Here is a 230686-nt window from a genome sequence, read left to right on the forward strand (position 1 = left end):
AAGATGTCCCCACAAAACCTTCTTCCCTGTTGACATAAAGTTTGGTATTTCGGATCACAACTTTTGTAGCATCAACATCATCAAATATCTTAATTTCAGTTTTGCGTTGGCGACCTTCACCATAGTCCTTTTTCAATCGTTGGAAATAGGCAATGGCATACTCAATCAAATGCTCCAAATGATGTTTTACCTCAGCAATTTGCTCTTCAAGCGCATCAATTTTCTGTTGTGCCTTATCAATATCAAATTTAGAAATACGCTTGATACGAATTTCGGTTAGGCGCACAATATCGTCTTCGGTAACCGCTCGTTTTAAATGCTTAATATGTGGTTTCAACCCTTTATCAATAGCCGAAATAACACCTTCCCAAGTTTCTTCTTCTTCAATATCGCGGTAAATTCGGTTTTCAATAAATATGCGTTCCAATGAAGCAAAGTGCCACTGTTCCTCAAACTCTCCGAGTTTGATTTCCAATTCCTGTTTTAGAAGCTGAACGGTATTATCCGTAGAGCGGCGCAACATTTCTGAAACGCCAATAAACAAAGGCTTATTCTCTTCAATAACACAGCCCAATGGTGAAATAGACGATTCACAACTGGTAAAAGCATATAAGGCATCAATGGTTTTATCAGGCGATAATCCTGATGGCAGATGCACTAAAATTTCAACCTCGGCGGCGGTATTGTCCTCTATTTTCTTAATCTTTATTTTTCCCTTATCGTTGGCCTTTAAAATCGAATCGATTAATGAGGACGTGGTAGTTCCAAAAGGCAATTCGGTAATGACCAAAGTGTTTTTGTCCAACTGGGAAATTTTAGCACGAACACGAACCTTTCCACCACGATTGCCATCATTGTAATTTGAGAAGTCGGCAATACCCCCAGTTGGGAAATCCGGTAAAATGGTGAAGCGTTTCCCCTGTAAATGCTTTATAGAAGCATCAATAAGTTCAATAAAATTGTGCGGTAAAATTTTTGTAGACAACCCAACGGCAATACCCTCGCCTCCTTGTGCCAAAAGCAAAGGAAACATTACGGGAAGATTTATGGGCTCTTTCCGACGGCCGTCGTAACTCGCTTGCCATTCCGTAATTTTCGGATTGTAAACTACATCTAATGCAAACTTTGAAAGTCGTGCCTCAATATACCTGGACGCCGCCGCACTATCACCAGTTAAAATATTTCCCCAGTTTCCTTGGGTATCAATCAGAAGGTCCTTTTGCCCAATCTGGACCATGGCATCGGCAATACTTGCATCACCATGTGGATGGTACTGCATGGTATGGCCCACAATATTTGCCACCTTATTATAGCGTCCATCATCCAGATCCTTCATGGAGTGCATGATACGACGCTGCACAGGCTTAAATCCATCCTCAATAGCCGGTACGGCACGCTCCAAAATAACGTACGAGGCATAATCTAAAAACCAATCCTTGTACATACCCGTCACACGGGTAATGGTTTCTTGGGGCTCTTCGTTATGTTCGTTTGTTAATTCGTCACCTTCTTCAATCATCCAGCAATTTTATTTTTTTGGCGTTCCGTTAAGCTTTACTTTGCCTTTTCTTTGTAATCTATGCACTTGTTCGCTTGTGGTATGGATATAAAGGTGTGCATAAGACCGCTTTCCATATTCTTTTTCTTTGGAATATAACATCTTAAATTCAGTTTGATTTGACCATCTAAAGTTAATCATCAGAACCCTTAAAAACAAATGTTTTCAAGGGTAGTTAAGCTTAAAATTATTAATATTCTCTTACTCAACCACATCCAATTCCACCTTCAAATTATCAATAATAAATTCCTGCCTCGAGGGGGTGTTTTTACCCATATAAAAGGCCAGTAATTCATCAATAGACATATTATCATCCAACATCACAGGGTCGAGTCGCATGTCCTCTCCAATAAAATGTTTGAACTCATCCGGGGATATTTCCCCCAACCCTTTAAATCGGGTAATCTCGGGCTTAGGTTTTAGTTTTTCTATGGCGTTTATGCGCTCCTCTTCCGAATAGCAATAAATGGTTTCCTTTTTGTTTCGAACCCTGAATAAGGGGGTTTGCAAAATGTACAAATGGCCTTCTTTGATGACCTCTGGGAAAAATTGCAAAAAGAAGGTAATCAATAACAAACGAATATGCATCCCGTCCACATCAGCATCTGTGGCTATCACAACATTATTATATCTTAAATCTTCGAGCGACTCCTCAATATTTAATGCGGCCTGCAATAAATTGAACTCCTCGTTTTCGTAAACGATTTTTTTACTCAAACCATAGCAGTTCAGAGGCTTTCCTTTTAAACTGAATACTGCCTGTGTGTTCACGTCTCTGGATTTGGTGATACTCCCCGAAGCCGAATCCCCCTCAGTAATAAACAAAGTAGTTTCAAGATTTCTTTCGTTTTTGGTATCCCCAAAATGCACACGACAATCCCTTAATTTCTTATTGTGCAGACTGGCTTTTTTAGCGCGGTCTCTAGCCAATTTTCGAATACCGGAAAGTTCCTTTCGTTCGCGTTCGGCCTGAAGAATTTTGCGTTGGATTTTCTCGGCCGTATCTGGATTTTTATGAAGATAATTATCGAGATTGGTCTTTACAAAATCATTGATATAAGTTCTGACCGTTGGATAATCCCCGCCCATATCGGTAGAGCCCAATTTGGTTTTTGTCTGACTTTCAAAAACAGGTTCCATCACCTTAATGGCGATGGCGCTCACTACCGACTTTCTGACGTCCGAAGCATCATAATTCTTTCCATAAAACTCACGAATGGTCTTTACCAAAGCTTCCCTAAAAGCGTTCAAATGTGTACCGCCCTGAGTGGTATTCTGTCCGTTTACAAAACTGTGGTATTCCTCACTATATTGGGTTTTACTGTGCGTTAGTGCTACTTCGATATCATTGCCCCGTAAATGGATAATGGGATATAACAAATCGGATTCGTTGATATTCTCAGACAACAAATCCTTCAACCCATTTTCACTATAATATTTCTCACCATTGAACACAACTGTCAAACCGGGGTTGAGATACACATAGTTTTTGAGCATCTTCACTACATATTCGCTCCGATACTTGTAATTTTTGAAGATGGTATCATCGGGAACAAAAGACACTTTTGTGCCCTTTCTTCGGCTGGTATCTTCTAATAATTCCTGATTGGTTAATGTACCCTGCTCAAATTCCGCAGAAGCGGACTTACCGTCCCGAGTAGATTCCACCCTGAAATAATTGGACAGCGCATTAACGGCCTTAGTACCCACACCATTTAATCCAACTGATTTTTTAAAGGCTTTGGAATCGTATTTGCCACCAGTATTCATTTTGGATACCACGTCCACCACCTTACCCAATGGAATTCCACGTCCATAATCGCGAACAATCACTTTGTTGCCCTGAATGGAGATTTCAATGGTCTTTCCCGCACCCATGACAAACTCGTCGATGGAGTTATCCAGCACCTCTTTTAAAAGAATATAAATCCCATCGTCGGGAGAAGAGCCATCACCGAGTTTACCTATATACATTCCCGGACGCATTCGGATATGCTCCTTCCAATCTAAGGAACGTATATTGTCTTCGGTATATTTGGTTGGTTCGGCCATAAAAACGGTGTAAAATTGTGAGATAGCACGCTAATATAGCATAACATATCAAATTATAAAACAGGCTTGGAACAAAGTAATTAACAATAAAAGTGGAATATTGTTGAGAACGTCACCCTAAGCCCTGCTTGAGGTTTTTAGGGAAATCAAAAGGATGCCAATGATAACTATCAATGCCCCAAACATTTGGAGCAAGCTAAACTGTTCATTCAGAAAAATTGCTGCCAAAACGATTGTAGAAATTGGCCCAATTCCAGCTATGATGGCAAAATTCGATGAGCTTATCATTTTTATCGAAGCGGAGACCAAATACGAGGGAATTACCGTGGCAAAAATGGCGATTAAAAATCCAAGCCCATAAACTTTCCAAGGATAATGAAACAGACTGAACCCTTGGCTAATTCCATAATGCAGAAACACGCATAAACAAGACACAATCATGGCATAGGATGTAAATTGCATCACACCAAATTTTGGAATTAGCCAGCCACTTCCGACCAAATAAGACGCATAGGTCAACGCACTTAATAGGATAAAAGCACCGCCCAATAAGGTATTATCCCCAGATATTTGGACTTCATCTCCAAATGCGAGGACAATTCCCAAATAGGTTATACCAATAGCGGCCATTTGCACCTTTGAAATTGGCTGTCTCAAAAAGAACCGGTTTAGCAAAAGGACTATCGTGGGGTACACAAACAAGATGATGCGCTCCAAACTAGCCTTAATATGCACCAAACCCAAAAAATCAAAATAACTTGCTAAATAATACCCCAAAAAACCGAAGAAGGCCAACCATAGCCAATCTTTTTTATTTAGCATTGTTCGCTCTGTTCGTCTGGCGGAAATAACGGCCAAAACTATATAAAACGGAAAGGAAAATACCATTCGAAGTAATAAAATTTCAATGGGATCGATCCCGTAGACATAAGCCAATTTTACCATAACGGCCTTTGAGGAAAACAGGATAATGCCTAGAATTCCAATTCCTATACCGTACCAAAATCGATTGGATTGTTGCATATAGCGAAAGTAGAAAGGTAATTCTAGGCGAGTATCTGAAAACAATTGAGATTACGATGCCCAAACTGCCCATTTGGCCAACTTCGTAATGCGAGTGTAAAAATTAATGTGCGAGTACGCTAAACAGGAATAGCATTACGGCAGCATCCTAAACCACGCAAGTTAAACCTTAACCTAAATCCCTTGAAAAGCTGATATAAACTATTGTAATGCTTCTAATCTGCGTAGGGCCTTAAACTGTTTCAAAAAAATGCGCGAATGTCAAAATTGCAAAATATGTTTTTGAAAGTCCCTACTTTTAGCACCCAATACATTTTCCATGTGCATACTTTCCGCACGTACTTTTAGAGCTGCATTCCTAGTTTTGATCAACCTAGACATATACCCCTTTAGGAAGATGCTATTAAACAATTTGCCCAATATACCATAGGGGGTTTCAAAAAACATCTTTTGAACCATTATTGTTTTCTGGCCTTCCTTATAAAATCTATGCTCGTGCAAATAAGATTTAAAAGCACCAAAAACCATCTCTACTATAAATAAATTCGGAGACTCAAAAGCTGTAACCTTGGTTGTGAAATGCTGTACAAAACCTAAATGCTTAGCCTCCCAACTTACCCACTCCCCAAGCTCCACCATGCCGGTAGTTTTTCCCGCAACGGGTATTTCGCCAGTGTGCTTGAGTGATTCCTTGTGAAAGTCTATGCTTCGTGCTAAATTGAAGCAGATCTTAATATCTGCAATGATTTCAGTCCGTATGGTTATATGGGACATCCTATATAGTCTATGAGTAAATAAGACTTCAAATATATACAAAATCTTACCTTACTAAAGAAAAATAAGAAAATTTTTAACTACACGTTAAAAAGAAAGTGCATTACATCCCCATCCTTAACCACATAGTTTTTACCTTCTACACGCATTTTTCCGGCTTCTTTTACTTTGGCTTCGCTACCGTAGCTGACATAGTCGTCATAAGAAATCACTTCGGCACGGATGAACCCTTTTTCAAAATCAGTATGGATCACACCGGCCGCCTGTGGCGCAGTGGCCCCAATATCCACCGTCCATGCCCGCACTTCTTTCACCCCAGCAGTAAAATAGGTTTGTTGATTCAATAACTTGTAAGCACCTCTAATTAATTTAGAAGACCCCGGTTCCTCCAAACCTATATCTTCCAAAAACATTTGGCGCTCATCGTAATCATCTAATTCGTTGATATCTGCTTCTGTGCCCACAGCCAAAACCAAAACCTCAGCATTTTCACCCTTAACGGTTTCTTTCACTTGCTCCACATACGCATTCCCCGAAACCGCTGCACCTTCATCAACATTGCATACGTACATCACTGGTTTGTCTGTAATAAATTGCAATGGCTTGACGTAGTCATTGTAATCGTCTTCACTAAAATCAAGAGCTCTGATGGAGCTCCCCGATTCCAGCCCTTCTTTGATTTTCAGCAAAACAGCTTCTTCTTTTTGAGCTTCTTTATTACCGGTTTTGGCCGCACGTTTTACTTTATCTAGCTTTTTTTCAGCAGTTTCCAGATCCTTCAGTTGGAGTTCCATATCAATAGTTTCCTTATCGCGGATGGGGTCGATACTGCCATCAACATGTACAATATTGTCATTGTCAAAACACCGCAATACATGCAAAATGGCATCCGTTTCTCGAATGTTTGCCAAAAACTGGTTGCCCAATCCTTCGCCTTTGCTCGCTCCTTTTACCAATCCGGCAATGTCCACAATTTCAACAGTAGCAGGAATCACACGCTCTGGATTTACCAAGGACTCCAATTTTTCCAACCTTGGGTCTGGCACGTTTACCACACCTATATTAGGCTCAATCGTACAAAACGGAAAATTGGCACTCTGCGCCTTCGCGTTGGACAAACAATTGAACAATGTTGACTTCCCCACATTTGGCAATCCTACAATACCTGCTTTCATTTTCCTTAGGAATTAGATTAAAGACTCAAGAACCAAGACTTTGATTTTTGCGATTGCAAATGTAATTAATTTCAGAATTAATTTTTGTAACAAAATCCAGCATTAATCGTTATGTTTACATAAAAATGTCTTAATGAAACAAATTTTAGTCCTTCTTAGTTTTTTTGCTTTCGTCAGCCTTGGTTTTTCCCAAAACCTAACGGCTAAACTCGTTGCGAAAAGCAATGGCAAACCCATCCCCTATGCCAATATTAAAACAGGCAAATATAGCGGGGTAATTTCCAACGATGAAGGCTATTTCACCATACATTCCCAAAATGACAATTCCAAAACCATCGAAATCACTTGCATGGGATTTGAAAGCAAAACCCTAAGCATTTCGGAAATCAAGAAATTGAATTTCATCATTGCGTTGAAAGATGCTATGAATCAATTAAACGAAGTTTTAATCACCAACAAAAGGCCTAATGCCGATGCCATCATTGAAAAAGTACGCTCCAAAATTTCGGAAAATTACGATAACGAACTCAATGCCTACAGTATTTTCCATAGGAATACGGACCGTGTTGATTTCAGGAATTTAGGGTTTGAAATAGAAAAGGCATCGCACGTCAAGAAAAAAAACATCAATGATGCCAACGCCTCCTTAGAAAAAATGGCCTCGGAAATTATTGCGAGCGACATGGTGCATTTCAAGGATTTTAAAGGTGAATTTTTCAATTTGAATACGGACAGTAGCAAAATTAAAGTCAGCAAAGCCACAAAATTGCTTGACTCTAAAAACAATTTTTCGATAGACGACGTTCAGAAGAAGACTCAAAATATTGTCCTTAAATACTTAGACACTACCATCACTTATAAATTGAAATCTGGGCTTTTTAAGATTGAAGACACCCTTTCTCTTACCGACGAGCAGTTTAAGGATTTTGAAAAGCAGGTATACAATATGCCCTATTTGAATAACGAATCGCGAAACCTGCTCAGAAAGGCCCAATTTTTTGAAGAATCCTTTTTGTCCAACGTGATCAATCCCAAATTATATGATTACACCTATGATGGGGCTGCCTTAAAAGACGGCAAGCTCTTTTATTTGATCGACTTTGAGCCCCGAAGGGGAAAATCAAAGTATGGGGGCAAACTGTACATCAGCGAAGCCGATTACGCCATCACAAGAATGGATTATGGATATTACAAAAACAGGCACGGACAAAAAGTGAACCTAAAACTGGTACTGGGTGTTAAATTTATAGCCAACGTTGACGAAGGCACCTTGCTATTTGAAAAAAACCAAAACGGCAAATACCATCCCAAGTACTTAAAGCAAACCACCGGGGCGTATTTTTATGTGAATAGAGATTTGAAATTTATTGAAAACAGCAGGGCCAGAAATAAAACGAACATCAACTTTAAAATTGAAGGCCAAAACCTGAACAAAGAAGAGCTTCTTTTTACGGCAAACGAAAAGTTGACGCTTGAAGGGTTTAAACTCATAAAACAGGACGACACGGTACCTTATACGCTATTGTCTTCTTTTGAAGAGACCATTTGGGGGAATGAAGATATTTTAGAGCCCACTTTGGAAATGAAGACTTTTGATGCCAGTGAGGACCAATAGAAATTCAAATCAAATCGGCAAAGAACCCCAAAACCTCATCCATGGCTTTAGAAAGTTCTTGAAAGGAATAAAATACTAAATCTTAGCATTTTACTCATACCCCAGTTGCTCAAAAAGCTTGGATGATGCCTTTAAATATTTATCCTTGTCCGTTTCCTTAAACCATGCTTTGGACACCAGCTCGTTATTGTAAAGCTTGGCATCTTTCCATTTGGAGAGCCCTTCTATATTAACCAAAGTCCAATCCTCATTAATAAAGCAAATCGCCTTGATGTTTTTTTCATAGACCAGTGAAAAGTAGTTGACAAACCAGTCGTCCCAAACTTTCGGGTTGTCCGCCTCAATACCAAAAATGGGGTTGGACTCGGCAATCATCACAGGTTTTTTATGTGCTTTGGCAAAATCCAAAACCGCTTCGCCTTCCTTGTTCAGTCCTGTTTTGGAATAGGCATGGCCAAAAATGGAAATGCCCACCCAGTCCACATAGTCATCTCCGGGATACCAATCGGATAGCGGATAATTTTTATAGGGCGCTGCAGCATAGGAATGCCACACATAAGCAATATTGTCCACGCCTTCGGCACGCAACACATCCACAATATGCCGATAGGCCCTAACATAGTCCTTGGGTTCCAATACATTATGCGGGCCGTCAAATTCGTAGCCAATACGGAGATATACCGGACGGTTTATCGTTTTAACCCAATTGGCGTAGCGTTTGATGACCGGATCGTAAATGCCGAGTATGGTGTTTTCGGTCACGCTCCATTTGCCCACCATCCACATAGCACTGTGCAACGCCGAATTTGGAAATTGGCTCACCAACATTTGATGATTTTGACTGGTACCAGTGCTGTTGGTATGTTTTTTTGTAACGCCAACAAACTCGGTAATAGCCCAATAAGCAGACCAGCCTCCCGGATTGGGCTGTTCAGGAAACTTGCGTTTATATTCTTTAATGCGCTGCTCGGTTTGCCCCATAATCAACAAAGTTTTGCCTGCAGGTGGTACAAACTTTGTTTTTTCATAGTCATACACATAGTTGGAATCCACTTCGGTTCTGATTTTGGACACCATGGCATCCTCAGTTTCATTTTGAGCAAGAACTGAGGATACTAAACAAAATGTGAATATCATGAAACTACATAAATAGCGGAATCGGTTGCGGTATGATATCGGCTTCATAGATTTTGATTTAAAACCTTAAAATACAATTTACAGGACAATTATACGAAGGGTTTTGGGTATGTATGGGAGGTGTATAGGGTAAAGCAGTTCATTAATCATAGTTTTTAGAAAAAAGCAATCCTTCTGAAAGCACACCAAAACAATAACATCCAATTATGTTATTTATAAAAAATATTAATGTATTTTTAAAAAATCATAAACTATAATTTCGTAATTTTAGAGGTGAAAATTTAAAAAAAATGAAAGAGATAATTAAATTATTCGTAATTGCGGTGCTGTTTTTGAGCACTGACTCTATTACTGCCCAAAGTGAAATCAGCGCAGATCAGCCTGAGTTTTATGTGAAAATCCTGAAGGAAATGCCATCACTGGATGCGTTTGGCGAACATAAATATACTGTATTAAAAAGTGAAGCTTCCACTTTTCGTGAAAGTGCAGAAGACAACCAAAAAAACCTTATGGATTACTACAAAAATATTATGAGAGAAATGCCGTCTTTGGACGCCTTTGGAGAGTATAAATATTACACATCCAATGCCGATGCAGTGGCATCGAGTGCATCACCTAGAGGCAAGGCAATAACCGAAGATTTTGACCAGAAAATTGTAGAAGAAATGCCGTCCTTACGTCGTTAATCCACTAGATTTTTTATATCGAAAGAAGCTGGGGCTTAAAACTATTTTAAGTTCCGGCTTTTTAGTTTTTAACACGGGAAAACGTTTTTAAATGCGCCTCTAAAACAAAAGAAGCTCAATTTAATGGGACGGATTATGTTTATCCTATCCCAAAAATCCTGTAACGTCCATCTCTAAAACGGTATGGTCCTCCTGGAAGTTTCTAGCACTTGAGTACTTCCAATCCTCGGCATTTTTTACAAAACCACTCACTACTGGATTATTGTGTATGTAATTTATTTTCTGTTTAATCACCTTTTGGCTCCATAACTCGATAGGCTTATTATGTTGCTGCCAGAATTGGTATTTGCTAGTGGTTGCGTTCTTTTTACCTGCTCTTTCAAACATCCATAACATCCACTCCTTTCTGCTTTCCTGTGGATTGTTTGCAATGGCTTCAATTACTTTTTTAGCCGTGTGTCGCTTAAAATCCCTCAACAAATCCGATGGCTGGCTATTGGCCGACCGAAATATAAAATGCACATGGCTTGGCATAAAACAATAACAATACAATTCCATTCCTTTTTCTGCTCTGCAATAGTTTACGCTATCCGCCAACACATCAAAATAGACTTGTCTTGTAAATACATCAATCCAATTTACAGTGGCAAAGCTTACAAAGTATAGGCCATCCTTGTTTTGGAATTTATAATTTCTGCTCATAGTGCCAATATAGCAAAAACCATTATATGCTACCGTTAGGTTGCAACTACTAGTTTCGTTAAAAGCAAAAACTTTATTTTTCTTTTCTTACTCTTACCGCCACTAGTTAGAAACTAGAAGTAATCAAAATAAAAAACCTCGATACGCTACCGCTAGCTTGCAGCTAGTGGTTTCTTTAAAACAAAAGCCTCTACATTATTGTAAAAGTTTTAATTTTCTTACTCTTTATATTACTCTTATGGCCACTAGTTGAAAACTAGCGGTAGCGAGGCAAATTCCAAGTACTGAAAAAGCGATGTGGAAACTAATTCCCAAAACCTAAATCAAATTCCTTAAAGAAAAGTTAAAACAAGTTTTACAATTGTTGTTCATCGAACAAAATCGTTCATTTTCTAAAAAAACGAACCCAATTTATAAATTTCAATTTTTAGATAATCGAAAAATAAAGCATTTAATCGGTAAAATTTTTCAAAAATATTCATTTCATCGAAAAAAGATTACGTAATTTATGTAGAACATCGAAAAAATAAAACCACACACCGATAATGTAATTTTTTAAACTAATTTTAATAACATAATTAATTCATTAAAACCCTTATCTATAATGAACAAAAAATCGAAAAATCGGCTGTTAATTATTAGCTTTACTATTGACATCATTCTTTTTATTGGCTTTATTTATCAATTATTCTTTACCTAGGCCCAAAGAATCCAAGTGGTCAGTAAAATAAAGCCCCACGCTACCAAAGGCCTAGGTCCTATATTTTGAACCATTTTTTAATCATTGAGTCATTGAGTTTAATGCATAAATTGCAAAACTACCTAACCAATGTCCACCTTCATAACTATCGCCAAAAATACTTGGCAACGAGTAATTAATATGCGTAATTGATATATTTTTTAAATGATTATATTCGGGTAAATCTTCGGCTATTTTGTTTAAACTCCAAGCTCTAGAAAAATTAACCCCATCTAAATGTACTAAGTAACCATCTGTTCTGTCTGACACTAAACCAACTTCAATGGTAAAGTTTTTGTCTTTAAGTTGCGGTAAAAAATCATTCAACCAAAGTTTATAATCTTCTAGCGACAATAACCTTTTCATTAAAGCGGCTTCTTCCAAACATGGTGATAAAAAATCACTTCCACTTGGCTCCCAAATAATCGGACAGTCTTTATCATTTTTATAAAAAAACAATGCACGGGCTCTAATTGCATTTTTTAGTTCATCATCTTTTAAAGTCTCAGCATAATCATAAGCAAAAGATAACCCAAAAGCAGTATTGCTATGGGTTCCTACACGCTGTGGGTAATTTAGTTTTGGTAAAAACTCTATATACTTTCCCACTATTAAATCGGTTAATGGCTGTAAATTACTTTCTAATTGTCTCGCAATTTCATCATCCCAAGTGTACAATTCTTCTGCAAGTTTTAGTAACCACGCCCAACCGTAAGTGCGCTCGTAAGATTTATTATGTTTTCCATAAAAATAAGCAACTTCCGCTTCAATGTTTTGTTTTGAAATGTTATTGAGTAATTTTTGTTTGATGGCATCAGCATTATCAATATTTGGAAACGATTTTAATAAGCTTACTAAACTCCAATGGCCATGAACAGATGAGTGCCAATCAAAACAGCCATAAAATGCCGGATGTAATTCAGTGGGTGATTTTAAATCTTCATCTCCTCCCAAAGTTTGTGATAAGCGGTTTGGATATTCTGTATTTATGCAATGTAAAGGTAAATTGGCTAACTTGTTGGCTTGCTCAAGATTTAGAACTGGCGCCTCTACCAATTCAACATGCTCTATTTCGCTATTAGATATTGTTTTCTCTTCTTTCTGTGTATTGTTACAGTTAAATAGAAATATAACAATTGAAAATATCAATACTACTAAATATTTTTTCATCTGTTAAAATTAGGAAATGAAATTAATAACAAGTGTAATAAAGATTACATTAATAATGAATGTTTAGAAAGATGAATATATACTACCCCAACCACCCTTCACGATCCAAGCTTCTATACTGGATAGCCTCACTAATATGAGAACCATTAACATCTTTAGAACCTTCTAAATCTGCGATCGTTCTGGAAACTTTCAAAATTCTGTCATAGGCCCTAGCGGAAAGGTTTAAACGTTCCATAGCCGTTTTTAATAATTCTTTCGAAGTATTGTCTAACACACAATGTTTTCTAATTTGTTTTACATTCATTTGCGCGTTATAATGCACACTATCGGAATCTGCAAAACGTTGGGACTGTACCTCCCTGGCTTGGGTAACGCGCTTTCTTATCTCTACAGAAGATTCGCCTTTCCTATCATCCGATAGTTTTTCAAAAGGCACTGGCGTCACTTCAATATGAATATCAATTCTGTCCAACAATGGCCCCGAAATTTTACCCAAATAGCGTTGCATCTCAGCAGGACTTGAAGTTACAGGTGCATCGGGATCGTTAAAGTACCCTCCTGGACTCGGATTCATACTGGCCACCAACATAAAGGATGATGGATAAGTTACCGTAAATTTTGCTCTAGAAATAGTGACTTCCCTATCTTCCAAAGGTTGCCGCATCACTTCTAACACTTCACGCTTAAACTCTGGCAATTCATCTAAAAACAGCACACCATTGTGAGACAGTGAAATCTCCCCAGGTTGTGGATAGCTCCCGCCGCCGACAAGCGCCACGTCTGTGGTTGTAATTAATGTGTAGGCGTAAAAAATAACAACATAAAACACTGATTTACTGCGATATAAAAAAATATGTTCTTCCAAAAAAATTATTAAATTTTATCTAACTTGACATTATCTATGTACTTATCCAAATCAATACCAGATTTAAAACTCCTAACTTTGATTATTTTGTCCGCATCAATTCCATAGACCAATTCAACGTAAAACCTATCTAACGAATATAAATTTATCCTTGTTTGTTGAGTTAAATAATTATCGAGAAAAAATCCTTTGTCAACAACTGCAAAAAGTCTTTTGTCATGTGTTAATGTATTGAATTCTTCTAAGGTCATTAATTAATCATTTTAAAAGCAAGTATTCCTATTATAGCAATTAGGACAACTAATACAATCCAAATCTTATTCAAAGTTCTTTTCTGTGTTAAAATCTGATTTGATAAGAGTTTAGTTTCATTCTCAGTTTGTTTTTTTAATTTTACTAATTCTTCATCTTTAGCTTTTAATGCATTAGTTCTATCCATGTAAGTTTTTACTATTCCCTGCAAAAATGCTCCGACTGCTGTAGGTGTAGAAAACCCTCTGTCAGAAACCTTCTCTAAAAGCGTTTTATCGGCATCATGACCAATCCCTGTAATAAATGGAATAGAAAGCTCAATTGCCTTCTTGCATAGCTCCATTTCATTAAATACTTCTAATCCGCTTCCTCCCCCCCTTATGATTATAAGTAAATCAGTATTACTGAAATCATATTTATCTAAAAACTCAATCAGTTCGACCTTACTGGAAAGATTACATCTATGATGTCTAATTCGGTAGTACTCTGAATCGACCAGTTGACTCATATAATCATCCTGAGAAGTTGATTGCACTCCTGTAACGATATCTAATATAGGCTTGTTTCCTTTTCCTATTTCGGTTAATAGGATATCATCAATTAATGGAAAGTCACGTTCAAATCTAGCTTGTATTATATCGTATTCAGCCTTTGATATTAGCTGAACTTTTTTCTCATGTTTTATAATCCTAGTAACTGTAAAGAATATATTTAGCTTGGAATCATTTGAAATACTTTGAGCCTTACCAATGAATCCTTCATATAGATAATATTTACCCTCTTCGACCTGTTCTCTTAAGTCAGAACTAAACAGAGCCGTAATCCTGTGCTTTTTTTCTTTACCAACAATCTCTTCATAATAATACTTGCCATATAACTTACCATTCTTTTGGAAATAGAAGCCTTGTATTGTCAATATTTGCCCGTCTAAAGTGGATGATAAACTATTAGTATATAGTCTTTGCAGAGTTGCTACAGTTAAATTAGATGGCTTCTTTTCTGTCATTATTAGTATAAAGTTTAAATATAGAAACTTTCATTAACTATCTTCTTGATTCCTTTTCTTTAAATATATAAATCCCTTTTTTTCATCACTTTTTTCAACCTGAGAGGGATAATTAGAAGAATTAGGTAAAAATGAGGCATTTTTTAAGGCAAAAAATCATCAAAGACGGCATGTTTTTGAGGACTCAAATGTTAAAAATTTCATATAAAAATGTTAAAAATTTTTCAGATAAACTAAGATAAAAAAATCAATTTATTACATGACTGATATTCAGTTGTTTAACTTTAGATTAGCTAATCTCAAATTTATATTAACTGATTCGAAAACAGCATTTTAACACATGTTTTTTGAGTCTGTATTTTGCTTATCATTGTATTAGATAAATTGAATGCGCAGTCAACTTATTCTTTAAACGATTCAGGTATAAACAACCCTGAACATAAGTTGAATTTTTTAAATATATAAGTATGAAGTATTATCACATTACCCCAACTAGAAACAAATTAAGTATTATGTCCTCAGGTTTAAAATCCAATGATAAACATGAGATATTTGTCTTTACAGACCCAATTCAATCAATATTTATAGCCACAAATCAATTAGGGATAGCTCAATTTACAATGTTTGAAATTTCATCAAAGGGCATTACAGGTACGATAGAGTCGGATAATGTGGCTGATTTTGGTTCTGTGAATCAATTAATTATTAAACAAGGGTTAATTGAAGCTAAATATATTGAACATTTGCATGATATTGATGCCAATATGTTGGACATGATTAATACAACAGAAGAACTGAAACTAAAGAAAATGGGATATAATAAAGCAGAGATTATCGATACTATGCGCTTATATCCAGAAAGAACCAATCGCTATAATATTGTTCACGGTACTAATTACACAGTATTGAGTATTGATGAATTTAATAGGAAATATTCAGCCTAATGTTCATGCCATAAGCTAGGAGGGTAACTTAAATTAGTAAATAACTTTACTACTTACTACACTAAATTTACAGATTTGAGTTGCCTTTCCTGCCTTGTAGTATTCCTATTTATAACAGAAAGACGGGATATAAGCTTTGTTTTTTTCTATTTAAACAATATAGTATTCTTTAAAGAACTGGTATTACACTTAATAATAGAATCATTGAGCTAAAAAATTTTAACTCGATTTGTTTAAAATATATTCAAATATATTAGATGTAATTTTTTCCATTCCTTCAGCAATTTTATCTGAATGATAGGTAACTTTAAATTCTAAATCATCGTATTGTGCAGTTAGATAAATTGTGTCCTTTTCTGCTCGAATATTTAAAGGAACTGAAATTTCGAACTTCACATCATAACCATATTTTTCAAATTCCTTGTTAGTTAGCAGAACATCCGTATTGTCGGTAGAATTGAATAATGTGTTTTCTAATTTTACTGTTTGGCTAATATTATTCTTGTCAACTAATGTTGTGAATTGAACAATTTCATAATCTTTTTTATCTTCCAATTTTGCAACAAATTTGGCTGGCGGAATAATCCTTTCAATTACAGATTTATTTTTAACTCTAATGGTAGAATACTTTACGCTTTTTGAGTCTCTAATTTGAAGACTATAATTCGGATTTTGAGTTATTTTGAAAATAGGGTCAAAAATTTTCTTTCTATCCTCTTCTTCATATTCATCTAATATGAAATTAACTGTTTCTTCATCATAATCCTCATCCAGAACGATATCCTTATATTTATATCCAACACCTAAAGCCCAATTCTTTATTTCTTTATCTTCTATTGCATTTTTCATTACTTTATCAACTGCTAAACCAACTTCAAAACTTCCATACTTTAAATCAACCATTCTAAGGTCTAAATCAGGAAGGATTCTTTTGAATATTTTTTGAAGTTTACTTGTGTCTGATTTGAGTGCTTTAAATGCAACAAAAAAATCTGCCTTTAGAAAATTCTTAAAGGATTTCGATAAGTTTGAGAGTAAGTCTGTTGCTAGTTCGTTTAGTCCAATAGTATCAGAATATTTCAAATTATTCGGTGCAAACTTCACATAAAAAGCCTCTTGTCTTAATTTGGTTAAATAGAATTTTGATTCATAATCTCTTATGAATTCAAAGTAATATGAATTCTCTGAAGGTTGATATTCAAGAAATGAGTCTTCTAATGGAAGATAATTATTATCTATAAGGTTAGCTTGAGTTATATCTAAATTCAAAATATTACCTTCAAAATCTTGTTCAATAAAAAAACCAATATTCTTGTTTTGTAAAATTAAATTACGAAGTGATAAGTTTTTAGTGAGATATTGATAAATAGAGTCTTTTTCGACTTCAAGCATTAAATATTTATCTGAATTACTCAATGTGTCGACTAAATAGAGGAGAAAGTGTTTGTCGTTTCTTTTATAATGAGTTAGGATTGGCTCATCTATAAAAATGATATCTTCAATTTTTTCAAATTGATTAAGGTCGAATATTTTTTTGTTATTCTCCATCTTGGTTGACAAGTACAAATTTAGTTAATAAATTAACTTCCTTTTTTGGGAAGAAAGTATAGTGTTTTTTATTTTTAGTTGAATATTTTATACCATCTTCATCTGTTATTTTACTCACAGCAATTGCAGTAAATTTTTCTCTCGTTTTTTTTGGAAGGTTCTGAAGAGCTTCATTCGCACTTTTTAAGCTGTCATAAGTTGATAAGCCCCAAGCAATACATATGTTATCAAATTTGGGCTTATAAATTAAAGAATGCGGTTTAAAGGAATCAGAATTCATAGGTACTGATAGGATGAATCTATATAAATTTTTGTCTCCACTTTCATTATTCGCTGGACAATCATCTATTTTGTTAATTTTTTCCTGAAATTTTAACTCCATAAAATATGTTTATCAATTTTAAGGGAACCATGTAATTGTCTTTTTATTGCATCCGTTCCTAGTTTGTAAATTTACAGAATATTCCTGCAATTATGGCAATTCAAAAGACCATTTAATATCGGATTTCATCTGATTAACTTTTTCGATAATTGACTTTCGATGTGCAGAACCACACATAAAAATAGCTGCACTGAAATGATTATTCTTGCAATAAGAATGGATATTCTCAATCATTGGTTTTTCATAAGCTTCAATGTCTTCTTTAACCATTTTATCCATTTCATTATTATTTAAAATCTGGCTCTCCAATACTCGCATCTCTTCTTGTAGCCTAATGCATTCAGAACTGTTAAGAAAATAAAATCCTTTCTCGGCTGCCCGATAATTAAAATTGTCAATCAAAATTTGCAATTCTCTATGTTTAGTAACTAATTGGATTTTTTTCTGGAATGCATCTGAGAGTCCAATTGCACATACTGGGACATATTGAAAGGAGCTATTGTGATTATATTTCTGAATTGCTGCAATTTCCAATTTCTTATGATATACTCCATAATTTGAATGCAAAAATTTGTCATATTCCGAATAAGTTTCATCAATTGCTTCCAAAAAAATTACTTCTGGATTTAATTTATCCATAATCTTAAATAACTCATTGGCATTACATTTTCCAATTTCCTTATGGATTGTACTAATGAAAGTAATATGATGCATAATTGTTAAATGCTTATTTGTAAACCGAACTAAAAGACTACATTAAAATTAGGATTCTTTTTTTTATTACCCTCCGATGTTTGCTAGTGATTTTTCAATTAAATACTTCGTGTCTTCAAAATCCTTTTTGTTCTTTATTGTAAGTTCAAAATCACCAGTTCCAAAATGACCAATGTTACTGACATCTCTTCCTTGTCTTGGCATTGGTTCAACATCTTCTAAGCCTAATTTTAGATAAAGCAATAATTTTCTTTTTTGAGCTTCTATGCATACGAAATTCTGACTTGTTTTATATGCAATGTAGTATCTCTTGGGGCTTTCTTCAATTGCATTGTCTAACCCAACTATATATTCACGAATTTGATTGAATAATTCAGTCAATTCTGGATTGAGTTTATTAAAATGCTCTTCAATGGTGTATGTTCCTGTTCTTCTAGTTTCAGCTGCTTTTTTCCCAGCAGCTACCATTACTGGGTTTTTGCCATTGGTATCAATAGCAGTATTTGTGTTGGTAGATTTCCGATAAACTTCTTCAATGCTTAAAATACCATTTTCGTATAATTTGTATTGCCACAACTCAATATTTGACCCCATAGTTTGAACAGCGTGTAAGTCATATTTTTTAAATTCTGGCGCAATGCAAATCACTCTTATGTCTGACCAATCAACTTCAATTTGTTCTTTGATAGACTTGTTTACCGCTATTTGAAAATCTCCTTTGTGGTCTGTAATCCAGTGCAAGTAGTATAAACTCTGATTAATCAATTCTGAAGATGCTACTTTTTTGTATTCAATTATTACGGGGTTATTGTCTTCAGAAATTCCAAGTGTATCAATTCTTCCTGAATGTAAATTTCCAGTAGAAAACTCTGATGCAATTAATCTACAATTGAAAATAGTCTCTAAATTCAACTCAATCAAATTTTGCAAGTCCTTTTCAAGTCGAAATTGAGTTGGCTTAATGCGCTTAACTCTTATTTCCTTAATATCAAATATTGCCATTTATTTTCTCTTTTAATTTTATTCTCTAAATAAATAGAAACTTCAAACTACAACTTCATCCCATACATCTTCCCATCTAGCTCTTTCCAGTTAGGAATATGCTTTGAAACTTCAGACCAATACTCTTTCGAATGATTCTTAATCTTAGTATGCACAAGTTCATGAACTATCAAGTAGTCAATTAGACTAAATGGCAACTTAACGGCATCAATGTTTATCAAAATGTTATTAGATGGTGTACAGCTCCCCCAACGCTTCTCTAATTTTCTAATTTTTAATTCATTGAAAGCTAATCCCGATTCTTTAGACCATTTCTTAACTCTTGGTGTTATCTTCTCGTGAGCTTTATCTCGAAAGAAGCTTTCAAAAGCCTGTTTTAATTGGTCTTGATTGTTTAATGCTGCTGGTAACGATACTTTAAATTTAGACTCCGTAAAATTAATAGCAATACCTTCTAAAGCATTATTAATAAACACCTCAACATAATACTTCCTACCGAGATATGGTATCCTAGCCCCAGTAACAATATCATCATAGCCAATAGCTTCTACTAATTCCAGTTTATCAAGAATCCATCTTGCTTTTTTTAGTATAAGTGCCTGTTCTTTTTCATCTGGAACAGGGCTTCCTTTCAACACAACACCAGTGTCCTTCTGAACGCTAATATAATGCGATTTAAGACCTTCTTTTGCTAAGAAAGTATACTCAATAGTTTTAGTCCCATAAAGTACTTTAGGCATCCTTATTCTTTATTAAAACGTCTACCAATTCTTTAGCTTTTACCTTAGCTTCTCTTCGTTCTAACTTAGTCTTTAAAAAACGCATAAGCTTATTCTCAATATCCTTTTTCACCTGTCCTTTAGCTTGCCAACCAACAATGTTCAACTCGCCTTTTATAAGGTCAAATAAGGTCTTTGTAGCGTCTTTCGCAGTGCCATCAAACAAAACCTTCATAGAGTCATAAACAGCTCTCTCTCGCTCTGTTTTAAAGCCTTTTTGCTCGCCTTCTTTCTGCTGAGCAATAATGTCATCTTGTATCTCTGTATAAGCTTTAAGAAGTTCTAATTGTGTAATACGCTCCTCTGCTTTTAGCTTCAATAATTCATCCAATCGTTGCGCTAATGGTTTGTAGAAATCGGGGTTTTTATCCAGACCAACCTTTATAGTGTGCTTTAGATTGTTTCGCATCTTCAACTCTTTTGTGGCTGGTGAGGCGTTCATTATTTCTTCTTTGAATTTGTCCTTATCAATTATGGAGATGGGTTCGGCAAGTAAATTCTCGACACCTTCTGCCTTCAAATGGTCATCAATCAAGGCTTGTAGCATCTTACTCTCGTCTTTAGTAATCTTTAGCTCCTCATCATCTGGAAATGCGTTTCTAGCTCTTAACTTAATCTCATTATAAAGCTTAAAATCGCCTTGGTACTTCATGGCTTTTGTGTTGGGTAACACAATATTGATGGACTTATTAAACTCCTTTAGTAATACTTTAAAATCATCACGATTATTGATGGGTTCTATATACCTAACTGCTGCATCAATGTATTCTGTACGATTATAATTTCTGTCAATTTTCAAAGGCTTAAAGAAATCTACTAGCTTCGTGTGATTCATCTCTAGCTTAGGCAGCTCTTCATTGATATTCTTTAAAATATCATCTGGTCTTATATCACCAGAGAATATCTCTAAAGCCTGTATCAAATAAGCTGTTATGCCATTATAATCTACTATAAAACCAGCAGCCTTTCCTTTTCTGGAACGGTTTACTCTTGCAATAGCCTGTAACAAGTTATGTTCCTTTAAAGGTTTATCCAGATACAAACAGGAGGCAATAGGAGCATCCCAACCTGTTAAGAGCATATCCGACACAATCATAAAGGCTGTATTGTCATACTTCTTCTTACCAGATTTCTCGGTTTCAGCTTCATTACCAAACGGTAGTTTAAAATTATCTGTGGCATCTTTTATGTCTTCTGGTGGAACTACATAAATGGGTTTCTTATCGTTAGGATTATTCTTGTTCCACTCTAAGGATTCATAATACTCTTTGGCAATGGCATCGGACTTTGGAGACCCAATGCTCATCACTACTTTAGAGTCAAAATCATGATACCCTTGGTCTCTTAGCTCCTGCAATGCTTGTTGGTATCTAAGAGCATGTGGTCTGCCACTACAAACTATCATGGCTTTATGACCATCTGGATATATCTTATCTCTAAAATGGTCTATGATGTGCTTTCCTATATCATTAATCCGCTCTTTTGAAAGTTGATACTTTTTTAGAGCTTCATTTTTAAGCTTGTCTTTTTTCTCTTCGGAATAATGCCCAAACTTCTCTTCAAATTCTTTATCAAGCGCTTCCTTCTTAACATCCAGTTTAGCTATGCCCTCATCATATAACAACTCAACGGTTGCACCATCAGCAACAGCCTCCTTAATGGTATAAACATCAATGTAATCCCCACCGTAAAATTCGCCAAGGGTCGATTTGTCTTCTTTAGATATGGGTGTCCCTGTAAAGGCTACAAACTTTGCATTGGGTAATACGGTACGCATAAAGGATGCTAGAAATCCATAATGAGACCTGTGAGCCTCATCCACTAGAATATATAAATTTTCTTTTTTAGAAAGTTCTTCCAGTTCTATTTCTTGGCGTTCTATCTCAACCCATTTCCCTTTTATAAGTTCCTTGGTAATCTTTATGAGGGTCTTGTCTTTCAGATGCTTCTCAATCATCAAGTTACCTCGCTCTTCCATTTCAGTTTGGTCGGTGGATGCTGTAGCTTCTTTATCAGTTTCCTGAAACTTCTGCAAAGTGGTTGTAATGATACCTCCATAATCGTTCCTTAGCAACTTATCTAAATGCACCACCGATGAAGCTTGATTCACATTCTTAAAACCTACATTTTGTAGAGTGGTGGTTATCTGCCTATCCAAATCCTTTCTATCGGTCATAATCATAACCGTAGGGTTATCAAAACCAAATTCAGAAGCTTGAAGCTTTCTAGTCACATAAGCCATGGTTATAGATTTCCCACTTCCTTGCGTGTGCCAAACTACACCGCCCTCACCAGCTTGTAATCGGGCTATAGTTTTATTGGTAGCCCTTAACTGTTGATACCTTGGGAGCTTTTTGATGGTCATACCTTCATCTAACTCAAACAGCACAAAATGACGAATAATGTCCAATAGACGTTCCTTTTTAAATAGGGCTATAATAAGTTTGTCTTGTTCTTTTTTAGACTGGTTAATTATCTCCGTATCTTCTTTACTGGTTTTAAATACCGAATAAAATGCTTGTGGTGCATTGATAGCTCCATATTTGGCACCCACATCCCAAATACCAGCACAAATCTGATTAAAGTGGAATAATTTCTCGGAGTTCTTTTGGTAATAATCGAGGTCTCCATAAGCTTTATCCCATGCGTTTTGAGCAGTAGGCGATTTACATTCTATCACACCAATAGGTAAACCATTAATATACACCACCAAATCTGGAATGGAGTTCTGGTATTTACCATGATACTTCATCTGATTCACCACCAGAAAGTCATTGCTCTCTGGGTTACTGTAATCTATAAAATGAACTACTTTAAATTCCTCAACACCCTCAACCACTTGTTTTACTGAAAATGTTCCACCTCTTATAAGTTCCCAAATCTTTTGGTTGATTTCCATTAACGAAGCCCCGTTAACAGTAGTTAATGCTGTATAAGCTTTGTTTAGGTTATTATCGTTAATCCATGGGTTTAGCTTTTTTATTGAAGTTAACAACCTGTCTTTTAATAATACCTCTGTGATGTCTGTTCTTTCATCTTGAATACTAGCATCAAAATACTGATATCCTAATTGCTGAAACAACTTGATTGCTGGCAACTCGCAGTGTATGTATTCTGGTGATTGGCTCATATTAGCTTAATTTTTCCAGACACTCTTCTACCCATGGTTGAATAAGCTCGCTGTTTATTTCTTCAAATTTTAATTTAAACACTTCTAAAACCGATTTGTTTTCAGCATAATACACATCATCATTAAATAATGGCACACCGCAAATTCCTGCATATTCCATTTTAGAGTGGTCATTATGAAAGTCTATCGATAATGTTCTATTTTTAAAACACTCAAAGCCTTTCATTGTATTGAATAGCTTATCCTTTTTTCCTTGCAAAGCTTCTTTGTGTTCAGATTCAATAATATTTCCGAAACCAAACTTCATCCATACGGCATCTTTTTCAAAATTAATGACCAAACTAAAAATATAATCACCACCACGAGATTCCGCTTCTGGATAACGAAAAAACTCTAATAAATCTTCATTGTCTGGCAATAGAAAAATGACATTCCTGCTGTCTGAATTATGACTAATTATAAACCCTTCGAAACTACCTCCATTTATATAATTAAGGATATCCCTTTTGTAAACAGAAAAATCCTCTTGGTTACTTATAATAAAGTCAATTTCCTTTTTATAGTTCTTGTAAATCTCCTTAGCTAAGGCAACTTCTTTACTGGTCTTTGTTATGTCTTTTTGTACCATAGATATATATTGGCTAATACTTTCTTTTACTGTTGGTTTTGCTGCATCTATTAATTCCTGATTTTCTTCAAGAATAGTTACAATAGCTGTATAGTTAATATTAGTGTACATCTCACCCAAATCAAAGCCTAAATGACTGTTATTTTCAAGAGGCGTTAATGTTAAATACACTCTTGTATTTAAGTGATTATAATTTTGTTCTATATAATCATAATATTTTGCTAACTGATGTTCTGAAAACTCAGCATAAATTTTATTCTCTATAGTAATAACAAATCCTAATTGCTCATTAACAATTAAAATATCTATATTATGTACACTTTCTCTATAAACTTGCGTAGTTGATACATCTTTAAGCAAAAAACTACCTAAATCAGAACCTCTTAAAGCATCTAATTTATTAAGATGTTGTAATAATGTTTTTAAAATAGTATCGTTTAGACCGTGTGAATCGTTAGGGTCAAACAACCAACCTAAAAAATTGCTATGGCGAATTTCTCTGTATTGTACACCCAATACATTAAAGATGTTAAACGCATTTAACTCTTCTTTAATAGCAGCAAATTCTGGCTTGCAGTTTTCAACAAACCTGTTTAAATCTTGGGTTGTTACACTCATACAGCTACACCTGTTTTAACCCGAACCTTACCAGTTAACAACTGTTGCATTAAGCCTTGTTTTAACTCTTGGTAGTAAGCCTTCTTACCTTCTAATACCTCTAGTTTTTCATCTACTGAACTTAATATCTCTGCTATTTTTTGTTGCTCTTCAATAGGTGGCAAAGGTATTTTAGTCTCTCTTACTTGTTTTAAGCTTAACTGAGGGTAAGCTTGTCCTGTTGTAATCTTTAAATATTCATGGATTATTGTGGACTGACTTAAATATTGAAAAATAAATTGACTCGATAATGATAAATCCTCAATTCTTATTCGAGCAATATGCTGATTGATATTACCTAATTTATATTCATATGGATAAATACAGACTCTACCAACATTCCCTGTAATTGTCATTAAAATATCTCCCCCTATAATCTTAGAACGCTCCATTGCATTATTCGCTTCCTCAGAGATAAACATAGCCCCTTTCAAATTAAAACCAGTAGAACTTACACATTCACTCCGTAAAAATTGAATACCCGACTCTACCCAGTCAAATCCGTAAGTGGTTGGTGTGGAGCCCTTTGTTATAAATGCAGAATGATTGGCTAGATTGGATACCTCCCAACTCTTAGGAATCTTACCCAAAGAAGAATCTTTAAACTCGGTATGCCCAATACCTTTGGTTAACAAGCGTTGCATCAAGCCTTTTTTGAGTTCTTGGGTTTCACTTATTTGTTGGTCTATCACCTCAATTTTAGCATCTACTGTGCTTAATATCTCTGCTATTTTTTGTTGTTCTTGGGGTGGAGGAAGAATAGCTGATAATCGTCTCAATTCAGTTTTGTTAATCTTTGGATGTCCACTACCAGCAATAATTTTATCTATTTGCCTTAAACCGATTGAAGAGCATAAATATGCATGCAAGTATTCTGGAACAACACTTTCATTATTTGCTCGAATTACTATCATGTTTGGTGCTACTGTAGCCTCTTTTTCAATCTCTGGCATCATCCATACTTCTCCAACATTTGCTCCTATATTTGCAAATAATATTTCCCTACCATAAAGATTTGATTTTGACAGGAAATCATAACTTTCTTTATCTACGTATTTTTGTTCTGAATGACCTAAGCCCTTTCTTAAATCAGTTAATCTTACGTAAATAGCATGATTTGGTTCACTAAAAACATTTACATTCTCTCGTAAGGCAGCAAAACTTCCAGCGGCAACATAATCAGTTACTTCATCTGTAAACTCCGATAAATCTGAAACCTTCCAATCACATGGTATATCACCAATGGGTGTTTTCTGAAAACCTTCCATCATATCCCCAACTCCTTTAAAAATCCAGCCAATTTTTCATCAATCTCGGCTTCTTTTTCTTCTAATGCAGCTAACTTTTGGTGTACTAGCTTAATATCCACTTCTGGCTCTGGTTCGCTAGTGTCTATAAATCGAGAAATATTTAGGTTGTAATCGTTCTCTTTTATTTCAGCAACATCAACTACTCGCATGTATTTATCTACATCTGTTGCTCCATCATAAGCCTTTACAATTTTGGCAACATGTTCTTCTAATAATTCATTTTGGTTTTTGCCATCTTTATAATCACTACTAGCATCAATAATAATAACCTTTCCTTTTTGTGCTTCGGTTTTGTTTTTATTGATAATCCAGACAGAAGCAGGTATGCCTGTGTTATAAAACAAAGCACTTGGTAAGCCCACGATACCCTCAACCAAATCAGCTTCTAGCAACGCTTTTCTTATTTTACCTTCTGTACCACTTCTAAACAATGTACCATGTGGCAATACTACACCAGCCTTACCATCTTGCTTTAATACGGCTATCATGTGCTGCAAGAAGGCTAAATCAGCATAGCCTCTTGGTGGTATCCCATACTGAAAACGTCCATAGGGGTCGCTCACTACCTTGTTATAGTTTGGAGATACTTTCTTCTCCTTACCGTTCTTATCTAGTTTAACCTCAATAGAGTTCTCTGCTGGTGTCCACCACCCATCCATAGAAAACGGTGGGTTGGCAATGACTCTATCAAAAAGGGTTAACTCATTATTATCATTTTTATGTTGTGGATTTACAAGTGTATCGCCTTTTCTAATATCGGCATCCATGAAGTTATGAAGGAGCATATTAAGCTTGCCAATAGCCCAAGTGCCTAGATTCTTTTCTTGCCCAAATAAAGAGACGTTTATATTGTTGCCTACTTTACCATTAGGTTGCTGTGCAATATATTTGGCAGATTCAATGAGCATGCCACTTGAGCCACAAGTAGGGTCGTAAACCTTTTGCTTTGGTTGTGGTTTTATTAATTGGACTATCAACTTAACCACACCACTAGGGGTGTAAAACTCGCCTCCTTTTTTACCAGCATCATCGGCAAACATTTTAATAAGATATTCATAGGCATCCCCCAAGAGGTCGTTAGATTCAAGATGGTCATTGCGTAAGGAATGTTGGTTAAAATGTCTTAATAAACGCTGTAAAAGCTCGTCAGAAAGCTTCTCTTTATCTCCGAACTTTGTAGCAGTCATAACACCTTCTAAACTGGTGTTTTCTCGCTCTATGGCTGCAAAGGCTTTATCTAAGGCTATACCAATGTTCTCAGTATGCTTCTTTATGTTTTCCCATCGAGATTCTTCTGGTAAATAGAAGTAGGTTTCATCTTCAGCGTCTTCTCTAGAGACATTATCTCGTCCCATTATGTTTTCAACCTCTTCCTCAAATACATCGTTAGACCGCTTTAGAAATAAGAGTCCAAATATGTAGTTTTTAAAATCTGAGGAATCAATACTCCCTCTTAATATGTTAGCTGAATCCCATAACCAAGATTCAAGTGTGTCTAGTGTTAGTTTGTTGTTTGTCATTTATTATTCTACTCCTTCAAAAAATTGTACTGCAAAATTGCAGAAATCAATAATTACATTTTTATCCAACTCAAATTCTTTTCGACTTCCTAAATAGTTTCTTGATGTAGGTGTTATTTCTTTACCCTCCTCAAGTTCCCTAACCGAAATACATTTGATGTGTTTTTTGCTGACTAAGATAATAAAGGCATTGCTGTATGGATAATCTTTTGGTAAATCTTTGGGAAGATATTCACCGCTCTTTCTAAATTTTACTTCAATGAAGAATACTTCATTAGTTTTTGGGTTTTGAACGACAAAATCAGGCATACGTCTAATTTCATTAGCAACCTCGGTTTTCACACCCTTTAGTAGTTCAATAATCCCAGGGATGGTTTTCTCCATTCCATAATGAAAAACATTATAACCTAAAGACAGAAATAGCTCTTGTATCAAGGTTTCGGCAATCCTGCCTTTTATCATATTATAACGGTAGTTGCGTTGTTGGTCAGTCAATCCATTTTCTTGAGTATCTTCAATTGTTTCAGGTTCTACTTCTGCTACTTCAACATCTGGAGTTGAATCTTTATTTTCTTTTTTGTAACATGTATAACAAAGACCTCCTTGAAATTTAGTAAAGCCTCCGCAGTTTATGCATTCCGCCATATTTATTAGCTAATATTTTAATTAATAAAACGGTACTTATTTTCCTTAAGCAATAACTTCATTCACTCCTAAGAATTATTTCATTTTCGTTCAAATTCAATTGAAACACATTTAATTTGTTCAATCCATCCATTCCGAAAAGAGGCATGCTGTTTTCTGATTCAGTAACGCCTACTTTCACATTTACGATAGAAGTATTACCAATTCTAATCTTCGGAATTAGCCAATTTTGACAAACAATTATACTCCCATTGGCAATTTCCACCTTAGATTCACCTAAATAATTACTTTTTGTAATTATACCTTTTGCCATTAACTCAGAAAGGATTGTTTTATTAATAACAATATTTGAAGCACCTGTGTCTACCAAGAATTCATATTGGTTGTCACCAAAATATAAGTGTAAATATTTCATATTATGCTTTTCTGTTAGATACAAAACATTTCTTTTAACTTCTTTAAATTTTATTGAAGTAAACACCTTAAAAAATAATTTAGAATAATAATCATAGGAGTCGAAATTATTGTTCATTCCGCTACCAATGACATTAAAAACCTTTCCATTTTTTATTATAAGTACTCCGAAAAATTTCACCTTTTGACCACTTAAAATATTATTCCCAGTAATTTCTCCTAAATCATATTGTGAGCTATAAAAAATCTTTTTTTCGCTACCAGTTGAATATATTGAACACTTTATGCCTCCAGAAGCTATATTAGAATCAAAATACCTAAGTAAATTTGTCAAGGTTTCGTCATCATTAAAAACAAATTCTACAATATCATTATCCGAAAAATTTTCCGACTTCATTTGTTCCTTACTAAATAAATTAGTTGGTATAACAGAAATGACTATTGCCCCATTAAGAAATTTTTCATAAGGTTGAAAAAAACCAATAGTTGAAGGTTTGGAAAATTCTTCTTTTTCTTTATAATTCCAACTTGAAGGAATATTAATTTTTAGAAAGAAATCTTCATATGGTAAAGTATTTAGTGTGGAAAACTCTTGAAAATGCCCATCAAGCAATTCCTTTTCTGGTCTAAGCAAATAATTGAAAGAAAGGATATTTCTGCCATTTTCCTTATCTAGAAAAATGCCTTCCTCTCTGAGTTGCAATTCGTAAAGCATCGAAGAACAATTAGAATCAGAATAATTGAACAACGACTTTATATTTTTTGATTGTGTATTTAAAATTTGAGAATATTTATTCAGAAAAGAAGCATCTTTCTTGGCAGCAACATTAAATAGATAATTGGCATTTTGCCATCCTTTATCAAATTTATTTTTAACCTTTAGGTTTGTAATACCGATTTGAGTTGAATTGGTATTGCAATTTGCTGAAAAAAGTTTTGAAGAATACTCTTGTCCATCCATGAACATTTTAAACCGAACCGCCTTATTTAATAATAAATTATGGTCATAATTATTTGGAGTCAATAATTGTTCAAATTTCTCAATAGTATAACCTGTTTGATGGAGTGCCGAATCTAAAAATGACTTAATATCCTGTCTTGCAATTTGGGCATTGCATATATTGACAAATAAGACTAAAATAGAAAAAATGCGCATTCGAACTGATATGGCTTTGTGAGAAATCATTTTCATTAATAATTAGAACCTATTGCACCAAGTGCAAATACAATTAAACAAGTGATTCCAAATATTTTACCAAAACTCTTTTTTACAAATAGACTAATCAATCCCGAAATTATCACAGGAATTAATAAAGAGCCAAGGAATGAGGCAAAAAAATCTAATATATAGTTTGAATCAATTCCATAAATAAAAATATTATAAACTAGGGCACAGCATATCCCCATTATATATCCTGTTCTATTACTCATAATTTCTATTAATTATTATTTAATTTATTTAGTTTTCTTTTTGAAATTTCAAAATTTGCAAAGACTATTGCTGATTCAAGCTGTGTATTTAAAAAATTATATCTCCGAATACAGTCTTCAGTATAAAATCTTACTTGGTTTTCTTGAATTACATAATTGCAATCTCCATCAATCAAGTTGATAATTTTTTTACTAATTGAGATTGTTGTAGAGTCAATTTTAAAATTAGATTTAGTAACATCAATAGATTCCTTAAAAATACTCTTAACTTCCTCTATCTCCTTTTCATTAAAACTCTTTGTGGGTTGTAAAGAATCCAATTGACTTTTCAACTCGGTCACTAAAGATTGATTTTTCTCTGTAAATTTCTTAAATATATTTTCAGCTTTTCGTAGAATATTTTTTGATTCAATCTGGTTCTTGTCTTTTTCTAGCCTATCTAAGCTTAATAAGGTAAGATATCCTGAACTTTGAATACCCTTTTCATATTGGGAATAGTTTTGTTTAATTTCAGTACCTAATTTATAAATGGAGGATTTAACTTTTTCATTAGATTTTTCTATTGGATTTACACATGACACCAAAAGGAATACTATTGAAATATAAAATGTGAACTTCATATACTTGAGTTAAGATTTATTAGACTGTTTTCGATATATCAAAATATCATTTTTAGAAAATTATTTATTATTTGATAGCGTTATTGACCACGCAGAGTAATAAGATGTATGTATGGGTTAAAAATTTGCTCAGCCCAAATTACTCTCATTAGATGACTAAAGTCATCATATAATCATTATATTAAAGAGCCTTAGAGAGAGGTTTTCGGAAATCTGAAATAGTAATAGTCAAAAATAAAGTAATAAGTTTAATCATACAATTTATTAAGTTCTATTTAATATTATTTAGAACCAGTCTTCACAAGTTTATCTTAAATCCATTTTGTCTTTTAAATTCAAATCATGCTTACGGTATATATCACTTAAGCTAATCTTTCTATGCTCATAAGCTCTGTGTTTTTCATAATGGAAGTACTTGTTATAAAAACCAGAATTTAATCTAATATCGATTCTCTGGTCATCATTTTCAAGCGAGTGCCTAATGCTATCCACATAGAAATAATCTGTTCCGACTTTGGCTTTTAAAAATGGGATAGTCATATTTTCTCCAACTCTAGGGATAAATGCTAAATCACTGCATCTGAAATAACCATATTGACCTTCAAAGTAATGCAGGTCGAAATAGATTTCCAGCTTGTTAAATTTCAGAGCATGATTCAATTCATTTCCAAACATTTCTTCATACAAATTATGAATAAGTTTTCTCAACTTGTGAGATGTCAATCCTAGTATTTGTCCCATGGATTTCATGGTCGGTAATGGTTCATCGGATTCCAGAAAATCCTTGGACATCATCAAAGAGACTAAGCTCTTATACTTCACATCATTTCCAAAAAGTTTGTGTATTTGGCTTTTAATAAAAAGAAGGTCTAAGAAAGCTCTTTTAATAGAAAATTGTGCTATCATTATATTGTGAATTTTAAGTGTGTGTCGGAAACAAAGCCTACCCCTAAACCCCATTCTCAAGCCTATTTTGAACCCTAATTCCGCCCTAAAGTATATACTATTACAGAATCCCTTTAATGACACTTCTTGAGAACAACCCAATTTCTAATAAAAATCACCAGACAAATTGACAGTGCAAGTGGGTATATTAGGCAAAAAATGATGGCATTCACTTCATAGTAGGATATACCTAATAGGTTTGATAAGTTGATGACAAAATCGGTCAGATACACAAAGATTTCATTCACTGCATCCATTATAGGTTCTTTTTTAAAGCTTTAATTCTACACCGCATTTCTATGTTAAGAACCAATAAGACAAATATTAATATTGGTATCAGCACTACTAGGAAAATAATGTTCATAAGCTGATAATAACCCCCAGAGTGCATTGACTTGATTATACCGTAATATATTGGGTCGATGTAATTAAAATAAGGCTTAAGGAATGTGGTATGATTTACTTTGCAATGATTGGTGGTTTCTTTATAACAGAACCATGTGCATCTACTCTTTAAAGTTTCATCAGTATTAATGGCTTTTACACCCCTCAACTCAAACCCATTGTCCTTAATAGTCGGTCTGACAGATTCATTTACTATAACTACGATAATAAATGGCAGGAGAAACAAGAACAGGTATAAAATGCCCCTTTTCAAATCATCATTAAATTTTAGTTAATGGATTAACTGAGAGTTTATGCTGAATTAATCATTAATAAATCTAATTCCAGAACCCATATTGTTTCTTGAATCTCTTTGGTAACCATCACTATAATTACACCTGAATATATCCTTTATGTGTCCATTTTCCTCTTGGATGTTATAGGCGAATGCAGGTTTACCTTTATTGGGTTCTTTATAGAACTCATAAACCCTTTCTCCAGTATAGCACATTTTACAAGTTCCTATAACAATATGTACTCTCTCCAAACCATTTTCTTTTAGGTAATCAAACTGCTCTTTCATGGAATGGAGGAAGCGGTATTTATCTAATTCCTCAAAGTATTGGTCTTCATCAATCAGTGGCTCGAATATGGATGCATCGAGGTTTTGGCAGGCTTTTAAGAAGGTTTCCTTTATGTATTTACAGCTGGATTCTGATTTGACCTTAAGTTTTATCAATGCTGATACCATTTTATTTCTAATTTTCTTTTTTAATTTTTAGTAATATTCTTCCTCTAATGTTTTATAGAACAACCTCTTTATTAGGGTTATCGCTTTTTGTGTAAGAACAGAACTGCTAAAATCAACATTTACAAACATTCCTGTATTTGTAACTTTTGTGTAAAACTTTTTTGCAACATATTCCCCCTTTCTAGAAGATTCGTACAAGTCTTCTATTTGTATACCTAAGTCTACCAAATAATTAATCACCATTTCCCGATTTGCATCATATCTCGCTTGCCTATTTCTTAATGTTGATGCTGCCAAATTTAGATTTATTGGTGACACATATTTACCGAAGTCTGTCTTTCTGGTGTTGTCATCACTACTGTAAAACTCCCACTGCTTCATTAGGGAATTATAAGTTTTGTATCCTATCATATTTCCTGAGCCATCGAAGTACTCATACCTATTGTAAAGTGAATTATATTTTTGGACAACAGATTGGGAATAGCCAACTGTTAGAGAAAAAAACAGCAGGAAGAACATCAATAATTTTAAAGCTTTAGTTGCCATAGACTGATAGATTTAATACACTCAGTCCCAAAGTGAAGTGTTTATAAAAAATAAGCGTGGAACTGTAGCCTACTTTATCCAGAGGTATCGCCAAACACCTTGTACACAAATAGGACAGCCCACGCCATAGCGTGAGCGTTGTTCCTATATTCTCTGTGTACATAAAAATTGGCGATTTTCTGAATAAGAGTAATATAGCTAACGCTAACAATATTTTAACTTGTACATAAATAGTGAAAAATACTTACATATACAAGAGATAATATGTGGTTAGTTACTGGAGATAATTAAGCTATTCAAGTCCAATCTAAAGAAGTGAGGTTCGAAAAAATTTTGAAAATTATTTTTTTTGAAGGACTCAATTATGAAATTAATCATTTGAAAAAAGGAGGCACCCCACCGTCTTATATAAAGCTGTCATTTTTTACGGTTTTTTGGGTGTCCCACCTCGAAAAAATGAGCTTTTTAAACCAGAGAGTTTTTTTGAATAAACTTATAAAGAATTGAGAATTTAAGCTGCATTTTGCAAATACTGTGAGTTAAGTTCTTCCTTAAGCTCAACATAGGGCTTCCATCTTCTTGTTATAGTTGAACAACTAATATTTAATATTGACGCTAATTTATCCTTCGTAATTATGCCTTGATTAATGAAGTCCCAGTTTAAAATTAACTCTTTTATTTTGGCTGATGTTTTATCAACTTTAACCTTTCCTTGAATTTCGTTTTGATATTCCTTGAGTTCCTTTGGAGAGAGGTCATAATCTGGATTATTAAGGAAGTGTACCTTTCTATTTTCTTTGGGGATGATTCTATCAAATGGAGTCTCAAGAATTTGGTCAGTGATAGCCTTTACTTTAGAATGTATCTCATCCGTTATCAAACTATAATATGATATAGATTCTCCTATTCTACCCTTAATATGTCTCAGTCTATAATCTAAGAAATCTTCATTCTTTGGAAACGTAACATAAGTCAGAACAGTTTGATGCAAATAATAATATAATAAATGTCTTTTTATAGTTGGATTAAGCCAGTAAAACTGTATTCCGATTTGTTTAATGGTAGAAGTCCATTTATTAAAATTTAATTTGGCATAAGGCATTTTCACTTCAACAACCTTCAAGCCATCTGGAAAATAGATACTTGGATTTCCATCAAAATCCTTATAGTGCTTTTCAATTAAATCTGATATATTATTATATCGTAATCCAAAGCTATTTCTACCAATTGATTCTTTGATGTATTTCTTCTCTAACTCATGCCATTCAGTGTGATTCCAAAAGTATTCAAAATCTTCACTAGTAAAGATGCTACTTAAATAATTCTTATGGCAATATCCACTAAGAAAATTAGTCCTTAGTTCATTTGACAAATTATTATGATATGAAATAATATTCTTAAGCATTCTGCATAATTAAAAAAAATTATGAAAACAATCAAAAGGATTAAATTCTAGTAAATAATGGTTTTTCAGAGATAAAAATTAACCCTATTATTCACGTAGTATATACGGATGACACCCCTTTGGCTAATCAGGGTTTCTTGTACATTAATTCAGAAATAACCACACCTTATGTCAGGAATAAACTAAGCTATTGACCTAACCTTATCTGCGAAAGGTCTACCGCTATTCTAATCGGGAATTTTTCAACTCGCATAGCTCGTGATTTAATAGCACGAATGCATATCTATAAACTTAAATAGACTTCATTAAGTTCTTCTTGCCTAATCCCTAAATATATTCTGGTCATTTGAATTGAACTATGGTTAAAGATTTCGGAAAGGTAAACCAAGCTTCGTTCACTTTCATTATCGTTCTCCCATACTCTCCTCCCAAATGTTTTTCTTAATGAGTGAGAACTCACCTTACCCTTAAAGTACTTTTTCATTAATCTGTTAACCTGTTGCTTTGAAAACACAGATTGCTTTTGCGATTTGAAACAAAAGCCCATATCAAGTTCATCAAAAGACTTTAATGCTTTATTAATATTATCATTTACTATAAGGGTTCTCCTCTTTTTAGTTTTACCTTCAATAATTTCTAATTCACCACTTCTTAATTCCTCAAAAGTTAACCCAAGTAGGTCTTGGACACGTAAACCTAAATTAATCCCACAAATGATTAAAAAACCAAATGACTTTTCCTTTTTAGATTTGAGCAATTTAAAGCCTGTATTCAAAGCTCTGTCAAATTCTATATAATCACTTCCTATCATATTAAAATGTTCATTTATATTGTTTCTATTCTATAAAAGAATATTTATTTACACTACTGGTCTCATACAACCTATAAACATTGAAAATGTTCACTAAATTCATTTTTGAACATTTTTATTCAGCCTCTGTACTTCATTAATAATTGGCTGAATTAGTTCTAGGTAATACCTTTCGTCAATTGGGTGATGTAAACTAATAACCTTCTCATTAAACAAATTTACTGCTATACCTTGTTTCAGGTTAAATAAGAACTTATCAGGTGACAAAAGATTATCCTTGTAATAGACATCTATTTGAACAAATGAATTTGTTGGGTCATCAAAATGTGTATAAATAACTATATCATCTATGTATTTATGAATAATCTCTCTTTTATCCTTAAAATCAATTTTATATTTTATGTTTTCCAAATCATAAATCTTCTTAACAAATGTTTTTGATGAACTTTGGATATTATCCAGATATGTGGTAATAGCTTCTAATTGCTCTTTGAAAGAAGTCAAATTTGAATTAATACTATTCATAGTTGCTTTAAGGTCAGCTTCACTTACAATATCCTTAATTGCTAAGTCAATTGCTTTTTGTTTTTGTCTATTTAAATCACCTATTTTAGATTTCAATTTCTTTAGCTTCTCATTTGCCTTTTCTTGTTCACTATCTATGTCAAGGTTTTCAAAATAATTTTTAATCTTCTTAATTAAAGTTTCTTCCTTAAAGAAGACCCCCCATATTAACGAATCAAAATCTTTCAAACGCAGACTTTTACTGCCACAATTGGTATATGAATATCTCTTAGATGAACACATATAGACATTATAATCAATCCTTTTTTTACCAGATTGACTTATTCTAACAATGTATCCTTTTGGGTCATTTGTCTTTGCCCTGCCATAATAATTACTACCACATTTTGCACAACGCAAAAGCCCCTTTAATAAGTATTTATGTTCAACTTTCTTCCCTGTATTATTTCGATTATTTTTTAAATTGTCATTTACTTTCTGCCAATAAGATGGGGTAACTATTCTGGGAGTATCATATTGAGTTCCGCCAAATGTTCTATAACCCTTATTTGTCGTATTCTTTATTATATCAATCACAGTTTTACCCGACCATTTAACATCGGTTTTATCTTTGGTTTTAATCTTACCTGTGAACTTATTCTTAGTGGATATAGTACCCTTACCTAATTTATTATACCTAGTAGGAATACCCTCCTCGGTTAGCTGACGAGCAATTGTCCGTGAACCGACACCAGATAATGACAAAGCGTAAATCCTTTCGACAATTTTCCTTTCTTCTTCATCTACTATCAATTTACCTTCAGTATCTCTCGAATATCCATAGGGAAGTATTCCATGTGCTTTACCTTCAGATGCATTTTTCCTTAGAACCTTTTTTGTTTGATGTGATTGCAGTTTTGCTTGGTACGTATTCAAGCTATTTAAAACTGAACCCAACAAAGCTTGAGAAGGGTCGTTAAAATCCAAAAGCTTGTTATCAAAATAAACCTCAATATCATACTTAATCATTTGGGCAATAAATCCATGATAGGTATATTCATCTCTTGATAGTCTGTTTTGATTACGCATCCAGACCATTGAAATTACACCGTCTTGAACTTGTGTAACTAGGTCAAGTAGAACTGGTCTATCTTCAATTTGAAGTGTACCTGACACCCCTTCTCCTTCATCAAATATCTTGAATGACAAACCTCTTGATTTAGCAAAGTCCTTACCTTCTCTAATTTGATTTTCAATAGAATGTGAATCATCATCTTCTCGGCTAAGTCTTGTATAAATTGCTAACATTATTGAAGAAATTTAAATAAATATAGCAATAATTAACGACCTATACAATAGTTAGAGCCACGTTCGATATGGTGTGATGCGGACTTCGAAATGGGCGTTGCGACATCAACCCCGTATCTTTTACTCGACCAACAACTGAATGGATTTTTGTGGTTTCCAAAGCTTCATGGAGGGTCATGGGAGGCAAAATACTCGGTAAACGCTTAGCCAACATGGTTTTCCCTGCACCCGGAGGGCCAATTAAAATAATATTGTGGCCGCCAGCGGCCGCAATTTCCATACAACGTTTGATGCCTTCCTGACCTTTTACATCGGCAAAATCAAACTCTGGGTAATTCAGATTTTTTTCAAACTCCTTTCTTGTATCGATAATAGTCTGTTCTAAAGGCTCACCATTGTCAAAATAATCAATTACTTGCTTAATGTTCTCAACACCATAAACTTCTAAATTATTTACTATGGCCGCTTCCTTTGCATTCTGAATAGGCAAAATAAAACCTTTAAACCCCTCTTCCCTGGCCTTTACCGCAATGGGCAATGCTCCTTTTATGGGTTGCAAACTGCCGTCCAAAGACAATTCACCCATAATTAAATATTGCTCTAAATTTTCCGCTTTTATTTGACTGGAAGACGCCAAAATCCCAATGGCCAAGGTTAAATCATAAGCACTTCCCTCCTTACGTAAATCAGCAGGCGACATGTTAATGATTATTTTCTTTCCCGGGATTTTATAACCGTTGTTCTGAAGTGCGGCGGCAATTCGGTAGTTGCTCTCTTTAATGGCATTATCGGGAAGTCCAACCAAATGGTAACCAACACCCTTATCCGTATTTACCTCAACAGTTACGGTTGAAGCCTCAACACCAAAAACAGCACTGGCAAAAACTTTTTTAAGCATAGTAATTCTTTACTCGCTAAATGTAAGAAATGTTATTGGAATTGAAAACAAATTAGAAGCTTCTCCGATTTCTATTTTTGGTCTTTTCTACCTTAACGGTATAAGACGTTACAATAGATTTATCCACCTTAGCATGCACATCGTATTGCCCTTTTTTATCAAATTGATATTTAAGTTCCAACATACCATTTTTATAGTTGGATTTAGTAGGTTTTATCTTTTTGAATTTGAATCCACTGCTAAGCACCAAACTAATTCTTTCTAAATATGATGGGTCCAAAAGCTTAAATCGAAAAATCACCGATTCCCCCACATTTATTGAGGAGACCAAATCGGTTGGCGATTCAGGAATAACTCCATATTTATAGGTGTCGCCATAGATAAGTGGTGCTTTTACAAAATCTATTAAACTAAGTTCATCATCACCTAAAAGCAACCATTTTTTATTGATGGGGAAATGGTTTTTTACAAACAGTTCCGGATCGGCCAAAAAATAACCGTCGTTGTAATCTTTGACAAATTTGCTTTCGTCCAAATCGTAATAGCCACTAGCCTGGGTCGCATCTGCAAAATACCATTTGCCATCTAATTTTAGCACGTTCCAAGAGTGGTTTGGGAAATCTACCGTACCAATATTGTGGGCAGTTGTGCGCGCGTAGCCATCCACAATTTCGCATTCAATTTCGGCTAAAACGGTCAGTCCCTTTAGAATATAGGCATAACCGGTACAAATGGTTTTTTTATAGCGAAGCAATCGCTTATAGACTTTGGCCTGCGTTTTCGCATTCCACTTTTTTAAAGCCTCAGGTTTATTGCGCAGGGCTCTTCCTTTTTTTAAGGTAGCTTCGCTAAAATAATGGTCGCTTTCAATGTTTAGGCACACCCAAGTATGAATCGCTCTAAATTGTTCAACTTGGGTGTCTAAATCCTTAGTCAATTGATGCACCAGCAATGGCATATTTCGTAGAGAGGCCTCACCATAAACCTTTGCTATACTATCCGCCTTTTTAAAATTGATATGGGCAAAATCCGACCTTTGGGCATGGCTTTGAAAGCTCAGCCACAACAACAGAACAAACAGTTTTAACCACATCAAAATAACACCTTATTTCCCTTTAGAGTTGTAAATTTTATTGGTTTGAACTGCGCCCAAAAGATCAATATCATCACCTGTCAATTGTACTTTCAAAAACTTTTGATGCTCCGTGATTTCAATGTTCTGAGGTTCGTAGCCAATATAACTTACCACTAAAATATCACCTTTTTTAAGGGCTTTTGGAAATTGGAATTTACCTTCAAAATCAGCTGTTACTCCAATTTTGGTGCCTTTAAGGACAATACTTGCACCTGCTAATGGCCCAGATTCATCTTGAATGACACCGCTCAACAAATCACGTTGTACCTGTTCGGTTTTTGTATTGCTTTTGTCCTGCGCCTGAATGCTATTCAAGCTAAATAGTGAAAAAATAGCAATCGCTGCTACTTTTAAAAATTTTGGAGTATTTGAAGTTTTCATAGCTCTATTTATTTGAGAAGATTTGAAATGCCCACAAGTGTTACCTTGTTTTAGTTCCAAATAATTCAAGATTTGCTCATCACTCATTCGCCTAAAATCAATAACTTCTTTTTGACATGAGTTACAGAATCCGCCAGTTGAGGTTTGTTTAAACTGACTGAACCGTTCTGTGCACGGATTGTTGATCGAGATACTAAAATGTGTTTTCATCTGTTAAATTTTAAATGTTTTAATGCTGTCAGATGCAATTCGCCACTATTTTTCATGTTCGGTACCAAACTAATCCGATAATGGCTCATTTCATAATATTGACTTTTGTTATCCCGAATCTAAAAATAAGAAATATTAGAAACCATAGCCACTTATTTAACACTTGAAATGAATGAGGGAACTATGGCTTTTGTTGAGTTTAAACAAACGGCTGGGTTAGTTTTATACTTTCTAGTCTATACAATGACAAAAAAGCCCCGATAAAAATTTATCGGGGCTTAATTCTTTTTTTTAAATGGTTTATTAGGATTGGCCCGAAATTACCCGGGCTTGAAATAATTTATCTTCAGTTTCCTTAAGATCCCTCCTAGATTTCTCAAGTTCTTCTTTGTACTCTTCCAATTTACTTTCCGCATCTTTCAAATTACTTAGTCTTTTTTTGGCTTCCTGTAAACCCAAATATGTATCAATAATTGTAGTGTACATACTATGCTGGTAAACCGAATCTGATGTAGGTATAGTCTTGGTGAGTTCTGCCAATTTATCTGCAATTCTACGATGATGATATGGGCTATCATGTCCCGAAATACTCAAAGAATCTATCATATTCTTTATTGCCTTCATATCATTCGCAAAGGCATTTTGAAATTTCATTTCTTTTTCCGCTAGTCTAACCTGCTCCTTAAGCACGGCATTCTCTTTTACCGGAACTTTAAAGTTGAAATAAACGGCAAACAATATAGCCACTACGGTTACCACAAAGAGCAACAAAAATTTTAAAAACGAGGCTCTCCTTTCTTTACTATTTTTAGGTTTCATATTCTAAAATGATATTATCTTAAACTATACATTTGATCAATCCAATAAAAAGCTTCTTCGGCTTTTCACCTCAACATTATCCACAACTTCTTCTTTTACAAAAATACCGGTATCTGATTTTTTACCAATGTAATCCAATTCACTCAATTTCTTGAATAAGGACAACATCAGTTTTGAAAAATCGGAGACAATCATCAACGAGGCATTGATATCGGTATGTTCATACTTTATTTCCAACATTTCAACCAGCACATTTTCAAATGCCCCTTGATTCAAATCGCACCAATTTGTGAGATAATTAAGCAGTTCTTCCTTGCCCGTACCCACATAAACGTCCATACTGCTTTTAATTGCCCTTGCCAGTCCGGACAATTTGTTAAGCATAACAATTGGAGGCTCGAACTTATCTTTTAAACGGAATTCAGAAATGGTCCTGTTGAGATATTCCAAAACACGCTGGGAAATGTAAAGTACCATATGTGCCAAATCATTATCCTGTTTCTTCTGATGAATCTTTTGGATGATATGCATGGCATAGGACTCCATAAGATTGAAAAAAGTAACAATTTCTGAATACGTAAATTTAAGATCGGAGTGGCTTTGGATGGACTTACAAGGAGGAATGAAATTTTCAACAAGAGATACCACACCATCCTTCCTAATCAATTTTCCAATGGTAATATGATACAATCCAATTTCATTATTAGAGGTCACCTCGGATTTATTTAGCACATCCAATTTATATTCGGGCAATACATATGGATGCCTTGGTGGATCTTCATCCGGGTCGGCATTGCCAACTGGCACTCTTACAAATGGATTAACGGCGAGTACTAAATATATTTCGTCATCTTCATTTCCAATATTGTACTGCCGCTTTAAGATATACCCGGCGTCTTCCAAAAGAGGCTTGGTACGTTCGGAAATATCAATTTGAAACCCACCCAAGGTAATGGCCTTACATTTATTTAAAATAATGGTAATGGTACTCTGTCCATCTATAGAAACTACCAGGTCTATCGAGCTACCCTGTTCCGAGAAATCCGGTAGCAAACCATAGTTTATTGGAGATATTTGCTTTTGTTCTGAGTGCTTAATGGCATCTAACACAAACTCCTCAAAATCAATAAAATGATTTTTATTGATTTTCATACCATCAATCCAATTTACCCTAAATTTATCCTTTGACTTCATAAATAAATAGCTTTTTAAAACCAACCAGATTTTTTATAACTTATAGTAAGCTTTACTATGCAATTAGAGCCTTTGTTCCTAAAAAGTTCTAAGCTCCTTATTTTTTTTATCTTTTTTCCCTTTATCTTTTCGCACAAGATCAAAAAGGTAGTCTCCTCTCCATTCACAATAACCGGTGTATCAAGATTCCCACAAAAATAGTCTCTAAAGGTATTGGCTGGCAAACCTTCCTCGGACACCTTCATAATTAGTTCACGAAACTTTGGGTGTGAGATAAATGGAACCGTTTTTTCTACCACAGGCTTATCATCAATTGCACTTGACTTAGGCACTAATGGTGGTGCCGATGGTCTATCGGGAATTTCATCAATTATCTCTCTTCTCCTCTTTTTAGGAAAAACTTCTATTTCCCTGGTAGCGATATGTTCCAAATCACCATTTACAACAAGGGAAACAATCCATTTACCTGGCTTTTGATAAACATATTTTGCTTTTTTCGTAAACGCACCGGCACTTGGCGTTTCCCCAAAATGCCATTCCCAGGTTTTACCATGGTCGCTTTCATCTTCCACCCACAAGGTTTGACCTACCCTGATGTTCTTTGGAATATTGAATATAGGAAACTTTGCTTCGTTTTTTATCTCCTTCTTTTTCTTAATTACAATTTGTTTCGAGAATTCACAAGAATTGTTCACCAACAATTTTATGGTGTACTCGCCAGGGTCGCTATAATTATGGATTGGATCCTGTTCTGTTGAGGATATAGATTCATCCCCGAAATCCCATAACCAACTGTCGGCACCCTCGGTATTATCCTTAAACTTAATTAGACCTCCTGTAACGTATTCATTTGCTTTAATATCAAAATCAACAATTACGCAGGGGCTGTAACTAGCATACCTAAGTGCAAACACAGTAATAGAAACCAGAAAAGTAGCTAAGAAAACATAGATTACCTTCTTGTCGAGGTGGTTAGACGTATTCCCATTAAAATTCATAATTCTAAACTTTTAATACTATTTATATGAAATTTAAGATTTTAATTTACTACTTTTATTTTATATGGGTAGATGTTTAACGATTTTTTTTCAAGATGCATCAGCAAATTGCTACACAAGGATTGCCACTCATTAGTCTCTACATCTACATTACCTTTTGGATATAGCTCGATATCTATACATTGAACAAATCCCTTTTTAAGGTCTACACTATTGGTAAAACCTTTTTTAACATTGACATTCTTTATTTTATCGTTGTAGATTTCATAACATAGTGCCTTGACATCCTCTTTGGTAACCACTCGGTCGCGAGATAATAATGACCTCCTATAGGCGTTGAGCCTTTCGTCCATGGTCAAATCGTCTTTCCCATCAAAAGTAGTGGTCATCAGATAACTGCCTTTTTGCTTAATCCCTATTGCCCTGTACACATCTATATTACTACCCGATTTAATGTTATTAGCCTCTTCTCCGTTAGTTGTCCAATAATCAACAAGCAAACTTTCCTTTTTTCTGAATGGGTCCAGAAGAACATATGTAGTTTCAGTTTGATGCTTGGAAGACGAGGACACCCTTTTTTCCAATAAAGAAATAAGCTGGTTCAAATTATTAAGATTCGTCTGCAAAAAATCATTGTTCATTGCCGAAAATGAGGCGCTCTCGTCCTTTAAAAGCTCTATAAGATAAGTAAGGTATTCACTCGCAGTTCTGTTATCCAACTTCCCTACGTTGTTGTCCCTAATCGAAAACGTACCTTTCCCAGAACGTTTTACACTTTTTGATTTTCTGATATAAGTCTCTCCATTGGTGTTTTCAATGGACTTAATGTCCAAAAAATGATCATCTGTTTTTAGCGGGAGTATATTGATATACTGTCGCATTTGATAGGTAAGCGAATTCAGTTCCCTATTTAATACGGGGAAAGCATTAAGCGAACAGAAAAGATTTGCCAATGTACTATTGGGTATCACACTTGGAAAAACCACTTTTATCCACGTTACTGGTCCGGGGAGATCAATGCCGTGCAAATCCGTAAACTCATCCATTTCCTTGCACGAACTTTTCTTTAGTTTCGAATTGTGCTTTTCAAGGGTAATGTAGTGTTGTTCGTAAAAATTTAAGGTTTGGCTGGTGATATTGAAAATCTTATTGGAATCGTTTTTAAAAATAGATTTTAAATTTATGGTATCTCCATGTTTTGCACCTGAAAACCCTGGTTTACTGGTAATTCTTTGGTCGCCAACAAACCATTCCGAATGTTTTAGATAGTGAAAGAATAACGATTTATTGTCCACATCCGTGAGTTCAAAATAAAAAGAGACCTTATCTAAATCAATCTTATTAAATCCACCTATTAGCCCTAAATAAATAGTTGAATGAGGCAACGCACCTGCTTTTGCATTTCTTTTCATTAACGATACTTTTTCCTTCTTATCATTAATTTGAAAAAAAGAGTTGCCAGTGGCCAAATAACCAATTTTAGCATTAATTAGTTTAAAATCTTGAACCGGCGAGAAAAAAATATTCTTTCGCCTAACACTGGCATTTTTTTGGGTCACCCTCTTTTTGTAATAAAACAAATATTCGGGCTTCACGGTAACTGTAGTATCAATAGTTTCTGCATAAAGAATGGCGTGCGCAGGCTTCACCCCAATAGCCGTTTCGGGCGTCATCAAGCTCACCAACTTTTCAGTAATCCTATTTTGAGAATCGTTGAGCTCTGCCTCAATATTCAAAATCTCCGAAGCACAGGCAGAAACAAGCAAACTAACAACCGGGTCAAAAGACGTTTCAATTTCGTTAGGTGCTACTCCCCAAATAGAAGCGGCTTTTTTAACCATTCTATTTTTTATCTGTTCAAACGATTCTGTTTTCATTTAGGCTTTAGTTAATAGGACAATGGGCCGATATAAAAATATTCAATATACGAAAAGTCCTCATTTGTCTTTTTTATTTTCCCTTTAATCAATAGGTCGATACGCTTTTTTATTCGGTTCACAGACTTTGCCCCTTCAATTTCTTCCTGCTTGATTTTTACATCAACGCTAATTCTTGTAAGCCTAGCTTCGTGCTTTTTTAAAGAACTCTCCAAAGAAGCCTTTATCAAAGTCCTAAGCTTTGTACCGCTTTTAAGATTGTCAAAATCCAGTTCCCAAATTGAACAACCAAAGGACTCATCAAAACGACATTCTCCAAAATAGGAAGTGTTTAATAAATGAATAAAATGCGCAATGGACTCTTTAAGCCCACATTTTGGATGCTCTTGTTTTTTAAAAAGGTAAGACGGTTTCAGTGGCAATTTATAGTTGTCTTTGACCATACATACGAATTAATTTTACAATTGGAAGAATATTTATATATTCATCCTTCCTTTTTAAACTTCCAATTAACGAAAAAAAAGGTTTAGTAACAATAAAATTACGGTATAAAGAAGATAAAATCGTAAATATGCATAATAATGACCTAAGTCCATTTGTTGGATATTTTTGGGAAATATTAAATATTTTATTAAAAAAATTTAGTCTATCTATGAAAATAAGCATAAAAAAGATTCTGTTGTTACTTTGTTTTTTTGCAATTAATGGTACTCTGATTTCGCAAAACTCGGTTGATGGTATTATTGGTGAAAAAGGCAGTAACAATCCAATTTTAAATGCAACGGTTACTATTGACATTAACGGTAATCACTTTGTAAGAACTACTGACCTGAGTGGGAAATTTCAATTCGGCGGAATAGTTCCCGAAGGCAGATGGTTTATTGCCATCAGAAAAGAAGGTTACGAAGATGTAGATTGGAATGAGTTCGAAGTTAAGGATAAACGTACTGATCTAGGCGTCGTTTTTATGGAAATCACCAAAAAAGAAAGAAAGCGCCGCGACAAAGAAAGAAAAAAACTTGAAAAGTTAAAAAAGAAGAAGGATAAACACAAAGCTCCTGAGCCAAAAATTGAGGAGCAACCCGTTGTTGAACCTGAAAAGGAAATCCTCCCTGTTGCTAAGACTACGGCATCTAACTATGTGGCTTTACAGGAAAAATACGGGAAAATTTTGGGTGTTGAGCCGTCAGAGATTACCAATCTGTTACTTTACGAGTTTATTGAAAAATGGATAGGAACCCCTTATTCATTGTCAGGTGAAACGGAATCAGGTATAGACTGCTCCTCATTTACCCAACGTCTATTCAACGAAGTTTATGGTATTTACTTAGAGAGAATAGCACAAAGGCAGTATGAGTCTGATAACACTAATGACTTTGGGGATAAAAACTATTTAGAAGAAGGCGATTTACTATTTTTCGGCTCCTCCAGACAAAATATTACACATGTTGGTGTTTACCTGAATAATGACAAATTTGTTCATTCCACCTCCTATAAAAAAGATACAGGAAATAGTGGTGTTAAAATTAGCAGCTTAAAACATAGGCACTGGAAAAATTTATATATAAGGGCTGGAAGAAGAACGGACAATAACGGCAAATAAATTATACCAAGAGTATGAGCACCAAAGAACTAGAAGAAATATTTGAAGAATTGGTTTCGGTGTATCATGACCTTAAGGCTGAGGTTATTGTTTCAGAATTGCTTAAAAATTCCAGTATGGCCAAGGACGAATTTGTGGTACATACAAAAAGTACATTTAGCCGGCCCCATAGACGGGATATTATTGATATAGGCAATACTGATGACGGTATTTTAAACTTAAACCTCAGCAGAAACGGTTTGTACGACAGGTTGCCCGAAGGCCTTTTCCACTCCCAGGACACCAGCAAAGGAGAAAGAGACTATGCCTCGTTAAGAAAAAAGTACAAATTGGAAGAACAGGAAGCTCGGCACTTTTTTGCCCCTTTTGAGAATGAATTCTTCTTGCAAAAGCTCAACAACACCATTAACGAAGAGGTGCTGATAAACGATTTTTTAAACCTTTCTGACGACTTTTTGATTAAATTTTGGAATATTGGTAAAAATATTCCGTCAAAATACGTCATAAAATTAATAAAATTACTACCTTTCAGTTACAAAATTGCTGGCGATCTAGAATTGACCAAATTATGCTTGGAAAACATTCTAAATAAGAAAGTTACAATTAGGAGAAAAAATGTTTTAAAAAAAACAAGACAAAACAGAAAAGAAAAATCGTTTAGCACCTTAGGTGAGAATTTCACGCTTTCTGAAACTTCAGATAGTATTTATGCATCCTTACTTGAAATAGAGATAGGCTTAATAGAGGAGAATACTATTGACGATTATACGAAGAAGGATGGGATTTTGAATTTTATAAATGTCTTTTGTGACTATTTTATGCCGTTGGAATTTGAAATAAAGACACATTTATTAATTAATAATAAAACAGGGTTCACCTTGAATAATGAACGTGAACCAATTATGGGTTTAACCACTCAAATCTAACGTTTCGAGAGCTTATGAATCTGGTAGCAAATATGATAAATGGAAATGTATTTAAGCTAAGTTTTGGCTTTTTCCTAGTTAGCTCAATACTTTTTGGCGTTGTAAAAAGAATCCGGCAGATTTTTGCAAAGAACAAAAAGCAAGCTATCCTTTACCTCCTTTTTATCTTGGTGACTTTTGCGCTTACAGCTTTGTTAAGTTCGAGCAAAGTCTTAAACGATACACCTCTAAGTAGTTTTATCGGCATGCAAATATTGTTCTTTATGTTGGGTGTCCTCCATTTGTTCGTGATGGATAAATATTTCCCAGATTTAAAGAAAGACAAAACCTCATTTTTTTATGAGTTTTTATTTACCATTATTGTGCTACTTATTGGCCTGATAGCCTACATGAACGTTGTAGACCGTTTCCGCCCCGCCTTTAGCATTTTGTTTTTAGGTTCTAGTATATTTTTCTTTGTTCCTTTTTTATTCAGTAAGCTTTATGAGTTTGCCTTCAAAATACCCGTACCCATATATAGTAAATGGGTTTACCCATTGGGCAAAAAAATAAAAGACCCTACTAAGAATGAGCTGACCAATCCGGCCGTTATAAGTTTGGAATTCCAAAAAACATCGGAAGACAGGGACATTGTCAACTTTAGAATAAAGGCTCCGGAAAACATGGATTTTGGTAAGCTATTTTACTTTTTTATCAACGATTATAATGAAAGACATCCTGAAAGTACCATTGAATTTTTGGACAAAAGTACGATGCAACCACATGAATGGATATTCTTTTTTAAACCAAATTGGTTGGCGCAAATCAAGCATATTGACTATGCAAAGACCATTAGTAATAATAATATTAAAGAAAATGATGTTATAGTTTGTAAACGGGTGCCTTAAACAGTTTTCATTCTTATTTATATCATCGTTGCGCAGTATAAATTAAGGCAATTTGACCTTTAAAGAACAAATTGTTCTTTTATAAAATTAGTGCCGAAACGGAATTGTAAACAGTTGTAATTCCTGTTTCTTAGGTAATTATACCTATTCGAAAAATCATATTTATTAACTAAATTCTTATTTATTATGTCATTCAAAGCAATCTTTAAAGTAGGCGGTGAAGAGTACAATGTATTGAACTGCAGCTACGAATTGTTCCAGGAAACCGATGTTACCGGCAGACCGTCATCAGTAACTCGAGGAGGAAAAATTAGTATAACCGTTGAATCTACTTCCGACACGTCTTTATCGGATTGGATGTTTAACAATTTTGAACGGAAAGACGGTTCAATTGTTTTCCTAAAAAGAGACACTGAAGCTACTGCAAAAGAACTAAAATTTACCGAAGCTTACATGATCCACTATCAGGAAAATTTTGATGCATCTGGAGCCAACCCAATGTCCGAAAGCTTTGTAATATCCTCCAAGACCATTGGAATTGGGAATGGCGAGCATGTTAATGAATGGGTATAGTCATATTTAAGAATAGAAAAATATAAAGGAGCGGTTTTTCTCTCTGGCGTTCCTTTTATTTCTCTTTCCAGCAGTTAACTAACATTAATACACGATGTAGCCATGTCCTTTTTAGCAAAACTTACCATTGAAGACAACGAATATAATGTGCTGTCTTTTTCTTTTAGTGTTTCCCAGGCTGTCCACCACGGCGCTGCAAGGCCCTCCGGTCGCCCTGTGATTAGCCATTTGAGCATCACTTTAGAGTCCGTAGGCAATTCAGGGTTTTATGAGTGGAGCATTCTGGATTATGAACAGAAGGATGGCGAAATTGTTTTTTATAAAAGAGATGCCATGGCCAGCTCCCGAACACTTAAGTTTACAGGTGCTTTCTGCATTAATTATAACGAAACCTTCGAGAGTAGCAACACAAGCCCAATGGTAACCAGCCTTGTTCTGGCTGTTGAAACACTTGAACTGGATTCAACCGTGTACGTTAATCCGGCCATAGAAAGTGCATAACCAACTAATATAAATCTGTTTAGCAATGGCTATTTTATCTAAAACCGATATACTCATAAACGGAAGCAGGCTCAATTATTATACAAACTGTAGTCTGTTTCAGGAAATTGGTGAACATCATATGATGGAAGTCCATTGCATGCTTGAGACTATTCAAAATTTTTGTAATTCCAATAGTCAGGAAATAGATGATTTATTAGGTGCCGTAATAACCATTGAAACCAAATCCTATGCAGATATTGATTTTCATGGAGAGCTCAAATTCAAAGGGATAATTACAGGTTTAAGCTACAGAAAAGGACTGAATTCCAGTGAAGGCGACTTTGTTATTATTAAAGCAACAAGCCCAACAATACTGGCAGATGACGGGCCTCACAATACTTCATATACAGATATGAGCTTTGTCGATATCATGGAAGAGAACTTCAATGGATATGACAAGTCAAAACTAGAAATCAACACCAGTAACTCTAAATTATCCGAACCGTTATCCTATACCGTTCAATACAACGAAAGCTGTTTCAATTTTGCAAAGCGAATGGCAGCCAGAAATGGGGAATGGATTTATTACAATGGCGAAGAACTGGTTTTTGGTATTGACAAAGATAGTGATGAACTCAATTTGGTACTTGGCAGGGATTTAATGGACTTCAACACCTCCCTTACGCCAATGCCTCAAAATTTTAATTATTACACTAACGACTACCTCACGAACAACATCCATCTATCGGATTCATCATCAGCTTCCACTAGTTCAGAAGGAAGCTTTGGGGTGGTAAACGATAAGGCCAAAGAGATTTTTACAAAACCTACCCAAGTATGGATAAACATATCCGACGATTCCGAATCTAAAAACCGCATAGATAGCTTAATGAAGCTACAACAGGAATCCCTGCAGTCTAATCAAATAAAGGTTTCAGGCACTTCGGATAATCCAGGTGTTATGTTGGCTTCAACCATTAAGATATCAAATGAAGTTTATCGGGTGATAAGGGTTACCCACGCCTATTCGGGAACCGGGGATTATGAAAATTACTTTGAGGCAATTTCGGTCAACATTGATACTTACCCAAAAACCAATGTAAATGCATTTCCAATAGCCTATAGCCAGACGGCCAAAGTTATAGAAAACCACGATCCAGAAGGTATGGGGCGTATAAAAGTCCAATTGCCTTGGCAACAACCGGATGGCTTAACTACCCCATGGATCAGGTACCTCGCCCCTAGTGCCTCCCCGGGACAAGGTTTCTTTTTTATACCAGAAATCGATGACGAGGTAATGGTAGATTTTGAGGGCGGCAATGCCGAATGCCCTTATGCTATGGGTGGCTTATTTAATTCCGATGCCACGCCCCCTGAAGGCAGTTCCAATAGCAATAATTATATGAAAATTTTGCAAGGCAAAAGCGGTGCACTGTTTAAGATTAATGATGAAGATGGTAGCATTACCATTCAGGATAAAGCGGGGAGTTCTATTGTGATGGATGGTAGTGGAGATATTGTTATCACCGCAGCTGAATCGCTAATGGTTACAGCCGGAAAAGAGGTTAGTACGTCTTCTTCCGAAGATACTTTGATTACCTCAGGCAAGAAAATTGAGATGACTTCATCTGACAAGGCTTCTGTAGTATCTGGCAAAGATGTGCTAATTGAAGGAGCCGTTGGTGTAACCATTAAAGATAGTGTCAAAATTGACATAAATGCTCCTAATGTAGCTTCAAAAGCAGATATTGGGCTGAAGTTGGAAGGCACTACTGTTGATGTTAATGGTAAAGCCACGACCAATGTTAAAGGAGGACTGCTTAATCTAAATTGTTAAACATTTGTGATGAGCAATGAGCATAATCCCATAGCGTTATTAGTTTCTAAAATCCAGCAAACATGGAATAGTGAAATCAGCCCTCACCAGGATATCAATCTTGTCAGGTGGATCATTAAACCTGAACAATCTAAACTATATGAAGGTTTTTTAAAGTTGGAATCCACTCCTCATGGCAATATTCCAGATATGTTATTGGTCTTATTGACTCCTTTTTCATCTATTGAACATCATAGTAAACAAATTATTTCAGAATGGGCGAAAGCATACCGTGAATACCAAGCCACTACAAATCAGTCCGACGAAAAAAAAAACACATCCAATTGGGATGTAGATGCTTTCGAACAGCAATTGACCGATAATAGCGACTCTAACAATCAGTTATTGGTCAAGATGATTACCTCCTTTCAAAATTCCCTACCAGAAAACAGACCATTCACATTAGCACTTTTCCCCTATACCGTTGAAGACACCAAAGCCTACTCTAAATGGTTGCACTCCATTTTAAAGCAGGGAATCCCTCCAAATAATAGGTTAATGATTTTTGATCATGCTAACGAACGTTATTTCGACTATTTATGTGATAAATATGAAATAAGTTCAAGGTCGTTGGCAGTGCCATTAGACCTAGAGGGAGCCGTAAGTAAACTAGCAAATTCCGGAGACCCAAATGACCCCGAAATACAGTTTAGACAATGCATACTAAAAATGTCAAAATGTGTGAAAAACAAGAATATGACTGAGCTTCAAAAATGGGGAGAAAAAGGGCTGTTAATAACTCAGAAAACAGGTATCAAAAGCATGTATTCCACTGCTCATATTATATATGCTGCAATGTTGTTCAATTTCAAAGAATTTGAATTAGTGGATACCTTGCTCATGAAAGGCTTAGCATTGGCCAAACAAGGCCTAAAAGCAGGGGACGATGTTTGTAAATCCTTAATTATTCAATACTACGGCTTTCAGGCCAGCTCGAAACAATTACAGAAAAAATATGAAGAGGCAACAAACCTCTTCTGTAAGCAAGCAGATACGGCAAACGAAATAGGCTACCCCCAACAATCCTTAAATGCCTGGTGGATGGCCTACAGCTCCATTAAAAAACTGGACAAGGAACGCTATAAATTGATTGTTGAAAAGGCATACAAGAATGGGATTAAGCTTGACAAGGATACTCTGAAATCTACTAGCATGGGATTTATAGCGGCGGACTATTACAATATTTTGGATGGAACAAAAGAATCCGATACCTGTCTGGAAATAAATCAATTTATGTTCGATCTAGAAGGCGAAAATTGGAAGGCTGATGTGGAGACACAACGTAAGGCCTTGGAGAAAAAGAAATTTTCAATATCTGGTTGGTTTTAAATTATGATGTTGGCAAACAAACATTTTACACCTGTTATTGGAATTGATATTCATATTGTCACTATTCCGCCAGGTGTTCCTACACCTATCCCACATCCATTTATTGGGATGGTAATGGATCCTGCCGACTATATCCCATTTGTAGGTTCTACCATAAATATTAATGGAACACCTAGAGGCAACAGCGGTACCTCTGGAATGCTTGGTACCGTAAAACATATACCAATGGGTGGGCCTTTTGTGATGATGCCAAATATTGGCCACGACTCCATGAATTTTTTCGGCAGTACAAAAGTCAGGGCCGAAGGTTCCTATATGTCCCCAGCTGGATATATGACCATGACCTGTAATGATGTTGGCATGCCCTTGTCCTTGGCACCTGGTAAAAAGATGAAACCGGTGCCAAGTTTATATTTGCCATCATCATCTACTATACCTGTCCCAGGTGGCATGCCCGTTATGGTAGGTGGCCCTTATGCGCCAGATTTAATGGGTATGGTTATGGGGCTGGTCATGTCCTATGGCTTTGGAGCTATAATGAAAGGTGTTGGCAAAGGTTTGGCAAAAGGGCTTAAGGCTTTAAACCATGGTGTGCTCAAAAAATTCAAATGTACAAAAGGTCTTAGCGAAAAATTCTGCAAGATGGGATTTGAGCCAGTGGATTTAATTACGGGCAGGATGGTTTACAATGGAGAAGACTTTACCCTCCCGGGAATTATCCCGATTACATGGAAACGAAGTTGGTATTCCGATTCGGAATATGAAGGATTGATGGGATACGGTTGTCATAATAATTATGATGTCGCACTTCATATTGAAGAAAAGGAAGATGCTATCATTATGATGTTACCCGATGGCAGGGCAGCTGCTTTTCCTCTTATAATTACGAAAAATGAAACGTTTTACCATCGCTCTGAAAAACTGACCCTAACCTTTATTGACCGCAACACCTATACCGTAAAAGACCACAATTCAAATCTTACCTATACTTTTAGAAAGGTTTCTGAGACTCTGTATAAACCACAATATTTAAGTAATTCTGATGGGGTCTCAATTGAGTTTAGGCACAATATGTCCTATCAATTGGAACAAATAATTGATACCGCGGGTAGAAAGATAAATTTGCTCTTAGATGATAACGACCGTGTGGTGGAAATTAATGTCACCCACAACACGAAAAAGAGAACCTTGGTAAAGTATTCGTATAATGCCTTAGGAGACTTGATAGGTATAGCAGATGCTCTAGGCCAGACCACCAAAATGGAATACGACAACCATTTAATGGTCAAAAAAACCGATAGAAATGGCCAAGCCTTCTATTGGGAATACGACGGCAAAACCACTGGAGCAAGATGTGTTAAAACATGGGGAGATGGCGGGATACTCTCTGGAAGCATTCAATATGGCAAACAGCATAATATTGTAACCAATTCATTGGGGCAAGAAACGCATTATTACTTTGACGAAAACAACCTTTGCACCCAAGAAACCAATCCCCTTGGAGGAACCATATTCCATGAATTTACTGAATTCATGGAGCCCTATAGGGATATTGATGAAGAGGGCAACATTACAGGGTATAGTTATGACGACAGGGGTAATCTAGCCGAAATACATCAGCCCGATGGCAGTATTACGAGTTTTGTTTATGATGAAGCCGATAGATTGATCCTCACCAAATATCCGGAAGGTGACTCTACCTCCCGCATTTACAAAGACAATAAATTACATGCTACCATGTCAGCCAGTGGTGCGGTAACGTCCTTTGAATATAATAAGCTCGGTTTAATTGAAAGTCTCAGAAACGATGCAGGTCATGAAACCTATTTGGAGTACGATAGAGATTTCAACCTAAGCAAAATGACTTTGCCGAATGGTGCCATATCCAATTGGCAATACGATGAATGGGGGCGATGCACACGCATTATCAATTCAGATAATCATAAACAAAGTTTCTTCTATGATGCATTGGATCGGATTCATAAAATTCAACAAGCAGACAAGAATACTATAAACCTGAATTATAACGCTTATGATGAAGTCATCAGTACGGTTGACTCCAAAAAGCGTCATATCAATTTTGAATATACACCATTGGGCAGTCTAAAAATGCGCGAGGAAAATGGGAGAAAGGTGTTTTTTGAGTACAATACCGAAGAGCACCTCATGGCCATTACCAACGAACACAAGGAATCCTACCTTTTTGGCAGAGACGCCAATGGGGCCATAGTGCATGAAACAGGGTTTGACGGATTGCACAGAAAATATTTTAGAGATCTGGCCGGTAAGGTATTAAGGGTAAATCGGCCCAACGAGCGGTTTACGGAATATGAATATGATAGTAACGGCAATATTACAAGGGCTGAACATTATGACGGTACATGGGAAACCTACAGTTACAACCGGAATGGTCAATTGATTGAGGCTATCAATCAAGATACCCACGTTGAACTTGTGCGGGATGATGCAGGGCGTGTTATTAAGGAGATTCAAGATGGATATAAAGTAGAAAGTACATACAACTCCCTAAATAACCGAACCCAAATAAGCAGTTCACTAGGTGCAAAAATTGACCTGACCCATAACCAATTGGGACTAGTTGATGGCGTTTCTGCCACTGCGGAAACGAATGGTAAAACAAATAATTGGTCTGCAAAATTCGCCTATAATAGTTTAGGGCAGGAAATTGAACGTGCGTTGCCTGGTGGGATTACCAATAGCTTTTCCTATGATTTTGCTGGCCGACCCATTTCACAAAAAATACAAAGAAGAAATAAAGACATCAGGCACCGCACCTACGCTTGGAATGTTAATGACCAATTGCATAAAATGGTCAATCAACTAACAAATAGTGTGGTTAGCTACGGTTATGACGATTTTGGGAATTTGGCCTCCGCCCGCTACGAAGACCAACAAATGGACTATAAATTGCCTGACGAGGTGGGCAACCTTTATCGCAACAAAGGGCAAAATGACCGCACCTATGGCAAGGGAGGGCAGTTACAAAAAGCCAATGGCAATACCTATAAATATGACGCTGAAGGCAATTTAATAACAAAAATAAGTCCGAAAGGCAATTGGGAATACCAATGGTATGGCAATGGTATGTTGAAGCAGGTTTCCAAACCAGACCACCAGACTATTAGTTTTGAGTATGATGCCCTAGGCAGGCGCACTGCAAAAATAGCCAAGTCCTCTCGGGGGGCAACAAGTGATAGTATTACCCGATTTATTTGGGATGGTAACGTACCCTTACATGAGTGGCAGTATCAATTACAGGAGCGACCGAAACTGGTAGTAAACGAAGACGGCTTTGTAGAAAAGGACAAACCGGAGCCCATTGCCGACCTTATTACCTGGGTATTTGACGAAGGCACCTTTAAACCAGCCGCCAAAATAACGAAAAACGGCACCTACTCCATTATTACGGATTACCTTGGCACACCAGTTGCTATGTACAATACCGAAGGCGAAAAGACTTGGGAAGCCGAGTATGATATTTACGGCAAAATACGTAAACTTGCAAAAGGCGCTTTGGGGGATTGTCCGTTTAGGTATCAAGGGCAGTATGAGGATGTTGAAACAGGGTTGTATTATAATCGGTTTCGGTATTATTCTGCCGATTATGGGATTTATATTTCTAAAGACCCTATTGGATTACATGGAAATAATCCGAATTTATACTCCTATACAAAAGATACAAACTCTAGAGTTGATTTATTAGGACTAAGTGACTGTACAATAAGCTCAGATTTCGATAATGGGGCGTCCTTTATTGTTACTGGAGAAGTTTATGAGAAATTTATAAAAAACTCATCTATAGTTGGTCGACCCGATGGGCAATTCGTCGCTCCTACTAACCAAATTAATAACTTATTAAAAAAAGCCAATGGTGACATATCAATCGTAGAAAAAGGCCTTGGAATACCAGATGGTAATTGGCAAAATAAAGGAGGGTTGTATAAAATAGATATTGACAATCCTAAAAACCATAATATGAGATTACCTGATTCTAATAACTCAGGAGCAAATGAATTATTTGTGCCTGGAGGAAAAACGTCTGGTGGAATATCTGAAGCTGTAATAGACCCCGTGCCTACTGATCAGCTTGTAATAACCAAAGTTTTATGAATAACTTTAAAAAAAAATTAGTAGAAAAAGCTGTCAAAGAAAACGAATTGGTCAATTTGTTAATTGGCACTAATTCGTATGAGATTAGAACTGAATATGTTTACATGCCTACAGACACGGATAGCGTAGGTTTTCTGTTAGCAGATTATATCAGCAAAAACCCCAAATTTGATTACTCCTTAATCATCAGGGCTATGTTGGAAATAAGTAAGAACCCTGAATGGTCATGGTTAGTAATTTTTTATGTATCGGCATTTGAGACTAATAACTTAACATTTTTACCATATGAAGAATTATATAAAAATGTACAAAATTGCAAAAAACATCTAAGGAACAATGACGGATGGATATGTTTTAATTTCAAACCAAAATACAGCAATTTGTGGGATATTATAAAAAATGAAAACAATAATAGGCTGAAGCCAAAATACAATGTTCCTGAATTGATATAATACCCCCTGCTACCGCTAGTTTGCAACTAGTGGCGGTCATGAGTAAGCAACAATAGAGCAATGCATAAAGACCATCTCTTTTAATTATGTACTGTTTAAAAGCAGAGAATCATAATTAAGGCATAGGCTACAAGAGACTTGAGAGTAGACTAAAATATTTATTCCCGTATTTATAGTACCTCTTGTTATTTGAGTATTCCCTCGTTTATATTATATCAAAAAGCACAAATTTTTAAGACAATTCACAATATATTCCATATCTTGATAAGATATTTCAAACCTATGAAAGTCTATCTATTTCTTTTATTTTTCATAATCTTCGGCCCCATAAACTTGCTTGCCCAAGATGAATCGAATTTAATTGAGACTACAGCTACTATTACAAATATTGAAACCAGTATTAGTGGCAGACGCTCCTCAGCAATGGCAACAGTTACGTATTCTACCCAAAACGGAGAGCAACTGACAAGCAAAGTGCGTATTTTACATTTACCGCTTCTTGGCACGTTTAAAAATGTGGGCGACACCCTAAAAGTAAAATATGAGGCCAATAACCCGTATCTTCTAAAAAGTAGCGCAGATTCCTTTTTGGCCAATTATGGATTATATCTCTTAATTGCTTTGGCCCTACTTTTGGGCATTAAAAGGTTTTGGAAGAAAAGAAGCATATAATAGAATAGACTAACTCATCAGATTAGAAACACCTTGTAAAACTGGCCTAGAATCCGCCCAACTTCTTGCGGAATAGCCGCTGGGATATTTAACCACCTTACGCCCTCTAAATCGAATTGGCCGTTCTGCATATTGCTTGGCTTTTGATGCCACAGCCGGAACGCCCAAAAAATTAGACAAATCTTGTAAAAACTGCTCTCCCCTTTGCCCACGACCTACTTGGCATCCGTGCAATTCTATAACACCGTAAGGGCTAAACATATTTCTCAATGGTGCCAAGGCGCTCCTTACATCCGGCAAAAGCAATGCGGAACTGGACAAACTAGACCTACTAATTACATCACTTACAGAATCCAATTGGGCCTGGGATGCATTTTGTCTTGCCATGCCACAGGCTTGCCAATCATTATTAAACTCCTGATTTATCATACCATAATACACATGGCAACCAGTACCATAAGAAACGGCAATAGACCCACTATTACCATGGGCTTGCAACCTGAGAATATATAGATTTTGATTTGAAATGCCGGCACGGCTTAGTTCCGACACGATTCTGTAAACACCACCACTTGTATTTTGCAAAGTAATCGGCACTTGCCCAAGTTCAGACAAGCGATCCCTTGCTATGGATAGAATGGCTTCATCCGACATATCGACAATATCACGAATCTGATACTGTTGCCTAAACCGAGAGTTCAAACAGCTCCAAGTTTGTTCATCCAAAATTCCGGTGCCAACAATATTGTTGAATTCCTGAAAAGCCTTAACCCGATTACGGGTGTTATTCCCAAATATGCCATCAACATCAAGTATGGCTCCGTCAGAAGTAGCATTCAGCATGGCCTGAATCAATGCCACAGACGGCAATGTATCTCCATTTCTTAAATTAATCATTGCACCTAATAATAACAACCCATAAAGACCTGCGGAACTTAACTATGCGAAAAGCCTACGAACAGTTAAAACTACTGCTGCTCATAATCCGCATCCCATTCCGTACCGTCATCTCCTTTTTGTCCATCCATTTTGATCATAAAGTTTTTGGCAGGAAAGTAAGGCTTCATGTGAATATCAAGGAACACGCGATCTTTTTGTTTTGGATCCTGTTCAAATCTTTTAATGGCAAAATCTTCAATTAGTTTATCTGGCCCGGTAATACTGTCCAGAAATTTGACAATCTGACCCATCAATTCTTTTCTGGTTTTAGCATTAAAGTTCTCAAACGCACGCCGGTTTAAGAAATCCATAAGCACCTTGGTCACATAATCAAATACCCTTACTACGGAATAGGTTTGCAGTCCTAAATTGTCTCCGTTAAAAAGTGTTTTTGCCGAAAATGCCATGACCTTTCCGTATTCGTTCACCATAGGCACCAAGCCCATTTTTTCCAAATGCGCAATTTCACTTTTCTTAAGGTCAAATTTTACGCCATCAATCTCATTAATACCACCAAACTTTTTACCAGCAGTAACCTGAGACATCAAAGTTTGGTATATTTTCCCGGCCAAGGCACTGGAAGGTGGTACAAATACATCATCTTCTTCCCCTACTTCATCAATTTTACTTCTTCCCACAAGCCAATTACAGGCCATAATCACATTGGATTTGTACTTATCGCCACTAGTTAAATTGGCCGCCTCAAACATTTCCATAACGTCATCTGGCTCGTCCAAATGTTCGAAATCAGTAACTAACATAGCCTTATTTTCGTGTGCTATTTTAGCCCATTTTTCTACAACCTTATTGGAACCTAAGTATCCAGGAAGCACTAGCAAACCATAATTTTCCCTTAAATCCAATCTGTCATAAGTGGCTTTAAGTTCTTCAGAAACGGCATCGATAAATCGCGTATTGTCCAAATCCTTTAACTGCTCCAGTTCGGCATTCATAATAGAAATATTCTTCAACTTATCCGACTCACTATTTTTGTAAAACAGTGCCATGGATCGGTACGACCGCTCTAAATCACTGGTTTCATCTAAAGCCTTTTTCAGGTTTTTCTTCAATAACTCGGCGGCTTCTTCAGATTTTTTCTCCGAGGCATCGACCATTTCTGGAATATTATCCGAACTGGATAAAACGGAAGACCATATTTCCAATACTTTCTTTAAAGTATCTCTTTCCCCCTTTTTTGCTTGTTCTGTTAAGAAAATCCGCTTTCTGGCCTTGCGATCGGGGTTCATATTTTGTACACCCTCCAAACAGGATTCCAATAAATCAAAACCTCCGAATTTAGCTAGTTTTTCGCTATTCTCTTTAAGATACTGAGCAGGGTTTTCAACTGGCGAAAATTGCTCTTGTTTTTGCGGTGATGCTGACATACTTATTTGTTTTCTTCTAGTTCGGTTAATAAAGCTCTAATTGCTTCCAATAAAGATTCTTTGGCCTCGGGACTCTCTAAGGCCGTTTTTAAAATTTTATTGGTTTTTAGCTGTTTTACTATTTTTAGATATTGATCTTTTTCGGTATTCAGTCCTTGCAGAAAAGCGCTTTGTTGAGTAATACCTTTACCTCCGTAATCACCCAAGTTACTGAAGCTTAGATTCTCCTTTCGCCCTACCCCTTCGGCATCTTCAAACTCCACTTCTACTTCGGGCTTGTAATGCTCAAAAACTTCTTCAATAGTTTTTAACCCAGTGACTACCTCCGGCTTTATGGGCTGGTCCTGAGTTAGCTTTTCCACAAATAACGTTCTATTTTGAGGTATTTCCTGTATCGCTTCGTTAGCATCGGTTTTTACTTCTGTACCTCCTAATCCGTAAGTATCCATAATTTTTGTTTTTTAATTCTTTGAACATGAATCTTTCAAATCGAAAACATCCAGTTTAATTAATAAATATAAGCAAATTTTATTTACAAGCAATTATTCGTACTGCCACTGTAATTCTTTTTGGGCATCAATATCCAAATTGACTTTTGCTCCTTTTGTGAGCTCTCCCGATATAATCATGCGCGATAATGGCGACCTCAAGTCATTTCGAATTACCCCACGAAGTGGTCTTGCCCCGTATTTTGGGGTAAATCCTTTTTCCGCAAGATAAACCATTGCCTCTTCTGATATATTCAAAGTGATATCCTGTTTTTGCAATGCTTTATACAAACCTTTAAGTTGTATTTTGAATATTTTTACGATGTTTTCCTTTGTAATCGGAGCAAATGGAATGATTTCGGTTAGTCTTCCCAAAAATTCTGGTCGGAAATAATTACCCATTATCTCCAATAAATCATTCGACTTTGGAATGATACCTTTATCGAAAGACTCCACAATATGGGCACTTCCAATATTTGAGGTAAACAGAATAACAGCATTTGAAAAATCGCCTTCTTTGCCCAAACGATCATGCAATTTTCCTTCATCCAAAATTTGAAGAAAAATATCGAACACCGAAGGATGCGCTTTCTCTATTTCATCAAATAATACGATTGAATAAGGCTTTTGGCGAATTTTATTTACTAAAACGCCACCTTCTTCGTAACCGACATATCCCGGGGGTGCACCATATAATAAAGCCGCAGAATGTTCTTCTTTAAACTCAGACATATCAAAACGAAGAATTGCGTTTTCGTCCTGAAATAAAAACTCTGCCAAGGATTTTGCCAACTCCGTTTTACCAGTCCCTGTTGGCCCAGAAAAGAAAAAGGACCCAATTGGGAGTCCCGGTTTGCTCAAACCAGATCTTGACTCTAAAACGGCAGCCGTAATTACACCAATGGCATGGTCTTGGCCTATCACGCGCTGTTGTAGCACAGATTCCATATTCAGCAGGCGTTCCTTTTCGTCAGCTTGCAGTTTACCTGTTGGAATTCCTGTTTTATTCGCTATGGTTGAAGCTACATCATTTTTATTGATGCCCGTTTTTTCTTTTGAAGCAATTTCCAATAATTGGGACAAAATAGTATCCAAAGCCTTAAAACCTTCTTCGGGGCTTGTTACTTTTTCAAAGTGATTGTCATCCCCCAATTCGTCAAATAACAAATAACTCAACCTGTTCTTCATTAGGGAATATTCCCAAACCTGTTCTTTTAAAAGTTCCTCTTCCGAAAACTCTTTGTCTTCTTTCAAAAGTGCTAAGTTTTCTTTTATAGTATTAATTTCGTTCTCGGAAGTTTCGGCCATGTATTTGGCTGCGGACATGGTTCTATCTATCAAATCAATTGCAGAATCAGGCAAACTGCGCTCCTTATTATAACGCTTTGCCAAACGAATAGCTTCCTGAATGGTATCGGAATCAATAGTCAAATTGTGATGGTCGGTATAATACGAAACTGTATCCTTTATCATACGGTAAGCCTCGTCCTCGTTGGGCTCCATTAACCTTACGATTTCAAACTGCCTCGAAAGTCCCTTATCGGATTCTATGTGTTTTCTGAATGTGTCATTGGTAGCAGTGCCTATCACAGTAAGTTCTCCTTTTGATAATTCCGACTTCAGTAAATTGGCCAATCCTTGATTTCCCTGGTTCTTGTCTGTAAGGTTATTTATTTCATCAATTAATAAAATGGCCTTGGGGAATTGTTGAATTTCCGCAATTACTTTTTTGAGACGGTCTTCAATTTCGCCCTTGTAGCCAGCACCAGAAACCAAATTAATAAAATCCAACTCGTAAATCCGTGCACTTTTTAAATGCTCGGGTACGTTTCCATTGACCGATGCATAAGCCAATCCATTAAACAAAACGGTTTTACCAACTCCAGGGTCTCCAAGAACAAGTACATTAGGTTTTGACCGTCTTCCCAAAATCTCTCCAATCATTTTTATTTCAGACTCACGACCGGAAATGGTAGTCAGAATATTATTTGTTGCCCCTGATGTTTTATCGATGCAATACTGCGATAGGGTTGTTGTTCCTACAGCCTTTGGCTTTGAAACTGTAGGCACCTTTGCCGTTCCATTTTCCGAAACCCCCAAATTATCAATTAATTCCTGTGGTGTTAGCGGGAACGATTTAAGTTTTTCAAAACTAAAACCAACTCCAGGTGTAGACAGGGCGATAAGCACACAAAATTCATTAATTTCCTCTATACCTAATTTCAATTTGATATTGTCTGCTTCATAAAAAACAGCTTCAATAGAATCATCAGCTTCGGGAGCTTCAGGTATCCGAGTGGTTTTTGGGAAAGATTCCAACCTAACTTCTGCCCATTCTTCGACATAATAGCCATCTTGACCAATACTTTCTAAATATTGCAAAAGCCCTATATTCTTGTGCATCAATGCCTTTAGAAGATGAGCGGCGGAATAATTTTGATTAGAGTACTCTTTGGCAATGGATTGTGCTATATGAATAGCCTCTTTAAGTGTTTCAGAAAAATTGTAGTTAGCCATTTAAAAGGTATTTATAAATTAATCGTTTACACAATCAAGCATGAAAATTAACTTCTGTAAACACGTTTGTAGGTAAGCATAACTAAATGTATAAAAAAAATATTAAAATTCAATTAGGGCAATACAAAAAAAACACATTTGAGCTCTTGCAAACTAATTCGAAACAGGCCTTAAAAACATTAAACAAAAATAATTCAATTGAAAATGTAGTTAATCCGAAAAATATTATACAAAAAATCCCCGATGAAAGTCATCGGGGATTTTTTATAAGTTTATAATTTTCTATTCTAAAGTAATTTAGGATTGATAACCAACATCAACCAAGCCCAGTTTTGAGTACTTTTTACACCAGGCATATCTGCAATAGCACTTGGCTCAAAGAAGTGGGAATACCCTCCTACTATCTTAAATTCCTTGAATTTTTTGGCCAATACCAAATCTATTTCAGAACCTAAATCATTTCCAGCCAACCCGTCAACATCGGATTGTTCAGTGAAGTAGTGCCCCGCTAAAGTAACACCAACTCCGGCTACCTTAGTTTTGTATGTTAACTGAAAATCATTTAAACCTCCAGCATTAGCATGATTTCCAACGTAAAATCTATCTATCAAACCATTAAAGGCGTGATTGGTACCATACAATGGAAAGAATGCCGCCGATTCGCTATTTCTACCAGAGATACGTTCCACAGTCAACCCAAGGGAATTGGCATCATTAAACTTATAGGCCGCGCCTAAGCTTGCCAAGTAAGCACCTTTAACGTCAGTCCCTCCAACTCTTTCGCCTTCCTGCAAGAAAAGGTTTGAAGTCAATGAGAAATCACCAGCTTTATAATCCATATGAACACCAGCAGTAATTAGAGATGCTTTTCTGTCCGTAGTTGGAGGTGTTGCAGGGTTGTTGTCTCCACCATTTTGGAAGGTATTTACCATTCCCAAGAATGAAATATTAAATTTTTCTCCTTTATTGTTTGCTCTTACAAAAACCATATCCCTGTAAGAAAACAAATTGGCGGTATTATAAATTTCATCCACAGCGGTATTTAATGCTCCACCTACCAATAAGGTAAAAGTATTTTTCTTAAGCTGATACACGGCTGCATCGTGGGTTCTTGCCTGTTGCGCCCAACCAAGACCACCTAAAATTCTTTGGTCGTCATAGGACAAAGGTTGACGTCCCACTTTTAAGCTTGAATTTTCGCCTAATTTCAAATCTGCCCACGCTTCTTGTACTCTAAAGTTTCCATTACCATTGGTTGCAATTTGAGGTCTATCTCCAAAAGCAAACACTTCTTGAAAGCCTAAATAAACGGTGTAAGTTTCTGCTTTGTATTTTGCATTTAAAGCGGCTCGGACAGAAGTCCTCAGAAAGCCTTCGTCAGAATCCATAGCTGTTTGAGCCGGGAAGCTTCCTCCGGTAAAGTTACCACCGTTTCCAAAGTATTCCGAACGTGGCCTAAACTCGCCACTCAACGAAAATTGTGCTTGCGCAAATTGTAGGCTCGCTAGCAACAGTCCTAAAATTAAATATTGTTTTCTCATTTTTTCCTTGTTTTTAAGTTTGAATTATTTTGGGTTTTAATTAATTACTTTTGATATTGCCACTCTATTTCGTTGGCAAATTTAGGGCTGTCCACTCCCTTAGATTATGATATTTCTCATGTTTCATAACCTTTTTAAGATAAATATGTCTTTTTTGATTTTTCTTTCCCTAGTGTTCTAGGAAGTCTATTAAATGTTTTCTGTATTTATAATAGTCGTCATGTTCCAAAACGGATTTTCTTGTTCGAGGCCTTTCAAAATCAATTTCTAAAACATCACCAATTTTTGCTCTAGGGCCACTGGTCATCATTACTACCCGATCAGCCAAAAATATCGCCTCGTCCACATCATGGGTAATCATCACCGCAGTAATTTTTTCTTTATTCCAAATCTCAATTAGGATATCTTGCAACTCTCCTCTCGTTAAGGAATCCAACATCCCAAAAGGCTCATCCAGCAATAAAACTTTTGGTTTTATGGCAAAAGCCCTTGCAATCCCCACACGCTGTTGCATCCCTTGTGACAAATCAGAAGCTTTTTTGTTAAAAGCATCTTCCAATCCTACTTTTTGCAAGTAGTATTTTGCAATGTCGTTTCGTTGTGCTTTGGTAGCATGGGGAAATACCTGATTTACCCCCAACAATACATTCTGCAAAGCCGTCATCCAAGGCATCAAACTCGGTGCTTGGAATATCACCCCTCTATCCGGTCCTGGGCCTTTAATATGTTTTCCTAATACGGAAATATTTCCTCCCGAAATTGGGTTTAAACCGGCAATCATAGACAACATGGTAGTTTTTCCACATCCTGAATGCCCAATAATAGTTACAAATTCTTCTTTTCTAATTTGAAGATTTAAGTGCTCCAATACCACATAATCTCCTTTTGGCGTTGGGTACACCTTTTTCAAATCCTTTAAATCGAGCATCACTTCGTTTGAAGGAAATATGCCGTTGTGTGCCGTCTTTGATGTTTCCGTTATAATCGTGCTCATGGTACTTATTTAAATTGGTTTACAAAATCCTTTGGCGCCAAATCTGGAAGCACAAATTCTTCCGAAGCTTGTGCTTTACGCTCTGCCCCAATGTCCATCAAATACTCAATAATGGCATTTCTGGTGGACTTGTAATTTTCGTTATCGTTCATTTCGGTTTTGTCACGCGGACGCTCAATATCAATTTTAAATTCAGGCCCCAAAGTGGCATTCGGCCCAGGTCGTAAAGGAATAATCCTGTCCGCCATATAAATCCCTTCATCCACATCATTCGTAATCAATAGTGCGGTACGTTTATGCTTGCTCCAGATGTTTAAAATTTCATCCTGTAGCGTCCCGCGAGTCAAGGCATCCAGAGCACCTAAAGGCTCGTCCATAATAATCATTTCAGGATTCATGGATAGTGCCCTTGCCACCGACACCCGTTGCCGCATTCCTCCAGAAAGTTCCTTCGGTCTTTTATTGATGGCCGGCGTTAAACCCACCATATCCACATATTCGGCAACAATCGCGTTAAGTTCTTTTTTGCTTTTCTTTGGGAAAGCTTCCTTCACCGCCATGTACACATTCTGTCCGACAGTCAACCAGGGTAACAGCGAATAGTTCTGAAAAATCACGCCACGTTCGTGGCTCGTACCTACGACTGGTTCCCCTTTAAACAACACCTCGCCTTTAGTAGGCTCCAATAATCCGTTTATCAAGTTTACCAGCGTCGTTTTCCCACTCCCAGTAAAACCTACAATCGCCACAAACTCGCCCTCCTCTATCTCCAAATTAATGTTAGATAGCACCTCGGTGGCGTTCTCGTCCTTTCCGTAGGTTTTGTAAATATTTTTTAATTCTAAGTATGCCATTTTTCCTAATGTTTATTTGTTTATCTGTTTAACTGTTTACACTTACTCGCTCAGCTACTCTAAACGAATCAACGCATAAACAAATCCACATCATTATATCGCATCTGTTTTTTCAAAAGACACCCAGTTTTGTATGGCTAACATCAAACGGTCCAATAGGAAACCGATGATACCAATAACAAACATGGCAACTATAATTTTTGCATTCGAGTCGTTTGCACCATTTTGGAATTCCTCCCAAACAAACAATCCTAAACCAGGACTCTGCGCCAACAATTCAATAGCAATCAATACCATCCAGGCTACAGACAATGTAATTTTTAGACCCGTAAAGATGAGAGGCAAAGACGATGGCAATACCACTTTAAACACCTTTTGGAAATTCCCCAGTTTTAAAACCTTGGCAACGTTGATGTAATCATTATCTACAGACGACACCCCCATGGACGTATTTACCAATGTGGCCCACATAGAACATAGACCAACACTAATAAATGAAATGGTAAACGAGCTATCTTCACTTGAATCAATCAACAACGTTTTTACGATCATAAACACTAGCAAGTACCAAACTACTGGTGATACCGGCTTAAAAATTTGGATAAACCAGTTGAATGCGCTCTTTAAAGTCGGGCTCAACCCGATAAAAATCCCTAAAGGTACAGCAATCAAAAAGGCCAAAAAGAATCCTGCAAATACTGTTTTCAAACTTCTAAAAATTTGGTCAACGAATGAAGGCCTACCTGTATATACAATTGGGTCTTTTCCTTCGGCAATACGCTTCTCGTTAAGAGCCGCCGTTTTTTCAGCGAAGGCCACCTTGTCCGCACTGATAATCTGGTGGTCGTGCAAAAGCGATTCAAAAGATTTCCAAACCTGAGCCGGTGAAGGCAAGGTATTAGGCTGACAACTGATGTCTCCCGAAGCGATGCATGCACGCATTGCTTCGGCAGCCTCAGGCCCCTGATCATTCAGGGCTTTCTCTATTTTAAATTCTGCTTCTGTGTTGTACAAGGACTTTGCGCCCATGTGCCACAGCCCAATAAATAAGAGCACGGAAGCAATCGGTACGACTATTTTTCGTAGAAAGCTTTTAAAATCTTCCTTTTCCAGCTTCCCGGTGAATAGGTCTTTAAACGTTCCTAAAAAACCTAAGCCCATAAATTTGGTGACTTTTCCTAATGTTATACTTTGCTTCATGAGTTCTTCTTAATTTAGTGTTCTTGTGTATTTTATAAAAGCCTTTTGTCATTCCGAACGTAGTGAGGAATCTCATGAGACTTCTCACCGTTCGTGCCTCACTCTGTCGAAATGACAAAGGACATATTTATTTACTGTACAGCGGCATCCTTATTCCCGATGGCAAAACTGTTGATGTAACCTATTGGGTCTTTAGCATCATAAGTAGTGCCGTCAATAAAGTCTGCTGTTTCAGGCTTGTAACCATCCGTTTCTGGAATATCGCTAGCAGGAATTTTGCCTTCCTCTACCAAAATCTTGGCAGCTTTAGTCCAAATGTCAGGACGGTAAATATCTTTAATAGTTGATGCATACCAATCTGCTGGTTTAGACTCAGGAATTTGTCCCCATCTTCTCATTTGGGTCAAGAACCAGATACCATCAGAGTAAAATGGATACGTAGCGTTGTACTTGTAGAATACGTTAAAGTCTGGCATCTCACGCTTGTCTCCTTTTTCAAATTCGAAAGTACCGGTCATAGAGTTGGCCAATACGGCTTCGTCAGCACCAACATATTGAGACATCGATAGGATTTTTACAGCTTCAGCTCTGTTTCCTGGCTCATCCAACCACTTACCAGCTCTAATCAAAGCTTTAGTGACAGCAACCGCAGTATTTGGGTTTTCTTCAACAAATTTCTTTGTCATTACGAATACTTTTTCTGGATTGTTTTTCCAGATATCATAATTGGTAGTTACTGGGACACCGATACCTTTAAATACCGCTTGCTGGTTCCAAGGCTCACCCACACAGTAACCATAGATGGTTCCAGCCTCTAAAGTAGCTGGCATTTGTGGTGGAGGTGTTACAGATAACAATACCTCAGCATCAATTTGTCCTTGAACGTTCTCAGCAGTGTACATTCCCGGGTGGATACCAGCGGCAGCCAACCAATATCTTATTTCGTAGTTATGTGTAGACACGGGGAATACCATACCCATTTTAAAGGCTTTACCAGAGTTTTTATAATCAGTGATTACAGGCTTTAAAGCGTCAGCTTTAATAGGGTGAATGGGTTTTCCATCAGCACCTTTTGGCACATTTGGTTTCATTTTAGACCAAACATCGTTAGAAACGGTAATACCATTACCATTCAAATCCATGGAGAATGGCGTTACCAAATCCGCTTGACGACCAAATCCTGCACCAGCAGCAATCGGCTGACCGGCCAACATATGAGAACCATCTAACTGACCGTCAATCACACGGTCCAAAACGTTTTTCCAGTTGGACTGTGCTTCCACAGAAACAAATAATCCTTCATCTTCGAAGAATCCTTTTTCCTTTGCAATGGCCAAAGGTGCCATATCCGTTAATTTGATAAAACCAAAAGTTAATTGTGGCTTTTCAATTTCTAATGTTGCAGTTTCTTCGGCAGGTGTATTTTCAGCCAAAGTGGTTTTCTTTTCTTTTCCACCGCAGGCAAATAATAATATCGCTACAGGTAAAATCCAAGTTGTTCTTTTAAGTAGAGCTTTCATTTTAATATTTTTAAATTTAACTAAGTATTATTACTTATTTTAGGCAAATATATAAGTAGTTTTATTTGCTGCTCCTGATAAACTCCATAAGAACACCTCTTTTTGCACATGAATAAACCTGCACTAAAACAGGTTTTTAAGTTATATTTCTGTTTTACAGGCTTTAAGAATTGAAATAGACGCAGACAGCCTTACGTAAAACACTACGTATAAACATCGTTTTGTTAATAAGTAATTACGTATGTTTTACTTAAAATACGAAAGTTTGAACAAGAAGTTGTGGGTTTGTGGGGTTGGGAATACGTAGTTTACGTCATTTACATAACATTAGTGATTATTAATGTCTTTAATATTAAATAGGAGTTGTTTTTAATGTAGCAGTGAAATTTTCAGTTTACAGTTATGCTTATCGATTAAGATGTAGCTGCGTTTTAATGAACTATATTGCTCGATAAGCAAAATTCAATTTTTCCTACGACAAAACCAATACGTATTTACACGTACTTTTTAACAAAAACAGCATTGTGAGGAATAATGCCCGAGTAGAGCGGTAATCTTGGGCAACAAATAGACAATTCTGTGACTTATGAATGAGATTGCTTCGTTTTACTGGCAGTGTCAGGTATTTTTAGGATGTGAGTTTCCCCTCTAGCAAGAGGGGATTAAGGGGTGTGCAAAAATGATATTTGCTACTGTGCCTCAAAAACACCTCCCTTACTCCCTCCTTATTAGGAGGGACACTCTTGCTTTATAATATCATTAAATTGACTACTGACTTCGAAGAAAGACCAAACAGCGGATTGAGCAATGCTGCCAGCAAGCACACCCGCGTTAGGGATTGCAACGGCATCCTTTTTAAAACTTTGGAAAGTGAAATTTATGAAGTGCTTTAATGTTTGAGATTGCCACGTCGCCCACTCCTCGCAATGACGTTATTTTAAAAAGATATAGTGGAAAGCCCGACCCCTTGTGGGGAACCTGCCTGCGATACCGCAGGTAGGCAGGCGCCCAAATAACTAAACTACTTTTTCTCAAAAGTTTTGAGCCACTCTTCTTGTGAAAGCGCGATATACTTTTTATCGGTGCCATAGGGGTCTTCACCACCATCAAAATACTTTTGGATGACCTGCATAGGGATGGTATCGGCAAGTTTTTCCGGTACATCGTACCTATGGTTACCATGGAAGTCGTGACATTGTATACAAGTAAACCACTCCTCCTTGGCAATTAAGGCTTCGTGAGAGATGTCCAACGGGTCATTTTCTACTACCAACTCTTGGTGGCAGTTCATACAATAATTAATGCTAGCTACAGAAACGCGCTCCTCCTCATGCTCGGTGTGGCAGGTGATACAGGTTGTGGCATCAATATTTTGAATGGCTTCCTTAAATCTTGGTTCGGAAAACCGATAGGTTGGGTGCCTATCATTGGGGCGGTCGTGACATTCCAGACAGTTTTTTACGGTAACGTCTTGTGTACCGAAATCCACCCCTTTTTCCCTAACCCCAACCGCATGCGAAATATTGGATTGCACTTGTTGAATTAAATTCCCCTTGGCATCTGCATGGCATGCAAAACAGGACAATCCTTCATGCCCAGTATTCATCGGGCCAATGGAAACATATTCCTCAGTGGCATCCAAGGTTAATGCATAAAATATAGATATGCCCAATACAAGGCCTATTACTCCCCCTATCACTTGACGCTTTCTTAAAGGACTTACTTTAAACATGAATTTCGTTTTAATTAAATCTCAATAACCACTTTTTCACTCACGGGGTAGGTAACACACGTTAGAATATTCCCGGCTTCTACTTCGCTTTCCGGAAGGATATGTCCGTCCATCATTTTCACTTCACCCTCAACGCATTTGCCTTTGCAGGTGGAGCACATTCCAGCCCTACAGGAATAGGGAATCACAATATTACTAGACATGGCTTGGCTTAAAATGGTTTTGTCCCCGCGAACCTTTACTTCATAACTTTCGCCTTGATACTTAATCGTAACACCACTTAAAAGGTCTTTACCAGAGACTTTGACCACTGGCATTTTGAATACTTCTACCTTTATTTTATCCCTTGTGATTCCATTTTCATCTAAAATCTCTTTTACCTTTTCCATGTAACCGAAAGGCCCGCAAATCATATAAACATGATCGTCGTAGGACAACTTATGCTTTATCATGATGCGATCAACAACAAGTTTTGAAGCCAGTCCTGGGTGATAATTTGCCTTATAGGTTTTATTTCCTGAAACGATATGCTCTACTTTAAAGTTATCAGGATACTCCCTTTCTAAGGCTTTTATGTCTTCATGAAAAATGATAGATGCTTCATGCTGGTTGGCATAAACCAGAAGCACTTTTGAATTTGGCTCTTCGGTAAGCACTGATTTTACGATGGAAAACATGGGCGTAACACCGCTCCCCCCTGCAAAAAGTACATATTGTTTGGATTCTTTTTCATCAGGAACCACGTAAAAGGAACCTGCCGGATCGTCCACTTCAAGTTTGTCACCCGCCTTCAAATGGTCGTGCACATAATTAGATACCAATCCGCCTTCCACGCGCTTTATGGTAATCTTTAAATCTTTATCGGTGTAAGGGTTACTACTGAAGGAATATGCTCTTTTGTGAACTTTTCCGTCTATTGGCACATGAATGGTCAAAAACTGACCGGGTATATATTTTAACTTCTTAAAAAAATTGCCGTTTTTGAAGCATACGGTAATGGCATCTTCTGTTTCTTTAATGATTTCTTTTACCAATAACTTCATATAGTTTCTATTTATAATAAAACACCATGGTAATATGGAAAATCATCAATATGGTCACCACCATGGAAGCCGCCACATGGGTAATCATCCAGCCTTTAAAAAAAGTTTCATTACCACTCTTGATAACATCTAAATTGAGATACCCCAGCAACGTATTGGCTAAAAATATATAGGACAGCATCAAAAGGTACCCGTAGCCCATTGTAGCGCTATGCATATAGAATACAATAGGGCTTAGGGCACCGAGCCATTTATGAATATTTTGCATGACCACAGCTTTGAGCCTCCATTTTTTTATGGTTCGAGTAAGGGTTAATACCCATTGAAATGTGATGAATAGTGCCAAAACTAATCCCGTCCAGCGCTTGAACATTTCGCCGCGTTGCATTTCAAAAAGCCAGCCCCATTCCAGATTTAAAAAGAACTGCAGAAAAAAACCTGTGAGCAGAACCAAACCGATTAAGGTAGATTTATTGATGCTGATAACCATATCAATTATTCCTTTGGAAATACTGCAATTTGCCCATTACCGCAGAACGGGTGGCAATGAGCAAGATTGCAACACAACACTAAATTAAACTTAATTTGAAGCTACTAAATGCTTCATAGTTTCGTATGAAGACAGCTTCTTGACACTGTCCAAAAACACCTCTGCTGTTGGTAAATAATTACCTTCTGCAGGCCATTTATCCCCTATTTCGGGTTTTTCGCTGGTCTCAAAAGCTTCTATTTCATCCAGATATTCCATATAGATATCCACTGTTCCTTTGGCATAAGAATTCAACACCGCCACTGTTTCTTTATAGGACAGAGAGTCCTTAGGGTATTGCCAAGTGGTTGCACCCATGACATCACCCAATTCCCAATCGGATTTAGTCGTTTGTGGGTGTTTATTATGACAGGTGACGCAGGCTCCTGCACTCGCCAAATCGGCAAACATGGCAGTATGTAATTTTTGGTCTTCATCATAAAAGAACTGTGGTTTTTGATCTTCTTTTATTTGCTTGAACAGTTCGGCTTGTTTGCCTTCGAATTTATTCGCCGCATTTACAGGAAAGTCGGATCCCAAATACAAACCAAGCGGCACCGCCCCCTTTTTAATGCTAGTAGCAATGCCTCTTAAAAATAAAGCAGGCAATGGCCCGGCCTCCACATCATCCTTGCGCCAATCTTCGTCAAATTTCATCCCTTGTGCTTTTCCTTTGCCAACAATGGCTTTGGTGTAAAGCGTTCTGGTTACGTCATTTTCCTTCGCTACCATTTCCAAAACTTCTTCAACGGAAAAAACATTTGCCGTAGCGGCGCTTTCGGATTTTTCCTCTGGTACGCCTCCGCATGAATTTAGAAATGCGAAACAAAATACAGTCAGGTAAATTTTAAATAGTATTTTCATAGTAGTAGTTTTATGGATTAATACGCAGCTTCAATCATCACGTCAGACATCGATGTATACACTTCTGCCCACGCATTTTTTACATCAATGGTAAACTCTTCACCTAAACCGGCTTCCAAAGTACCAAGTAAAGCAGCACCAACAGTATTGTAATGGGAGGCCTCCACTTTATATTCCACATGACGTTTGCCCAGATCTTGAAGTATTGGAATAAGAGCTTCCAGATTGCTCAATCCTGCAACAGCAGCTGCAAGCATAGACATCAATTTATTACCTTGGACTTTCATTGCTTCACCACTACTTGGAAACAAGGGTTTCAATTGTGGATCCAGCTCAAACAATTTTGCATAAAATATCTCAGCTGCTTGAGGGGCTATTGGCTTTACTTTCTCGAATGATTCTTGCACAAGTGTAACAGTTTTTGCTTCCATGATTCTTACATTTTTGATTTGTTTACTTAAAAAATAAGTATTAATACTTACTATTGACAAATGTAGAATCTAAAATGCTAACGGATTATGAAATTGCGCAGTAGAAAACCGTCTTTTGCAACATCTTAAAAACTGACAAAACGCAGGAAACGCTATAATACTAAGTAAACAAAAGGGTTTTAAACTGTTAGCTATCCAAGAAGTAGTTGTGGTCGCTGATCTCCTTCTTCAGTAGATCAATATCGTTAATTCCTATTTTCTTCCCCTTGGCGGTGATTAATTCTTCCTTTTTAAGAGCAGAAAACACACGAATCACCTGCTCTTCGGTAGTACCCGCGTAGTCGGCATATTCCTTTCGGCTTAATGGCAAGTTTATAAAACCTCGAAGGTTGCCAAATTTTCTGTGGATATATAACAAGGAGTCGATGACGCGCTCGCGTACGGTCATTTGCGAAATGGATTTTACCTTGTTTTCACTACGGTTGAGTTCGTTGGCATAGAAGAGCATCATGTCATAGGTAAACTGTGGATTGGCCAAGAGGACTTCCTGTAGATGCTCTTTTGAAAAGTAGTGCAACTCCGCATCTTTCAAGGCAATGGCACCGATCGAATAATATTCCTGGGTACCGAAACCGCGATGTCCGACAATCTCACAAGGCTTGGCAAAACGAACTATTTGCTCTCGTCCGTTGATACCGGTTCGGATGACTTTTACAACCCCGGATTTTATAAAAAAGAGTCCGTTAACCGGAGCACCCTCCATAATAAACTGTTGCCCCTTTTTACATTTTAAGATGGTATTGCTCTGTGGCAAATTAGAGTTGAAAAGAACTTCATAATGCTTGTTCATAACACAGTCTGAACTATCGCACACATCACATGTGCTGTCTAGGACAGTACTGTTTTCAAATCTATGTTTTGGAGCGGAAAGTGACATTCAACATATATAACCAACCCAAAAGTACGTAATAATACTTAGTTTTAGAAACGAAGTTAGATTTTTGGGATGTTTGCAAAAAAGAGTAACTGAATTTAATCAATTAGCAATTTTGATATTGGATAAATACGGAAAACGCAAGAATTTTATTTCTTATATCGCAGTTTGCCCAATTCAATATTAATAGCAGTCTTCGCAAGAATGGTGAATACAAATGCACCCAATGCCCAAATCCCTAATGTTACACCAATCTCTATTCCAGTTGGCGTATATTCAGCTATTTTGCCGTAGGGACCGGGGATAAACCCGGGCACAATCAAGCCAAAACCTTTTTCAATCCAAATGGCTATAAAAAGTATAAAACATGAAAAGAAAAGTATCTTAAAATTATTTCTGAATTTATGGAAGGTCAGCAACACCGTAGCCAAAACATTCAAAGGAATTGCAGTCCATATCCATGGTAATAATGCATCTTTACCATTCAGACCAAAGAACAAATAATATGCGCTTTCACTATGATGTGTGGGTGCATAAAACTCCTTAAAAAGCTCGGAAATCAGCATAATTAAATTGATCTGTGCAGCTACGGTAACCACCATAGCAATCTTTTTGATGGTTTTATCTTCGATTTTAAAAGCAGTAAAGGCACGTATAACCGCTAGAACCAAAATAATCAATGCAGGTCCCGCGGCAAAAGCCGATGCTAGAAACCTAGGCCCTAACAAAGCGTTATTCCAAAATGGTCTGGCTTGCAAACCTTGATATAGAAATGCCGTTACCAAATGTATGGCCACCGCCCAAAAAACGGACAAAATGGCCCCTGGAACGTAAACACTTGATTTCGATTTTTTGCCCTGATAATGCCTGAAAAGAATATAAAATGGTATGGTCAGATTTAAGAACAAATAGCCATTTAGCACCAAAACATCCCAAGTGAGCATTGAATTTGGAAAATTGAACACGCCAATTCCAGGAATCATATGCCATAATACCGACGGACCTCCCATATCAGCAATGACGAAAGCCAAGCACATTATCAATGCGGCTACGGCCAACCCTTCTCCTATCAGTACGGCTTGTTTAAAATCTATATCCTTTAATACATAGGTTGGCATCACTAGCATCACGGCGGCGGCGGCCACACCCACCAAAAATGTGAAGTTGGAAATGTAAAGCCCCCAGCTTACGCGATCCGTCATCCCCGTGGCACTAAGGCCTTGGTCCAACTGAACCGAATAACAATACATCCCAACCAGCATCATAAAGGTTAAAAATGCCATCCAGATATGGTATTTTTTTGAACCATGTGTAGTGGTATTCAAACTATCCTTTACTAAACTTTTAAAAACTTTTAATCGTCTCATCTGTATGTCAATTAAAACACTTCAATTTTATTCTATTTGGGCGTTACCCCATTCGGTCGCTGAGGCTCTCGAAGCGGGGTCGGGCTTTCCGTTACAAGTCCTCGCTCGTACCTCGCTGTGGGCTTTCCTCTTCAATCCCTAAGCGGGTCTGTCCGCTATCTACCTTTTCTATACCGGCACCAATCCTATCAACTCACTACTGCTTAATCGTTAGTTTCGATTCAACAGTTAAACACTTCAACAAATACACATTTTCATTCTAGTCCATAAAATACCAAAACTTAGGTTCCGTACCCAAATCCTCTTTCAATCTAAACACCTTCTTATTTTCCAACACCCATCTAATGGTACTATTAGGATCTAACAAATTCCCAAAAATACGCGCACCTGTAGGGCAAGCTTCAACACAGGCAGGATTTTGTCCTTTTCTAGAACGTTGCACACAAAAGGTACATTTTTCCATCACGCCTTTCTTGCGCATTCTATTCCCTAAATAATGCTGATTCTTATTAATTTCATTTTCAGGAACTTCAGGCTTGCTCCAGTTAAAACGTCGGCCATCATAAGGGCAAGCAGCCATACAATAACGGCACCCAACGCACCAATCATAATCAACCACTACTAAACCATCATCCTCTCTCCAAGTAGCCTGTACAGGGCACACCTCTACACATGGCGGATTATCACAATGAAAACACTGAGTTCCCATATAAAAATGACCTTCTGCAGGCACTTCGTGGTAATAATTATCATCGGCGTCATTAAAATTAAAGCCCTTGCCATCCTTCATTTCATGAATACGGATGTATTGCATCTGCGAATTTCGATCCTGGTTATTTTCTTCAATACAAGCATTCACACAATCCATATACCCTTGGCACTTTGAAATGTTAAAGGCATAGCCAAACAACACATCATCCTGAGCATTCTCATGGGTCATACTGATATTTTTACCCGTTCGCAGTTCATAAGAGCGCATCAATCTATTTACCGTAGCCTCCTTTTCTTCATCTGTCATCAGTTTATAGTTGCCCTTAAACTGCTCTTCCCAATCTATTTGTGCTTTTTCTTTGGTCTCATCACCGCTTATTACACTGCACGACGTACTTACAGCGCCAGCACCAATCAATAAACTTGCTGTTAATTTTTTAAACGCGGTACGTCTATCCATTTGAACATCAAACACCTGCGCAAACCCATCTTTCTTTACCTCATCACCTATAGATGCATTTACCGCTGCTTCTAAAAAAGCATCATCAGTCATCTTTGGTTCATGACTACCACATCCGCCTTCGGTTTTACCGCAACTACAGGATGTATCAGGTTTTTTTCCGTTCAACCCTAAATCTAAAGAATACCATTTTTTATTCTCACTCATACCTTAATGTTTAATGACCAGACTCTGCTGTAGGCGCTTCAACCTGTTCTGTATTGTAGCGTGATGGCCACCTCGATTTAAAACTTGGATCGTGCGGATTATGACAATTCACACATGTATACGATGCTCTAGGTGGTGCCCAACCTGCTACTTTTTTACCATGCGCACCACCTTTCCAATCTTCAAATTGCGAAGAATGACACTGTGCACATAGCTTATAACTTTTATTAAAATCTACCTTATTTCCTGTTAATGTATTTAAGGCATTCATATCCTCGCCATTGTGACAGGTTGCACAATTCATTGTGCTTTCATCTGCATGCGCCAAGGTAATTTCCCAATGTGCTTTCTTGATATCCTTACTTTGTAATTTGTCCAATCCAACATTATGGCATTCAATACAAGCGAATGATTTTATTTGACCCTTCCGTTCAGGAATTAAGAAGGTATGTTCGCCTTCGGTAATTTCAACAGTTTTAATACCATCAATCAATGCTTCAGAAGATAAAGTCCCATGATAACTTTTACTTTCGGCTTTAATTTTATCATTCAAATTATGATATTCACCTTCGCTATGCTTACAAGAAAAAAGCACAACCAAAAACACACATGCTAAACTATATTTGTAGAGCTTTCTATTCATTGCTATCTATTTTAGTTCTTGAAAAAGGTGTTATTTCTGAAACAACTTTATCCGTTGGCACATGGCATTGTCTACAATTAACACGCTCTGGGTGTGTTACTCTTATCTCTTTGGGAGCCGCAGGTCCTGCATGACACGATAAACAATTCTCCCGCATTTGAATTTGGTGTGGTATCATGGGCGGTGTGCCAATTAAAGCATTATTTACACCCACTTTTGGAGCATTTACCTGCGCCATATTAGTCGCTTTAAATAGCGTATTACTATTTTGTGCTACATGACATTGCCTACAATTAATCATTTCTGGATGTGGCGTCACAGACGCATATGCCTTATATTTATTGACAAATCCACCGTTTTGATGGCATTTTAAACATGTATTATCGCCTAAATTCATTTCTTCAACAGGGTGCGGAATACTTGGTGGTGCACCATGGTAGGCTCTGTTTTTATAATAATCTTTCAGTAATCGTTGATGGTTTTCATCAACAGGCATGTTAGCATATTCTGTAGCATATTCAGAACGCTCAAAAACTCCAGCTTCTGACGGCAAATAATAATCAGAACTACGCTCTTCTACTGGAATATAGGCTTCTTCCAAACCTTGCTGATAACTAAAATTCCAAATGGCAATAAAAGCTATAAAGAGCAGTACAAAAAGTGAAATAATTCCGAGTCGCTTTTTCATATATTATGCTTTTTCAACTTTAACCGCACACTTCTTAAAATCTGGTTCTTTGGAAATAGGACAAAAAGCATCCAATGTCACATCATTAATCATCATGTTTTCATCAAAAAACGGCACAAACACCTGTCCGCGTGTCGGTAATCCACGCTTATTAATGGACGCTGGCAATACACAACTACCACGTCTAGAACTCACTTTTATACGTTCTCCATCTCGTATACCCAGTGCTTTGGCATCCTCTGGATGAAATTCTACATAAGCCTCTGGCATGGCTTTATGCAACACAGGTATTCTTCTAGTCATAGAGCCTGTATGCCAATGCTCAATAACACGGCCAGTATTTAACCAAAACGGGTATTCATTATCTGGTGATTCTGCTGCAGGCTCATAAGGGCGCTGCCAAATCACAGCTTTCCCATCTGGTTTTCCATAGAAATCAAAATCTGAACCTTCTTTACAAGCGGGGTCGTATTTCGAATTAAAACGCCATTGGGTAGATTTACCGTTTACATAAGGCCAGATTACACCAGATTCTTTCTTTAAAACCTCTAACGGTGCCATACCGTGTTTTGCGCCTTCGTGAAATTGACGGTACTCGTTATAAATTTCTTCAACGTGATTTTCCTTGCTGTAAGGAAACAAATCGCCGTAGCCCATACGTTTAGCCACCTCAATAGTCATCCATGCATCTGGAGTGGTTTCTCCAGGGCCTTCTACCATTTTATTCCAGTGCTGTGTCCGTCGTTCTGAGTTTCCGTATAAACCACTTTTTTCAATATGCCATGATGCAGGTAATATCACATCGGCTACATCTGATGTCGGAGTTGGAAACACATCTGAAACCACCACAAAACAAGACTCTTTTTCCATTGCTGGACGGTAACGACTTGTTTTTGGTAAAGACACCAATGGATTTGTAACTTGAGTCCATATAAATTTAATATCACCACGATCAACAGCCCTAAACATTTCTGTAGTATGGTATGTTGGTTTCGATGGAATGCGCTCGTAAGGCACTTTCCAAATTTTAGCAGCCAAACGTCGGTGCTTTTCATTCATCACTACACCTTTTGGTAATTTGTGTGTAAATGTTCCCACTTCTCTTGCTGTTCCACATGCCGAAGGTTGCCCTGTCAATGAAAATGGGCCGTTACCTGGTTGTGAAATTTTACCCGTCAATAAATGAATATTGTAAACCAAATTATTCATCCAGGTACCGCGTGTATGCTGATTCATACCCATACACCAATACGATACCACTTTTTTATTAGGGTCGCCATAAATAGAAGCCAAATACTTAATATCCTTAGCTGATACTTTAGAATATTTGGCAACTTTCTCAGGAGTGTAATCGTTTAAAAATGCTTTATAAGTCTCAAAATCTATTTTTGTTGGTTTATCCTTAAAATTATACTTGTCTTCAGTACCATAACCCATTTTGGTTAAGCCTTTACTGAAATTACAGTGCTTTTCAACAAAAGATGTATTAACCCAACCGTTATTTATAATTTCATAACAAATAGCATTAGCAACCGCTAAATCGGTTTGGGGTTCAAAAAGAATAGATTTATCTGATGCAGTACTTGAGCGAGTTGTACGGGTAGCAAAATCAATAATTTTAGCACCACGCCTTGTCTTTTGCTCTAACATTCTGGAGAATAATACGGGGTGCATTTCTGCCATATTATTGCCCCATGTTATAAAATAGTCAGCATGATCTATATCTTCATAACACCCCATAGGCTCATCTGCACCAAACGTGGTTAAAAACCCTGCTACGGCGCTTGCCATACACAAACGGGCATTACAATCTAAATTATTAGTGCCAATAGCCCCTTTCATTAATTTTGATGCCACATAGCCTTCGGGAATTGTAGACTGTCCGGAGGTGTACATTGCCACCGCATCTTTACCATGAGCTTCAATGGTAGATTTCATTTTACTGGCTACAAGATCTAAAGCTTCATTTAATGGTGTTTTTACATAACGACCATTCTTTTTAACCAATGCATGTGTCAATCTATCTTTGGATTGAATACACATAGTTTGATGATAGCCTTTTACACAAAGTAAGCCTTTATTAACTGAACATTTAGGATCCCCTTTTACGGCTACCGCTTTTCCATTTTGTGTACCTACAAGAATACCACAACCTACACCACAAAAACGGCAAGGGCCTTTTTTCCAATCTAAATTGGCACCATCTGGAATACCCGCCTCTTGCTCTTCGGCAAATAAAATACCTGGAAACATAGCTGCTGCAGCCGTCATCGCAGAGAGTTGCGCCATCTTTTTAATAAAATTTCTTCTAGTGGATAATGAATTGTACATACCTATGTTAATTTTGTGGAGTGTTAAAACCAGAAACCAATGCTAAAAGTTTTAGGCTTTCTATTTGTTCTATCTTTTCTTTGAGAGCTGCATCAGAAGCGTCGTCTGATGTTTCGGTTACCACAACCACAACGTCTTGATTTGTAGCGGGTACTATTTCACATTCATTAAAAAGAGATAAGGCATCAATCAGTGTTTGCTTCTCCCCTGTTTTTGGATGTGCCAAATAACTTTTTATCGGCATTTAGTTGTTGGTTTTTTATTTCGGACATAAAAGTCCTGTATTTTGGCAGGAAATAATATGACAAGTATCATATTATGATGAAATTTCAATTCGTTATATTTGTTGGGATATAACGAAAACCTAAATGATTACAATTTCTGAGGCCATTACAATTGTAAAAAATAATGGTCACCCCTTACAACAGGCTACCTTAAAAAAAGTTGAAAAAGCTGGAGGATATCAATTGTTTGAAGATATTTTGTCCCCTATCAATATGCCTCCATTCAGGCAGTCGGCTATGGATGGGTATGCGGTACATTTACATGATGACCTTGATTACGAGCTAGTTGGGGAGGTAAAAGCGGGTGACGGCCATACGATAGAACTGAATAAAGGTGAAGCCGTTAGGATTTTTACAGGAGCCGCAGTACCTGATACAGCCAATGCTGTGATGATGCAGGAAAAAGTGGAGACAAACGGACAAAACATCACTATCGCCAATCAAATTCCGTTGGAGCATAATATTCGTCCTTTGGGCGAACAGGTCAATTCCGGGGGTATTGCTTTAAAAAAAGGCACCAAATTGACCCCTGCGGCCATCGGGTATTTACTGTCTTTGGGTATCACCGAAGTTCCAGTTTTTAAAAAACCGAACATCGCTATCGTTACGACAGGAAATGAATTGATTGCTCCTGGACAGCCACTTTCTCCAGGAAAGATTTACGAAAGTAATTCTAAAATGTTGTTGGCTGCACTATACAATTTGAAGTTTTATGATGTGACCTTGTATAACGTTGAAGATGATTATGGTAAAACGGTTAAAACCCTAAAAAAGGCTATTGATGATAATGATTTGGTGATGATAACAGGTGGTATTTCGGTCGGCGATTACGATTTTGTTGGCACCGCATTAAAAGAATTAAAAGTAGACGAGCTTTTTTATAAAGTTAAGCAAAAACCCGGCAAACCTCTCTTTTTCGGGAAAAAGGATGACACCCAAGTTTTTGCTTTGCCCGGTAACCCCGCAGCGGCACTGTCTTGTTTTTATGTGTATGTGTATATCGCCTTGCAACATTTGATGAGTCGCGAGGATTTGGAATTGCCGAGGATTAAAGCTAAAGCTATAAACAGTTTTGAAAAGAAGGGAGATAGACCTCAATTTTTAAAAGGCATTTATAACAACGGTAATGTTGAAATTTTAGATGGGCAAAATTCTTCGATGTTGCAGACTTTTGCGCTGTCAAATGCTTTGATATTTGTGCCTGCTGAAGTTCCAAAAATAAATAACAATGATACAGTTGAAGTCATTCAATTACCAATTTAAATAAGAGATGAGCTATAAAATTAAAAGCCGAATTTGGATTGAATCAGACCAAAACGTTTTGTTGGGCGAAGGGCGAGTACACCTGTTAAAAGCCATACAGGAAACGGGATCACTTTCAAAAGCGGCCAAATCGTTAAACATATCTTATAAAAAAGCATGGCAATTGCTGGACTCTGTAAACAAGGCGGCCAAAAAACCAGTCACCATAAATAGTGTAGGCGGTAAAGGCGGTGGTGGTGCTGAATTGACCAATTATGGAAAATCATTAATAACAGCTTTTGATGAAATCAACAAAAATTGCTGGGCGTTTTTAGATAAGGAATTAGCTAATTATGAGTGCCTAAAGTTGTGAGTAAATGAAGTGCCTAAAGTTTCGAGTACTTGGAGTACTTAAAGTTAAAAGAAAGAGTAGTTTATAAAAAAATTGGAAATAAATATGACCAATAAAGAATTTGCACAGAATTTGGAAAAGCGTACGGTAAAATTTGCCATAGCAATAATAAAATTATCCGCAAGTCTACAAAACACTTCAGAAGCTTTAGTGTTACGAAATCAACTAACAAAATCAGGCACAAGCATTGGAGCAAATTATCGAGAAGCTAATCGTTCCAGAAGTCCAAAAGATTTCAAAAACAAAATAAAAATAAGCCTTGGCGAAGCAAGTGAAACAGATTATTGGTTAGAAATTATTGAAGAATTAAACTGGAAAAAGGATGGCATCAAGGAATTAAGGAAGGAAGCAAAGGAATTTATCGCGATTTTCACTTCAATCGCAAACAAGCTCTAACTTTAAATACTTTAGGCACTCTAAGTACTTATAACTTTAAAATGTTACAAAACGAAAATATATACCTCTTTCTATTCATACTGCCCATAGTGTCGTTCCTGTATTCCAGCGTGGGGCATGGTGGTGCGAGTGGGTATTTGGCATTGATGGCCTTGTTTTCATTTGCCCATGAAACGATGAAGCCTACCGCCCTGTTGCTCAACATTTTCGTGGCGGGTATTTCGTTTTATTATTACTACAAGGAAGGTTTTTTCAATAAAAAATTGTTTTTATCATTTGCCTTAGCCTCAATTCCGATGGCTTATCTCGGCGGCACCTTAGAGGTGGATGCTTCTATCTATAAAAAGATATTAGCAATCCTTTTGGTATTCGCTATACTAAAAATGCTGAATGTTTTTGGGAAAGAAAACGGAAACGTTAAAGTAATTAAACTATGGCAAGGACTGTTAGTCGGCGGTATTATTGGTTTCTTTTCAGGTTTAATTGGTATTGGCGGTGGCATAATTTTAACGCCCGTCATATTGCTGTTGCATTGGGGCAAAATGAAAGAGGCGGCAGCGGTTTCGGCGTTGTTTATATGGGTAAATTCCGTTGCTGGCTTAGCGGGTCAATTTGCAAGTGGCGTAACGCTTGAAATGGCATCGTTTTTATTGGTTGTTATTGCAGTAATTGGGGGTGTTCTTGGCGGTTATTATGGTAGTAAAAAAATTAACAATCTGCATTTGCGCTATATGCTGGCCTTTGTTTTGGTGATAGCTTGTGCAAAATTATTTTTCACTTAAATGACAGACAAAATCAACATAACAGGCATTATTTTGGCCGGAGGAAAGAGCTCCAGGATGGGTTCGGATAAAGGTCTATTAAAATTGAACGAAAAGCCATTTGTGCAATATAGCATCGATGCCTTAAAGCCATTGGTTTCTGAAATTTTAATTGTTTCCGACAATACGGATTATGATGTATTTGGGTTGAAACGCATAGAGGACGAAATTAAAGATGCTGGCCCGGTTTCCGGAATTTATTCGGGCTTAGAAGCCTCAAAAACTGATTATAATTTAGTACTGAGTTGCGACATTCCAATGATATCAGCCGAAGTTTTAAAGTTACTAGTCAATGCCATTGAAAGCACTACAGAAATTATCCAAGCGGAAAGTGATGGTAAATCTATGCCACTAATTGCTATTTACCGAAGTGCAGTAAAAAACAAATTTTACGACCTATTGCAAAACGATGAACGCCGACTTCGATTAGCGGTAAAAAGCTGTAATTACAAAAATGTAGTTATAGATAAAAATGATGCGAAAACAACAATGAATATAAATACAAAAGAGGATTTTAAATTAATTGAAGATGCAAATCACGATTAAATATTTCGGTCAAATAGCCGAAGTCACCCAAAAGGAAGCAGAGCAATTGGAAGTTTCCAAAGGCAAAATTTCTGAGCTTTTAAATATTTTGAATTCCAAATACGACGGTCTGAAACATAAAGATTTTCAAATTGCACAAAATCAAGAATTAGTAACAAAGGAAACAGTTTTGACCGGGCAAGAAATCGCATTATTACCTCCTTTTTCGGGAGGATAGTTATTTCGACCTAAAGGGAGAAATCGTATTCTAGAGAGATGTCTCCTATCGTCGACATGTCAAAACAAAATTAATTATAAAAGGTTAGGAAGAGATTTCTGTCTTTGCAGTAATATGAGATACAACAGACATATTATCCTTTCGGAAATTGGTCAAAAAGGCCAAGATAAAATTTCCAACGCCAAAGTTTTAGTCATTGGGGCCGGGGGTTTGGGTTGCCCGGTATTGCAATATCTTGCTGCTGCGGGAGTTGGTAAAATTGGCATCATTGATTTTGATGTGGTTGAGCTTTCCAATCTGCAGCGCCAGGTTTTGTTTGGCACTTCGTCTTTAGGAAAAAATAAAGCTTTGGCTGCCAAAGAACGCATGGAAGACCTTAATAATGGCATCAACATACATGCATATCCTGAAGCCCTCACCTATCAAAATGCCATTGAATTATTTCAACAATATGATATCATTGTGGACGGCTCGGATAATTTCGAAACCCGTTATTTGGTAAACGATGCCTGTATCCTAGCTGGTAAACCATTGGTGTTCGGTGCCATTTATAAATTTGAAGGACAGGTATCGGTGTTCAATTTTAACGATGGGCCGAGTTACCGCTGTCTGTTTCCCAATCCACCAAAAAAGGATGCCGTGCCCAATTGCTCGGAAATTGGAGTTTTAGGGGTACTTCCAGGAATTATTGGAAGCATGCAAGCCAATGAGGTTTTGAAACTTATTTTAGGTTTAGGTGATGTGCTTTCAGGTGAATTGCTTTGCTACAATGCATTAAAATCTGAAATATCCACATTAAAAATCAATAAAAATGAAGCTGTTATTCAAACCGTTTCAAAGGAAAAAGACAGTTTTCGGGATAATAAAATTTTAATTGAATGTGCTTCCGATGTTCAAATCATTTCAATTTCCGAAATTACTTTTAATGAATCCATTCAATTCATTGATGTGAGGGAACCCCATGAACAGCCAAAAGTTGAGGGCCTTTCCATAGACAGCATCCCACTGAATCAACTCAAAAACAATTTAGACAAAATAGATAGAACCAAAAAGAAAGTCATCTTCTGTCAATCCGGAAAGAGAAGCAAAAGCGCAGCCCAAATATTGTCGGAATTAGATTTTAAAAACTGTTTCAGCTTGATAGTAGGGGCAAATACTCTGAATAATTACTTAAAAGAACAGCAAACCACAATTTCAAATGAAGGATAAAAAACCAAAAAACGTATTCAAGGAAGGACCTATTTCATCAGATTTTATAGGAAATTCTATTTACAAACATCAGACTAAAACTAGTATTGGCGCTCATAATATTTTCCTTGGCCAAGTACGAGCCGATGAGATTGATGGCAAAACGGTTACTGCAATAGAATACACGGCCTATGAGGACATGGCTAACCAAAAGTTTCATGAGATTCGTGAAAGGGCCTTTGAAAAATTTGATTTAACCTGTATGCATATTTATCACAGTTTAGGAACTGTAAAAGCAGGTGAAATTTGTCTTTTTGTGTTCGTTTCTTCACCGAGAAGAAAGGTGGTTTTTGAAGCATTGGAATATATAGTTGAAGCCTTAAAATCAGATGTTCCTGTTTTTGGGAAAGAGATGTTTGAGGATGAAAGTCATCAATGGAAAGTAAATAGCTAAGAAATGGTTGATATTACATTTAAAAATACAACATTAAGAACCGCAGTAGCGCAAGCCATCGTTTCAGTAAGCAAACCTGAAACGATTGAAGCAATTAAAAACGATACAGTGCCAAAAGGCAACGTGTTTGCTATGAGCAAAGCGGCAGGGTTATTGGGCGTTAAACGCACACCAGATATTTTACCAGATTGTCACCCCTTGCCTATTGAGTTTACAGGTGTTGAATATGAAATTGAAGGGCTTGAAATCAAAGTTCTTTTCACCGTAAAAACCATTTACAAAACGGGGGTTGAAGTTGAGGCGATGCATGGCGCAAGCGTCGTGGCGTTGAATATGTACGACATGCTAAAGCCTATTGATAAAGGCATTGAAATTCACGCTATCAAACTTCTAAAAAAGAAAGGTGGGAAATCCGATTTTAAAGATACTTTTAGAAAGGATTTGACCGCTACTGTAGTGGTGTGTTCTGATACGATTTCTGCTGGCCACAAGGAAGATAAAGCTGGCAAAGCCATCATTGAGAAATTAAAGGCGTGCGACGTTTCTATTTCAGAATACGTCATAATTCCCGATGAAAAAGAGATTATTCAAGAAAAAGCCAGAAGTTATCATGAACAGGGTATTGATATGGTAATATATACTGGTGGCACAGGGCTTTCAGGTAGGGACGTTACACCTGAAGCTTTAATACCAATATTAGACCGAAGAATTCCCGGTATTGAAGAAGCTATTAGAAGCTACGGGCAAGGGCGTATGCCTTTTGCCATGCTATCCAGAAGTGTTGCAGGTACTATTGGAAATACTTTAGTTTTAGCATTGCCAGGTTCTACCAATGGTGCCAAAGAATCCATGGATGCGATATTTCCAGCCGTGCTACATAGTTTTAGAATTTTGAAAGGCGCTAGACATGATTAAAAACCTCTCGCAAAGACTCTAAGTCGCGAAGATTCAAAACGCGAGACAGATTATGAAGAAAGATGCAAACATATTAAGAGATGCGCACGGTAGAGACCATGCGTACTTGCGTATTTCGCTGACGGAGCGATGCAATTTGAGATGTACTTATTGTATGCCTGCCGATGGCGTTCAATTATCGCCCAAGAGCCATTTGATGACTTACGAGGAAATCCATGATATTGCCAAAACTTTTGTGAAACACGGAGTTACCAAAATCAGATTAACAGGTGGCGAACCTTTGGTCAGAAAGGATATTCCAGTTATTCTTGAAAAACTAGCAACACTTCCAGTAGAATTATCCATCACTTCGAATGCAGTGATTATCGACAAGTTCATTGATGTTCTCAAAGCAAACGGCGTCAACAAAATCAATGTGAGTTTGGACTCCTTAGATGCTTCAAAATTTAAACATATCACGAGGCGACACGGGTTTCAAAAGGTTTATGAGAACATTCATTTACTGGTCAAAGAAGGGTTTACGGTTAAAGTAAACGCTGTTTTAATGAAGGGATTTAATGAAGATGAAATTGTTGACTTTATTAACTTCACTAAGGGTTTATCTGTTTCCATAAGGTTTATAGAATTTATGCCTTTTGATGGCAATAAATGGGACATTAGCAAAATGGTGTCTTATGCAGAAGTGATGAATTATGTAAATGAAGCTTTCAAAGAAGATGATATCATACGCTTAGAAGATGAGCCTAACGACACCTCAAAAAACTACAAAATTAAAGGTTATCAAGGTAGTTTTGCTATCATAAGTTCTGTTACCAACCCGTTTTGCGATTCCTGTAACAGATTGCGTTTAACCGCCAATGGACAACTAAAAAACTGCTTATTTTCTTCTTCAGAATCTGATTTATTGACATCGCTTCGAAAGGGCAAATCCATAGAACCCATTATCCATAAAGCGGTTCAAGCTAAATTCAAAATACGTGGCGGCATGGATACTCTAGAAAAACTTGAGCAACCCGATTTACACGGTAAAAACCGTAGTATGATTACGATTGGGGGGTAAAAACTCTAAAGAATAATTGATTAAATTTGTTTCATGACCCTCGATGTTTACAAATATTTTAAAAACAGCCCACAGTACAACAGACTTGTTGGGAACGATTATATGTTTGTAGAATACAAGTGTCCTATTGATGTAGAAAAGTTTAAGTTATGGACTGACACTCCGCTTCTCACCTATGTTATCAGTGGAAAAAAGGATTGGACATCAATTAATAAGACTTACAGCCTAAAATCTGGCGAAGCGTTGTTTATCAGAAAGGGCATTTATAATACCAAACAATATTTTGAAGAAGACTACTGTACCATTCTCTTTTTTATTACTGAAGATTTTATCAGACGTTTTATAAAGAATAATGAGGCATTATTACAAAAACGAACCTCAGATTATGATGACCGTCTTATTTATCCTATTGATGTTACCAACTCGCTAAATTCTCTTTTTCTTTCCGTGTTTAATTATTTTAATATGGGAGGAGACATACCAAAAGAACTCGTTGAGATTAAATTTAACGAACTACTATTCAATATAGCCCTTAACCCATCAAACAAAGATTTATTAGGTTTTTTTAATTCGCTCAAACAAATTGAAAAGACTAATATAAACGAAGTGATGATGAAAAACTTTCATTACGACTTACAACTTGAAGAATTTGCGCGTTTGTCTGGAAGAAGCCTATCGACATTCAAAAGAGATTTTAAAACCCATTTTAATGAAACTCCCGGAAAATGGTTAAACAACAAGAGGTTAGAATATGCAAAAACCTTACTTGAAAATTCTGAATTGAACATAAGTGAGATCTGTTATGAAAGTGGTTTTAAAAACACATCGCACTTTAATAGTAATTTTAAGCAAAAATTCAATTATCCACCAAACCAGTTCCGCAAACAAGCTTTAAATCAATAAGTTACTTTTTTTGTCGTGAACTTTTTAGAAAACTTTTTGAACTTTTAGGAAAATCACAAAGCCCCGTTTGAGAATACTTTTGGCATATCATTTAAAATCTATATGTCATGAAAAAAGTATTAATGTTTTCTTATTCAATCATAGCTTACCTCATTGGTTTTGCTTCCCTACTACTATGGATTATTTCTGTTAGTGATTTAGTCCCAGAAATATCAATAGACCAATCTCCAACCTTACCATTTCATCTAGCATTACTTAAAAATTTCGGATTGGTTTTACTTTTTGGAGTACAACACAGCATTATGGCAAGGCAATCTTTTAAAAAGGCTTTTGCTAAGTTTTTTCCAAAACCTATAGAACGTAGCACATTCGTACTCATATCAGGATTACTATTAGTCTTTCTAGTGTGGCAATGGGAACCTATTGGTGGTTCCATTTGGAAAATCCATTCGGGAAGCATCCTTTATTATATGATTTATGTTTTATTCTTTGCAGGTTGGTCAATTTTATTTATCAGCACATTCTTAATTAATCATTTTGATTTATTCGGATTAAGGCAAACCTACCTTGAACTTCAAGACAAACCATACTCCCCTTTAAACTTCAAGGTGTTTTCATTTTACAAACATGTACGCCACCCGTTATATTTTGGAGGTATTCTAGGACTTTGGGCAACGCCTAATATGACAGCTACGCATCTGCTATTTGCCATTGGTTTAACAGCATATTTTATTATAGGGACACTTTTTGAGGAGCGTGATTTAAAAAAAGAATTTGGAAAAGCTTACGTCGATTATCAATCAAAAACACGCATGCTAATCCCCTTTCCTAAAAGAATAAAACCATGAAACCTCGATTAAAGCAAAAAAACTTCAAACCCTATTCAATTATTGGGTTTGGATGGTACGTAGACAAAAAAAATTCTGGGAGTGAAACCATGGAATCCAAAACACATTTAAATAATCATAAAATTTAATATCATGAAACATTCAATTTTAATACTGTTAAGCATTGTATTTATAAACGTACTTAACGCCCAAGAAAGCCTAATGGCGTATTTGAATTCCCCTGAAATCAAATCAACTGAAGAATTCAGAAACCTAAGCGTACCTGAAATTCCATATGAAAATGAATATCAAAACGTTATCGCTTCCATAAATCCAGGAAAAATCATAAGAGCTTTGCAAAAGGATATTGTTGCATACAAGCTAAAAGAAAAATCGGTTTTTGATGATTCTGAAGCAGCAACTTATAGTGTCTCATTCAAACGAAAGCAGTCCAAAGCATCTGTCACCTATGATAACAATGCGGAAATTTTAAGCAGCAAGGAAGTGTATTACAATGTAAATCTACCTTTAGAATTAAGAATAAAAATTTTAAGAAAATACCCAAATTATAATATCGAAAGTAGCAAAGCAAAATATGTATACGATAAGGATGACGGCTTAAATATCCTTTATAAGATTTGGATAAAAGACAAAAAACGTAAAGTCCCATTGGTTTTCAATGCAAATTTTGAAATTATTTGAAGAACTTTAATGCGAATTCTGTTGCATTTTTAGAAGTCATATAAGAATATATCTAATCCTACCGAAGATTACTTATTTTTGGAGCTATGAACGATAACTTCGAAAATGAGTTCTTCGGTATAGGTATTCAAAACGGAAAAACCCCTGAAAACCTTGGTGTTTTATGGCGTACTGCCCAAAACTTAGGCGCCTGTTTTATTTTCACAATTGGAAATCGTTATGCAAAACAAGCTTGTGACACGCATAATGCTGTTAAAGCAATGCCCTATTTTCATTATGAAACGTTTGAGGAATTTTATAAAAACCTTCCTAAAGGTGCTAGACTAGTAGGTGTTGAACTTACTGATGAAGCTGAAGATTTGGAAACCTTCCACCACCCAAGACGCTGTGTGTATTTATTGGGTGCCGAAGATCACGGCCTTCCTAAAAAGGCTATTGAAAAGAGTCATTTTTTAGTAAAGTTTAAATCCCAACTCAGTTTAAATGTTTCAGTTGCGGGGAGTATCGTAATGTACGACAGGGGGATTGAAAAACCACGCTCTTAGTATAAAATTAAAAAAGGCGGTACAACACTGTACCACCTTTTTAATCACAAAAAACTAAATCAGGATGAACTAGCTTCTATGAACCATAGATAGTTCTACCTGATTGCTATCAACCAAATTGTTTTTATTTCTGTTTCTGTACACCCATGCTATTTGTGCCAATTGCATCACTATTTTAACGGAGTCCTTCATTGATAATTTAGAACCATCAGCATGAATCCAACGCTTTAAAGGTTGCTCACAGATATATTTCTTTGCTTTTTCATTGCCAAAATGCGCAGACATTCTTTTAAATATTTCAACATCAAAGATCCATTGTGTTACGAATTCCTCCGCAAAAGCCAGCTGGATAACATCCTTTCTAAAGATTTTAGCTCCACATTGCGTGTCCTTAAAATTCATCCCCAATATTTTCTGGATAATGAAATTTATAGTCATACTGATTATTTTTCTAGCGGATTCTTTGGTAATGTTTGCCCCCATCCTCTGGATTCTTGACCCACTAACAATTTTAAAGTCTGAGTTTTCAATAGTGGTAACTAAATCATCAAAATCTTTTAGATCTGTAGATAAATCGGCATCTAAAAAACCTAAGTAATCTAAATCTTCTTTTTCAGCCATATGCAACATCCCAAGTCTTACCGCTTCGGCCTTTCCTCCATTTTTTTCGCAATTATATACTGAAATATAATTTTCACGCCCCTTACTCAAATTATTTAAAACTTCTAACGTGTTATCTTTACTACCATCGTTAACAAAACATAAATGATAACCAGAATTTCTATTAATGAATTCAAGAAATTCATCGCTCAACAATCTCTCTTCTTCATTATAACAGGGTATTACAACACCAACACATCGCTGGTGTATCATCACATCCACATTAGATGCCTTTGCAGTTGTTTTTGGCACCCCAATTAACCGTTTAACCCGAGCGCAAATTTCATTTAAACTCAAAGGTTTTTTCATGTAATCATTAATACCTAACTCGAATCCTGTTGTTATTATCTTATCTTGAGTATTTCCAGAAAGTATCATAATTGGTATTTGAGAATCCATGGTCGTTCTGATGTATCGTACGATATCCAGACCCGGAATTTCAGGCATGTTTATATCCACTATTACTAGGTCCGGCTGAAAGGCATCCAGAATGTCAATGGCTTCTAATGAGCTTGTAGTAACTTCTACCTCGTAACCTAATTCCAGTAGTCTCTTTTGTAATGGCAACAATACTAGTTGTTGATCATCGATAGCTAAAATTTTCATAATTAATTGTTTTTGTGATTATTTACAGGACAAAAGTATTGTGATTGATGTAAGAAAAGCTCTATTTTAGCCTAAGATGATATTTTATGTAGACGAATGGCGTTTTACTGTAGACGAGTTAAACTGGAGTCATTTAATGCTTTATATATCTTTACATTGTCTAAAATTGACTAATGTTGAAACCTACAAATTCAAATAAGCACTTAATTGCCGCTTTACTAATTGGCATTGCATTTCATGGTACTACCATGTTCTTTACCCTAGAAAGTACTTATGATGCTTTAATCCATTTATTTTTTGCGGAACACTATGCTTCTAGTTGGTTTGAGCCTTGGAATTATAAATGGTACACTGGTTTTACTGTAATGAGTTATCCGCCTTTGGTACATCAATCCATAGGTGCTTTATCTTTTATAGGCGGTTTAAAATTTGGGCTTTTTACTGTTGCGCTTATCAGTATTGTTCTATTTATAACTGGCGCTTATAGGTTTTCCTTATTAATGACTGCCAACAGAACTGTAGCTGGTTATGCTTCAGTTCTAGCCGCACTGTCTTCTTCGTTTGTAGAGACATTGCATGTATTTGGGCAATTACCCAGCATTATTGGCATTTCAGTGTTAATGCATGCCTTACCAGAAATTTACCTTTACCAAGCATGTAAAGTGCTCTATCAGATTTATATACCATTACCATTTTTGTTTCAGTACGCTCTTCCAGATCAAATGTTGGCAACTGAGCGTCTGGATATATCTTTTTTACTTCAACATGAATATGATTTTCTATCGATGCTACCAAATCCATTGGGTCTTGGTAATGACTTACTAAATTTGGATGTGTTTTTATCAAAGCAGCAAACAAGTGTTCAGCATATACCATAAGCAAATCATCTACTGATATGTCAGTATTTTCACTTAGATGAGAAATTAGCTGAAGCATTTCACTAAACTCATAAGTACCAACGGAAGTATAAATGCCTTCAGACTCTAACTCGGATTGATTTATAATTTTATCAACCATTTCCAACCCAAACTTCTCTTCAACCAAATCTAAAAACTCTGTAAATATGATGCCCTTCATTTAAATTTGTTTTAATTCGTTAATACTCCAATATGCCAATAACTTCTCTATTTTAGAAATATACTCATCATACTTCAAAGGTTTTAAAACATAACCCGCAATTCCAATTTTATAACACTCTATCAAATCATTTTGGTTATTAGAAGTAGTTAAAATAATAGTAGGGATGTATTTTAAGACATCATCGTTTTTCAAAATAGTCAAAAACTCAATACCATTAAGTTTTGGCATATTCAAATCTAACAAAATAATGTCCGGTAATTCGACTTTCTTGTTTAAAATTTGTAGGGCTTCTTCCCCGTTATTGGCTTCAATAATATTATGTGGCAGGTTTAACTTTGAAATTGTTCTGTTCAATTTCATAACCTCAATCATATCATCTTCTATAAGCAATACATTTAAAGTATTCATGATATCTCTCGTATTTAACCCGTGAAGTTAATTAAATTAGGAATCTGAAGCCATATCAACGTCGTTGATATGGTTTAAAGTGTAGACGAATGAACTTTAAGTGTAGACGAATGGCTTTTATGAAGATATAGATTTCTTCAAAGTTTTCTTCTCAAAGCTACTTTTCGGGGCCTCGCAAAGCGAACATTGGTAATCTTCAGGCAAATCTTCAAAAGCTGTGTTTGGTTCAATATTTTGTGTTATATCGCCGTATTTCGCATTGTAAACCGTCATGCATTCCGAACATTGATGCACTTCCTCTTCATAAGTTTCCTGAACAATGGCTTTTGCTCCCTCTTCAGGGATATTTCCTAATTGCTCAAAATATAATTGGCTCAACTCCATTAACAAACCTGGCAACTCTACTTTATCCACATCCTGTACATGCATTATATATTCCCGAGTATTGGGATCGAAATTTTTGGCGTACAATAAATTGTAAGTATCCCTAATCACAAAGTTTCCTACTGACTCTGGAGTTTTATTCTTTTCAATAACAACAGACGTGAAATTATAGGTATCACTATCATAATTGGTGATACCAAAAGTTAAGCCATAGGTACTTATATCGTTCTGATCAAAATTGGTCACTAAATACTTTTTTAAGCTCAAAGCTTCGGTGTCACTGACAGGAACATGCCAGTTCATTTCTAACATGGAGTGACGTACATTGATACCGAATTTACCCAGAAGTTTTTCCCATTGTAATTTGGATTTTTCGGGAATTCCTTTCACGATAAACGACTTCCAAGGCGTAATGGATATTTTACCAATCTTATTTTCCGAACACAAATCGCACATTGCCTTTAAAAATGGAATGTCATAACGATTGCTCCTCCAATACAGTCCTAACCAATATCGATCAGTCCCTACCCTATTCATACCTTCATAATACGGGAAAGGGTAAAAGGGGACTTTTAATGGTTTATCCACGGTTCTGTTATTGGTGTCGGCCAAATCGCTTACCAATTCAAAAACGGTTTCGATGGTTTCTGGCTCCTCAATGAGAATGTCTTCAATGGCCTTTTCAATCTTGTCCATATCCCAACTGTAAATCAAAGCCGGGTACATTTGCGTAGTAGCCCAACCCGGAAGTCTTACGTACAAATACCAATAGTCCTCATGCTCTGAAGCGATAAAATTAATATTTCCTGTAAACAAAGGTACCAAGCGTTGTTTGGGATCGGTAACGTTAATACGAAGTTTTGGCCTGTATTTAAACTGCTCCAAAACATAAAGGTATCTATCACTGGTAAGCCATGGCGTACTGGGGAAAATCTCCGCAGAAACATAGGATGAAGCGATGTTTTCGACACTATCCCGTTTTGGTTTTACAAACTTTATTTTTGGGAACTGATGGAATTTTTCTTCATTGATAGCTTCAGGAAAAATGATATCCTGCCTCGAACCAAAAGAAATGGCATCAAGCCCCAGGCCTTCCGCAGCCTCGCAAATATATTTCAATTCTCCTGGTGATACGACACCACCGCCTATCATCAATCTGTATGGTTCCATTATGCTAATACTTTTGAATTTTGAAGTATCTCGCGAACTTCTGTTTTACAACTGCCACATCCCAAGCCTGCCCCGGTAGTGTTGCAAAGCTTGGTAAAATCGGTACAGCCACCTGCGATGGCCTCTTCAATATTTCCTGCACCCACTTGACTGCAGGAACAAACGAGTTTGCCTAATACAGGGGCATCATTGAAAGAGCCCCTGAGCAATTTATCCCGCTTGTCGGCCATTTCGATTTTACTTTCAATCATACCCTTAAATTCGGCAAATTCATTTTTATCGCCCATTAAAACTGCACCCAAAAGCAAATCGTCCTTGACGATGCACTTCTTATAATATCGCTTTTTGATATCTGTGAATATAATTTCTTCATAACTATTATCATTCTCCGGTACGTTGATATCTCCGATACTGCACAGACTCAAATCGTTAAATTTCAATATATTCATCAATACAGAACCGTTATATGAGCTACTAATATCTCCTGCAATAAAATTCGCCAAAATATTGGCCTGCTCTTCGGCCGCGGAAGTAATACCAAATAATTGATTATTAAATTCAGCTATTTCGCCAATGGCAAAAATGTCCGGATGGGAGGACTGCAAATGCTGATTTACTTTTACACCTCGGCTACATGCAATACCGTTGGACCTGGCAATCTCTACATTAGGAATCGTACCAATAGCATAAACGATGGCATTGGCCGTTATGGATTTTCCACTTTTTAAATTGATATTCAATTCTCCCGTATCCTCATCATCAAAAACGGTACTTACCTCATTATCGAAATAAATCTGAATACCCCGCTCCTGTACGTCCAAAGCCAGCAATTTGCTGGACACCTTATCCAATTGACGCTCCATCAAACGCGATGCACGTTGGATAATAGTGATTCTTGCATTTTTATGTTTCATGGCGGCAGCCAGTTCCAAACCAAGCAATCCACCGCCAACAATCACCACATGCTGTTCCTCAGGCGGTAACCCAGTAGCATCCAAATAGGCTTTGAATTTATCAGCATCGGATTTATTACGCATGGTGAAACGACCTGGTAAATCAATTTGTACATCTCTCGGAATAAAGGCACGACTCCCCGTTGCCAGAATTAATTTATCAAAACTATGGGTAACCCCCTTACTATCAGTAACCGTCTTATTTTCTCTATCGATGTTAACAATATAGGTTTCTGGATACAAATTGACATCAAGTTTATTGAGTTCTTTCTCCTTGATTTTCAGCAGTTGTTCCCAGGTCAATTCCTCCGTTACATATTCAGGCAACAACACTCTGTTATAAAATAAATGCGACTCTTTAGAAAATACGTGCATCTCGTCCAACTCATTCTGCTCTCGATAGTTTTGAACAAATCTAAAAGCCGCCGCTCCTGCCCCGGCAATAATGATTTTCTCTTTAGGTTTAGAGTATTTCGACACCGAAACTCGAGTAAATTTAAAGTCCGGTTCCTTGGAAGTAGGGTCCACATGGGTGTTGGTCAAGTTATTGGCCCTGTTCAGATTACTTTGTAACAGTTTGCCCCAATGCATTGGTAAAAACACTACGCCTTTTTTTATACTTTCAGTAACGCTAGCGCGTACTCTAACAGTACCATTTTCACCTTTAATTTCAGTAATATCCCCATCCTTAATCTTGTATAGGAAAGCATCAACGGGGTTGATTTCCAAAACAGGCTTTGGATAATGCGTCTTTAATCGCGATACTTTACCCGTTTTGGTCATGGTATGCCATTGGTCCCGAACCCTACCAGTAGTTAAAATAAGTGGGTAATCCGGATTGGGTTGGACTGAGGTATTTTCAATGGTACTCGGTAGATTAAACTGAGCCTTCCGCGAAGGCGTGTAAAACTTTTTATCTTGAAACAGCCTAGGAGTGCCCTGGTGTCTGTGTTCCGGCACAGGCCATTGAAAGGTGCCTTCAGTCTTCAATCTATCATAATTCAGGAAAGATACATCAATGTTGGTGCCTTTGGTCATAGAAGCGTACTCGTCATAAACCTCGCTCGAGCTATTAAAATTAAAGCCTCTAAAACCCATTCGTCGTGCAAAATCGCAGAAGATTTCAACATCGGGACGTGCCTCTCCGGGAGGATCTATTTCTTTGGGCAAATAGGAAATGCGCCTTTCAGAATTAGTCATTGTGCCTTCCTTCTCAAGCCAAGCTGCAGCCGGCAGTACCAAATCCGCATGGGCAACGGTGTCCGATTTATGTGAAATATCCTGAACCACCACAAATTTGGCATTTTTCATGGCTTTTTCAACACGATTCAAATTTGGAAGACTCACCAAAGGATTAGTACAGGCTATCCAAACAGCTTTTAATTTTCCGCTTTCAAGGGCATCAAACATCTCAGTGGCAGTCAATCCAGGTTTGGGGTTGATTTTATCTACACCCCAAAACTGGGCCACCTCACGACGGTGCTCTTCGTTCATTAAATCCTTGTGCACTGCCAGCAAGTTTGCCATGCCTCCTACTTCGCGACCTCCCATCGCATTAGGCTGTCCGGTTAAGGAAAAAGGACCAGCCCCAGGTTTACCAACTTGCCCAGTAATTAGAGACAAATTTAGAAGCGATACATTCTTATCAGTACCAACCACACTTTGGTTAAGGCCCATGGCCCACATACTGATAAATCCTTTGGAAAGGCCAATCAGATCGGCCGCCTTTTGAATGTCCTTTTCTGGAACACCACAAATTTTGGAAGCCTGTTTTAGAGACGTTTTAAAAATTAAATTCTTATAATCCTGAAAACCTTCGGTATAATTATTAATGAACTTCTCATCTATTAGCCCACGTTTGTACAAACAACGCCCAATGGCATTGTACAGCACCACATCCGTTCCTGGAAGTAACTGCAAGTGCAAATCTGCAAAGTTGGCAGTATCCGTTTTTCTCGGGTCCACCACGATTATTTTTACATCCGGGTTTTCTTCTTTATGTTTTTCAAGTCGTCTGAACAAAATAGGGTGACACCAAGCAGGATTAGCTCCTGTAATGAGAAAGGTATCGGCCAATTCAATATCCTCATAGGAAACGGGTACGCTATCCTCTCCAAATGTTTTTTTATAACCGACCACGGCTGAACTCATGCACAGTCGTGAGTTTGTGTCAATATTGTTGGTGCCAATAAAACCTTTGGTCAATTTATTGGCGATGTAGTATTCCTCTGTTAAACTTTGTCCAGACACATAAAAACCAACACTATCAGGACCATGCTTTTTGATAATAGATTTAAAAACGCTGGCAGCTCGGTCTAGAGCATCATCCCAACTCACACGCTCACGGGGATGGGATCGGCTCCATCGCATTTCGGGATACAAAATCCTATCGGAAGTATCGTTGGCCACATAATGCAAATTCATGCCCTTGGAACACAGCATGCCCTTGTTTACAGGGTGATCTTTATCGCCTTCAACAAAAACCTTATCATTGCTGTCCTTTTTAACAATAATGCCACAGCCAACACCGCAGTAGGAACAGGTTGTTTTCACTTCACTTTTTATCATTTCAGCTTAACATTTAATACTAAATAATACAATATGATGTCATAAAACAAATGCCACATTAATTATTCTGAATACCTTAAAAAAGGGCTTTCATATTTAATATTTCATAAAAATCAATGTCACAAATAGTCAATTTTATTAAACACTTTTATTCGATCTGTATATCTATTCCTTTGGTAAGCTTTGTAAGTATTAACTTTTCACCTTAACAGGAATTAGATTCTCGCTATCTAAATTAGCTACTTCTTCATCTTCAGTTGAAAAACGGATAGCCAAGGATACTATAGCGGTCATCACCACTATTGCTCCAATTATAAAATACCCAGACGAAACAGCTCCGGAAGATGCGACGGATTGGGCCGTCTTTATGGCCTCCTCTCCTAAACCTTGATTAGCCGCAATGGCCGCCTTTTCCGCAACGGCGGATTGCGACTTTAACAACATTGCTGCTAAAAAGGCACCTACATTACCCCCAGCACCAACGATTCCAGAAACAGAACCTATGGCCTTTTTGTTAATGAAAGGCACTACCGAAAATGTTGCCCCTTCTGCCATTTGAACAGATAAACTGAATAGGATTAAAAACAGAATCCCAACAACAATACTTGTAGCGCTAGAAAAAGTCATCAGCATTGCTCCCTGAACCGCCAAAATCCCAGATAGAAATAAAACTCGGCCTCTTAAACCTTTCAGCTTTCCAAACTTATCCCCGAAGAAACCGCCAAGTGTTCGAGCAAAAATATTCATCAATGCAAAGGACAATACGATATTTCCAGCAGTTACCCTTTCCAATTGAAAGGTGTTTTGAAGGTAATCATCCATGGTGCCATACACAGTCAATTCTATACCGAAACAAGAAGCGTATACTAAAAACAGAATCCAAGTTCTGTAATCTTTAATCACTGTAAGGAATCCAACTTTGTCCTTTTTAGTAGTTATCGTTTCGCCCGAAGCCTTTAAATCCTTAAAGTTTCCTTGTGGCGTATCTTGGGTAAAGAAATAATAGACAAGCCCCATTATAAAACAGACCGTACCGGCAATCACCATGGAATATCTCCAAGCTTCAGCTTCAGCTACGCCAAAACCTACTACGGCGGCCGCTATTAACGGCATACCCAAGCGGTTAGCTCCACCACCTAGATTTCCCCATCCTGCTGAAGTAGCATTTGCTGTCCCAACAATATTAGGGGCAAACATCAATGAGGTGTGAACCTGCGTAATCACAAACGAGGCTCCGATAAAACCAATAAACAATCTACAGATTAGAAACTGTAATGGGGTTTGCACCAAACCGCAAAGAATAACAGGAATAGCTCCTAAAATCAATAGCCAAGTATAACAAAGTCTTGGGCCATATTTATCACATAATTTGCCAATCAATAAACGAGCGAAAACGGTTCCCGAAACCGCTAAAATGATAGAGTTCCATTTTTGATCAGGTGTTAAACCTAAATCCTTAACTACATCTGGCATAAACGGAACAATACCAAACCATGCAAAGAAACACATGAAAAATGATATTGCCGTTATCCAAAAGGTCCGTATTGGAAGGCTTTTTAGGTTGTACAATTTTAATGTCGTTGATTTAGTGTGTGTTGTGGTATTCATAATTAAGTACTTTTATACGTACAAATCTACGTATTAATACTTAATTTAGATATTGAAAACTTACGTATTGCTTGATTTATGCGAAGTTGATAATTTGGGGGTGTAGAATTTGTGGATTTGGTAAGATCCCGGAAGATAACGACCTTAAAATTGAAGAACTAATTATTCTCTTTGCAATGCTGAAAGAATGAAAACCCCTGAATAGCCAGGAGCAAGCGTTGTACAGACTTTAAATTCATCACCATCTGCACTCAATTCCCGGGTCTGTACTTTTAGTTTTAATCCAGGCAGCTTATAATTTTCTGAAAGATTTGTTTCAACGAAAATATTATCTATTGATATCATACTATTTGGAGACTCATCAAATTGAAGCAAAAAAGATCCTGGGCAGTCAATGCTTTCTCCTAAAACCTCCGCATCATACCATAGGATATCATTATCCTTAGAGCATGAAACAAATATCAAAATAATGGAAAGATATCTTAAATAGATTTTCATCATACCTGTTTTACCTTAAAGATGCAACAATAGCATGAGGGTTGCGTACAAATTTTAAAGCCTAAACCAACCCAAATTCCCTGGCCTTATCAGTCAATTCCTTTAGATTGGACACCTCCAATTTTTTCATCAAATTAAAACGGTGTACTTCGGCTGTACGCTTGCTGATTTGAAGTTCATCAGCAATATCCTTGTTGTTTTTAAGCTCCAATACCAAGCCTAAAATTTGCTTTTCGCGTTTGGTAAGGTTAAATGGATCTCCTTTTGGAGCAGTCTTGCGTTCTACGGCAGAACTTGTATTACCATCAACAAAATTGTTCATAATTATGGCGGAAACATCGCCTGTAAAATACTTACCCCCGTAGGCTACTTTATTCAGAGCCTTTAAAAACTCTTCTTTGCTTGCCCCTTTTAATAAATAGCCGTCCGCACCTGCTTGAATGGCCTGCACGACATATTCCTCGGAATCGTGCATGGACAGCACCAAAGTTTTTACATCAGAACCTGATTTGTTTATTTCACCAACCACTTCAATACCGTTCATTTCGGGCATCCGGATATCCACTATCAATATGTGCGGCTTACTTCTTTGGATTACTTCAAGAGCTTCCTTTCCGTTTGAGGCCTCAGCAATTACCTCAATACCTGTCTGGTCTTCCAAAAGCGCCCGTATACCGTCCCTTACCAAAACATGGTCATCGGCAAGTACAACATTAATTTTGTCCATTAACTAGCAATTATAAATACAAAAGTAAGAAAATAAGTAATACTACGTATTTTTTTGGAACTTACATTCGGATACGCTTCATAAATAATGGCCTAATAAAGGACTTGCAATACCCAACATATATTGTCAAAATGTTTCGATTTATCCAACCCTTAAAATAGCAAAAGGTCATTTTATAAAGGTAAATTTTTGTTAACCGGTCAACTTTTGAATAATCCTTTTTGTGGGCAAAATAGCATCGGTATGCTCAATACTTGGGCCAGCAACCCAAACGGTTTTGTATGTGGCTTTGGTGGCGGCATTTTTGGTAGCGTTCATCCCAATAGAAAATCGAATCATTTTTACCCACTTTTTCAGTTTTCGGTTTTTATTAAGGAGATTTTCCAACCACGTTGCTTTCGTACCAATTTTTTGAACGTAGGGTGTGTTAATTACTGTGCAAGGTGTCCCCGAAATACGCTCGGTCATCACAATATCATCAGCACCGTATTCCACGCAGGCTTGTTTGTACTCCTCCGTCACATTGGCCTCCACCGAGGCAATAAAAGGGCTTCCAACAGAAACTCCAGCCGCACCATAGCTCAACATCCTATCAATATCTTCTTTTTGACCGACTCCTCCGGCAGAAATAATGGGTATATTACAATGAGACACCAATTCTGAAATCAAGTCCTTTGGGGACAAGTTACCACGGTGCCCTCCTGCTTGGTCGTTAACAGCTATGATGGCATCTGCACCCAACCCTTCCACTTTTTTTGCAAATTTTAAGTCCACGACATCACAAAACACCTTAATGCCTACTTTATGGGCTTCCTTAATAGTTTCCTCCGGGCTTCCCAAAGAGGTAATGATAAAATCACATCCTTCTTCACAAATGACTTCCAATTGCGCCCTATACTTAACGTTTGACTTATTGACAATCAGGTTGAAGCCGAATGAACCTCCTTCAACCTTGGCCTCTTTAAGTTCTTTTAATGCCTCGCGCAATTCCTCCAAAGTCCGATAATTCAAAGCAGGAATACAGCCAGCAATTCCTCCCTTCATGGCTTCTTTTACCATGGCTACATTAGACACCAAAAACATCGGTGCTTGAATTATGGGATGCTTGATATTGAGAAGTTTGGTTAATTCCGTTGCCATAAAAAACTTTTTTTCAAAGATAACAAAATATTATGCATGCATAGTATTTGAAAATCAATCAGTTATGAAACACAACAATAAAAACAGTGTTAAATAACTGATAATATGACTTTTATCATTTTTTTATTATGCACGCATAATTAATTTTGAATATCAAATTTTAGAACTCCTTTATCATGAAAACTTACATCTTTTGCCTTTTTGGGTTTTGCTTTGCCACATTTGTAAATTCGCAAACTGTAGAGCTACCAGAAACTGTTATCTCCATCAATTCTCACTATTTGAATTCGTTGGATTCCGAAAATTCGTGTCATTACGTTAAAAAATTGGAGCAGGCGTTATTAAAATATGACCATTCCAAAATATCATCCCTTTATGACTCAAAAAGCGATATCTACAGGGTAACCTTTAAAATTCCTAACGGGCAAATCATCGCTTCTTTCAATAAGGATGGAAAAATTGTTAAGACTTTTGAGAAATATAACAACGTCCGATTACCACAAACCGTTTTGCAGGCAATTGCTGAAAAATATCCCAGTTATTCTATTGTAGAAGATGTATATATCGTGAAATATCATAAAGACGAGGATAACTTAAAACAAGAGTATCGTATTAAAGTCAAAAACGAAGATGAAATTTTTACGGTAAAATCCAATAATCTTGGCGTCTTTATTTAAAATGTGTTACTCCAAAAATTGGTAATACCCACTTTTTAAATATGCCCCTTCCGGAAACCCAATAGGATGATCTATATCGTGTTGGGTTTTCAATTTTACTTTGTAGGGCCTAGATTTTGAAGACAAAACTTGGGCATTGATATCATAAAACGTCTGAGCAATTATCCGCGATGAGCATGACGCCAATACCAACAATCCTTTTTTAGCAGTGAGTTGTTCGCCTAAATCCGCCAATTGAGCATATTTTTTTTTAGCGAGTTCAATTTCTGAAGCCTGCTTTGCAAAACTTGGTGGGTCGATAACCACCACATCAAAAGTGGTTTTGTTTTTTATGAGATGTTTTAACTCCTCAAAGGCATCACCAGCAATGGTTTTATGAACCCCTTGATAAGTATTTAGTTTTCCATTTTGAACTGCAATTTCAAGCGCTTGTTTACTAATATCCAAACTGGTTACCTCCGTTGCACTGTTGGCCAAGGCATGTACCGAAAACCCACCAGCATATGAAAACACATCCAATACCCTTTTCCCTCTACTCCACTCGCCCACTTGTTTTCTATTGGCACGATGGTCCAAAAAATAGCCTGTTTTATGCCCCTTGATCACATTGGCCGAAAAATTTACGCCATGTTCCACAAACTCAACCACTTCATTTTCTAAGGTACCATAAACTACTTCCCCATTTTTAAATTGGTGTGCTTTGGATTGTTCCAATCCCCGACTCAAACGCATGACGACAGTTTTGGCTTTTGAAATTTGTTGCAAACTTGGGAGGATATCTTCCAAATAGGGCAACCAAATTTCAGAATATAGTTTCACCACTAAAACATGAGCATAAACATCAGCAATCAATCCAGGAAAACCATCGTTTTCACCAAAAACCAATCGGAAACTGTTGGTATTTGTCTCCAATAATGGGATTCGTTTTGCGAAAGCTTCGTCTATTTTCCTTTGAAAAAAGATGGTATTAATTTCAACTTTTTCAAATCCGGAATGCAACATTTTGATTCGGATGGGTGAATTCTCATCATATAGACCCAAACCCATTACGCGATTCTTGCTTTTGCTGAAAATAATAGCCAAATCCCCAGTTTTGGCGTCAGCATTGATTTTGGTGATGCTATTTGAAAACACCCATGGATGCCCATTAAGGACGAACTGTTCGCCTTTGGTATTCAGTTTTACTGCGATTCTTTTGGATTGAAAATTAGATTTTATTTTAGTCTTGAATGACATAACATGTTTGCATGCCCTAAAAATATCGGTTTTAAATCAATTAAAAAATTATCGTACTTAACCCAAAAAAATACCTTCATAAATTATGGTTATGAAGGTACGTTTATCAATGAAATTCGGCTTTTAGTGCTTGATTATTTTTTTGACAACTTGATTTCCATTTATCTGTATTTTTAAGAAGTACAAACCATCTGATAAATTTGAAATATTGATACTATCCCCAACAATATCCAACTTTTGATTTACCATTAACCCTTTTGAGTCAAACAACTCAAAGGTAAAAGGAAAATTATGATTGGTTATCTTGATAATATCTTTTGTTGGGTTTGGAAATATGGATAGTTCATTATAATCTTTAGAATCAGTATGTAATGGATTGTTAATGAAAACTCTACTGCTTCCATTGCTATAGTTGAATGCTAGCAATTCATTCCAAATAAAATCTATTGTACTTTGAAAATTACTTTGAACCAGGGCATTAACGGTATTTGGAATTGTATAAGTTACTGGTGCTTTTTCTTCATAAATGGCCATATAAGTTATCAAACTAGCTAAAAAGTAAAGTGTTGGCTCTCCGTGTGGCGCATTATCTTCATATAGCTCTAAAATGGGGATCTGGCTTAAAGGCGTATCTGTTAATAACTTACTTAGCACTGGTCCAACAGGGATCATTCTAACATTTTCACTTGGGCGTGCAGCTTGAACAAAGTCTTGATAATCAATCCACCAATTATGAAAATCACCTGTTGTGTAATTATTGTAATTCTCAAACTCAGCTTCAGAAGGCGGAAAACCTTCTCCTGAAATGAAAGTAGCCATATCTGGCCAGTTTTCGTAAATGTAAGTTACCGCGCTTTCTTCTTGATTGTCAATCCAATCTACAATATCTAATGTTGCTGATAGCGGAGATGTTGTTGGATTTCCATGGTAATTTACATTTGAAGGCTGATATTGTATAAAATTAGCAGCTGTGAGTAAGATGGTATTAAAATTTGCTTCTGAAAACTCTTGGGTATCAGATTCCCATGCAGATGGTACTTCACTAAATCCCCATTGCGCAATAGGTGGAAGGTTAGAATGTTGTGGTAAAAATCCATATTGTCCTGAAACTGAAATAGTGTGTCCTGCTTCTTGGGCTAATAAATGCACCCAGTGGGGTACGGTTGTTTCATCGGATGATGTGGCATGAACAATAAGGCTATGTCCAAAAACATACATGGTTTTATTGTCTTGAGCTAATGTGCTGCTGGTACCAATAAGGCATAATACTAAGGCTAACTGTAATAAGTTTTTCATAAGTAGGTATTTTAATAAATTTTATAATTTATAATATAACAGTTTAATTGGATAAAATCCTACCTAATAAATTCACTAAATAAAAAAACGCAACCAAAATGGTTGCGTTTTTCTCTATATCAACCTGCCGCCCTACCAACTGAGCTAAGTCTCCAAATCAAAAAATTACTTGTGGAGACTGTGGGAATCGAACCCACGACGCACAGAGTGCTTTTGATGAGATACTGAAACAAGTTCAGTATGACATAAATTACTTTACTTCCTCAAAATCAACATCCTCAACGTCATTGCCTTCGGACTGTCCTTGCTCTCCAGCTCCAGTATCTGGACCTGGTTGTGCGCCTCCCGCCTGTTGCGCTTCGGCCTGTGCTTTGTACATTTCTTCGGAGGCTACTTTCCAAGCTTCATTGATCTTCTCCAAAGCTGGCTCAATCTGTGCCAAATCTTTAGTTTCATAAGCTTTCTTCAACTCTTCCAAAGCTTCCTCGATTGGCTTTTTCTTATCATCAGATAATTTATCACCAAACTCTTCCAATTGCTTTTCCGTTTGGAAAATCATAGAATCCGCCTCGTTCAGCTTTTGAGCTTGTTCAGCAGCAGCTTTATCAGCCTCAGCATTCGCCTCAGCATCAGCTTTCATTTTCTCGATTTCCTCCTCGGTCAATCCGGAAGATGCCTCAATTCTAATATCCTGTTTCTTACCAGTCGCTTTATCTTCAGCAGATACTTTGATGATACCATTGGCATCAATATCAAAAGTTACCTCAATTTGTGGCGTACCTCGTCGTGCTGGTGGAATACCATCCAAGTGGAAACGTCCGATGGTTTTGTTATCCGCTGCCATCGCTCTTTCACCTTGAAGCACATGGATTTCCACAGATGGTTGATTATCCGCCGCAGTAGAGAATACTTGTGACTTCTTTGTCGGGATAGTCGTATTCGCATCAATCAATTTAGTGAATACATTACCCATAGTTTCAATACCTAAAGATAGAGGCGTAACGTCAAGTAGCAATACATCTTTAACATCCCCAGTCAATACACCACCTTGGATAGCTGCACCCAATGACACTACCTCATCTGGGTTTACTCCTTTGCTTGGGGCTTTTCCAAAGAATTTTTCAACAGCAGTTTGTACCGCTGGAATCCTTGTAGAACCACCAACCAAAATAATCTCGTCAATATCGCTTTTGCTCAATCCGGCCGCCTTCAACGCCGAAGCACATGGCTCGATAGTACGCTTTACTAAATCGTCGATCAATTGCTCAAATTTAGAACGTGTCAACGTACGTACTAAGTGCTTTGGTCCACTAGCCGTAGCCGTAATATAAGGTAAGTTGATTTCTGTTTGAGAAGAAGAAGACAATTCAATCTTCGCCTTTTCAGCCGCTTCTTTCAAGCGCTGCAAAGACATGGGATCCTCTCTCAAATCCATACTTTCCTCAGCCTTAAACTCGTCAGCCAACCAGTTGATGATTTTTTCGTCAACATCATCACCACCTAGGTGCGTATCACCGTCTGTTGACAATACTTCAAAAACGCCATCACCTAGTTCCAAAATAGAAACGTCATGTGTACCACCACCAAAGTCAAAAACCACAATCTTTTGGTCCGTACCTTTTTTGTCCAATCCGTAAGCCAATGCCGCAGCAGTAGGCTCGTTAATAATACGCTCTACTTTCAAGCCTGAAATCTCACCAGCCTCTTTTGTAGCCTGACGCTGACTGTCGTTAAAATAAGCAGGCACAGTAATTACCGCTCTGCTCACATCAGTACCCAAGTAATCCTCAGCAGTTTTCTTCATTTTTTGAAGAATCATTGCTGACAATTCCTGTGGTGTGTACAAACGACCTTCGATATCCACTCTTGGCGTATCGTTGTCACCTTTCACCACTTTATATGGCACACGCTCGGCCTCTTTTTTAGATTCAGAATATTTATTCCCCATAAAACGCTTAATCGAATACACCGTTTTAGTAGGGTTGGTTACGGCTTGACGTTTTGCAGGGTCGCCCACCTTGATTTCGCCGCCTTCAACAAAGGCAATCACAGATGGCGTCGTTCTTTTTCCTTCTGCATTAGGAATCACCACCGGCTCGTTACCCTCCATCACGGAAACGCAAGAGTTGGTCGTCCCTAAATCAATTCCAATAATTTTACTCATAATATGTTTTTTATTGTTGAATGTTCGTTTTCAAATTCGATTTACACAAGTCAATCTTTATGCCAATGCACAAAGCATGACACAGTGGCAGGTTTTAGTCGCAGCAGGCAGTGACAGTAGGCAGTACTTTAAAAACCGTAGCATTCTGTACAACATGATTATTCCCCCTTTGGGGGTTAGGGGGATTATTTGGGCGCAACCACAAGGGTCGGGCTTTCACTAGTCGCTCCTTCTAAGGTCGGGAGCTCCAACATGCCGTTCAATCCCTTGCGCACTAGCCCTAACCTCAGTTCCTCCATTAAACAACATTTCTAAACGTCAACCTATCCACAAAAACCCGTTGATTAACAATACCTTACCAAGTTTTATCGTTTAAAGTCACATAATGTTGAGAAATTCATGTTCAAAATTACCATTCATCGAAAAAATAATACTTTCAACCTGCATTTAATTATATTTGAACGATTTAAGACATAAAAAACCTACATTTTTTATCAAAATCACGAAAATTGCTATGAAAAGAATTTTACTGTCCGCACTATTATGCCTGCCTATTTTTATCCTAGCGCAATCCTACAACGATTATTTGGGTGCAGGCCATAGTAACGGCATTACAGTAACATCCAGTAGCCAACAAACCAAAACTGATTGGAACGAACAGGCCAGTGGGATAAACACAATTAACGGTTCAGGTTTGGATGGGCGTTTATTGGAAACCTCCCGGTTTTTAGCGCAGGCCTCCTTTGGTGCAAATTTGGAATACATTAAACAAGTAGCCGAAAACCCTTTCGAAGATTGGATCGACCAACAGTTCGCTACCAATTCCCCAGCCATGGAACAACTCACACATTCCATTTTTGAACAGGCCCGTTCAAGATTCATCGCAAACGGTGGTAATGCAGAGAATTATGAGCGCCCTGATTGGCAACATTTTATGTTTGCTTGGTGGCAGGCCAATATTAATAATGAAGATTTGTTAAGGCAAAAAGTGGCTTTGGCCTTGAGTGAAATTTTGGTGATTTCGCGAGACTCAAATCTTGCCAGTTATGGCCTGGGCTTGGCCGATTACTACGATGTGTTAAAAGATAACGCCTTTGGCAACTTTCGAGATTTATTAAAGGGCATAGCGCTTCATCCAATGATGGGCATTTATTTAAGCCATTATAACAATCCAAAAAGTGTCCCAAACCTGAACATCCATCCCGACGAAAATTTTGCTCGTGAAATTATGCAATTGTTTAGCATCGGACTTTATGAGCTAAATCCGGATGGCACCTACGTTTTAGACGGCGACGGGGATAGAATCCCGACCTATAACAATGATGATATCAAAGAATTTGCAAAAATATTTACGGGACTCGGCCCAGCTGATATACGGCCCAACGAATGGGTATCAGCACCCGATTTTGGTGTGGGCCATTGGGTGGCCATAAAAACTAAGCCTATGGTGATGTACGACGAGTGGCACCAGCCGGGCGAAAAACGATTATTAAATGGCTTGGTAGTGCCTAGCGGACAATCAGGACTGCAGGATATTGATTCGGCCATTGACAATTTGTTCAAACATCCAAATACTGGCCCGTTTATAGTTACCAGATTGATTCAACAATTGGTAAAGTCCAACCCATCTCCTGCCTATGTAGCAAGGGTAAGTGCCGCATTTAACAATACGAAAGGCGTTCGTGGTGACATGAAAGCGGTCATTAAAGCCATTCTATTGGATGACGAAGCCAGAAGTTGTAGCTGGATTGAAAACCCATCAAGCGGCAAGTTAATTGAGCCGATGGTTCGATACTTTAATGTGGTGCGTCAAATCGATTTGAATAACAATGACAGCATTTACTGGAACATCGCTTGGGATTTTTATAAAAATACTGGCCAGGCACCATTGTCCGCGCCTCATGTATTCAACTTCTTTTTACCCGAATATGTCCCAAATCAAGAATTTACCGATGCTAAAATGGTCGGCCCCGAATTTGAAATCCATAATTCCGCTACCAGCATCAACTATCTAAATCAAGTAGATTCTTGGACCAACAACCGATGGTACGACGTACTCCGAACTTGGGATCTAGGCATGGAAGGTACTCCTTTAGATTTTGAGAAATTAAAATACTACGCAAAAGACAGTGAAGTCTTGGTAAATCAATTAGATAAATTGTTCACCCATGGCCTGCTTTCAGACGAAACCAAACAAACCATCGTGGAAGCCGTAGACCCAATTCTTAGAGGTTGGGGTGATGTTGAATACACGGATTTAAGAGTAAAAATGGCACTCTACCTAATCATGGTTAGCCCAGACTATGCCATATTGAAATAGACACATCATGACAAAACATAATAAAAATAACATTTCACGACGAAAATTCATTGGGGATTCCTGTGCAGCACTGGGATACACAACACTATTTTCATCGTTGATTAATCTGAAAGCGATGGCAGCATCGGCCATGGACAATTCGGCCGTCATCACGGCTAATGGGAATTACAAAGCTTTGGTGTGCCTGATGCTGGGAGGCGGTAATGATTCCTTCAATATGCTCATTCCGAAAGGAAATAATGAATATAACGAATACGCTACCACACGCTCTAACTTAGCTATTGGGCAAAATGAAGTGTTGCAAATCAATCCAAATACCAGTGATGGTAGAACGTTTGGACTACATCCCTCAATGCCCGATATGAGGCAAATTTTTGAAAGTGGCAACTTGGCGTTTTTGGCGAACGTTGGTACTTTAATAGAACCATCTACCAAATCTGATATAAAAAATAATGTAGTCAAAACACCTTTGGGACTTTTTTCACATGCCGACCAAATTCAGCAGTGGCAAACCGGAAGACCCAATGAGCGAACCAATATCGGCTGGGGAGGTAAAATTGCCGATTTGGTACAATCTATGAACTCCAGCGATAAGATTTCAATGAACATTTCGCTTAGAGGCAGTAACATTTTTCAACGTGGGGACCAAATTATCCCCTATGCCATTGGCAACGAAGGGAGTGTTGGTATTAGAGGGTACGGTGAAGATGACCTATTCAACAGCCTTAGAACCGATGCACTCAACTCAATGCTCGAGAGGGATTATCAGGATGTTTTCAAGAATACTTATAAAAATACCATCAAAGCCTCAAACGAATCTAATTTAGAATTTCAGTCGGCCGTAGATAGTATTCCCGAATTTGTTACACCGCTTCCTGAGGAAAACGATTTGGCCGCACAACTGCGAATGGTGGCGAAAACCATTGGCTCAAGAAATACCCTTGGGTTTTCGAGACAAATATTTTTTGTGCAACTGGGTGGTTGGGACCATCACGATGAACTTTTGATAAATCATGCTGATAACTTAACCCTAGTGAATGATGCGCTTAACTATTTCAATAGCTTGATGTTTGAGCTGAACACCAACGATTGCGTCACCACTTTTAGCGTTTCGGACTTTGCAAGAACATTGACGTCCAACGGAAATGGAACGGACCATGCCTGGGGAGGCAATGCTTTTATGATGGGTGGGGCCGTAAATGGAAAGGAAATATATGGGGACTACCCTACATTGGCCTTGGATAGCGAGCAAGATTTACGCGATGGCGTAATGATTCCCACTACTGCGGCCGACTTATATATGGCCGAATTGGCACTATGGTTTGGCGTAGCACCCTCTGAACTCAGTACAATATTGCCGAACCTTTCAAAATTTTATGATACCAACAGCGGTACGCCACCTTTAGGTTTTATGAATATGAGCATGCTATGATAAAACAATTTCACATACTGACAGTTTTAATTTTTATTACCGGTAGCCTGGCTATTCATGGGCAATGCTTCCAAGACAGGCATAGTACCAACTGGTATGATGGCTGGGTATCCTGTGAGCCATCCCCTAATCCAATTTCATCCTATGGTAGCACCCATTGGATTTTATATGATTTGGGATATGATTATGTATTAAATGAAACCAAAATATGGAACGCTAACGAAGTAAAACATTTGGATTATGGCATAAATGAATACACTATTGATTATTCATTAGACGGTTTTACGTGGGACAATCTTGGTAGTTTCACTATGGACCGAGCTTCAGGCTCATCAACTTATGAAGGCGCAGAAGGACCTGATTTTGAAGGTACAAAAGCAAGGTATGTGCTGATAACCCCGAATACAAACTATGGGGGAGACTGTATGGCAATGAGCGAAATTAAAATTGCCATTACCGACCCATTTATCGTGGTTGAAGAAGAAGATGGCTACAACGCCTCAATTTACCCCAATCCGTTTCAAAGTGACATCAATCTGAGAATCGTGGCTTTGGAGCAAAACACTCCGGTGTCCTATCATTTATACGACATCATGGGTAGATCCATCACCAGCAATAACATAGATTTAGCTGAAAATCAACAGAATTACCGTTTGCCTATCAATGCGGGAGTGCTTTCCTTAGGCATTTATATTTTAAAAATTAATCAAAACGGAAAGGAAAAAACATTTAAGTTGATTAAACGGAAATAGTTGTTTTTTAAAAGGCATAATAGCCAATGGTTTTCCTAATTAGAGCTTACGTTCTATCGCAGGTTGAACATCTCCTGGTATCGATCATATAAATAATCTTCCATTGCCCGCCGTCATTAAACAACTGAAAAGAATTCACACCACAATGACTGAATTCACCATTAAACCAAAACTCATAAGGTGTCCAAACATTGGCCATATTTCCATCAATCTGAATGCTATAATCCAATAGACACTCCTCCCATTTTTGGTCAACTGGCCTGTTGGCTATCGCATTGATGAATTTGGCCGGGTCATCAGTCACCAAAACATCCTCCCCTTTTTTATTCCTAAAAGCGGTCTGCATCAAAACCTTATCAGCCATTACTGATTTCATTAAGATTGTGTCCCCTTTATGAAAACCTTCAAAAAATGTTTCAATTGTTGCCTTAGCACTAGTGTTTTCGAATGATTGCGACTGAACGGTTGAAACAACTAAAAGCACTAAATAAAAAACAAACCTGACCATAGAAAATAACTTTTCACTAAAGTAGCACATAACCAAGCCGTGATTACAGGCTTAAAGAAAAGTTTAACAGTATCTGCTTTATTTAGTATTTTTACGTGCTAACTAAAACTGAAGCAACATGTCCACAGCCAAGAAAGAGTACAAACGCGTTACCGTAAAATCCTTAGTTGACATGAAGGCCGCGGGCGAAAAGATATCTATGTTAACGGCGTACGATTATACCATGGCAAAAATAGTGGACGGTGCCGGGGTTGACGTTATTTTGGTTGGAGATTCTGCAAGTAATGTGATGGCCGGGCATGAAACTACCTTACCGATTACTTTGGACCAAATGATTTATCATGCTTCTTCGGTGGTAAGAGCTATTTATCGTGCTTTGATTGTTGTTGACTTGCCCTTTGGGAGTTATCAAAGTGACCCAAAAGAGGCGTTGCGTTCTGCCATTAGGATTATGAAGGAAAGTGGTGCGCATTCAGTTAAATTAGAAGGTGGTAAAGAAATAAAGGAATCTATCAAACGTATTTTAAATGCTGGTATACCCGTAATGGGACATTTAGGTTTGACCCCACAATCCATTTATAAATTTGGCACTTATACTGTCCGTGCAAAAGAAGAACAAGAAGCCGAGCAACTTATTGAAGATGCCAAAATGCTAGAACGTTTGGGCTGTTTTGCAATTGTCCTCGAAAAGATTCCCGCAAAACTGGCTAAGCAGGTTGCAGAAAGCGTTAGCATTCCCATTATCGGAATCGGAGCGGGACCTGACGTGGACGGCCAAGTTCTGGTACTCCACGACATGATCGGGATGACCCACGAATTCAATCCTAGGTTTTTAAGGCGCTACTTAAGTTTATATGAGGATATGACCAATGCTATTTCGAAGTATGTGGATGATGTTAAATCCCAGGATTTCCCTAATGAAAGTGAGTCGTATTAGTAGCTTTTAGCTTTTAGCTTTTAGCTTTTAGCTTTTAGCAAAAAATATTTGAAAATTTGTGTCCTGTAAAATAGTTTCAAATAAAGATAATCTTCAAGTTTTATACGAAGACAACCATCTCATAATCGTAAACAAAAGGGCTGGTGACATTGTACAAGGAGATAAAACAGGTGATACACCTTTGAGTGATGTAGTGAAAGCGTACATAAAAGGCAAGTACAATAAACCTGGAAATGTGTTTCTGGGCACCGTTCACCGTTTGGACAGGCCTACAACAGGTCTTGTAATATTTGCTAAAACCAGTAAAGCACTGCCAAGACTCAATAAACTATTTCTTTCGAAAGACATTCAAAAAACTTATTGGGCGGTTGTAAAAAAAGAAACCCCAAAACATAAAGACACCCTTATTCATTGGCTAAAAAAGAACCCTAAAAACAATAAATCCACAGCTCACCTAAAGGAAATAAGAGACAGTAAAAAGGCCATTCTTCATTATAAAACCATCAAAAAACTAGACAATTATTATCTTCTTGAAATCCAATTGGAAACAGGGAGACACCATCAAATCCGTTCACAACTGTCCAAAATTGGTTGTCCTATTAAAGGTGATTTGAAATATGGTTTTGACAGAAGCAATAAAGATGCTAGTATTCATCTTCATGCCAGGCATATTGAATTTATCCATCCGGTGAGAAAAGAGCCGATTTCCGTTGAGGCACCATTGCCAAGTGATCCTCTTTGGAACGCCTGTTTGTCTTAAATTGAATATCTTTATAAAAACCATTTTAATTGGATACCATTCAAAATATTATTGACGGGCAACGTCAATACTTCAGGTCCCAAAAAACTAAGGACATTCAATACAGGTTGTCGCTTTTGAAAGCACTAAAAATAGAACTTTTAAATAGTGAAAAGCAGATTTACGAAGCACTTTACGCCGACTTTAAAAAATCTGAATTTGAAACCCACCTGAGCGAACTTGGACTAGTGATTTCTGAATTGGATTTGGCCATTAAAAACCTTAAAAAATGGGCAAGACCAAAGCGTGTCTCCTCTTCGTTGTTAACCTTTCCTTCAAGAGACTACATTTACAAAGACCCTTATGGCACAGTTTTAATCATCGCCCCCTGGAACTACCCTTTTTTGTTGGCCATAGAACCCTTTATAATGGCCATTGCAGCTGGAAACACCGTTGTATTAAAACCCAGCGAACTTACAACTAACACCTCCAAATTAATTTCTGAAATTATCGGCAAAGTGTTCCCTCCCGAAATAGCCTTATCTGTTGAAGGTGGTGTGGAAATGTCTACAGAATTGCTAGCACAAAAATGGGATTACATCTTCTTTACAGGAAGCCCTAGGGTGGGCAAAATCGTGGCAAAAGTAGCTGCCCAACATTTAACCCCCACCACATTAGAACTGGGAGGAAAAACGCCTTGTATCATTGATGGTACGGTCGACTTAAAATTAGTTGCTAGACGTATAGTATGGGGCAAACTTTTAAACGGCGGGCAGACTTGTATTGCACCGGATTTTGTTATTGTAAAATCGAATGCGAAAGACGATTTAATTGAAGTTCTAAAAAAAGAGATTATAAGGCGATACGGCAATAATCCTCAAAAATCTAAGGATTTCCCGCGAATTATCAATTCAAGAAACTTAAATCGACTGAAAGAGTTGATAGCACAAGAGACCGTGATATTTGGAGGAGAGATTGATGCAACGGACAGCTATATCGGCCCCACTCTAATCGACAATCCTGGCCTAAAAAGTCCAATTATGATTGAAGAAATTTTTGGGCCGGTACTACCAATTTTAACTTATGAAGCCAAAAAGGACATCGAAGAAATTATATGGAGTTTAGAGAAGCCTTTGGCATTCTATATATTTTCTAAAAACAAGAATTTTGTTGCTGAAACTATTGAGAAATTCAATTTTGGAGGTGGAGCAATTAATGACACCATGGTACATTTTGGCAACCCAAACTTGCCCTTTGGAGGTATTGGCAACAGTGGCATGGGCAAGTACCACGGGAAGCATGGTTTCGACACCTTTTCGCATGAAAAATCCATATTGAAACGGGGTACTTGGCTGGATATGCCTTTCCGTTACCCGCCATACTCCGGCAAATTGAATTTTCTTAAAAAGGTCTTTAAATATTTGGGCTAAATTAGGATTTTAATGAATAAATTAATTTTAACTCAACTCCTTCGTTAGGTTGGGATTTTAAATCCAAAGTAGCGCCAATCAACTCTGCGCGACTTTTCATGTTGATAAGCCCAGAGCCTTTTTCAACTTTATTCTCATCAAACCCTTTGCCGTCATCTTTGGCGGTAATCAGAATGTTGTCCCCTTGATATTTTATGCTGATATTTATGTTTTCTGCCTCTGAGTATTTTACGGAATTGGACAAAAACTCCTGTAAAATTCTAAAAATCACAATTTCATGTTTGCGGTCTTTAAAATCTACTCTTTCGCCTTGAATATTAAGTTCTGCCGATTTGAATTTCATCCGTTTTAATCGGTCCAATTCGTTGGTGATCGATTTTTCAAAACCGATATTTAAAATCACATCGTTATTCAACGTTCGGGACAATGCCCTCACCTCTTTTAGCCCATTACTGAGTGCTTCGGTGGTATCCTTGAATTTTCCCTTAACCTCATCAGAAACCTGCATTTTTAAAATACTTAATTGCATATTTGCAAAGGACAACAGTTGCCCCACATTATCATGCAGTTCCCAACCAATATTCTTAAGGGTTTGCTCCTGGGCTTCAGTCTGCGCCTGAATGATTTCTTCTTCAAAAGCCTGTTGCTGTTTCACTTTATCTAGAAGCAACTTGTTTTTCCGTCTTTGGAATACCACAAAAAACACGATAACTAATGCCGTTATCACTATCAGTACCAAAATCATGTACACCAGCAAATAACGCTCTGCGGGCGTACTTGTTAATTTTTCTCCGGTCTGCACCATATCAAGGCAAAGGTAAAAGTTAAATACAAAAACAAATTGGCAAATAAGTAAATATATCTTCTTAGTACAAGATATTCATTATCCCTAAATGGACTGTTTACTTCATAAGCACCATAAATATCAAAGAAAACCAGTGGCGTCAAAATTAGCCACCAAATGAATATGGATGATGTGATGTAGAAGTTAACGGATTTATAAAAGCTCAAAATCTTATCTGTATTTAAAATCTCAATAAAATAAAAACAGGTACAGAGCAAAACGATTATTGCTCCTAAAACACTGATAATAGCAAAATAACCAGTAAAGAATGATTCCCATTTGAGGATTATCTGAAATAAAGAGAGCGTTAGAAAACCATAAGCACTGAACTTCAAAACAGTTTTGAACCTTTTACTTTTTATGACTTTACGATAGTAGTAGGCAAAAAATAAAACTGCCCCAATTTTCCAAAATAAAGTATACCACCAGTAATTTTTCTCGAATACTGTTCCCCTTAAAAAACTTAAACCCCTATTTTGATCTATCAATATTGAATATGCTCCTATAAAATCACATACTGCCACATAAACCAGGAAAATAATAAAATACCTGGTTGCAGAATGCTTATACCTATTATAGCACAATAAGCCCATTCCAGCAGCCAGGGATTCTACAATATGCGTTAAGAGACTATAATTATCAAGAAAAATCTCTTTCAAAAATATTAAGACTTTAGGGGTTATAAGGAGGAGGAGAACCACCGCCTTCGTTAAGTGGAGGTATTGGCAAGTCGTTATTGTTTTGTAAACTAAGATTGATGAAACTCGCCTCCAAAGTCGACTTTTCACCAGTAGGAACTATAAACATAGTAGTTAAATCTTTTTTACTTTCCCCTGCGCTGCTTCCATAAACTCCAAGGTAAACACGCAGACCAGTTAAAGTATTTCCGCTTTTACTGGCCTCACTTTTTGCATAACCTATATATTTCTCAACATCGTCAATCGGCCACCAAGTTGAACGGTTGTCTTCTTTCCCGACGCTTCTTTCTGTAATAGAATCCAGAACACTCTTCCTTGATTTCGTCCAGTTATCATTTAACACTTTAGCCTCGGCGACCGAAATCACACCTTTTGGTTTAACTATCTCCATCTCCGTTATCATTTCGGCTTCACGAGGACAAAAATAGTACGTCAAAACAGCACCGATAATAAATCCAACAATAAGTAATCCTAATTTTTTCATCTTTAATTAAGTTATTGGTTAATAATAGCTTCCCTAAAAATAGCAAAAAGATTTAACTATGTACGATTTCCTGTAAGTTATCAGGTAGGAAAGCCTAATATTTCCCCCATTCCCACAGTGAATAACCAGCATCCGTAAATGGCATGTTCAATGGAAACCATAATTGTGGATTTGGTTTCTACATAAGTCCAAGCAAACAATAAACCGCCCAAAAAGGTAATTAACAGTACAAAGTTATTGCCATAAAAAAGGTGGGCCAATGAAAAAAGTACTGCATTAACCAATATGAGTAACCGTTTGTCCCTAAAGAATCGAGCATAGCGCTTGAAGAAAAATGTACGGAAAATGATTTCCTGCGGATATACCGATAGCAGTGAATACACAAAAAGAATAAAGACCCATAGTTTTGGTTTATTGAGTACCACATTGAATAATGATTCTTTGTCAGTTACATTGACAAAAATAGTAGTCAAGGCAACAATTACTGAAAACTTGAGTAAGGTATCCCGCCAAAACAATATCCATTTAAGGTTTTTTGCTAGTCTGAATTTTTCTTTTTCCACCACCAAAAGCACATAAACCACATACAGAAAGCCGACAAGGCCTGTTACTGTTTTGACGATAGGTGAAGTACCTACCACAAAGCTTATGGGCAATACCACAAAGAGAACGAAAAACTCTAAACACTTATAATAAAATGTTTTGATCATAACAGAATCACATGATTTTGCTTTACTTCACTAATGACAAACATACTATGTGTGCTACCGATATGGTTAATGGTGGTCAATTTTTTCACCATAAATTGCCGAAAGGCATTCATGTTTTCAACAATTACTTTAAGGAGATAGTCATAATCCCCACTGATATGGTAACATTCCAAAACCTCATCAAGGCGATTAACTTCTCTTTCAAAGCTCACCACATATTCTTGGCTATGTTGCAATAGCTTTACATGACAGAAAACTACAAAATTTCTTCCAATTTTCTGCTTATTGATCAAAGTTGTGTATCCATCAATAAAACCTTCTTTTTCTAGTTTCTTAATCCGCTCATAAACCGCAGTCAAAGAAAGTCCTAGCTTGTTGGAGAGCTCTTTGTTGGTTTGTTTACTATCCATTTGAAGATGCTCCAATAATCTTTTGTCGGTCTGGTCGAAAGTCATATTTGAAAAATTTTCATTTAAATCAGCATCAATTTATAAATTTTAGATAATTATTCCAATTATAGCATTAAAAATAGTTTTATTTTCTTAAAATAAACATAATCATTGATTTTATTTCTACATATGGTTAATTTAGTGAAATTAAATCCCTATGACTATGAGTTTTAAACCAGCAAATAATATCCAAGACTTGCAATATTTCGGTGAATTTGGAGGGGTAAACCCATCCATCTCCGATTCCTCCACCTATACCTTTTTATCGGCAAAGACGATGTTTGATACCTTTGAAGGCAATGCTGATGGGTGCTACCTTTACTCTCGACACTCCTCCCCTTCCAACCTATATTTAGGAGAGGCTTTGGCTGCCATGGAGCATACCGAAACGGCTAACGTTACGGCTTCAGGTATGGGCGCTATAACTTCAACGATTTTGCAGTTGTGCAATGCGGGCGAACATATTGTATCCAGCCGGACCATTTATGGGGGCACCTATGCGTTTTTTAAGAACTTCACCCCTAAATTTAAAATTGACACCACTTTTGTTGATATTACAAATTTGGATGCCGTTGAGGCTTCAATCACTAAAAATACTAAAGTAATTTACTGTGAATCGGTTAGCAATCCCCTTTTGGAGGTTGCGGATATAAAAGGTCTGGCCGATATAGCTAAAAAACATGGTTTGAAGTTGGTAGTGGATAATACTTTTTCCCCGCTTTCAATATCCCCAGCAATTCTTGGAGCAGATGTTGTGATTCATAGCTTGACCAAATTTATCAATGGTTCGAGCGATACTGTGGGTGGTGTGGTTTGTGGCACTCAAGATTTCATTAATCATTTGAGAAATGTAAATGACGGTGCCAGCATGTTACTCGGCTCCACAATGGACAGCCTTAGGGCATCTTCAATATTGAAAAACCTTAGAACACTTCATATACGGATGCAACAGCACGGCAAAAATGGATTGTATTTGGCGCAAAAATTTGAAAACGACGGTTTAAAAACAGTCTATCCGGGTTTGTCATCCCACCCTTCTCACAATTTATTTAAATCGATGATGAATGCCGAATACGGTTTTGGCGGTATGTTGACCATTGATGTAGGGTCGCTGGATAAAGCCAACGAGTTGATGGAACTGATGCAACACCGAAACTTAGGCTATTTGGCAGTTAGTTTAGGCTTTTACAAAACCCTATTTTCTGCCCCAGGAACTTCAACCTCTTCTGAAATCCCTGAGGAAGAACAAAAGGAAATGGGCCTAAGCGATGGATTGATTCGTTTTTCAATAGGCTTAGACGCCGATATTGAACGCACTTTCCAAATGATGCGGGACTGTATGAAAGAATTAGATATCCTGCCCACAACACAAAAACTAAAGGTGAGTTAAATACCTTTAGTACGTTCCCAAATGGATTTCAAAACTTCCCCCATCCCATCAAATTTTGGTGCAAATGGGCGCATGTTGAGACGATTTCCGTTTTCGTATAGCACAAAACTGAACACTGAGGTATTGGGGTCCTCTTCATCTAGAAGGGGATAGCGCAAATCATTGTAGCGGTATTCGTTTTCATTCAATTTATAAATACTATAATACCAATTACTAAACCATGCCAGCCCTTTGATATCATCATAATCCGCAGGATTCAAATCTCTTTGTTTGGGTACCTTTCTAAAATTCAAAAAACGGTTTTTACTATCAAACAACGAATAATCCGCAACGTAGTAGTCGGTTTCGGTCTCGGCAATAGCGTACCACAATAAATTGGTGAAAATTGCTGGTTGATTAGTGAAACGCACAGCTTCGATTTCGGCATCCTTCAACGATTTTCTAAAAACCGAATCCACATATAATTTATTTCCTAAAGTAAAAATCAGGTATGCCGAACTGATGCCGACTCCCCATTTTAACCACAAACGCCGTTTAACTGATGTCCTTTTGAAAAACATCAAAACAATCATACAGATTAAAAACGGTAAGGTATAAGCAGGATCGGCCACGGCAATATTATTCAATGCCACACGGTAATTACTAAAGGGTGCAAACAATTGTGTCCCATAGGGCGTAAATGCATCTAAAATGGGGTGGGTAAACAAGGACCAGAAAAACAAACTAATCCAGTCGTTTCTTGTGGTCATATCCAATCGTTTCCCCCAATTGTATAGTTTATGCAACAACCAGCCTAAAACAATGGCCGCCAAAACGGAAAACACAATAGAGTGCATAAACCCACGATGGAACAGCATGGCATCAATTTCATTGCCGTAAATCCAACTCCCAACGTAAACGTCTAAATCTGGGATGGTACCACCTATAGCTCCAAACAGCAATGCCTTATTACCAATCTTTTTACCGAGAACGGCTTCTCCGCAAGCGGCACCTAAAACTATTTGAGTGAGTGAATCCATTTAAGTTGGCAAAGTTAACCAACTATTTTGTATTGCGGTATTATAAATTTATGGGATGCGCCTAAGCCAAACGGCAACGCGCGCGCTGTTGATATTCCCCGACTCCGTAATGGAACGAAAACCCAAAGTAGTACCTGAAGGAATAGCCACAGGAGTTGCTAAAATCTCAGTATAAGACATGTTATCATTTGCGCCTGATGCAGTGAACCTAAAAAATTCGGTATAGGCGCCATTTCCTGAAATATCCACTACAGCAACGATTAAAGTATTTGAAGCATTTGAAGTATTGTCTGCATGAAAACTCACGGCATAGGCTTCCCAGCTTTCTGGCAAAGGAATCCCTATAAAACCAGCATCTCCATTTCCATAAGACCATTGCATGTTGTTATTGCTTATGTTACCCGCTTCTTCTGCCCAGATCACTACTTTCTCGTAAGCAATTTTATTTTTGCCTATCTGCTCCCAGTTTGTACCATCGCTTTGCACCCAAATTGTCGTTTGGCTCTGCAAAGTAGTGGTAGCGGTACCATTTAAATCATTGTAACTTGAAATGGCGGGTGAATTGGTTGTTGGATTTTTTATTACATATATTCTGCCGTCACAGGTATTCGCAACAGGCAAGGTAATGTTATGATTTCCTCCCAAAACAACTGTGTGATGTGTGTCATCCAAGGTAAGAGCCCCAGAAGTAGTTGAGACATCTGCAGAAAAAGAGCCATTTACGTCCAAGGTTGATACCGGAGCTGTTGTACCAATACCAACTTGGGCAAATACATTAAGCGACAATAATAAAAGGAATTGTGAGAGAATCCTTTTCATTTTTTTGTTATAGCAATATTTACAAATTCCTAACAATATTAACGAAAAATTACTGAAATAGTATTGAAAATCAGTAGTTTTTACAGTTTTATGTTTAAAATATCCTAAAAAGAAAGGATACATTATTATATATTTTTATCTGAGTGTTCTTTCTTTATGCAGGAAACCTTAATTCATTAGCATTATTAAATTTTTACTAACAAAGCCTGAAATTGCTAAAGCGAAAAACACAGCTATAAATTTGGGGTTTTATTCCCAATAATTGAGTCCTTTGCCTCTAAAACAACAATAATAATAAGGACCACATACAGAAAAAAGCATGCGACCATTGCTATTAATATGGAAATTGCACAAAACAGAATTTTCGAGATTTTTAGGTTTCTTGTTACTTAAGACCCCATTCTAGGCAAATGTCACATCATTTTGAAAGCAGTCAATAAAGTCGTAACATTACGTACCTAATAATTGACTATGAAAGACGACAAGAATATCTCTAAATTTAAAGCCAACGACCAAAATATTATTGAAAATACCGAATTAAACATTTGGGAAGCACTAATCCCATTATTTGCCCTGGTGGGAATGTTAGCCTACAATGTTTATGTTTATGGAGATGATGCTTTGAGTGGCTCTAATCAATTTATTCTGTTACTTGGCGCGGCTGTTGCTGCGATTGTAGGCTTTTATAACAAGGTTTCTTACAGCATAATGCTGGACGAAGTTTCTGAAAGTATTAAATCTGCAACCGGAGCGATTCTTATTCTTTTAATGGTGGGAGCATTGGCCGGAACTTGGTTAATAAGCGGTATTATCCCATCCATGATGTATTATGGGTTACAGATTTTAAACCCCAATATATTCTTGGCAGCATGTGTTATTATTTGTTCAATTACCTCTATAGCCACAGGTAGCTCTTGGACTACCGCAGCTACAGTCGGGATTGCATTGATTGGAATCGGGGAAGCTCTGGGCATATCACTTGGTATGACAGCCGGTGCTGTACTTTCGGGTGCCTATTTTGGAGATAAAATGTCACCGCTTAGTGACACCACTAACTTGACTCCAATAATGGCCGGCGGCGAACTGTTCTCGCATATCAAGTACATGACTTTAACAACCGTACCTACAGTAATCGTTACCCTTATTATTTTCATTATTATTGGTTTTACGGTAGATACTAGCGGGGTTCCTGACACCTCCTCCATTCTAACAACCATTGATACCACATTCAATATTAGCGGGTGGTTGTTTCTTGTTCCCCTTGTTCTTGTTGTTTTAATTGTAAAAAAAACACCTCCTCTTGTTGCACTTCTTATTGGAACTCTGCTTGGAGGCTTAGTAGCCATTATTGCCCAGCCTGAAATTGTTAAGGACATAACCGGAGCAGACTCATTAAATTTTCAATCTGCATATAAGGGCATAATGAATGCGATGACAGTTGATATTGCCATAGACACATCAAACGAAAGCTTAAGCGACCTTTTTACATCCGGTGGCATGCACGGTATGCTGGGGACTGTTTGGTTAATAATCTGCGCAGTAGTTTTTGGAGGTGTGATGGACGCCATTGGCGCACTTTCAAAAATCAGCAAAGAATTACTAAACCTGGCCACATCGACTTTTGGCCTATTTGCAAGCACTGTGGTGAGCTGTTTGGCAATAAATGTAACAGCGTCCGATCAATATCTCGCTTTGGTTGTTCCTGGTAAAATGTTTAAAAAAGCCTTCGAGGATAGAGGACTTGCTCCTGAAAATTTGAGTAGAACCCTTGAGGATTCCGGAACAGTAACCTCACCATTGATACCCTGGAACACCTGCGGAGCCTACCACAGTAGCGTTCTTGGCGTTAGTGTTTTTGACTATTTCTTCTATGCCATTTTTAATTGGCTGAGTCCTTTCATGACCCTTCTTTTTGCCGCCTTCAGGATAAAGATAAAAGAACTTTCAAATTCCAAATAAGCATATTTCAGGCCATATCCAAAACTGTTGAAAAGTCCATAATTTCAATGCTGTTTTTTTATGTAATTCTTAAAAAAACAACCTCTTTTTTCATCTGATATGCATTCGCTATTATCATATAAGATTTAATAATTGTATTCTATTTTCAAGGGTATTTTGAAATACTAGATTTGCTTCAAATTGAAATTATTAATCTTATTAAAACATAGAATATTATGGCATTTGTAGGGAAAAAATTTCCAAGTTTAAATGTTGACGCGATGAACGAAATGGGCGACACTTTTAAGTTAAACGTTTTGGAAGAAGCAGTCAAGAACAAGAAAAAAGTGGTATTGTTTTGGTACCCAAAGGATTTCACCTTTGTATGTCCTACAGAACTTCATGCATTTCAAGCCGCTCTTGGGGAATTTGAAAAACGAAACACCATTATTATTGGAGCATCCTGTGACACCCCTGAAGTACATTTTGCATGGTTAAACACAGAAAAGGATAACGGAGGTATTGAAGGTGTAACCTATCCCCTTTTAGCTGATTCCAATAGAAACTTAGCTTCCACTCTTGGCATTTTAGATATCACCAGCGAAACTTATAATGAAGACACTGGAGTGATTCTTGTGGATGGTGATAATGTGACTTATAGAGCAACCTACATTATAGATGAAGATGGAATTGTACAACACGAGAGCATCAACAACATGCCTTTGGGCAGAAACGTACAAGAGTATCTGCGTTTAGTGGATGCGTTAACGCACGTTCAAGAGAAAGGTGAGGTTTGTCCAGCAAATTGGGAAGAAGGCAAAGACGCAATGAATGCTAACAGAACAGGCGTTGCTGAGTATTTGGCAGCACACGTTTAATACAAATTCCAAAAATCTAAGTTCCAAATCCCAAAATTACTCATTTGGAATTTGGGACTTAGCACCGATAACTATCGGTATTGAAAATTAAAAAGTTATGGTAAAAGAACTAGAGCAAGATAATTTACAAGAAGTAGTTACTGACAATGAAACCGTTGTGGTGCAGTATTCTGCCAGTTGGTGCGGTAACTGCCGTATCATGAAACCAAAGGTAAAAAAGTTAGCTTCTGAATTAGAAGACGTTACTTTTGTAATCGCCGACGCGGAGAAGTTCCCAGAATCAAGAAAATTAGCCACAGTGGATAACCTGCCAACATTTGCCACATTTAAAAAAGGGGCATTTGTAAATCAGGTACAAACCAACAAGTTTGATGTTTTAAAAGACTTAGTAAATGAAGTTACCAGTAATTAAGCATTTAACCAATTTTATCGAGGATAACGACGAAGATTTCATAGTGGAAACGATAGAAACTTTGGAAGCCCTAACCGAAGTGCCTTCTTTAAAAGACGAGGAATTGGATGTTATTGGAGAATTAATTTCCAATATGTACGGCGCTATTGAAGTGTACAAAATCACGAAAGAAGGTACGCCGAAAAAAGAAGCTTTAAATAGCTTTATGGGACGTGTTATGGGGTCTATTGACACATAACTGAAGTAGAAGAAGATATATAAAAACCACCTTTGATTAAGGTGGTTTTTTTGTTTGCAAGAGCGTGACCCTATAAAAATTTTTGTAGCCTCGCTTAAGGATATTTAAACAAAACACATACCTAAAATCACTCGAAAAGCACAACGATCTCGTTAGCCCCCTTTTCCTTGGCATAATCCAAGGCTGTTTTCTCTTCCTTGTCTTTTAGAGTTTTATCGGCATTATGCTTTAGTAATAATTTCACCATTTTTGTTTGCCCATAAAGGGTAGCAAAAATTAAAGGCGTATAGCCTAAATTGTTCTGAGCGTTGATGTTGGCCCCTTTCTTTAAAAGTTGTTCAGCAAAATCAACATTCCCTTTAAAGGCCACGCCTATCAAAGCCGTATTGCCAGAGGCATCAGTGGCATCCACTTCGGCATTATGTTTTAGCAGTAACTTAACCACATCCTTCTGGTCAAAATATGTGGCAAATATTAAAGGCGTAAACCCCCTGGAATCCTTTATGTTTGCCAAACTTGGGTTCTGTTTGAGTTTGGCATCTACAGTTTCCGCATTCCCAGACTTTATTATATTAAAAAACAGATCGTTTTCATTCATACATCTTACATAAAAATATTGGGACAGGCACTAAAAAACACCTATCCCAATTGTTATTCATTGTATTTACTTTAAATCAAATCTGTCAGCATCCATCACTTTGGCCCAGGCCGCAACAAAATCGTTTACAAATTTTTCCTCGCCGTCATTAGCTCCGTACACCTCAGCAATGGCCCTTAATTCAGTATTCGAACCAAAAATTAAATCGGCACGCGTTCCTGTAAATTTCACAATACCAGTTCTTCTATCCTTACCTTCGAAAATGGTGTCATCAGAAGACGTTGCGCTCCAAGTGTATGCGAAATCAAGAATATTTGAAAAGAAATCATTGGTTAAATGTCCAATATTATCCGTGAATACGCCATGGCTAGAGCCATCATAATTAGTACCCATTACCCTCATACCACCGACTAAAGCCGTCATTTCTGGAATGGACAGGTTCATTAAATTAGCGCGATCCACCAATAGATCCTCGGCCTTCACATCCAAGCCACTTTTAATATAATTTCTAAAACCATCGGCCAAAGGCTCCAAGTAACTAAACGATTCTAAATCTGTTTGAGCTTGAGATGCATCCCCTCTACCTTGAGAAAATGGTACTTCTAAACTATAACCAGCATTTCTTGCAGCTTCTTCTACTCCTGCATTTCCAGCAAGCACAATCAAATCAGCCATCGATACTTCACCGCTAAAATCTTTTTGAATACCTTCTAAAACATTCAGTACCTTTTCCAATTCAGAAGGATTATTGGCTTCCCAACTACGTTGCGGCTCTAAACGGATACGTGCTCCATTGGCTCCTCCTCGCTTATCAGAATCTCTATACGTGGAAGCTGAAGCCCAAGCCGTGGTTACCATTTGGGAAATGGTTAAGCCCGAGGCCAATACCATTTTCTTCAATTGCGCTATATCAGAATCACTTAATGTATAACTTACCTTTGGAATTGGGTCTTGCCAAATCAATTCTTCCTGTGGCACTTCAGGCCCCAAATAACGGTCAATTGGTCCCATATCACGATGGGTCAGTTTATACCAAGCTCTCGCAAAAGCCTCTTCAAACGCTTTGTGGTCTTTATGGAAACGCTTTGAAATTTCTAAATATTTAGGATCGGTCTTCAAGGCTATATCTGCAGTGGACATCATTAAGGCTTGCGAGCCATTCCCACTTGCCGTAGGTGCCTTTCTAGCATCCGAATTTTTAGGAGTCCATTGATGTGCCCCTGCCGGACTTTTAGTAAGTTCCCAATCGTAGTTCAGCAATACATCAAAATAATCGTGATCCCATTGTGTCGGGTTTGGTGTCCAAGGTCCTTCCAATCCGCTGGTTATCGCATCATCCAAAACACCAGAATTGTAGGTGTTTTTCCAACCCGTGCTCATTTCTTCGATGGACGCCCCATGCGGTTCCGGCCCCACGTATTTATCCGCATCTGCGGCACCATGAGCCTTTCCAAAAGTATGACCACCAGCAACCAAAGCAACTGTTTCCTCGTCGTTCATCGCCATTCTTCCAAACGTAATTCTAATGTCGTGCGCTGACTTCATAGGATCCGGAACGCCATTAGGCCCTTCCGGGTTCACATAAATCAATCCCATGTGTACGGCACCCAAGTGCCCTTCCAAATCGCCATCACTGGTATCGTATCTGTCATCATTATCCAACCAACCAGTCTCACTTCCCCAATACACATCCTGCTCAGGCTCCCAAACGTCCTCGCGTCCTCCGGCAAAACCAAAGGTTTTAAAGCCCATGGATTCCAACGCACAGTTTCCTGCTAAAATCATCAAATCTGCCCATGAAAGCGCCTTACCATATTTCTTTTTTACTGGCCATAACAACAATCTAGCTTTGTCCAAATTTCCATTATCAGGCCAACTGTTCAACGGTGCAAAACGCTGTGTTCCAGATGCTCCACCACCACGACCGTCGCCAACTCTATAAGTTCCGGCACTATGCCATGCCATACGGATCATAAAAGGCCCGTAATGCCCATAATCTGCAGGCCACCAATCTTGAGAATCGGTCATCAAATCAATCACCTCTTGTTTCAAGGTTGGAAAGTCTATATTATTAAATGCTTTGGCATAATCAAAATCGGTATCGTAAGGATTGGAACCTTTCCCGTGTTGACGCAAAATATTTAATTTAAGTTCGTTGGGCCACCAGTCACGGTTTCGAGTTCCACCACCGGCCGGCTGTTTTTGCGCCCCGCTCATAAAAGGGCACTTACTAATGTCATTGCTGTCTGTTGCGTGCATTTTATTGTAAAGTTTTTAGTTAATTTTTAAATTTTTCAAGTACTTAAAATTAGTAATTGTTTTGATAAGTTGAACCTGAAAACATTTTAATAAACTATAACAAAATTGAAAAAATTTATTATCTAAATTGAAGTCATAGTTTTTATTGATAATCTGAAAAACCCCGAACTAATTATTTCTTAAAGATTTGACCATTTCATGCTTTAACATTTTAAATATTCTTATTTTAGTTGCCCTAATCAAAATTTAAAAAAATGGCTAATATTACCTTGGGCGGAACGCCCGTAGAAACTAGCGGATCGCTACCTAAAGTGGGTACTCAAATTAAAGATTTTTTATTAGTGGCGACGGATATGTCCACCAAGTCCCTAGCGGATTTCAAGGGTAAAAAATTGGTGCTGAATATCTTTCCAAGTGTTAACACCAGTGTTTGCGCCACATCTGTAAGACAGTTCAACACGGAAGCTAGTGAACTGGACAATACCGTAGTGTTGTGTATTTCGAGGGATTTACCTTTTGCGCAGAAACAATTTTGCGCTGCAGAAGGACTTGATAACGTAGTAATGCTTTCGGATTTTAAGACTGGGCAATTCGGCAAGGACTATGGCGTTATGTTTACTAACGGTGCATTTGATGCATTGTTATCTCGAAGTGTTGTGGTTGCGGACGCTTCTGGTAAAGTGCTTTACTCAGAGCAAGTACCTGAAACTGGTGAAGAACCTAATTACAAAGCTGCTCTGGAGGCCCTTTTAGATGAATAACAAGGAGACCTTTTTGCAAAACCGGATTAAAAGTGTGGGCTACGCCTTTAAAGGTGCCTTATTGCTTTTAAGAACGGAAGCCAGCATAAAAATCCAGTTCGTGATTGCCCTTTTGGTAACCCTAGCTGGATTTCTTTTTGAAATTTCTTCTACGGAGTGGGTCATTCAAATTTTAACCATTGCTCTAGTAATGAGCATTGAAGGTTTAAATACGGCCATTGAAGAAATGGCAAACTTCATCCATCCCGAACACCATAAGAAAATTGGTTTAATTAAGGACATCTCGGCCGGAGCTGTTTTTTTTTCAGCTGTTTTTGGTGTGATTATCGGCTGTATCATATATCTCCCCAAGATTTTTTAAAATACTAATGCACCTAGGATAAACGTTAGTAATTTGTATTTTTGCTGAAACTAGCGCTCATAATGGCGAAGAGAACCAAAACTAAAAAACCTACTAAAAAGACATTCAAAAAACCCAGTTTTAAGCTGTCCAACCAGCAGAAATTGGTGTTTGGCAGTTTTTTGGTGATTGTGGGTCTCTTGTTATTTATTTCTTTCGTTTCTTTCATATTTACCGGTGAGGCCGACCAAAGTGCCATAGACATCTTTCCTTCCAGGGATGCCAAAACCAAAAACTGGGCAAGCCAGTTTGGCGCTTGGTTAAGCCATTTTTTTATTGAGAGGGGCTTTGGTATCGCCTCGTTTATTTTTGCTGGTTTGATATTCCTTTCGGGAGTTTACGTGCTCATGAATATCCGCAAAGCGAAACTGCGACAGCACTGGTTTTGGGGGGCTCTGATTGTGATCTGGTGCTCTATCCTTTTTGGTTTTTTTGGGAATGAAATTGATATTCTTGGAGGCACCATCGGGTTTGAAATAAATACTTTTTTACAAGATTTCATTGGGAAAGTCGGTACTGTTCTTCTTTTGGTTTTTGGCTTGATTACCTATCTGGCCATGCGTTTTAAGGTGACTTTTGAAAGCATTACCAATCTCTTCAAATCGGCTAAAAAAAATATCAAAACTGAGTTTTCAAAACCCAAGGATGACGTCTCTGAAGATACAATAATAGCTTTTGACAACAATCTATCCGAAGAAGCGGCATCCATCAAATCGGCATATGAAATCCCATTGGATAAAAACGATACCGATATAAAGGTAGTTTCAAAGCCTAAAGATGAAGTAAAGACAGAAGTCGTTAAACCTTCTAAAAAAGAGGTGATTGAAGAACCTGAACTTGAGATAAAAGTGGAAGCCGTTAAAGATGAAATTTCAGAAACGAATAATATTGCCAACAAATTGGTGGAGGATTTTGGCCAATTTGACCCAACCTTAGAATTGGCAAAATACCAGTTTCCCACACTTGACCTTTTAAAGAAATACGACACTGAGGGTATTACCATCAATCAAGAAGAACTTGAAGAAAACAAAAATAAAATTGTTGAGACCCTTAATAACTATAAAATTGGGATTGCCAGCATAAAAGCGACAATTGGGCCTACTGTAACGCTATATGAAATTGTTCCTGAGGCCGGGATTCGGATTTCAAAAATTAAAAACCTAGAAGACGATATTGCCCTATCCCTTGCCGCGCTCGGTATTCGTATTATTGCGCCTATTCCAGGAAAAGGCACCATAGGTATTGAAGTGCCCAACAAAAATGCAACGATTGTTTCGATGCGTTCGGTAATTGCCTCCAAAAAATTTCAAGGTTCCAAAATGCAGTTACCGATTGCCTTAGGAAAAACCATCAGTAATGAAACCTTTGTGGTAGATTTGGCAAAAATGCCCCACCTCCTAATGGCAGGAGCTACAGGTCAAGGAAAATCCGTTGGTTTAAATGCTGTTTTGACTTCGTTGCTTTACAAAAAGCATCCCGCAGAAGTAAAGTTTATTTTGGTGGACCCGAAAAAGGTGGAACTCACCCTTTTCAATAAAATTGAGCGTCATTATTTGGCCAAGCTACCAGATAGCGAAGAGGCTATTATTACAGACAACACCAAGGTGATCCATACGTTGAATTCGCTTTGTATTGAAATGGACAACCGCTACGAATTGCTCAAAAATGCCATGTGCCGTAACATTGCTGAGTACAATAAAAAGTTTAAGGAACGCAAGTTAAACCCGAATGAAGGCCATCAATTTTTGCCATACATCGTCCTAGTGGTAGATGAGTTTGCCGATTTGATTATGACTGCCGGAAAGGAAGTGGAAGCTCCCATTGCACGTTTAGCCCAATTGGCTCGGGCTATCGGCATCCATTTGATTATAGCTACACAACGCCCATCGGTAAACGTAATTACAGGTATTATTAAGGCTAACTTCCCTGCACGTATTGCATTTAGGGTAACCTCAAAAATCGATTCGCGTACCATTTTGGATAGTTCGGGAGCCGATCAACTTATCGGACGAGGCGATATGCTTTTTACCCAAGGAAATGACGTTATAAGAGTACAATGTGCCTTTGTGGACACTCCCGAAGTGGAACAAATTACAGACTTTATTGGCTCCCAAAAGGCATACCCCGATGCATATATGCTCCCTGAATATATTGGCGAAGAAAGTGGCACAGGTATTGATATAGACATATCCGAAAGGGACAGCCTTTTTAAAGATGCCGCAGTAGTTATTGTTACTGCACAGCAAGGCTCTGCTTCGTTATTGCAACGAAAGTTGAAACTGGGCTACAATAGAGCAGGAAGATTGATTGACCAGTTGGAAGCGGCAGGTATAGTTGGCCCTTTTGAAGGTAGCAAGGCCAGGCAAGTTTTAGTCCCAGATTTGACAACCTTGGACCAAATGTTAGAAAACGAAATTTAATTCAAAAAAAATGAAACCGATTATCACGATTCTATTCGTAACTTTTTCAATCCTTTCGGGAATTGCCCAAAATAAGGGAAAAGACTTACTAAACGAAGTATCCCAAAAAGTGAAAAGTTACGATAACATAGAAATTGATTTTAAATACATTTTAGAAAATACTGCTGAAAATGTAAAACAAGAAACCCGGGGCGATGTGATTCTTCAAGGGGATAATTACAAATTGAACATTTTAGGCATCACCCGCATGTTCGATGGCAAAACACTATATACCATCAGCCCAGAGGACGAAGAGGTAACCATTTCATCACAGGTGGAAGACCAAGCCGATGCTATCACTCCTAGCAAAATGCTGTCGTTTTATGAGGATGGATACACCTATGGGATGGATATCGTCCAGAATATAAAAGGTCGAAAAATTCAATATGTGAAGCTGACTCCCATCGATTCCAATTCTGAAATAAAATATATCCTTTTAGGCGTTGATGCTACCACAAAACATATTTACAATTTGATTCAAGTAGGCAAAAACGGTACAAAAACCACGTTAACCGTTAATTCTTTCAAAACGAACGAACCTTTATCGAAAACCTTATTTACCTTTGATGCCTCAAAATATCAGGATTATTATATCAATAAACTGGATTAGGTAAATTGCCGAATTGAAGATTCTAGACCGCTACATACTAACCACATACCTAAAGACGTTTCTTAGCGTCTTTGTCATTTTGGTCTTGATTTTTGTCCTACAGACCATTTGGCTTTACATCAAAGAATTGGCCGGAAAGGATTTGGACATCGGCGTGATTGTCAAGTTTATTGTTTATTTCCTCCCGAAGCTGATGCCTTTGGTGCTTCCACTTACTATTCTGCTCACCTCCATAATGGTTTTTGGGAATTTTGCCGAAAACTACGAGTTTGCCGCCATGAAATCCACCGGGATTTCATTACAACGCGCTATGTCTGGCCTCAGTGTCTTTATTGTACTCTTAGCCATTACTACCTTTTTCTTTTCAAACAATGTGATTCCATGGGCCGAATACAATTCCTATAACCTAAGGAAAAACATCGCCAAGCTAAAACCTGCGATGGCGATTGCTGAGGGACAGTTTAACGAAATTGGCACCTACAATATTAAGGTTGAAGAAAAGTCTGGAGACAGAGGGCAATTTCTTAAAGATGTTGTCATTCATATAAAAGACAAAAGCGGCCTGAGGAATACCACGACTATTGTATCCAAAACAGGTGAATTGGTGGGTAGTGAAGATTCGGATGTTTTAAAATTGATTTTAAAGGATGGCAATTATTACAATGATTTGTATCCAAGAAAAATCAAAGAGCGCAAAAAAAAACCTTTCGTAAAGAGCACTTTTGACCAGTATATTATTAATATCGATTTATCGCAATTCAACAATGTGGATATTGAGGATAAGTCCTATACCAACAAATACAACATGCTTAATTTAAGTGATTTGGATTATACTATTGATTCACTCACGGTTGAGCACGACAAAAACATTGAGCAGTTTAGCAAAGTACTTTACAATCGCGCCAGTATTACGAAGTATGTTCAAATAACAGAAGATAGAGAAAGCCTAAAAAAGGCAGCAGGTTTACCTGACGATGTAAGTTTTGATCATATCTCTGAAACCAAGAAAAAAAAGATTGTTGATGTAGATTCTATCTACACAGGGAATGTTTTGGAGCTGTTTAGTAATAAGAAAAACATTGGCTATCTTACAAACGCCATTAGTGTGGTCAATAGTGCCACACAAGTAATTCGTAATAAGAAGTCAACCCTAAAACCAAAAAGAGTTTGGTACAACAAACATATTATTGCTTTTCATGAAAAATTGGCATTGGGATTTGCTTGTGTCATCCTTTTCTTTGTAGGTGCACCATTGGGTGCATTGATCAGAAAGGGAGGTATTGGCCTGCCCATGGTGATCGCTATTCTGTTGTTTTTAACCTACCATTTTATTGGAATTTTCGCTTTGAACAGTGCAAAGTCGGGGGATTTCAACCCTGTTTTGGCCAGTTGGTTTTCTACTTTAATTATGTTACCGTTGAGCGTATTTTTAACGAGAAGGGCAACAGCCGATCGAAGTTTATTCGATTTCGACAGCATTACTGTTCCGTTGAAAAGGGCTTTCAATATTAAAGAAAAGAATAAAGAAAGTTTTAAGTTTTTGCAATCATTTACAAATGAAAAACTGGCTGAAGCGATTAATAATTTTGAATCTTTGGGCTACAGCGAAGATACCCGCTACGAAGCTATTAAACTTTTGAATAGTCGCGAAATACCCACCAGTGATTTCAATGAGAAAGGAATCGAAATAAGCAATGATTTTGAGACTTCTCAGGACATTTCAAAAGATTATGTAGACCATTCAAAATTCGCGATAACTCTCTATACAATTGGGGCTATCTTATTGGTTCTGTTTTTCGTGTTCAAAAACAACAAATTGCCCTCTGTTGCTTCGGCATCTATTCAACTTAGCATGGTGTCTTTTGTTTTGTATGCCATATACTACCTTAAATCCATTTTAAACCTCAATACATTTTACACTCACATCAAAAAGCCTAGAAGGAAACCCAACCTCCTAGTTCTCATTTTAGGGTTTCCGCTCTATTTCATAACCTTTGTGTTTTTTAAGTTCAAACACAAGGAAGACTTAAAACGAAATTGTCTGGAGAGTTTAAAATAAGACATATCTTTGCAAAATGATAGCAGAACCTATGACAACGAACCATACTCCTGTATTTAAATTAAACACTATTCATGATGCCATTGAGGATATCAGAAATGGAAAGGTCATCATAGTTGTAGACGATCAAAATCGGGAGAATGAGGGCGATTTTGTGGCAGCGGCTGACAAGGTAACCCCGCAGATGATCAATTTTATGGCCACACACGGACGAGGTTTAATCTGTGCGCCTTTGACCGAAACCCGTTGCAAGGAATTGGAGCTTAACATGATGGTAAACAACAATACCGACCCCATGGAAACGGCCTTCACAGTTTCTGTAGATTTAAGGGGTAATGGTGTTACCACAGGTATTTCTGCCAGCGATAGAGCAAAAACCATAAAGGCTCTCATCGATCAAGGAACAAAGTCATTTGAACTTGCCCGACCAGGACATATTTTTCCATTAGTAGCCAAAGAGGGTGGTGTTTTACGTAGAACGGGACATACTGAAGCCGCAATTGATTTTGCGCGTTTGGCTGGGTTGCAACCTGCCGGTGTTATCGTCGAAATTATGAACGAAGATGGTAGCATGGCGCGGCTCCCTCAATTGATTGAAGTAGCCAAAAAGTTCGATTTAAAGATAGTCTCAATTGAGGATTTGGTGGCTTACCGTATGCAACACGATTCTTTAATCGAGAAAAAAGAAGATTTTGAAATCGAGACCCGATTTGGAAGATATAGATTAAGGGCCTATGAACAAACCACTAACAACCAAATACATATAGCCCTAACAAAAGGTCAGTGGCATGATAATGAACCCCTACTCACACGGATTAATTCCACGTTGGTGAACAATGACATTCTTGGCACGTTGACCAATAATATCGATCAGCAGTTGGATGCCATGTTCAAAAAGGTTAATGATGAAGATAAGGGGGCTATCATCTTTATCAACCAAGAAGTAAAGGCCACAAACATTCTTAGTAGATTAACCTATCTAAAGGAAAATCAAGAAAACAACAAAATTTCTAAGGCTCCAAAAATCAACATGGACACTAGGGATTTTGGAATAGGAGCACAAATTCTTCACGATTTAAACATCCATAAGCTTCGCCTGATTTCCAACAGCGAAAGAACCAAACGTGTGGGCATGATCGGTTATGGACTGGAGATTACTGAGTATGTAAAATACTAAAAGGGAAGCGCTAATAAACAGCATCTCCCCTTTTCTAGGTTAATAGCATTTTAGGAATTTTCAGAAAGAATTTTTATAGTATTTATGACGACTGTCGATTTAAAACAATGACTTAAGATTTCTGCTTCCTCTCTTTTACATCGAACCTATTTCGAAACGTGAGCATCGAAACCTTAAAAAAGAGGAGGATTGTAATTTTTGATGTTATAGCACATTTTTTAAAAGATTAATATTTTTCTAAAAAATGATATAACCACAGACCTTGTAGTGTCTTACAATATTGAAAATTAATAGAAATACACCACACTGCAAATCATATGCGAATAGTAATTCATTTGAAACTATTCCTTTTTTGACTTACAATTGTGCTATCATCAGGTATGGAAAAGGATGAGAAACTAAAAAGAATATCTATGACGTAATTACAACAAGTCCATACTTTCAACTTATTTGAAATCACAAATTTTTTCAGAACGAACTCAAAAAAATGAGCTTTTATTGAACCAATACTTTTTTGATTTCCGTTTTAGAGCCAGACCGAATACTGAGCAAGTATAGTCCTGAGGCTACATCCGAAACATCCAAAGCGGATATGACATTTCGCTGACGTTTTATCAACTTGCCATAAGTATCGAAAAGCTCGATGCTATCAATATTGCTATTCCCTTGGATATTAATTTTAGTTTCGGAAGGGTTAGGATAAACTTTGAACAAGTTTGTATCATTTTCATCAATACTTAGACCGTTATTTTGGTACACCCTCACATAGTCAATCACCATGGCACTTTGTGTAAACGACGGATCAATAGCACCGGATATACCGCCCATAGCTACGTTCAGAATCAAATACTGATCTAAATCAAATGGCCATGTACTGGCGTCTTTTACCGCAGGATTATAGGTGTAAAAGCCCACGCCATCCACTAAAAATGTGATTTGATTAGGGGACCAATTAACCGAATAAACATGAAAATTAGTAGTGACATCGCTTAATACTTGCTTATCCGTATTTACAGTATTGCCATTACTGGAAGGGGTATGTATGGCGACCGAAGTTTCGTTGGTAGCGTCGTGCAAACCATGCTCCATAATATCTATTTCACCACAATCAGGCCATGGCGTAGTTCCAAAACCTTGGATTTGCCAATACGCTCCTGTTTCGGTAATATTTTTACCTAAGGTCCAAATGGCAGGCCATGTACCATCTGTGCCCGCTGGCAATTGAGCCCTTACGTCCACCCTTCCGTAAGTAAATGCAAACTTGGAGTTCAATCTAGCGGAAGTATAATCCAAAGTAACACCTTGATTGGTGAAAGTTTCTTTCCTGGCAACAATGTGCAAGTTCCCATTTACCATAAAGGAATTGTTTATTCTGTCCGTGTAGTGTTGTTCTTCAAAATTGAACCACTGTCCGCCGTTGGGACCAATGGTTTGATGATGCCACTTAGAGCCATCAATAACTTCAGGGCTTGAACCACTATCAAATTCATCCGACCAAACCAAATCACTATAGATTACGTCCAAGGCATTCGGGTCTGTAACTACATTACCATCATTGATATCATCAATTTGAAACGCCCCAGGGGTGGTACTACCATCATCTATCCGTATTGTTATTCTGCTGTATTGACCAGTGCCGGCTACGGTAGAAAAATCAAATGTCAAATTTGTCCATGTTTTTTCTGAGGATAAAGTTTGACTCACCTCAATACTAGGGTTCGTTCCATTTTCAAGCTTTACTATAATTGTATGAGTAAGCGGATCATCGGCATAAAATCTTAGTGTGATTTCATCTTCCACATCCAAATCTATTGGCCTACTTAAGTCAATGTAGTTCCCCTGTTCTAAGGGTGAAGTGTTTCTAAAAAAGTTGCCAACATCGTTATTGGAGCCATCCGGATCCGGGATAATTGAAAAGGAACTACCGCCCCAACTATTAAATGCATGAGAACTATCAGAAAAGTTTATTGGGGTTTGTTGGGCAAAACTTAACTGCAAACAAATGAAAAGGACTAAATAAGGGAAATAGTATTTTTTCTTCATGGCGGCGTTTTTTACAAATTTAGATATCATCCAATTCGTAAAAAACAATTCCACCACTACAAAAACAATACAATCCGAGGAATATTTACCTACAGAGATGCTTTTATGGCCTCAACCATTTTTTTCGCCCTTTCTAACACTTCCTCCTCTGTCCATGACAGTTTTATCAAGCACGAGATATTACGGCCGATATAATGGTCGGATTGCTCGAAGGATTTGGTTTGAAGATATTTAAGTCCACCCTTGACTTCTTTTGAAATCGGGTGTAAAGATTTTAAGTCTTTAAGATGCTCCCACTTCCTGATGTAATGCCAATTGTTATTATAGTAATTCCAACAGGCGTCCACACCGTTTTCCTTGAAGGCCTGCGATACTTTTGTGGCTGTTTCTAAATCTGGCAATGAAAAATTTAAAAAGGCACAACTTTCCACTCCTCCCTCAGGAACTGTCCTAAAAGTTACTTCTGGAATCTCAGCTAAGGCCTCCCTAATAATTTCAAAATTTCGCTTTTGAATGGTCAAAAATTCAGGAAGACGCCTAGCTTGAGCCAATCCCACAGCAGCGTGCAATTCTGAAATTCTAAAATTATAGCCCAAAAACGGATGCGATTCTGCTCCTCGGTCATTACCAATGTGGTCATGACCATGGTCGCTATAATGGTCAGCGTTTAAGTAAAACTGTTCGTTATCAGTGATTACGGCGCCTCCCTCTCCACAGGTAATGGTTTTTACAAAATCGAAGGAGAAACAGCCTAAATCGCCAATACTTCCCAAGGGTTTTCCTTTGTAGGTGCCTCCAATCGCCTGACAAGCATCTTCCACTACCAGTAAATTATATTTGTTAGCTATCGCTAGAAGTGCATCCATATTGGCCATACTACCACACATCTGTACTACCATAATGGCTTTGGTTTTCGGGGTAATGGCTTTTTCTACAGATTTCGGACATAGGCCTAAAGTGTCATCCACATCCACCAAAATGGGAATAGCACCAAGCATCATTATGGCCTCAAAACTGGCCACAAATGTAAAAGTGGGCATAATTACCTCATCCCCTGCTCCAACACCAGCTGATGCTAAAGCTACTGAAACGGCCGCAGTACCACTGGATACCAATTGCACATATTTGGATTGAAAGGTGCTCTGTAATTCCTTCTCAAGTTCTTTAGCTTTCCAATGGCCTTTGCGCATGCCGTCAAATCCATAGCGCATGATGACACCGTTGTCCAACACATCGTTGACTTCCTTTCTCTCTAAATTTCCAAATAATTCAAATCCTGGCATATGTTTCTTATTTAATAAGCCCCTCCTAGCCTCCCCAAAGGGGAGGAATCGACTTCTTTCATTTCCCCTCCTTCGGAGGGGTCAGGGGAGGCTTTTTACAGTTCTATGACGGCCTCCTCAATTGGTTTTCTTACTTTTTTGAATGCGGAAAACATGTCATCTTCCGCGCGGTATCCAACAGGCAGTAGCAATACAGATTTTAGGCCTATATCGTTTAGTTTTAAAATGTCGTCAAACTTTTGGGGAATGAAACCTTCCATGGGACAGGCGTCTATCTCCTCGATGGCGCAGACAGTCATTAGATTGCCCAAGGCGATGTAAGCTTGATTGGTGGACCACTTTTGCCGCTCTTTAACGGACATCTTTTCCATCATTTGTATAAGGCCTTCGCGGTAAGGTTTCAAAATGGTTTCGGCAGTATTTCGTATGCCCTTGATGTTGTCATAATATTTAACGACGTCCTCATCAAGAATGTTATTTTGGATACAAATTATCAGTAGGTGCGAGGCATCCAAAACCTGCTTTTGGTTAAAGGCATGCTCCACCAGCGGTTCCCTGACCGCCTTGTTTTCTACTACCACCATTTTAATGGTTTGCAATCCGTAAGAGGTTGCGGTTAGATTAAACGCCTGCTTTAATACCTCTAACTTTTCTTTAGAAAGTTTTTTTTGAGCATCAAATTTTTTAGTGGCGTACCTCCATTTTAACTGCTTCACCGTGTCCATTATTGCTGTTTCCATATGTGCAAAAATAAGGTTTGAAAACGTGATTTTTTCAAAAAAGACCATAAAATATGGCAATCGTAAAATGGCACAAATTTATATAAAAAGATAAGGTTTTATTTGAAAGAATTAAAAAAGGGTTCTATATTTGCACCCGCCTACGCAATGCCTAAGGCATCACTTCGGCGGGCAAACCCGCTGAAAGGCAAACGCAAAAGACACTGGAGAAATGGCAGAGTGGTCGAATGCGGCAGTCTTGAAAACTGTTGAGGGTCACACCTCCGGGGGTTCGAATCCCTCTTTCTCCGCAAAAACCCATAACGAAAGTTGTGGGTTTCTTTTTTCTACAAAAAACCCAACCATTATTGGCCGGGTTTTAACAACTGATAGTTGGTTTGATTGATGAAGTTTAGTTTTACAATCCAGTACAGCTGTAATTAGTTGATATCTTGTCCGTTTTCCAATTTTTCAATATTGGCTTGCACCCTGCCCTTGCTTGCATCATTTGGTGCATTACCTAAAGCTTTTCTTAGGTAACTCAAAGCCTTTTTATAGTCGCCCATGGCGGAATAGGCTCTTGCCAATCCGTAATTAACGGGCCACATATTTTTGTTTTTTGACGCGTTCATTTTGAAGATTTCCAAGGCCTTATCGTTTTCGCCATTAGCAATTAGAGTCCTTCCATATTGGTGTACCTGAAAAATTGTAGCAAGTTCTAAGGATTCTTTTGCCAGTTTTTCGGATTCTTCTTTCTTGCCCATTTTATCCAAGATCTTCGACTTAATCTGCAAATTGTTAAAGGTTTTCTGGCTGAAAAACTTTCCTTCAATGGCATCACTTATCCATCCTAAGGCTTCATTTAAATCGCCATCATTATTTAATGCATAGTTCGCTGCCTGTTCCCAACTTTGCCTCGTAAAACCGCCTTGGCCCTGCAATTGCTGCCTGAAACTCTCCAACACTACTTCCGAAACATTTACTCCAATTTTAAAAGGGATTTGTTTCTTTTCCCAGTTTAATGAAGCCGTTGTTGAAGTTGCCGAAACTTCTTTAAAACTAAAGGTAAGTAATTCGGTATGTGGAATTTCATTGGTAGTGACATCCACTTTTAAAACATCTTCGGAAGGCTCGTAAAAATAGCTACCCCATGCCGTAGAATTATTTGAAAAAATTAAAGTGGCAGTATCGTCTTCTTTAACCACAATATGAAATCCGTAAGTTCCTGCGGCCAAAGGCTCTCCTTCGATAGTCACGTCATCTGAAAAACTAATTGTCGTATTTTCATTAGCACCTGCCCGCCATGGAGATACCTCTGCTGTACCAAAACCAAGATTTTTCATGCCATAAGGCACCAGTTTCCCCCATATTTCACGGTCGTTCACACTGGGTCTTGAATATTTAATGGTGATTTCAGTAATCCCAACGGTTTGGGATACGCTGGCGGCTTGGCTACCCCGCGGGGCATTAAGCTGTGCAAAAGTCTGTAGGCAAACAAATAAAAATAGGAGAAAGGTTTGGAGGGAATAATAGTTTCTCATGATAAAAGTATTGGTTGTTAGTGTCAACAAGGTATTGACTTATAGGGCGCATGGATGTTAGCGTTTTGTTAATTATGAGTACCAAAGTGTTAATTAACGCTTCCTTAAGAAGACCTTAACATTTTAACATTTCAAACTTTCAAGAGTAAAATAGAAACCCTAAACCACCATAAAATCCAAAAACTACCTTTGAATGCTAGGTGCAATATTTTATATTTGCGGTCTTATTTAAGGCTAACGATTTATGAAGATTTCATACAACTGGTTGAAGCAATTTATCAATATAAATTGGACTCCTGAGCAGACCAGTGAATTACTTACCGATTTAGGTTTGGAAGTTGAGGGTATTGAATCCTACCAATCTATTAAAGGCGGATTGGAAGGCGTAGTAATTGGTAAGGTTTTAACCTGCGAAAAGCACCCCAATGCCGATAAACTTAAAGTGACTACTGTTGATATTGGAGGTGAAAATCCACTACAAATTGTTTGTGGTGCTCCAAATGTGGGAGAAGGACAAAAAGTGCCCGTGGCAACTATTGGCACGACACTATATTCTGAAGAAGGTGAATCGTGGACCATTAAAAAAGGTAAGATCCGTGGGGAGGAAAGCCACGGGATGATCTGTGCGGAAGACGAACTCGGTTTGGGCACATCGCACGACGGCATTATGGTTTTAGATGAGAAAATCAAAATCGGCACACCAGCCTCAACTATTTTCCAGGTTGAAAACGACCATGTATTTGAAATCGGCTTAACGCCAAACCGCGCCGATGCCATGAGTCATTATGGTACGGCCCGTGATTTGAAAGCTGGACTCTTCCAAAAAGAAATTAAAGTAGAACTGATTACACCATCGGTAAGTGCTTTTAATGTTGAAAATAGAACATTAAAAATTGATGTTGAAGTTATTGATAAGGAATTAGCGCCAAGATATTGCGGGGTTACCATATCGGACATTAAAGTTGAAGAATCTCCTGAGTGGTTAAAACATAGATTGAAAGCCATCGGACTTAGCCCAATCAATAATGTGGTGGACGCTACTAATTATGTACTGCATGAATTGGGACAGCCCTTGCACGCCTTTGATGCCGTAAAAATTTCGGGCAACAAAGTTGAAGTAAAAACCCTTGAAAAAGGCACTAAGTTTATCACTTTGGATGGTGTTGAACGGGAATTGCACGAAGATGATTTAATGATCTGCGATGCCGAAAAACCAATGTGTATTGCTGGTGTTTTTGGAGGGATTGACTCTGGAGTGACCGAAAGCACCACAAAAATATTTTTGGAAAGTGCCTACTTTAACCCAGTGAGCATTAGAAAAAGTGCAAAACGCCATGGACTCAATACCGATGCTTCATTCCGTTTTGAACGTGGTATTGATCCGAACATTACGGAATACGCGCTAAAGCGTGCTGCGCTCTTGATTCAGGATTTGGCCGGAGGCGATATAACGAGTGATATTATCGATATTTACCCAAAGAAAATTGAAGATTTTCAAGTGCGCTTGAGTTTTGAAAATGCCAAAAAAATTATCGGCGAGGAAATTCCGAAGGAAACCATCAAAGGTATTTTGACCGCTTTGGACATAAAAGTAAACAATGTTACCGAAACCGGCTTGGGCCTTACGGTACCAGCTTACAGAAACGATGTACAGCGCGAAGCAGATATCATCGAGGAAATCCTACGAGTGTACGGCTACAACAACATTAGCATTTCCGAAAAATTGAATGCCTCCATTTCGAGCATGTCCAAGTTTGAAGATTACAAAATTCAAAACACAATTGGGAACCAATTGGCAGCGCAAGGGTTTTTCGAAATTCTTTCAAATTCATTAACCACTCCAAATTATATTGGACTTGGAAATAATTTAAAGGAGGAGCATAGTATAGAAATGCTTAATCCTTTAAGTAATGATTTGTCGGTAATGCGACAGTCTTTATTGTTTTCAGGATTGGAGGCAGTGTCCTATAACATCAACCGAAAGCGACAAGACCTTAAGTTGTTTGAATTCGGGAAAACCTATCACAATTTTTCAGATGAAAACACCGAGGTAAAGCACTTGACGTTGTTTGCAACGGGTAATCAAAATTCAGAAAACTGGGCAAAAACAAACAGCGCTAAAAGTGATTATTTCTTTCTTAAAGGCATCGTTATTTCTGCCCTTGAACGCTTAGGAATTTCTAGATACAATGAAGCTCCCATTAAAAATGACCTTTTTAGCGAAGGTGTTTCCCTAAATCTAGGGAAAGCCAAAATTGTGGAATTCGGTTTGATTAACAAATCCGTCTTAAAACATTTTGATATCTCACAGGAGGTAGTTTGTGCCGACTTTAATTGGGATGCGATTTTGGATATCGTAAAACACAACAAAATCACTTTTAGGCCTATACCAAAATACCCAGAAGTACGTCGGGATTTTGCGCTCTTGCTGGATGAAAATATCACTTTTGAATCCATCTATAAAATTGCCAAACAGACCGAAAAGCAATTGTTGAAAAATGTGAATCTATTTGATGTCTATCAAGGTAAGAACCTACCAAAAGGAAAGAAGAGTTATGCGGTAAGCTTTACACTTCAAGACGAAAAGAAGACCCTTAACGACAAGCAGATAGATAAAATTATGGGTAAACTTCAAAACAATTTTGAAAAGCAACTTGGGGCCGAGTTGCGTTAATTTCAAATTACCAATAATATGGGTTCATTTCGGTTCTTTAGTGTAGTACTAGCCATCGTGTTTTCTGGGATGGTACTGAATGCACAATCCTCTAAGTCAAAGGACTCCATAGGAGAAACCAAGCCAAAAGAAACGACATTCAGCCTATTAAAACATGATACAAAACAAACCGCTAAAAGTGTTGCCCATGCTTTTACTAGACCAGTGTATTGGAAAGGTAACGACTTTGGTAAATTAGGAATATTACTCGCTGGTACGGCCTCCTTATCCCTTGCTGACGAAGAAGGAAGGCGTTTTTTTAAAAGGCAACAAGAAGATTTTCCCGGGGTAGTTCGAGATTTTGGTTGGTACTTTGGTAGCCCACAAAATTATTTTATGGCTAATGCCGGCTTGTATGGTTTCGGTTTGTTTACCAAAAATGAACAGATTAGAAAAACGAGCGTACTTATTATTTCCTCTTCCGTGACCAGTGGTTTTTTGCAAAGTTTCCTAAAGACTGCCGTTGGCAGGGAAAGACCCGGAGACGCCGAAGACCCTTTCGGATTTAAACTCTTCTCCAGCCAAGGGCGATTCCATTCTTTTCCATCCGGACATACGGTTTTATCAATGACGATGGCACACGCCCTTGCGAAACAGTTTGAAAACATTTGGGTAAAAGTAGGCATCTATGGTGTTATTGGGGCCATTCCTCCCATTTCGAGACTGATTGACGGTGCGCATTGGCTTACTGATGTTGGGTTCTCGGTAGCACTGAGTATCATCGTTGTAGATAGTATCGATAAGTTTTTGTTCAGTTCGGAAGCTTACGAATATAAAAAACCACCAAAAAAAATAGCTTGGAATCTTCGCTTTGGACCTAATACAATTGGGGTCATCGGCACTTTTTAATTTTGTAAATCTCAGGAAATTTTCGTAAATTTAGAAGGCAACTAAACTTTTGAAGCCATGACAAATTACGTTAAAGTTTTTTCGGGGAATTTTATTGAAGTACAACGCATTTTCAAATCGCTTGAAGATGTAGGTATTTGTGCTATTATAAAAGATGAATCTGAATCTGGCAGATTGGCAGGTTTTGGAGCAAGTATCCAGGGCTTTCAGGAAATTCATGTGCACAAGGAAGAAATTGATAGGGCAACCCCAATTGTGGAAGCCCTCGTTTCGGAATTGGAAGCCTAATCTATGCCGTTACTGCATACATTTTGTTCCTCAGTTCCTTAATTTTTGAATCCTGCATATACTCATCAAAAGTGGTGTAACGGTCAATGATGCCATTAGGCGTCAATTCAATCACACGATTGGCAACCGTTTGGGCAAACTCGTGGTCATGTGTTGTAAACAAGACAGTTCCTTTAAAGTTTTTTAAAGAGTTATTGAAGGCGGTAATGCTTTCCAAATCCAAATGGTTAGTTGGCTCATCAAGCATTAAAACATTCGCCCTTATCATCATCATACGGCTTAGCATACATCTCACTTTTTCACCACCCGAAAGCACGTTACATTTTTTCAACGCTTCCTCTCCACTAAAAATCATTTTACCTAAAAATCCTCTAATGTAAACTTCTTCACGCTCCTCTTCAGTGGTTGCCCATTGGCGTAACCAATCCACCAAATTTAAATCGCTATTGAAAAACTCGCTATTGTCCAATGGCAAATAGGATTGTGTTGTCGTAACACCCCAGGCGTATTTCCCTGCATCGGCTTTTTCCTTGCCATTGATGATTTGATAGAATGCCGTGGTTGCCCTTGAATCTCTTGAAAAGACAACAACCTTATCGCCTTTTGCTAAGTTCAAATCTATTTTATTGAATAATACCTCGCCATCCAAAGAAGCGGACAGCCCATCAATATTTAAAATCTGGTCGCCCGCCTCGCGCTCGCGCTCAAAAATAATAGCGGGATATCGGCGACTTGTTGGACGAATATCAGCAATATTCAGCTTATCGATCATTTTCTTTCTACTAGTCGCCTGCTTACTTTTAGCCACGTTAGCCGAAAAACGTCGAATAAATTCTTCCAACTCCTTTTTCTTCTCTTCGGCCTTTTTGTTTTGTTGGGCCCTTTGCTTTGCCGCTAACTGAGACGATTCGTACCAAAATGTATAATTTCCAGAGTAATGGTTAATTTTTCCAAAATCGATATCGGAAATATGCGTACAAACTGCATCTAAAAAGTGCCTATCGTGCGAAACTACTATCACGCAGTTATCATAATTGGCCAAAAAGTTTTCCAACCAAGAAATAGTTTCATAATCCAAATCATTGGTAGGCTCATCCATAATCAGTACATCCGGACTTCCAAATAACGCTTGGGCTAAAAGCACACGTACCTTTTGCTTTCCATCCAAATCTGCCATCAACGAGTAGTGCAAGTCTTCTTTGATACCCAGATTGGACAACATTGCAGCCGCATCACTATCCGCATTCCATCCGTTCATTTCCTCAAATTGTACTTGCAATTCACCAATCCTATCCGCATTTTCGTCCGAATAATCCGCGTAAAGCGCATCGATTTCTGTTTTAATTTTGAATAAGGGCTTATTACCCATTAAAACCGTTTCCAAAACATTATGTTCATCATATAAATTATGATTTTGCTCCAAAACGGACATACGCTTCCCCGACTCCAAGGACACATGGCCGGAAGTAGGCTCCTGCTTGCCCGAAAGGATCCTTAAAAATGTAGATTTCCCAGAGCCGTTGGCACCAATAATACCATAGCAGTTGCCGTTATTGAACGTGGTATTTACCTCATCAAACAGCACGCGTTTACCAAACTGAACAGAAAGATTTGAAACTGATAACATAGTCCTCTTTTAAAATTGTGGCAAAAATAAAAAAATCCACTCGATGGATAAAGAGGATGCCATTTAATTTTCGCCACCTTAGGAAAGCCGTAACAATATTTAACAACGCATTAACAGGGAGTTTTAAACGCAAAAATTATTTTTGTATCAATAGATGACTAAATCTATTTTTTGAGGAGGGATTTATGAGACTTTATATCTACATCGTATGCGTTGTTTTCACCTTTATTAGTTGCGGTAAGGAAACTTCCGAAAAGCACGTTTTTCTTGGCGGTGAAATAATTAATAAAAATACGGACTATGTCATTCTTTATGACGCCAAAGAAGTGATCGACACTATCAGGTTAGATGGTAGAAATCGTTTTTCATATAAGTTTGAAAAAGACTTTAAACCAGGATTCTACACATTTCGCCACGGAGCCGAGGTGCAAATGGTACTTTTGGAACCTGGCGATAGTATAATGTTCAGGCTGAACACTTATGACTTTGACGAATCGCTGGTTTACACGGGCAAAGGCGCAAAAAAGAACAATTATTTGATCAACGATTTTTTAGAGCGTGAAATTGAAGAAAAGGAAGTTTTCAAATATTGTCAATTAGACGCAAAGGTTTTTGAAAGGCTTTTGGACTCCATTAAGGCAGAAAAAAACATCAAACTTATAGCTTTCGAGGATAAATATACACCCTCGGAAATGTTCAGCAAAATTGCTCAGGCCAACATAGATTATGCCTATTACTCCAGTAAGGAGATTTACCCTTTTGTGCATTACGGGTATGATAAAAAGAGCATTATGGAAAGCCTACCAGAGGATTTTTATGCCTATCGAAAGGTCATCAATTATAACGATGAATTCTTTAAGCACAATTTCAACTATATCACTTTCCTAAGATCAAGTTTTAACAATATTGGCTTGGGCTTACACTTGGAACATTCCAAAAAGGACAAGTTCAAATGGATGGATCTGTGTTACAATTTATGTAGGCTCGAGGCTATCGATAGTCTGGTTATAAATCCCGACATTAAAAATGAATTGTTGTACCATTACGGCATCAGCTTCTTAGCGAAAAATAAAAATTTAGAACACAACGATATCGTTCTGAAATCTCTTTTAGCTAAAGGCACAGACAAGAAAAAAAATGACAAAATTCTATCGTACAATGCTTCGGTGAATCGATTAAAAACCGGTGAAAAATTTCCGGAGGTTAAAGTGCTTAATCTGGACAACAACTCGGTAAGCATCAATAATGTTTTTAATAAACCTTCTGTGGTTTATTTCTGGTCGCATATGTACAAGGACTTCTTTGATAATAGCCACAAACGGGCCAAAGAATTGCGCAAAAAATATCCCGAGGTGGATTTCATTTCGGTAAATATTGATTGCTACAGTACAGACCGATGGCATTCTACTTTAAAAAAGAAAAACTGTTCCCCACAAAACGAATATATGTTTGAAAACTCGGAACAATCCATTGAACAATTGGCGATTTATCCCCTGACGAAAGTAATATTGGTGGATAAAGAAAGTACCATTGTTAATGGACACTCAAATATGTTCGAGAGCAGTTTTGAAGAAGAACTTTTAGCCATGCTTAACCGATAGCTGTTTACCTCATATTAATTGAAGTGATTTTTTATAGTTTAATCTTAACACCTTTAAATTATGGAAGAGCAACCAACAAAAGTAAGCCTAGTGGGCACCGAAGGAAACTATTTCCTCATCAAGTTTCCTAACTTAAAAATTCCTGTTTCAGTCAATAAAAACCTCTATGAGAAAATGCGGAATAGCCCCTTGTATGAATTTATGGATGTGCCAGAGGTTACTGCAAGGGTAAATTCTGCATAATTTTGTGATAAACTTTTATTTTTACGGAGGCTGTTCTTAGAAACAGCCTTTTACTTTAAAATAAATCAATTCAATTATCTTTGCCCAACATCTTTTTTTATGCGAATCGATATTATTACCGTATTACCAGAACTTCTGAAAAGCCCTTTTGAAGCTTCCATCTTAAAACGGGCCATCGAGGCCGATTTAGTTGAAATCCATTTTCATAATTTACGGGATTATGCTACAGATAATTACAAATCTATTGATGATACACAATTCGGTGGAGGCGCTGGCATGGTGATGATGGTGGAACCGATTGACAAGTGTATTTCAGATTTAAAAACGCAAAGAAATTATGACGAAGTTATCTACATGACACCGGATGGGGAAACCTTAAATCAGGGCATAGCCAATCAAATTTCCTTAAAAGAAAACATTATTATCCTTTGTGGGCATTATAAAGGTGTGGACCAACGCGTGAGGGATCATTTGATTACCAGAGAAATATCCATCGGGGATTTTGTGCTTTCAGGAGGAGAATTAGCGGCAGCCGTACTTTGTGATGCAGTCATCAGATTAATTCCCGGGGTGTTGGGCAATGAAACCTCTGCACTAACCGATTCCTTTCAAGATAACTTATTGGCACCCCCGATTTACACCAAACCTCGGGAGTACAATGGCTGGAAAGTGCCCGAACTACTCTTTAGTGGTAATTTGCCTAAAATTGAAAAATGGCGGGAGGAGGAGGCTTATAAACGGACTCAGGAACGCCGGCCGGATTTGTTGGGAGAATAACCCCTCCGCCTATCGGCACCTCCCCTTAAAAAGGGGAGGAACTTTTTAATCCGATTATTTTTTAAAACCCAAACACTCTTTACTTCAATAATTTCTGTAAGATCAATGAATACGTTTACCCCTTAAGCCAAGCTTTACGTAAAGCAATTTGAGCTTCCGTGGCGTCAGACTTTTCAATAATGGCTTCCCCTTGAGTATAAGGTTGAGTGGTGGTTGTTTTTATCACCACTTCTTCGCCGTTTCTGTCCAATTTCACTTCAACGTCCTTTCCGGGTTTCCACATAAACACTTGCTGTAATACTTGGTTTGCATTCATCAAAGTCAGCGCGGTACCATTAATTTCTTTAATTACATCATTGGCTTGAGCACCTTGCGCCGACCAAAAGCTGTTTTTCAATACCATATCCGTAAAGAAAATAGTGCCCTTTTGCCCATCACCACTAACAATTGGCGCACCGTTCATCAAAATGTAATTTGTTTCTATTTGTGCTTCCCCAATTTCCAATCCAACTTTTTCAAAAAAGGCGTTGTAGTCAATTGGCAAATCTCCAACAACATGGGTGTTGAAAAATTCACCAATGGACGGATAAGTCATTTCAGTAATTTCTGCTATCAACTTATCATCTTCAAAGGGTTTGTTCTTTCCATATTTGTTGGACAGTTCTTTCATTAAGGATAAAATCCCTCGGTTACCGTTGCTTTCCTCACGCATTAAAATGTCAATGCACATTCCAATCAGTGCACCTTTTTGGTAAACATTTAAATATTCGTCTTTATACGGTGCCTTTAAAACATTTTCACTCATAATAGTGAAGCTCATGGCATCGTTCATTCTCTTAGATCCTTGAATCTTTTGCATAATATCTGCGTAAAACTCTTTCTCATCTACTAAGCTTCGGTCCACCTGAAATAGTGTCGCAAAATACTCCGTCACGCCCTCATACATCCATAAATGTTTAGAGAACGTCGGGTTGTTGTAATCAAAATAATGCACATCCTCGGAGTGTACACTTAAAGGTGTCAAAATATGGAAAAACTCATGCGACACTACGTCTATCATACTGTCTGCCAAAGCCTCGGGCTCCATAGATTCTGGAAAAACCACTACCGTAGACGTGTGATGCTCTAAGGCACCAAAACCTTTTGCGGAATCTTCTTTCCCTTCGGACAAATACAAATAAATGTCATATCGCGTCGTTGCATTGATATCACCCAAATAGGCCTTTTGGGCTTTCATCATCTTGAAAACCGTTTCTTTCAACGACTTTGCTGAGTGTAGTTTATTGGGCGAATACACGCTCAGTACAATTTTTATATCGCCAACTTGGAATTCTTCCACATCCAGATTACCATACATCATCGGATTATCTGTAATATCAAAATACCTCGGTGCGAAGTAACTCGTAGTCGTCATAGTACCGTCATCAGAAGTACTTGAAGCCACATTTTGCAACGCCGAAGTTCTTACAAAATCCGTTGGAGCGGTCACGTCCAATTTATATTGATTGTTTTTTAACGAATCAAAATATCCAATAAAACCGTGTAAATTCAATACGTAATTGTTTTCCTCAATATTAGTACCTCCGGGGGAAAACGGTTGCTCTTGACCGATGCCTCCTATTTCTTCAATATCAAAGGTATCATTTACGTAATACATGATTTTATCCAATTCCTTGGCATTTTCAACCGTCCAGCTATTAGTGTCAACTTTTGAAACCCTTAACTCATTTCCAGAATAATCCAATGCCTTAAAACCATCTACATATTTCCCAAAATCACTAACGGAATAGGTCCCAGGAATCACACGGGGCAATCTGTACGTAACGGTTTCAACTGTAAAACGCCCGGGGTTAATCGTCACTGGTGCTTTATCCTCGGTTACTTTTGATAAATCGATATGAGTTGCGATGGGCGTATTAAGGGCCAAGTCATTCGCCTTATTTTTTCCAGCTCCACAACCAAAAAGCACCACGCTAAGACATAGTGACGCTACAATTATTCTGATATTCATGTGTAATTATTTTTTAGTTTTTAAAGTGACGCTAAAAATACGGCGTTGTTACGCCATGTTTTCATAAGGTTTTGTTAAAACATACTAACTGCTTTAAGTATATTCGCCTATGCAAAAACCACTAGTGAGCATATTGACCCCTTTTAAGAATACGGAGGCTTTTATTACCGAATGTCTTCAATCTATTGTCAATCAAAATTATCAAAATTGGGAACTGCTTATTGTGGATGACCATTCTAAAGATAAAAGTTTTGAAATCGTAGATGCATTTGCGCAGAACGATTCTCGGATAAAACTATTGAAAAACAAAGGTGAGGGCATCATCGATGCACTTAAAATGGCTTATGGACAAAGTTCGGGAGAACTGATTACAAGAATGGATAGTGACGACATCATGACTCTAAACAAACTGTCGGTTTTAGTCGATAACTTATACAAATACGGAAAAGGCCACGTTGCCGTCGGATTGGTGGAATATTTTAGTGCACATGGTGTTGGCCCAGGCTATAAAAGCTATGAAAATTGGCTGAACGACTTGACAAGAACAGGTAATAATTACAGCGAAATTTACAAAGAGTGCGTGATTCCTTCTCCCTGCTGGATGGTATTGCGAGAAGATTTTGAGGCCTGTGGCGGGTTTGAACCCAATATTTATCCTGAGGATTACGATTTGACGTTTCGGTTTTACAAGCATGGGCTTAAATGTATCCCATGCGACCAAACCCTCCATAAATGGCGGGATTACAGCACGAGAACTTCGCGGACTCATATACACTATGCTCAAAACCATTTTACCACCTTAAAGGTGCATCATTTTCTGGATATTGATTATGACGCTTCCAGAGAACTGGTGATTTGGGGGGCTGGTACTAAGGGCAAATTGATGGCGAATATCTTTATTGAACGCAACATTCCTTTTGAATGGATTTGCGACAATCCAAATAAAATTGGAAAAGCCATTTACGGCAAAACTCTTTTGAATTTTGATGCACTTGTTAACATCAAAAATCCACAAAGCCTGATTACCGTTGCCAATAAAGATGCCCAAAAAGAAATTAGGACATATCTATCGAAATTGAATTTAAAACCTTTTGAAGATTATATTTTCTTCTGTTAGCTTATCGAGAATATAAAAATTACGTAGATTTGACAAATCAAAAAATAAATGCAGTTTAAATACCCCGAACTTCTTTACGCTTTATTTTTACTGCTTATCCCCATTATTGTCCATTTATTTCAGCTTCGGAAATTCAAGAAAGTGCCGTTTACCAATGTGGCCTTTTTAAAAAACGTGAACATACAGACCCGGAAAAGTTCGCAACTTAAAAAATGGTTGACACTAATTACCAGATTGTTGTTATTTGCACTTATCATTCTTGCGTTTGCACAACCCTATTTTTCAAAAAACGACACCTTAAACAAAGTTCAAGAAACGGTTATTTACTTGGATAATTCCTTTAGCATGCAGGCTAAAGGAGCTAATGGCCCTCTGCTCAAGAGAGCGATACAGGACATCATTTCCAATATTCCTGAGAGCCAAAATATCTCGATAGTTACCAATTCAAAAACCTATAAAAACACCTCTGTCAATGCTGTCAAAAATGAATTGTTGGGATTGGAATATGAATCCAAACAACCTTCCTTTAATGCAATTTTGTTGAAGTCCAAAAATCTCTTCAGTAAAGATGCTTCTTCTATAAAAAACCTCATTTTTATTTCTGATTTTCAAGATAGAAGTGACGATTTTCAAAAAGAAAGAGATTCCTCGATTAATTTTTATGCTGTAAAATTAAACCCTGTCAATACACAAAACGTCTCGTTGGACAGTGCCTACATTTCAGAAGTGACGCCGACCAAATTAGAACTCACAACCATCATTAAAAATACCGGTAACGCCATAGACAATCTGCCAGTTTCCCTTTTAAATGACGGCAATATAATTGCGAAAACCTCAACCTCTGTGGATTCTAAAGCAACGGTTACTTTTTCCCTTCCCGCCAATGAGGCCATAAATGGGGAAATCACCATCAACGATACACATTTGCAATTTGATAATCGATTGTATTTCAACATTAATGCCACTGACAAAATAAACGTGTTGGCGATTGGCGAAACTGATGCCGACTTTTTAAAGCGAATTTTCACCGAGGACGAATTTGCTTTTACCAGCACCTCGATTCGGAGCCTAAATTACAATAGTATTTCAGCTCAAAACCTGATTATTTTAAACGAATTAAAGAGCATTCCCATGACTTTAGTTTCCGTATTAAAAACATTTACGGATAACGGCGGAACCTTACAAATTATTCCGTCTAATGATGTTTCAATCGAGACCTACAATCTGTTGCTTAACAATTATGGCTTGGGGCTTTTGAAAAGCGTCTCTTCCGAAAAAAGGGTCACTACAATACATTATGGCCATCCGCTCTATAGTAAAGGTGTTTTTGAAAAACAGGTGAAAAATTTTCAATATCCGAAGGTTAATGGGTTTTACACTGCTTTGAATAATCGAGGTGCTTCGATATTATCTTTTGAAGATGGGAAGCCATTTTTAATATCGAATGGTAATATTTTTTTGTTGACCGCTTCTATTGAAACCGAAAATTCAAACTTCAAAAATTCACCATTAATCGTACCGACCTTTTACAACATCGCCAAGCAAAGCTTTAAAACACCAAACCTTTACTATTCCATAGGTGAGCAAAATGAGTATGAAGTAAAAGCAACACTAAAAAATGATGGGGTCCTATCACTCAAAAACAAGGAATTAAACTTTATACCGAGACAGCAGAATTTTAACAATAAAGTAGTAATTACCACAGAAGAACTGCCATCCAAAGCGGGCACTTACAGCATTGTAAATAATGGTGATACCTTCGAAAATGTTAGCTATAATTACAGAAGAACGGAAAGCAATTTAAGTTATACCGATTTGGGTTCCATTGAAGGTTTAAATGTGGATTCATCCATCACTGCGGTTTTTGATACATTAAAAAGTGAGACTAAAATTAATGCCTTGTGGAAATGGTTTGTTACTTTTGCACTGATCCTGCTGATCGTAGAAATGCTCATCTTAAAATATTTTAAATGAACATACTGATAAAATCCGCCACGATACTAGATTCCAAAAGCGATTTTCATAACACTACCCAAGATATTTTAGTTGAAAACGGATTGATTTCCAAAATTGGCCAGAATTTAAAAAACCCAAAGAACTACAGAGAAATCACGTTTGAAAACCTCCATGTTTCGCAAGGCTGGTTTGACAGTAGCGTGTCCTTTGGGGAGCCTGGATTTGAAGAGCGGGAAACGATTGAAAACGGTTTGAGAACTGCTTCGCTTTCGGGCTTTACGGCCGTGGCTTTAAACCCAAATACGCATCCGGTAATTGATACAAGTTCTGACGTAGCATTCGTAAAATCAAAAGCTGAAAAAAAGGCAGTTGCCTTATTGCCCATCGGTGCTTTAACCCAAAATAGCGCCGGCGAGGATTTGGCGGAACTTTTCGATATGAAAAATGCCGGGGCAGTAGCGTTTTACGATTATAAAAAACCGATTTCGAACCCCAATCTTTTAAAAATCGCCTTACAATATGCCAGTAATTTTGGAGGATTGGTTTGTTCCTTTCCTCAGGAAAACCAAATTGCAGGCTTAGGGGTGATGAATGAGAATATTACCAGCACGTCCTTGGGTCTAAAGGGGAATCCGGCTTTAGCGGAAGAACTGCAAGTAGCGCGGGATTTATTCCTTTTGGAATACACAGGAGGCAAGTTGCATATCCCAACGATTTCTACAGCGAAAAGCGTTGCTTTAATCAGGGAGGCGAAGCAGAAAAAGCTAGATGTGAGTTGCAGTGTGGCGATTCACAACCTTTATTTTTCAGATGAAAACTTGACAGGGTTTGACACGAATTTCAAGGTGAAACCTCCCCTACGCACCCAAACCGATATTAATGCTCTAATCGAGGGCGTAAAGGATGGGACAATTGATATGGTTACCAGTGACCATAATCCATTGGATATTGAGTTAAAAAAAATCGAATTTGACCATGCCGACTATGGCACCATTGGCCTGGAAAGTGCTTTTGGGGCTTTACAAAACATTTTCACCTTGAAAAAAACCATTTCAATTTTGACCAGTGGCAAAGGACGTTTTGGAGTTTCTGCATCACCAATCAACGAAGGCAATCCTCTCAATGTTGCGCTTTTCAACCCTAACGGCACTTATGAATTTGGAAACGAGCATATTGTTTCAAAATCTAAAAACGCCATCTTTAAAGGTGAAACCCTCAAGGGTAAAGTATATGGCATTGTGGCTAACAAAAAAGCTGTATTAAAATAAAATGACGCAACAAGAAATTCAAGAAGGTAAAACTTTTGCAATTGTGGCCTACATTACCTTTATAGGCCTAATTGTAGCAATCATAAAAAACCTAAATCAAAAAAATCCATTCACTGCATTTCACGTGCGCCAAATGATTGGATTAGTATTGCTTTTGATTTTTTCAAACTTGACCGAAAAATATGTAAACAGTTGGCTAGGCACTATGTTGTGGTTCGGCACTTTTATCCTTTGGGTTTACGGGATTATCACTGCTGTTCGTGGTGAGGCAAAGCTTATTCCTTTCTTTGGAAAACTGTTTCAGGAATGGTTTCAAAATATTGGAAAATAAATGTTGTACACTTCTCTTTCTTTAGATTATGTCTTGAGGCCATCCACCCTCGATAAAAATCCCCCACTACTGATTATGCTCCATGGCTACGGTAGTGACGAAAATGATTTGTTCTCATTTGCAAGTGAACTTCCCGAAGAACTTTTGATTATTTCCGCAAGGGCACCATATCGCATGCAACCCTTTGGAAATGCATGGTACGCCATCAATTTTGATGCGGACAAAGGAAAATGGAACGACAATGTTCAAGCCAAGCAATCTGTAGATTTAATTGCAAAATTCATTGACGAAGTTGTATCTAAATACGATATCGGAAAAGACAATATCACCCTTTTGGGATTTAGCCAAGGCACAATTCTAAGTTATGCCGTGGCGTTGACTTATCCTGAAAAAGTCAAAAATATTATTGCGCTTAGCGGTTACATCAATCAAGATATTTTGCCCGAAGATATCGGCGAAAAAGAGTATTCCCATTTAGATTTTTATTGCTCGCATGGCAGTGTGGACCAGGTAATTCCTGTAGATTGGGCTAGACAAACACAACCTTTTTTAAATTCGGTGAACATTAAAAATGTGTACTCCGAATTTCCAGTGGGTCATGGGGTGGCTCCTCAAAACTTTTATGAATTTAATACGTGGCTCGAGCAACGTTTATAGGTGAGTTTTATCCGGACAAAGTATCCGTTTGACTGAAACCCTTATACTCCATCTTTATTTCATCGAAAATCTTTGTAGCTCAAGGAAATACATTTGTTTTTGTTTAATTTTTTTATATTTTTGTTAGACATTATTTTAATGTAAATTTGCTATGAAATCTACAAAACCACTTTACAAGGCTGTGGATCCCTATGGGATTATCATTGCTTTTGTGATGATTTTTATTTGGTTTTTTTCGCTCTTCACCCTTTTAATTTGGGACATCAGTTATGCAAATCCATTGGTTTATTTAACTATTCTTTTACAGACACATTTGTACACTGGATTGTTTATTACGGCTCATGACGCCATGCACGGCTCTGTATCCAAAAACAGAAAATGGAATACCCTAATTGGCTGGATAACCTCCATGCTATTCGCCTTCAATTTTTACGATAGATTACTGGTAAAGCATCATGAACATCATCGATTCGTAGCTTCTGACAAAGATCCTGACTTCCATGAATCGGGTAAGTTTTGGCCTTGGTATTGGAGTTTTATTAAAAAGTACACTACGTTGAAACAATTGATTTTGATGACCATTACCCTGCAATTATTGCGATTGGTTTTCCCGTTGGATAATCTGTTATTATTTTGGATTTTCCCTGGCATATTGTCTACTTTCCAGCTCTTTTATTTTGGTACCTATGTACCTCACAAAGATGGGCATGACCATGACAACAAGCACCATTCTTCTTCTTTGGAGAAAAATCATATTTGGGCTTTTTTGAGTTGCTATTTTTTTGGATACCACTACGAGCATCATGATGCTCCCGGGGTACCTTGGTGGCGTTTGTGGAAAGTAAAACAATAAGCTTTCAGGACTTGCGTCAAGTTATAAATGTAAGCTCATCCGGATATTCAAAAAAAAATCCGGCAACAACCGGATTTCTAATCTATATATAATTTAAGTTTCTAGCTATTCACCACCAATCTAAACCCTTCGCCGTGAATATTCAAAATTTCCACCTTGTCATCAGGCTTTAAGTATTTGCGGAGTTTGGCAATGTAAACATCCATACTTCTAGAGGTAAAATAATTATCATCGCGCCAAATCTTGGTCAACGCTAATTCACGAGGCATTAAGTCATTTTCATGTAACGCCAACAAGCGCAACAATTCATTCTCTTTAGGAGAAAGTTTTGTTGGCTCTCCCCCATCAAAACGTAAAAACCGTAATTTGGAATTCAAATGGAAACGGCCAATTTCAAACTCAAACTGCTTGCTATCGGATATAGTTTCAGTAGCCTTTCGTTGCATAATGGCCTTAATTTTCATGAGCAACACTTCGCTATCAAACGGCTTGTTTAAATAATCGTCTGCCCCTACTTTATAGCCTTTTAATACATCTTCCTTCATCGCTTTTGCAGTCAAAAAAACAATAGGCACATCCGTATTTTTTTCACGGATTTCCTTGGCAAGGGTAAATCCGTCCTTATATGGCATCATCACGTCCAAAATACATAAATCGTAATCGTCCTTCTTGAATTTTTCAAAGCCTTCCATACCGTTTTTGGCATGCACCACATCATAGTCGTTCATCATTAAATAATCTCGAAGCACGGTTCCGAAATTCGGATCGTCCTCAACCAATAAAATTTTCTTGTTTTGCTCTTCCATATGTTTATGATATTAAGGGAAGCTTTATCGTAAAAGTACTTCCTTTTCCTTTTTCACTTTCTACGGACACGTATCCCTGATGGTCGTCCACTATGCGCTTCACATAGGCCAACCCCAGTCCATGTCCTTTTACATTATGTATGTTTCCTGTATGCTCCCTATAAAACTTTTCGAAAACACGTTTAGCCGCAGCTTTGCTCATGCCACTGCCTTGATCCTGAATTCTCAACAATATATTTGTTCCCACATTTTCAGTAAACACGTCTATTTGCGGCGCTTCAGGCGAATATTTTATGGCGTTATCCAACATATTTACTATCACATTTGTAAAATGGGTTTCATTTGCCAAAACAGTCGAATAATCCGCATCCAAATGTGTTTTTATATACCCCTGTCTGTCCTCAACAATCAGTTCTACATGAGTGATAGCATCTTCAACCAAATCGTGTAAATCAACCCTGTCCTTACTGATATTCAGCTCGTTTTTTTCCAGTTTAGATATTCTCAACACATTTTCAACCTGCGCGTGCATCCTTTTGTTTTCTTCTTTGATCATATTCAGATAACGCACTACCTTTTTCTGATCCTCAATAATTTTCGGGTTCTTAATCGCATCCAATGCCAAATTTATGGTAGCAATTGGTGTTTTGAACTCGTGGGTCATATTGTTGATAAAATCCGTTTTAATTTGTGATATTTTACGCTGTTTCACCAATTGGAACAAAGCACTTGAATAGGCCAAAACGATAATCAAAGTGAATACTACCGATAACATAATCATTCCAATAATGGACGACAAAATAAATTTATGGTCATCGGGAAAATTCACCAAAAGTTTATAGTTACTCTGATTATTTTCGTCATAAAAAACGGGGACACTAAAAGTTGATTTTTCATCTTTTTCGAAACCTTCGCTGTAAACTTTAGTGGCCAAATCCCTGCTATAAACCGCAAATTCAAAGTCGATATCAATACCATTTTCCTTTAATTTTTTGGACAACAATTCTGATATATCCTCCTTGGAAACTCTTTTGTGTACAGGGATAGTCTTTGCAAACGCCCGAAGGTTATTATAGAAATAATTCTTTTCGGCATCCCTTAAACGACCGCTGTTAATAATATTCAAAATCGGGTTGGGCTTAAGATCCCTATCATTTAAATTGGCGTTATCGTACACCTCAATTTTTGAAGTCCCTATAATATTCCTAATATCAATACTATCTAAACCGATGTCAAAGAGCGATGAAGATAATTTGTAATTATCCTCCAGCACATTACTTTTATAGATTAACGTTTCCTTTGTACTGTTATTTTGCTGATAAATAAACAGTTGTGAAACTGCCGCGGAGTCCTTTTTCTTTTCACTGTCCAAACTTTGAAAACGCTGAAAATAGGTATCCAACTCCTTTTTTTCAATGGCATTAGATGCATAGCTCAACGCACTTTTTACATTGAACTTAAAGCGGTCCTTTTCATTTTCAACAGCACCATTGATAAAAAACACCTGAACAAAAATGATTCCTACAAGCGACGCACTCATCAATATTATCAGCAGGACAAAAACTTTTTTGCTCATCACCCAAAATTAACATTTTAACATTTAGTCAACTTATCATTTAACCTTACATTAACAAAAATGCCATAACAGATTTTTTATTGCGTTTTTTTAAGTATTTGACGGTGAATTTCTTGGACTTGATGTTTGGTTTTCCCTAAATCTTCGTTTGAAATTACAAAATCTGATAGGGCTATTTTTTTGTCGTCCGGCCATTGATTTTTCATAATAGATTCGATTTTTTCTTTTGAAGAATTGTCCCGGTTTAGCAACCTCTCAATTCTTAGGGATATTGGAGCCGTAACGGTAATAACAAAATCCATCTGTTTGTCCCCTTCACTTTCAAATAAAATAGCTACCTCTTTTATTACATAAGGAGCATTCTGTTTTGCTACCCATTTCTCAAAATGTCTTTTGACTTTTGGATGAACGATAGCATTCATTTTTTGCAAGATTGCCTTATCATTGAATATAATCTCCGCCAAAAATGGTCGGTTTAATTTGCCATCCACATAGGCATTCTCTCCAAAAAGGGCTATAAGTTTACGCTTGATCACTTTTGATCGGTGCATCAGTTTTTTGGCCTCTTCATCTGCTATATAAACAGGAATGCCTAGCGCTTCAAATGCCTTAGCCACTGTTGTTTTCCCACTACCTATACCTCCTGTTAGCCCTACTATTGTCATTTTACGATAATGAATTCTATGCGTTGTTGGCTCAATTTGATACGTTTTACGTTTTCTGGAAATCTCACCAATTCTGTGATTAAAAACGATTGGTTTTGACCTGCCTTATTATAGTCGCAAACCACTCTAAAATCTTTTGGTTTGACACTGTTGAAATACTCTAAACTGGTATAATAGGACACATTAACTTCCTTTGGAAAACATTTGATAGAAATACTATCGGGCACGTTTATCACCCTGATAGGGATTTTTACCGTGCCTTCAGTAAACTTCTCAACATCAGCAACCAATTCCACTTCATCCAAAGAAAACTTCAAATCCTTTCTGTTTTTTGGAAGTTTAAGTCTTGCCTTTTTTGAAATATCCGTCTTAACATTGTCCAGTTGAACCAATTCGGTTTCCAAACCTTGCAAACTTTCAACCATATCATGTGGCCCAACTACAACAATCGAATCTGGATCTGCTTCAACTTCGTTTAACATATCAAAGCCTGGGGCGAATTGTATTTCAGCTTTTGCCAATACGGGTACTTTTTTCACCATATTCGTATCGAATCGAAACACTAAAGTATCTGGATCTATACTTAGCAATTTCACCTGATTTTGAAACTGCTTCTTTTCATTTAAATATGAAACCGACCTTGCAAACACATATGACGACCCTGTTTTGTATACTTCATTTGAAAAATCGACAGCAATTTGTGGTTTGGTAAGACAATACTGCAACCATTTAAATCCATGGGTTTTCAAACGGATATCCAGCTTATTATTGGAATCATTCAAAATGACTTTGTCCCGTGGCACATTTAATCTTTTTACTTCAAAAGCCACAGTATTAGTATATTCTTTGGAAAGTTTGGTAAAAATCAAAATAACAAAGGACGAAGATAGAAAGAGAAGAAACACGTTCAACCTTTTGTTTTTCACTGAAGCTAAAAGCTCTTTTTTTAATTTTCTAATCACTTTGACTTAAAGAATAATTTAGGAAAACGCTCTTCCGGCATTTTGTTGAGCCAATGGATTGCAATAGTCGATTTTAAAAATCCATAGCCGTAGCCAAAAAATTGAACCAGTATGGCCAGCAAGCCAACAATAGCCACGGCGATACTTTTTGTTGAAACCAAAGCTACAATAAAAGCCACTAAAAAGTAAACCATATACAGCCAAAATAAAATGCCGAAATTGAAAAACAACAATAGAATTGCCAATATTAGCCCAGACCAAAATAGTGTGGGGAACCAATATGTCAACTTTTTAGTAGAAGGGTGCCACTTGTTTAAAATTGGGCGTACCAAACCAAATTTATGCACCTGTTCATAAAACTTTTTCCAAGAGATACGCCTTTTGTGAAACACGACTGCACTAGGTATTAATTTAGTTTGAAACCCTAAACCCCATAGCCTAATGGACAAATCTGGGTCTTCACCAGGGTGAATGCGACCAAATCCTCCGGAGGCTAAAAAAGCCTCTTTGGACAGACCCATATTGAAACTTCTTGGTTGGAATTTATCTACCGCATTTTTATTCCCTCGGATACCCCCGGTAGTGATAAAAGAAGTCATCGTAAAATTGATAGCCTTTTGTAGAATTGTGAAAGACTCGTGTGCTCCATCCGGCCCTCCAAAACAGTCAACAAATTCCCTTTTAAGGCTTTTGTCAACTTCACTTAAATAATTCTTTGGAAGGATAACATCACTATCCAAAATGATAAAATAGTTGCCCGGGGCCTTTTGCATCCCATAATTTCTGGAGTCTCCCGGACCAGTATTTCCCTTGTAGAAATAGGAAATATTTAAATCGCCTTTGAATTGATTTACAGTAGTCTCCGAGGTCTTTTTAGAACCATCTTCAACAATTACAATTTCATAATCTAAATCGGTTTCCATCGCCTTGAAACTTTGCAAAAGTTCCTCGATTTCCTCGGGACGATTATAAACTGGGATTATGAATGAAAATTGTAATGGCATAAAACAAAATTAACCATTCCGCATAAAAAAACCCGATAGCTTTTAAAACCTATCGGGTTAATGTATTTTAAACTTTTTTCTGCTTGTTGATCTCGTCCTGTAGCTGGCGCCTTACTTTTTGTTCGCGCTCCAAGGCTGTTTTTCTGTGCTCCTCAAACTCTTCCTCAATTTCCGCCAGATTCTGCTTGGCTTGTTTGGTCACGGCGTTGCTGTTTTTAAATTTATAGATAAAGAAAAGCAACAATGCCAGCAAGCCGGCAATTATGGCCCACATCAAAGAATTATACCCTGTTTTGCTCATTTGAAGCCCTAATAGCGCCATACTGTCTTTTTCAAGATTAGTTTTATCCAAAGTAACTTGAGTGTTGCCTAGGTTCGTTTTTAATTCTGATATTTCGTTAGCTTGGTTCTTTACAACAGCTTGCGTATCGCTCAATTCCTTACGGATTCCTTTTAGGGAGTCATTAACATGGGACCTTAAAATAGATAACCAACTACGCTTTACAGCTTCGTAGGCTTGTCCGTTTGTACCTTTGAAATTTCCAGACTTTTTGAATATAAATTCAAACTGACTATCTATGGTGCCACTGTTTAATGATAGCTTGTCTTCCTCTTGGCTGGCTTGCGAAAATGTAAGGCTACAAAAAAATATAGAAAATACTAGGAGGGTATATTTTATGGTATTCATTTGGTTGTTTTTAAATAGGTTAACTAGATTTTGCGAAAATAAAAAATAAAGTTCAATAGACTGCATTAATTTATGAACAGCCTCACAAAAGTGAAGCTGTTCAGGAAAATATACGGTGATTTTGGTGCTTTAGATGTTCTTAATAATAAGTATATCTTCTAACTTTTGCGATGTATTTTGCTAACCGCACAACCTGATGGCTGTAGCCATATTCATTGTCATACCAAACATAAAGAATGGCATTCCTTCCATCCTTTCTTACAATGGTCGCTTTGCTGTCGTAGATAGACGGAGCAGAACAGCCAACGATATCACTAGAAACCAGTTCATCGCTAAGTTCAAATTTGATTTGTTCCACCAAATCCCCCTCCAAAGCGTACTTTTTGATAATGGCATTCATGCCATCCGTTGAGGTTTTTCTGTCTAGTTCTAGATTTAAGATAGCTAGCGAGCCATTTGGTACCGGAACCCGAATTGCATTTGATGTCAATTTACCTTCTAAGCTAGGTAATGCTTTAGCTACGGCCGTACCAGCTCCTGTTTCGGTAATTACCATGTTAAGCCCAGCGGCGCGACCACGACGGTATTTTTTGTGAAAATTATCTACCAAATTTTGGTCATTAGTATAGGCATGGATAGTTTCTAAATGGCCACTTTTTACACCAAGCGAATCCTCTACAGCCTTTAAAATTGGGGTAATAGCATTGGTGGTGCATGAAGCAGCTGAAAATATTTTAATATGGTTTGGGCTATATTCAAAATGGTTGACCCCGTGCACAATATTAGGTACGCCCTTTCCGGGAGCGGTCAACAATACTTTGTCTACACCTTTAGATTTTAAATGTCTGGAAAGCGCTTTTTTGTCTCTAAACGCTCCAGTATTATCTATAACTAACGCATCTTTTATTTTGAATTGAGTGTAATCAATATCCTCTGGGGCATTGGCGTTAATAAGATGTACCGTTGTACCATTGATAATAAGGCAGTTCTTTTGGGGATCACTTACTACGGTTCCGGGAAATTCGCCATGAATGGAGTCGTTGCGCAACAGTGCCGCTCTTTTTTCAAGGATTTCTGGATTGATTTCGCCCCGGGTAACAATAGCCCTCAGACGCAATTGGCTTCCTTTTCCGGTTCTCGCCATCAATTCACGAGCCACCAAACGCCCAATTCTACCAAAGCCATAAAGAATAACATCCTTCGGTTGAATATCCTTTGATTTTTTGGCATCCTTAATCTTGTAGGCTACAAAGCCACGGGCATTGTGGTATTTGTTTTCTTCTAAATGAAATTCGTATGTCAATTTGCCAATATCCAATTTGGCTGGGGGAATGTCAAGCTCCAAAATAGCTTTTGCAATTTCAACGGAGTCAAAGATTGAAATAGGCTTTTGAACAAACTCACCAGCGTAGTTATGTAGCGATAAAATTTGACTCACATTTTTATCGATAAGTTGGTTTTTGAAGAGTACTAGCTCCACCGATTTGTCATACCAAAGATCGCTCACGATTTTGATAAATTCAACAGTAGCCCGACGTCTATCAGCCTGAAAAGCGAGCTCTTTTTCGTAGGTTGCATTTGAAGTCATGTTATTCAGTTTGTGGTTTAAATTTGAAACAAAAATACCATATTTCAAACGTTTTCGTAAGGTATTTCAAAAAAATTATCCTTGTTGTAAGATGACAAGGAGTCTTATGAAATTATGATTCTCCCGACTTGTGCTGAGCATGTTGAAGTAATGCAGGTATGCCAAAAAAATAACCCTCCATCTGGAGGGCCATTTCAATCAAAAATTTATTGTTGTTTATCTAAAATTATAACGTTCTTTTTCGCCATTTTTATTGATGAGTTCAATGCGCATAGGCTCGTTTGAGGACCTATTCTTTAATACATTTTGTACGTCATCTACATTATTAATTTCAACATCATTTATAGCGGTAATTATTGAGCCTTGACCCACCCCGTTCTTCTGCCAGTATTCCGCATATTGGCCATTTAGCTCTACGATTTTCACACCATTATTTGCCTTTAACTTCTTCAAATCCGCAGGTTTCGCATTTTTAATCTGACCCACTAAGGGCATGTTATAGGTTTCATTTTTGACCAAACGCACAGGAATGGTTTTTACCTCTCCATCGCGTGAAAATGTCACATTAACAATATCATTAGGTCGCTTGGTGTTCAAGTGTCCTTTTAAATCTGAAAATCTTGAAATTTTTACGTTATCAATGGATTTAATAATATCGCCTTCCTTCAATCCAGCTTCTTCGGCACCAGAATCTTCAACTATGCCTGCAATATAAAAACCTTGGGTGTCTGATATTTCTAAGGCTTCGGCAGCTTTACTGTTTAAGGTGCTACCAGTTATCCCCAGTACCCCATTTTGAACGTTGCCATATTCCATAATATCCTCTACCACTTTTCTGGCAATATTACTGGGTACCGCAAAGGAATATCCTATATAGGAACCTGTTTGTGAAGAAATGGCTGTATTAATACCGATAAGCTCACCGTTGCTATTAACTAAAGCACCTCCAGAATTCCCTGGATTTACGGCGGCATCAGTTTGAATAAAGGACTGGGAGTGGGTTCCTGTTAAATCCCTTGATTTGGCACTGATGATTCCAGCGGTAACGGTGGAGGTCAAATTAAATGGATTGCCAACGGCCAATACCCATTCGCCAATTTTGGCTTGGTCGGAATCCCCGAAAGTAACGACCGGTAAGTCCTCATCTGTTTCAATTTTTAACAGGGCGATATCCGTTTTAGGATCTGCACCAATAATTTCGGCCTGATACGTCTTATTGTTATTTAGGGTTACGGATAGTTCTTGCGATTTATCAACCACATGGTTATTTGTAATAATGTAACCGTCTGGAGTAATAATGACCCCAGAGCCCGTACCCATTTGGGCGCGACGCGGACTTCTGCCAAAAAACAGGTCTTCAAACGTCATTTGTCCCGAACTGATAGTCACGTTCTTAACATGTACCACGGCATTCACTGTATTTTCAGCCGCTTTGGTAAAGTCAGGGGTTTCGTAGGGTTTAAACAGTGTGTTTGTATTGCTGGTAGGTAAAAATGTAGGGTTTTCATCCGTTGTATTTACCACAACAGTTTGTTTTTCTTCCAATAATAATTTGTAGGCCCCCAACGTCAATATACCGCCAAGAGCTGAAACCAATACTAGTGTTAAAATCTTCTTCATAATTTTCAGTTTAAGATATATGCTCAACGAATAAAATTAAATATTTATTGAATGCTCAATTCAACTTTAACGACGATTTAACAAAGCCCGAAACCGTTTAATATTCTTATATTTGTGCCCTGAGTTATGCAACAAAAATTTTACAAATATCAAGGAACTGGTAACGATTTTGTGATGATTGATAATCGTCAACAACAATTCGACAAAAATAATACCAAACTGGTGGCACAGCTTTGTGACAGACGTTTTGGCATAGGTGCTGATGGATTGATTCTTTTGGAAAATCATGATACATATGATTTTAAAATGGTGTATTATAACTCCGATGGCAGGGAAAGTTCTATGTGTGGCAATGGAGGGAGGTGTTTGGTGGCCTTTGCTCAACAATTGGGGGTGATCGAAAACCACGCTGTTTTTGAAGCAGTTGACGGATTGCATCATGCCTCTATTGCCGATGGAATTGTTCGTTTGCAGATGCAGGATGTGGGTAATATCAACAATAAAGAAGGATATGTATTTTTAGATACCGGTTCACCGCACCACGTTCAGTTTGAAGAAGCCATTGATAGCTTTGATGTCAAAACGATTGGAGCTAACATAAGATATGGAGCGCCTTATTTTCAGGAGGGCACCAACGTGAATTTTGTAAAGAAACTATCTGAAGATGCTTTTAGGCTAAGGACCTACGAGCGCGGTGTTGAAAATGAAACTTTGTCATGCGGCACGGGTGCTACGGCCGTAGCCATAGCGATGCACTATATAGGTGAAACAGAAAAAAACTTGGTGAAGCTTAAGGTCGAAGGTGGAGAACTTGAAGTGTCCTTTGACTTAGATAATGGAACTTATTCCAATGTATGGCTTATCGGCCCAGCAAAATTGGTGTTTGAAGGCAGTTATGGAAACGCTTAATGGCAAACATATCAGCCTGAGAGCGCTTGAGCCCGAGGATTTGGAGTTTGTCTTCGAACTAGAAAACGATGAAAATATTTGGGCATTGAGCAATACCCAAACACCCTTTTCCAGATATGTCATCAAACAATATTTAGAAAATGCGCTTAAAGATATCTATGAAGTAAAACAATTGCGATTGGTTATTTGTGATAAAAAAGGCAATTCGTTGGGACTTATAGACCTCTTCGATTTCGACTTTAAAAACAAAAGAGCAGGAGTCGGTATTATCGTCAAAAATCCCGATAACCGTGATAAGGGTCATGGTGGCGAAGCTTTAAAACTGCTTGTCGATTATAGTTTTTCGCATTTAGGATTACATCAATTGTATTGCAATATTTCAGAAGACAATAAAAGAAGTATTCAGTTGTTCACCAATAATGGTTTTATTGAAATTGGTCTTAAAAAGGATTGGAACTTCAATCAAGGCGAATTTCAAAATGAATACCTATTTCAACTCATTAGAGCATAATGTACATTAAAAAAATACTTTGGGCTATTGCCCTAATAGGATTAGTCGTGGCAGGCTATTTTGCTTATTACATATATGGTGCGATGTTGGCCCCTAACACCAATTTCAATAATGAAGAGGCTTATATCTATATAAAATCTACCGATGCTTATAAAGATGTTAGGGCTCAATTGGAGCCTTTGTTGAAGGACATCGACAAGTTTGATGTGTTGGCAAAGCAAAAGCAGTACACAAACAACGTGAAATCTGGAAAGTATGTCATTAAAAATGGAATGAGCAACAATGATATTATCAATTCCATACGGAGCAAAAATATCCCTGTAAAGGTTTTGTTCAATAATCAAGGCTCGCTAGAGGACTTAGCAGGAAGGATTGCTGAGCAGATTGAGGCAGATAGTCTGTCATTATTGACAGCTATGAGAGATGAAGGTTTTTTAAAGGAAAATAAGTTCAACAGTGCCACTGCTTTGGGGATGTATCTTCCAAATAGTTATCAGTTTTATTGGGATACCAATGCGGAAGGCTTTAGGGATAAAATGCTTTTGGAATATCAAAAATTTTGGAATGCCTCCAGAATTGCGAAGGCTGAAAGTATCGGACTGAATAAAAATCAAGTGATGACCCTAGCCTCTATAGTTTATGAAGAGACTAAGCAACCAACCGAACAACCACGGGTGGCGGGTGTTTACATTAATAGATTGCGTATTGGTATGCCGTTACAGGCGGACCCAACGTTAAAGTTTGCGGCCTACCAATTGCCGCAGTATAAAAACACCGTCATCAAACGGGTGCTAAACGTCCACAAGGAAATTGATTCGCCCTACAACACCTATAAAAGTAGAGGATTGCCCCCAGGGCTAATTACGATGCCTGATATTTCTGCGATTGAGGCGGTTTTAAACCATGAAAAGAGCAGTTATCTCTATTTCGTGGCTGATGCTAAACGATTGGGCTATCATAAGTTTGCAAAAACCTTAGCCCAACACAATGCTAATGCTCGTGAATATCATAGATATCTTTCGTCGCAAGGCATCAGAAAATAGTGCGATATTTTCGTTTCAATATCATCATTTGCCTGCTATACAGTTGTTGTGCTTTTTCCCAATCCGCACTCAATAGATTTTTAACACCTAGTGATACATTAAACATCCAACGTAGAAATGCTGTAGTAATTTCTGAAGCTTCATTGGTTACGCTGTCTTTGGTTGGGTTGAATCAAATCTGGTACGCGGATTTTGAACGCTCAAAATTCCATACAGTAAATGATAATAATGACTGGTTGCAAATGGATAAGTTGGGGCATGTCTTTACTGCATATCAAATGGGAAAGCAAGGTGTTAATGTTTTAAATTGGAGTGGGGTTAGTAAAAAGGACCAGCTCCTTTATGGAGCCACTTTAGGGTTTGGATTTTTAACGGCTGTGGAGGTGCTGGATGGCTTTTCCAGCGAATGGGGTTTTTCCTGGGGTGATATTGGTGCAAATGCATTGGGTACCGGACTCTATATTTCGCAAGAATTATTGTGGAACGAGCAAAGAATTGACCTAAAATTCAGTTTTCACCAAACAAGCTATGCTGAACAACGGCCCGAAACTTTAGGAAAATCGTTTTTCGAGCAGGTTTTGAAAGATTATAACGGACAAACCTATTGGCTAAGTTTCAATCTACGTTCTTTTTTTAAAAAGAGTAAAATCCCGGAATGGCTAAATCTGGCTGTCGGCTACAGTGGCAACGGCATGCTGTATGGCTCAAAAGTTCCTGACAATCAAGTGTTAACAACTAATTCGAGATACCGGCAGTTCTTTTTAAGTTTTGACCTAAATTTGCAAAAGATAAGGACAGAATCGGCATTTTTACGCACGATTTTTAACATTTTCAATTTGATAAAAGTACCGTTTCCAGCCTTAGAAATTAATAAAAATGGGGGTGCATTTCATCTATTCTACATTTAAAACAAGTACTTAATCGATTAATTTTGAAATGATTAAAAAAAATCATAATTTTGCACGCTCAAATTTTCAAGCATTTTTACATTGTAATTTTGCTGAAGAAATTTACAAATTATGGTAAAAATTATTGCAAGTTGCTTATCATTAACACTTACAATATTGATACTATTGTACATGTCGCTTTCTACAACGGAAGCGGTTGATTTAAGTAAGTACTCAACTGATGGCTTGGTGTTGAATTACACCGTTAGTCAGGATGCAGGCACTAAGGTTAGTGCCAAGGCATCAGAGGATGGATACGAAGCTTTTACACCTTATTTGGGTAAATCTTTCGTAGGTTTCAAAGAGGCTTTGGCCTTTAAAGAATCTGGAGGTAACTATTTTACGGTGAACACTTACGGGTATTTGGGGAAATACCAGTTTGGGAAAGAGACCTTAGGTCTTATTGGCGTAAAAAACATCCAGCAGTTTTTAAAGAACCCAAAACTTCAGGAAAAGGCATTTATTGCTAATGCCCAACGCAACAAATGGATTTTGCGCAGGGATATCAACAACTTTGTCGGTAAACGCATTAATGGTGTTGTAGTAACAGAGTCGGGTATCTTGGCGGCGGCCCACTTAGCTGGTCCAGGTAGCGTTAAAAAGTATTTAAGAAGTTATGGATTGGATAACTTTGCTGATGGCTATGGTACAACCGTAGCGTATTACATGAAACGATTTTCGGGTTATGATACGTCTTTCTTGAAAGCTAACAAAAAAGCAAAAGTAAATTCAATCTAAAAGCGATTAGCTTTTATGGATGATAAAGATAGTAGGCCTCTTGTGGAGGTCTACTTTTTTTTTGGCCCATTGACTGGCCGGTAACGTTTTAATAAATTCTGTGGGCAAAGTGAGGTCGCAGGCCACGCAAATTTTAGTTTCCGCAGAAACAGTTTTGATAATGTCTTCTCGTAAATTGTTATTTCTGTAGGGTGTTTCAATAAATATCTGGGATTGGTTTTTTTCAAAGGACAGGCGCTCCAATCTCTTCAACTCCTTTTTTCTTTCGTTTTTATCAATTGGTAAATAGCCATTAAACGCGAAGCTTTGTCCGTTTAGGCCAGAACTCATCATCGCCATCAGAATTGATGAAGGCCCCACCAAAGGCACTACTCGAATATCCTTTTCATGGGCCAATTTCACGATCTCCGCTCCTGGGTCGGCAACAGCAGGACAGCCCGCTTCAGATAATAGTCCGACGTCAATGCCGCGATTACAGGGCTCTAAAAATTCTGGTAGCTCTATGGGTTGCGTGAATTTATTCAATAAAAACAATTCCAATAGGGATTGTTGTTTCTTCGGGCTTATTTTTTTGATAAATCGCCTTGCAGATTTTTCGTTTTCAACGATATAAAACCTAGTGTCTTCAATAACCTTTTTCACCGAAATAGGCAAAACCTCAAGCGGCGCATTGTCTCCGAGAGTTGTTGGAATAAGATATAAATTGCCTTTTTGCACGGATTTGAATTCAGTGATAAATACTTTCTACGTAAAGGTAATAAATAAGAGCCTAATTATTTGGAGGTGATTTTATAGGCTATTGTTTCGCAGGCTTTATCCAGCATCCGATAAACGTTTTCAAAACCTTGGTCTCCTCCATAATAAGGGTCAGGGACATTGAGGTTTTCACCTGGAGCAATTTCGTTTAAAATCAAATGTACTTTGGCAATATCGTCATCCTTTCTGGCCATTTTGATAATATTCCTAAAATTGGAATCGTCCATGGCATAAATCAAATCGAAGTTGTCAAAATCCCGTTTCTGAAACTGTCTTCCTCTGAGACCGTTAATGTCAATACCGTATTTTTTGCCAACGGCTACTGAGCGTCTGTCCGGGGAGCTACCGATATGATATGCCGCCGTCCCGGCAGAATCTACTTCAAAACCCTGTGCTGGAAGTTTCGACCTTAAAATACCTTCGGCCAATGGTGAGCGGCAAATATTGCCCAAACATACCATTAGGATTCGAGTCATTTTAATAAGATTTTAAACGGATAGTTTTTTTGTGATGTCCTCAACGTATTTCCTGAATTGCTTATCGGTGGAGGATAGATTGTCCACCGTCTTGCAGGCATGAAGTACTGTGGCGTGGTCGCGTTTTCCGATTTGGGAGCCGATACTGGCCAAAGACGCTTTGGTCATTTTTTTGGCGAAAAACATGGCCAATTGACGGGCTTGAACTATATGGCGCTTTCGCGTTTTGGATTGAAGCGTTTCCACATCCATTTGAAAATAGTCGGACACTATTTTTTGTATATAATCGATAGAGACTTCGCGCTTAGTGTTTTTGACAAATTTTTCAACGATTTGTTTGGCGAGGTCAATTGTGATTTCCTTTTTATTGAATGACGATTGAGCAATCAATGAAATTATTGCACCCTCCAATTCGCGAACATTCGTCTTGATATTTTTGGCCACATAATCCACAATATCATCAGGCATTTCAACACCGTCACGATAAAGTTTGTTTTTCAAAATAGAAACGCGTGTTTCAAAATCAGGATGCTGCAATTCGGCGGAAAGCCCCCATTTAAAGCGGGACAGTAAGCGTTGCTCAATATCCTGCATATCCACTGGCGCTTTATCACTCGTCAAAATAACCTGTTTTCCATTTTGGTGCAAATGATTGAAAATATGGAAAAATACATCCTGTGTTCCAGATTTTCCGGAAAGGAACTGCACATCGTCAATTATCAAAACATCAATAATTTGATAGAAATGGATAAAATCGTTGCGGTTGTTCTTTTTTACAGAATCAATATATTGTTGTGTAAACTTTTCAGCAGAAATATACAGTACCGTTTTTTCAGGGTACTTATCTTTGATATCAACCCCAATAGCATGTGCTAAATGGGTTTTACCTAAACCAACACCACCGAAAACCAACAAAGGATTAAACGAGGTGCCTCCCGGTTTTGCGGCCACGGCTAATCCCGCACTTCGCGCCAAACGGTTGGAATCGCCTTCCAAAAAGTTTTCAAAACTATAATTGGGATTCAATTGCGATTCGATTTTAACGTTTCGAATCCCGGGAATGACGAACGGGTTTTTTAATTCCGGGCTTTTGTTGTCCAAAGGGATATCAACATCTTGCGCTTTTACGGGAGTCCTGTTAGAACTTGGGATTTTTTCCGTAAACGGTTGTTTGTTGCCATAGGTGTTCTCCATTTTAATGATGTACACCAATTTGGCATTTTCACCCAATTCCTTGGTTAACGAAACTTTTAAAATCTTAACGTAATGTTCTTCAAGCCATTCGTAGAAAAATTTACTCGGCACTTGAATACTCAAGGCGTTTTCTTGAAGCTTTACGGCTACAATAGGCTCAAACCAAGTTTTATACGCCTGAGGTTGAATATTATCTTTTATAAAATTAAGACAGTTATTCCATACCGATTGCGCAGTTATACTCATTGGTTTAAATTCTTGGTTTTAGTTGATTTAATTCAAAGAGAAGCGCCCCTTCAAATCCCCCTTTTGTTGTGTGGCAAATATGTGAACAAAATTCTAAAAAAAAAAACGAAATACTATTGAATTTTCAGAAATTTTTCCCCATGTTTAATCACTAGCCGAAACTACAAAAAAATATTGACAAAAGCCCATGAAATTCGATGAAATACAAATAAGAGTGAGATATGGTGAAACAGACCAAATGGGAGTTGTGTATCACGGTAATTACGCATTATATCTGGAAATGGGTAGAATTGAATGGTTGCGAAAATTTGGAATTTCATACAAAAAAATGGAAGAGAACGGCATCATGCTTCCTGTAATTTCTTTGAATATAAATTATAAAAAATCAGCGGGTTATGATGACCTAATTAAGGTAAAAACTCAACTCAAAAAAACACCTACGGCTAAGATTGAATTTGAGTATGAAATCACAAATGAAAATGGCGAAATTTTGACCACTGCCGAAACCACTTTGGTTTTTATTGATATGAAAACGAATCGACCGGTGAGGGCGCCCCAATATATATTAGATTTGGTTTCGTAGGAATTTATAGTTTTTTGATTTCAATACCGAAAGTACGTTCAAACATTTCATGAATTTTTAGGGCATCCCTTTTTCTGACTGAAATAGCGATATTGCAACTTAATTCCAATTGTTGATGTATTATTTGAAGCTGTTGTTCTTTTATAATGCGCATTACCTTGTTCATATCTTTGTATTCAAAAGATAATTGATACTGATTATTTATGGTTTTCTCAATAATAGTACAGGATCCCAAAGCTAGTTGCGCAGTGGTCTTATAGGCTTGAATCAGTCCGCCAACTCCGAGTTTTACGCCTCCGAAATATCGAACAACGATTATTAAAACATTAGTAAGACCAAAAGATTGTATTTGTCCGTAAATAGGCATTCCTGCCGAATTACTGGGCTCTCCATCATCGTTTGCACGAAAAATAATTTGCTCTGTTCCGGTTTGATAGGCATAGCACCAATGTCTCGCGGAATGGTGTTCTTTTTTGACCTTATCCAAATTAAGTTTAACCTCAGTTTCATTCAAAACGGGAAAGACATACCCAAAAAATTTGCTGTTCTTTTCCTTAAAAAGAATGGGTTTCGGGCTAGCGTCAATGGTTTTGTATGTATCCTTGGCTTTCAATGTTTAAAACAAATGGCTTTTCACTGAAAACAAATCTACAACGTCATCCACACCAGGGCGGATATGCCAAGTATGGATACCCATTATTTTGGCCGTTTCAATGTTGTCGGCATTATCATCTATAAAAAGACATTCATTAGGCTTTAGTTCGTTTTCTTTCAGCACAAACTCAAAAATATCCTTGTTGGGTTTTCTTAAGTGAATTTCGTGGGATAGATAAAATTGATGAAAGTAGTTTTTAAATTCTTTATAAAAAGGAACATGCGCTTTCACCCAATCGATATGGAGTTCGTTAGTATTGCTCAATAATATGAGTTGATACCTTGCTTTGTCTTTCAATTGTTTTAAAAAATCCAAACGGTACTTTGGGAAATCCTTTAAAATCAAATTCCATAAATCGACCAGTTCAGTCCTGCTTAGATAGGGAAACTTTTCAACATAAAAATCAATAAATTCTTCAGAAGTAACTTTGCCAATTTCATATTGCTTATTGATTTCAATGATATCTTCGGGCAAAGAAGAAATTCCAAGTTTTTCCAATGTCACTTTAAATGCCGTTTCAATATCCAAATCGATAAACACGTTCCCAAAATCAAAGATGATGGTTTTAATCATTTCGGTAAATTTTTAAAATATCATTTTTTATGGTTTCCTCTGAGAATGGTTTCCTTTTAAAATCAGGGGCTTTTACCCCATTTTCAAAAACTGCGCTTCCTTTGAAAACCCGAGCTTCGTCCCAAAGATTTTCGTCAATAAAAGCCTGAAGTGTTTTTGCACCACCTTCAATGATAACCGAATTGATTTGTTTTTTAAAAAGTACTTTGCAGATTTGTTCAGCTAAAGGTTTTGAGAAATCAGCCTTTTGCTCATCAATTATTATGGTTTCCGCTTTATCGCTAAAAACATTTAGCCTTTTTGGCAATTTGTTTTTTCTATCAATAACAATTCTGATAGGATTTTGCCCCGACCAATCGCGAACCGTCAAACTTGGATTGTCCTCCAAAACAGTATTGGTGCCAACCAAAATGGCCTGTTCCTTAGCTCGCCATTTGTGCACCAATTGTCTCGAAGCTTTATTTGTAATCCATACTGGAGACTTCGTTTGCCTCGATTCGGGAGCAATAAAACCATCCTGTGTTTCTGCCCACTTCAAAATAATATAAGGTCGTTTTTTATTATGAAATGTAAAAAAACGTTTGTGATGTTCCCGGCAGTCGTTTTCCAAAATCGGAACGGTCACGTCAATACCCGCTTCTATCATTTTTTTAATCCCCTTTCCTGCCACCTGTTCGTTGTCATCCATACAGCCAATCACTACTTTTGGAATTTTATGTTTAATAATAAGGTCGGAGCAAGGAGGTGTTTTTCCGTAATGCGAACAAGGCTCCAGCGTTACGTAAAGTGTAGCTTCTTTTAAAAGGGATTTGTCTTTTACCTTATAAATAGCATTAACCTCAGCATGATTACTCCCATAGACACTGGTAAAGCCTTCACTGATAATCTCACCATTTGAAACAATCACACACCCTACCATCGGGTTTGGTCTTGTATTGCCAAATCCGTTTTTACCGATGTCAATACATCGTTTAATATAAGTTTCGTGTATGCTCAACACTAAAGTTTGATTTTTACGTCCTCGGTTTCGTCCACTTCATAACGGTAAGACAAACCCAAGGCTTTATAAACAATTTCCCCTTTGTATTGCACTTTTACAGTTTTGCTGAACAAACTCCCAATCAGTCCGCCAATACTTTTCCCACTGGTTAAACTATCTATGGGAACTTTTGCGGTTAATGGAATCGAAAATTCCTTTTGGGCTGGAACTTTAAAGCTTTCCGTGGACACGTAGCCCATTTCGTTATCATTCACTAAAATCTTGATTTCATCGGTTTTCAACTCGCCTCCAATGTCGTTCGGGTTTACAAATTTGGCGTCCGCGGAAAGCACAATGTGTTTTGAATTGGACTCAACCACTTCGATATTTTCAACGTTGACAAAAATGGGTTTTTCCTTTAATTTACAACCAAAAAGAAAGGCCACCATTGTTAATAATATAATGAACTGTCTCATGCCAATTTTTTAAGATTTAATGTATCTTCACTTTTCAGAAAAAGCGTTTTTAGGTGCGTAAAGATACTATTGTTATCCGAGAAATACAGCCACAGGACAATGCCCAGATTGAACGGGTGATTCGGGCCTGTTTCCATGAATTCAAAATACCTTTGGAAGGGACAGCCTATGCTGATGATGAAACTCCTCGAATGTTTGAATCTTATCAGAAGGATAATGAGGTTTACTATGTTCTGGATAGTGATGGCGAAGTAATGGGCGGTGCAGGAATTAAACCTTTGGCGGATAGCGATGGCACTATTTTCGAATTGCAAAAAATGTATTTTTCGCCAAAAGTTAGGGGATTGGGTTATGGGAAATTATTGTTTCAAAAATGCTTGGATACGGCCAAAACTTTGGGTTACAAAACCTGCTATTTGGAATCGGCATCGCAGTTAAAAGCCGCCATAGCGATGTATGAAAGTTTTGGCTTTCAGCATTTGAAGGAAGCGTTGGGGAACACAGGGCATTATTCTTGCGGTGTCTGGATGACAAAGGAATTATGAGGTTAAAGGAAGTACAAGCAAAGTTCCATGTTGAGCTGTCGGGGCTGTATGAAAAAGAAGAAATTGATAGCTTTTTTTATCTACTAATTGAAAAAAATTATGGAGTGGATAGAATTCGCCTTGCTTTGGAACCAGATATTGGAATTACAGATATGGCGAGCATATTAGAAAGTCTTCAGCTTTTAAAACAGGAAAAACCGATACAATATATTATAGGTGAGACCGAATTTTATGGTTTGAAATTTAAGGTGAACCCAAGTGTTTTGATTCCAAGACCGGAAACCGAGGAATTAGTAGCATGGGTTCTAAAGGAAACGGATCCCGACAAGGACATAAATATTTTAGACGTCGGCACAGGCAGTGGCTGCATTGCCATAAGTTTGGCTAAAAAATTACAGAATGCCAATGTTTACGCATTGGATGTCAGTAAAAATGCGTTGGAAGTCGCTACGGAAAATGCAAGGTTGAATAAGGTAAATGTTAAGTTTATTCAAGCCGATATTTTAAAGGATTGTCATGCTGAACTTGTTTCAGCATCCCAAAAATTTGACATCATCGTATCCAATCCTCCTTATGTTAGGGAGCTTGAAAAAAACATGATGAAACCCAATGTGTTAGACAATGAGCCACACTTAGCTTTGTTTGTAGAAGATAATGACCCGTTGCAGTTTTACAAAGCAATTGGTGAATTTGCGAAAACCACTTTAAAGAAAAACGGACAACTATTTTTTGAGATTAACGAATATTTGGGACAGGAAACCGTGGCACTTTTGGAGCAACACAATTATAAGAATATTGAACTGAGAAAAGATATCTTTGGAAAGAATAGAATGGTAAAAGCCGAACATTAAACATGCAAGACGTACATAACAAAATTCAAACCCTCCGTAACGAACTCCGAGACCACAACTACAATTACTATGTGTTGGACAATCCCACCATTTCGGATTTTGAATTCGATATAAAACTAAAAGAACTTCAGAAACTTGAAGAAAGTCACCCTGAATTTTACGACCCTAACTCCCCAACCCAACGCGTTGGTGGTGAAGTCACCAAGAATTTTGAAACGGTTGTGCACGAACACAGAATGTATTCCCTTGACAACTCATATTCAAAGGAAGATTTGCTGGATTGGGAAAAGCGCATCAAAAAATTGGTGGACGGTGAGGTACAATATACCTGCGAACTGAAATATGACGGGGCTTCGATGAGCCTTACCTATGAAAACGGACAATTAGTCCGAGCGGTAACTCGAGGGGATGGCTTTCAAGGGGATAACGTTACTGCCAATGTAAAGACAATCAAATCCGTACCCTTACAATTAAAAGGGGATTATCCTTCCAAATTTGAAATTCGCGGAGAAATAGTGTTGCCTTTTGACGGCTTTAACAAAATGAACGAGGAGCGCATAGCCAACGGCGAAGAACCGTACCGCAATCCAAGAAATACAGCTTCCGGAAGTTTAAAATTGCAGGATAGCACCGAGGTGGCGAAACGGCCTTTGGAATGTTTGTTATATAGTTTAAAAGGAGCTGATTTGGGAATTTCCACCCAGTTTGAGAGTTTGGAAAAAGCACGATCCTGGGGATTTAAAGTGCCCGATGTGACGGTTTTGGCCAATTCCGTAGATGAAGTTTTAGAGTTCGTCAATTATTGGGACAAAAAACGGCACGAATTACCTTATGAAACCGATGGTGCGGTCATTAAAGTGAACAGTTTGCAGCAGCAGGAGGAATTGGGCTTTACTGCGAAAGCTCCAAGATGGGCTATGGCCTATAAATTCAAAGCCGAACAGGTATCGACTCTTTTAAATGAGATAACCTATCAAGTTGGACGAACTGGAGCGATTACCCCGGTTGCAAATTTAGAACCAGTGGAGCTGGCAGGAACTACTGTAAAACGCGCCTCCATTCACAATGCCGACCAAATTGAAAAATTGGATATCCGGGAGCGGGATACCGTTTTTGTGGAAAAGGGCGGAGAAATTATCCCCAAAATAATAGGTGTGGACTTTGATAAGCGTCCGCTAGATTCAACGCCGACTAAATACATAGAATATTGTCCGGAATGTGGCACCCCGCTGATACGCACAGAAGGCGATGCCAAACACTATTGCCCAAATTATAATGGATGTAACCTCCAGATTATTGGAAGGATTCAGCATTATATTTCTAGAAAAGCCATGGATATTGAAGGTTTAGGTGGAGAAACGGTTGCACTTTTGGTTAATGAAGGTTTAATTTCCAATTATTCCGACTTATATGAATTGACAAAGGAGCAAGTCATTCCTTTGGAGCGCATGGCGGAAAAAAGTGCAGAGAACCTCATTAATGGCATTGAACAGTCCAAAAACATCACTTTTGAGCGAGTATTGTATGCTATAGGGGTTAGGTATGTAGGCGAAACAGTAGCCAAAAAATTAGCCAAACACTACAAGTCCATCAACAATTTGATGAATGCTACCCAAGAAGAGCTGGAGCAGGTGGACGAAATAGGTGTAAAGATTGCGGAAAGCGTGACGCAATTCTTTTCTTCCGAAGAAAATATTGAAATCATCAATAGATTGAGACGTTTTGGCGTTCAATTGGAAGTATCTTCCGAAGCATTGGAAGGGCAAACCGATATTTTAAACGGACAATCCATTGTCGTTTCCGGAGTATTTGAAAAAGTATCAAGAAACGAACTTAAAAAACTAATTGAGGACAATGGCGGTAAAGTAAGTAGCTCAATATCCTCAAAAACAAGTTTTATTGTTGCTGGCGAAAACATGGGACCTAGCAAAAAAACAAAGGCAGAATCCTTGGGAATAGCATTACTTTCAGAGGTTGAATTCTTACAAAAAATAGATTATTTGTAAATTTTAACGATAAAATGCATTTTTTTATCGATTAATTACATTTTTTATTTATATTTGTCCAAGAACTTAAAATTGCTCTCATGTGTAGCCCCAAGCTATTAGCATTTTTAGTAGGTAGTGTATATACCCTTTTTGTAATATTCCAATTCAAAGGGGATGAATATATAGCGGAATCCTGCAGTGCGTTTATATTGCCACTTCTTGCGATGGGCTACTTCTGTATGGTTCAGAAAAGGTCATTATTTTTTATTCTGTTTTTGGTGCTCTATTCTATTTCGGATTTGATGGTTATATTTTCAAAAAGCTTACCTGGTGATGTGGATTATTTTCTTGGAAATTCACTGTATATTTTGGCATACCTATCCCTACTTATTGAAATAAGCAAAAGCCTATGCTTTAAATATGTTTTGAAGAATTATAAATTTTCGATTGCGGTTTTGCTAGCTTTAAACGCCTATATTGCCTATGCACTTTTGAAAGTCGTGAATCCTTATTTAATATTTGGTTCGGAATATTTTATTGAAATAACCTATAATGTTTCAATGTTATTGATTCTATCTGTGGCATTGTTAAATTATTTCCAAAAAGATAGCAGAAAGGCATTTTATATTTTGATTGGCGCGCTTTGTATCGTGTTTTCCGAAGTATTGAACGTGGCCTATCTCTATGTGTCCCATCAAAACCTTCTTAACTTCTTAACTGTTACTATTGCCCTCGTTGGATTCTATTTTCTCTATGAACAGACTAAGCTCAACTACAAGAATACGAAAGCCGGGTCTTTGTACGAGCAAAAGTTATAACTTTAAATACGGAATGTCTTTTCTGTAGAGATAAGTTATTATAGCTGCTAATATAAACGTAACCACCGCAGTAACAAAAAGTACGCCACCATCATCTTTAACTTCAATACCCAATTGGGTAAGATGCATAAAAATCGCACCACCTATAACGCCTAAGGTCAAAATTGAACCTACCCAAACTGTTCTAGGGATTAATAATAGGATACCCGCAATCAATTCAACAATACCGATGCCAATTCGGCCATGGGGCTCAAGCCCTACTTTTTCAAAAATGTAAACACTATCCTCATGAGCAAGGAATTTAAAACGTAGAGTCTGTATTAAAATGACGGCAACAATAATGCGCAGGGCGAGTGGAATGTATTTTTTCATCTTGTTTTAGTTTGATGCGGCTTTAGACGAGGTAAAACCCTAAACTTTTCAAAATGAATATTAAAAATGTTAAACGATAATAGTAGCTCCTTCCGAAGTTTTCTTTTTTTCCGAATCAAAATAGAAGTCTATTTGGCCCAAATACAGTCCATAACAGCCTACCTGATTCACCAGGGTGTCCCTACCGGCAGCATTATTAACAATAGTTGGTTTCGGCAAGAAAGTGTGTGTATGGCCACCAATAATTAAATCAATATCTTTTGTGACTTCGGCCAAATTTAAGTCGCATATTTTTTTTGGATTACGTGCATACTTATACCCCAAATGGGATAGGCAGATAATGAGATCGCATTGCTCATTTTGCTTAAGTATCCGAGTCATTTCTTGGGTAATTTCAATCGGGTCTAGGTATTTGGTTTCTTTATAAAGCTTTTTCAACACCAGGCCTTCAAGTTCGACCCCCAATCCAAAAACGCCAATTTTTATACCGGCTTTGCTAAAGATTTTATAGGGCTTGACATGGGTGTCCATAATAGTATTTGAAAAATCATAATTCGCTGAAACAAATTCAAATTGTGCATGAGGGAGTTGGGCGTACAACCCCTCAATCCCGTTATCAAAATCATGGTTACCGATGGTGGCCAAATCATATTTCAATTTGCTCATCAACTTGAATTCTAATTCACCGCCGTAATAGTTAAAATAAGGGGTGCCTTGAAAAATATCACCTGCATCCAATAATAACGTGTTCGGACTATTTTTTCTGATGGATTCAATCAGCGAAGCGCGTCTCGCCACACCACCTTTGTTGGCATTTCGCCCATCATTTGGTCCAAAAGGATCAATATGGCTGTGCACATCGTTGGTGTGCAAAATTGTAATTTTAGTAGCGTAAGGAGCAGTTGAAAACGATTGCAAACCCAACCCTCCAAAAGACGCCAATGCACTTCCGGCCAACGAAGCTTTCTGAATAAAATCCCTTCTTTTCATAAGTTATTTGATAATAAATCTATCATCGATTTTGGGTCGAATTGTGTCAATTTTTTTAAAATAATCCATCATGGCATTTCTGATTTTATAGTCCAAATCATAAAAGCCTTCATTTTGTTTAAAAAATTTCATGTTGTCCCCACCGTGAAACAGATAATCGCTTGTTGCTACATAGTAAGTTCTGTTAGGGTCGATTTCACCCCCATTGATTTTAGCACTTAACAAATTGCCATCACGGTCTGCCACTAGTTCAAGCCCTCCGATAGGATGAGGTTTCTCGGTTTTTAGGAGGAATTTTATGGCCCTGTCAAAGGCCACTTTTTTTAAGCCCACGACCACTACTTCATTTTCAAATGGCATCACATTATAAGCCGTTCTTGGGGTAATATTCCCTTCTGGAATAGTACTTCGAATGCCTCCATTGTTCAAAATTACTGCATCAATGTCGTGGCCAGTTCTTTGTTTAAAAACAGGATTAGTTTGGATTTTTACAATATCCGCCATCAGGTTACCTATGGAAGTGTTTCTTTTGCCGTCATATTTAGAAAGTGTACCCGTGGCATAGGCCAAAACCGTACTCAGATCCTTTTCGATGTGATTACGGTACGGCGCTATAAAAGCCTCAATGCTTTCATTGGAATGTAATGTTGAATCAACACTAATCCGCTGCCCCTCAATCGTTTTTAAATCCAATTTTCGCTGTTTACAATTGAACATCAAAAGGGAGACCATCAAAAGTGCGAGGTGCTTAAAATTCATGGATTTCGGTGCGTAAAATTTCATAATGTTTTGCCTGTACTTTTGCTACCTTTGCTGAAAGTATAAAATTAAATGATTTTTAAGGCTTTCAAGGAAAAATCAAATAAAAAGTATTTGAATAAATTGTTATCCGAGCGTAAAGTATTGGTTGATAGCAAGAAAATTAAAAGCCTCGGAATTATACTTAATTATGATGAAATAGACAATTTCAACGCATTTAACGTACTGGCCTCGCGGTTGAAAATCCATGCGAATAGAATAAAGGTGATAGCCTACACAAAAGACACGAAAAAAGAAGGCCATGCTTGGGATGCTTGTTACAATGCCAAGGATTTTGGGTGGAAAGGGGAAATCAAAAATATCGAATTGAAAGCATTTTTGGATGAGCCTTTTGATGTTTTACTAAGTTTTTATGCCGAAGATCTTTTGGAATTAAAATTATTAACAGCATTGTCGAAATCTCAATTAAAAATCGGAATTTTGCAAACCGATTCGCGTTTGAACGATATCATCATCAAAACAAAAATTAAGGAGAAAAAGGTATTTGAGGACGAGGTTTTTAAATACTTGACCGTACTAAACAAAATTTAAAAAATGAAGAGTAAGTTTCTGGGGACTGGAGTGGCATTGGTTACGCCTTTTAAGGCGGATTTGAGTGTGGATTTTGACGCATTGAAAAACATCGTCAATTTTAATATTGAAAACGGCACGGAGTATTTGGTGATTTCTGGTACTACGGCCGAAAGTGTTACCATTACCAAACAGGAAAAGAAAGCGATTACTGAAGCTATTATTGAAGCGAATAATGGACGTGTTCCTTTGGTTTTGGGCATTGGAGGTAATAACACGGTACAAATTATAGAAGAAATTAAATCAACGGATTTGAGCCAAATAGATGCATTACTTTCGGTATCGCCATACTATACGAAACCTACCCAAGAAGGTATTTATCAACATTTTAAGGCAATTTCAGAAGCCAGCCCAATTGACATTATACTTTACAATGTACCAGGTCGCACTTCAAAAAATATTGAACCAGAAACGGTAATTCGTTTGGCCAAGGATTTTGATAACATTATTGGTATCAAGGAAGCCGGAAATAAAGTGTCGCAATATTTACAACTGATAAAAAATAAGCCAGAGGACTTTTTGGTGATTTCTGGTGATGACGACATTGCCCTAGGAATTGTTTTGGCAGGTGGTGCTGGTGTCATCTCTGTAATTGGTCAAGCTTTTCCAAAGGAGTTTTCGGAAATGATTCGTTTAGGTCTGAAGGGGGATGCAAAATCTGCATATCAATTTCATTTTAGATTAATGGATGTTATCGATTATATTTTTGAAGAAAATAATCCGGCCGGTATTAAAGCAGTTTTTGCGGCCTTAGGACTTTGTAGGGATACGGTTAGATTGCCATTGGTTCCGGCTTCTGATGGATTGAAACAAAAAATCAAACAGTTTTTTAGCGATTTCTAATGGTGTTAAAGTTAACTTAAACCTTACCACTATTGGAATCCTTCGATTAAATTCGCCTTCAAATAATATTTTTAAGTTACATTTTAAAAATGTAATTTTGCATCTTGTTTAAAATCTATGAGAAACCTTTTAAGCATAATAGTTGTTGCCTGTGTATTAAGCTCTTGTAGCCAATTTCAAAAAGCCATGAAATCGGAGGACATTGCGTTCAAGTTTAAAACAGGTGACTCACTATATAAATTGGGCAAATTTGAGAAAGCAAATCGTTTGTTTGCGCAAGTTGTACCCAAATATAAAGGAAAACCTCAGGCAGAAAAGTTGATGTACCTGTACTCGAAATCCTTTTTTGAAATGAAGGACTATTATGTTTCCGGTTATCAGTTTGAGCGTTTTGTATCCAGCTACCCTAGAAGTGAAAAGAAAGAGGAGGCCTCGTTTTTAAGTGCTAAAAGCTATTACATGCTGTCGCCGATTTATTCGAAGGATCAAACAGAAACCAAGGAAGCAATTGAAAAGCTTCAGGAGTTTTTGAATGTATTCCCAGAATCTCAGTATGCCTCGGAGGCAAATACTTTAATAAAGGAATTGGATTATAAACTAGAGAAAAAGGCTTTTGAGATAGCAAAACAGTACAACCATATATCTGACTTTCAAGCATCTATAAAATCGTTTGATAATTTTATATATGGATTTCCAGGGTCATCACTTCGAGAGAGTGCGCTTTTCTATCGCTTTGATTCAGCCTATAAACTGGCCATCAACAGTGTTGAATATAAAAAGAAGGCGCGTTTGGAACAGGCCAAGGAATATTATACAACATTTAAGCAGGCCTACAGCAACTCTGAATTTGTTGAGACCGCAGATGTCATGGCCACAGAATTAGATAAAGAATTAGAAACTTATAGCGCAAAAAGTTAATATAATGATGGATTTAAAAAAAACCACTGCTCCCGTAAACACGGTTACTTATGATAGAAACCAAGTAGATGAGCCTACTGAGAACATCTACGAGTCTATTTCAATCATTGCAAAAAGAGCCGAGCAGATTAATACTGAAATTAAAAAGGAATTAATCGATAAGTTGGAGGAATTTGCTACTTACAATGACAGCCTTGAAGAAGTTTTTGAAAACAAGGAACAGATTGAAGTATCAAAATTCTATGAAAAATTGCCTAAGCCTCATGCCCTTGCGGTTCAAGAGTGGCTTACGGACAAGATTTATTTCAGACATACTGAGGAAGATTCTCAAGTATAATTTCCAAAAACATTTATGGGTATTTTAAGCGGCAAACATATACTTTTGGGCGTAACCGCCGGTATTGCCGCTTATAAAACTGCCGAGTTGGTGAGGGGTTTTATTAAGGCCGGGGCCGACGTTAAAGTGGTTATGACCCCTGCGTCGAAGGACTTCGTCACTCCACTTACTTTATCTACACTTTCAAAACATCCTGTGTATTCGTCTTTTACAATTGAAGAAGATGATAATGCCGTTTGGAACAACCATGTGGATTTGGGTCTTTGGGCCGATATTTTTGTAATTGCTCCAGCTACTGCAAATACTCTGGCGAAAATGGCCAATGGCGTTTGCGACAATTTATTATTGGCCACATATTTGTCAGCAAAATGTCCAGTATATTTTGCTCCGGCGATGGATTTGGATATGTATAAGCACGAATCCACAAAAGCGTCTTTTGAAAAACTGAAGTCCTTTGGAAATATTATGATTCCTGCAACTAGTGGCGAATTGGCCAGCGGATTAGTTGGTGAGGGCAGAATGGCTGAGCCGGAGGATATTGTGAGTTTCATCGAAGCCGATATTTTAGATAAACTGCCATTAAAAGGAAAAAAAGTATTAATTACTGCTGGGCCCACTTATGAAGCCATCGACCCTGTTAGGTTTATTGGCAATCATTCCAGCGGGAAAATGGGTTTTGAAATTGCTAAGGCATCTGCTAATTTGGGTGCTGAGGTGTTTTTGATAACTGGCCCAACGTGTCAGAAAACATCTCATAGTTTGATAAATGTACTTCCCGTAACCAGCGCTTCCGAAATGTATGATGAAGCCCATAAGCATTTCGATGATATGGATATCGCAATTCTTTCTGCTGCGGTCGCTGATTTCAAACCAAAGGAGGTATCATCTCAAAAAATAAAAAAGAAAACAGACACCTTAAGCTTGGAATTAGAGCGTACCAAAGATATTTTGGCTTCGCTTGGCAAAATAAAAAAAGGGCAGTTTTTAGTGGGATTTGCGCTGGAAACCAATAACGAATTGGAAAACGCAAAACAGAAACTAAAGCGCAAGAATTTAGATTTAATTGTTTTAAATTCGTTGAACGATAAAGGTGCTGGATTTAAAGGCGACACAAACAAAGTGACCTTTATTGATACTAAAAATGTCATAACCGAGTTTCAATTAAAGTCCAAAGCCGAAGTGGCAAAGGATTTGTTAAACGAAATCATAAAGCAGACGCATGCGTAATTTTCTTGTTATTCTTCTCTTGAGTATTGGCAGTTTAGGGTTCGCCCAAGAACTCAATTGTACCGTTGTGGTCAATGCACAGCAGACTGGAAATGAAAACCTTCAGATTTTCAAAAATTTAGAAAAACAACTGACCGAGTTTGTAAATAACACCAAGTGGACCGACCGCCTGTTTGGCTCTCAGGAGCTGATCAACTGCAGTATGAATATAATTATTCAGGAATATAATAGTGAGCTGTTCAACGCCAGTATCCAAGTGCAGTCTTCTCGACCAATATTCGGTTCTTCCTATAGCACCCCGTTGTACAATTTCAATGATAACGATTTTAGCTTTAGATATGTGGAATTCCAAAATCTGATCTACAACCCGAATCAGTTTAGCTCTAATTTGATTTCAGTGCTGACCTTTCATATTTATATGATCTTAGCTTTAGATGCAGATTCCTATGAGAAAAATGGTGGACAGCAGTATTACAAACAGGCGCAGACCATAGTAAATTATACGCAAGGTGAAAACTTTAAAGGTTGGAAACTGGAAGACGGTTTGCAAAGTAGATTTATGCTAATCGATAATGTCCTTTCCACGACTTTTAAGGAATTTAGGGACGTTATGTACAGCTACCATAGGATGGGCTTGGATATGATGAGCGAGGATTTGAAAAAGGGAAAAGAAGAAGTTGCGAAGAGTTTATCAGAGTTTAAAGCATTGAACAGTAGAAGGCCGAATTCCTTTTTACTGAGAACCTTTTTCGATGCAAAAGCAGAGGAAGTGGAGCAAATTTTTACAGGTGGTCCCCAGGTGAATATTGCCGAATTAAAAGACCTTTTGCAAAAAATTGCCCCTATGCATTCCAGCAAATGGAGGAATATTACATTCTAGTTTAATTTTTAAATTACTGCTTACGGTATACTGAGACTGCCAACTCCTATGTTAACTGCCCTCACCATAAAAAACTACGCTTTAATTGACGAACTTCAGGTCAATTTCAATGACGGCTTCACTATAATTACTGGTGAAACCGGAGCTGGTAAATCCATATTATTAGGTGGTTTATCTTTGATTTTGGGAAAACGAGCAGATTTATCAAGCTTAAAACAACCGGATGAAAAGTGCGTCATCGAGGCTGTTTTTGATGTGAAGCATTATGCTTTGGAGGCTTTCTTCAAAGATGAGGATTTAGATTATGAGCCACAAACTATTATCCGAAGGGAAATTTTACCATCGGGGAAATCTAGGGCTTTTGTCAATGATTCTCCAGTAAATTTGAATAGTTTGCAATCCTTGGGAAACCAACTTGTGGATATCCATTCCCAACACCAAACGTTGCAACTCACCCAAAATGATTTTCAATTTCAGGTAATCGATGCTTTGGCAGGTAATGATGAAAATTTAGTTGAATACTCAGAGTATTTGGTACAATACAAAAAGTTCAAAACAGAATTGGATGAGCTGTTTGCTTTAAAAGCCGAAGCCATAAAGGAACACGACTACAACACCTTTTTGCTCAATGAGTTGGAAGAGGCAAAACTGGTGGATGGCGAAATGGAATCTTTGGAATCGGAGTACGAAACGCTTAATAATATTGAGGATATTAAAGAGCGACTTTCTGAAGCCTATCAATTGTTGGGTGAAGAACAAATGGGGATAATGGCAATGCTTTCCAATTTAAAAAATGCCATTCAAAAGTTATCGGCTGTATCGTCCAAATATGAAGATTTATTTGATAGGGTAAACAGTTGCTTTATCGAAATGGATGATGTATTTGGAGAAGTGGATGCATTGCAGGAAAACTTGGAGGCTGATCCGATGCGCTTGGAGGTAGTAAACTTAAAATTGCAGGGGATTCACAACCTCATGCAAAAACATCAGACCGATTCCATTACTGAACTGATTGAAATCAGAAATGAGCTAAGTAAACAAGTTGCCGTTACCCAAAATTTAGATGAAACCATTGCCCAAAAGGAGGCGGATATTGCAACCATGGCGTCTAAATTGGATACTGTCTCTAAAGAAATTCATAAGAAAAGGATGAATGCAATTCCAGATTTAAGAGGTCAGTTACAAGCCATTCTATCCGATTTGGGGATGCCAAACGCTCAGTTTAAAATTGAACTTGTTTTAGGCGACCATTATTTCAATAACGGAAAAGACAGCCTGTCATTTTTGTTTTCAGCAAATAAAGGAGGCAATTTTAACGATTTGAAAAAGGCTGCTTCTGGTGGGGAATTGTCCAGGATTATGCTTGCCATTAAATTGATTTTATCAAATTACATCCAATTGCCAACTATCATGTTCGATGAAATTGACAGCGGGGTTTCTGGCGAAATCTCAAATAAAATGGGGGATATCATGTTGCAGATGAGCAAAAACATGCAGGTGTTTTCCATTACCCATTTACCCCAAATTGCGGCCAAAGGCCATTCGCACTTCAAGGTGTTTAAGGAAGATGTGGATAATTTGACACAAACTAATTTGGTGAAACTGAACCATGACGACCGCATTGTGGAAATCGCTCAAATGTTGGGTGGCAAAGAATTGTCTTCCTCCGCTATAGCCCATGCCAAAGAATTGCTTAATTAAAAAGGCTTAAAGGCGAAAAGTTTAGTATTTTTGACCTTATATACGTATTTTGACAACACTAAAAAACTAACTGAAATATGTCTTACAATTTATTAAAAGGAAAAAAGGGGATTATTTTTGGAGCTTTAGATTCCAATTCGATAGCATGGAAAACGGCTGAACGCGTTCATGAAGAAGGTGGGCAATTTGTATTGACCAATGCGCCAGTTGCAATGCGAATGGGCGAAATCAAAGCTTTGGCTGAAAAAACCGGCGCTGAAGTTATTCCGGCCGACGCCACTTCTTTGGACGATTTGAAAAATTTGGTCGAGAAATCCATGGAGATTTTAGGGGGAAAGTTGGATTTTGTGTTGCATTCTATTGGGATGTCCATCAACGTTAGAAAAGGAAATCATTATACGAACCAAAATTATGATTGGACTCAAAAAGGCACAGACGTTTCGGCGATGTCCTTTCATAAAGTGATGCAAACTTTGTATCAGACAGATGCTATGAATGAGTGGGGAAGTATTGTAGCCTTAACTTACATGGCAGCCCAGCGTGTATTTCCTGATTATAACGATATGGCAGACAACAAGGCTTATTTAGAAAGTATTGCCCGCAGTTTTGGTTATTTCTTTGGAAGGGATAAAAAAGTGAGGGTCAATACTATTTCCCAATCACCGACGCCTACAACGGCAGGAAGTGGTGTTAAGGGATTTGATGGTTTTATTTCCTATGCCGAGAAAATGTCGCCTTTAGGAAATGCCACGGCCATGGACTGTGCCAATTATACAGTTACTTTGTTTAGTGATTTGACCAAAAGAGTAACGTTACAGAATCTTTACAACGATGGAGGATTCAGTAATATGGGAGTGAGCGATGCTGTGATGAGTACTTTTACGGGGGAAGAATAAAGGGAGTTTACAAAGAACACTACTTTCAGATAACAAAAAAGGCGCAAATCTCTTTTGAAGTTTGCGCCTTTATTATACACTTAAGTTTTTTTAGTTTCCTTTCTTATAATCCGCTAAAAACTTAGCCAACCCTATGTCCGTTAAAGGATGTTTCAACAAGCCTTCAATGGAACTTAAAGGCCCGGTCATCACATCGGCACCAATCTTGGCACAATCTACAACGTGCATGGTATGACGAATTGAAGCAGCCAAAATCTGAGTTTCAAATCCATAGTTATCATAAATATGGCGGATTTCAGAAATCAAGTTTAAGCCATCTGTTGATATATCGTCCAGTCTACCCAAAAAAGGAGACACATATGTTGCTCCCGCCTTTGCTGCTAGGATGGCCTGACCCGGAGAGAATACCAAGGTAACATTTGTTTTAATGCCTTTATCAGAAAAGTATTTACAAGCCTTTACACCATCCTTTATCATCGGTAATTTAACAACAATCTGGTCGTGCAGTTCTGCCAAAGCCTCCCCTTCTCTTATCATTCCTTCAACATCCGTAGAAATCACCTCGGCACTTACATCACCATCCACAATATTGCAAATGTCAACGTAGTGTTTCAAAATATTATCGTGACCGGTAATGCCCTCTTTCGCCATTAATGATGGATTTGTCGTTACACCATCCAAAACCCCCATATCTTGAGCGTCTTTTATCTGGTCTAGGTTTGCTGTGTCAATAAAAAATTTCATTTGCTTGTTTTTATGCGTGTTATAGTTTAGGGCGAATTTACAATTTTATGGGTTTACTCCATTGGGTATTAGGAAAATCTATCGAAAAGTTTCTAAAAGTTTTCGAAAATCGGCTTCGATTAAAGTTTATAATGATTCATTAATAATTTCTCATATACTTTATCGGGCAATACTCTTTTTAACACAATAGAGAATTTTTGCATAAACGCTCCAACTTTATAATGAATTTTGGGCCTTTTGGTATTTATTACGCCATATACAGCTTCAGCCATCATATTGGGATTACTTCCAGAATCTACATGTTCATTCATCAACTCCAAAGATTTCCCATAAGTTTTCCAATAGGGTGAATCCTCTTTTAATGGGGCATGATATCTTCCTGAAGCGATATTAGTAGCAAAATCCCCAGGAGCCACGTTGGTCATTTCAATATTAAAAGGTTTTAGCTCCATTCTAAAGGCTTCCGTCAGCACCTCCAGAGCTCCTTTGCTGGCACTGTAAATACCGCGGTAAGGCAAGCCCATATAGCCTGCAATTGAAGTGATATTTATGATTAATCCCGACTTTTGCTTTCGCATTTGTGGCAATACGGCTTTAATCACATTGATTGGGCCAAAAAAGTTAGTCTCAAAATTGGACTTAATTTCTTCCTCCGGAATTTCTTCAATAGGCCCTGTAATCCCAGCACCTGCATTGTTTACCAATACATCCAATCGCCCCTCAGCTCTAATAACCTGGGAAACAGCTTCATCAATAGAAACTGAATCCTTTACATCCAATTCAAGTAATTGAAATTGACTCTCCGGATAGTTTTTCGGATTTCTACTGGTACCAAAAACCAAATGTCCTTTTTGGTGCAAAAACTCCCCAATGGATTTTCCTATTCCAGAGGACCCTCCTGTTATCAAAACAACTTTAGACATAATTGCAGAAATTTGAAATTTCGAGCACCAAATTACAAAATTGAAACGACAAGAATACCTGAATTTAGCGCACAAAAAAAGGCAAGCTACCTACATCACACCGCTACGACCATATACCCTTGCTGCGTTCCCGCCCTGGGGGATTCTACAGGAGCTGGTTGTGTAGGACTTGCCGGGTGCAAAGATACAACCTTTTAAAATTTTCACAATGATTTTTCAAACCGATTTTAAATAAATATATTCGGCAAAAATTAGGCTTCAACCATGAAAACTTTCAAATATCTCGCTTTCATTTTATTAATCAGTTTGTCAGTGTCCTGTGGACCAAATTCTGGGCAACAAAAGAACCACTTCAATATCAAGACGAATGCGGTAAAAGGTAATATTCCTATAGACGAAACCCTTCAACTTTCCATCGAGAACAAAAAAGGTCATACCATAGATTCTATCGTATATACGCTAAATGGAACTCCCATTGAAAGCACATTCGATTTGAAAAACAATAAATTGGGGAAGCACACCATGGAAGCTACAGTTTATTTTAACAGTGAAGAAAAGCAAACCGTAAGCTCTTCAATTACAATTTTGAATGACCAATCCCCAAAATTGTTTAAGTACGAAATCATAAATGAGTACCCCCACGATATTACATCTTACACCCAAGGTTTGGAGTTTTATGATGGCAAATTATATGAAAGCACAGGTCAATACAAGGAATCCAAGTTGAGGCAGGTGGATTATAAAGCAGGAGAGGTCATTCAAAATATTAATTTGGCCAATGCTTATTTTGGAGAAGGCATTACCATTATGGATGACAAAATATACCAGTTGACCTGGAGAGCTGGAATGGGATTTGTGTACGACGTGAACTCCTTGGAAAAACTGAGCAGTTTTAAATACGGAAAAAGCAAGGAAGGTTGGGGACTAACGCACCACAGCGGGAAAATTTATAAAAGTGACGGCACCGAAAATATTTGGTTGTTAAATCCTGAAACTTTGGTGGAAGAGGACAAGATTCAAGTGTACACCAACAAAGGAAAAATTATTGGCATCAACGAAATGGAATGGATTGACGGTAAAATTTATGCCAACCGCTACCAGAAAGATGGTGTAGCCATCATCAACCCCAAGAATGGCGGGGTTATCGGAGTCATTGACTTTACCCCATTAAAGAAAAAAGTGACCCAGCATAAAGGTTTGGATGTACTTAATGGCATAGCCTACAATCCTGAAACCCAAACCATTTTTGTGACCGGCAAACGCTGGGATAAGATGTTTGAGGTCAAGATTATTGAAGAATAGGAATTTATCACCAATCAAATCTAAACTCTTTAGGCTTTAAATCTTCTACTAAAATCTCATCAGTTCTAAAAACAGGTTTATCATACTTGTATACCACAATACTATAATGTCCCTTTGGCACTTGAAATAGTACCATACCAGTGCTGTCAGTTTCTTTTTGAGATAATTCATAAAATCTCCACATTCCAAAGAAAGGTTTTCTAATCTCTCTAATTACAACTTCAAATCCTTCCCTTGGTTTAATAGAAGATTTATAAAATGTATAGATTTTCACCTCAGTTAATGGTTCTTCTCCGTAGGAGGCAAAAATCAAAAATGCAAACAGAACTAATATTTTGAATTTCGACAATTTCAATTGAGCTATTTTATACTAAAATACGGCTTTATAACTTATCTTTGTATTACTACTTTTTAAAGCCCTTTTTATGGACAATCTGGATGCCGCAAGACTGCAAATGGCATTTACTTTGATGTTTCACATTGTGTTTGCATGCATTGGGATGGTGATGCCCTTTTTTATGGTCGTAGCCCACAAAAAATGGCTAAACACGCGAAACCCCATTTATTTAAAACTAACAAAATCGTGGCAAAAAGGTGTCGCGATTTTTTTTGTTACCGGGGCAGTTTCGGGTACTGCTTTGTCTTTCGAATTGGGGCTACTTTGGCCAGAATTTATGAAACATGCCGGTCCCATTATCGGTATGCCGTTTTCCTTGGAAGGTGCAGCCTTTTTTGTGGAGGCCATTGCATTGGGCTTTTACCTTTACGGTTGGAATAAAATTCCTGAAAAATTCCATTGGTTTACGGGTGTGATTGTTGGCATTTCGGGAGTGGCTTCGGGTATTCTCGTTGTTTCAGCCAATGGTTGGATGAATGCACCATCAGGCTTTGATTATATCAATGGCCAATTCTTAAATATTGATCCTATAAAAGCATTGTTGAATCCAGCCTGGTTTACCCAAGCTTTGCATATGACCTTGGCGGCCTTTGTGGCCACGGGGTTTGCCGTTGCCGGCGTTCACGCCTTTCAAATCCTAAAAAATAAACAGACGGAACTTCATAAAAAAGCGTTTAAAATCGCAATAACTTTTGCCGCTATTGCAGCAATACTTCAACCTTTAAGCGGCGACCTTTCCGCTAAGGATATTGCGAAAAGACAGCCCGTAAAATTAGCGGCCATGGAAGCCCATTATGAAACTACCAAAGGTGCCCCCCTTTACATTGGCGGCATCGTGGATAACGAAACGCAAGAAGTAAACTATAAAATCAAAATCCCAAAAGCCCTGTCCTTTCTGGCCTTTGGTGATTTTGATGCTGAAGTGAAAGGCTTGAATGATTTTCCTGAAGATATTCGCCCAAACGTAGCCATGGTGCATTATGCTTTTCAAATTATGGTAGGTATCGGGACCTTACTCTTAGTGGTGGGAATTTTATTTTTCATCAGTTTGAAAAGGAAACGCTGGTGTCAAAACAGAAAGTTTTGGTGGTTATTTGCACTAATGGCTCCGATGGGCTTTATTGCTTTAGAAGCCGGCTGGGTGGTTACTGAAGTAGGCAGACAGCCATGGATTATCCATAATATTATGAAAACAAAAGATGCAGTAACCCCAATGCCTGGCATGGTGTTTAGTTTCTACATGTATGTGGTATTATATTCTATTTTGACCATTGCCGTAACCTGGCTGATGGCACGACAGATAAAAGTATTGAATAACCCAAAACCTGCTTGACCATGCTGTACGTAGTGCTTTTTTTTCTTATGGTGTCCTTACTCCTGTACGTACTTCTAGCGGGAGCGGATTTTGGTGCAGGCATCATCGAACTAGTATCCTCGAAGAAAAGTAAATCAATCACCAAGAAAACCGTTTATCGTGTTATCGGTCCCGTTTGGGAGGCCAATCATATTTGGATTATAATTATTGTGGTGATTTTGTGGGTTGGATTCCCTGAGTTTTATAATGTTTTGGTCATTTATTTACACATTCCGCTCACTCTTGTATTATTGGGTATTACCTTGAGAGGTGTCTCTTTTGTATTCCGCCATTACGATGCTTTTAAAGATAGAACCCATGTGCTTTATGATTGGATGTTTAGGGTTTCAAGTTTAGTTACTCCTTTTTTCCTAGGAATGACATTTGGTGCGAGCGTTTCAGGTAAAATTAATATCACAAACGACTATTCCAATTTAAGCTTTTTTGAAACTTTTGTAGTGTCATGGCTCAATGGGTTTTCAGTTTTTGTTGGTCTCTTCTTTGCCTCTTTATGCGCTTTTTTGGCGGCCGTACTATTGATAGGTGAAGCTGAAGATGCCGAACGTAAACTTTATGTTCGAAAAGCACAAATAGCCAATGTTGTGGTTATAATTATGGGGTTTTTAGTTTTAAGCATTGGTTTCGTTAACGATATAACTTTCGTAACGGATTTTGTAAACAACCCATTTGCCGTTGGCTTGGTGGCACTTTCTGCAATTTTGATACTGCCTTTAACACGTAGCATTAAAAACGCCAAGAAAGTCAAAAGTCGAACTTTAGCGGGAATGCAAGTTGTTTTGATCCTATTAGCTGCTTTAGGCTCCCACTACCCCAACCTTTTGATGACTTCGGGTTCGGAAATTAGTATTTTGGACGCCACAACTACTGATAGCGTCATTAATGTACTGGGCATTTCTTTAATCATCGGCGGAGCCATCATATTGCCGGGACTCTTTCACTTATTTAAATCCTTTAAATTGATTAAGGTGCTGGATAAAGATAATTCGGAAGAAAGCTAATCTAAAATCTTGATGATATCCTTAAAATCTTTTAAGGTGAACGTTGGCAGGTAAGCTCTATCCAGTCCAAAATCCTGCTTATGGATATTATCGCCATTATCTAATATACAAACTGATGTCCAACCCAATCTGTTTGGAGAAAGAAAATCTTTTGAAACATTGTCGCCAATATAAAAATACTGCCCTGTTCCGAATGTCTTTTCAAAATGCAGAAAGTTATTTTCATTGGGTTTTTCACTACCGAATTCTTCGGAAATAACTATTTCATCAAAATATTCGTCAAGTCCCAAGGCTTTAATTTTACTTCGTTGTTGCTTGGAGCGCCCGTCTGTCAAAAGCCCAATTTTTATACCTTTATTTTTAAGGAATTCTAAAACCAATTTTCTTTCGTCCGACAATTTAATATTGGGGTTATGGTTTCTGTAAAGGTGAAGCAACTCCTCTTTTGTTGCTTTTGTAACGTAACTGTTCAGTATTTCTACAAAAACGTTGGATTTGCTATGGTACAAACGCATCATTTCTTCAAAAATTGAAATGGAATCGCTATCGGAATCTTTGCTGATGAATTGGGCAATTTCTAAAAAAGCAGACTTTAGATAATCCAACTCGTTATAGAGTGTATCATCCAAATCAAAAATAACAATAGGTTTAGGCTTTGTGTCCATGCACTAAAACTTCTGCGTCGTAGCGAAGCATTAATAGGTCTTCTTCCCAATTCTGGAATTTTTCGACGGACTTGTCACATAAGTATTCCTCAATAATCCATTTGGGGAAATTCCCTCCTGCCAAATAAGTCAGTGGATAACCTCCTCCAAAACGCGCATTGATTTCTATCCCTCGGATATCATCGTTTTCTTTGTTCTTGAAGAATTGAAACGTAATACATCCCCTCGCCCCTTCAAGTTTGGTCAATTTAGAATTGATATAATCGTAAACCGCGTCTTTTTTGGTGATGCCTTTGCTTACCTCGCCACCGCGTACCTCAATTCGCTTTCTTGGCACGGCACATTTCAAATCCCCGTTTTTGTCATAGTACAAATCGCAGGTGTATTCCTCGTAAATATCGTGGTCTAAGTATTCGAAAAACAAAAATCTATCTTCCGAAAAGTGCTTTTCACTAAAATCACTTTCCTTTTTAATAATGAAATTATCTATGCTTCGGCTACCGTTGAAAGGTTTTATATAGACAGGAAGTTTGTAATTATCCTTAGTGTAAATCCTTCCCACGGGAATATCAAGCTTATCAAAAAACTTTTCGGTGTTCACCTTATTATCAGAAACCTGAATTAACGCTTCATCTGAAACCATCAGTGTAATGCCCTTGTCATCAAACAGAGACTTACTTTTCGCCATTACCGATAACTCAGTATCCAAAGTAGGTATTACAAGTTTCACTTCATTTTGAACACATATATCCAACAGCATCGGAATATAATCAGGATCAGTAATCCTGCATATATCAAAAGCTTTATCCACAATTTGTGCAGCAGCCGACAGATCTGTTCTTAGGTCCGCAACAAAAACTTTGGCTCCCGGAAAAATATAAGACAACTCGCTTTGAAAGGCTTTAACCAGCGACACTCTTCTCCCTGCTGAAGTGATTAATATATTATTCATTTGATTTGGTTTCGATCTACTTTTGATAAAAACATTACAATAGATCACAGCAATTCGTGCGTCAAATATACATATTTTGCTAGCACAAAAGGTCTTTATTTCTTTATTCTACAGATTTACCTTACTGAATTACAAAAACTTCAATTTGAGCCTTTAATTTTTGAAGATTTGCTCAAATTGAATCTTTTACGGTACATATTTTTTTATTACGGCTATCAAAAAAAGAAATTTTTAGACCAAAAAAGTGCCTGTGCCCACAAAAGACCACAGACACTTTTGAATTCTCCCTAAGAACTAATTAATAACTGTTGTAAAACTAGGGGCAAACTTCATATGAGTCAATACCCAATTCTAGGTATTTTTTGGCGTTTTTTTGGAAATAGGCACTACAGACCTCTCAAAAACATCTAAAAATACTTACAAACAACCAAAACCAGGATGAAAAAATTCATAAGAAGGAAAAATTGCAAATGCAAGGGTACTAAAAATTGTTATTGTCATTTTTTTTTGACATCTTGGGGAATGAAGTGATTGAAACTTTCTTTTTCTGATTAAAAAAGGGTTGTAAAATCACTGGATTAATAGCTATTGACTCTCGAAGAATGAATGAAAATGCGCGTAAGGTGACCCGCGTTTGGGAAACGGAGAACAAGATTTTAAACCCTAGTAAAAAAGAAGTTCTTCTCGATGTTGTTGAACAAGTGGCCTCTCTATTTTCAGCCGGTCCTTTTTACTACTATATCATCAATTTTGAAGACGTTTCCATGGACTACGTCCATGAGGGCATTAAAGATGTTCTTGGCATTCAACCAGAGGCGTTTAATGTGGATAAGCTTTTCGAAATTATGCACCCCGATGATTTGGAGGTCATGCATCAAAAAGAAGGGATTGCCACACATTTTTTGCTCAATCAAATTTCTGTCGAAAATATTCCCGATTATAAAGTGGTGTACCTTATGCGCCTAAGGCATACCAGTGGCATTTATAAAACCATCCTTCACCAAACTAAAGCACTTGTGATGTCCCATGATGGCAAAATTCAGAAGGTATTGGGTATTCATACAGATATGACCCATTTAAACATGCCTTTTGACAACAAGGTGTCTTTTTTAAGCCAAAAACTACCTTCGGTACATTACAAATACACCAAAAGCAACTATGTATTGCGTCAACATTATGAAACGGAGTACACCAAGCGCGAAACGGAGATATTAGAACTTTTGAGTCAAGGTAAAACGGCACAGGATATTAGCGGGGAACTATCTATTTCACTATTAACGGTGAATACCCATAAACGGAATATCCTAAGAAAATCAGGAGCCATCAATACCAGTCAGCTTGTTGCGAAAGCCATTCGAGAGGGCATTATCTAAATGATTTATGAGAAAGGCACATATTAAGAAGGTATTTGATGTTTGGGGTGCGGTTATGCAGAATATTGAACCAGCAGACTCGAAACTGGTATTGGAAATTGTTGACAACATTGCGTCGATGTTTGCTGCAGGAAACTTTTATTATTATGTACTAAATTTCGCTACTTATAAAATTGATTATGTTAGTGAGGGTACCCAGACCGTACTTGGTATTCCTCCAAGTCAATTTACACTGGAAAAAATCTTTACTCTTTTTCATCCAGAGGATTTAGCCGACTTACATAGGAAAGAACGGGCTTCGGTCAATTTTAAGATGAGAAAAATTGATGCAAAAGACATTACTAAATATAAATCAGTATATCTATTTAGGTTTATGGCGGCTGATGGGACCTATAAAACCATTCTTCACCAGTCTAAAGCGATAAATGTTTCTAAAGATGGTAAGGTGCAACAGGTCATTGGCGTACATACTGATGTAACCCATCTAGATTTGCCCATTGACCATAAAGTTTCATTTATAGGGGATAGATTACCGAATTACCATTATAACGAAGCCAAGGATAGTTTTGACTTAATAGAAGAAAACAAAATACCTTTTACCAATAGAGAACTAGGAATATTGAAAGCAATCGTAAAAGGAAATTCTACAAACAGCATAGCCTCTCAGCTTAATATATCTACGAACACGATTTATACGCACAAGAAAAATATCTTGAAAAAATCAGGGTGCAAAAACACTTCAGAAGTTATTGCTAAATGCCTTAGGGAAGGGATTATTTAAACACTTCATTAGCTATTCTACTAAGCGTTGCTTCAAACTGAAGGGGCTGCTCTAAACTTGGGTAATGTCCGCAATCCTTAAACTCAATCAATTCACAGTGCCCTGCCGAGGCATCTACTACGTGGTTTAAATAATCACGGTTAATTGTTGGGTCCTGTAAACCGGCAATGATATATTTTGGTATTGTCAAGTTGGTAAATATCTCATATTCATTTAAAAGTCTTTCGTTGGCAACATCAACCCCCAGTGCCGTCCTTACTTTTGGGTGAGCCTTTTTAAAATTCTCCACTACAATCGGGGCATTTAACTTATCAAATACCGCTATATTGGCCGCTTCCTTAATCTCATTATCTGGCGGGTTTTCCGTGAAAAAGGTTTGCAAGGCGGGCTCTGGCAAAAAGGCTTCTTCAAAATTTAAAGGTTTTTTTAATGGAGGGGTTCCAAAAATCACCAAGCCTTTTAGCTTATCTTTAATGCGTGGCGCCAATTCAATAGCAATATGACCTCCCAAAGAATTGCCAACCAATACAATGTCTTCATCAATATTTTGAATGAGGTCGTATAGCTGGTCTAAGTAAGACCCCATAAAGAAATTCTCTTCTCTATTATAACCATTTAAACTACTTCCATGTCCCGGTAAATCCACAGCCAACATGGAGCGCATTATCTTTTTTGAATTTAAAATATGCTGAAAAACGTTAGAAGAAGACGAGTTGCCATGAATAAAAATAATTATGCCATCCCTCTCCCCGTGGATAAAAGTATGCTTCATTGAAATATTTTTTTAGAAATATACCGAATATTCCAGTTAAACCATTGATTTTATTTTAATGAAGCATACTCAATTTATAGATATTCTTAAAACATCCTGAAAGTTAGAATCTTACAGATACTTTCCCTCTTAAAAAGAAAGGCGCACCGGGTGTAAAATGGATTTCCTCCACCGAATCTGCCTCTCCCATCAACCTACTTTCGGTGGCAAACTGGGTTTCGTTCCAATCCACATCAAACAAGTTCTCTACAATTAATCCGAACGTCCAATTCTTGCATGAATAGTTAATATTAAAATCCGTGACAAAATAGCCCTCAGCAACAATAGAATTATCTTCATTTGCAGGACGGTCTTTAATATAGCGGTAATTGATGCTTCCAGAGAATTTGCCCAACTCCTTAAAACTAAAGCCACCTGCTGAGGTTAAATCAGGTGCTAAGGGAATATAATCCTGTCCACTCGGCTCTTCCGTACTTCTGGCATGTGCATAATTCACATCTGCATTAAAATAAAGCCAATCCGCAATTTGATATCTTAAGCCAAAATCGATACCCATTCGTCTTGTTTTTCCGCTGGGCTCAACAATACCGGCATCCCCTACGTACACAAATTCCTGTTGCAAAAACAGAGCCCATAAGGCGGCATTTACTACTAACCTATCCGTTGGCTTAAGTATAGTTCCTAAATCCGCACCAAAAGAGGCAGGTAAAATTTCCTCTCCACTCTGGGCAACCACCACTCTACTGTCATTAGAATGGTACCCAAAACCGGTTTTCAAAAATAATTGTGTCTTTGGCGAAGCCGCATAAATAACGTTGAGCTTGGGGCTAACTATGGCCTTATCTTCACTTTTACTGTCATAAGCGGTCGACAACAGATCTTCGTAATCAAAATTGAAGTAATCCAAACGAATGCCCGGATTTAATGTCCATTTATTGCATTTGTAATTCAAATCCGCAAATGCAAAACCATTGGCTTCGTCCACGTTGCCATAAGCTAATCGTTCCAAAAGGTCTTTTCTGTTTGCGGTGCGGGATAATTGGTTTTCATTAACATCATCATAACGAAATCCAACACCGACCCGATATTTCAATTGCTTGTCGTGATCCGCCAAATGAAAGGATTTTTCATAAACACTTTTCGCCCCAATAATGGTTCTGTCTTCATACTGACGAATCTGATCTCCATTTACAGGATCCTCCAAAAGAAAGGTAAAATTTGAAAACAATTCAAAATCATATTGTGAAACGTACGCCGATGATGTTAAGCTAGAATGCTCATCAAAATGCTTGATGTGATTCATCCAAATATTGGTTCTGCTAGTATTACCACCCTCAGTATCATCAATGGCTCCAAATCGTCCTATCAAACCTTGATCCACGGCGCGTTGCGGAATCTGCCCCGAAGCATCCCACTTACTTTGAAAGTGTGACAATGACAGGTTGAATTCCTGATCCTTAAAGTTGTTGTAATTATAACGCCCCATGATATTTAAACGGTTGAAATTCTGTGGCGAATCGAAGACTCCGTCCGTTAAGTTCAGCTCACTGGCAACATAGGCATTACTATTTTCGCCGTCCCAAATCTTGAGCATGCTCATAGCACGAACCGTGTTAAATTGTCCGGCTTCAACGGAAATTAGGTTTTTATCGATTTTCTTTTTAGTGACGATATCTACATAGCCTGCGGTATTGAAATTTCCTTTGTCAGCATAATAAGAACCCTTTCCAAAATCTAAATTTTCAATGGTTTCGGGAATGATAAAGTGCATATCGGCATAACCTTGCCCATGCGCGTGGGATACCATGTTTACCGGCATACCGTCCACATCAATCGCGATATCGGTACCATGATCAATATCAAATCCCCTTAGGAAAATCTGCTCGGCTTTACCGCCACCGGCATGCTGACCAATAAACAATCCCGGAATTTTACGAAGGATTTCCTGCGAGGTTTTTACGGGAGTTGTTTTTAAATCCACGTTCACAAAACTACTCAGCACATTTACTTTGGAAACAATGAGTACTTGGTCTAAAGATGCCGCAGATATTTCAAGAATTATGTTTGCGGTACTATCCAAATGCGACTCGTCTATGATGAGTTCGTAATTTTCAAATCCCAGTTGATAGAAATAAACAACATCTCCCACCGAAATGTCGTCGAGTTCAAAATAACCGGAAACATTGGTATAGGTGTAAGCTCCCGTATTTTTATTGTAAACCCCTACACCTTGAAGGGGCTTTTCGTTTTCTGCTGAAATTACCGTGCCGTTAAGCTCGTGGGCATAAGTACATAATCCCACGGCAAGCAACAGCACTGTTAGGATATTTTTTAACATAGCATTGGTTATTAATTTCTTTTGAAAGGGCTAAAATCAGCCTCCCAAAAGAGTTGGTTTATAAAATTTTTTTGAGTTGATAACATCGAGATTGTTGCGTAATTTTCATTTTTACACAACACTTTTCTTATCAAGTAAATTGAGGGGGTTGGAATTTTCCGTCTGGATATCCATTTCGGATATGCTGAAGTTTAAATAAAAAATGATGCTGAATGTGTTGGGCCGAAAAAAATGATTGCCCTTTATACATCAACTTTGTCCGTATATGCTTGTCTATTTTTTGGAACACTATTTTAGGCTCATCCCTATCATCATCCGTATCAGAGGCTTTCAATATTTTTTGAAGCGTTTCCAAAAAAGTATGCTGATGGGTTTCGTCATTCTTTAATTTATGATTGGTGTGGTCCGCATGATTTGCACGCTCAGCACTTGTATGCGAGATAACGTTTTCGGGCATTTCCAACTGATGCGCTAAAATATGCAACACTTTGCTCACTTCAGTATGAGACGGCCCAAATACATAGCACATGCTCATCGCAATGGCAACAATCTTTATGGCGAACGGCTTTAAGCCATTTTGGGCGGTGCTATTCATTTAACAGGTCCATGATGGTTTTTTCAATATTTTGCGAATAGGCTTCGATAGTGGGGTAATTAAAAACGTCGGTTACCGGCACATCCAATTCCAGCATGGCCTTTAGCCTGGAGGTGATAGAAATGGCATTGAGGGAATTGCCCCCAATTCTAAAGAAATTTTCGTTGATGCCGATGCTTTCCATCCCAAGTACTTCTTTCCAAGCTTCCCAAACCAATTCCTCTATTTCATTTTGTGGCTCCGTTTTAGTATCCACCTTCGCAACCTTATCTTTGGCTTCAAGTTTTGGCAGTTTTTTCCTGTTTACTTTTCCGCTGGACAAAAACTCGAAATGCTCTAAATGTTTATAAAATTGAGGGACCATATATTGAGGCAATCGTATGCCAAGTGCTTCTACTATTTTTGCATCCTCAAGAGCATCACCAAGGTAATAGGCCACCAAGTTTTCATTTGCATCAACCATAACCACAGCTTGGGCAATCGCCTCTATCTTTTCCAGATTCTTTTCTATTTCACCCAGCTCAATACGTAGGCCCCGCAATTTAATCTGGTTATCTACCCTGCCGCGATATTCTATTACTCCATCCGCCCTGTAGCGCGCCAAATCTCCTGTTTTATACATTTTTGCACCGGGGACTTCAGAAAAAATATCGTCGATAAACCTTTCCTCCGTAAGCTCTTTTCTATTCAAATAGCCATTAGCTACTTGTATACCGGCAATATGCAATTCTCCCATAGTGCCAATTGGCAAAGGGTTTAGGTTTTTATCTAAAATATGGAGTTGGGTATTGGAAACAGGAGTGCCTATTGGAATGCCCGCATGAAGGGTTTCCCGCCTGCAATGCCAATACGAAACCTCAACCGAGGCCTCCGTTGGCCCGTAAAGGTTATAGATTTCAACATTTAATTTTTCATACGTATGTTCTACGACCGAAACCGACAGCGCTTCCCCGCTACAAAATACTGTTTTTAAGCTTGTACAATCTTCGGAACCTTCAGCTTGAACAAACACATTTAACATGGATGGCACAAAGTGAATAACCGTAATGTTGTTTTGCTTTATGGTATTTTGAAGATGTTCAGGATTTGTGTGCCCATCAGGGATTTCAACCACTAACTTGGCACCAGTTTGCAACGGCCAAAATAGCTCAGGCAAAGACACGTCAAAAGTAATTGGTGTTTTTTGAATCAAAGTATCGCGATGATTAATAGGCTGATAACCCTGCATCCAATTCAAGCGGTTACAGATGCCCTTATGGTGGCACATGACGCCTTTGGGCTCACCTGTACTTCCGGAGGTATAAATAACGTAAGCCAAATCGTTTGGATGACTGTCAACGTCAACTGAAGATGTGCTTAGCGAAGATATTTCATCGTTAATTTCTGCCACATCATAACCCTCAACATCATTTAAAATCGCACTATCTATATGGTCGTGGTTATAAAATAAAATTTTGGCCTTGGCATCTTTAAGAATGAATTTTAATCGCTCGGAAGGTGTGGAAATATCAATTGGCAAGTACGCACCGCCTGTCTTTAAAATCCCGTATATACATACCATCATTTCAAGAGACCTCTCAAGGCTGATAGCGACGATATCACCTCTTTTGATGCCTTTTTGAATTAAAAATTGAGCTACTTGATTGGACTTTTCATCCAAGGATTTATAGGACAGGGGTTCCTCCTTAAAAACCAGTGCCACGTTATCCGGAGTTTTTTGAACTTGGTTTTCGAATTTTGAAAGTAACGTATCTCCCTCAGGATAATCTACAGTTGTATTATTCCAAGATTTTATTTTTGAGATCTCTGTATCCGTAATCAAACTGACGGTATCGATATTTTGACCAGAATCCTCAACAATGGCGTCCAACATTTTAAGAAAATGCTGAGGCACCAATTCTTGCCCATTACTATCAAACTGATTGGTATTCAAATCAAAATACAACTGCAATTGGTCTGTATTATCAAAATCATGAACGTGCAAACGCATATGGTGTCTGGGATCATGATGTCCGGTGTGTACCCAATTGGTTTTTACCCCAGCACCGTTAAAGCTTGGATTTTTATTATTGATATAATTGAAAAACACATTAAAACTGCGACTTAAATCTGCTGTGGATACACTGCCTTGGGCATGTTTAATAAAGTTGTTGCTTTCCAATTGTACCTTTTTAAACAGGGACATAAAGGTTTCGTTCTCCTCTACTTCTACAAGCAAAGGGAAGGTTTCGATAAAGAGGCCGACGGTATTTTTCAGGGCTTTGGTCCCTCTGTTGTTTATGGGGGATCCTATAGTTAACCTGTTCTGCCCCGAAACACGGTATATATAAGCGTAAAGTACCGTCAGGAAAATATTATACAATGTTAAATCCAACGTCCATCCTCTTATGCCTTTTTGGTTTGCCAAGGCATTGATTTTACGGGTACGGGCCTCACCGAGGCTGACAGAAACCCGTTTTGATGCCGTATCCAAATGGGAAGTTTTGGTATAATACAAAGACGGTATTTCTGGGAAATCCTTTAATTTTTCAACCCAAAAACTAGCATGTTTTTGGCGATGTTCTCCTGCCTCGCCTTCATTGCTATTGAGCACATATTCCTGAAAAGAGGGCAGTGCTTCAGCATCTTTGAGTCCGTTTTGCAATGCTTTGGCGTAACACTCCGACATTTTAGTAAAAACAAGCGAAGTGCTCCATCCATCAGAAATTAAATGATGCTGATTGAGGTACCAAATATAGCGGGCATCGGATATTTTAATGAGCACGGTATCGAAGGCACATTTCTCTAAATCGAACATTTTCACAGACCGTTCTTTTATCCATATTTCATATACTGCCTTGGGGTCTGTTTCTTTTGAAAAATCCTCTAAATCCATTTCATAATCTACCTCCATCAAAAATTCCTGAACGGGCGTATCATCTTTATATTTGAATACAGACCGAAGCGCATCACAAGTCTCCACTACTTTTTGAAAGGCCTCCTTAAAGTGGGGCAAAGAAATTTCATCTTGAATCTCATAGGTCATCACCATGTTGTAAAGCGGTAGCCCGGGATTAAGTTCCTGACCTATCCACAATAGCTTTTGGCTTGGCGTTAATGGTGAATAATTCCTATGCATTTAGTTTCAAATTTTTAAACTTTTTTGCTTGAAATAAAACTGCTGATATCTTCAACAGTCATAAAATTTTCGATTATCATTTCTTCCGGATCTACTTTGATTTCAAATGTTTCCTCTACATAGGCAATCAACCTTACCATGGCCATGGAATCTAAAATACCACTGCCCAGCAAGTCGTCACTGGCATCCAATCCGTCTTCAATATCTTCACCAGCTAATTCCTGCTCTATGTAGTTTATTATGGTTTGCTCCATATTATATTTTTGAAATAATGTTTTCTATTTCCCTTCTATTTATCTTTCCCGAACTGGTTCTTGGAAAGGATTTTAATAGCAACACCTCACCAGGAACGGCATATAACGGCAGGTGTTTTTTACAGTGAGATTTCAGATCTGCGCCTGTTATATTTGATGTTTCATCCACCAAAACTGTGGCAACAAGCTCTTTTTCACCGCTGCCATCTATCAAAATAACTGCCACTTCAATAACGGCATCATGCTTTGCTAATGTATTTTCTATTTCGTCAATCTCAATACGAAAGCCTCTAAATTTAATCTGTCTGTCCTTTCTTCCTAAAAACAGGATTTCGCCTTTCCTATTCACCTTCACCAAATCTCCTGTTCTATAATACCTATGTTCAAATCCTGGGGCAATTTCTTCTTTATAAAATGAGGCCTCTGTGAGTGCTAAATTGTTCCAATATCCTTTCATAACCGTGGCCGACCTTATTACAAGAAGCCCCTCCTCTCCTTTGTCAACCTCGTTATCCGCTTCATCTAAAATTTTATATTCCGTATTTTTCCAAGTGAAACCTATCGGAATTGGCTCATCACCTTCGGGAGGTTCGGACAAATTATAGTAGGTGCATTGGTTGGTTTCCGTAGGCCCATAAATATTGCTAAACTGCGCTTGAGGCCAGTGTTGCATTAAAGTGCGAAGTTGTTTCGTTGCAAAAACCTCCCCAGCAAACAATACCCAGCGCAAACTTGTGAAATCCTTGTTTTCGATACCTCCTTTGTGCAACAATTCAATCAAAAGCAACGGCACGGAATACCAAATGGTCACTTTTTCCTTTACCGTCATATCTGCCAAACTCATTGGAAACTTTAAATGGGCATCGGAAATAATCACGGTCGTAGCTCCCGCCAATGGTGCGGCGCAATATCCTAAAATGGACACATCAAAATGCAATGGCGCAGAGTTTGCTACAATATCATCCGATTTAAAATCGTATAAGTCCACCACCAATTTTGAAAACGCCAGCCCGCTATCATGGGTATGCATAATACCCTTTGGTGCACCGGTACTTCCGGAAGTATATAGAATGTAGGCCAGATCCTCAGCTAAAATGTTGACTGGCACGTATTTTTCCAAAGACTGCTTGAAAAGGGTTTCCCAACTTATGGTTTTTATTGCATCTATTTCAGATACGCCTATGATGGATTCCAAACCAATATCTGCATCCAAAAGCTTTTTGATTTTCTTGGCCTGCTTTGGAGTGGTCACCAAATGTTTTATCCCACAGTCGTTTACCAAAAACTTTATGCGTTCATTGGGTACAAATGGGTCAATTGGCACATAGGCCGCCCCAGATTTTAAAATACCGTAAATAGCGATTGAAGTTTCCAAACAGCGGTGCAAAAATATGCCAACGCGGTCGCCCTTCTTAACACCTAGGTAAGCTAAATGTTGGGCAAGTTGGCTGGTTTTAATATCTAAATCCCTGTAAGTTATGGATTCATTTAGATATCTAAACGCCACCTTTGAAGGGAATTCTTTTGCAGAATTCTCTACGATTTGGACCAAATTATAAATCAATTTTTCTTCTTTTATTAGGCCCTAAAACCTAATAGTTTAGCAATATTCTCAATATCTATCAGGTCTTAAAGCTATAATTTCCTTTAGAAAAGATACACATTTCGTTTTATTTTGTTTCAATTAACCTCAATAATTACTACTGAGCAAAAACAATCGTTGGGAAACTTTTTAAATCGATTAAGTTTGATTTTTTTAGCATTTACCCCTACATTACTTACAATTGTCCTACAATTTCACACTTTAACGAGTAAACTATACATCATATATCGAATATTGATAGTTTTCATCTTTTTATTAATATTATTGAAAAAAAATCACTAAAACTGATTTTACCCTATTAATTTCTTTCCTGAGAATCAAAATAAAGGTAGAATCTACAAAAAAGAAAAATATGAAAACCCTGCTAACCAAGACTCTTGTTGCCTTATTTTTACTATTATCCGCTACTGCTTTTGCGCATTTGCCTAATCAAAGTTACCTCTATTTAAGGATTTATGAAGATAAGGGTATTGAAGGCCGATATGAAATAAATGTTAGGGAGCTAAACGATATTTTCAATTTAAACCTGCCCAAAAATGCAACACCAGAGGATGTTGCGCCCTACGCCGCTCAAATTCAGGCGTACATTCTTAAAAATGCGGGGTTTAGTTCTGATTTTGGGAAGCATGATATCAATTTTACTGAAATAGGAGACATTTGGATCAGCACCGGTAATTTTATGCAATTTTATTTTAACCTGAGCAATATGAAGACCCTTCCGGAGGATTTGAATATCTACTATAATATTGCCTTTGAGGAGGACGATGAGCACAAAGGGTTTGTTGTGGTGGAATACAATTGGAAAGCGGGCGTGATAAACGAAGAAGCCAACATCGTTATGGATTTTGGTCCGGAAGATACCGAAGGTGTCCTCGACTTGAGCGATTCGCACACCATGACAGGGTTTATTGCCATGATAAAACAAGGTGTTTGGCACATTTGGATTGGCATTGACCACATCCTCTTTTTACTGGCCCTAATTTTACCCGCCGTAGTTCGGAGAAAAGACAACACAATTTTCGGGTGGGAACCCGTAATGACCTTTAAATCGGCATTTATTTACATCATAAAAGTCGTATCGTTTTTTACTATTGCCCATACTATCACGCTTACTTTGGCCTCGTTGCAATTGGTCAACCTGCCGTCCCGATTAGTAGAATCTATCATCGCATTTTCCATTGCATTGGCTGCCTACCATAATATCAAACCAATATTTAAGATGAAGGACTGGGTTATTGCCTTTATTTTTGGCCTGTTCCACGGGTTTGGGTTTGCAACGGTTTTAGGCGATTTAGGATTATCCAATGAATTTTTAACGCTCTCACTTTTAGGGTTTAATATTGGTGTTGAAATAGGACAGCTGATTATTATCGCCATTATTTTTCCCATATTGTATTTTATCAGAAAGCTTAAACTGTATCCAAAATTTATCTTTTATACCTCCATAATATTGATAGTGGTGTCATTACTTTGGTGCTATGAACGCGTGTTTGACGACAATCTGATGTTTGACGATTACATAAGAATATACGGTTTTAAATTTGCGCAGTGGCTTGGTTTAAAATAATTACATAACTTAACGGAAAAATTTCTTTTAGAGAATTTCAAAAAAAGTTGTGAAAAAGGACATTAAACCAATGTCTTTACTGGACAAATGGAAAAGTAAAGACAAAAAGCCGTCGGCTTCTAATACCATTGAAAAGGCGCCACCAGATGCCAAAATCCCGCTCTCCCATGGGCAGAAAAGACTGTGGTTCCTACAGCAGATGTATCCTGAAAATGTGTTCTATAATCTATCGGAATACTTCACTTTTGAGGGGAATTTGAATGTAGATGCCCTTAAGCACAGTTTAAAAACTTTTTTTGAAAAGCACCAGGTTTTTAGGTCCTATTATGAGATTGATGAGAATGGAAAACCCATGCTTAAAATTGACGATGCCATCAATTTCAATATTCTTGAGGAAGATTTCAGCAGTCATCCGGAAACTGAAAAGGAATTAAAGACTAAACAATTTATGGATCGGCAGGCGCAACATAGTTTCAGTCTGTTCGCCACACCATTATTTAAGGCTTCATTATTAAAGCTAACTGAAACCAAACACATCCTTCTTTTAACCTTTCATCATATTATTTCGGATCAGTGGTCGATGAATATTTTAAGGGAAGAACTGGCGCAATACTATAACAGATTTAATAAAGGTGAAACGGTACAAATTGAGGCCAATACCATTGATTTTAGCGACTACGCCCTTTGGCAAAATAAGTTTCAAACCTTTGATAAACAGCTTTCTTATTGGAAGAAAAAATTATCCGACAACATTCCGGTTTTAGATTTACCAACCGATTTTAAACGCCCCATAACGCCATCATACCATGGCACCGCACTTACCCTGAATTTTGATGAAAATTTTTCAGGTCGGATTTTAGAACTGGCAAAAAATATGGGCACAACGCCCTTTGTACTTTTTTTATCGGCCTACTATCTCCTGTTGCATAATTTTTCGAAACAGGACGATATTATTGTGGGCACCCCAGTGGCCAACAGAGACCAAAAGCAGTTGGAATCTATTTTTGGGCTGTTTATTGATACGATGGTCTTAAGAACTTCGATTAAAAAAGAGCGCACCGTTTCCCAATTTATTGAAGAAGTAAAAACCGTTTTTTCAGAAGGGCTGGCCAACAAAGATGTACCTTTTGATATGCTGGTCAAGGAAATGCAGATAGAACGTTCCCTTTCCGTCAATCCGTTGTTTCAAACCATGTTTGTGTACATTCCAAAATCTGAATTGCCTTCCTTTGGAAACGATGTAACCCTCACCGAAAATAAAGATTATATTACCGAAGTTTCAAAATTTGATCTCACCCTTTTTATCCATGAGGACCATGGTAAAATAGCATCAACTTTTGAATACGCCACCGATCTTTTTGAAGCAAGCACCATACAAAGATTTCAGGATTTTTTACAGCATACTTTACATTTTATTGTTGAAAACCTTAACGGACGCATTGAAGATATTCCAGCTTTGTCGCAAACGGATGAAAAAGTTTTGCACTTAAATAACTCCCAAAAAGTACATCCTTTTGAAAGTTACAATGCCATCCATCATATTATTGAAGATATTGCTAAAAAGCACCCAAAAAATACAGCAGTTTCTTTTGAAAATCAATCTATTTCATACGATGAATTAAACCATAAATCCACAGTTCTTGCCACAGAACTCCTCAAAACAAACTCCGATGAAAATACCATTGTAGGGCTATGCACCGAACGCTCTTTGGACATGATTATCGGGATGCTTGCCATTTTAAAAGCGGGGCGTGCCTATCTGCCCATTGACCCCGATTATCCCTCCCAGCGCATCGCTTTCATGTTGAAGGACTCAAAAGTGAAACAAGTTATTACGCAAACGCCTCTGTTAAGTTTATTTGAACAATTTGAGGGTACATCCCTATTCATTGACAAAATTGATCTGTACAAAGCGGTTGAAATCCAAACGTTTCCAAAAATGAATGGTGACGCCCTGGCGTATGTAATTTACACTTCAGGAAGTACTGGACAGCCCAAAGGGGTGCCCATTTCCCATAAAAACATTATCAATTCCACTGGCGGCAGGCTAAATTTTTACGACTACAATCCTGAGGCATTTTTGTTGATGTCGTCCATTTCTTTTGACAGCTCCAAAGCTGGTATTTTTTGGACGCTCTGTACTGGAGGCCACTTGGTTCTCACAAAAAAACGCATGGAACAGGACATTGACAAAATTGTGAAAACTATTGAACGGCATAATGTTTCGCATACCTTGATGCTCCCCTCCTTGTACAATGTAATTTTGGAAAATGCTGATACATCAAAATTAAAAACCCTTAACTCAGTGGTCGTGGCGGGTGAGGCCTGTTCCATTTCGCTTTGCGAAAACCATTTTAAAACTTTGCCCGAGGCCAACCTCTATAACGAGTATGGCCCCACGGAAGCATCGGTTTGGTGCATTGCACACAAAATTACATCCGAGGATTTAAAGAAGGAGCAAGTACCGATAGGTGAGCCAGTAGCAAATGCCCAAATACATATTTTGGACGGCGATCTAAAAAAAGTACCCTTTGGCGTTGCCGGCGAGATTTACATTGGAGGTGCCGGGCTTAGCCAAGGTTATATCAATCGGGTAGATTTAACAAACAAAGTTTTCATCCAAAATCCATTCATTCCAGAAGAAAAGCTTTATAAAACTGGAGATTTAGGGAAGTACCGAAATGACGGCACTATTGATTTTCTTGGTCGCGCTGACCAGCAAATCAAAATAAGGGGCTTTAGGGTTGAACTGGACGACATTGAAAACACCATCAACAACAGCGGTTTGGTAAAACAAGCGGAGGTTATAGTAAAACAAGAAACTGGCAAGCCAAAACGCCTAGTAGCCTTTATCGTGCCGGAAGCGGGCTATGATGAAAATTTGTTAAAGCAGTATCTTAAAAATGCCTTACCGGATTATATGATTCCCCATAGTTTTGCCGAAATTGATGAAATTCCCTTGCTACCCAACGGGAAAGTTGACAAAACTAAATTGGGTGCGCTAAACATCGTCGCCAGGGAAAATCCCGAAAACAGTACCGAGGCGCCCAAAAACAATTTGGAACAACAATTATTGGATATTTGGAAATCCATCGTTGGCATTGAAACGTTAGGCACAAATGACAATTTTTTCGAAGTTGGCGGGGACTCGATTTTGAGCATTCAAATCATTGCCATGGCTCGTAAAATGGGGATTGCTATTGCCCCCAACCAATTATTTGAACATCAAACCATTTCTGAACTGGCCATGTTCGTATCACGGGAAGATGACAAGAATCTCAACAAGGAAGATATGGTTATGGGAGACATACCCCTTAGCCCAATTCAACATTGGTTTTTTGACACCCATAAATTGGCTCCTGAGTATTGGAACCAAGGGTTTAAATTCCAGAATTTACCGCAAAATGTAGATGAGGAACGATTACAAGTAATAACCCAAAAGATTATCAAAACTCATGATGCCCTGCGCTTAAGTTTTTACCAAAAGCGCGAACAATGGCAGGCTAAAGTTTTGGCTCCCGAAGCAGTGAAAGCTTTTGAAATAATTGATGTTTCAAGGCCTTCAAACGTAAATATTGATATCGAAATTGAAAAAGGCCTAAAACTAATTCAGGAAAATATTCAGCTTTCGGAAGGTGGGCTGTTTAAATGCATTTTCGTCAAGCACATTGAAAGTTCAAACAATAGTATCATTCTGCTCGCCCATCATTTGGTCATTGATTTCGTGTCGTGGCAAATCATCATAAATGCGTATTCCGAAGCATTTGAAAATGACAATTTGAAATGGTTTGAAAACAAAACCGCTTCCATAAAAACGTGGTCAAATCATTTAAAGGAACAGGCTAATTCTGGTAGTTTTTTAAACGAATTGCCGTATTGGAAAGCCCAAACCAAAACATCAAATATATTCCCTAATTTATCGGAAAACAAACTACCAGTGCACCAAAAGGATGTTAGCAGTATCGACTTCAACATTGAAGAAGGGCTAACACAAAACCTTATGGAACTGGCTAACAAAGCTTTTAATACAAAAACGGATGAGTTACTGCTGACGGCACTGGTTGATACTTTGGCACGTTACTGCAAAACCGACAGCCTCACCTTGGCATTGGAACGTCATGGCCGGGAAGCAACTGACGCCTCCATGGATTTATCAAACACCGTAGGTTGGTTTACATCGTTTTTCCCAAAGCGTTTGGATCTGGATGTGAATGACGACATTGGTTCCAAAATTATGACAATTAAGGAGCAGATGCGAAGAATTCCAAACGGCGGGATGGGTTATGGCATTTTGAAGTTTTTGACTTCCCATTTAAAATCATCCGACTATCCCGAGATTGTTTTCAATTTTTTGGGCAAGCAGAATACTGGAGAAACAGACATAAAATTCATTTCAAAAAACACCATTCATCCGCTTAGCGAAAGATACTATGTTTTGGAAATCAACGCACTAGTTAAAGGTGGGGTTTTAGAAATGGAATGGAATTATGCCGATCAGATCATTGAAAAAGAAACTATCACCAGTTTGATTGCTAATTTTGACAAAAACTTGAAGCAAATTATTGCCTATTGTTTGGATAGCAAAACCAGGTATACACCATCAGACTTCCCGGAAATTGAAGCGACACAGGAAGAACTGGACCATTTGATGAATAACCAAAACGCAAAGCTTCACAACCAAAAGATAAAAACTATATATCCTTTGAACGTGATGCAGCAAGGCATCCTGTTCCACACCTTAACCTCGGAATACGACCAAGGTTTCCTTAATGTACAATGTACGATTGACGGAAAACTAGATACTGAAATTTTCAAAAAAGCTTGGGGGTTAACAGCAAATCGGCATTCCATTTTAAGATCATCGGTACATTGGGACAATCTGAGAAACCCTCTGCTAATTGTTAATGCGTCGACGGAAATCAAATTGGACTCTATCGATTATCTTAATATAGACGAAACTATACATAACGATAAACTCGCTGAACTCAAAAACGACAATAGATCTAAGGGCATAAATTTCAATGAACACCCATTATCCAAAGTACAACTGATTAAAACTAAAACCGATTCGCATATCCTTTTATGGTGTTGCCATCATTTACTATTAGATGGTTGGTCAACCAGCATCATTCTTAAGGACCTTTTCTCAATTTACGACTCAGTTATAAGAAATACTCCGCCGGACCTCCCTGCAATTCCTGGTCATGCTTCCTACTTAAATTGGCAAAAACGCATCCCAATCGCCGATGCCAAGAAGTTTTGGATGCGCACTTTTGAGGGATTCAATTCCCCTTTTCTGTTTAACCCGAACCAATATAGCATTCAAAACCTAGAGGAACAGAGTATTACTTTGTCCAAAGAAGTCTCAAAAACTGCCCACGATTTAGCCAAAGCTTATAAAATTACATTAAACACACTATTTCAGGGGATATGGTCGCTCATCATTTCTAAATTTTCCGGACAGGACGATATTACTTTTGGGAATACGGTTTCAGGACGTTCGGGAGATTTTCCAAATATAAATTTGATGGCTGGAATGTTTACCAACGTGCTACCATTTAGAGCTGTTATGGAGAATAAAAGCGAGACAAGACAATGGTTCCAATCTCTCCAAAAAAATCAATTTGAATCTAGAACGTTCGAATATTTTTCCTTGCCGGAAATTTCAGAATGGACCGAGACCGACCAAACCAGTTTATTTGACAGCCTATTCCTTTTTGAGAATTATCCTTGGGAAGACCTCAATATTGGTAACCTTAGCATCCATAGTTCACAGAGTGGAATTACCAGTACCTATCCTGTCACCATGGCCATTACTACAGGGAAAAAAATCGGGATTTATTTGATGACAACACCACAATTTGTTTCGGTAGATAACTGCGAATGGATGCTTCGTCAATTCGAAAAAATCATTTCCGTTTTAGGTGAAGACGATCCAATTGACTTGGGAAGTCTATTGAACAAAATAGAATCCGCACCAGATGAGAATGAAAGTGTTGTTTTGGAAACACCCCAAGAAACCCACTCTATTGTATCCCCCAAGAATAAAACCGAATTGGCGCTGCTGAAGATATGGGAAGCTTTATTGGCCCAAGAAAATATTGGGACCGCGCATAACTTTTTCCAAATTGGAGGTACATCTCTGATGGCCATAAAAATGTTCACTTTAATAGAAAAACGATTAGGCTTGCGGATACCCCCAATCACCTTGTTAAAGCATCCTACAATCGCCTCCTTAAGTGATCATATATTAAGAAAGGATGAGAGTCAAGAGTGGAAATATGTAGTGCCCATAAAATCCGGAGGCGACAAATCCCCATTGTTTTGCATTCATGGTGGAGGTGGTTTTGTTTTTTTCTTCAACCCCATTGCTCATGGCCTTGAAAAAGACAGGCCCGTTTATGCTATTCAGCCCTCAGGCTCAAACAATTTGCACCAAAGCATCGAAGAAATGGCTCGGGATTATGCCATGGAAATAAAAGACATTCAACCAAAAGGTCCTTACCACTTATTGGTATATTGTTTTAGTCCAGCAGTAGGTATTGAAATCGCCCGAGAGTTTGAGCAGTCCGGCGATACGGTTCATCTAATAGTGATAGACAGTATAATCAAACAAGAGGATTTTACGGACCCAACACGGATAAAAATGCGTGTTTCTGGGTTTTTAAGCCGTTTGGCCAGCAATCCGTTAAATGCGCTCAAATTAATGATTTCAAATAATTACGAGCGCTTTTTGGAATCTTCCGTAATTAAACTATTTGGTTCTCAGACCAAAAAAGATTTAGAAAAGATAAAGCAGAATTTAATTCGTATTTACAAACAGTATAATTGGAGCAACTCTCACAAAGGAAAAACCACGCTTATACTTACCGAAAAACCGGACAAGAATTTGAATCCTACTTATATCAATGCCTGGAAAAGTATCACCACAAATGACGTTGACGTTCTTTATACGGAAGGCCAGCACCATCAATTGTTTGAAGCCCCTTATGCAGGCAAATTAGCGACACAAATTGAAAAGGCCATTAATGATTCTAACGCGTAAGAGTGCTTTAAAAACGTTAAAAATTCAACAACCAAAGTATGGCCCACATTGCACTTATAATAACAGGTTTAACAGGAAGACTGTTTTCAAGCTTTGAAATGGCCACGCGGTTAGAAAAAGAGGGACACAAAATTACATACCTGTGCCCCATGGATGTTAAGGAAAAAGTAGAAAGTATTGGTTTTGATTATGTCCAACTCCCTGAAATCAACTATAATTTTGAGGCTAGAAATCAAAAGAACAAGCCCCAATCCAACTGGATAAAACGTTTAGGAAATCATTTTAGGCAATACTCCACCCATTACACAAAGGGCAAAGAAATTCTTGGGTTGGATGTTTACAATACTATCCTTAATAACCTCAATCCACACCACATAATTATTGATGTAGAATTGCATGATATCATTTTTGCATCTTTAAATTTGGATGCTCAAATTACATTATTTACGGCCTGGTTCAACAATGAAATGAGAGCAGATTTGAAGCTCCCCCCAATCCGAACCTGTACTATCCCAGGAAAAGGGATTAAAGGTAGCTGGCTCGGCATCTTACTATCTTGGACTTTTGTAAAATTAAAAGTTAGAGGAAGGATTATTGTAAACAAATTGAAGTTTAGAGACTACAGGCGATCGGTACTTAAAACTCACGCCTTGAAACAAGGAATGCCTTCTAAAAATATCATTTTAAGCAACTTGCCAGATCTTTTCGCCTATACAAATATCCCAACGATTTCTATGACGTTAGCCGAAATGGATTTCCCACACGACCCACCAAATCATTTCAAATATATTGGCCCGATGGTCTATGAACAAAGGGAAATGAAGTTTGATAAGAATGTGGCAAAAATGATTGAAAATGTTGTCAAAATAAAATCAGAATCAGAAAAAAAACTGATTTACTTTTCAGCGAGTAGCTTTATTAATCCAGAAATGGACTATATCAACAGAGTTATTAAAGCAGTAAAGGACAGAAGAGATTGGTTAATGATAGTAAGCCTGGGAGGAAAATTGAATCCCAGTGAATTTGAATCCGTGGTTACTGACAACGTATATATTCTCAGCTGGGTACCTCAACTGCAAGTTTTAAATCAAGCTGATTGTTGCATCACCCATTGTGGAGTAAATAGTTTGAATGAGTGCATTTATTTTGGAGTACCAATGTTGGCCTACTCAGGGAAATACTTTGAACAAAGCGGCAATGCGGCAAGAATTCATTTTCATAAGTTGGGTATTATGGGCGATAAGGATAAGGATAGCCCCAAGATAATTGAAAAGAATTTGGAAAGGGTTTTGGACGATCTTACTTTTAAAAATAATGCCGATCGATTTAAGGAAATTTGTAAAGTTTATGAACAAAAAAGACTATCCTCAATCCTTAACCTAAAATCCTAAAATCTTGCATTCAAATGATTTTACCCATGCCAAACAACTTCAAAATTTCTGACGGAAACTGTCATGTTTGGATGGTGAATTTTAATGAAATGAAATCGAATATTTCTTTTTTTTCGAATCATTTATCGGATGATGAAAAACTGAGAGCCTCAAAATTCCACTTTAAAAAGGATGAGGAACGCTTTATTGTATTCAGAGGCGTTTTGCGTTTCATTTCGGGAAAATATTTAAACTTAAAGCCCGAAGCAGTTACTTTTAAATATGGCGAATTTGGAAAACCGGAATTTGCACTGAAGGCGGACCTTAAATTTAATATCTCACATTCCAAAGATATGGCCGTGATGGGTTTTGTAAATAATTTTGATATTGGCATTGATATTGAATTTATGAAGTCGGATTTCCATGTGATGGATATTGCCGATAATTACTTTTCAAAACATGAAATCCAAATGCTTCGCGAATTTCCTGAAAATTTACAAACCGAAGGATTTTATAGATGTTGGACCAGAAAAGAGGCCTTTATTAAAGCTAAATCTAAGGGGCTGTCATTTCCTTTGGATGCTTTTTCGATCTCTATCGATTCCGCCAATGAAGCCGAATTATATGAAACCTTATGGGACGCCAATGAAAAAGACTTATGGCACATCTCCCCTTTTGAAACCGCGAAGAACTATAAGGCCGCTTTGGCGATAAAGGGCAACATTGAAAACATTGATTATTTTGACTTTAAACTGTAATAAAAAGAGTTGTCTAAAAAAGCTTATGCTTTGTCAATCTGAATTTATTTCAGATTCTACTTTGACTGAAAGGTCGATGTATAAGATTCTGAATCAAGTTCAGAATGACAGGTCTTCACTCATTTTCAGACAACTCCCCCTATTTTAATGTAAGTTTCTTTATTTTAAAACAATTTCTTATAATAATCGTCAGCCATCCTTTGGGTTGTAAACTCTGGAATAACATCATCCATGGCTGTAAACACAATGTCCTGCCACTTCTCTGGATTATCATAGTAGGTAGGAATCACTTTTTGCTCTAAAATTTCATACAGATTATTCGTGTCCATTTTATCTTGATCCCAAATTGGTAAATTGTGATCTAAAGTCGGTAATACAAAACAATTATCGCCGTCCTTTACAAATTCAGGAATCCATCCATCGTTTGTCGATACATTTACCGAGCCGTTCATGGCTGCGGTCATCCCACTGGTTCCAGAGGCTTCACGCGTGATCCTTGGCGTATTCAACCAAACGTCAGACCCGCATTTAAGCTTTCTCGACAATTCTATTTCATACCCTACCAAAACAGCTAAGTTGCGCTCCATTTTAGAATGGTACACCAAATGATTAAATACGCTAATCGCATCATAATCAAATGGGTAAGGCTTGCCTGCCCAAATAATTTGTACAGGGTATTTTTCGTTGTGAATCAATCTTTTAAATCGCTCGAAATCATGTAATAACAAATCTGCTCTTTTATAGGCTGCAAAGCGCCTGGCCCAAACAAAAGTCAATACATTAGGGTTGAATGTCTTTCCTGTTTGATGATATACCTCTTGGCATAGTTCACTCTTCAGTTCAAACTTTCGGAATTTATAGCCACCTGCATCCCTATGCTCCCAAGCATTTTTTATGCTTTCATCCTGCCAAAATTTTTGATTTTGCGCATTGGTAATGGGAATGATTTCACTGGTTCCGTAATAATCCTTCCACATATCATTGGCAACAACTGCATGAAGTTTCGAAACCGCGTTGGCCTTTTTTGCCATTCTTAGAGCTGAAACCGTATAGTTTATCATGCCACCATTTACCATTTCTCGCTGTAGTTCTTCATCGGAAAGGGTACGTCCAAAAAAGCCACATCGATTTAAGTGACGTGCCTCCCGCTCTTCATTTCCCGCTTTTTCCGGTGTATGGGTGGTAAACACCATTTGATCTTTAGTTACGCCCCTATCTCTCAAATAATAAAAGGCTGGCAACGCATGCCCTTCATTTAAATGATAAGTCTCAGATCCACCTAAAGCTTCAACTACTTTAGCACCACCGATACCCAAAACAATACTTTGGGATACTCGTGTTACTGGGTTTCTATCGTATAAATGATTTGTAATCGTTCTTGACAAATGATCGTTGCCGTCCACATCCGTTGTTAAAAAATACATAGGGACTGTGCCGAAAATTTCAGGTTTTAAAACATAAGCCCTTACTTTTACATGCGGATTGTCGTGTAACTTCACTTCAACCTCAATTCCTGTATCTTCTAAAAATTCAAAATGTTTCTCGTTAAATTCGGTACGTAAACTATGGTCATCATTTCTGGCTTGGTCGTAATACCCATACTTCCAAAGCATCCCAATTCCAATCATATTCTGCTTCAATTCATAACCAGAGCGCATATGAGAACCAGCCAAAAAGCCTAACCCACCGGAATAGATATTGAAAGCCTGATCGATTCCAAATTCCATACTGAAATAAGCCACGCGTTTTTTATAGTCATCTGCTGGCTCGTAAGGATGATACCATTTACTATATATATGTTCTGTCATTGTTAATTGTTCCATTTAATTCCTCTTTAAAGTTGATTAATGTAATATAAGATACTAGAAGTGAATTATCTAGATGAAAAAGACGAAATTATATTGAACTTTTAAACGGTTTATCAACAGTACGATCCTTTCTGTAATAGGCCGTTATTGAAACAATTATAACCACTGCCACCAAAACATATATAAAAGTAGGGATTGGCAAAGGATCACCAGCCGCATAACTATGCAATCCCGAAAGGTAATAGTTTACCCCAAAAGATGTCATAATAATAGAACCGAAAGCAAACACACTAGCCGTATTCAAAATATAACTACTTTTTAGACCGGGAATGAGCCGAAGATGTAACACAATAGCATAGACGATTATACTTATCAAAGCCCAAGTTTCTTTGGGGTCCCAAGCCCAATAGCGCCCCCAGGATTCATTGGCCCAAATGCCTCCTAAAAAGGTTCCAATCGCCAATACAAAAAGACCTATGGTCATTGAAATTTCGTTGATATAAGTCAGTTCCTTTATCCTGATTTCTATTTCCTGTTTTGATTTTTCGGTTTTGAAAATCATCAGCAAAAGCGCCATAAAACCTAAAACAGCTGAAAGTGCCAAAGGGGCATAACTGCTTACAATGGTGGCCACATGAATTTTTAACCAAAAGGATTTTAATACAGGCATTAAATTGGTAATTTCAGGGCTGAGCCAATCCAAATAACTAACGAATAGCAAAGCTCCTGAAAACAAAGTGGATAAAGGCAGTGCAAAGTCTGATTTTCTAAATGTTAGAAAGCCACAAAGCAATAATACCCAAGAGACAAATACGAGCATTTCATAACCATTGCTCCATGGCGCATGTCCTGAGACGTACCACCTTAAAATAATATTTCCACCAAATATTATGAAACCCACCAATGTGATAAGTATGATAGAGTTCCAGAAAAATTCTATGATGCTATTTTTAGTGAAAATTTTAGCTATGGCCAATATCAAAAGTATTGCCCCTAAGGTTAAAAATACTTGAAACAGCCAAAAATTCAAGTTAAGTTGATTGTACCATAACTCTGCCTCAATCCGCTTTCTACTTGGAATAATGTCCTTACCCAAAACATCCTGAAACGTTTTAATATAACTCAATTTTTCACTAGCCTCAACCCAGTTACGCTCATTTATATCCTTAAAAAACGTAGGGATGATTTGCTTTGCAAATTTGCCATCTTCAATAGGGAAATCCTCAAAATGATGGGTTTGGCTGTGCCATTTGTTATTCTCATCATTGCCATTTGGAAATACCTTTAAATAATTCCCAGCGAAGACGTTATAAAGAATATTAAAACGCTCATCAACCTTTAAAACTTCCTTGTCAAATTCACTGCGCTCAGCTGGCTTCTTTTGATTGGCCTTTTCAACAGCTTCGTCTAAAATGTATTGACCATTATTGCCCAATAAATCGGTAAACGACACTAAACCATCTTCACTGATTTTAAGCCCCTCAAAAAGTTCGCCTCCCTTCTTTTTATCCATTTTTATCAGCGGTACATATTGCCAGATATTGGAGGCTGACTGCATTGCTAAAAAGGCTTGATTGGCACTCAATTTGACTACTTCCCCATTTTCTGTAAATTTGAAATAGGGTTTTCTGGAAAGCTTCCTCAAAAACTCCGAAGCCAAGGTGTTCATTGGCTTAACCCGCCCGTCTAAATCCTGAACCATAAGCCTTCCAAATAAATCGGCGTGTTGTGCATCCACTTCCAATTGTTTAACAAGCTCAAGGTTGATTTCTGGTGTTTTGCTTTGAGAAAAAGCTACATTGAAAATGGAAAATAGCACAATAATCAGCGTAGCATTTTTTTGTTTCAAATGCTTCAAATTTTTATTGACCAAAGTGAATCGGGAAGATTTTCCAAAGAGGGTGAAAAACATACCAATCATCATCAAAAAATAACCAATGTAAGTGATATTGGTACCCAAGGCATCATGGTTAACGGCTAAAACCGTACCCTTTTCATCGGTATCATAACTGGCCTGAAAAAAGCGAAATCCCTTGTAATCCAATACATTATTCATAAAAATACGGTGATCGATTTCTGTACCATTATCTATAACTTTTACCTCACTGGCATAAGATGATGGACTTGTGGACCCCGGATAACGCTCCAATTGAAAATCATTTAAATGAATAGAAAATGGAGTTGTGATAGGTTCTGCTCCATAGGAAAGTGACACTTTTATATCATCAAAATCAACAGGATGTTGGGTGGGCAAAAAGCCTTCTCGATATAGCAGTGTACTTTGTTTGTTATCCTCCCCTACTAGAACATTTACGATCAAGGCATCATCCTTCTGCTCGTCATTATCCTTAGGCGTTTCAGACCCACTTACCAAAGTAATTTTTCCTTTTGGATGATAGGACATTGGCACAAAAGAAGCATCGCCATCGCGATACAAAGTTCTTAAATTCATCGGTTGTACACTGTCCCTTTTTAATGTGGAAGCCGTTTCCGTGGCCATCAGAAAAGTGCTTAAATCTCTTGGTGACAGGATACTGAATTCGCCATTTTCTTCAATAATATTGATGACATCCTTATTATCAACATGGAATCCTATTTTATGTTGATGCTCCCCAATGGACTCAATCTCGCCTTTTTCTAAAAATACAGTCTCTCTGCCATTTCCGGCCGAAACTACCATTTGGAGCAATGGTTTTCCATCCTCGGCATCATCCTGAATTTCTGGAATGGCATCTGCTACAAATTCCTCGTAAGAAATGGTGATTGGTATCCAATTGAAATCGCTTTTAATATTAAAATCATTATCACTTACAGGTGAAAAATCGATCCGCTTTTTAATCGTTTTTACCGCTTCACCTTTGGAAATATGAACATGCAAATAATTATTATCGGAAATAATAACGTTTGAAGCACTCCCCTCTCGGATGCGCATTATCCCGCCGTAGGACACATATCGAGTAATTCCTGCACCCATTAAAATGATGATGAAAGCCAAGTGAAATAACAACAATGCCCACTTTTCCAATCGCCAGAGTTTGTACTTGTAAATACTCATAATGAAGCAGACCCCCAATCCCAACATCACCAATTCGAACCACCAGCTATCATAAATGAGTTTCCAAGCCGTAGCCGTCCCATAGTCGTTTTCAACAAAAGTGGCTATGGCCATTGAGACTGCAAAAACAAATAGAAAAACTACTGCCAAAATCGGAGAAGCTAAAAGACGATAGAATTTATTCACTTTAGATGATATGAAGTATGAAACAAAAGATACCTTACTAAAAGTTCAATAAGGTATCTTTATGTTGAATGTATTATAATACTATTTTGCTACTGAAGACAGGGTGTTTATAGGCATTTTGTCTTCTCTTGCTTTCGCTTCCTCAAGCCATTTTGGCAATAGGTTATTTTTGAATTCCTCTTTCTCTTTGTTAAGTTTTTCCATGTCCAAACCAATATATTCCTGAGCCTTATCCTTTGTCGAAATATCAGGCATTTCAATGGGTTGGTTGTGCCCTAAATCCGCTAACAAACGTGCTAATTTAACGCGTGCTTCCTGAGCGATAACCAGTCCGCTTCCCAGTATCCTGCCAACCTCAACAGGCGAATGGAAAGAAGCGCCATGGGCCGCCGCCGCATAATCCCAACGCCATTGACCATGGCGGATATCTGTTAAAATCGGTTTCATTTGTTCTTCCGAGGCCCCCAACTCCCAGCACTTTTTAGCTTCTAAATGTGCCTTCACCAAAAGGCCCTCCAGCTTCAATCTGTTCTCAGTTGCTTTGCGCTGTCTTTCATAAACATTGGCAATCAACTTATTGGATTCTTGTCTATGGCACACTTGACATGCATTGGAGGTGTTGTTTAAAGGCGATTGGATATGGTGGTCCGTGAATTTTTGTCCGCCCTCACTTTTGTAAGGCATGTGGCAGTCTGCACAGGACACCCCTCTATCCGCATGTACTCCTGTTGTGAACGTTTCGTACCCTGGATGCTGGGCCTTCAGCATAGGTGCTTTACTCAATTTATGTGTCCAATCCGCAAATTCCATATCGTCATAGTATTTTTCCATGTCCTCAACGGTCGTACCGTTTTTCCATGGGAACACTAAATATGGCGTACCTTCTTTTCCTGGTAATTTTTTATTGAAATAGTATTCCACGTGACACTGGGCACATACTAAGGAACGCATTTCGTTATGCGTGGCCTGATTGATGTCTTTTCCCATTGACTCAAATGCCTCGACTAAAGCAGGTCTGGAAATTTGAAGTTTCATAGTTTTTGGATTATGACAGTCGGCACAACCAATGGGATTGACTACCTCCTCACCTTTATCAGCCCATTTTCCGCTGTAGAACTCGGTAATACCTTTTTCATTCATTAATCGTGGTACATCGGGACTCTTACAAGTCCAGCATGTGGCAGGCATTGGCCCGTCACCCTTTCCTTTTGGCCCACCAGTCCTCAAAGTATTATGGATATCTTCAACGGCATAGGCATGCCCCCTACCTTGGTTATAATCTTTGGAGAAGCCGTATCCCGCAAACAAGATGACCAAATTTGGGTCTTCCTCCAAAACGTCCCTCATATGAGACCCACCTTGGAATGATGCAAAAGAGGTATCCGAAGTTTGTAAAAAAGACTGGTATTCCTGCGGAAAATTTTCACCCCAAACTGCATTTCTTGGTTCGTTTTCTGCAATGCTGACCTTTGGCGTGTACTTATATTTGGCTTCCGACTTTCTATTTACAATACTTGAAGCCAGCAGTCCCAGTAGAAAGACCACGATAAGGGTAACGATAAATAATACTTTGTTTTTCATTCGGTTTGCGTTTTTAGTCTTCTTGTTCTATCTGTTCTTGCATCCATTTAGGAATAACGAGTTCTTGTTGATCGGTGGGCAGTGGCGCCACATTATATTTAATAGTACTCAAGCCATGTACAGTGCCATGGGGCACGTTGACATGGCAACTCCAACACTGACGACCGGTTCTATTCTCCCTATGGTCGTCAATATAACTATCATATTTGGTCTGGGTAACTTGTTGCACATGGCAACGGATACAATTGTTTTGCACCACTTCCTGCGATGCTTCCTTCATTTCGATGACATCAGGCTCCATGCGAGCCGTAAATACTGAAGCATGGTACAAGCCGTCCTTAGCCTTAAAATAATACTTGTTGAAAACATTGTTATGAGGCACATGGCAGTCATTACAATTGGCATATTCCCGATGCGAACTATGCATCCAGCTATTGTACATTGGGGTCATGACATGACAATTGACACAGGCCTGAGGATTGTCTGACATATAGGAAATCACTCTGGATTCCTTCGCCATAAATAGACCTAAACCAATAACAACAGCCATAAAGAATATGGCTGTTTTACGCCACCGGGTAGTCGTTGGCGGCAGTATTTTTTCTTTTACTTTCAATTTAGTTTGGCTAGTGTTTAGATTTAACCAATTAGTTTGTTATTCCAAACTTTTGTCAAAAATAAAAGTCGATATATTCAGAAAATATGATAAATATCAGGTAAAAAAGATTTTTTTATCCTAATTTGATTTTTTATTAAAAAATGTTGACATGTTTAAATATAATTTTGTTTCCACTTCCAAATGGCAATTTTTGCCATTCAATCCACCTTTATTTTGGGGTGTGCTTCAGCTAAAAATTTTTCAATTTGTTAAAAGGCGGTCAAAGCAATACAAAATATCAAAAATCACGAAATTACATTCTTGAAAATCTGGACAAAAAGTTAACATTATAACACTTGGCCGATCTTACATATATGTTAACCCAATCATTCTGCAGATAGCTCAAAATACATACGGGACATTCCTTTGTAACCTTTCTTAACAAAACTAGAATTGAAAGTGCTTGCCACTATTTATTGACCTCCAATTTAAGCATTAAGGATATTGCCTATTCCTGTGGTTTTGACAGTATCAGTCATTTTAATCGGACGTTTAAGCGGTTAAAGGACAAAAGTCCATCTCGATTTAGGAAAATCAAACCTCAAGAATCAAGTTCGCCTACCTATTGCTCTTTATAACTAATCCTTTCACGTATGCCACCGCTAGCGCGATGGATTATCACATCCGAGTCATAGCGTTTTGCCAAGGTTTTGGCTTTTCGAATTGCCGTACTTTGCTTTCTGTGTTTTGAAGTAATTCGCTTGTTACCTTCCCTTCTAACGGCCCACCCTTCTTCATAAGGCACTACATGTTGGTGCCATGTGCGTTTGCGGGTACCACCATAACCTAAAGCCTTAATTACAGCTTCAACTAGTTCTTGGATGATGTTCAATATTTTATTTTGTTTCGACATTGAAGATGTTTTATAGAATTACTTCCCGATGCAGAAGTTAGCAAAAATATTCCCCAATAAATCATCATTGGTAATCTCACCTGTAATCTCCCCAAAATGATACAAGGCCTGACGGATATCGATAGCCAATAAATCCCCAGATAAACCAGTTTCCAATCCATGTTGCACCTTTTGGATTTCTTCAACAGCTTTCAAAAGAGCATCGTAATGGCGGGAATTTGTTACTATGGTATCATTATTCCGCAGAGCACCTGTATTTACAAAATTGGTCAAAGTAATCTTTAAATCTTCTACTCCCTTCTTGGTCTTGGCCGCAATAAGTTTGATATCGTCAATACTGACTTTAAGTACGTTCAGTTCTTTTTCGGAAATAGCATCGATTTTGTTGGCTATGACAACCAAAGGCTTTTGAGGATGTTTATTCTTTATTTTTTCAATTTCGACCGCAATACTTTCTACAGAAGATTTTTGGGCGAAAATAGATTCGGCATCAAAAAGATAAATCACTACCTGCGCTTGCTCAATCTTTTCAAAGGTCTTTTTTATTCCAATGCTTTCCACAACGTCTTTAGTGTTCCGAATACCTGCCGTATCAATAAACCGGAAACCTATGCCTCCGATAGTGATTTCATCTTCAATCGTATCGCGTGTGGTTCCTGCAATATCTGAAACGATGGCCCTTTCTTCATTCAATAAAGCATTCAACAATGTAGATTTACCCACATTTGGCTCCCCTACTATGGCCACGGGAATACCGTTTTTAATCACATTACCAACCGCGAAAGAATCTATTAATCGCTTTAAAACAAATATGATGCGCTCAATTAAATCCTTAAATTGGGTTCTATTTGCAAACTCCACATCTTCCTCAGCAAAATCCAGTTCCAATTCAATTAAAGAAGCAAAATTCAAAAGTTCTTCACGAAGTTTTGCTATCTCAGAAGAAAAACCACCTCGCATTTGTTGCATGGCGATTTGATGCGAAGCTTCATTATCACTTGCAATTAAATCTGCCACAGCTTCTGCTTGACTTAAATCCAACTTTCCATTTAAAAATGCTCGCAAGGTAAACTCTCCAGCATTAGCCATACGGCAGCCACTCCTTAAAAATAACTGAATGATTTCCTGTTGTATATAGTTTGACCCATGGCAGGATATTTCGACCACATCTTCACCTGTGTAAGAGTTTGGATTTTTAAACACAGATACTAAGACTTCATCCAGCGTTTTGCCTTCATCTATAATATGACCTAAATGAATAGTATGCGTTTTTTGCTTGCCCAACAATTTACCCGAAACCGATTTAAATTGTTTTTCAGCCAATTTTATAGCATCCTTTCCTGATAAACGGATTACTGCAATGGCTCCAGCACCAGATGGAGTGGCCAATGCGACTATAGTGTCGTTTATTATCATACGGCAAAAATAAGAATTTAGAACGCTAGGAAAACATGTGCTTCAAAACAATACTTTTCAGTCAGACCTATTCACTTGCTTATTATCCTATTCATAGAGATTGGTATATTAAGACTAAAAAGTCTAGTAAATCAATTCGCTATATCAATACTATTTTTAGACGTTCAAAATCTTAAACAATTTTGATTCGCTGTTCATTTGGAAAAATGCAATTCCATTTTTTTGTTTGCAGGGCCCCACAAAAAGCTGACATACAATGAATTAATTTGTTTTTTTAAATAACTATTTTATATTTGACTGCTATTAATTCAATGACTCTCTCAATTCCTGTGACTTACATGTTTTTTATGTGTCTGAATAAGAGACATCTAAATAGTTTTAAGTATAGTTTAACAGTTTAAAACTACGGGGGTAACGTTTTAACTTATGACAATTATTGATTCTGACTTCGCTGGCCAAATTTTAAAATTTGTGCAAAATAGATGGTCCAACATCTTCTTTTTAAAACAAGTGGCAATTATTGAAATTAACGAAGGTATCCTTTTGAATATGGAGAACCTTGATATTATTCGAAAAGAACTCGTTTCTTATTATGGAAATGCTAAGCC

The 230686-nt window shown here is 37.6% G+C and carries 207 protein-coding genes, 1 tRNA gene, 1 other RNA gene and 3 pseudogenes (2 of these 212 only partly in view); 88 read left to right on the forward strand and 124 right to left on the reverse strand.

Annotated elements, in window-relative coordinates:
• The 6 genes from ACFSR8_RS08515 to ychF form a co-directional block, all read right to left on the reverse strand.
• Positions 1–1519: the 5' portion of a DNA gyrase/topoisomerase IV subunit A gene (locus ACFSR8_RS08515; RefSeq protein WP_380291015.1), read on the reverse strand. Its footprint begins 1145 nt before the window's first position; only the first 1519 of its 2664 coding nucleotides appear in the window; it begins with the start codon at positions 1517–1519; the stop codon falls past the left edge of the window.
• Positions 1520–1528: 9 nt separating this feature from the next.
• Positions 1529–1660: a hypothetical protein gene (locus tag ACFSR8_RS08520; RefSeq protein WP_380291017.1), complete on the reverse strand. Its 132-nt coding sequence runs from the start codon at positions 1658–1660 to the stop codon at positions 1529–1531.
• A gap of 99 nt (positions 1661–1759) precedes the next feature.
• Positions 1760–3610: a DNA topoisomerase IV subunit B gene (locus ACFSR8_RS08525; protein ID WP_380291019.1), complete on the reverse strand. Its 1851-nt coding sequence runs from the start codon at positions 3608–3610 to the stop codon at positions 1760–1762.
• Positions 3611–3727: 117 nt separating this feature from the next.
• Positions 3728–4633 carry a DMT family transporter gene (locus tag ACFSR8_RS08530; RefSeq protein ID WP_380291021.1) on the reverse strand — a complete coding sequence of 302 codons (906 nt, stop codon included), beginning with the start codon at positions 4631–4633 and terminating at the stop codon, positions 3728–3730.
• A gap of 261 nt (positions 4634–4894) precedes the next feature.
• Positions 4895–5407 carry an SRPBCC family protein gene (locus tag ACFSR8_RS08535; protein ID WP_380291023.1) on the reverse strand — a complete coding sequence of 171 codons (513 nt, stop codon included), beginning with the start codon at positions 5405–5407 and terminating at the stop codon, positions 4895–4897.
• Positions 5408–5487: 80 nt separating this feature from the next.
• A complete protein-coding gene (gene ychF / locus ACFSR8_RS08540) occupies positions 5488–6582 on the reverse strand; it encodes a redox-regulated ATPase YchF (RefSeq protein WP_380291025.1) in 1095 nt (364 codons plus the stop codon).
• Positions 6583–6715: 133 nt separating this feature from the next.
• Between ychF and ACFSR8_RS08545 the strand changes: the two genes are divergently transcribed.
• The gene (locus ACFSR8_RS08545) at positions 6716–8197 is read left to right on the forward strand and encodes a carboxypeptidase-like regulatory domain-containing protein (protein ID WP_380291027.1); all 1482 of its coding nucleotides are present in this window, start codon (positions 6716–6718) and stop codon (positions 8195–8197) included.
• Positions 8198–8287: 90 nt separating this feature from the next.
• Here ACFSR8_RS08545 and ACFSR8_RS08550 read toward each other — a convergent pair whose 3' ends face one another.
• On the reverse strand, positions 8288–9382 hold the full coding sequence (locus ACFSR8_RS08550) for a glycoside hydrolase family 26 protein (RefSeq protein WP_380291029.1): 1095 nt from the start codon (positions 9380–9382) through the stop codon (positions 8288–8290).
• A 242-nt stretch (positions 9383–9624) separates the two neighbouring features.
• Here ACFSR8_RS08550 and ACFSR8_RS08555 point away from each other — a divergent pair, with 242 nt between their 5' ends.
• Positions 9625–10020, forward strand: coding sequence for a hypothetical protein (locus tag ACFSR8_RS08555; RefSeq protein ID WP_380291031.1), 396 nt, complete (start codon positions 9625–9627; stop codon positions 10018–10020).
• Positions 10021–10164: 144 nt separating this feature from the next.
• On the opposite strand, the gene ACFSR8_RS08560 is transcribed toward ACFSR8_RS08555, so the two are convergent.
• From ACFSR8_RS08560 to ACFSR8_RS08580, 5 genes and pseudogenes are all read right to left on the reverse strand, one after another.
• Positions 10165–10722: an REP-associated tyrosine transposase gene (locus ACFSR8_RS08560; protein ID WP_380291033.1), complete on the reverse strand. Its 558-nt coding sequence runs from the start codon at positions 10720–10722 to the stop codon at positions 10165–10167.
• A 781-nt stretch (positions 10723–11503) separates the two neighbouring features.
• On the reverse strand, positions 11504–12631 hold the full coding sequence (locus tag ACFSR8_RS08565) for a DUF2891 domain-containing protein (protein WP_380291035.1): 1128 nt from the start codon (positions 12629–12631) through the stop codon (positions 11504–11506).
• Positions 12632–12713: 82 nt separating this feature from the next.
• Positions 12714–13424 (reverse strand): annotated as a pseudogene (locus ACFSR8_RS08570) (YifB family Mg chelatase-like AAA ATPase); the annotation flags it as partial.
• An 83-nt stretch (positions 13425–13507) separates the two neighbouring features.
• On the reverse strand, positions 13508–13750 hold the full coding sequence (locus ACFSR8_RS08575; RefSeq protein ID WP_380291037.1) for a hypothetical protein: 243 nt from the start codon (positions 13748–13750) through the stop codon (positions 13508–13510).
• On the reverse strand, positions 13750–14757 hold the full coding sequence (locus ACFSR8_RS08580) for an exodeoxyribonuclease VII large subunit (protein WP_380291039.1): 1008 nt from the start codon (positions 14755–14757) through the stop codon (positions 13750–13752). Before ACFSR8_RS08580 ends, ACFSR8_RS08575 begins: the two co-directional genes overlap by 1 nt.
• A 467-nt stretch (positions 14758–15224) precedes the next feature.
• Between ACFSR8_RS08580 and ACFSR8_RS08585 the strand changes: the two genes are divergently transcribed.
• A complete protein-coding gene (locus ACFSR8_RS08585) occupies positions 15225–15701 on the forward strand; it encodes a hypothetical protein (protein WP_380291041.1) in 477 nt (158 codons plus the stop codon).
• Between the two features lie 219 nt (positions 15702–15920).
• Here the strand turns inward: ACFSR8_RS08585 and ACFSR8_RS08590 are convergent, their stop codons facing one another.
• The 27 genes and pseudogenes from ACFSR8_RS08590 to ACFSR8_RS08720 all read right to left on the reverse strand — a co-directional run bounded on the left by ACFSR8_RS08590 (position 15921) and on the right by ACFSR8_RS08720 (position 45090).
• Entirely contained in the window at positions 15921–17249 is a 1329-nt protein-coding gene (locus ACFSR8_RS08590; protein WP_380291043.1) for a hypothetical protein, read from the reverse strand.
• The gene (locus ACFSR8_RS08595) at positions 17239–17631 is read right to left on the reverse strand and encodes a hypothetical protein (RefSeq protein WP_380291045.1); all 393 of its coding nucleotides are present in this window, start codon (positions 17629–17631) and stop codon (positions 17239–17241) included. Before ACFSR8_RS08595 ends, ACFSR8_RS08590 begins: the two co-directional genes overlap by 11 nt.
• 90 nt (positions 17632–17721) lie before the next feature.
• Complete coding sequence (locus ACFSR8_RS08600; RefSeq protein WP_380291047.1) at positions 17722–18345, reverse strand: hypothetical protein; 624 nt, start codon at positions 18343–18345, stop codon at positions 17722–17724.
• A gap of 66 nt (positions 18346–18411) precedes the next feature.
• Positions 18412–19347 carry a DUF5655 domain-containing protein gene (locus ACFSR8_RS08605; protein WP_380291049.1) on the reverse strand — a complete coding sequence of 312 codons (936 nt, stop codon included), beginning with the start codon at positions 19345–19347 and terminating at the stop codon, positions 18412–18414.
• 47 nt (positions 19348–19394) lie between these two features.
• On the reverse strand, positions 19395–20087 hold the full coding sequence (locus tag ACFSR8_RS08610; protein WP_380291051.1) for a M48 family metallopeptidase: 693 nt from the start codon (positions 20085–20087) through the stop codon (positions 19395–19397).
• Entirely contained in the window at positions 20080–23256 is a 3177-nt protein-coding gene (locus tag ACFSR8_RS08615; protein ID WP_380291053.1) for a type I restriction endonuclease subunit R, read from the reverse strand. Before ACFSR8_RS08615 ends, ACFSR8_RS08610 begins: the two co-directional genes overlap by 8 nt.
• 1 nt (position 23257) lies before the next feature.
• Entirely contained in the window at positions 23258–24502 is a 1245-nt protein-coding gene (locus ACFSR8_RS08620; RefSeq protein WP_380291055.1) for a PDDEXK-like family protein, read from the reverse strand.
• Complete coding sequence (locus tag ACFSR8_RS08625) at positions 24499–25812, reverse strand: restriction endonuclease subunit S (protein WP_380291057.1); 1314 nt, start codon at positions 25810–25812, stop codon at positions 24499–24501. The genes ACFSR8_RS08620 and ACFSR8_RS08625 overlap by 4 nt, the downstream gene beginning before the upstream one ends.
• Entirely contained in the window at positions 25809–27371 is a 1563-nt protein-coding gene (locus ACFSR8_RS08630) for a type I restriction-modification system subunit M (protein WP_380291059.1), read from the reverse strand. Before ACFSR8_RS08630 ends, ACFSR8_RS08625 begins: the two co-directional genes overlap by 4 nt.
• A gap of 3 nt (positions 27372–27374) precedes the next feature.
• A complete protein-coding gene (locus tag ACFSR8_RS08635; RefSeq protein ID WP_380291061.1) occupies positions 27375–28016 on the reverse strand; it encodes a hypothetical protein in 642 nt (213 codons plus the stop codon).
• Positions 28017–28074: 58 nt separating this feature from the next.
• Positions 28075–29616: a retropepsin-like aspartic protease gene (locus tag ACFSR8_RS08640; protein ID WP_380291063.1), complete on the reverse strand. Its 1542-nt coding sequence runs from the start codon at positions 29614–29616 to the stop codon at positions 28075–28077.
• A gap of 5 nt (positions 29617–29621) precedes the next feature.
• Complete coding sequence (locus ACFSR8_RS08645) at positions 29622–29861, reverse strand: hypothetical protein (protein WP_380291065.1); 240 nt, start codon at positions 29859–29861, stop codon at positions 29622–29624.
• A gap of 8 nt (positions 29862–29869) precedes the next feature.
• Complete coding sequence (locus ACFSR8_RS08650; RefSeq protein WP_380291067.1) at positions 29870–30481, reverse strand: hypothetical protein; 612 nt, start codon at positions 30479–30481, stop codon at positions 29870–29872.
• 306 nt (positions 30482–30787) lie between these two features.
• On the reverse strand, positions 30788–31303 hold the full coding sequence (locus ACFSR8_RS08655) for a hypothetical protein (protein ID WP_380291069.1): 516 nt from the start codon (positions 31301–31303) through the stop codon (positions 30788–30790).
• An 829-nt stretch (positions 31304–32132) separates the two neighbouring features.
• A complete protein-coding gene (locus ACFSR8_RS08660; RefSeq protein ID WP_380291071.1) occupies positions 32133–32561 on the reverse strand; it encodes a hypothetical protein in 429 nt (142 codons plus the stop codon).
• Positions 32562–32588: 27 nt separating this feature from the next.
• Complete coding sequence (locus ACFSR8_RS08665; protein ID WP_380291073.1) at positions 32589–33107, reverse strand: hypothetical protein; 519 nt, start codon at positions 33105–33107, stop codon at positions 32589–32591.
• A 511-nt stretch (positions 33108–33618) separates the two neighbouring features.
• A complete protein-coding gene (locus ACFSR8_RS08670; protein ID WP_380291075.1) occupies positions 33619–34512 on the reverse strand; it encodes a hypothetical protein in 894 nt (297 codons plus the stop codon).
• A gap of 283 nt (positions 34513–34795) precedes the next feature.
• Positions 34796–35323: a tyrosine-type recombinase/integrase gene (locus ACFSR8_RS08675; protein WP_380291077.1), complete on the reverse strand. Its 528-nt coding sequence runs from the start codon at positions 35321–35323 to the stop codon at positions 34796–34798.
• A gap of 99 nt (positions 35324–35422) precedes the next feature.
• Positions 35423–37135 (reverse strand): recombinase family protein, encoded by a 1713-nt coding sequence (locus tag ACFSR8_RS08680; protein ID WP_380291079.1) that lies wholly within the window; start codon positions 37133–37135, stop codon positions 35423–35425.
• A 52-nt stretch (positions 37136–37187) separates the two neighbouring features.
• Positions 37188–38033 (reverse strand): annotated as a pseudogene (locus ACFSR8_RS08685) (YifB family Mg chelatase-like AAA ATPase); the annotation flags it as partial.
• 52 nt (positions 38034–38085) lie between these two features.
• Complete coding sequence (locus tag ACFSR8_RS08690; RefSeq protein WP_380291081.1) at positions 38086–39129, reverse strand: transglutaminase domain-containing protein; 1044 nt, start codon at positions 39127–39129, stop codon at positions 38086–38088.
• A gap of 9 nt (positions 39130–39138) precedes the next feature.
• Positions 39139–39759, reverse strand: a complete 621-nt coding sequence (locus ACFSR8_RS08695) for a carboxypeptidase-like regulatory domain-containing protein (RefSeq protein WP_380291083.1) — start codon at positions 39757–39759, stop codon at positions 39139–39141.
• Positions 39760–40062: 303 nt separating this feature from the next.
• A complete protein-coding gene (gene tssO, locus ACFSR8_RS08700) occupies positions 40063–40578 on the reverse strand; it encodes a type VI secretion system TssO (RefSeq protein WP_380291085.1) in 516 nt (171 codons plus the stop codon).
• A 36-nt stretch (positions 40579–40614) separates the two neighbouring features.
• Positions 40615–41772 (reverse strand): hypothetical protein, encoded by a 1158-nt coding sequence (locus ACFSR8_RS08705; RefSeq protein ID WP_380291087.1) that lies wholly within the window; start codon positions 41770–41772, stop codon positions 40615–40617.
• Positions 41773–41786: 14 nt separating this feature from the next.
• Entirely contained in the window at positions 41787–42770 is a 984-nt protein-coding gene (locus ACFSR8_RS08710; protein ID WP_380291089.1) for a PKD domain-containing protein, read from the reverse strand.
• A 41-nt stretch (positions 42771–42811) separates the two neighbouring features.
• Positions 42812–44647 (reverse strand): type VI secretion system baseplate subunit TssF, encoded by a 1836-nt coding sequence (locus tag ACFSR8_RS08715; RefSeq protein ID WP_380291091.1) that lies wholly within the window; start codon positions 44645–44647, stop codon positions 42812–42814.
• Positions 44648–44658: 11 nt separating this feature from the next.
• A complete protein-coding gene (locus ACFSR8_RS08720; protein ID WP_380291093.1) occupies positions 44659–45090 on the reverse strand; it encodes a GPW/gp25 family protein in 432 nt (143 codons plus the stop codon).
• Between the two features lie 209 nt (positions 45091–45299).
• Here ACFSR8_RS08720 and ACFSR8_RS08725 point away from each other — a divergent pair, with 209 nt between their 5' ends.
• From ACFSR8_RS08725 to ACFSR8_RS08770, 10 genes are all read left to right on the forward strand, one after another.
• On the forward strand, positions 45300–46250 hold the full coding sequence (locus ACFSR8_RS08725) for an NlpC/P60 family protein (protein WP_380291095.1): 951 nt from the start codon (positions 45300–45302) through the stop codon (positions 46248–46250).
• A 14-nt stretch (positions 46251–46264) separates the two neighbouring features.
• The gene (locus ACFSR8_RS08730) at positions 46265–47176 is read left to right on the forward strand and encodes a hypothetical protein (RefSeq protein ID WP_380291097.1); all 912 of its coding nucleotides are present in this window, start codon (positions 46265–46267) and stop codon (positions 47174–47176) included.
• A gap of 14 nt (positions 47177–47190) precedes the next feature.
• Entirely contained in the window at positions 47191–48063 is an 873-nt protein-coding gene (locus ACFSR8_RS08735) for a TssN family type VI secretion system protein (RefSeq protein ID WP_380291099.1), read from the forward strand.
• Positions 48064–48249: 186 nt separating this feature from the next.
• Positions 48250–48636, forward strand: coding sequence for a type VI secretion system tube protein TssD (gene tssD, locus ACFSR8_RS08740; RefSeq protein WP_380291101.1), 387 nt, complete (start codon positions 48250–48252; stop codon positions 48634–48636).
• A 102-nt stretch (positions 48637–48738) separates the two neighbouring features.
• A complete protein-coding gene (gene tssD, locus ACFSR8_RS08745) occupies positions 48739–49137 on the forward strand; it encodes a type VI secretion system tube protein TssD (RefSeq protein ID WP_380291103.1) in 399 nt (132 codons plus the stop codon).
• Between the two features lie 25 nt (positions 49138–49162).
• A complete protein-coding gene (locus tag ACFSR8_RS08750; RefSeq protein ID WP_380291105.1) occupies positions 49163–50956 on the forward strand; it encodes a type VI secretion system Vgr family protein in 1794 nt (597 codons plus the stop codon).
• Positions 50957–50965: 9 nt separating this feature from the next.
• Positions 50966–52324 (forward strand): hypothetical protein, encoded by a 1359-nt coding sequence (locus ACFSR8_RS08755; RefSeq protein ID WP_380291107.1) that lies wholly within the window; start codon positions 50966–50968, stop codon positions 52322–52324.
• Positions 52325–52327: 3 nt separating this feature from the next.
• Positions 52328–56455 (forward strand): DUF6531 domain-containing protein, encoded by a 4128-nt coding sequence (locus ACFSR8_RS08760; RefSeq protein ID WP_380291109.1) that lies wholly within the window; start codon positions 52328–52330, stop codon positions 56453–56455.
• Positions 56452–56907: a hypothetical protein gene (locus ACFSR8_RS08765; RefSeq protein WP_380291111.1), complete on the forward strand. Its 456-nt coding sequence runs from the start codon at positions 56452–56454 to the stop codon at positions 56905–56907. The genes ACFSR8_RS08760 and ACFSR8_RS08765 overlap by 4 nt, the downstream gene beginning before the upstream one ends.
• Before the next feature lie 282 nt (positions 56908–57189).
• Positions 57190–57579 (forward strand): hypothetical protein, encoded by a 390-nt coding sequence (locus tag ACFSR8_RS08770; RefSeq protein WP_380291113.1) that lies wholly within the window; start codon positions 57190–57192, stop codon positions 57577–57579.
• A 9-nt stretch (positions 57580–57588) separates the two neighbouring features.
• Here ACFSR8_RS08770 and ACFSR8_RS08775 read toward each other — a convergent pair whose 3' ends face one another.
• The 21 genes from ACFSR8_RS08775 to ACFSR8_RS08875 all read right to left on the reverse strand — a co-directional run bounded on the left by ACFSR8_RS08775 (position 57589) and on the right by ACFSR8_RS08875 (position 81201).
• Positions 57589–58476, reverse strand: coding sequence for a peptidoglycan-binding protein (locus ACFSR8_RS08775; protein ID WP_380291115.1), 888 nt, complete (start codon positions 58474–58476; stop codon positions 57589–57591).
• Between the two features lie 71 nt (positions 58477–58547).
• A complete protein-coding gene (locus tag ACFSR8_RS08780; protein ID WP_380291117.1) occupies positions 58548–59903 on the reverse strand; it encodes a DUF5458 family protein in 1356 nt (451 codons plus the stop codon).
• A 2-nt stretch (positions 59904–59905) separates the two neighbouring features.
• On the reverse strand, positions 59906–60352 hold the full coding sequence (locus ACFSR8_RS08785; protein WP_380291119.1) for a hypothetical protein: 447 nt from the start codon (positions 60350–60352) through the stop codon (positions 59906–59908).
• 93 nt (positions 60353–60445) lie between these two features.
• Positions 60446–62908: an ATP-dependent Clp protease ATP-binding subunit gene (locus ACFSR8_RS08790; RefSeq protein WP_380291121.1), complete on the reverse strand. Its 2463-nt coding sequence runs from the start codon at positions 62906–62908 to the stop codon at positions 60446–60448.
• Between the two features lie 287 nt (positions 62909–63195).
• A complete protein-coding gene (locus ACFSR8_RS08795) occupies positions 63196–64449 on the reverse strand; it encodes a hypothetical protein (protein ID WP_380291123.1) in 1254 nt (417 codons plus the stop codon).
• Positions 64450–64618: 169 nt separating this feature from the next.
• On the reverse strand, positions 64619–65443 hold the full coding sequence (locus ACFSR8_RS08800) for an ABC transporter ATP-binding protein (RefSeq protein WP_380291125.1): 825 nt from the start codon (positions 65441–65443) through the stop codon (positions 64619–64621).
• 5 nt (positions 65444–65448) lie between these two features.
• Positions 65449–66297, reverse strand: coding sequence for an ABC transporter ATP-binding protein (locus ACFSR8_RS08805; protein WP_380291127.1), 849 nt, complete (start codon positions 66295–66297; stop codon positions 65449–65451).
• 93 nt (positions 66298–66390) lie between these two features.
• Positions 66391–67497: an ABC transporter permease gene (locus ACFSR8_RS08810; protein ID WP_380291129.1), complete on the reverse strand. Its 1107-nt coding sequence runs from the start codon at positions 67495–67497 to the stop codon at positions 66391–66393.
• A 131-nt stretch (positions 67498–67628) separates the two neighbouring features.
• Complete coding sequence (locus tag ACFSR8_RS08815; RefSeq protein ID WP_380291131.1) at positions 67629–69017, reverse strand: CmpA/NrtA family ABC transporter substrate-binding protein; 1389 nt, start codon at positions 69015–69017, stop codon at positions 67629–67631.
• Between the two features lie 1021 nt (positions 69018–70038).
• Positions 70039–70749 carry a cytochrome c3 family protein gene (locus ACFSR8_RS08820; protein ID WP_380291133.1) on the reverse strand — a complete coding sequence of 237 codons (711 nt, stop codon included), beginning with the start codon at positions 70747–70749 and terminating at the stop codon, positions 70039–70041.
• Positions 70750–70763: 14 nt separating this feature from the next.
• Positions 70764–71792: a 2Fe-2S iron-sulfur cluster-binding protein gene (locus ACFSR8_RS08825; protein WP_380291135.1), complete on the reverse strand. Its 1029-nt coding sequence runs from the start codon at positions 71790–71792 to the stop codon at positions 70764–70766.
• 7 nt (positions 71793–71799) lie between these two features.
• Positions 71800–72282 (reverse strand): hypothetical protein, encoded by a 483-nt coding sequence (locus tag ACFSR8_RS08830; RefSeq protein ID WP_380291137.1) that lies wholly within the window; start codon positions 72280–72282, stop codon positions 71800–71802.
• A gap of 90 nt (positions 72283–72372) precedes the next feature.
• The gene (locus tag ACFSR8_RS08835) at positions 72373–73185 is read right to left on the reverse strand and encodes a c-type heme family protein (RefSeq protein WP_380291139.1); all 813 of its coding nucleotides are present in this window, start codon (positions 73183–73185) and stop codon (positions 72373–72375) included.
• A gap of 17 nt (positions 73186–73202) precedes the next feature.
• Positions 73203–73616 carry a globin family protein gene (locus ACFSR8_RS08840; RefSeq protein WP_380291141.1) on the reverse strand — a complete coding sequence of 138 codons (414 nt, stop codon included), beginning with the start codon at positions 73614–73616 and terminating at the stop codon, positions 73203–73205.
• Positions 73617–73803: 187 nt separating this feature from the next.
• On the reverse strand, positions 73804–74553 hold the full coding sequence (locus ACFSR8_RS08845; RefSeq protein WP_380291143.1) for a Crp/Fnr family transcriptional regulator: 750 nt from the start codon (positions 74551–74553) through the stop codon (positions 73804–73806).
• 146 nt (positions 74554–74699) lie between these two features.
• Entirely contained in the window at positions 74700–75917 is a 1218-nt protein-coding gene (dsrP, locus tag ACFSR8_RS08850) for a sulfate reduction electron transfer complex DsrMKJOP subunit DsrP (RefSeq protein ID WP_380291145.1), read from the reverse strand.
• A gap of 259 nt (positions 75918–76176) precedes the next feature.
• Entirely contained in the window at positions 76177–77295 is a 1119-nt protein-coding gene (locus ACFSR8_RS08855) for a 4Fe-4S dicluster domain-containing protein (RefSeq protein ID WP_380291147.1), read from the reverse strand.
• A gap of 10 nt (positions 77296–77305) precedes the next feature.
• On the reverse strand, positions 77306–77938 hold the full coding sequence (locus ACFSR8_RS08860) for a multiheme c-type cytochrome (RefSeq protein WP_380291148.1): 633 nt from the start codon (positions 77936–77938) through the stop codon (positions 77306–77308).
• The gene (locus ACFSR8_RS08865) at positions 77931–78626 is read right to left on the reverse strand and encodes a nitrate reductase cytochrome c-type subunit (RefSeq protein ID WP_380291150.1); all 696 of its coding nucleotides are present in this window, start codon (positions 78624–78626) and stop codon (positions 77931–77933) included. Before ACFSR8_RS08865 ends, ACFSR8_RS08860 begins: the two co-directional genes overlap by 8 nt.
• Positions 78627–78629: 3 nt before the next feature.
• Positions 78630–80957: a molybdopterin-dependent oxidoreductase gene (locus ACFSR8_RS08870; protein WP_380291152.1), complete on the reverse strand. Its 2328-nt coding sequence runs from the start codon at positions 80955–80957 to the stop codon at positions 78630–78632.
• 7 nt (positions 80958–80964) lie between these two features.
• Positions 80965–81201, reverse strand: coding sequence for a hypothetical protein (locus ACFSR8_RS08875; RefSeq protein ID WP_380291154.1), 237 nt, complete (start codon positions 81199–81201; stop codon positions 80965–80967).
• 124 nt (positions 81202–81325) lie between these two features.
• Between ACFSR8_RS08875 and ACFSR8_RS08880 the strand changes: the two genes are divergently transcribed.
• From ACFSR8_RS08880 to ACFSR8_RS08945, 14 genes are all read left to right on the forward strand, one after another.
• Positions 81326–82504 (forward strand): molybdopterin molybdotransferase MoeA, encoded by a 1179-nt coding sequence (locus tag ACFSR8_RS08880; protein WP_380291156.1) that lies wholly within the window; start codon positions 81326–81328, stop codon positions 82502–82504.
• A gap of 7 nt (positions 82505–82511) precedes the next feature.
• A complete protein-coding gene (locus ACFSR8_RS08885) occupies positions 82512–82856 on the forward strand; it encodes a winged helix-turn-helix domain-containing protein (protein WP_380291158.1) in 345 nt (114 codons plus the stop codon).
• A gap of 84 nt (positions 82857–82940) precedes the next feature.
• A complete protein-coding gene (locus ACFSR8_RS08890; protein WP_380291160.1) occupies positions 82941–83291 on the forward strand; it encodes a four helix bundle protein in 351 nt (116 codons plus the stop codon).
• 41 nt (positions 83292–83332) lie between these two features.
• Positions 83333–84073 (forward strand): sulfite exporter TauE/SafE family protein, encoded by a 741-nt coding sequence (locus ACFSR8_RS08895; protein ID WP_380291162.1) that lies wholly within the window; start codon positions 83333–83335, stop codon positions 84071–84073.
• Positions 84074–84658, forward strand: a complete 585-nt coding sequence (gene mobA / locus ACFSR8_RS08900; protein ID WP_380291164.1) for a molybdenum cofactor guanylyltransferase — start codon at positions 84074–84076, stop codon at positions 84656–84658.
• Entirely contained in the window at positions 84642–84875 is a 234-nt protein-coding gene (locus ACFSR8_RS08905; RefSeq protein ID WP_380291166.1) for a MoaD/ThiS family protein, read from the forward strand. Before mobA ends, ACFSR8_RS08905 begins: the two co-directional genes overlap by 17 nt.
• A gap of 114 nt (positions 84876–84989) precedes the next feature.
• Entirely contained in the window at positions 84990–86084 is a 1095-nt protein-coding gene (gene moeB / locus ACFSR8_RS08910) for a molybdopterin-synthase adenylyltransferase MoeB (protein WP_380291168.1), read from the forward strand.
• A complete protein-coding gene (locus tag ACFSR8_RS08915) occupies positions 86074–86517 on the forward strand; it encodes a molybdenum cofactor biosynthesis protein MoaE (protein WP_380291170.1) in 444 nt (147 codons plus the stop codon). Before moeB ends, ACFSR8_RS08915 begins: the two co-directional genes overlap by 11 nt.
• A gap of 3 nt (positions 86518–86520) precedes the next feature.
• Positions 86521–87432 (forward strand): bifunctional molybdenum cofactor biosynthesis protein MoaC/MoaB, encoded by a 912-nt coding sequence (moaCB, locus tag ACFSR8_RS08920; RefSeq protein WP_380291172.1) that lies wholly within the window; start codon positions 86521–86523, stop codon positions 87430–87432.
• Positions 87433–87484: 52 nt separating this feature from the next.
• Positions 87485–88492, forward strand: a complete 1008-nt coding sequence (moaA, locus tag ACFSR8_RS08925; protein ID WP_380291174.1) for a GTP 3',8-cyclase MoaA — start codon at positions 87485–87487, stop codon at positions 88490–88492.
• A gap of 33 nt (positions 88493–88525) precedes the next feature.
• On the forward strand, positions 88526–89395 hold the full coding sequence (locus tag ACFSR8_RS08930) for a helix-turn-helix domain-containing protein (protein WP_380291176.1): 870 nt from the start codon (positions 88526–88528) through the stop codon (positions 89393–89395).
• 107 nt (positions 89396–89502) lie between these two features.
• Positions 89503–90243, forward strand: a complete 741-nt coding sequence (locus ACFSR8_RS08935) for a methyltransferase family protein (protein WP_380291178.1) — start codon at positions 89503–89505, stop codon at positions 90241–90243.
• Between the two features lie 132 nt (positions 90244–90375).
• Positions 90376–90924 carry a hypothetical protein gene (locus tag ACFSR8_RS08940; RefSeq protein ID WP_380291180.1) on the forward strand — a complete coding sequence of 183 codons (549 nt, stop codon included), beginning with the start codon at positions 90376–90378 and terminating at the stop codon, positions 90922–90924.
• 86 nt (positions 90925–91010) lie between these two features.
• On the forward strand, positions 91011–91469 hold the full coding sequence (locus tag ACFSR8_RS08945) for an RNA methyltransferase (protein WP_380291182.1): 459 nt from the start codon (positions 91011–91013) through the stop codon (positions 91467–91469).
• A 69-nt stretch (positions 91470–91538) separates the two neighbouring features.
• Here ACFSR8_RS08945 and ACFSR8_RS08950 read toward each other — a convergent pair whose 3' ends face one another.
• Positions 91539–92735, reverse strand: a complete 1197-nt coding sequence (locus ACFSR8_RS08950) for a response regulator (protein WP_380291184.1) — start codon at positions 92733–92735, stop codon at positions 91539–91541.
• 173 nt (positions 92736–92908) lie between these two features.
• Between ACFSR8_RS08950 and ACFSR8_RS08955 the strand changes: the two are divergent.
• Positions 92909–93385, forward strand: a pseudogene (locus ACFSR8_RS08955) (hypothetical protein); the annotation flags it as partial.
• Here ACFSR8_RS08955 and ACFSR8_RS08960 read toward each other — a convergent pair.
• The 8 genes from ACFSR8_RS08960 to ACFSR8_RS08995 form a co-directional block, all read right to left on the reverse strand.
• Positions 93336–93812 carry a heme NO-binding domain-containing protein gene (locus ACFSR8_RS08960; protein WP_380291186.1) on the reverse strand — a complete coding sequence of 159 codons (477 nt, stop codon included), beginning with the start codon at positions 93810–93812 and terminating at the stop codon, positions 93336–93338. The pseudogene ACFSR8_RS08955 and the gene ACFSR8_RS08960 overlap by 50 nt on opposite strands.
• Positions 93813–94223 carry a response regulator gene (locus ACFSR8_RS08965; RefSeq protein ID WP_380291188.1) on the reverse strand — a complete coding sequence of 137 codons (411 nt, stop codon included), beginning with the start codon at positions 94221–94223 and terminating at the stop codon, positions 93813–93815. It lies immediately after the preceding gene.
• A gap of 117 nt (positions 94224–94340) precedes the next feature.
• Positions 94341–95777 carry a rubredoxin gene (locus tag ACFSR8_RS08970; RefSeq protein ID WP_380291190.1) on the reverse strand — a complete coding sequence of 479 codons (1437 nt, stop codon included), beginning with the start codon at positions 95775–95777 and terminating at the stop codon, positions 94341–94343.
• Positions 95777–99298 carry a molybdopterin-dependent oxidoreductase gene (locus ACFSR8_RS08975; protein ID WP_380291192.1) on the reverse strand — a complete coding sequence of 1174 codons (3522 nt, stop codon included), beginning with the start codon at positions 99296–99298 and terminating at the stop codon, positions 95777–95779. The genes ACFSR8_RS08970 and ACFSR8_RS08975 overlap by 1 nt, the downstream gene beginning before the upstream one ends.
• A gap of 192 nt (positions 99299–99490) precedes the next feature.
• Positions 99491–100906, reverse strand: a complete 1416-nt coding sequence (locus ACFSR8_RS08980) for an MFS transporter (protein ID WP_380291194.1) — start codon at positions 100904–100906, stop codon at positions 99491–99493.
• 162 nt (positions 100907–101068) lie between these two features.
• Positions 101069–101407 (reverse strand): hypothetical protein, encoded by a 339-nt coding sequence (locus ACFSR8_RS08985; protein WP_380291196.1) that lies wholly within the window; start codon positions 101405–101407, stop codon positions 101069–101071.
• Positions 101408–101465: 58 nt separating this feature from the next.
• The gene (locus ACFSR8_RS08990) at positions 101466–102131 is read right to left on the reverse strand and encodes a response regulator (protein ID WP_380291198.1); all 666 of its coding nucleotides are present in this window, start codon (positions 102129–102131) and stop codon (positions 101466–101468) included.
• Between the two features lie 192 nt (positions 102132–102323).
• Positions 102324–103271, reverse strand: coding sequence for an NAD(P)H-dependent flavin oxidoreductase (locus ACFSR8_RS08995; protein ID WP_380291200.1), 948 nt, complete (start codon positions 103269–103271; stop codon positions 102324–102326).
• Positions 103272–103447: 176 nt separating this feature from the next.
• Between ACFSR8_RS08995 and ACFSR8_RS09000 the strand changes: the two genes are divergently transcribed.
• Positions 103448–103948 (forward strand): nicotinate-nucleotide adenylyltransferase, encoded by a 501-nt coding sequence (locus tag ACFSR8_RS09000; RefSeq protein ID WP_380291202.1) that lies wholly within the window; start codon positions 103448–103450, stop codon positions 103946–103948.
• 6 nt (positions 103949–103954) lie between these two features.
• Here the strand turns inward: ACFSR8_RS09000 and ACFSR8_RS09005 are convergent, their stop codons facing one another.
• The 3 genes from ACFSR8_RS09005 to dnaK form a co-directional block, all read right to left on the reverse strand.
• Positions 103955–105184: a class I SAM-dependent rRNA methyltransferase gene (locus ACFSR8_RS09005; RefSeq protein WP_380291204.1), complete on the reverse strand. Its 1230-nt coding sequence runs from the start codon at positions 105182–105184 to the stop codon at positions 103955–103957.
• Positions 105185–105307: 123 nt separating this feature from the next.
• The gene (locus ACFSR8_RS09010) at positions 105308–106480 is read right to left on the reverse strand and encodes a T9SS type A sorting domain-containing protein (protein ID WP_380291206.1); all 1173 of its coding nucleotides are present in this window, start codon (positions 106478–106480) and stop codon (positions 105308–105310) included.
• Positions 106481–106730: 250 nt separating this feature from the next.
• Positions 106731–108644 (reverse strand): molecular chaperone DnaK, encoded by a 1914-nt coding sequence (gene dnaK / locus ACFSR8_RS09015; RefSeq protein ID WP_380291208.1) that lies wholly within the window; start codon positions 108642–108644, stop codon positions 106731–106733.
• Positions 108645–109158: 514 nt separating this feature from the next.
• Here dnaK and ACFSR8_RS09020 point away from each other — a divergent pair.
• The 3 genes from ACFSR8_RS09020 to ACFSR8_RS09030 are packed head-to-tail and all read left to right on the forward strand — an operon-like array spanning position 109159 to position 113148.
• Positions 109159–110964, forward strand: coding sequence for a DUF1800 domain-containing protein (locus ACFSR8_RS09020; RefSeq protein ID WP_380291210.1), 1806 nt, complete (start codon positions 109159–109161; stop codon positions 110962–110964).
• Between the two features lie 7 nt (positions 110965–110971).
• Positions 110972–112396 carry a DUF1501 domain-containing protein gene (locus ACFSR8_RS09025; protein WP_380291212.1) on the forward strand — a complete coding sequence of 475 codons (1425 nt, stop codon included), beginning with the start codon at positions 110972–110974 and terminating at the stop codon, positions 112394–112396.
• The gene (locus ACFSR8_RS09030; protein WP_380291214.1) at positions 112393–113148 is read left to right on the forward strand and encodes a T9SS type A sorting domain-containing protein; all 756 of its coding nucleotides are present in this window, start codon (positions 112393–112395) and stop codon (positions 113146–113148) included. Before ACFSR8_RS09025 ends, ACFSR8_RS09030 begins: the two co-directional genes overlap by 4 nt.
• Positions 113149–113194: 46 nt before the next feature.
• On the opposite strand, the gene ACFSR8_RS09035 is transcribed toward ACFSR8_RS09030, so the two are convergent.
• Positions 113195–113656 (reverse strand): nuclear transport factor 2 family protein, encoded by a 462-nt coding sequence (locus ACFSR8_RS09035; RefSeq protein ID WP_380291216.1) that lies wholly within the window; start codon positions 113654–113656, stop codon positions 113195–113197.
• 118 nt (positions 113657–113774) lie between these two features.
• Here ACFSR8_RS09035 and panB point away from each other — a divergent pair, with 118 nt between their 5' ends.
• From panB to ACFSR8_RS09050, 3 genes are read left to right on the forward strand one after another with little or no spacing between them, the layout of a single operon-like run.
• Positions 113775–114593 carry a 3-methyl-2-oxobutanoate hydroxymethyltransferase gene (panB, locus tag ACFSR8_RS09040; protein ID WP_380291218.1) on the forward strand — a complete coding sequence of 273 codons (819 nt, stop codon included), beginning with the start codon at positions 113775–113777 and terminating at the stop codon, positions 114591–114593.
• 58 nt (positions 114594–114651) lie between these two features.
• On the forward strand, positions 114652–115353 hold the full coding sequence (locus ACFSR8_RS09045; protein ID WP_380291220.1) for an RluA family pseudouridine synthase: 702 nt from the start codon (positions 114652–114654) through the stop codon (positions 115351–115353).
• A 29-nt stretch (positions 115354–115382) separates the two neighbouring features.
• Positions 115383–116762: an aldehyde dehydrogenase gene (locus ACFSR8_RS09050; RefSeq protein WP_380291222.1), complete on the forward strand. Its 1380-nt coding sequence runs from the start codon at positions 115383–115385 to the stop codon at positions 116760–116762.
• A gap of 1 nt (position 116763) precedes the next feature.
• On the opposite strand, the gene ACFSR8_RS09055 is transcribed toward ACFSR8_RS09050, so the two are convergent.
• The 5 genes from ACFSR8_RS09055 to ACFSR8_RS09075 form a co-directional block, all read right to left on the reverse strand.
• The gene (locus ACFSR8_RS09055; RefSeq protein ID WP_380291224.1) at positions 116764–117567 is read right to left on the reverse strand and encodes a sensor histidine kinase; all 804 of its coding nucleotides are present in this window, start codon (positions 117565–117567) and stop codon (positions 116764–116766) included.
• Positions 117543–118265 (reverse strand): hypothetical protein, encoded by a 723-nt coding sequence (locus ACFSR8_RS09060; RefSeq protein WP_380291226.1) that lies wholly within the window; start codon positions 118263–118265, stop codon positions 117543–117545. Before ACFSR8_RS09060 ends, ACFSR8_RS09055 begins: the two co-directional genes overlap by 25 nt.
• Positions 118266–118278: 13 nt before the next feature.
• Positions 118279–118788, reverse strand: a complete 510-nt coding sequence (locus tag ACFSR8_RS09065) for a hypothetical protein (protein WP_380291228.1) — start codon at positions 118786–118788, stop codon at positions 118279–118281.
• A gap of 80 nt (positions 118789–118868) precedes the next feature.
• Positions 118869–119498: a CPBP family intramembrane glutamic endopeptidase gene (locus tag ACFSR8_RS09070; protein WP_380291230.1), complete on the reverse strand. Its 630-nt coding sequence runs from the start codon at positions 119496–119498 to the stop codon at positions 118869–118871.
• A complete protein-coding gene (locus ACFSR8_RS09075) occupies positions 119495–119953 on the reverse strand; it encodes an Lrp/AsnC family transcriptional regulator (protein ID WP_380291232.1) in 459 nt (152 codons plus the stop codon). Before ACFSR8_RS09075 ends, ACFSR8_RS09070 begins: the two co-directional genes overlap by 4 nt.
• 157 nt (positions 119954–120110) lie before the next feature.
• Between ACFSR8_RS09075 and ACFSR8_RS09080 the strand changes: the two genes are divergently transcribed.
• Positions 120111–121337 carry an aminotransferase class I/II-fold pyridoxal phosphate-dependent enzyme gene (locus tag ACFSR8_RS09080; protein ID WP_380291234.1) on the forward strand — a complete coding sequence of 409 codons (1227 nt, stop codon included), beginning with the start codon at positions 120111–120113 and terminating at the stop codon, positions 121335–121337.
• Here ACFSR8_RS09080 and ACFSR8_RS09085 read toward each other — a convergent pair.
• Together ACFSR8_RS09085 and ACFSR8_RS09090 are read right to left on the reverse strand one after the other, a co-directional pair.
• Positions 121334–122356 carry a metal-dependent hydrolase gene (locus ACFSR8_RS09085; RefSeq protein ID WP_380291236.1) on the reverse strand — a complete coding sequence of 341 codons (1023 nt, stop codon included), beginning with the start codon at positions 122354–122356 and terminating at the stop codon, positions 121334–121336. The two genes, ACFSR8_RS09080 and ACFSR8_RS09085, sit on opposite strands and share 4 nt — an antisense overlap.
• Before the next feature lie 48 nt (positions 122357–122404).
• Entirely contained in the window at positions 122405–123175 is a 771-nt protein-coding gene (locus ACFSR8_RS09090) for a hypothetical protein (RefSeq protein ID WP_380291238.1), read from the reverse strand.
• 471 nt (positions 123176–123646) lie between these two features.
• Between ACFSR8_RS09090 and nhaC the strand changes: the two genes are divergently transcribed.
• From nhaC to ACFSR8_RS09110, 4 genes are all read left to right on the forward strand, one after another.
• Positions 123647–125134: a Na+/H+ antiporter NhaC gene (nhaC, locus tag ACFSR8_RS09095; RefSeq protein ID WP_380291240.1), complete on the forward strand. Its 1488-nt coding sequence runs from the start codon at positions 123647–123649 to the stop codon at positions 125132–125134.
• 215 nt (positions 125135–125349) lie between these two features.
• Positions 125350–125991 (forward strand): peroxiredoxin, encoded by a 642-nt coding sequence (locus tag ACFSR8_RS09100; protein WP_380291243.1) that lies wholly within the window; start codon positions 125350–125352, stop codon positions 125989–125991.
• A gap of 97 nt (positions 125992–126088) precedes the next feature.
• The gene (locus ACFSR8_RS09105) at positions 126089–126403 is read left to right on the forward strand and encodes a thioredoxin family protein (RefSeq protein ID WP_380291245.1); all 315 of its coding nucleotides are present in this window, start codon (positions 126089–126091) and stop codon (positions 126401–126403) included.
• Entirely contained in the window at positions 126384–126641 is a 258-nt protein-coding gene (locus tag ACFSR8_RS09110) for a DUF6952 family protein (RefSeq protein WP_380291247.1), read from the forward strand. The genes ACFSR8_RS09105 and ACFSR8_RS09110 overlap by 20 nt, the downstream gene beginning before the upstream one ends.
• A gap of 127 nt (positions 126642–126768) precedes the next feature.
• Here the strand turns inward: ACFSR8_RS09110 and ACFSR8_RS09115 are convergent, their stop codons facing one another.
• A complete protein-coding gene (locus ACFSR8_RS09115; protein WP_380291249.1) occupies positions 126769–127239 on the reverse strand; it encodes an ankyrin repeat domain-containing protein in 471 nt (156 codons plus the stop codon).
• A 66-nt stretch (positions 127240–127305) separates the two neighbouring features.
• A complete protein-coding gene (gene katG, locus ACFSR8_RS09120; RefSeq protein ID WP_380291251.1) occupies positions 127306–129498 on the reverse strand; it encodes a catalase/peroxidase HPI in 2193 nt (730 codons plus the stop codon).
• 254 nt (positions 129499–129752) lie between these two features.
• Between katG and tpx the strand changes: the two genes are divergently transcribed.
• From tpx to ribB, 6 genes are all read left to right on the forward strand, one after another.
• A complete protein-coding gene (gene tpx, locus ACFSR8_RS09125) occupies positions 129753–130259 on the forward strand; it encodes a thiol peroxidase (protein WP_380291253.1) in 507 nt (168 codons plus the stop codon).
• Positions 130252–130620 carry a diacylglycerol kinase gene (locus tag ACFSR8_RS09130; RefSeq protein ID WP_380291255.1) on the forward strand — a complete coding sequence of 123 codons (369 nt, stop codon included), beginning with the start codon at positions 130252–130254 and terminating at the stop codon, positions 130618–130620. Before tpx ends, ACFSR8_RS09130 begins: the two co-directional genes overlap by 8 nt.
• 62 nt (positions 130621–130682) lie before the next feature.
• Positions 130683–133079: a DNA translocase FtsK gene (locus ACFSR8_RS09135; protein ID WP_380291257.1), complete on the forward strand. Its 2397-nt coding sequence runs from the start codon at positions 130683–130685 to the stop codon at positions 133077–133079.
• A gap of 10 nt (positions 133080–133089) precedes the next feature.
• The gene (locus tag ACFSR8_RS09140; protein ID WP_380291259.1) at positions 133090–133728 is read left to right on the forward strand and encodes a LolA family protein; all 639 of its coding nucleotides are present in this window, start codon (positions 133090–133092) and stop codon (positions 133726–133728) included.
• Positions 133729–133741: 13 nt separating this feature from the next.
• Positions 133742–135787 carry an LptF/LptG family permease gene (locus ACFSR8_RS09145; protein WP_380291261.1) on the forward strand — a complete coding sequence of 682 codons (2046 nt, stop codon included), beginning with the start codon at positions 133742–133744 and terminating at the stop codon, positions 135785–135787.
• 31 nt (positions 135788–135818) lie between these two features.
• The gene (gene ribB / locus ACFSR8_RS09150) at positions 135819–136964 is read left to right on the forward strand and encodes a 3,4-dihydroxy-2-butanone-4-phosphate synthase (protein WP_380291263.1); all 1146 of its coding nucleotides are present in this window, start codon (positions 135819–135821) and stop codon (positions 136962–136964) included.
• Positions 136965–137459: 495 nt separating this feature from the next.
• Here ribB and ACFSR8_RS09155 read toward each other — a convergent pair whose 3' ends face one another.
• The 3 genes from ACFSR8_RS09155 to ACFSR8_RS09165 form a co-directional block, all read right to left on the reverse strand.
• Positions 137460–139007, reverse strand: coding sequence for a family 16 glycosylhydrolase (locus ACFSR8_RS09155; RefSeq protein WP_380291265.1), 1548 nt, complete (start codon positions 139005–139007; stop codon positions 137460–137462).
• Positions 139008–139096: 89 nt separating this feature from the next.
• Positions 139097–140290, reverse strand: a complete 1194-nt coding sequence (locus ACFSR8_RS09160; RefSeq protein WP_380291267.1) for a DegT/DnrJ/EryC1/StrS family aminotransferase — start codon at positions 140288–140290, stop codon at positions 139097–139099.
• Between the two features lie 95 nt (positions 140291–140385).
• The gene (locus ACFSR8_RS09165; protein ID WP_380291269.1) at positions 140386–141030 is read right to left on the reverse strand and encodes an NAD(P)H-dependent oxidoreductase; all 645 of its coding nucleotides are present in this window, start codon (positions 141028–141030) and stop codon (positions 140386–140388) included.
• A 205-nt stretch (positions 141031–141235) separates the two neighbouring features.
• On the opposite strand from ACFSR8_RS09165, the gene ACFSR8_RS09170 reads away from it, so the two are divergent.
• Positions 141236–141320, forward strand: a tRNA-Ser gene (locus ACFSR8_RS09170).
• 129 nt (positions 141321–141449) lie between these two features.
• On the opposite strand, the gene ACFSR8_RS09175 is transcribed toward ACFSR8_RS09170, so the two are convergent.
• Entirely contained in the window at positions 141450–142550 is a 1101-nt protein-coding gene (locus ACFSR8_RS09175; protein ID WP_380291271.1) for a DUF2911 domain-containing protein, read from the reverse strand.
• A 244-nt stretch (positions 142551–142794) separates the two neighbouring features.
• Here ACFSR8_RS09175 and pheT point away from each other — a divergent pair, with 244 nt between their 5' ends.
• Genes pheT through ACFSR8_RS09190 form a run of 3 tightly spaced genes read left to right on the forward strand, consistent with a single transcriptional unit; the run spans position 142795 to position 146400 of the window.
• Positions 142795–145224: a phenylalanine--tRNA ligase subunit beta gene (gene pheT, locus ACFSR8_RS09180; RefSeq protein ID WP_380291273.1), complete on the forward strand. Its 2430-nt coding sequence runs from the start codon at positions 142795–142797 to the stop codon at positions 145222–145224.
• Positions 145225–145242: 18 nt separating this feature from the next.
• Positions 145243–146112: a phosphatase PAP2 family protein gene (locus tag ACFSR8_RS09185; RefSeq protein ID WP_380291275.1), complete on the forward strand. Its 870-nt coding sequence runs from the start codon at positions 145243–145245 to the stop codon at positions 146110–146112.
• A 57-nt stretch (positions 146113–146169) separates the two neighbouring features.
• The gene (locus tag ACFSR8_RS09190; protein WP_186563686.1) at positions 146170–146400 is read left to right on the forward strand and encodes a putative signal transducing protein; all 231 of its coding nucleotides are present in this window, start codon (positions 146170–146172) and stop codon (positions 146398–146400) included.
• 1 nt (position 146401) lies between these two features.
• On the opposite strand, the gene ACFSR8_RS09195 is transcribed toward ACFSR8_RS09190, so the two are convergent.
• Positions 146402–148027, reverse strand: a complete 1626-nt coding sequence (locus ACFSR8_RS09195) for an ABC-F family ATP-binding cassette domain-containing protein (protein WP_380291278.1) — start codon at positions 148025–148027, stop codon at positions 146402–146404.
• 185 nt (positions 148028–148212) lie between these two features.
• Between ACFSR8_RS09195 and ACFSR8_RS09200 the strand changes: the two genes are divergently transcribed.
• From ACFSR8_RS09200 to trmD, 3 genes are all read left to right on the forward strand, one after another.
• Positions 148213–149628, forward strand: a complete 1416-nt coding sequence (locus ACFSR8_RS09200) for a TlpA family protein disulfide reductase (RefSeq protein ID WP_380291280.1) — start codon at positions 148213–148215, stop codon at positions 149626–149628.
• Between the two features lie 60 nt (positions 149629–149688).
• The gene (locus ACFSR8_RS09205; protein ID WP_380291282.1) at positions 149689–149871 is read left to right on the forward strand and encodes a hypothetical protein; all 183 of its coding nucleotides are present in this window, start codon (positions 149689–149691) and stop codon (positions 149869–149871) included.
• A gap of 99 nt (positions 149872–149970) precedes the next feature.
• Complete coding sequence (trmD, locus tag ACFSR8_RS09210; RefSeq protein ID WP_380291284.1) at positions 149971–150648, forward strand: tRNA (guanosine(37)-N1)-methyltransferase TrmD; 678 nt, start codon at positions 149971–149973, stop codon at positions 150646–150648.
• 115 nt (positions 150649–150763) lie between these two features.
• On the opposite strand, the gene ACFSR8_RS09215 is transcribed toward trmD, so the two are convergent.
• Positions 150764–152653 (reverse strand): M61 family metallopeptidase, encoded by a 1890-nt coding sequence (locus ACFSR8_RS09215; RefSeq protein WP_449272395.1) that lies wholly within the window; start codon positions 152651–152653, stop codon positions 150764–150766.
• Positions 152654–152768: 115 nt separating this feature from the next.
• On the opposite strand from ACFSR8_RS09215, the gene ACFSR8_RS09220 reads away from it, so the two are divergent.
• The 6 genes from ACFSR8_RS09220 to ACFSR8_RS09245 all read left to right on the forward strand — a co-directional run bounded on the left by ACFSR8_RS09220 (position 152769) and on the right by ACFSR8_RS09245 (position 158841).
• Positions 152769–153776 (forward strand): glycosyltransferase family 2 protein, encoded by a 1008-nt coding sequence (locus tag ACFSR8_RS09220; RefSeq protein ID WP_380291288.1) that lies wholly within the window; start codon positions 152769–152771, stop codon positions 153774–153776.
• A 48-nt stretch (positions 153777–153824) separates the two neighbouring features.
• Positions 153825–155750: a vWA domain-containing protein gene (locus ACFSR8_RS09225; RefSeq protein WP_380291290.1), complete on the forward strand. Its 1926-nt coding sequence runs from the start codon at positions 153825–153827 to the stop codon at positions 155748–155750.
• On the forward strand, positions 155747–157000 hold the full coding sequence (locus ACFSR8_RS09230; protein ID WP_380291292.1) for a dihydroorotase: 1254 nt from the start codon (positions 155747–155749) through the stop codon (positions 156998–157000). Before ACFSR8_RS09225 ends, ACFSR8_RS09230 begins: the two co-directional genes overlap by 4 nt.
• 1 nt (position 157001) lies before the next feature.
• The gene (locus ACFSR8_RS09235) at positions 157002–157331 is read left to right on the forward strand and encodes a DUF4870 domain-containing protein (RefSeq protein ID WP_380291294.1); all 330 of its coding nucleotides are present in this window, start codon (positions 157002–157004) and stop codon (positions 157329–157331) included.
• Positions 157332–157988, forward strand: coding sequence for an alpha/beta hydrolase (locus ACFSR8_RS09240; RefSeq protein WP_380291296.1), 657 nt, complete (start codon positions 157332–157334; stop codon positions 157986–157988).
• Between the two features lie 151 nt (positions 157989–158139).
• Positions 158140–158841, forward strand: coding sequence for a fatty acid desaturase (locus ACFSR8_RS09245; RefSeq protein WP_380291298.1), 702 nt, complete (start codon positions 158140–158142; stop codon positions 158839–158841).
• Between the two features lie 101 nt (positions 158842–158942).
• On the opposite strand, the gene ACFSR8_RS09250 is transcribed toward ACFSR8_RS09245, so the two are convergent.
• From ACFSR8_RS09250 to ACFSR8_RS09285, 8 genes are all read right to left on the reverse strand, one after another.
• Positions 158943–159647, reverse strand: a complete 705-nt coding sequence (locus tag ACFSR8_RS09250; protein ID WP_186563698.1) for a response regulator transcription factor — start codon at positions 159645–159647, stop codon at positions 158943–158945.
• Between the two features lie 4 nt (positions 159648–159651).
• A complete protein-coding gene (locus ACFSR8_RS09255; RefSeq protein ID WP_380291301.1) occupies positions 159652–161223 on the reverse strand; it encodes a sensor histidine kinase in 1572 nt (523 codons plus the stop codon).
• A gap of 77 nt (positions 161224–161300) precedes the next feature.
• Entirely contained in the window at positions 161301–161888 is a 588-nt protein-coding gene (coaE, locus tag ACFSR8_RS09260) for a dephospho-CoA kinase (protein WP_380291303.1), read from the reverse strand.
• Complete coding sequence (locus tag ACFSR8_RS09265; RefSeq protein WP_380291305.1) at positions 161885–162793, reverse strand: CdaR family protein; 909 nt, start codon at positions 162791–162793, stop codon at positions 161885–161887. The genes coaE and ACFSR8_RS09265 overlap by 4 nt, the downstream gene beginning before the upstream one ends.
• Positions 162794–162846: 53 nt before the next feature.
• On the reverse strand, positions 162847–163854 hold the full coding sequence (locus ACFSR8_RS09270) for a glycosyltransferase (RefSeq protein WP_380291307.1): 1008 nt from the start codon (positions 163852–163854) through the stop codon (positions 162847–162849).
• 67 nt (positions 163855–163921) lie between these two features.
• The gene (locus ACFSR8_RS09275) at positions 163922–164542 is read right to left on the reverse strand and encodes a tRNA (guanine-N1)-methyltransferase (RefSeq protein WP_380291309.1); all 621 of its coding nucleotides are present in this window, start codon (positions 164540–164542) and stop codon (positions 163922–163924) included.
• Positions 164543–164681: 139 nt separating this feature from the next.
• A complete protein-coding gene (locus tag ACFSR8_RS09280; protein ID WP_380291311.1) occupies positions 164682–166130 on the reverse strand; it encodes a glyceraldehyde-3-phosphate dehydrogenase in 1449 nt (482 codons plus the stop codon).
• Between the two features lie 216 nt (positions 166131–166346).
• Entirely contained in the window at positions 166347–167750 is a 1404-nt protein-coding gene (locus ACFSR8_RS09285) for a trypsin-like peptidase domain-containing protein (RefSeq protein WP_380291313.1), read from the reverse strand.
• 126 nt (positions 167751–167876) lie between these two features.
• Between ACFSR8_RS09285 and dapF the strand changes: the two genes are divergently transcribed.
• The 5 genes from dapF (at position 167877) to ACFSR8_RS09310 (ending at position 171898) form a co-directional block, all read left to right on the forward strand.
• A complete protein-coding gene (dapF, locus tag ACFSR8_RS09290) occupies positions 167877–168659 on the forward strand; it encodes a diaminopimelate epimerase (RefSeq protein ID WP_380291315.1) in 783 nt (260 codons plus the stop codon).
• On the forward strand, positions 168646–169170 hold the full coding sequence (locus tag ACFSR8_RS09295; protein WP_380291456.1) for a GNAT family N-acetyltransferase: 525 nt from the start codon (positions 168646–168648) through the stop codon (positions 169168–169170). Before dapF ends, ACFSR8_RS09295 begins: the two co-directional genes overlap by 14 nt.
• Complete coding sequence (mltG, locus tag ACFSR8_RS09300) at positions 169170–170213, forward strand: endolytic transglycosylase MltG (RefSeq protein WP_380291317.1); 1044 nt, start codon at positions 169170–169172, stop codon at positions 170211–170213. The genes ACFSR8_RS09295 and mltG overlap by 1 nt, the downstream gene beginning before the upstream one ends.
• Complete coding sequence (locus ACFSR8_RS09305) at positions 170213–171121, forward strand: DUF2279 domain-containing protein (protein ID WP_380291319.1); 909 nt, start codon at positions 170213–170215, stop codon at positions 171119–171121. Before mltG ends, ACFSR8_RS09305 begins: the two co-directional genes overlap by 1 nt.
• A gap of 111 nt (positions 171122–171232) precedes the next feature.
• Positions 171233–171898, forward strand: coding sequence for a peptidoglycan-binding protein LysM (locus tag ACFSR8_RS09310; RefSeq protein ID WP_380291321.1), 666 nt, complete (start codon positions 171233–171235; stop codon positions 171896–171898).
• Between the two features lie 6 nt (positions 171899–171904).
• On the opposite strand, the gene ACFSR8_RS09315 is transcribed toward ACFSR8_RS09310, so the two are convergent.
• The 3 genes from ACFSR8_RS09315 to dnaA are packed head-to-tail and all read right to left on the reverse strand — an operon-like array spanning position 171905 to position 174570.
• Positions 171905–172615: an SAM-dependent methyltransferase gene (locus tag ACFSR8_RS09315; RefSeq protein ID WP_380291323.1), complete on the reverse strand. Its 711-nt coding sequence runs from the start codon at positions 172613–172615 to the stop codon at positions 171905–171907.
• A 56-nt stretch (positions 172616–172671) separates the two neighbouring features.
• Positions 172672–173130, reverse strand: coding sequence for a low molecular weight protein-tyrosine-phosphatase (locus ACFSR8_RS09320; RefSeq protein ID WP_380291325.1), 459 nt, complete (start codon positions 173128–173130; stop codon positions 172672–172674).
• A gap of 12 nt (positions 173131–173142) precedes the next feature.
• Positions 173143–174570 (reverse strand): chromosomal replication initiator protein DnaA, encoded by a 1428-nt coding sequence (gene dnaA, locus ACFSR8_RS09325; RefSeq protein ID WP_380291327.1) that lies wholly within the window; start codon positions 174568–174570, stop codon positions 173143–173145.
• A gap of 187 nt (positions 174571–174757) precedes the next feature.
• On the opposite strand from dnaA, the gene ACFSR8_RS09330 reads away from it, so the two are divergent.
• A complete protein-coding gene (locus tag ACFSR8_RS09330; RefSeq protein WP_380291329.1) occupies positions 174758–175153 on the forward strand; it encodes an acyl-CoA thioesterase in 396 nt (131 codons plus the stop codon).
• A gap of 4 nt (positions 175154–175157) precedes the next feature.
• On the opposite strand, the gene ACFSR8_RS09335 is transcribed toward ACFSR8_RS09330, so the two are convergent.
• From ACFSR8_RS09335 to ACFSR8_RS09350, 4 genes are read right to left on the reverse strand one after another with little or no spacing between them, the layout of a single operon-like run.
• A complete protein-coding gene (locus tag ACFSR8_RS09335; protein WP_380291331.1) occupies positions 175158–175766 on the reverse strand; it encodes an IMPACT family protein in 609 nt (202 codons plus the stop codon).
• Positions 175767–175769: 3 nt separating this feature from the next.
• Positions 175770–176381 carry an HAD family hydrolase gene (locus ACFSR8_RS09340; protein ID WP_380291333.1) on the reverse strand — a complete coding sequence of 204 codons (612 nt, stop codon included), beginning with the start codon at positions 176379–176381 and terminating at the stop codon, positions 175770–175772.
• Positions 176374–177378: a bifunctional diaminohydroxyphosphoribosylaminopyrimidine deaminase/5-amino-6-(5-phosphoribosylamino)uracil reductase RibD gene (ribD, locus tag ACFSR8_RS09345; protein WP_380291335.1), complete on the reverse strand. Its 1005-nt coding sequence runs from the start codon at positions 177376–177378 to the stop codon at positions 176374–176376. Before ribD ends, ACFSR8_RS09340 begins: the two co-directional genes overlap by 8 nt.
• Positions 177379–177380: 2 nt before the next feature.
• Positions 177381–177836 (reverse strand): hypothetical protein, encoded by a 456-nt coding sequence (locus tag ACFSR8_RS09350; RefSeq protein WP_380291337.1) that lies wholly within the window; start codon positions 177834–177836, stop codon positions 177381–177383.
• Between the two features lie 53 nt (positions 177837–177889).
• On the opposite strand from ACFSR8_RS09350, the gene ACFSR8_RS09355 reads away from it, so the two are divergent.
• The 4 genes from ACFSR8_RS09355 to ACFSR8_RS09370 all read left to right on the forward strand — a co-directional run bounded on the left by ACFSR8_RS09355 (position 177890) and on the right by ACFSR8_RS09370 (position 182038).
• Positions 177890–178381 (forward strand): GNAT family N-acetyltransferase, encoded by a 492-nt coding sequence (locus tag ACFSR8_RS09355; RefSeq protein WP_380291339.1) that lies wholly within the window; start codon positions 177890–177892, stop codon positions 178379–178381.
• Entirely contained in the window at positions 178378–179232 is an 855-nt protein-coding gene (gene prmC, locus ACFSR8_RS09360) for a peptide chain release factor N(5)-glutamine methyltransferase (RefSeq protein ID WP_380291341.1), read from the forward strand. Before ACFSR8_RS09355 ends, prmC begins: the two co-directional genes overlap by 4 nt.
• A 2-nt stretch (positions 179233–179234) precedes the next feature.
• Entirely contained in the window at positions 179235–181238 is a 2004-nt protein-coding gene (ligA, locus tag ACFSR8_RS09365; RefSeq protein ID WP_380291343.1) for an NAD-dependent DNA ligase LigA, read from the forward strand.
• Between the two features lie 80 nt (positions 181239–181318).
• Positions 181319–182038, forward strand: coding sequence for a hypothetical protein (locus tag ACFSR8_RS09370; RefSeq protein WP_380291345.1), 720 nt, complete (start codon positions 181319–181321; stop codon positions 182036–182038).
• On the opposite strand, the gene ACFSR8_RS09375 is transcribed toward ACFSR8_RS09370, so the two are convergent.
• The 3 genes from ACFSR8_RS09375 to ACFSR8_RS09385 form a co-directional block, all read right to left on the reverse strand.
• On the reverse strand, positions 182033–182410 hold the full coding sequence (locus ACFSR8_RS09375) for a DoxX family membrane protein (protein WP_380291347.1): 378 nt from the start codon (positions 182408–182410) through the stop codon (positions 182033–182035). The two genes, ACFSR8_RS09370 and ACFSR8_RS09375, sit on opposite strands and share 6 nt — an antisense overlap.
• 69 nt (positions 182411–182479) lie before the next feature.
• Entirely contained in the window at positions 182480–183400 is a 921-nt protein-coding gene (locus tag ACFSR8_RS09380) for a metallophosphatase (RefSeq protein WP_380291349.1), read from the reverse strand.
• A 3-nt stretch (positions 183401–183403) separates the two neighbouring features.
• Positions 183404–184183 carry a 5'-nucleotidase C-terminal domain-containing protein gene (locus ACFSR8_RS09385; protein ID WP_380291351.1) on the reverse strand — a complete coding sequence of 260 codons (780 nt, stop codon included), beginning with the start codon at positions 184181–184183 and terminating at the stop codon, positions 183404–183406.
• A 48-nt stretch (positions 184184–184231) separates the two neighbouring features.
• Between ACFSR8_RS09385 and ACFSR8_RS09390 the strand changes: the two genes are divergently transcribed.
• The 8 genes from ACFSR8_RS09390 to ACFSR8_RS09425 all read left to right on the forward strand — a co-directional run bounded on the left by ACFSR8_RS09390 (position 184232) and on the right by ACFSR8_RS09425 (position 191591).
• Positions 184232–184750, forward strand: a complete 519-nt coding sequence (locus ACFSR8_RS09390; RefSeq protein WP_186563722.1) for a DUF6913 domain-containing protein — start codon at positions 184232–184234, stop codon at positions 184748–184750.
• A 3-nt stretch (positions 184751–184753) separates the two neighbouring features.
• Positions 184754–185632: a 4-hydroxy-tetrahydrodipicolinate synthase gene (gene dapA / locus ACFSR8_RS09395; protein ID WP_380291354.1), complete on the forward strand. Its 879-nt coding sequence runs from the start codon at positions 184754–184756 to the stop codon at positions 185630–185632.
• A 117-nt stretch (positions 185633–185749) separates the two neighbouring features.
• Positions 185750–186550, forward strand: a complete 801-nt coding sequence (locus ACFSR8_RS09400) for an outer membrane protein assembly factor BamD (protein WP_380291356.1) — start codon at positions 185750–185752, stop codon at positions 186548–186550.
• Between the two features lie 7 nt (positions 186551–186557).
• Positions 186558–186887: a DNA-directed RNA polymerase subunit omega gene (locus tag ACFSR8_RS09405; protein ID WP_186563752.1), complete on the forward strand. Its 330-nt coding sequence runs from the start codon at positions 186558–186560 to the stop codon at positions 186885–186887.
• A gap of 15 nt (positions 186888–186902) precedes the next feature.
• Complete coding sequence (gene coaBC, locus ACFSR8_RS09410) at positions 186903–188114, forward strand: bifunctional phosphopantothenoylcysteine decarboxylase/phosphopantothenate--cysteine ligase CoaBC (protein WP_380291358.1); 1212 nt, start codon at positions 186903–186905, stop codon at positions 188112–188114.
• Positions 188107–188994 (forward strand): type IX secretion system protein PorD, encoded by an 888-nt coding sequence (gene porD / locus ACFSR8_RS09415; RefSeq protein WP_380291360.1) that lies wholly within the window; start codon positions 188107–188109, stop codon positions 188992–188994. The genes coaBC and porD overlap by 8 nt, the downstream gene beginning before the upstream one ends.
• Before the next feature lie 48 nt (positions 188995–189042).
• Positions 189043–190695: a DNA repair protein RecN gene (gene recN / locus ACFSR8_RS09420; protein ID WP_380291362.1), complete on the forward strand. Its 1653-nt coding sequence runs from the start codon at positions 189043–189045 to the stop codon at positions 190693–190695.
• 77 nt (positions 190696–190772) lie between these two features.
• Entirely contained in the window at positions 190773–191591 is an 819-nt protein-coding gene (locus ACFSR8_RS09425; RefSeq protein WP_186563728.1) for an enoyl-ACP reductase FabI, read from the forward strand.
• A gap of 90 nt (positions 191592–191681) precedes the next feature.
• On the opposite strand, the gene fsa is transcribed toward ACFSR8_RS09425, so the two are convergent.
• From fsa to ffs, 3 genes are all read right to left on the reverse strand, one after another.
• Positions 191682–192335 carry a fructose-6-phosphate aldolase gene (fsa, locus tag ACFSR8_RS09430; RefSeq protein WP_380291364.1) on the reverse strand — a complete coding sequence of 218 codons (654 nt, stop codon included), beginning with the start codon at positions 192333–192335 and terminating at the stop codon, positions 191682–191684.
• A gap of 119 nt (positions 192336–192454) precedes the next feature.
• Entirely contained in the window at positions 192455–193258 is an 804-nt protein-coding gene (locus ACFSR8_RS09435) for an SDR family oxidoreductase (RefSeq protein ID WP_380291366.1), read from the reverse strand.
• Positions 193259–193334: 76 nt separating this feature from the next.
• Positions 193335–193433: signal recognition particle sRNA small type (gene ffs, locus ACFSR8_RS09440), an RNA gene on the reverse strand.
• An 89-nt stretch (positions 193434–193522) separates the two neighbouring features.
• Between ffs and ACFSR8_RS09445 the strand changes: the two genes are divergently transcribed.
• A complete protein-coding gene (locus ACFSR8_RS09445) occupies positions 193523–194560 on the forward strand; it encodes a glutaminyl-peptide cyclotransferase (protein WP_380291368.1) in 1038 nt (345 codons plus the stop codon).
• A 7-nt stretch (positions 194561–194567) separates the two neighbouring features.
• Here ACFSR8_RS09445 and ACFSR8_RS09450 read toward each other — a convergent pair whose 3' ends face one another.
• The gene (locus ACFSR8_RS09450; protein ID WP_380291370.1) at positions 194568–194915 is read right to left on the reverse strand and encodes a hypothetical protein; all 348 of its coding nucleotides are present in this window, start codon (positions 194913–194915) and stop codon (positions 194568–194570) included.
• Between the two features lie 70 nt (positions 194916–194985).
• On the opposite strand from ACFSR8_RS09450, the gene ACFSR8_RS09455 reads away from it, so the two are divergent.
• Both ACFSR8_RS09455 and ACFSR8_RS09460 read left to right on the forward strand, forming a co-directional pair.
• Positions 194986–196290 carry a cytochrome ubiquinol oxidase subunit I gene (locus ACFSR8_RS09455; RefSeq protein WP_380291372.1) on the forward strand — a complete coding sequence of 435 codons (1305 nt, stop codon included), beginning with the start codon at positions 194986–194988 and terminating at the stop codon, positions 196288–196290.
• Positions 196291–196292: 2 nt separating this feature from the next.
• Complete coding sequence (locus tag ACFSR8_RS09460; RefSeq protein ID WP_380291374.1) at positions 196293–197330, forward strand: cytochrome d ubiquinol oxidase subunit II; 1038 nt, start codon at positions 196293–196295, stop codon at positions 197328–197330.
• Here ACFSR8_RS09460 and ACFSR8_RS09465 read toward each other — a convergent pair.
• Together ACFSR8_RS09465 and ACFSR8_RS09470 are read right to left on the reverse strand one after the other, a co-directional pair.
• Positions 197327–197995, reverse strand: coding sequence for an HAD family hydrolase (locus ACFSR8_RS09465; protein ID WP_380291376.1), 669 nt, complete (start codon positions 197993–197995; stop codon positions 197327–197329). The genes ACFSR8_RS09460 and ACFSR8_RS09465 overlap by 4 nt on opposite strands.
• A complete protein-coding gene (locus ACFSR8_RS09470; RefSeq protein WP_380291378.1) occupies positions 197979–198947 on the reverse strand; it encodes an ATP-grasp domain-containing protein in 969 nt (322 codons plus the stop codon). Before ACFSR8_RS09470 ends, ACFSR8_RS09465 begins: the two co-directional genes overlap by 17 nt.
• Before the next feature lie 602 nt (positions 198948–199549).
• Here ACFSR8_RS09470 and ACFSR8_RS09475 point away from each other — a divergent pair.
• Together ACFSR8_RS09475 and ACFSR8_RS09480 are read left to right on the forward strand one after the other, a co-directional pair.
• Positions 199550–200320 (forward strand): LuxR C-terminal-related transcriptional regulator, encoded by a 771-nt coding sequence (locus ACFSR8_RS09475; protein WP_380291380.1) that lies wholly within the window; start codon positions 199550–199552, stop codon positions 200318–200320.
• Positions 200321–200327: 7 nt separating this feature from the next.
• Positions 200328–201101, forward strand: a complete 774-nt coding sequence (locus ACFSR8_RS09480; protein ID WP_380291382.1) for a LuxR C-terminal-related transcriptional regulator — start codon at positions 200328–200330, stop codon at positions 201099–201101.
• On the opposite strand, the gene ACFSR8_RS09485 is transcribed toward ACFSR8_RS09480, so the two are convergent.
• The 6 genes from ACFSR8_RS09485 to ACFSR8_RS09510 form a co-directional block, all read right to left on the reverse strand.
• Positions 201094–201873, reverse strand: coding sequence for an alpha/beta fold hydrolase (locus tag ACFSR8_RS09485; RefSeq protein ID WP_380291384.1), 780 nt, complete (start codon positions 201871–201873; stop codon positions 201094–201096). The genes ACFSR8_RS09480 and ACFSR8_RS09485 overlap by 8 nt on opposite strands.
• Positions 201874–201976: 103 nt before the next feature.
• Complete coding sequence (locus tag ACFSR8_RS09490) at positions 201977–204211, reverse strand: TonB-dependent receptor (protein ID WP_380291386.1); 2235 nt, start codon at positions 204209–204211, stop codon at positions 201977–201979.
• 130 nt (positions 204212–204341) lie between these two features.
• On the reverse strand, positions 204342–204806 hold the full coding sequence (locus tag ACFSR8_RS09495) for a hypothetical protein (protein WP_380291388.1): 465 nt from the start codon (positions 204804–204806) through the stop codon (positions 204342–204344).
• On the reverse strand, positions 204799–207924 hold the full coding sequence (locus ACFSR8_RS09500) for a non-ribosomal peptide synthetase (protein ID WP_380291390.1): 3126 nt from the start codon (positions 207922–207924) through the stop codon (positions 204799–204801). The genes ACFSR8_RS09495 and ACFSR8_RS09500 overlap by 8 nt, the downstream gene beginning before the upstream one ends.
• 14 nt (positions 207925–207938) lie before the next feature.
• Complete coding sequence (locus ACFSR8_RS09505) at positions 207939–208178, reverse strand: acyl carrier protein (protein ID WP_380291392.1); 240 nt, start codon at positions 208176–208178, stop codon at positions 207939–207941.
• A gap of 1 nt (position 208179) precedes the next feature.
• Positions 208180–209742: an amino acid adenylation domain-containing protein gene (locus tag ACFSR8_RS09510; protein ID WP_380291394.1), complete on the reverse strand. Its 1563-nt coding sequence runs from the start codon at positions 209740–209742 to the stop codon at positions 208180–208182.
• Positions 209743–210133: 391 nt separating this feature from the next.
• Between ACFSR8_RS09510 and ACFSR8_RS09515 the strand changes: the two genes are divergently transcribed.
• Genes ACFSR8_RS09515 through ACFSR8_RS09530 form a run of 4 tightly spaced genes read left to right on the forward strand, consistent with a single transcriptional unit; the run spans position 210134 to position 220521 of the window.
• Positions 210134–211348, forward strand: coding sequence for a HupE/UreJ family protein (locus ACFSR8_RS09515; RefSeq protein ID WP_380291396.1), 1215 nt, complete (start codon positions 210134–210136; stop codon positions 211346–211348).
• Positions 211349–211397: 49 nt separating this feature from the next.
• Positions 211398–218393, forward strand: coding sequence for a non-ribosomal peptide synthetase (locus ACFSR8_RS09520; protein WP_380291398.1), 6996 nt, complete (start codon positions 211398–211400; stop codon positions 218391–218393).
• Positions 218394–218431: 38 nt separating this feature from the next.
• Entirely contained in the window at positions 218432–219784 is a 1353-nt protein-coding gene (locus ACFSR8_RS09525) for a nucleotide disphospho-sugar-binding domain-containing protein (RefSeq protein WP_380291400.1), read from the forward strand.
• 14 nt (positions 219785–219798) lie between these two features.
• The gene (locus ACFSR8_RS09530) at positions 219799–220521 is read left to right on the forward strand and encodes a 4'-phosphopantetheinyl transferase family protein (RefSeq protein ID WP_380291402.1); all 723 of its coding nucleotides are present in this window, start codon (positions 219799–219801) and stop codon (positions 220519–220521) included.
• A gap of 164 nt (positions 220522–220685) precedes the next feature.
• On the opposite strand, the gene glgP is transcribed toward ACFSR8_RS09530, so the two are convergent.
• The 4 genes from glgP to nrfH form a co-directional block, all read right to left on the reverse strand.
• On the reverse strand, positions 220686–222344 hold the full coding sequence (gene glgP, locus ACFSR8_RS09535; RefSeq protein WP_380291404.1) for an alpha-glucan family phosphorylase: 1659 nt from the start codon (positions 222342–222344) through the stop codon (positions 220686–220688).
• Positions 222345–222417: 73 nt separating this feature from the next.
• Positions 222418–225570, reverse strand: coding sequence for a cytochrome c biogenesis protein CcsA (gene ccsA, locus ACFSR8_RS09540; RefSeq protein ID WP_380291405.1), 3153 nt, complete (start codon positions 225568–225570; stop codon positions 222418–222420).
• A gap of 81 nt (positions 225571–225651) precedes the next feature.
• The gene (nrfA, locus tag ACFSR8_RS09545) at positions 225652–227151 is read right to left on the reverse strand and encodes an ammonia-forming cytochrome c nitrite reductase (protein ID WP_380291407.1); all 1500 of its coding nucleotides are present in this window, start codon (positions 227149–227151) and stop codon (positions 225652–225654) included.
• A 13-nt stretch (positions 227152–227164) separates the two neighbouring features.
• Positions 227165–227767 (reverse strand): cytochrome c nitrite reductase small subunit, encoded by a 603-nt coding sequence (gene nrfH, locus ACFSR8_RS09550; RefSeq protein ID WP_380291409.1) that lies wholly within the window; start codon positions 227765–227767, stop codon positions 227165–227167.
• A gap of 389 nt (positions 227768–228156) precedes the next feature.
• Between nrfH and ACFSR8_RS09555 the strand changes: the two genes are divergently transcribed.
• Complete coding sequence (locus ACFSR8_RS09555; RefSeq protein ID WP_380291459.1) at positions 228157–228387, forward strand: helix-turn-helix domain-containing protein; 231 nt, start codon at positions 228157–228159, stop codon at positions 228385–228387.
• Here the strand turns inward: ACFSR8_RS09555 and ACFSR8_RS09560 are convergent.
• Both ACFSR8_RS09560 and mnmE read right to left on the reverse strand, forming a co-directional pair.
• On the reverse strand, positions 228372–228662 hold the full coding sequence (locus tag ACFSR8_RS09560; protein WP_380291411.1) for a DUF2188 domain-containing protein: 291 nt from the start codon (positions 228660–228662) through the stop codon (positions 228372–228374). The genes ACFSR8_RS09555 and ACFSR8_RS09560 overlap by 16 nt on opposite strands.
• An 18-nt stretch (positions 228663–228680) precedes the next feature.
• Entirely contained in the window at positions 228681–230078 is a 1398-nt protein-coding gene (gene mnmE, locus ACFSR8_RS09565; RefSeq protein WP_380291413.1) for a tRNA uridine-5-carboxymethylaminomethyl(34) synthesis GTPase MnmE, read from the reverse strand.
• 471 nt (positions 230079–230549) lie between these two features.
• On the opposite strand from mnmE, the gene ACFSR8_RS09570 reads away from it, so the two are divergent.
• Positions 230550–230686, forward strand: partial view of a hypothetical protein gene (locus tag ACFSR8_RS09570; RefSeq protein ID WP_380291415.1) — the start only. Its footprint extends 235 nt past the window's final position; 137 of the gene's 372 nt are visible here — the first part of the coding sequence; it begins with the start codon at positions 230550–230552; the stop codon falls past the right edge of the window.

It is taken from the genome of Hyunsoonleella rubra, from assembly GCF_042684665.1.
GTDB lineage: Bacteria > Bacteroidota > Bacteroidia > Flavobacteriales > Flavobacteriaceae > Jejuia > Jejuia rubra.

Coding starts and splice junctions, on each gene's coding strand:
- ACFSR8_RS08520 (WP_380291017.1), bottom strand. CDS start 1,660: ATGTTATATTCCAAAGAAAAAGAATATGGAAAGCGGTCTTATGCACAC.
- ACFSR8_RS08525 (WP_380291019.1), bottom strand. CDS start 3,610: ATGGCCGAACCAACCAAATATACCGAAGACAATATACGTTCCTTAGAT.
- ACFSR8_RS08530 (WP_380291021.1), bottom strand. CDS start 4,633: ATGCAACAATCCAATCGATTTTGGTACGGTATAGGAATTGGAATTCTA.
- ACFSR8_RS08535 (WP_380291023.1), bottom strand. CDS start 5,407: ATGTCCCATATAACCATACGGACTGAAATCATTGCAGATATTAAGATC.
- ychF (WP_380291025.1), bottom strand. CDS start 6,582: ATGAAAGCAGGTATTGTAGGATTGCCAAATGTGGGGAAGTCAACATTG.
- ACFSR8_RS08545 (WP_380291027.1), top strand. CDS start 6,716: ATGAAACAAATTTTAGTCCTTCTTAGTTTTTTTGCTTTCGTCAGCCTT.
- ACFSR8_RS08550 (WP_380291029.1), bottom strand. CDS start 9,382: ATGAAGCCGATATCATACCGCAACCGATTCCGCTATTTATGTAGTTTC.
- ACFSR8_RS08555 (WP_380291031.1), top strand. CDS start 9,625: ATGAAAGAGATAATTAAATTATTCGTAATTGCGGTGCTGTTTTTGAGC.
- ACFSR8_RS08560 (WP_380291033.1), bottom strand. CDS start 10,722: ATGAGCAGAAATTATAAATTCCAAAACAAGGATGGCCTATACTTTGTA.
- ACFSR8_RS08565 (WP_380291035.1), bottom strand. CDS start 12,631: ATGAAAAAATATTTAGTAGTATTGATATTTTCAATTGTTATATTTCTA.
- ACFSR8_RS08575 (WP_380291037.1), bottom strand. CDS start 13,750: ATGACCTTAGAAGAATTCAATACATTAACACATGACAAAAGACTTTTT.
- ACFSR8_RS08580 (WP_380291039.1), bottom strand. CDS start 14,757: ATGACAGAAAAGAAGCCATCTAATTTAACTGTAGCAACTCTGCAAAGA.
- ACFSR8_RS08585 (WP_380291041.1), top strand. CDS start 15,225: ATGAAGTATTATCACATTACCCCAACTAGAAACAAATTAAGTATTATG.
- ACFSR8_RS08590 (WP_380291043.1), bottom strand. CDS start 17,249: ATGGAGAATAACAAAAAAATATTCGACCTTAATCAATTTGAAAAAATT.
- ACFSR8_RS08595 (WP_380291045.1), bottom strand. CDS start 17,631: ATGGAGTTAAAATTTCAGGAAAAAATTAACAAAATAGATGATTGTCCA.
- ACFSR8_RS08600 (WP_380291047.1), bottom strand. CDS start 18,345: ATGCATCATATTACTTTCATTAGTACAATCCATAAGGAAATTGGAAAA.
- ACFSR8_RS08605 (WP_380291049.1), bottom strand. CDS start 19,347: ATGGCAATATTTGATATTAAGGAAATAAGAGTTAAGCGCATTAAGCCA.
- ACFSR8_RS08610 (WP_380291051.1), bottom strand. CDS start 20,087: ATGCCTAAAGTACTTTATGGGACTAAAACTATTGAGTATACTTTCTTA.
- ACFSR8_RS08615 (WP_380291053.1), bottom strand. CDS start 23,256: ATGAGCCAATCACCAGAATACATACACTGCGAGTTGCCAGCAATCAAG.
- ACFSR8_RS08620 (WP_380291055.1), bottom strand. CDS start 24,502: ATGAGTGTAACAACCCAAGATTTAAACAGGTTTGTTGAAAACTGCAAG.
- ACFSR8_RS08625 (WP_380291057.1), bottom strand. CDS start 25,812: ATGATGGAAGGTTTTCAGAAAACACCCATTGGTGATATACCATGTGAT.
- ACFSR8_RS08630 (WP_380291059.1), bottom strand. CDS start 27,371: ATGACAAACAACAAACTAACACTAGACACACTTGAATCTTGGTTATGG.
- ACFSR8_RS08635 (WP_380291061.1), bottom strand. CDS start 28,016: ATGGCGGAATGCATAAACTGCGGAGGCTTTACTAAATTTCAAGGAGGT.
- ACFSR8_RS08640 (WP_380291063.1), bottom strand. CDS start 29,616: ATGATTTCTCACAAAGCCATATCAGTTCGAATGCGCATTTTTTCTATT.
- ACFSR8_RS08645 (WP_380291065.1), bottom strand. CDS start 29,861: ATGAGTAATAGAACAGGATATATAATGGGGATATGCTGTGCCCTAGTT.
- ACFSR8_RS08650 (WP_380291067.1), bottom strand. CDS start 30,481: ATGAAGTTCACATTTTATATTTCAATAGTATTCCTTTTGGTGTCATGT.
- ACFSR8_RS08660 (WP_380291071.1), bottom strand. CDS start 32,561: ATGGTATCAGCATTGATAAAACTTAAGGTCAAATCAGAATCCAGCTGT.
- ACFSR8_RS08665 (WP_380291073.1), bottom strand. CDS start 33,107: ATGGCAACTAAAGCTTTAAAATTATTGATGTTCTTCCTGCTGTTTTTT.
- ACFSR8_RS08670 (WP_380291075.1), bottom strand. CDS start 34,512: ATGCTTAAGAATATTATTTCATATCATAATAATTTGTCAAATGAACTA.
- ACFSR8_RS08675 (WP_380291077.1), bottom strand. CDS start 35,323: ATGATAGGAAGTGATTATATAGAATTTGACAGAGCTTTGAATACAGGC.
- ACFSR8_RS08680 (WP_380291079.1), bottom strand. CDS start 37,135: ATGTTAGCAATTTATACAAGACTTAGCCGAGAAGATGATGATTCACAT.
- ACFSR8_RS08695 (WP_380291083.1), bottom strand. CDS start 39,759: ATGAAAACACATTTTAGTATCTCGATCAACAATCCGTGCACAGAACGG.
- tssO (WP_380291085.1), bottom strand. CDS start 40,578: ATGAAACCTAAAAATAGTAAAGAAAGGAGAGCCTCGTTTTTAAAATTT.
- ACFSR8_RS08705 (WP_380291087.1), bottom strand. CDS start 41,772: ATGAAGTCAAAGGATAAATTTAGGGTAAATTGGATTGATGGTATGAAA.
- ACFSR8_RS08710 (WP_380291089.1), bottom strand. CDS start 42,770: ATGAATTTTAATGGGAATACGTCTAACCACCTCGACAAGAAGGTAATC.
- ACFSR8_RS08715 (WP_380291091.1), bottom strand. CDS start 44,647: ATGAAAACAGAATCGTTTGAACAGATAAAAAATAGAATGGTTAAAAAA.
- ACFSR8_RS08720 (WP_380291093.1), bottom strand. CDS start 45,090: ATGGTCAAAGACAACTATAAATTGCCACTGAAACCGTCTTACCTTTTT.
- ACFSR8_RS08725 (WP_380291095.1), top strand. CDS start 45,300: ATGAAAATAAGCATAAAAAAGATTCTGTTGTTACTTTGTTTTTTTGCA.
- ACFSR8_RS08730 (WP_380291097.1), top strand. CDS start 46,265: ATGAGCACCAAAGAACTAGAAGAAATATTTGAAGAATTGGTTTCGGTG.
- ACFSR8_RS08735 (WP_380291099.1), top strand. CDS start 47,191: ATGAATCTGGTAGCAAATATGATAAATGGAAATGTATTTAAGCTAAGT.
- tssD (WP_380291101.1), top strand. CDS start 48,250: ATGTCATTCAAAGCAATCTTTAAAGTAGGCGGTGAAGAGTACAATGTA.
- tssD (WP_380291103.1), top strand. CDS start 48,739: ATGTCCTTTTTAGCAAAACTTACCATTGAAGACAACGAATATAATGTG.
- ACFSR8_RS08750 (WP_380291105.1), top strand. CDS start 49,163: ATGGCTATTTTATCTAAAACCGATATACTCATAAACGGAAGCAGGCTC.
- ACFSR8_RS08755 (WP_380291107.1), top strand. CDS start 50,966: ATGAGCAATGAGCATAATCCCATAGCGTTATTAGTTTCTAAAATCCAG.
- ACFSR8_RS08760 (WP_380291109.1), top strand. CDS start 52,328: ATGATGTTGGCAAACAAACATTTTACACCTGTTATTGGAATTGATATT.
- ACFSR8_RS08765 (WP_380291111.1), top strand. CDS start 56,452: ATGAATAACTTTAAAAAAAAATTAGTAGAAAAAGCTGTCAAAGAAAAC.
- ACFSR8_RS08770 (WP_380291113.1), top strand. CDS start 57,190: ATGAAAGTCTATCTATTTCTTTTATTTTTCATAATCTTCGGCCCCATA.
- ACFSR8_RS08775 (WP_380291115.1), bottom strand. CDS start 58,476: ATGATTAATTTAAGAAATGGAGATACATTGCCGTCTGTGGCATTGATT.
- ACFSR8_RS08780 (WP_380291117.1), bottom strand. CDS start 59,903: ATGTCAGCATCACCGCAAAAACAAGAGCAATTTTCGCCAGTTGAAAAC.
- ACFSR8_RS08785 (WP_380291119.1), bottom strand. CDS start 60,352: ATGGATACTTACGGATTAGGAGGTACAGAAGTAAAAACCGATGCTAAC.
- ACFSR8_RS08790 (WP_380291121.1), bottom strand. CDS start 62,908: ATGGCTAACTACAATTTTTCTGAAACACTTAAAGAGGCTATTCATATA.
- ACFSR8_RS08795 (WP_380291123.1), bottom strand. CDS start 64,449: ATGAGAAAACAATATTTAATTTTAGGACTGTTGCTAGCGAGCCTACAA.
- ACFSR8_RS08800 (WP_380291125.1), bottom strand. CDS start 65,443: ATGAGCACGATTATAACGGAAACATCAAAGACGGCACACAACGGCATA.
- ACFSR8_RS08805 (WP_380291127.1), bottom strand. CDS start 66,297: ATGGCATACTTAGAATTAAAAAATATTTACAAAACCTACGGAAAGGAC.
- ACFSR8_RS08810 (WP_380291129.1), bottom strand. CDS start 67,497: ATGAAGCAAAGTATAACATTAGGAAAAGTCACCAAATTTATGGGCTTA.
- ACFSR8_RS08815 (WP_380291131.1), bottom strand. CDS start 69,017: ATGAAAGCTCTACTTAAAAGAACAACTTGGATTTTACCTGTAGCGATA.
- ACFSR8_RS08820 (WP_380291133.1), bottom strand. CDS start 70,749: ATGTTTAAAGTAAGTCCTTTAAGAAAGCGTCAAGTGATAGGGGGAGTA.
- ACFSR8_RS08825 (WP_380291135.1), bottom strand. CDS start 71,792: ATGAAGTTATTGGTAAAAGAAATCATTAAAGAAACAGAAGATGCCATT.
- ACFSR8_RS08830 (WP_380291137.1), bottom strand. CDS start 72,282: ATGGTTATCAGCATCAATAAATCTACCTTAATCGGTTTGGTTCTGCTC.
- ACFSR8_RS08835 (WP_380291139.1), bottom strand. CDS start 73,185: ATGAAAATACTATTTAAAATTTACCTGACTGTATTTTGTTTCGCATTT.
- ACFSR8_RS08840 (WP_380291141.1), bottom strand. CDS start 73,616: ATGGAAGCAAAAACTGTTACACTTGTGCAAGAATCATTCGAGAAAGTA.
- ACFSR8_RS08845 (WP_380291143.1), bottom strand. CDS start 74,553: ATGTCACTTTCCGCTCCAAAACATAGATTTGAAAACAGTACTGTCCTA.
- dsrP (WP_380291145.1), bottom strand. CDS start 75,917: ATGAGACGATTAAAAGTTTTTAAAAGTTTAGTAAAGGATAGTTTGAAT.
- ACFSR8_RS08855 (WP_380291147.1), bottom strand. CDS start 77,295: ATGAGTGAGAATAAAAAATGGTATTCTTTAGATTTAGGGTTGAACGGA.
- ACFSR8_RS08860 (WP_380291148.1), bottom strand. CDS start 77,938: ATGAATAGAAAGCTCTACAAATATAGTTTAGCATGTGTGTTTTTGGTT.
- ACFSR8_RS08865 (WP_380291150.1), bottom strand. CDS start 78,626: ATGAAAAAGCGACTCGGAATTATTTCACTTTTTGTACTGCTCTTTATA.
- ACFSR8_RS08870 (WP_380291152.1), bottom strand. CDS start 80,957: ATGTACAATTCATTATCCACTAGAAGAAATTTTATTAAAAAGATGGCG.
- ACFSR8_RS08875 (WP_380291154.1), bottom strand. CDS start 81,201: ATGCCGATAAAAAGTTATTTGGCACATCCAAAAACAGGGGAGAAGCAA.
- ACFSR8_RS08880 (WP_380291156.1), top strand. CDS start 81,326: ATGATTACAATTTCTGAGGCCATTACAATTGTAAAAAATAATGGTCAC.
- ACFSR8_RS08885 (WP_380291158.1), top strand. CDS start 82,512: ATGAGCTATAAAATTAAAAGCCGAATTTGGATTGAATCAGACCAAAAC.
- ACFSR8_RS08890 (WP_380291160.1), top strand. CDS start 82,941: ATGACCAATAAAGAATTTGCACAGAATTTGGAAAAGCGTACGGTAAAA.
- ACFSR8_RS08895 (WP_380291162.1), top strand. CDS start 83,333: ATGTTACAAAACGAAAATATATACCTCTTTCTATTCATACTGCCCATA.
- mobA (WP_380291164.1), top strand. CDS start 84,074: ATGACAGACAAAATCAACATAACAGGCATTATTTTGGCCGGAGGAAAG.
- ACFSR8_RS08905 (WP_380291166.1), top strand. CDS start 84,642: ATGCAAATCACGATTAAATATTTCGGTCAAATAGCCGAAGTCACCCAA.
- moeB (WP_380291168.1), top strand. CDS start 84,990: ATGAGATACAACAGACATATTATCCTTTCGGAAATTGGTCAAAAAGGC.
- ACFSR8_RS08915 (WP_380291170.1), top strand. CDS start 86,074: ATGAAGGATAAAAAACCAAAAAACGTATTCAAGGAAGGACCTATTTCA.
- moaCB (WP_380291172.1), top strand. CDS start 86,521: ATGGTTGATATTACATTTAAAAATACAACATTAAGAACCGCAGTAGCG.
- moaA (WP_380291174.1), top strand. CDS start 87,485: ATGAAGAAAGATGCAAACATATTAAGAGATGCGCACGGTAGAGACCAT.
- ACFSR8_RS08930 (WP_380291176.1), top strand. CDS start 88,526: ATGACCCTCGATGTTTACAAATATTTTAAAAACAGCCCACAGTACAAC.
- ACFSR8_RS08935 (WP_380291178.1), top strand. CDS start 89,503: ATGAAAAAAGTATTAATGTTTTCTTATTCAATCATAGCTTACCTCATT.
- ACFSR8_RS08940 (WP_380291180.1), top strand. CDS start 90,376: ATGAAACATTCAATTTTAATACTGTTAAGCATTGTATTTATAAACGTA.
- ACFSR8_RS08945 (WP_380291182.1), top strand. CDS start 91,011: ATGAACGATAACTTCGAAAATGAGTTCTTCGGTATAGGTATTCAAAAC.
- ACFSR8_RS08950 (WP_380291184.1), bottom strand. CDS start 92,735: ATGAAAATTTTAGCTATCGATGATCAACAACTAGTATTGTTGCCATTA.
- ACFSR8_RS08960 (WP_380291186.1), bottom strand. CDS start 93,812: ATGAAGGGCATCATATTTACAGAGTTTTTAGATTTGGTTGAAGAGAAG.
- ACFSR8_RS08965 (WP_380291188.1), bottom strand. CDS start 94,223: ATGAATACTTTAAATGTATTGCTTATAGAAGATGATATGATTGAGGTT.
- ACFSR8_RS08970 (WP_380291190.1), bottom strand. CDS start 95,777: ATGGAACCATACAGATTGATGATAGGCGGTGGTGTCGTATCACCAGGA.
- ACFSR8_RS08975 (WP_380291192.1), bottom strand. CDS start 99,298: ATGATAAAAAGTGAAGTGAAAACAACCTGTTCCTACTGCGGTGTTGGC.
- ACFSR8_RS08980 (WP_380291194.1), bottom strand. CDS start 100,906: ATGAATACCACAACACACACTAAATCAACGACATTAAAATTGTACAAC.
- ACFSR8_RS08985 (WP_380291196.1), bottom strand. CDS start 101,407: ATGATGAAAATCTATTTAAGATATCTTTCCATTATTTTGATATTTGTT.
- ACFSR8_RS08990 (WP_380291198.1), bottom strand. CDS start 102,131: ATGGACAAAATTAATGTTGTACTTGCCGATGACCATGTTTTGGTAAGG.
- ACFSR8_RS08995 (WP_380291200.1), bottom strand. CDS start 103,271: ATGGCAACGGAATTAACCAAACTTCTCAATATCAAGCATCCCATAATT.
- ACFSR8_RS09000 (WP_380291202.1), top strand. CDS start 103,448: ATGAAAACTTACATCTTTTGCCTTTTTGGGTTTTGCTTTGCCACATTT.
- ACFSR8_RS09005 (WP_380291204.1), bottom strand. CDS start 105,184: ATGTCATTCAAGACTAAAATAAAATCTAATTTTCAATCCAAAAGAATC.
- ACFSR8_RS09010 (WP_380291206.1), bottom strand. CDS start 106,480: ATGAAAAACTTATTACAGTTAGCCTTAGTATTATGCCTTATTGGTACC.
- dnaK (WP_380291208.1), bottom strand. CDS start 108,644: ATGAGTAAAATTATTGGAATTGATTTAGGGACGACCAACTCTTGCGTT.
- ACFSR8_RS09020 (WP_380291210.1), top strand. CDS start 109,159: ATGAAAAGAATTTTACTGTCCGCACTATTATGCCTGCCTATTTTTATC.
- ACFSR8_RS09025 (WP_380291212.1), top strand. CDS start 110,972: ATGACAAAACATAATAAAAATAACATTTCACGACGAAAATTCATTGGG.
- ACFSR8_RS09030 (WP_380291214.1), top strand. CDS start 112,393: ATGATAAAACAATTTCACATACTGACAGTTTTAATTTTTATTACCGGT.
- ACFSR8_RS09035 (WP_380291216.1), bottom strand. CDS start 113,656: ATGGTCAGGTTTGTTTTTTATTTAGTGCTTTTAGTTGTTTCAACCGTT.
- panB (WP_380291218.1), top strand. CDS start 113,775: ATGTCCACAGCCAAGAAAGAGTACAAACGCGTTACCGTAAAATCCTTA.
- ACFSR8_RS09055 (WP_380291224.1), bottom strand. CDS start 117,567: ATGGTGCAGACCGGAGAAAAATTAACAAGTACGCCCGCAGAGCGTTAT.
- ACFSR8_RS09065 (WP_380291228.1), bottom strand. CDS start 118,788: ATGAAAAAATTAGGATTACTTATTGTTGGATTTATTATCGGTGCTGTT.
- ACFSR8_RS09070 (WP_380291230.1), bottom strand. CDS start 119,498: ATGATCAAAACATTTTATTATAAGTGTTTAGAGTTTTTCGTTCTCTTT.
- ACFSR8_RS09075 (WP_380291232.1), bottom strand. CDS start 119,953: ATGACTTTCGACCAGACCGACAAAAGATTATTGGAGCATCTTCAAATG.
- ACFSR8_RS09080 (WP_380291234.1), top strand. CDS start 120,111: ATGAGTTTTAAACCAGCAAATAATATCCAAGACTTGCAATATTTCGGT.
- ACFSR8_RS09085 (WP_380291236.1), bottom strand. CDS start 122,356: ATGGATTCACTCACTCAAATAGTTTTAGGTGCCGCTTGCGGAGAAGCC.
- ACFSR8_RS09090 (WP_380291238.1), bottom strand. CDS start 123,175: ATGAAAAGGATTCTCTCACAATTCCTTTTATTATTGTCGCTTAATGTA.
- nhaC (WP_380291240.1), top strand. CDS start 123,647: ATGAAAGACGACAAGAATATCTCTAAATTTAAAGCCAACGACCAAAAT.
- ACFSR8_RS09100 (WP_380291243.1), top strand. CDS start 125,350: ATGGCATTTGTAGGGAAAAAATTTCCAAGTTTAAATGTTGACGCGATG.
- ACFSR8_RS09105 (WP_380291245.1), top strand. CDS start 126,089: ATGGTAAAAGAACTAGAGCAAGATAATTTACAAGAAGTAGTTACTGAC.
- ACFSR8_RS09110 (WP_380291247.1), top strand. CDS start 126,384: ATGAAGTTACCAGTAATTAAGCATTTAACCAATTTTATCGAGGATAAC.
- ACFSR8_RS09115 (WP_380291249.1), bottom strand. CDS start 127,239: ATGAATGAAAACGATCTGTTTTTTAATATAATAAAGTCTGGGAATGCG.
- katG (WP_380291251.1), bottom strand. CDS start 129,498: ATGCACGCAACAGACAGCAATGACATTAGTAAGTGCCCTTTTATGAGC.
- tpx (WP_380291253.1), top strand. CDS start 129,753: ATGGCTAATATTACCTTGGGCGGAACGCCCGTAGAAACTAGCGGATCG.
- ACFSR8_RS09130 (WP_380291255.1), top strand. CDS start 130,252: ATGAATAACAAGGAGACCTTTTTGCAAAACCGGATTAAAAGTGTGGGC.
- ACFSR8_RS09135 (WP_380291257.1), top strand. CDS start 130,683: ATGGCGAAGAGAACCAAAACTAAAAAACCTACTAAAAAGACATTCAAA.
- ACFSR8_RS09140 (WP_380291259.1), top strand. CDS start 133,090: ATGAAACCGATTATCACGATTCTATTCGTAACTTTTTCAATCCTTTCG.
- ribB (WP_380291263.1), top strand. CDS start 135,819: ATGACAACGAACCATACTCCTGTATTTAAATTAAACACTATTCATGAT.
- ACFSR8_RS09155 (WP_380291265.1), bottom strand. CDS start 139,007: ATGAAGAAAAAATACTATTTCCCTTATTTAGTCCTTTTCATTTGTTTG.
- ACFSR8_RS09160 (WP_380291267.1), bottom strand. CDS start 140,290: ATGCCAGGATTTGAATTATTTGGAAATTTAGAGAGAAAGGAAGTCAAC.
- ACFSR8_RS09165 (WP_380291269.1), bottom strand. CDS start 141,030: ATGGAAACAGCAATAATGGACACGGTGAAGCAGTTAAAATGGAGGTAC.
- ACFSR8_RS09175 (WP_380291271.1), bottom strand. CDS start 142,550: ATGAGAAACTATTATTCCCTCCAAACCTTTCTCCTATTTTTATTTGTT.
- pheT (WP_380291273.1), top strand. CDS start 142,795: ATGAAGATTTCATACAACTGGTTGAAGCAATTTATCAATATAAATTGG.
- ACFSR8_RS09185 (WP_380291275.1), top strand. CDS start 145,243: ATGGGTTCATTTCGGTTCTTTAGTGTAGTACTAGCCATCGTGTTTTCT.
- ACFSR8_RS09190 (WP_186563686.1), top strand. CDS start 146,170: ATGACAAATTACGTTAAAGTTTTTTCGGGGAATTTTATTGAAGTACAA.
- ACFSR8_RS09195 (WP_380291278.1), bottom strand. CDS start 148,027: ATGTTATCAGTTTCAAATCTTTCTGTTCAGTTTGGTAAACGCGTGCTG.
- ACFSR8_RS09200 (WP_380291280.1), top strand. CDS start 148,213: ATGAGACTTTATATCTACATCGTATGCGTTGTTTTCACCTTTATTAGT.
- ACFSR8_RS09205 (WP_380291282.1), top strand. CDS start 149,689: ATGGAAGAGCAACCAACAAAAGTAAGCCTAGTGGGCACCGAAGGAAAC.
- trmD (WP_380291284.1), top strand. CDS start 149,971: ATGCGAATCGATATTATTACCGTATTACCAGAACTTCTGAAAAGCCCT.
- ACFSR8_RS09220 (WP_380291288.1), top strand. CDS start 152,769: ATGCAAAAACCACTAGTGAGCATATTGACCCCTTTTAAGAATACGGAG.
- ACFSR8_RS09225 (WP_380291290.1), top strand. CDS start 153,825: ATGCAGTTTAAATACCCCGAACTTCTTTACGCTTTATTTTTACTGCTT.
- ACFSR8_RS09230 (WP_380291292.1), top strand. CDS start 155,747: ATGAACATACTGATAAAATCCGCCACGATACTAGATTCCAAAAGCGAT.
- ACFSR8_RS09235 (WP_380291294.1), top strand. CDS start 157,002: ATGACGCAACAAGAAATTCAAGAAGGTAAAACTTTTGCAATTGTGGCC.
- ACFSR8_RS09240 (WP_380291296.1), top strand. CDS start 157,332: ATGTTGTACACTTCTCTTTCTTTAGATTATGTCTTGAGGCCATCCACC.
- ACFSR8_RS09245 (WP_380291298.1), top strand. CDS start 158,140: ATGAAATCTACAAAACCACTTTACAAGGCTGTGGATCCCTATGGGATT.
- ACFSR8_RS09250 (WP_186563698.1), bottom strand. CDS start 159,647: ATGGAAGAGCAAAACAAGAAAATTTTATTGGTTGAGGACGATCCGAAT.
- ACFSR8_RS09255 (WP_380291301.1), bottom strand. CDS start 161,223: ATGAGCAAAAAAGTTTTTGTCCTGCTGATAATATTGATGAGTGCGTCG.
- coaE (WP_380291303.1), bottom strand. CDS start 161,888: ATGACAATAGTAGGGCTAACAGGAGGTATAGGTAGTGGGAAAACAACA.
- ACFSR8_RS09270 (WP_380291307.1), bottom strand. CDS start 163,854: ATGCCATTACAATTTTCATTCATAATCCCAGTTTATAATCGTCCCGAG.
- ACFSR8_RS09275 (WP_380291309.1), bottom strand. CDS start 164,542: ATGAATACCATAAAATATACCCTCCTAGTATTTTCTATATTTTTTTGT.
- ACFSR8_RS09280 (WP_380291311.1), bottom strand. CDS start 166,130: ATGACTTCAAATGCAACCTACGAAAAAGAGCTCGCTTTTCAGGCTGAT.
- ACFSR8_RS09285 (WP_380291313.1), bottom strand. CDS start 167,750: ATGAAGAAGATTTTAACACTAGTATTGGTTTCAGCTCTTGGCGGTATA.
- dapF (WP_380291315.1), top strand. CDS start 167,877: ATGCAACAAAAATTTTACAAATATCAAGGAACTGGTAACGATTTTGTG.
- ACFSR8_RS09295 (WP_380291456.1), top strand. CDS start 168,646: ATGGAAACGCTTAATGGCAAACATATCAGCCTGAGAGCGCTTGAGCCC.
- mltG (WP_380291317.1), top strand. CDS start 169,170: ATGTACATTAAAAAAATACTTTGGGCTATTGCCCTAATAGGATTAGTC.
- ACFSR8_RS09310 (WP_380291321.1), top strand. CDS start 171,233: ATGGTAAAAATTATTGCAAGTTGCTTATCATTAACACTTACAATATTG.
- ACFSR8_RS09320 (WP_380291325.1), bottom strand. CDS start 173,130: ATGACTCGAATCCTAATGGTATGTTTGGGCAATATTTGCCGCTCACCA.
- dnaA (WP_380291327.1), bottom strand. CDS start 174,570: ATGAGTATAACTGCGCAATCGGTATGGAATAACTGTCTTAATTTTATA.
- ACFSR8_RS09330 (WP_380291329.1), top strand. CDS start 174,758: ATGAAATTCGATGAAATACAAATAAGAGTGAGATATGGTGAAACAGAC.
- ACFSR8_RS09340 (WP_380291333.1), bottom strand. CDS start 176,381: ATGATTAAAACCATCATCTTTGATTTTGGGAACGTGTTTATCGATTTG.
- ACFSR8_RS09350 (WP_380291337.1), bottom strand. CDS start 177,836: ATGAGACAGTTCATTATATTATTAACAATGGTGGCCTTTCTTTTTGGT.
- prmC (WP_380291341.1), top strand. CDS start 178,378: ATGAGGTTAAAGGAAGTACAAGCAAAGTTCCATGTTGAGCTGTCGGGG.
- ligA (WP_380291343.1), top strand. CDS start 179,235: ATGCAAGACGTACATAACAAAATTCAAACCCTCCGTAACGAACTCCGA.
- ACFSR8_RS09370 (WP_380291345.1), top strand. CDS start 181,319: ATGTGTAGCCCCAAGCTATTAGCATTTTTAGTAGGTAGTGTATATACC.
- ACFSR8_RS09375 (WP_380291347.1), bottom strand. CDS start 182,410: ATGAAAAAATACATTCCACTCGCCCTGCGCATTATTGTTGCCGTCATT.
- ACFSR8_RS09380 (WP_380291349.1), bottom strand. CDS start 183,400: ATGAAAAGAAGGGATTTTATTCAGAAAGCTTCGTTGGCCGGAAGTGCA.
- ACFSR8_RS09385 (WP_380291351.1), bottom strand. CDS start 184,183: ATGAAATTTTACGCACCGAAATCCATGAATTTTAAGCACCTCGCACTT.
- ACFSR8_RS09390 (WP_186563722.1), top strand. CDS start 184,232: ATGATTTTTAAGGCTTTCAAGGAAAAATCAAATAAAAAGTATTTGAAT.
- dapA (WP_380291354.1), top strand. CDS start 184,754: ATGAAGAGTAAGTTTCTGGGGACTGGAGTGGCATTGGTTACGCCTTTT.
- ACFSR8_RS09400 (WP_380291356.1), top strand. CDS start 185,750: ATGAGAAACCTTTTAAGCATAATAGTTGTTGCCTGTGTATTAAGCTCT.
- ACFSR8_RS09405 (WP_186563752.1), top strand. CDS start 186,558: ATGGATTTAAAAAAAACCACTGCTCCCGTAAACACGGTTACTTATGAT.
- coaBC (WP_380291358.1), top strand. CDS start 186,903: ATGGGTATTTTAAGCGGCAAACATATACTTTTGGGCGTAACCGCCGGT.
- porD (WP_380291360.1), top strand. CDS start 188,107: ATGCGTAATTTTCTTGTTATTCTTCTCTTGAGTATTGGCAGTTTAGGG.
- recN (WP_380291362.1), top strand. CDS start 189,043: ATGTTAACTGCCCTCACCATAAAAAACTACGCTTTAATTGACGAACTT.
- ACFSR8_RS09425 (WP_186563728.1), top strand. CDS start 190,773: ATGTCTTACAATTTATTAAAAGGAAAAAAGGGGATTATTTTTGGAGCT.
- fsa (WP_380291364.1), bottom strand. CDS start 192,335: ATGAAATTTTTTATTGACACAGCAAACCTAGACCAGATAAAAGACGCT.
- ACFSR8_RS09435 (WP_380291366.1), bottom strand. CDS start 193,258: ATGTCTAAAGTTGTTTTGATAACAGGAGGGTCCTCTGGAATAGGAAAA.
- ACFSR8_RS09445 (WP_380291368.1), top strand. CDS start 193,523: ATGAAAACTTTCAAATATCTCGCTTTCATTTTATTAATCAGTTTGTCA.
- ACFSR8_RS09455 (WP_380291372.1), top strand. CDS start 194,986: ATGGACAATCTGGATGCCGCAAGACTGCAAATGGCATTTACTTTGATG.
- ACFSR8_RS09460 (WP_380291374.1), top strand. CDS start 196,293: ATGCTGTACGTAGTGCTTTTTTTTCTTATGGTGTCCTTACTCCTGTAC.
- ACFSR8_RS09465 (WP_380291376.1), bottom strand. CDS start 197,995: ATGGACACAAAGCCTAAACCTATTGTTATTTTTGATTTGGATGATACA.
- ACFSR8_RS09470 (WP_380291378.1), bottom strand. CDS start 198,947: ATGAATAATATATTAATCACTTCAGCAGGGAGAAGAGTGTCGCTGGTT.
- ACFSR8_RS09475 (WP_380291380.1), top strand. CDS start 199,550: ATGAATGAAAATGCGCGTAAGGTGACCCGCGTTTGGGAAACGGAGAAC.
- ACFSR8_RS09480 (WP_380291382.1), top strand. CDS start 200,328: ATGAGAAAGGCACATATTAAGAAGGTATTTGATGTTTGGGGTGCGGTT.
- ACFSR8_RS09485 (WP_380291384.1), bottom strand. CDS start 201,873: ATGAAGCATACTTTTATCCACGGGGAGAGGGATGGCATAATTATTTTT.
- ACFSR8_RS09490 (WP_380291386.1), bottom strand. CDS start 204,211: ATGTTAAAAAATATCCTAACAGTGCTGTTGCTTGCCGTGGGATTATGT.
- ACFSR8_RS09495 (WP_380291388.1), bottom strand. CDS start 204,806: ATGAATAGCACCGCCCAAAATGGCTTAAAGCCGTTCGCCATAAAGATT.
- ACFSR8_RS09500 (WP_380291390.1), bottom strand. CDS start 207,924: ATGCATAGGAATTATTCACCATTAACGCCAAGCCAAAAGCTATTGTGG.
- ACFSR8_RS09505 (WP_380291392.1), bottom strand. CDS start 208,178: ATGGAGCAAACCATAATAAACTACATAGAGCAGGAATTAGCTGGTGAA.
- ACFSR8_RS09515 (WP_380291396.1), top strand. CDS start 210,134: ATGAAAACCCTGCTAACCAAGACTCTTGTTGCCTTATTTTTACTATTA.
- ACFSR8_RS09525 (WP_380291400.1), top strand. CDS start 218,432: ATGGCCCACATTGCACTTATAATAACAGGTTTAACAGGAAGACTGTTT.
- ACFSR8_RS09530 (WP_380291402.1), top strand. CDS start 219,799: ATGATTTTACCCATGCCAAACAACTTCAAAATTTCTGACGGAAACTGT.
- glgP (WP_380291404.1), bottom strand. CDS start 222,344: ATGGAACAATTAACAATGACAGAACATATATATAGTAAATGGTATCAT.
- nrfA (WP_380291407.1), bottom strand. CDS start 227,151: ATGAAAAACAAAGTATTATTTATCGTTACCCTTATCGTGGTCTTTCTA.
- ACFSR8_RS09560 (WP_380291411.1), bottom strand. CDS start 228,662: ATGTCGAAACAAAATAAAATATTGAACATCATCCAAGAACTAGTTGAA.
- mnmE (WP_380291413.1), bottom strand. CDS start 230,078: ATGATAATAAACGACACTATAGTCGCATTGGCCACTCCATCTGGTGCT.